The organism is Ignatzschineria rhizosphaerae (genome assembly GCF_022655595.1).
In the GTDB taxonomy this organism is placed as follows: Bacteria; Pseudomonadota; Gammaproteobacteria; order Cardiobacteriales; family Wohlfahrtiimonadaceae; genus Ignatzschineria; species Ignatzschineria rhizosphaerae.
The window spans coordinates 2,838,187-3,068,872 of record NZ_CP093379.1 but is presented as its reverse complement, the minus strand read 5'-3'; the positions used below and the strand labels follow the sequence as shown (position 1 = coordinate 3,068,872).

General features: G+C 39.3%; 201 protein-coding genes, 6 tRNA genes and 2 pseudogenes (2 of these 209 running past the window's edge). 59 read left to right on the top strand and 150 right to left on the bottom strand.

Annotated features, from left to right (window positions below):
- On the bottom strand, positions 1-740 hold the 5' portion of the coding sequence (locus MMG00_RS14095) for a dicarboxylate/amino acid:cation symporter (RefSeq protein ID WP_242149608.1). 595 nt of this gene lie to the left of the window's left edge; only the first 740 of its 1,335 coding nucleotides appear in the window; its start codon is at positions 738-740; the stop codon falls past the left edge of the window.
- A 311-nt stretch (positions 741-1,051) separates the two neighbouring features.
- Between MMG00_RS14095 and MMG00_RS14090 the strand changes: the two genes are divergently transcribed.
- Complete coding sequence (locus MMG00_RS14090; protein ID WP_242149605.1) at positions 1,052-1,495, top strand: helix-turn-helix domain-containing protein; 444 nt, start codon at positions 1,052-1,054, stop codon at positions 1,493-1,495.
- A gap of 2 nt (positions 1,496-1,497) precedes the next feature.
- Here MMG00_RS14090 and MMG00_RS14085 read toward each other — a convergent pair whose 3' ends face one another.
- The 19 genes from MMG00_RS14085 to MMG00_RS13995 all read right to left on the bottom strand — a co-directional run bounded on the left by MMG00_RS14085 (position 1,498) and on the right by MMG00_RS13995 (position 16,450).
- A complete protein-coding gene (locus MMG00_RS14085; RefSeq protein WP_242149601.1) occupies positions 1,498-2,148 on the bottom strand; it encodes a MarC family NAAT transporter in 651 nt (216 codons plus the stop codon).
- Positions 2,149-2,329: 181 nt separating this feature from the next.
- Complete coding sequence (locus tag MMG00_RS14080) at positions 2,330-3,343, bottom strand: hypothetical protein (RefSeq protein WP_242149598.1); 1,014 nt, start codon at positions 3,341-3,343, stop codon at positions 2,330-2,332.
- Between the two features lie 5 nt (positions 3,344-3,348).
- Positions 3,349-4,044: a fimbrial biogenesis chaperone gene (locus tag MMG00_RS14075; RefSeq protein ID WP_242149595.1), complete on the bottom strand. Its 696-nt coding sequence runs from the start codon at positions 4,042-4,044 to the stop codon at positions 3,349-3,351.
- The gene (locus tag MMG00_RS14070) at positions 4,041-6,560 is read right to left on the bottom strand and encodes a fimbria/pilus outer membrane usher protein (protein WP_242149592.1); all 2,520 of its coding nucleotides are present in this window, start codon (positions 6,558-6,560) and stop codon (positions 4,041-4,043) included. Before MMG00_RS14070 ends, MMG00_RS14075 begins: the two co-directional genes overlap by 4 nt.
- Positions 6,561-6,681: 121 nt before the next feature.
- Entirely contained in the window at positions 6,682-7,203 is a 522-nt protein-coding gene (locus MMG00_RS14065; RefSeq protein WP_242149587.1) for a fimbrial protein, read from the bottom strand.
- Between the two features lie 802 nt (positions 7,204-8,005).
- A complete protein-coding gene (locus tag MMG00_RS14060) occupies positions 8,006-8,284 on the bottom strand; it encodes a hypothetical protein (RefSeq protein WP_242149584.1) in 279 nt (92 codons plus the stop codon).
- 17 nt (positions 8,285-8,301) lie between these two features.
- A complete protein-coding gene (locus MMG00_RS14055; RefSeq protein ID WP_242149581.1) occupies positions 8,302-8,580 on the bottom strand; it encodes a head-tail connector protein in 279 nt (92 codons plus the stop codon).
- The gene (locus tag MMG00_RS14050; RefSeq protein ID WP_242149576.1) at positions 8,570-8,893 is read right to left on the bottom strand and encodes a phage head closure protein; all 324 of its coding nucleotides are present in this window, start codon (positions 8,891-8,893) and stop codon (positions 8,570-8,572) included. The genes MMG00_RS14055 and MMG00_RS14050 overlap by 11 nt, the downstream gene beginning before the upstream one ends.
- A gap of 9 nt (positions 8,894-8,902) precedes the next feature.
- Positions 8,903-10,471, bottom strand: a complete 1,569-nt coding sequence (locus tag MMG00_RS14045) for a terminase large subunit (RefSeq protein ID WP_242149573.1) — start codon at positions 10,469-10,471, stop codon at positions 8,903-8,905.
- On the bottom strand, positions 10,440-10,835 hold the full coding sequence (locus MMG00_RS14040) for a P27 family phage terminase small subunit (RefSeq protein ID WP_242149571.1): 396 nt from the start codon (positions 10,833-10,835) through the stop codon (positions 10,440-10,442). Before MMG00_RS14040 ends, MMG00_RS14045 begins: the two co-directional genes overlap by 32 nt.
- A gap of 151 nt (positions 10,836-10,986) precedes the next feature.
- On the bottom strand, positions 10,987-11,361 hold the full coding sequence (locus MMG00_RS14035) for an HNH endonuclease (protein ID WP_242149568.1): 375 nt from the start codon (positions 11,359-11,361) through the stop codon (positions 10,987-10,989).
- Complete coding sequence (locus tag MMG00_RS14030; protein WP_242149565.1) at positions 11,348-12,538, bottom strand: phage portal protein; 1,191 nt, start codon at positions 12,536-12,538, stop codon at positions 11,348-11,350. Before MMG00_RS14030 ends, MMG00_RS14035 begins: the two co-directional genes overlap by 14 nt.
- Complete coding sequence (locus MMG00_RS14025) at positions 12,535-13,038, bottom strand: HK97 family phage prohead protease (protein WP_242149561.1); 504 nt, start codon at positions 13,036-13,038, stop codon at positions 12,535-12,537. Before MMG00_RS14025 ends, MMG00_RS14030 begins: the two co-directional genes overlap by 4 nt.
- A 2-nt stretch (positions 13,039-13,040) precedes the next feature.
- A complete protein-coding gene (locus tag MMG00_RS14020) occupies positions 13,041-14,249 on the bottom strand; it encodes a phage major capsid protein (protein ID WP_242149558.1) in 1,209 nt (402 codons plus the stop codon).
- Between the two features lie 691 nt (positions 14,250-14,940).
- Entirely contained in the window at positions 14,941-15,399 is a 459-nt protein-coding gene (locus MMG00_RS14015) for a hypothetical protein (protein ID WP_242149553.1), read from the bottom strand.
- 134 nt (positions 15,400-15,533) lie between these two features.
- A complete protein-coding gene (locus MMG00_RS14010) occupies positions 15,534-15,818 on the bottom strand; it encodes a hypothetical protein (protein ID WP_242149551.1) in 285 nt (94 codons plus the stop codon).
- 14 nt (positions 15,819-15,832) lie between these two features.
- Positions 15,833-16,042: a hypothetical protein gene (locus tag MMG00_RS14005; protein WP_242149547.1), complete on the bottom strand. Its 210-nt coding sequence runs from the start codon at positions 16,040-16,042 to the stop codon at positions 15,833-15,835.
- Complete coding sequence (locus MMG00_RS14000) at positions 16,029-16,211, bottom strand: hypothetical protein (RefSeq protein WP_242149542.1); 183 nt, start codon at positions 16,209-16,211, stop codon at positions 16,029-16,031. Before MMG00_RS14000 ends, MMG00_RS14005 begins: the two co-directional genes overlap by 14 nt.
- Before the next feature lie 14 nt (positions 16,212-16,225).
- Entirely contained in the window at positions 16,226-16,450 is a 225-nt protein-coding gene (locus tag MMG00_RS13995) for a helix-turn-helix transcriptional regulator (protein WP_242149539.1), read from the bottom strand.
- Between the two features lie 220 nt (positions 16,451-16,670).
- Here MMG00_RS13995 and MMG00_RS13990 point away from each other — a divergent pair, with 220 nt between their 5' ends.
- On the top strand, positions 16,671-17,276 hold the full coding sequence (locus MMG00_RS13990) for a hypothetical protein (RefSeq protein ID WP_242149535.1): 606 nt from the start codon (positions 16,671-16,673) through the stop codon (positions 17,274-17,276).
- Positions 17,277-17,432: 156 nt separating this feature from the next.
- On the opposite strand, the gene MMG00_RS13985 is transcribed toward MMG00_RS13990, so the two are convergent.
- From MMG00_RS13985 to MMG00_RS13960, 6 genes are all read right to left on the bottom strand, one after another.
- Entirely contained in the window at positions 17,433-18,602 is a 1,170-nt protein-coding gene (locus MMG00_RS13985) for a tyrosine-type recombinase/integrase (protein WP_242149531.1), read from the bottom strand.
- Positions 18,603-18,813: 211 nt separating this feature from the next.
- Positions 18,814-18,904: transfer RNA gene (locus MMG00_RS13980), tRNA-Ser, on the bottom strand.
- Between the two features lie 52 nt (positions 18,905-18,956).
- Positions 18,957-19,670 carry a L,D-transpeptidase family protein gene (locus MMG00_RS13975; protein ID WP_242149528.1) on the bottom strand — a complete coding sequence of 238 codons (714 nt, stop codon included), beginning with the start codon at positions 19,668-19,670 and terminating at the stop codon, positions 18,957-18,959.
- 156 nt (positions 19,671-19,826) lie between these two features.
- On the bottom strand, positions 19,827-20,606 hold the full coding sequence (locus tag MMG00_RS13970; protein WP_432805956.1) for an inositol monophosphatase family protein: 780 nt from the start codon (positions 20,604-20,606) through the stop codon (positions 19,827-19,829).
- A 110-nt stretch (positions 20,607-20,716) separates the two neighbouring features.
- On the bottom strand, positions 20,717-21,613 hold the full coding sequence (gene glyQ / locus MMG00_RS13965) for a glycine--tRNA ligase subunit alpha (RefSeq protein WP_242149521.1): 897 nt from the start codon (positions 21,611-21,613) through the stop codon (positions 20,717-20,719).
- A gap of 141 nt (positions 21,614-21,754) precedes the next feature.
- Positions 21,755-24,043, bottom strand: coding sequence for a mechanosensitive ion channel domain-containing protein (locus tag MMG00_RS13960; RefSeq protein ID WP_242149516.1), 2,289 nt, complete (start codon positions 24,041-24,043; stop codon positions 21,755-21,757).
- Between the two features lie 153 nt (positions 24,044-24,196).
- Between MMG00_RS13960 and xseB the strand changes: the two genes are divergently transcribed.
- From xseB to dxs, 3 genes are read left to right on the top strand one after another with little or no spacing between them, the layout of a single operon-like run.
- A complete protein-coding gene (xseB, locus tag MMG00_RS13955; RefSeq protein ID WP_242149513.1) occupies positions 24,197-24,400 on the top strand; it encodes an exodeoxyribonuclease VII small subunit in 204 nt (67 codons plus the stop codon).
- A 14-nt stretch (positions 24,401-24,414) separates the two neighbouring features.
- Positions 24,415-25,290: a polyprenyl synthetase family protein gene (locus tag MMG00_RS13950; RefSeq protein ID WP_242149510.1), complete on the top strand. Its 876-nt coding sequence runs from the start codon at positions 24,415-24,417 to the stop codon at positions 25,288-25,290.
- Between the two features lie 9 nt (positions 25,291-25,299).
- Positions 25,300-27,231 carry a 1-deoxy-D-xylulose-5-phosphate synthase gene (dxs, locus tag MMG00_RS13945; protein WP_242149507.1) on the top strand — a complete coding sequence of 644 codons (1,932 nt, stop codon included), beginning with the start codon at positions 25,300-25,302 and terminating at the stop codon, positions 27,229-27,231.
- A gap of 255 nt (positions 27,232-27,486) precedes the next feature.
- Here the strand turns inward: dxs and rph are convergent, their stop codons facing one another.
- The 5 genes from rph to MMG00_RS13920 form a co-directional block, all read right to left on the bottom strand.
- Positions 27,487-28,212 (bottom strand): ribonuclease PH, encoded by a 726-nt coding sequence (gene rph, locus MMG00_RS13940; protein WP_242149504.1) that lies wholly within the window; start codon positions 28,210-28,212, stop codon positions 27,487-27,489.
- Between the two features lie 264 nt (positions 28,213-28,476).
- Positions 28,477-28,695, bottom strand: coding sequence for a translation initiation factor IF-1 (gene infA / locus MMG00_RS13935; RefSeq protein WP_026879321.1), 219 nt, complete (start codon positions 28,693-28,695; stop codon positions 28,477-28,479).
- A 29-nt stretch (positions 28,696-28,724) separates the two neighbouring features.
- Positions 28,725-28,801, bottom strand: a tRNA-Pro gene (locus tag MMG00_RS13930).
- Positions 28,802-28,903: 102 nt separating this feature from the next.
- Positions 28,904-30,496 (bottom strand): efflux transporter outer membrane subunit, encoded by a 1,593-nt coding sequence (locus MMG00_RS13925; RefSeq protein ID WP_242149500.1) that lies wholly within the window; start codon positions 30,494-30,496, stop codon positions 28,904-28,906.
- A 129-nt stretch (positions 30,497-30,625) separates the two neighbouring features.
- Complete coding sequence (locus tag MMG00_RS13920) at positions 30,626-31,075, bottom strand: C40 family peptidase (protein WP_242149497.1); 450 nt, start codon at positions 31,073-31,075, stop codon at positions 30,626-30,628.
- A 132-nt stretch (positions 31,076-31,207) separates the two neighbouring features.
- Here MMG00_RS13920 and guaA point away from each other — a divergent pair, with 132 nt between their 5' ends.
- Complete coding sequence (gene guaA / locus MMG00_RS13915; RefSeq protein WP_242149492.1) at positions 31,208-32,452, top strand: glutamine-hydrolyzing GMP synthase; 1,245 nt, start codon at positions 31,208-31,210, stop codon at positions 32,450-32,452.
- 457 nt (positions 32,453-32,909) lie between these two features.
- Here guaA and MMG00_RS13910 read toward each other — a convergent pair whose 3' ends face one another.
- The 8 genes from MMG00_RS13910 to gmtY form a co-directional block, all read right to left on the bottom strand.
- Entirely contained in the window at positions 32,910-35,819 is a 2,910-nt protein-coding gene (locus tag MMG00_RS13910; protein WP_242149488.1) for a type III restriction-modification system endonuclease, read from the bottom strand.
- Complete coding sequence (locus MMG00_RS13905; protein ID WP_242149485.1) at positions 35,819-37,711, bottom strand: site-specific DNA-methyltransferase; 1,893 nt, start codon at positions 37,709-37,711, stop codon at positions 35,819-35,821. Before MMG00_RS13905 ends, MMG00_RS13910 begins: the two co-directional genes overlap by 1 nt.
- A 27-nt stretch (positions 37,712-37,738) precedes the next feature.
- A complete protein-coding gene (locus tag MMG00_RS13900; protein ID WP_242149481.1) occupies positions 37,739-38,023 on the bottom strand; it encodes a hypothetical protein in 285 nt (94 codons plus the stop codon).
- 169 nt (positions 38,024-38,192) lie between these two features.
- The gene (locus tag MMG00_RS13895; protein WP_242149478.1) at positions 38,193-40,352 is read right to left on the bottom strand and encodes an AAA family ATPase; all 2,160 of its coding nucleotides are present in this window, start codon (positions 40,350-40,352) and stop codon (positions 38,193-38,195) included.
- Entirely contained in the window at positions 40,349-40,786 is a 438-nt protein-coding gene (locus MMG00_RS13890; RefSeq protein ID WP_232601847.1) for a VPA1267 family protein, read from the bottom strand. The genes MMG00_RS13895 and MMG00_RS13890 overlap by 4 nt, the downstream gene beginning before the upstream one ends.
- Entirely contained in the window at positions 40,786-41,463 is a 678-nt protein-coding gene (gene gmtX / locus MMG00_RS13885; protein WP_034823168.1) for a gamma-mobile-trio protein GmtX, read from the bottom strand. The genes MMG00_RS13890 and gmtX overlap by 1 nt, the downstream gene beginning before the upstream one ends.
- Positions 41,463-44,132, bottom strand: a complete 2,670-nt coding sequence (gene gmtZ, locus MMG00_RS13880; RefSeq protein ID WP_242149474.1) for a gamma-mobile-trio integrase GmtZ — start codon at positions 44,130-44,132, stop codon at positions 41,463-41,465. The genes gmtX and gmtZ overlap by 1 nt, the downstream gene beginning before the upstream one ends.
- Positions 44,132-45,589, bottom strand: a complete 1,458-nt coding sequence (gene gmtY, locus MMG00_RS13875) for a gamma-mobile-trio recombinase GmtY (RefSeq protein ID WP_242149471.1) — start codon at positions 45,587-45,589, stop codon at positions 44,132-44,134. Before gmtY ends, gmtZ begins: the two co-directional genes overlap by 1 nt.
- Before the next feature lie 205 nt (positions 45,590-45,794).
- On the opposite strand from gmtY, the gene MMG00_RS13870 reads away from it, so the two are divergent.
- Complete coding sequence (locus tag MMG00_RS13870; protein WP_242149467.1) at positions 45,795-47,141, top strand: AAA family ATPase; 1,347 nt, start codon at positions 45,795-45,797, stop codon at positions 47,139-47,141.
- Positions 47,142-47,386: 245 nt separating this feature from the next.
- Here the strand turns inward: MMG00_RS13870 and MMG00_RS14325 are convergent, their stop codons facing one another.
- Complete coding sequence (locus MMG00_RS14325; RefSeq protein WP_349775529.1) at positions 47,387-47,506, bottom strand: 2-oxoadipate dioxygenase/decarboxylase family protein; 120 nt, start codon at positions 47,504-47,506, stop codon at positions 47,387-47,389.
- A gap of 319 nt (positions 47,507-47,825) precedes the next feature.
- Here MMG00_RS14325 and MMG00_RS13865 point away from each other — a divergent pair, with 319 nt between their 5' ends.
- Together MMG00_RS13865 and MMG00_RS13860 are read left to right on the top strand one after the other, a co-directional pair.
- Entirely contained in the window at positions 47,826-49,163 is a 1,338-nt protein-coding gene (locus MMG00_RS13865) for a GntP family permease (protein WP_242149464.1), read from the top strand.
- 119 nt (positions 49,164-49,282) lie between these two features.
- A complete protein-coding gene (locus MMG00_RS13860) occupies positions 49,283-50,431 on the top strand; it encodes a glycerate kinase (RefSeq protein WP_242149461.1) in 1,149 nt (382 codons plus the stop codon).
- A gap of 118 nt (positions 50,432-50,549) precedes the next feature.
- Here the strand turns inward: MMG00_RS13860 and hglS are convergent, their stop codons facing one another.
- Positions 50,550-51,941 carry a 2-oxoadipate dioxygenase/decarboxylase HglS gene (gene hglS, locus MMG00_RS13855; RefSeq protein ID WP_242149456.1) on the bottom strand — a complete coding sequence of 464 codons (1,392 nt, stop codon included), beginning with the start codon at positions 51,939-51,941 and terminating at the stop codon, positions 50,550-50,552.
- Between the two features lie 582 nt (positions 51,942-52,523).
- Here hglS and MMG00_RS13850 point away from each other — a divergent pair.
- Both MMG00_RS13850 and MMG00_RS13845 read left to right on the top strand, forming a co-directional pair.
- Entirely contained in the window at positions 52,524-53,801 is a 1,278-nt protein-coding gene (locus MMG00_RS13850) for a dicarboxylate/amino acid:cation symporter (RefSeq protein WP_242149453.1), read from the top strand.
- Between the two features lie 312 nt (positions 53,802-54,113).
- Positions 54,114-54,437 (top strand): hypothetical protein, encoded by a 324-nt coding sequence (locus tag MMG00_RS13845; RefSeq protein ID WP_242149450.1) that lies wholly within the window; start codon positions 54,114-54,116, stop codon positions 54,435-54,437.
- 165 nt (positions 54,438-54,602) lie between these two features.
- Here the strand turns inward: MMG00_RS13845 and MMG00_RS13840 are convergent, their stop codons facing one another.
- Both MMG00_RS13840 and MMG00_RS13835 read right to left on the bottom strand, forming a co-directional pair.
- A complete protein-coding gene (locus MMG00_RS13840; RefSeq protein WP_242149447.1) occupies positions 54,603-55,145 on the bottom strand; it encodes a carboxymuconolactone decarboxylase family protein in 543 nt (180 codons plus the stop codon).
- Between the two features lie 232 nt (positions 55,146-55,377).
- Positions 55,378-58,443: an autotransporter domain-containing protein gene (locus tag MMG00_RS13835; protein ID WP_242149444.1), complete on the bottom strand. Its 3,066-nt coding sequence runs from the start codon at positions 58,441-58,443 to the stop codon at positions 55,378-55,380.
- 279 nt (positions 58,444-58,722) lie between these two features.
- Between MMG00_RS13835 and MMG00_RS13830 the strand changes: the two genes are divergently transcribed.
- Positions 58,723-59,274 carry an adenylate kinase gene (locus tag MMG00_RS13830; RefSeq protein ID WP_242149443.1) on the top strand — a complete coding sequence of 184 codons (552 nt, stop codon included), beginning with the start codon at positions 58,723-58,725 and terminating at the stop codon, positions 59,272-59,274.
- Between the two features lie 121 nt (positions 59,275-59,395).
- On the top strand, positions 59,396-60,109 hold the full coding sequence (locus tag MMG00_RS13825; protein ID WP_242149440.1) for a hypothetical protein: 714 nt from the start codon (positions 59,396-59,398) through the stop codon (positions 60,107-60,109).
- Between the two features lie 86 nt (positions 60,110-60,195).
- On the opposite strand, the gene MMG00_RS13820 is transcribed toward MMG00_RS13825, so the two are convergent.
- From MMG00_RS13820 to MMG00_RS13720, 21 genes are all read right to left on the bottom strand, one after another.
- A complete protein-coding gene (locus MMG00_RS13820) occupies positions 60,196-60,942 on the bottom strand; it encodes a tRNA threonylcarbamoyladenosine dehydratase (RefSeq protein WP_242149438.1) in 747 nt (248 codons plus the stop codon).
- A gap of 401 nt (positions 60,943-61,343) precedes the next feature.
- Positions 61,344-61,922: a superoxide dismutase gene (locus MMG00_RS13815; RefSeq protein WP_242149435.1), complete on the bottom strand. Its 579-nt coding sequence runs from the start codon at positions 61,920-61,922 to the stop codon at positions 61,344-61,346.
- Between the two features lie 235 nt (positions 61,923-62,157).
- Complete coding sequence (locus tag MMG00_RS13810; RefSeq protein ID WP_242149432.1) at positions 62,158-62,769, bottom strand: superoxide dismutase; 612 nt, start codon at positions 62,767-62,769, stop codon at positions 62,158-62,160.
- Between the two features lie 227 nt (positions 62,770-62,996).
- Positions 62,997-63,440 carry a transcription antitermination factor NusB gene (nusB, locus tag MMG00_RS13805; protein ID WP_242149430.1) on the bottom strand — a complete coding sequence of 148 codons (444 nt, stop codon included), beginning with the start codon at positions 63,438-63,440 and terminating at the stop codon, positions 62,997-62,999.
- Between the two features lie 82 nt (positions 63,441-63,522).
- Positions 63,523-67,632, bottom strand: coding sequence for a DNA-directed RNA polymerase subunit beta' (gene rpoC / locus MMG00_RS13800; protein ID WP_242149428.1), 4,110 nt, complete (start codon positions 67,630-67,632; stop codon positions 63,523-63,525).
- Between the two features lie 69 nt (positions 67,633-67,701).
- Positions 67,702-71,832: a DNA-directed RNA polymerase subunit beta gene (gene rpoB, locus MMG00_RS13795; protein WP_242149425.1), complete on the bottom strand. Its 4,131-nt coding sequence runs from the start codon at positions 71,830-71,832 to the stop codon at positions 67,702-67,704.
- Positions 71,833-72,037: 205 nt separating this feature from the next.
- A complete protein-coding gene (gene rplL, locus MMG00_RS13790; RefSeq protein WP_242149421.1) occupies positions 72,038-72,409 on the bottom strand; it encodes a 50S ribosomal protein L7/L12 in 372 nt (123 codons plus the stop codon).
- Positions 72,410-72,482: 73 nt separating this feature from the next.
- Positions 72,483-72,992 carry a 50S ribosomal protein L10 gene (rplJ, locus tag MMG00_RS13785; RefSeq protein ID WP_242149418.1) on the bottom strand — a complete coding sequence of 170 codons (510 nt, stop codon included), beginning with the start codon at positions 72,990-72,992 and terminating at the stop codon, positions 72,483-72,485.
- 210 nt (positions 72,993-73,202) lie between these two features.
- Positions 73,203-73,892 (bottom strand): 50S ribosomal protein L1, encoded by a 690-nt coding sequence (rplA, locus tag MMG00_RS13780; protein ID WP_242149416.1) that lies wholly within the window; start codon positions 73,890-73,892, stop codon positions 73,203-73,205.
- Position 73,893: 1 nt separating this feature from the next.
- Positions 73,894-74,325 carry a 50S ribosomal protein L11 gene (rplK, locus tag MMG00_RS13775; protein ID WP_242149413.1) on the bottom strand — a complete coding sequence of 144 codons (432 nt, stop codon included), beginning with the start codon at positions 74,323-74,325 and terminating at the stop codon, positions 73,894-73,896.
- A 222-nt stretch (positions 74,326-74,547) separates the two neighbouring features.
- Positions 74,548-75,075 carry a transcription termination/antitermination protein NusG gene (gene nusG, locus MMG00_RS13770; RefSeq protein ID WP_242149408.1) on the bottom strand — a complete coding sequence of 176 codons (528 nt, stop codon included), beginning with the start codon at positions 75,073-75,075 and terminating at the stop codon, positions 74,548-74,550.
- Between the two features lie 9 nt (positions 75,076-75,084).
- Positions 75,085-75,513 carry a preprotein translocase subunit SecE gene (gene secE, locus MMG00_RS13765; RefSeq protein ID WP_242149406.1) on the bottom strand — a complete coding sequence of 143 codons (429 nt, stop codon included), beginning with the start codon at positions 75,511-75,513 and terminating at the stop codon, positions 75,085-75,087.
- Positions 75,514-75,614: 101 nt separating this feature from the next.
- Positions 75,615-75,690 (bottom strand) — tRNA-Trp (locus MMG00_RS13760).
- An 18-nt stretch (positions 75,691-75,708) separates the two neighbouring features.
- Entirely contained in the window at positions 75,709-76,899 is a 1,191-nt protein-coding gene (gene tuf / locus MMG00_RS13755; RefSeq protein WP_242147423.1) for an elongation factor Tu, read from the bottom strand.
- Between the two features lie 42 nt (positions 76,900-76,941).
- Positions 76,942-77,017: transfer RNA gene (locus MMG00_RS13750), tRNA-Thr, on the bottom strand.
- 4 nt (positions 77,018-77,021) lie between these two features.
- Positions 77,022-77,095: transfer RNA gene (locus MMG00_RS13745), tRNA-Gly, on the bottom strand.
- A 16-nt stretch (positions 77,096-77,111) separates the two neighbouring features.
- Positions 77,112-77,196 (bottom strand) — tRNA-Tyr (locus MMG00_RS13740).
- A 103-nt stretch (positions 77,197-77,299) separates the two neighbouring features.
- The gene (locus MMG00_RS13735; protein WP_242149401.1) at positions 77,300-79,231 is read right to left on the bottom strand and encodes a L,D-transpeptidase family protein; all 1,932 of its coding nucleotides are present in this window, start codon (positions 79,229-79,231) and stop codon (positions 77,300-77,302) included.
- A 168-nt stretch (positions 79,232-79,399) separates the two neighbouring features.
- Entirely contained in the window at positions 79,400-80,323 is a 924-nt protein-coding gene (gene metA / locus MMG00_RS13730; RefSeq protein WP_242149396.1) for a homoserine O-acetyltransferase MetA, read from the bottom strand.
- 182 nt (positions 80,324-80,505) lie between these two features.
- Positions 80,506-81,792 carry an O-acetylhomoserine aminocarboxypropyltransferase/cysteine synthase family protein gene (locus MMG00_RS13725; protein WP_242149392.1) on the bottom strand — a complete coding sequence of 429 codons (1,287 nt, stop codon included), beginning with the start codon at positions 81,790-81,792 and terminating at the stop codon, positions 80,506-80,508.
- A gap of 366 nt (positions 81,793-82,158) precedes the next feature.
- Positions 82,159-82,593 carry a bleomycin resistance protein gene (locus MMG00_RS13720; protein WP_242149389.1) on the bottom strand — a complete coding sequence of 145 codons (435 nt, stop codon included), beginning with the start codon at positions 82,591-82,593 and terminating at the stop codon, positions 82,159-82,161.
- A gap of 231 nt (positions 82,594-82,824) precedes the next feature.
- On the opposite strand from MMG00_RS13720, the gene MMG00_RS13715 reads away from it, so the two are divergent.
- Positions 82,825-83,091: a DksA/TraR family C4-type zinc finger protein gene (locus MMG00_RS13715; RefSeq protein WP_242149386.1), complete on the top strand. Its 267-nt coding sequence runs from the start codon at positions 82,825-82,827 to the stop codon at positions 83,089-83,091.
- A gap of 119 nt (positions 83,092-83,210) precedes the next feature.
- Here the strand turns inward: MMG00_RS13715 and guaD are convergent, their stop codons facing one another.
- Positions 83,211-84,530 carry a guanine deaminase gene (guaD, locus tag MMG00_RS13710; protein WP_242149381.1) on the bottom strand — a complete coding sequence of 440 codons (1,320 nt, stop codon included), beginning with the start codon at positions 84,528-84,530 and terminating at the stop codon, positions 83,211-83,213.
- A 307-nt stretch (positions 84,531-84,837) separates the two neighbouring features.
- On the opposite strand from guaD, the gene MMG00_RS13705 reads away from it, so the two are divergent.
- On the top strand, positions 84,838-85,365 hold the full coding sequence (locus tag MMG00_RS13705) for a MarR family winged helix-turn-helix transcriptional regulator (RefSeq protein ID WP_242149378.1): 528 nt from the start codon (positions 84,838-84,840) through the stop codon (positions 85,363-85,365).
- A gap of 99 nt (positions 85,366-85,464) precedes the next feature.
- Here MMG00_RS13705 and MMG00_RS13700 read toward each other — a convergent pair whose 3' ends face one another.
- Positions 85,465-85,968 carry a GNAT family N-acetyltransferase gene (locus tag MMG00_RS13700; protein ID WP_242149374.1) on the bottom strand — a complete coding sequence of 168 codons (504 nt, stop codon included), beginning with the start codon at positions 85,966-85,968 and terminating at the stop codon, positions 85,465-85,467.
- 466 nt (positions 85,969-86,434) lie between these two features.
- Positions 86,435-86,980: a hypothetical protein gene (locus MMG00_RS13695; RefSeq protein WP_242149370.1), complete on the bottom strand. Its 546-nt coding sequence runs from the start codon at positions 86,978-86,980 to the stop codon at positions 86,435-86,437.
- 307 nt (positions 86,981-87,287) lie between these two features.
- On the opposite strand from MMG00_RS13695, the gene MMG00_RS13690 reads away from it, so the two are divergent.
- From MMG00_RS13690 to MMG00_RS13650, 9 genes are all read left to right on the top strand, one after another.
- The gene (locus tag MMG00_RS13690; RefSeq protein WP_242149366.1) at positions 87,288-88,469 is read left to right on the top strand and encodes an exonuclease SbcCD subunit D; all 1,182 of its coding nucleotides are present in this window, start codon (positions 87,288-87,290) and stop codon (positions 88,467-88,469) included.
- 9 nt (positions 88,470-88,478) lie between these two features.
- Positions 88,479-91,727 (top strand): AAA family ATPase, encoded by a 3,249-nt coding sequence (locus tag MMG00_RS13685; RefSeq protein WP_242149362.1) that lies wholly within the window; start codon positions 88,479-88,481, stop codon positions 91,725-91,727.
- A 96-nt stretch (positions 91,728-91,823) separates the two neighbouring features.
- Complete coding sequence (locus tag MMG00_RS13680; protein WP_242149358.1) at positions 91,824-92,951, top strand: TIGR03364 family FAD-dependent oxidoreductase; 1,128 nt, start codon at positions 91,824-91,826, stop codon at positions 92,949-92,951.
- Positions 92,952-93,386: 435 nt separating this feature from the next.
- A complete protein-coding gene (locus tag MMG00_RS13675; RefSeq protein ID WP_242149355.1) occupies positions 93,387-94,469 on the top strand; it encodes an NAD(P)-dependent alcohol dehydrogenase in 1,083 nt (360 codons plus the stop codon).
- An 18-nt stretch (positions 94,470-94,487) separates the two neighbouring features.
- Positions 94,488-95,027, top strand: a complete 540-nt coding sequence (locus tag MMG00_RS13670; RefSeq protein ID WP_242149351.1) for a DUF4334 domain-containing protein — start codon at positions 94,488-94,490, stop codon at positions 95,025-95,027.
- A 180-nt stretch (positions 95,028-95,207) separates the two neighbouring features.
- Positions 95,208-95,663, top strand: a complete 456-nt coding sequence (locus MMG00_RS13665; protein ID WP_242149348.1) for an RDD family protein — start codon at positions 95,208-95,210, stop codon at positions 95,661-95,663.
- A gap of 3 nt (positions 95,664-95,666) precedes the next feature.
- A complete protein-coding gene (gene mfd, locus MMG00_RS13660; RefSeq protein WP_242149344.1) occupies positions 95,667-99,029 on the top strand; it encodes a transcription-repair coupling factor in 3,363 nt (1,120 codons plus the stop codon).
- A gap of 165 nt (positions 99,030-99,194) precedes the next feature.
- Positions 99,195-100,562, top strand: coding sequence for a bifunctional UDP-N-acetylglucosamine diphosphorylase/glucosamine-1-phosphate N-acetyltransferase GlmU (glmU, locus tag MMG00_RS13655; protein ID WP_242149341.1), 1,368 nt, complete (start codon positions 99,195-99,197; stop codon positions 100,560-100,562).
- Positions 100,563-100,852: 290 nt separating this feature from the next.
- Positions 100,853-101,164 carry a c-type cytochrome gene (locus MMG00_RS13650; RefSeq protein ID WP_242149337.1) on the top strand — a complete coding sequence of 104 codons (312 nt, stop codon included), beginning with the start codon at positions 100,853-100,855 and terminating at the stop codon, positions 101,162-101,164.
- 256 nt (positions 101,165-101,420) lie between these two features.
- Here the strand turns inward: MMG00_RS13650 and MMG00_RS13645 are convergent, their stop codons facing one another.
- From MMG00_RS13645 to MMG00_RS13635, 3 genes are all read right to left on the bottom strand, one after another.
- Positions 101,421-102,098: an LOG family protein gene (locus MMG00_RS13645; protein ID WP_242149334.1), complete on the bottom strand. Its 678-nt coding sequence runs from the start codon at positions 102,096-102,098 to the stop codon at positions 101,421-101,423.
- A gap of 405 nt (positions 102,099-102,503) precedes the next feature.
- Positions 102,504-103,256, bottom strand: a complete 753-nt coding sequence (locus MMG00_RS13640) for a class I SAM-dependent methyltransferase (RefSeq protein WP_242149330.1) — start codon at positions 103,254-103,256, stop codon at positions 102,504-102,506.
- On the bottom strand, positions 103,256-103,825 hold the full coding sequence (locus MMG00_RS13635) for a DNA-3-methyladenine glycosylase I (protein WP_242149325.1): 570 nt from the start codon (positions 103,823-103,825) through the stop codon (positions 103,256-103,258). Before MMG00_RS13635 ends, MMG00_RS13640 begins: the two co-directional genes overlap by 1 nt.
- A 376-nt stretch (positions 103,826-104,201) precedes the next feature.
- Between MMG00_RS13635 and scpC the strand changes: the two genes are divergently transcribed.
- Positions 104,202-105,716, top strand: a complete 1,515-nt coding sequence (gene scpC / locus MMG00_RS13630) for a succinyl-CoA:acetate CoA-transferase ScpC (protein WP_242149322.1) — start codon at positions 104,202-104,204, stop codon at positions 105,714-105,716.
- A gap of 195 nt (positions 105,717-105,911) precedes the next feature.
- Here the strand turns inward: scpC and MMG00_RS13625 are convergent, their stop codons facing one another.
- Entirely contained in the window at positions 105,912-107,423 is a 1,512-nt protein-coding gene (locus MMG00_RS13625) for a YifB family Mg chelatase-like AAA ATPase (RefSeq protein WP_242149319.1), read from the bottom strand.
- Positions 107,424-107,743: 320 nt separating this feature from the next.
- Here MMG00_RS13625 and MMG00_RS13620 point away from each other — a divergent pair, with 320 nt between their 5' ends.
- A complete protein-coding gene (locus MMG00_RS13620) occupies positions 107,744-108,523 on the top strand; it encodes an enoyl-ACP reductase FabI (RefSeq protein ID WP_242149314.1) in 780 nt (259 codons plus the stop codon).
- Between the two features lie 789 nt (positions 108,524-109,312).
- Here MMG00_RS13620 and MMG00_RS13615 read toward each other — a convergent pair.
- From MMG00_RS13615 to uvrC, 24 genes are all read right to left on the bottom strand, one after another.
- The gene (locus tag MMG00_RS13615) at positions 109,313-111,505 is read right to left on the bottom strand and encodes a primosomal protein N' (protein WP_242149311.1); all 2,193 of its coding nucleotides are present in this window, start codon (positions 111,503-111,505) and stop codon (positions 109,313-109,315) included.
- 770 nt (positions 111,506-112,275) lie between these two features.
- Positions 112,276-113,394 (bottom strand): protease SohB, encoded by a 1,119-nt coding sequence (gene sohB, locus MMG00_RS13610; RefSeq protein WP_242153511.1) that lies wholly within the window; start codon positions 113,392-113,394, stop codon positions 112,276-112,278.
- Positions 113,395-113,546: 152 nt separating this feature from the next.
- Positions 113,547-114,425 carry a peptidylprolyl isomerase gene (locus tag MMG00_RS13605; protein WP_242149309.1) on the bottom strand — a complete coding sequence of 293 codons (879 nt, stop codon included), beginning with the start codon at positions 114,423-114,425 and terminating at the stop codon, positions 113,547-113,549.
- A gap of 25 nt (positions 114,426-114,450) precedes the next feature.
- The gene (locus tag MMG00_RS13600; RefSeq protein WP_242149306.1) at positions 114,451-114,717 is read right to left on the bottom strand and encodes a BolA family protein; all 267 of its coding nucleotides are present in this window, start codon (positions 114,715-114,717) and stop codon (positions 114,451-114,453) included.
- Between the two features lie 159 nt (positions 114,718-114,876).
- Positions 114,877-115,476, bottom strand: coding sequence for an inner membrane-spanning protein YciB (locus MMG00_RS13595; protein WP_242149302.1), 600 nt, complete (start codon positions 115,474-115,476; stop codon positions 114,877-114,879).
- Between the two features lie 5 nt (positions 115,477-115,481).
- Entirely contained in the window at positions 115,482-116,414 is a 933-nt protein-coding gene (fabD, locus tag MMG00_RS13590; protein ID WP_242153509.1) for an ACP S-malonyltransferase, read from the bottom strand.
- Between the two features lie 169 nt (positions 116,415-116,583).
- A complete protein-coding gene (locus tag MMG00_RS13585) occupies positions 116,584-117,537 on the bottom strand; it encodes a beta-ketoacyl-ACP synthase III (RefSeq protein WP_242149298.1) in 954 nt (317 codons plus the stop codon).
- A 10-nt stretch (positions 117,538-117,547) separates the two neighbouring features.
- Positions 117,548-118,594, bottom strand: a complete 1,047-nt coding sequence (gene plsX / locus MMG00_RS13580) for a phosphate acyltransferase PlsX (RefSeq protein WP_255837074.1) — start codon at positions 118,592-118,594, stop codon at positions 117,548-117,550.
- A gap of 115 nt (positions 118,595-118,709) precedes the next feature.
- Positions 118,710-118,904 (bottom strand): 50S ribosomal protein L32, encoded by a 195-nt coding sequence (gene rpmF, locus MMG00_RS13575; protein WP_026878149.1) that lies wholly within the window; start codon positions 118,902-118,904, stop codon positions 118,710-118,712.
- 66 nt (positions 118,905-118,970) lie between these two features.
- A complete protein-coding gene (locus MMG00_RS13570; protein WP_242149294.1) occupies positions 118,971-119,480 on the bottom strand; it encodes a YceD family protein in 510 nt (169 codons plus the stop codon).
- 72 nt (positions 119,481-119,552) lie between these two features.
- A complete protein-coding gene (gene moaC / locus MMG00_RS13565; RefSeq protein WP_242149290.1) occupies positions 119,553-120,032 on the bottom strand; it encodes a cyclic pyranopterin monophosphate synthase MoaC in 480 nt (159 codons plus the stop codon).
- Between the two features lie 10 nt (positions 120,033-120,042).
- Positions 120,043-120,489 (bottom strand): YcgN family cysteine cluster protein, encoded by a 447-nt coding sequence (locus tag MMG00_RS13560; RefSeq protein WP_242153501.1) that lies wholly within the window; start codon positions 120,487-120,489, stop codon positions 120,043-120,045.
- A 130-nt stretch (positions 120,490-120,619) separates the two neighbouring features.
- The gene (locus MMG00_RS13555; RefSeq protein WP_242149286.1) at positions 120,620-121,672 is read right to left on the bottom strand and encodes a YihY/virulence factor BrkB family protein; all 1,053 of its coding nucleotides are present in this window, start codon (positions 121,670-121,672) and stop codon (positions 120,620-120,622) included.
- A 47-nt stretch (positions 121,673-121,719) separates the two neighbouring features.
- On the bottom strand, positions 121,720-122,130 hold the full coding sequence (locus MMG00_RS13550; protein ID WP_242149283.1) for an HIT domain-containing protein: 411 nt from the start codon (positions 122,128-122,130) through the stop codon (positions 121,720-121,722).
- A 132-nt stretch (positions 122,131-122,262) separates the two neighbouring features.
- The gene (locus tag MMG00_RS13545; RefSeq protein WP_242149279.1) at positions 122,263-122,544 is read right to left on the bottom strand and encodes a cell division protein ZapA; all 282 of its coding nucleotides are present in this window, start codon (positions 122,542-122,544) and stop codon (positions 122,263-122,265) included.
- A gap of 10 nt (positions 122,545-122,554) precedes the next feature.
- Positions 122,555-122,806 (bottom strand): hypothetical protein, encoded by a 252-nt coding sequence (locus tag MMG00_RS13540; protein WP_242149275.1) that lies wholly within the window; start codon positions 122,804-122,806, stop codon positions 122,555-122,557.
- 16 nt (positions 122,807-122,822) lie between these two features.
- The gene (locus MMG00_RS13535; RefSeq protein ID WP_242149272.1) at positions 122,823-124,034 is read right to left on the bottom strand and encodes a UbiH/UbiF/VisC/COQ6 family ubiquinone biosynthesis hydroxylase; all 1,212 of its coding nucleotides are present in this window, start codon (positions 124,032-124,034) and stop codon (positions 122,823-122,825) included.
- Between the two features lie 46 nt (positions 124,035-124,080).
- The gene (locus MMG00_RS13530; protein ID WP_242149268.1) at positions 124,081-125,262 is read right to left on the bottom strand and encodes an FAD-dependent monooxygenase; all 1,182 of its coding nucleotides are present in this window, start codon (positions 125,260-125,262) and stop codon (positions 124,081-124,083) included.
- A 98-nt stretch (positions 125,263-125,360) separates the two neighbouring features.
- A complete protein-coding gene (map, locus tag MMG00_RS13525) occupies positions 125,361-126,125 on the bottom strand; it encodes a type I methionyl aminopeptidase (protein WP_242149265.1) in 765 nt (254 codons plus the stop codon).
- A gap of 107 nt (positions 126,126-126,232) precedes the next feature.
- Positions 126,233-126,799, bottom strand: a complete 567-nt coding sequence (dcd, locus tag MMG00_RS13520) for a dCTP deaminase (protein WP_242149262.1) — start codon at positions 126,797-126,799, stop codon at positions 126,233-126,235.
- Between the two features lie 169 nt (positions 126,800-126,968).
- Complete coding sequence (gene apbC / locus MMG00_RS13515) at positions 126,969-128,075, bottom strand: iron-sulfur cluster carrier protein ApbC (RefSeq protein WP_242149258.1); 1,107 nt, start codon at positions 128,073-128,075, stop codon at positions 126,969-126,971.
- A gap of 753 nt (positions 128,076-128,828) precedes the next feature.
- Positions 128,829-129,302 (bottom strand): tRNA (adenosine(37)-N6)-threonylcarbamoyltransferase complex ATPase subunit type 1 TsaE, encoded by a 474-nt coding sequence (tsaE, locus tag MMG00_RS13510; protein ID WP_242149253.1) that lies wholly within the window; start codon positions 129,300-129,302, stop codon positions 128,829-128,831.
- A gap of 1 nt (position 129,303) precedes the next feature.
- Positions 129,304-130,698, bottom strand: coding sequence for an MATE family efflux transporter (locus tag MMG00_RS13505; RefSeq protein ID WP_242149249.1), 1,395 nt, complete (start codon positions 130,696-130,698; stop codon positions 129,304-129,306).
- Between the two features lie 230 nt (positions 130,699-130,928).
- Positions 130,929-132,776, bottom strand: a complete 1,848-nt coding sequence (gene uvrC, locus MMG00_RS13500; RefSeq protein ID WP_242149245.1) for an excinuclease ABC subunit UvrC — start codon at positions 132,774-132,776, stop codon at positions 130,929-130,931.
- Positions 132,777-132,936: 160 nt separating this feature from the next.
- On the opposite strand from uvrC, the gene MMG00_RS13495 reads away from it, so the two are divergent.
- Positions 132,937-133,359 (top strand): ACT domain-containing protein, encoded by a 423-nt coding sequence (locus MMG00_RS13495; RefSeq protein ID WP_242149242.1) that lies wholly within the window; start codon positions 132,937-132,939, stop codon positions 133,357-133,359.
- Between the two features lie 122 nt (positions 133,360-133,481).
- Here the strand turns inward: MMG00_RS13495 and MMG00_RS13490 are convergent, their stop codons facing one another.
- The 3 genes from MMG00_RS13490 to MMG00_RS13480 all read right to left on the bottom strand — a co-directional run bounded on the left by MMG00_RS13490 (position 133,482) and on the right by MMG00_RS13480 (position 136,788).
- Positions 133,482-135,260 (bottom strand): N-acetylglutaminylglutamine amidotransferase, encoded by a 1,779-nt coding sequence (locus MMG00_RS13490; protein WP_242149238.1) that lies wholly within the window; start codon positions 135,258-135,260, stop codon positions 133,482-133,484.
- Between the two features lie 142 nt (positions 135,261-135,402).
- On the bottom strand, positions 135,403-135,720 hold the full coding sequence (locus MMG00_RS13485; RefSeq protein WP_242149235.1) for a HesB/IscA family protein: 318 nt from the start codon (positions 135,718-135,720) through the stop codon (positions 135,403-135,405).
- A 312-nt stretch (positions 135,721-136,032) separates the two neighbouring features.
- Positions 136,033-136,788 (bottom strand): methyltransferase domain-containing protein, encoded by a 756-nt coding sequence (locus tag MMG00_RS13480; protein ID WP_242149232.1) that lies wholly within the window; start codon positions 136,786-136,788, stop codon positions 136,033-136,035.
- Between the two features lie 341 nt (positions 136,789-137,129).
- On the opposite strand from MMG00_RS13480, the gene tenA reads away from it, so the two are divergent.
- The 6 genes from tenA (at position 137,130) to MMG00_RS13450 (ending at position 142,141) form a co-directional block, all read left to right on the top strand.
- A complete protein-coding gene (tenA, locus tag MMG00_RS13475) occupies positions 137,130-137,813 on the top strand; it encodes a thiaminase II (RefSeq protein ID WP_242149227.1) in 684 nt (227 codons plus the stop codon).
- A gap of 249 nt (positions 137,814-138,062) precedes the next feature.
- The gene (gene coaD / locus MMG00_RS13470) at positions 138,063-138,584 is read left to right on the top strand and encodes a pantetheine-phosphate adenylyltransferase (RefSeq protein ID WP_242149224.1); all 522 of its coding nucleotides are present in this window, start codon (positions 138,063-138,065) and stop codon (positions 138,582-138,584) included.
- Positions 138,585-138,608: 24 nt separating this feature from the next.
- Positions 138,609-139,385 carry a glycosyltransferase family 32 protein gene (locus MMG00_RS13465; protein ID WP_242149221.1) on the top strand — a complete coding sequence of 259 codons (777 nt, stop codon included), beginning with the start codon at positions 138,609-138,611 and terminating at the stop codon, positions 139,383-139,385.
- Between the two features lie 42 nt (positions 139,386-139,427).
- Positions 139,428-140,489, top strand: coding sequence for a tRNA epoxyqueuosine(34) reductase QueG (queG, locus tag MMG00_RS13460; RefSeq protein WP_242149217.1), 1,062 nt, complete (start codon positions 139,428-139,430; stop codon positions 140,487-140,489).
- A gap of 102 nt (positions 140,490-140,591) precedes the next feature.
- Entirely contained in the window at positions 140,592-140,972 is a 381-nt protein-coding gene (tagD, locus tag MMG00_RS13455; RefSeq protein ID WP_242149214.1) for a glycerol-3-phosphate cytidylyltransferase, read from the top strand.
- Complete coding sequence (locus MMG00_RS13450; protein WP_242149212.1) at positions 140,969-142,141, top strand: CDP-glycerol glycerophosphotransferase family protein; 1,173 nt, start codon at positions 140,969-140,971, stop codon at positions 142,139-142,141. The genes tagD and MMG00_RS13450 overlap by 4 nt, the downstream gene beginning before the upstream one ends.
- Before the next feature lie 163 nt (positions 142,142-142,304).
- Here MMG00_RS13450 and MMG00_RS13445 read toward each other — a convergent pair whose 3' ends face one another.
- From MMG00_RS13445 to MMG00_RS13435, 3 genes are all read right to left on the bottom strand, one after another.
- Positions 142,305-144,197, bottom strand: coding sequence for an acyltransferase family protein (locus MMG00_RS13445; protein ID WP_242149209.1), 1,893 nt, complete (start codon positions 144,195-144,197; stop codon positions 142,305-142,307).
- Positions 144,198-144,364: 167 nt separating this feature from the next.
- The gene (locus tag MMG00_RS13440) at positions 144,365-145,351 is read right to left on the bottom strand and encodes a glycosyltransferase family 2 protein (RefSeq protein ID WP_242149206.1); all 987 of its coding nucleotides are present in this window, start codon (positions 145,349-145,351) and stop codon (positions 144,365-144,367) included.
- Between the two features lie 58 nt (positions 145,352-145,409).
- Positions 145,410-147,281 carry an acyltransferase family protein gene (locus MMG00_RS13435; protein ID WP_242149204.1) on the bottom strand — a complete coding sequence of 624 codons (1,872 nt, stop codon included), beginning with the start codon at positions 147,279-147,281 and terminating at the stop codon, positions 145,410-145,412.
- 317 nt (positions 147,282-147,598) lie between these two features.
- Here MMG00_RS13435 and MMG00_RS13430 point away from each other — a divergent pair, with 317 nt between their 5' ends.
- The 6 genes from MMG00_RS13430 (at position 147,599) to rsmD (ending at position 154,166) form a co-directional block, all read left to right on the top strand.
- Positions 147,599-148,810, top strand: coding sequence for a glycosyltransferase family 9 protein (locus tag MMG00_RS13430; RefSeq protein ID WP_242149202.1), 1,212 nt, complete (start codon positions 147,599-147,601; stop codon positions 148,808-148,810).
- 5 nt (positions 148,811-148,815) lie between these two features.
- Positions 148,816-149,904, top strand: coding sequence for a glycosyltransferase family 9 protein (locus MMG00_RS13425; RefSeq protein WP_242149199.1), 1,089 nt, complete (start codon positions 148,816-148,818; stop codon positions 149,902-149,904).
- A gap of 139 nt (positions 149,905-150,043) precedes the next feature.
- On the top strand, positions 150,044-152,113 hold the full coding sequence (glyS, locus tag MMG00_RS13420; protein ID WP_242149196.1) for a glycine--tRNA ligase subunit beta: 2,070 nt from the start codon (positions 150,044-150,046) through the stop codon (positions 152,111-152,113).
- A 15-nt stretch (positions 152,114-152,128) separates the two neighbouring features.
- A complete protein-coding gene (locus tag MMG00_RS13415; protein WP_242149194.1) occupies positions 152,129-152,710 on the top strand; it encodes an HAD-IIIA family hydrolase in 582 nt (193 codons plus the stop codon).
- A 14-nt stretch (positions 152,711-152,724) separates the two neighbouring features.
- On the top strand, positions 152,725-153,534 hold the full coding sequence (locus MMG00_RS13410; RefSeq protein ID WP_242149193.1) for a lysophospholipid acyltransferase family protein: 810 nt from the start codon (positions 152,725-152,727) through the stop codon (positions 153,532-153,534).
- Positions 153,534-154,166 carry a 16S rRNA (guanine(966)-N(2))-methyltransferase RsmD gene (rsmD, locus tag MMG00_RS13405; protein ID WP_242149192.1) on the top strand — a complete coding sequence of 211 codons (633 nt, stop codon included), beginning with the start codon at positions 153,534-153,536 and terminating at the stop codon, positions 154,164-154,166. The genes MMG00_RS13410 and rsmD overlap by 1 nt, the downstream gene beginning before the upstream one ends.
- A 620-nt stretch (positions 154,167-154,786) precedes the next feature.
- Here rsmD and MMG00_RS13400 read toward each other — a convergent pair.
- The 4 genes from MMG00_RS13400 to hemE form a co-directional block, all read right to left on the bottom strand.
- Positions 154,787-155,575: a deaminated glutathione amidase gene (locus MMG00_RS13400; RefSeq protein ID WP_242149191.1), complete on the bottom strand. Its 789-nt coding sequence runs from the start codon at positions 155,573-155,575 to the stop codon at positions 154,787-154,789.
- Between the two features lie 368 nt (positions 155,576-155,943).
- Positions 155,944-156,369 (bottom strand): response regulator, encoded by a 426-nt coding sequence (locus MMG00_RS13395; RefSeq protein ID WP_242149190.1) that lies wholly within the window; start codon positions 156,367-156,369, stop codon positions 155,944-155,946.
- 38 nt (positions 156,370-156,407) lie between these two features.
- A complete protein-coding gene (locus tag MMG00_RS13390; RefSeq protein WP_242149189.1) occupies positions 156,408-156,854 on the bottom strand; it encodes an NUDIX domain-containing protein in 447 nt (148 codons plus the stop codon).
- A 10-nt stretch (positions 156,855-156,864) separates the two neighbouring features.
- On the bottom strand, positions 156,865-157,932 hold the full coding sequence (gene hemE / locus MMG00_RS13385) for a uroporphyrinogen decarboxylase (RefSeq protein ID WP_242149188.1): 1,068 nt from the start codon (positions 157,930-157,932) through the stop codon (positions 156,865-156,867).
- Positions 157,933-158,270: 338 nt separating this feature from the next.
- Here hemE and rpsB point away from each other — a divergent pair, with 338 nt between their 5' ends.
- The 3 genes from rpsB (at position 158,271) to MMG00_RS13370 (ending at position 160,852) form a co-directional block, all read left to right on the top strand.
- Positions 158,271-159,032, top strand: a complete 762-nt coding sequence (gene rpsB / locus MMG00_RS13380; RefSeq protein ID WP_242149186.1) for a 30S ribosomal protein S2 — start codon at positions 158,271-158,273, stop codon at positions 159,030-159,032.
- An 87-nt stretch (positions 159,033-159,119) separates the two neighbouring features.
- Positions 159,120-159,986, top strand: a complete 867-nt coding sequence (tsf, locus tag MMG00_RS13375) for a translation elongation factor Ts (protein WP_242149183.1) — start codon at positions 159,120-159,122, stop codon at positions 159,984-159,986.
- A 515-nt stretch (positions 159,987-160,501) separates the two neighbouring features.
- Positions 160,502-160,852: a hypothetical protein gene (locus tag MMG00_RS13370; protein ID WP_242149181.1), complete on the top strand. Its 351-nt coding sequence runs from the start codon at positions 160,502-160,504 to the stop codon at positions 160,850-160,852.
- An 82-nt stretch (positions 160,853-160,934) separates the two neighbouring features.
- Here MMG00_RS13370 and MMG00_RS13365 read toward each other — a convergent pair.
- The 16 genes and pseudogenes from MMG00_RS13365 to ndhC all read right to left on the bottom strand — a co-directional run bounded on the left by MMG00_RS13365 (position 160,935) and on the right by ndhC (position 178,003).
- Positions 160,935-162,295: pseudogene (locus MMG00_RS13365) on the bottom strand (IS3 family transposase).
- A gap of 319 nt (positions 162,296-162,614) precedes the next feature.
- Positions 162,615-163,196, bottom strand: a complete 582-nt coding sequence (mog, locus tag MMG00_RS13360) for a molybdopterin adenylyltransferase (protein WP_242149177.1) — start codon at positions 163,194-163,196, stop codon at positions 162,615-162,617.
- A 240-nt stretch (positions 163,197-163,436) separates the two neighbouring features.
- Positions 163,437-164,903 (bottom strand): NADH-quinone oxidoreductase subunit N, encoded by a 1,467-nt coding sequence (locus MMG00_RS13355; protein ID WP_242149175.1) that lies wholly within the window; start codon positions 164,901-164,903, stop codon positions 163,437-163,439.
- Between the two features lie 11 nt (positions 164,904-164,914).
- Entirely contained in the window at positions 164,915-166,432 is a 1,518-nt protein-coding gene (locus tag MMG00_RS13350; protein ID WP_242149172.1) for an NADH-quinone oxidoreductase subunit M, read from the bottom strand.
- 9 nt (positions 166,433-166,441) lie between these two features.
- Positions 166,442-168,448 (bottom strand): NADH-quinone oxidoreductase subunit L, encoded by a 2,007-nt coding sequence (nuoL, locus tag MMG00_RS13345; protein WP_242149170.1) that lies wholly within the window; start codon positions 168,446-168,448, stop codon positions 166,442-166,444.
- Between the two features lie 4 nt (positions 168,449-168,452).
- Positions 168,453-168,761 (bottom strand): NADH-quinone oxidoreductase subunit NuoK, encoded by a 309-nt coding sequence (gene nuoK / locus MMG00_RS13340; RefSeq protein WP_242149168.1) that lies wholly within the window; start codon positions 168,759-168,761, stop codon positions 168,453-168,455.
- Positions 168,762-168,763: 2 nt separating this feature from the next.
- On the bottom strand, positions 168,764-169,441 hold the full coding sequence (locus MMG00_RS13335; protein WP_242149166.1) for an NADH-quinone oxidoreductase subunit J: 678 nt from the start codon (positions 169,439-169,441) through the stop codon (positions 168,764-168,766).
- A gap of 9 nt (positions 169,442-169,450) precedes the next feature.
- Entirely contained in the window at positions 169,451-169,942 is a 492-nt protein-coding gene (nuoI, locus tag MMG00_RS13330) for an NADH-quinone oxidoreductase subunit NuoI (protein ID WP_242149164.1), read from the bottom strand.
- 20 nt (positions 169,943-169,962) lie between these two features.
- Complete coding sequence (gene nuoH / locus MMG00_RS13325; protein WP_242149162.1) at positions 169,963-171,015, bottom strand: NADH-quinone oxidoreductase subunit NuoH; 1,053 nt, start codon at positions 171,013-171,015, stop codon at positions 169,963-169,965.
- A complete protein-coding gene (gene nuoG / locus MMG00_RS13320; protein WP_242149160.1) occupies positions 171,016-173,349 on the bottom strand; it encodes an NADH-quinone oxidoreductase subunit NuoG in 2,334 nt (777 codons plus the stop codon).
- Positions 173,349-174,635, bottom strand: coding sequence for an NADH-quinone oxidoreductase subunit NuoF (gene nuoF, locus MMG00_RS13315; protein WP_242149157.1), 1,287 nt, complete (start codon positions 174,633-174,635; stop codon positions 173,349-173,351). The genes nuoG and nuoF overlap by 1 nt, the downstream gene beginning before the upstream one ends.
- A complete protein-coding gene (locus MMG00_RS13310) occupies positions 174,635-175,156 on the bottom strand; it encodes an NADH-quinone oxidoreductase subunit NuoE family protein (protein WP_242149155.1) in 522 nt (173 codons plus the stop codon). The genes nuoF and MMG00_RS13310 overlap by 1 nt, the downstream gene beginning before the upstream one ends.
- Positions 175,157-175,187: 31 nt before the next feature.
- Positions 175,188-176,453, bottom strand: a complete 1,266-nt coding sequence (locus MMG00_RS13305; protein ID WP_242149152.1) for an NADH-quinone oxidoreductase subunit D — start codon at positions 176,451-176,453, stop codon at positions 175,188-175,190.
- Positions 176,454-176,461: 8 nt separating this feature from the next.
- On the bottom strand, positions 176,462-177,160 hold the full coding sequence (locus tag MMG00_RS13300; RefSeq protein WP_242149150.1) for an NADH-quinone oxidoreductase subunit C: 699 nt from the start codon (positions 177,158-177,160) through the stop codon (positions 176,462-176,464).
- A gap of 7 nt (positions 177,161-177,167) precedes the next feature.
- Positions 177,168-177,653 carry a NuoB/complex I 20 kDa subunit family protein gene (locus MMG00_RS13295; RefSeq protein WP_242149148.1) on the bottom strand — a complete coding sequence of 162 codons (486 nt, stop codon included), beginning with the start codon at positions 177,651-177,653 and terminating at the stop codon, positions 177,168-177,170.
- Positions 177,644-178,003 (bottom strand): NADH-quinone oxidoreductase subunit A, encoded by a 360-nt coding sequence (gene ndhC / locus MMG00_RS13290; protein WP_270049311.1) that lies wholly within the window; start codon positions 178,001-178,003, stop codon positions 177,644-177,646. Before ndhC ends, MMG00_RS13295 begins: the two co-directional genes overlap by 10 nt.
- Before the next feature lie 191 nt (positions 178,004-178,194).
- On the opposite strand from ndhC, the gene MMG00_RS13285 reads away from it, so the two are divergent.
- Together MMG00_RS13285 and MMG00_RS13280 are read left to right on the top strand one after the other, a co-directional pair.
- Positions 178,195-179,394, top strand: coding sequence for a M20 aminoacylase family protein (locus MMG00_RS13285; protein WP_242149146.1), 1,200 nt, complete (start codon positions 178,195-178,197; stop codon positions 179,392-179,394).
- Between the two features lie 232 nt (positions 179,395-179,626).
- Positions 179,627-181,333, top strand: coding sequence for a proline--tRNA ligase (locus MMG00_RS13280; protein ID WP_242149144.1), 1,707 nt, complete (start codon positions 179,627-179,629; stop codon positions 181,331-181,333).
- Between the two features lie 508 nt (positions 181,334-181,841).
- Here MMG00_RS13280 and tsaB read toward each other — a convergent pair.
- The 3 genes from tsaB to ettA are packed head-to-tail and all read right to left on the bottom strand — an operon-like array spanning position 181,842 to position 184,419.
- Entirely contained in the window at positions 181,842-182,567 is a 726-nt protein-coding gene (gene tsaB, locus MMG00_RS13275; RefSeq protein WP_242149142.1) for a tRNA (adenosine(37)-N6)-threonylcarbamoyltransferase complex dimerization subunit type 1 TsaB, read from the bottom strand.
- 3 nt (positions 182,568-182,570) lie between these two features.
- On the bottom strand, positions 182,571-182,738 hold the full coding sequence (locus MMG00_RS13270) for a zinc-finger domain-containing protein (protein ID WP_242149140.1): 168 nt from the start codon (positions 182,736-182,738) through the stop codon (positions 182,571-182,573).
- Positions 182,739-182,748: 10 nt separating this feature from the next.
- Positions 182,749-184,419, bottom strand: a complete 1,671-nt coding sequence (gene ettA / locus MMG00_RS13265) for an energy-dependent translational throttle protein EttA (protein WP_242149137.1) — start codon at positions 184,417-184,419, stop codon at positions 182,749-182,751.
- Positions 184,420-184,727: 308 nt separating this feature from the next.
- On the opposite strand from ettA, the gene MMG00_RS13260 reads away from it, so the two are divergent.
- The 4 genes from MMG00_RS13260 (at position 184,728) to phnD (ending at position 188,773) form a co-directional block, all read left to right on the top strand.
- On the top strand, positions 184,728-185,696 hold the full coding sequence (locus tag MMG00_RS13260; RefSeq protein ID WP_242149134.1) for a quinone oxidoreductase family protein: 969 nt from the start codon (positions 184,728-184,730) through the stop codon (positions 185,694-185,696).
- 183 nt (positions 185,697-185,879) lie between these two features.
- Positions 185,880-186,737, top strand: coding sequence for a sulfite exporter TauE/SafE family protein (locus tag MMG00_RS13255; protein ID WP_242149131.1), 858 nt, complete (start codon positions 185,880-185,882; stop codon positions 186,735-186,737).
- 190 nt (positions 186,738-186,927) lie between these two features.
- Positions 186,928-187,611, top strand: a complete 684-nt coding sequence (locus MMG00_RS13250; RefSeq protein ID WP_242149129.1) for an MBL fold metallo-hydrolase — start codon at positions 186,928-186,930, stop codon at positions 187,609-187,611.
- Between the two features lie 211 nt (positions 187,612-187,822).
- On the top strand, positions 187,823-188,773 hold the full coding sequence (phnD, locus tag MMG00_RS13245; protein WP_242149127.1) for a phosphate/phosphite/phosphonate ABC transporter substrate-binding protein: 951 nt from the start codon (positions 187,823-187,825) through the stop codon (positions 188,771-188,773).
- 7 nt (positions 188,774-188,780) lie between these two features.
- Here the strand turns inward: phnD and mnmC1 are convergent, their stop codons facing one another.
- Positions 188,781-190,124, bottom strand: a complete 1,344-nt coding sequence (gene mnmC1, locus MMG00_RS13240) for an FAD-dependent 5-carboxymethylaminomethyl-2-thiouridine(34) oxidoreductase MnmC1 (protein ID WP_242149126.1) — start codon at positions 190,122-190,124, stop codon at positions 188,781-188,783.
- 218 nt (positions 190,125-190,342) lie between these two features.
- Here mnmC1 and MMG00_RS13235 point away from each other — a divergent pair, with 218 nt between their 5' ends.
- Positions 190,343-190,819: a YehR family lipoprotein gene (locus MMG00_RS13235; protein WP_242149125.1), complete on the top strand. Its 477-nt coding sequence runs from the start codon at positions 190,343-190,345 to the stop codon at positions 190,817-190,819.
- 329 nt (positions 190,820-191,148) lie between these two features.
- Here the strand turns inward: MMG00_RS13235 and MMG00_RS13230 are convergent, their stop codons facing one another.
- The 6 genes from MMG00_RS13230 to MMG00_RS13205 form a co-directional block, all read right to left on the bottom strand.
- Complete coding sequence (locus tag MMG00_RS13230; RefSeq protein WP_242149124.1) at positions 191,149-192,378, bottom strand: ABC transporter permease; 1,230 nt, start codon at positions 192,376-192,378, stop codon at positions 191,149-191,151.
- Entirely contained in the window at positions 192,371-193,564 is a 1,194-nt protein-coding gene (locus MMG00_RS13225) for an ABC transporter permease (protein ID WP_242149122.1), read from the bottom strand. The genes MMG00_RS13230 and MMG00_RS13225 overlap by 8 nt, the downstream gene beginning before the upstream one ends.
- A 15-nt stretch (positions 193,565-193,579) precedes the next feature.
- Complete coding sequence (locus tag MMG00_RS13220; RefSeq protein WP_242149121.1) at positions 193,580-194,569, bottom strand: HlyD family secretion protein; 990 nt, start codon at positions 194,567-194,569, stop codon at positions 193,580-193,582.
- 238 nt (positions 194,570-194,807) lie between these two features.
- Positions 194,808-195,161 carry a RidA family protein gene (locus MMG00_RS13215; RefSeq protein WP_242149120.1) on the bottom strand — a complete coding sequence of 118 codons (354 nt, stop codon included), beginning with the start codon at positions 195,159-195,161 and terminating at the stop codon, positions 194,808-194,810.
- Between the two features lie 180 nt (positions 195,162-195,341).
- Positions 195,342-196,595, bottom strand: a complete 1,254-nt coding sequence (locus MMG00_RS13210; RefSeq protein ID WP_242149119.1) for an FAD-dependent oxidoreductase — start codon at positions 196,593-196,595, stop codon at positions 195,342-195,344.
- Between the two features lie 73 nt (positions 196,596-196,668).
- Complete coding sequence (locus tag MMG00_RS13205) at positions 196,669-197,565, bottom strand: LysR family transcriptional regulator (RefSeq protein WP_242149117.1); 897 nt, start codon at positions 197,563-197,565, stop codon at positions 196,669-196,671.
- Positions 197,566-197,813: 248 nt separating this feature from the next.
- Here MMG00_RS13205 and MMG00_RS13200 point away from each other — a divergent pair, with 248 nt between their 5' ends.
- Both MMG00_RS13200 and MMG00_RS13195 read left to right on the top strand, forming a co-directional pair.
- Positions 197,814-198,059 carry a DUF2798 domain-containing protein gene (locus tag MMG00_RS13200; protein WP_242149115.1) on the top strand — a complete coding sequence of 82 codons (246 nt, stop codon included), beginning with the start codon at positions 197,814-197,816 and terminating at the stop codon, positions 198,057-198,059.
- 439 nt (positions 198,060-198,498) lie between these two features.
- Positions 198,499-199,859, top strand: a pseudogene (locus MMG00_RS13195) (IS3 family transposase).
- Positions 199,860-199,952: 93 nt separating this feature from the next.
- Here MMG00_RS13195 and pnp read toward each other — a convergent pair.
- The 4 genes from pnp to MMG00_RS13175 all read right to left on the bottom strand — a co-directional run bounded on the left by pnp (position 199,953) and on the right by MMG00_RS13175 (position 204,409).
- Entirely contained in the window at positions 199,953-202,043 is a 2,091-nt protein-coding gene (gene pnp / locus MMG00_RS13190; RefSeq protein ID WP_242149110.1) for a polyribonucleotide nucleotidyltransferase, read from the bottom strand.
- Between the two features lie 255 nt (positions 202,044-202,298).
- The gene (gene rpsO, locus MMG00_RS13185) at positions 202,299-202,565 is read right to left on the bottom strand and encodes a 30S ribosomal protein S15 (protein ID WP_242149108.1); all 267 of its coding nucleotides are present in this window, start codon (positions 202,563-202,565) and stop codon (positions 202,299-202,301) included.
- Between the two features lie 124 nt (positions 202,566-202,689).
- A complete protein-coding gene (locus tag MMG00_RS13180; protein WP_242149106.1) occupies positions 202,690-203,223 on the bottom strand; it encodes a DUF192 domain-containing protein in 534 nt (177 codons plus the stop codon).
- Positions 203,224-203,227: 4 nt separating this feature from the next.
- Positions 203,228-204,409: a cupin domain-containing protein gene (locus tag MMG00_RS13175; RefSeq protein WP_242149102.1), complete on the bottom strand. Its 1,182-nt coding sequence runs from the start codon at positions 204,407-204,409 to the stop codon at positions 203,228-203,230.
- 231 nt (positions 204,410-204,640) lie between these two features.
- Here MMG00_RS13175 and MMG00_RS13170 point away from each other — a divergent pair, with 231 nt between their 5' ends.
- The 5 genes from MMG00_RS13170 (at position 204,641) to MMG00_RS13155 (ending at position 207,006) form a co-directional block, all read left to right on the top strand.
- Complete coding sequence (locus MMG00_RS13170) at positions 204,641-204,820, top strand: helix-turn-helix domain-containing protein (protein ID WP_242149101.1); 180 nt, start codon at positions 204,641-204,643, stop codon at positions 204,818-204,820.
- Positions 204,821-205,053: 233 nt separating this feature from the next.
- A complete protein-coding gene (locus MMG00_RS13165) occupies positions 205,054-205,857 on the top strand; it encodes an integrase core domain-containing protein (protein WP_242153261.1) in 804 nt (267 codons plus the stop codon).
- A gap of 33 nt (positions 205,858-205,890) precedes the next feature.
- Complete coding sequence (locus MMG00_RS14410; RefSeq protein WP_432805955.1) at positions 205,891-206,028, top strand: helix-turn-helix domain-containing protein; 138 nt, start codon at positions 205,891-205,893, stop codon at positions 206,026-206,028.
- Entirely contained in the window at positions 205,976-206,173 is a 198-nt protein-coding gene (locus MMG00_RS13160) for a hypothetical protein (protein ID WP_242149100.1), read from the top strand. The genes MMG00_RS14410 and MMG00_RS13160 overlap by 53 nt, the downstream gene beginning before the upstream one ends.
- Positions 206,161-207,006 carry an IS3 family transposase gene (locus MMG00_RS13155; RefSeq protein WP_242153495.1) on the top strand — a complete coding sequence of 282 codons (846 nt, stop codon included), beginning with the start codon at positions 206,161-206,163 and terminating at the stop codon, positions 207,004-207,006. The genes MMG00_RS13160 and MMG00_RS13155 overlap by 13 nt, the downstream gene beginning before the upstream one ends.
- Before the next feature lie 83 nt (positions 207,007-207,089).
- On the opposite strand, the gene MMG00_RS13150 is transcribed toward MMG00_RS13155, so the two are convergent.
- From MMG00_RS13150 to gmk, 3 genes are all read right to left on the bottom strand, one after another.
- Entirely contained in the window at positions 207,090-209,270 is a 2,181-nt protein-coding gene (locus tag MMG00_RS13150; RefSeq protein ID WP_242149097.1) for a RelA/SpoT family protein, read from the bottom strand.
- 207 nt (positions 209,271-209,477) lie between these two features.
- Complete coding sequence (rpoZ, locus tag MMG00_RS13145) at positions 209,478-209,708, bottom strand: DNA-directed RNA polymerase subunit omega (RefSeq protein ID WP_242149094.1); 231 nt, start codon at positions 209,706-209,708, stop codon at positions 209,478-209,480.
- 236 nt (positions 209,709-209,944) lie between these two features.
- Positions 209,945-210,592 carry a guanylate kinase gene (gmk, locus tag MMG00_RS13140; RefSeq protein WP_242149092.1) on the bottom strand — a complete coding sequence of 216 codons (648 nt, stop codon included), beginning with the start codon at positions 210,590-210,592 and terminating at the stop codon, positions 209,945-209,947.
- A gap of 154 nt (positions 210,593-210,746) precedes the next feature.
- Between gmk and MMG00_RS13135 the strand changes: the two genes are divergently transcribed.
- The 3 genes from MMG00_RS13135 to MMG00_RS13125 all read left to right on the top strand — a co-directional run bounded on the left by MMG00_RS13135 (position 210,747) and on the right by MMG00_RS13125 (position 216,575).
- A complete protein-coding gene (locus tag MMG00_RS13135) occupies positions 210,747-211,334 on the top strand; it encodes an invasion associated locus B family protein (protein ID WP_242149088.1) in 588 nt (195 codons plus the stop codon).
- Positions 211,335-211,517: 183 nt separating this feature from the next.
- Complete coding sequence (gene mnmG, locus MMG00_RS13130; protein ID WP_242149086.1) at positions 211,518-213,431, top strand: tRNA uridine-5-carboxymethylaminomethyl(34) synthesis enzyme MnmG; 1,914 nt, start codon at positions 211,518-211,520, stop codon at positions 213,429-213,431.
- A gap of 6 nt (positions 213,432-213,437) precedes the next feature.
- Positions 213,438-216,575, top strand: a complete 3,138-nt coding sequence (locus MMG00_RS13125) for a peptidoglycan-binding domain-containing protein (protein ID WP_242149084.1) — start codon at positions 213,438-213,440, stop codon at positions 216,573-216,575.
- 314 nt (positions 216,576-216,889) lie between these two features.
- Here MMG00_RS13125 and MMG00_RS13120 read toward each other — a convergent pair whose 3' ends face one another.
- The 12 genes from MMG00_RS13120 to atpB form a co-directional block, all read right to left on the bottom strand.
- Positions 216,890-217,900, bottom strand: coding sequence for a biotin--[acetyl-CoA-carboxylase] ligase (locus MMG00_RS13120; RefSeq protein WP_242149082.1), 1,011 nt, complete (start codon positions 217,898-217,900; stop codon positions 216,890-216,892).
- A 284-nt stretch (positions 217,901-218,184) separates the two neighbouring features.
- The gene (locus tag MMG00_RS13115) at positions 218,185-219,381 is read right to left on the bottom strand and encodes an amino acid aminotransferase (protein WP_242149080.1); all 1,197 of its coding nucleotides are present in this window, start codon (positions 219,379-219,381) and stop codon (positions 218,185-218,187) included.
- 22 nt (positions 219,382-219,403) lie between these two features.
- On the bottom strand, positions 219,404-221,215 hold the full coding sequence (locus MMG00_RS13110) for an SLC13 family permease (RefSeq protein ID WP_242149079.1): 1,812 nt from the start codon (positions 221,213-221,215) through the stop codon (positions 219,404-219,406).
- Positions 221,216-221,225: 10 nt separating this feature from the next.
- The gene (ppk1, locus tag MMG00_RS13105) at positions 221,226-223,289 is read right to left on the bottom strand and encodes a polyphosphate kinase 1 (protein WP_242149076.1); all 2,064 of its coding nucleotides are present in this window, start codon (positions 223,287-223,289) and stop codon (positions 221,226-221,228) included.
- Positions 223,290-224,186: 897 nt separating this feature from the next.
- Complete coding sequence (locus MMG00_RS13100) at positions 224,187-224,600, bottom strand: F0F1 ATP synthase subunit epsilon (RefSeq protein ID WP_242149074.1); 414 nt, start codon at positions 224,598-224,600, stop codon at positions 224,187-224,189.
- A 12-nt stretch (positions 224,601-224,612) separates the two neighbouring features.
- Complete coding sequence (atpD, locus tag MMG00_RS13095; RefSeq protein ID WP_242149072.1) at positions 224,613-226,001, bottom strand: F0F1 ATP synthase subunit beta; 1,389 nt, start codon at positions 225,999-226,001, stop codon at positions 224,613-224,615.
- Between the two features lie 45 nt (positions 226,002-226,046).
- Positions 226,047-226,943 (bottom strand): F0F1 ATP synthase subunit gamma, encoded by an 897-nt coding sequence (atpG, locus tag MMG00_RS13090; RefSeq protein WP_242149070.1) that lies wholly within the window; start codon positions 226,941-226,943, stop codon positions 226,047-226,049.
- 42 nt (positions 226,944-226,985) lie between these two features.
- Positions 226,986-228,536, bottom strand: a complete 1,551-nt coding sequence (gene atpA / locus MMG00_RS13085) for a F0F1 ATP synthase subunit alpha (protein WP_242149068.1) — start codon at positions 228,534-228,536, stop codon at positions 226,986-226,988.
- 31 nt (positions 228,537-228,567) lie between these two features.
- The gene (locus MMG00_RS13080; RefSeq protein ID WP_242149066.1) at positions 228,568-229,116 is read right to left on the bottom strand and encodes a F0F1 ATP synthase subunit delta; all 549 of its coding nucleotides are present in this window, start codon (positions 229,114-229,116) and stop codon (positions 228,568-228,570) included.
- A gap of 57 nt (positions 229,117-229,173) precedes the next feature.
- A complete protein-coding gene (locus MMG00_RS13075) occupies positions 229,174-229,644 on the bottom strand; it encodes a F0F1 ATP synthase subunit B (RefSeq protein WP_242149064.1) in 471 nt (156 codons plus the stop codon).
- A 60-nt stretch (positions 229,645-229,704) separates the two neighbouring features.
- Entirely contained in the window at positions 229,705-229,941 is a 237-nt protein-coding gene (atpE, locus tag MMG00_RS13070) for a F0F1 ATP synthase subunit C (protein ID WP_242149062.1), read from the bottom strand.
- Between the two features lie 73 nt (positions 229,942-230,014).
- Positions 230,015-230,686, bottom strand: partial view of a F0F1 ATP synthase subunit A gene (gene atpB / locus MMG00_RS13065; protein ID WP_242149058.1) — the 3' portion only. It continues 159 nt past the right edge of the window; 672 of the gene's 831 nt are visible here — the last part of the coding sequence; its start codon lies beyond the right edge, outside the window — the gene reads right to left on this strand; the stop codon is at positions 230,015-230,017.

Sequence of the window (230,686 nt, the reverse complement as noted above, 5' to 3'; positions counted from 1 at the left end):
AGAGAAGTTAGATAAAATGTCGCTACTAAAAAGGCAAGGTTAATGATAGAACCAATACCATATTTCCCAATCGTAAAGGCCATGGCACCAAAAGCCCCTATCGGCGCAAATTTCATTAAAATAGAAACAATTTTAAAGATCGGCTCTGATAATTGGTTTAATATTGTGAGAATAGGCTCTCCCTTACTGCCGGTACTCGCTAGAGCAATACCGAATAAGACTGCAACAAATAGAACCTGCAAAATATTATCACCCACCAATGGGCTTACCAGTGTCGTTGGCAGAATATTCATTAAAAATTGTGTAATAGAACTATCCTTCGCCTTCTCCACATAATCTGCAACAATTTCTGTACTTCCTAACGTTGCCGGATCAATATTCATACCCGCGCCTGGCTGAATCACATTGGCAACAATCATTCCAATAATCAGTGCAATCGTCGAAAATGTCATAAAATAGATCATGGCTTTTCCCGTTACACGGCCCACAGTCTTTATATTATTCATACCACCGATACCTGTCGATACCGTGATAAAGATAACGGGTGCGATAATCATTTTGACGAGCTTAATAAAAGCCTCCCCTAACGGTCTTAGGCTTTCTCCCACTTCAGGATAAAAATGTCCTAGTAATATCCCCACAATAATGGCAAAAATCACTTGCACATACAGCACTTGATAAATCTTAGGTTTTTTCTTTTGAGAAACTTCCTTAGGAAGCTCTATAGCAATAGAACTCATACTCTCCTCATCCACTTTATTTAATAAATTATTGTCGCTTTTGTTAGATTTGATGCAATTTTCTATCAAAAATAATGGCTAACAAAAAAACGTCATAGATCACTTACTTAATTTCAACCTTAAGTATTAAGCGAAAATAATATTCGCAGATTAGTGCTAAGTCAAAAGTAATTTTGTATATTTATGCAAATAACGATTTTTATCAATATTTGAAAGTCTTGGATAACTCCTAATATTGAGGTATTCTTTCTTTTCAAGTGTTTCTTAAGTGCTTAAAATATATGATCGATTATGGGACAAGAATTAAATTTTTGAGACAGCAAGCCGCTTTAACACAAGCAGAATTTGCAAAAATGGCTAAAGTTAGCCCTAGAGCTCAATTTAATTATGAAAAAGGGGAAAGTTTTCCTGACTTGAACTATTTGCAAAATCTTGCAAATAGCGGTTTTGATATTGTCTATATTTTAACAGGTGAGTTTCACCAAGAAAATATGTCAGATATTGAACGGCTCCTGCTTACAGAATTCAGAAAAGCCAACAATGCTAAGAAAGCGGCAATAATGGCTGTTTCTCGTAGTGAAGAGAGTGATCTTGAGATACTTTCATCGCAAAAAGATAGCGAACCTCAGCCCGTTAAAGAACTTAAAAATAGTAAACGACTCTCCTCATTACTAGCAAAGCAAATTAATCAGTTTTCAGACTCTAATAGCCGTTATTTTTGGTTTTATAAATCTAAAGATGATGATAAAAAATAGCCTTACCCTATATGTTGATGGACAATTTCTAAAATACCATTAATCACAAACTGAACGCCGATACAGACTAATAAGAATCCCATTAAACGAGATATTGCTTCAATACCTTTCTGACCTAATAAACGCATAATGCTATTGGAGAATCGTAAACTCAACCAGAGTAAAATAGCTATCACTAATCCAATTAACGGCGGCGCAATTAAGATCACAAATTCTGATACATGGTGATCTGTATATAATGTTGAAGCCGTACTCATAATCAGCGCAATCGTCCCAGGCCCGGCTGTTGCCGGCATTGCAAGCGGTACAAAGCTAATACTAGATGCCGTCTTCACTGTTTCAAGCTGATTATTCACGCTACTTTTCTGAGGGGGAAATAGCATTGTAAAACCAATAAAAGCCACAATCATGCCACCAGCAATACGCAGTCCTGCTATAGAGATCCCAAAGGCATTCATAATGTAATTACCGGCATACCAAGTTGTTAGAATAATGACTAAAGTATAAAAAGCACTTTGAATTGCAGTCTTATTACGCTCCTCTGTAGACATCCCCCCTGCTAACCCTAAAAACATCGCAACAGCCGTTAAGGGGTTAGCTAATGGTAGTAATAATACTACACCCAACATCACAGACTTTATTAATTCAATCACTATCAAATTTCCTTATTTAAATAGAAAATCACTCTAATGAATGATTCCTATATGAAGTATGCTTGAACATCCATGTTACACTTATTAATCTTAAATTATTTATAAATATTTACAAAAACAGGGAAATCCCCCCCCTAAAGCTCAATTAAACATTTGAGGATTTTAACCCCCATTGTGAGCGCTATCTTAACGTCACAATATACCGTACAATTCCATTAAAATTACCGATAGAGAGCGTTTTACTGGGGTCTTTGCGAACTTGAGCTTGATAATTAGTGGTAAATTTTTGAGCGTTTAATTCTAAAGTTCCTAGGATTTTTTTCTCATCATAAGCAATTGCCTGATTGTTCCCATCCCTAATCATCAGCAGTAAACCACTATCATCTAATATCAATTCTGTCGCTGAACGTCTTGCATGATCTGAAAAAAAGGTAATATAAGGTTTTATAAGATCTTTGCATTCACTCTCTGGGAGCCTAGAAACCTCTATCGAAAAAGGCTCTAAAAAACTCATTCCTTCATTTAAAGATTTTAAGCTTAAGGACCCAAAAGAGATCGTATCACTAGGCAGCGTTTTAATTTGAAAAGCATCTATTTTACAAGGATTAATATCTCCTGAAAATGAAAGCCTAGTATCAAATGTCAAAGACCCTCGGGTATTAGAAAAGGTCACAAACTCTTGCACAACACTTGGCCAAGGCCACCTAGGATCCTTATCACTTCTAAACTCAGCATTATGATTTTCAATAAGGATTCTATAACGCCCACCATATGAATCAAAAAGTGTTTGCCCTGATAATGTTTGATAATTGTAGTCTACAAAATCCCATTTAAAGTGACCGCCTGGGTATTCATTACCATTCACCTGCACGATCTTAACAGTCATATTTAAAAAGTAGTAACTAGGCTTCATATCCCTCACAAGCGTATTAATACCGCTAGTAACATAGAAATTTACTCGCGGCATCACTTGAATTACTGTATGCCCCACACAATCGACATTTATCATCATCATATCTGCAGTAGGCATAGCATTTTGCTCCCAAGTATAGTCATACCTCGTTTGTGAGCTATCTCCTACAATTGTGCACTGGGCAAATGCTTGTCCTAAAAATAGTAAGCCTACTAAAAGCGGCATCAAAATAAGATATCTCACAATACTTACTACAGATACCAGAAGATTAATAATTCTCATTTTTTCTATCTTGAAAGTTGCCCTGAGCAGGTTGAACTGCATTGATAGCTAACTGCGTTTGTGCCACCTTGATCATTAATAAAGTAAATCAATGGGGTATTCCCAACTTTTACACTCACATTTTGTGTCGAAAAAGGTTTTAAAATAATATCTTTATCAATAAGCTTACTGCTACGTTGGCTTTTAAAGCCATAAATTACCATGTGATAGGGCGTTGGGTTTTCAAGCGTTAATGAATTCCCATTTTTCGTCACTTTAAGCTCTTCATATAGCTTCTTATCGTCATATTTTGTCAACCCTTGGGGGCGATAAAAGATTTTTAACCGAGATTGAATCGTGATACTGACTTTATTTTCTTCCCCTTTTGGTGGACCCCCCCGAACTTGTAAATATAATAAGCTCTCACGATCTTTTGGCAAAGCTGAGGCGCCACTAAAATCAATACGAATCTGTTGCTCTTCCCCAGGGTTTACACGTTGTAAAATTGGCAAGGCGGTTAAAGGTCCTGTTAACTTTTGCCCTTGCTCATTCTCAATCCAAGATTGCGCTAAATAAGGGGCACTCTTACTTGTATTAGAAACAACTATTGATTGGGATCTTGAAATAGAATGATCAAAAATAACACGCGTTCTATCAAATGAAAGCTGCGCAAATGATAAATTAAATAATAAGGGCAATAGCACCAAAAGTTTTTTCATCATAATTCCTCATTAAAATAACAAGTTAAATTCTGTAAAGCCGAAGGCTCTAAAGATGTAATTTTTAACTGGCAAAGTTGAGCTCCCCACTCCACCGTAAACTTCGCATGCCGATCAATTCCTGACAAGTAAGTTAATCCCTGTTCAGCAACAATCGCCACCTCATTTTTAACGCCATCATGTCGATAGACAACTGCGCCAAAAGGCGGATAAGCGCCATCAACAAGCTGAATGCTTGTAACTGCCTTTTCACCCTTTACCGCTCCCAAAGAGTGGTAGACAATAGCCCCATCTGACGCCGCTGTTTTTATCACACTATCTAGAAGTTCAACATTTTCCGGGATATCATCATTATCAACTCGGTAAGTCATCTGCTGATAACTAGGAATTCCTAAGCCGGCAAGCCCAAAAATATTGGTTTTATTATGCGTACCTTTAATCGTTACACCAGAGGCACCTGCATCAATAATTAGACGCGCATCATCATCCATAACCTTACTATGAGTAGCAATACCATGTTGGGTAACCGTAATTGAACCATCAAATCCTGCTGTGACTGAATGCTTATCTTCCGCATAACTTGCAGAAGTCATTAAACGCCCATAACGAGTATTTCGATCATAACTACCATTGAGGCTATATTCTGTATTTCGGCTATAATCATGATGATGCAACATTCTTGTCGCAATAGAATAATTACCGCCAAAAGCCGCATTACTACGATAGGTCAACTGATTGTCCCACATTTTTTGACCACGGCTATAACGGCTATTGTATTGAATTCTTTCATCTTTAGAACCATCTAAAGGAATCGTCATGTAAAGAGAAACGCTCTCTTCTTTCATACCATATTCGGTTCGATTTTTAGCAAATGATAAGTTAATACTACTACCCGATAATAACCCTTGGCGAATGGTCTTATTAAAAGAGATATTATAGTTCGTCAGCTTCTCACGATTCCAATAACGCCCACGGACCATCGAGGCAGAGATACTCAAATCCCACGGTTTTATATATTGCATAAGGCTAATTGAAATACGCTCTTTTTCTAAACTCAAATGAGCGCTATTAGATTTCATATCAATATAATTTTGTAAAGTTCTAAAATGAATATTGGAATTTTTAAATCCCGTGATATTTAATGATGTGGAAGTTGTAAAGAGTTTTGCATAGTTAAAACTATAACGGTATCCCTTTTGCCACTCATCAGATCGATTCATCCGGCTACTAGATTGCGTAATATCAATAGACAATGCACCAAACTGCATCATATTAATACCAAGACCGAGATTGAATGCGCGATACTCGCCATTTGTCGTATGTTGAACACCACCAATTAATGAAATATTACTCGTTAAGCCATAAGAGGCATCTGCAGAAATAAGCCCAGTATCCACTCTATCTACTCGATAAAGAGGTTCAAGACGACCAATATTGATCGAGTATCTCATGCTCCCTTTTCGTGTTAAAAAAGGAACACTGGCCACATCTACCTGATAACTACGAATTACGCCATCCTCATCCACCTCTACTTCGACGGTCCCCGATACATATGATGGCAAATCAGAAATCACAAATGGTCCTGGCGGCACTTGCACAGTTTTAATAATTGCCCCATTTTGCTTAATATTGACAATAGCATTCGTAGAAGCTGTCCCAATAATTTGTGGTGCATAGCCTCGTAGATACGCCGGCATCATCTCTTCATCCGTATAAAGACTGATTCCTTTAAACCTGACAGAATCAAAGAGATTATTTCGAGAATAGAGCTCTCCGGCATAAAGCTTAGCGTTTAACCTTGCGATATCCGTAAATATATAGGTTTGCGTCCAGTCAAATTGTGAATAGCCGTTATTAAATCTTGAGTATTGATAATTACTTCGTATTCTAAATCGCCCGATATTAGCGCCTACTGAGCCATAGCTACTAATCGTCGTTGAACTTTCTCGCTGCCCACCATACTTATAATTATTATAATTCCATAACAAACTATAATCTAAAACTAGCCCAGAAATACCGTCATCTCTATTTCTTGGTGCAACCCAATATTCATCGATGTCATGCAAGAATTTTTGTGGCATTTGAATATTTAAATGCTGGTTTTCTCGATAATAGTCAACCGCAATAGCCTCATCTAGATTTTCCAACCCTAAACAAGCCTTACCATTCATCTCATGAATAACATCTCTTTTTAGAGTCCTATAATAACGATCCCGAATTGGTAATTGTTCAATAAAATCTGATGTAAAACAGACTCTATTCTCCTCATGATCTAAATAAAAGGAGGCTTTTTGGCCACTGATAACTCGCTGATCATTCACGGTAACTTCTAAGGAGTATTCCCCTGTTAACTGCCCACTCTCTCCAGAAAAGGCGCTTAAATCAACGTTATCTAACTCACTAGGATCAATGCCAGCTAAAGCTCTAGGATCAAACTCAAAACTATAGGCCACTTTAAGTGAAAAAAATAAGAAAATAAAAGACATCATTAATCGACAATCTTGCGACCAAATATTCACATTTATTTTCTTACATCTTCGTATCATTCGATTTTCTCAAATCAGAAAAAGCTATTCCCTCGTTTCCAAGGAATAGCTCTTTTTTATGCGGTATCCTATTTACTTAGGATAATTCTATCATTTATCTATAGTCTGCCACAAAGTTAATTCTTGCAGAAACTGAGCCCACTGAAGGATCGCCAGAACCTGATTTTACAGTACGTCCACGAACTGTTGTTTTCACAGTATTACCCGAAATCGCTAACTGTGGAATCTCAGATTTACCATCAGGAGTAATTGCTGTATTACTAATTTGGATCTCAACACCAACGTTTGAAGCGTCGCCTTCATTAAACCAATACTTATTACCAGAATCCGCTGCAGTGCCAGGGAGAACCGAAAGAACAATTTTATCTTTCGCCGCGCCCTCTTCTGCATCAAGATTACAATCAGTAAAGATAATTTCACTTGATCCCCAACCACCTGTTTTACCGTTTTTAAGAGTATTAACTGCAATAGAGCCGAGATCAACATCTTCTACAGAATTTAAAGTACATGCTGAATCTGTCACAGTACCTTTAAAGTTAATAGTATTCATCGCTTGTGCAAATACTGCTGAAGTTGTTGCTGCGATAAGTGCTAAGGTTAATGTCATTTTTTTCATAATTTAATCGAGTCCTTTTGATAAAATTTTAATTCCATTACCACCAACGAATAACTGTAAGAAATGTAATCACTCTACTCATCAATGTTAAGTTAGGTAAACATTTGTTTTTAATCTTCAATCTTTACCGTTGAAAGAATTTTAACACCTGAAATGTAAATTTATTTATATTTAAAAAACTTTTTTAAACATTAAACGCCATTTAAACACAAAAAAATACTAAAATATTGTTTTTTATACTTTTTTAGATCTTATTTTTACTATAGGGAATTTAAAATAATGAAAAAATTACAAACTTTAACAATTTCTTTGATAAAAATACCCCAAAAAATAATCCTCCCCCCCTATTATCTCTAATAATCTTCTTTATCCATCGACAGAATTCCCCATTAAGACTACCTTTACAAACTCTTCATCAGATAAATAAACAGATAATAAATCACACCATTAAACTCTCTATTTTACAGCGATATCACTTTTTAAAAAGATTATCTCATCTCAAACAGGCACCTAGACTTTCTAAAAACGTTCCTTACCAACAAATTTATCAATATTTTATTGATGAGTGAACGAATTAAAAAAACCTAAAAAAAAAGGAGAGAAAATCCTCATTTTATGAAAAAGACGATATATAGTGCTTTTAGGCTTATTTTTGACAAGAAAAAACCCCTAGCGAAAAGCTAAGGGTTTCCCTGTTTGGCGGAAAAGGAGAGATTCGAACAAACGCCATATTTGCTTGTTAATAATAGATCTTTAAATATAAAAAATATATTTACCAACAACATTACCAACAAAAGAACATCTAACCATTAACCTCTTTAAACCCTTTCTCCGTTAAAAATAACTTCCCCCCACCGCTATGTAAGGCGACAGCACCAAAAAATTCTTGAGAAACTAGATACTCTAGAGCCCTTACAAACGCATCCCCTTCGCCAACCGCACCACTCCTAACCATATTAGCTTTAATTTGCGAAGCGTGAGGAGTGAAAAATTGCTCATCAATTTGCATATTATTATTTTTCACATATTTTTTAATCTCATCAACACCTATTTTTACATTATTATCATCTATTAAAGACATAAATTTTTCCTTTAAATTTAAATTACCATCATCCTATAAGGGCTCAATAATCTATTGTAGCTTTTATTATTAAATAACTGAACAGGCGCTTGTGCTGTCCTATTTTCATAAAGATCCCCAAGCATTAATAATGTAGCACTAATAACAGGCGCCGGGTATTCTTCCCTTTCTTCTTCCCAGTTTAAATATTCGAGAGTATAAGCTGCAGCACTATCGATCATATCTTGAATCAAAGAATCCTCATCATCATGATCTACTCGTAAAAACTCTTTAGCCTTATCTAAATCAATAATCATGCTCTAATCCCTCCTCACATAATAATGTAAGCATTGTTCTATTATTATTTGGTAGTACCGCCTCAATATTATAGATCTTGTCATCATATTTAAGGCGGTGTTTTGCTGTTATATCTTTCCTATAACGGATAATGATTTTATAGCTAACACTCGACAACTCAGCCCCTGAAGCAATAAGCTCTTTTCCCGAAACACTTCCAATTTCAGCCCATAACTTTCCCACATCTATCCATTTTTCTTCACGACCATAAGGACCATTAGTAACCTCACTTTTTTGAAGAGTCACTCTATGCTTTAATCTCCCAAAATCCATACCATCCCTTTATATAAATAAAATTTCACCACTGCCGCGCATCCTTCCCGCTTCATCATCATTTGAAATAAGACGGCCAATAGCCATAATCAAAGCAACAATACCGTCAATTCTTTCAGTAGACTTCTTCTTACTCGGCTTAATATTTCCGGCAGCATCCATTTCTATTGCCACATTAGAAGCCATCCAACGCAATACTGGGTTATCTCCATGACAGATCTCACGACCTAATAGCAACTTTTCAAGCTCTTTAGATGGACCGCTCATACTGGCGAACCCCTGACCAAAAGCAAACGTATCAAAGCCATCACCCTGTAACTGTGTCGCTATTTGTGTCGCATTCCACCTATCTACGGCTATATCTCTAATCTCATGCTGCTCGCCCATATCATTGATATATCGGCGTATGATTTCGTAATCGATTACGTTGCCTGGTGTTGCGGTGATATAACCCTGCTTAATCCATAAATCATAAGGAACACGATCCCGCTTAGATCTCTTATCAACATTATCTGCCGGCACAAAAAACATGGGTTTAACATAAACCTTTTGTCCTTGCCTAAATACCATTACAAATGCAGATATATCCGTAGTCGTAGACAAGTCTAACGCACCATAACAAGCCATTTCAGTTAAATCAGGAAGATCACCGCCATTATCATTCCAAACATCAAGGGATAACCATCTCGTTTCCTGTTCTGTCCATATATTTAGATAAAGATTTTTAAAGGTATTCTCAAGGCGCGGCATTTCTTTGGCTTTCTTATATTCGCCCTGCAGGAACTCTTCCTTAATTGATTTCCCATAATTAGGATTAACCCTTGCCCAAACTGCAGGATCTTCCCAATCGTCACCATCTTCCGCCTCAAATAATACCGGTAGGTAAGTATCATCTTTAATGACCCCATCCCTGACCTTTCGAGCATAATCCCATTGCTCATAACAAATGCTTTGCCGGTTATAGCCTGCCGTAGTCGTTACCACAGTCAAAGGCTGACGGCGCGCCCCCATAGAAGTAGTCATTACATCCCATAATTCAGGATCTGGCCAAGCGTGTAATTCATCGGCACCAAAATAGCTAAGATTTAATCCATGCTTAGAAAAAGCCTCTGAACTCACAACCTTATAACTGCTTCCAGTATTAGGGATCACAATAGAGTTTTTATAAACCTTACAACGGCTTTCTAACTCTGGTTCATTGCTAATCATCCCCTTTGCCACATCAAAGCATAGCCGGGCTTGCTCTCTATCTGAGGCAGCATTAATCGCCTGACCTCCCAACTCATCATCACAAAAAGAAGCATAGAGGGCTAATCCTGCTGCGAATGTTGTCTTTCCATTCTTTCTAGGCAAAGCAATAAAGACGGTTCTATATTTCCTAGTGTCATCCTTAACTCGCTTCCAACCAAAGATATTAGATACTATATCCGCCTGCCACTCTTCTAGAATAAATGGCTTTCCTGCCCACTCTCCTGTGGTATGAGTTAGACACTCCTCAAAGAATGCCACCGCATTTTCAGCTGTTTCATTATCAAAATAAAAATCTTTATTTAAAGAATCTTGATTTTTTATTGTCATCTTTTTTGTTATTTGGTGCGGATACTCCTGCCTGACTGCTCGGAGTAAATCCAAATTCCCTAGCCAATAATCTAATCTGCTGAGCCATTCCTAAATGCGGTGGCTCTCCCGCGTTTCGTTTATCAATATAATCTCCAACCAAATCGCAATAAGTAGCCAAAATGTCATAGTTAGCATCATTCAGCATTCCATTAACTTCCAAAGCGCCGGATAATTTTTCCCAAACCTTTCGGGCTTCATGCCCTAACCAATATGGTGGCTCTACCGTTGCCTCTGGGTAATCCGGCTCACCTTCCGGCAATGGTCTCTTAGATGGATTACCTGCCAATATTCTTAGCTGTGTTGGCGTTCTTGGATTCGCCATAAATCCTCCTTTCTGACTGCACAAAATTGTGCTGTCCTAATTTTTCCTAAAACTCCTGAACTGCGGAGACGTGTGTGTAGGGGAGGGGGCGGTCTTTTTCAAAAGCTTTTTTGCGATTTTTTTTACCCAACCACCATTGGTGGATGAGCTGTTAATCGTTCCATTCATGAGTTGGATCTAGTGGATTGCCATACTCATCACAACCAAAAGCCACCCTATTCCCCATATCTTGGTTTGTTTTTCGGCTGTGGCATGGCTTACAAAGGCTTTGTAGGTTCTCCATGCTGTTATTAGAGGGGTTATTGTCCATGTGATCCACATCAGTGGCCGGATTAGTCAACCCAATACGAGAACAATGCTCACACAACGGAAATAAGCTTAACTGATAGGCTCTTAAGCGCTTCCATGCGACCGAGTTAAGAGATAAGGCTCGCCCATTGGCTTCCTGCTTCTCTTTTACTGTTTTACTCCCGCTTTTAGGTTGTCTGATAGTACCCGCAATCACATTAGGCTTATGCTTCTTCATCTATCTTTTCCTCATCTTTTGACGCTACAACTTTTTCGTAGCGCTCATCTAATGACCCAGCTTCAACGGTTGGCAGGTTTTCCAACTGCCGTGCTTCACTAGGTAATAACCACCCTGCTTCTATGCCTGACTTATAGAACTCTGCTCTATTATTGGAATCACCCCTTAATAGACCCTCCACACTATGCTCAGAAAAGTAAGCCTTTCTACCCGCTGATGTTAAGAGTTGTTTATTAATCGCCTGCTCCCATGCGACTAAATGACGGCGTAATGTAATGGTTACAAACTGCCTAGCTAACTCTACACTGTTGGAATAGTTACCATGCCTTAGATCCCCGATCATGGTAGGCGGCACCCTAAAAATACGAGCCACTTCCTCAACGCTGAACTGCCTTGAAGCGATCCACTCGCTATCCTGTAAAGTCATGCTAATAGGCTGATAAGTAATTCCCTCCTCAAGAATAGGAGTTTTACCACTGTTTTTAGCGCCACTATGCTGATTACTCCACCCCTCTCTAAGGCGTGTTAGTTGATCAGGCTTTAACGCTCCCGGAAAGTTTAAGATTCCTTGAAGCTTAGCCCCATTAGTAAAAGTAGCATTTCCATGCTGTTGCTCAGCTAATGCCAAATCAATAGCACCACTCGAAGCCTGAATAGGGCTGACTCCTAATAAAGGATTATTTCCCGCTCTATGCTTAATATGGAATATTTCATGCGGTAACAGTCGGATAGGCTTGCCATTTTTAACCGTTTGATACTGATAAGAATCTCCAACCTTAACAATACTTACCGAATCAGGATGAAGTGGATTAAGGCTTATAACCTGCCCATCACGCCCTCGCTCAACCAAAGCATAAGCATTTCCCCGCAATAAATAGCAAGCTGTCATCCATTCCCTGAACTCAACCGCTGTCTGGTACTCATTAGAAATACTATGAAGCACTTCATACAAGCTATTATTGGTGGCTTTGCTGCGCTTATCATCATTTTTATATAGATGAAGTGGCAAACTTCCAATAGTTTCGCTTATAACGCTCACACAAGCATAAACTGAACTAACAGATTCAGCGATTTCAGGATTTATCCCGCCACCGCGCAACATTTGCCAATGTTCCCAGTAATTATCCCCATCGGATCTAGTTTCAGCCTTAAATAGGCTTTTTAGTCGTTTAATCATAGCACCGTATCCAACCATAACCGCTGAACGCTCTTCCGGCGGTTTATTTTACTTCTTAAAGCTACACTCGTATCCGTATAAGCTGGGTTAGGGGTTAAAGTAATCTCGACTAACTCAAGATCCAATAATTCCCGTAACTCCCCATTCCAAATCTCATCCACTGGAAAAAAGCCAAAAGAGCAGCCAGAAATATCCCCACGCGCAACCAATTCCGCAATATCTCGCCCATGTGTCGTATCAGGCAATAAAAGATCGAAAAATAAGCCTTTTTCATCTTCTCTCAGGGTTAAGGTTCCCGCCTTAGTCGTTCCTAACAAAGCATTATCAGCATGAAAGCCTAATGCCCTGATATTTACACCACTTTTTAAGGCATTTGAAAACGCGCCTTTTCTAATAACTTCCTTAAAAGCCCCAAGATCTGCCACCGAATCAAATACGGCAGCATATCCAGTTACGCGCTGATCTTTTACTTTTAATCCCTCAGCCGCTCTTAATTCCATGATTAACCTGCCTCACCCGTTGGAAGATCATCCACATGAACAAATGCCTCAGCATTTCGGCAAGCCGTTCCCGCTGTCATTAATGCTCTAACAAGCACATTCCCCTTGTTATAAGCGGATTCAGCATAAGGATTCACTAATAAATCCACTTCCGACCAAATACCCAATACATATTGGCTAAAATCACCCAGTAGCAACCCTTTTCCTGCCATTTGATTCGTAATTGATGCTCCAACATCTCCAATAGTGTTACTGGTAGCAAGATATTGAGCAGTACCTTGTGATTTTTCGATAGATCGTAATACACGCATCACTGTTGGATTAGTGATATATTTTGCATTTTCTACATTTCTAACGTCTAAAAGCTCACTTAACTTGAGAATAGACTCCCATGTAGGATCTGTTAATGATCCTTTTTGAATGCCGGTCGTTTTTAAAATCCCTAAAGGCTCTTTCACTCCATCACCCGATAAAATCGCTTGATCTAAAGCATCGGCCATCACAAAAGAAATATCATCTGTTACCAAGCTATTAATATCAGGGCTTGATTGTTGGATTAATTGGCGGCTTAACTCGGTCAATGCCCCAACGTGTTTAGGCTTCATCTCAACATTTTGGAAACTACCACCACTTTTAGTTAATGCTTCATTCTCTGAGACCCAACCGGCTGTCATTCCTGTTTTATACTTTGGAATAACTACATCACCGCGCAAGCCTGTCATCGTTCTAATGCCCAATGTTCGCATTAATAGGCTATTTCTTAATGGCCCGATATATTCGCTCGCGTAAAAGTCACTTGGCACAATACCGGCAGCTGTTTGAGTCGTTTGAGCATCCCGCTTTTCAAAAGCAGATAGAGGAACATAGATCCCCTGCGCCTTTTTACCGGTTCGCATTTCTGTTTCTTGGTTAAACTCTCTCAAAGCCCCACTAACACCGCCATCTAATTGAGCTTGTAAGGCATCCAATACCGTTACTTTCTTCTCAAGTGTTTGAAATGATTTGTCTGCGGGCTGACTTCTCTCTTGCTGATCCAAAAATAACGCGCGATCTTCTTTGGCTTCCAAGCTCTCAATCTCGCCTTTCATTTTGGTAAATTGCTCAACCTCATCACTGGTAAGCTCTCGTTTTTCTTCTTCTGCCTTAGTAACCAATTGGCGCATGTCGTAAACGACTTTAGCTTTCTTCTCTCTAATCTCATGAACTTTCATAAACTAACCCTTAAATTACAATAATGTAGAATTTCATTATTAGCATGTTAAAAACACAGGTAAATAGGGCTATTTGCTAAAGCACAGTAACAAATAAACAAGGACTTTAAAGACTTACTATTGCCTAACAATTAATCAATGTTTATCCATCATCAATTAAATAAAGTGGCTCCCCAAAATTGGGTAGTCGTTATCGGTAGCGAGTAAAACTTTTACGCGCTCACCCGATGCGGGATTTCCCGTAACGCATTTTTGCACATCGACTCACTAACCCCAAATTTGGGGACTGTCCAATTTTGGCTTGTCATCTAGGATAAGTAAAATCTCACTGCTCAACTTTAAGCGGGCGGAAGTTTCGCTCGCTCCATCACCATACGAAAGTTTCGTAAGCTTAATCACAATTGGTGGGCGGACAATTATTCTGCCCGATCTCTTTCTGTGTTTCTTTCTTACATTGGCGCATATGAATATGCAGGTATATGGCTTTATATATAAAGGTGTCCTGTTTTGAGACCACGCAAACGAGTAAATAACACTTAACTGGGCTCATTTTGAGACCACGAAAGCCATTTATTGGTGTGTTGTAGTCCTATTTTGAGCCCAGTGAGCGGATAACGTAGTCCTATTTTGAGACCCCAAGAGTTAATATAAATAAATATTAGGACGTAAAAAAAGCGCCTAAATTGGCGCTCTAATGTTTCGGAGGATCTCGCCACCAATCTGGGGCTCGTGATGTCGGTTCGATATGGATCTTACTAAAACCATTCTCATCTAAGCATTTATCAATTGGAACAGTCGTTAAAGCATATAAAGCTGGCCTATTTCTATCGCCCTCCCTAGTTAATACTAAAAAACGCGCATCTAATAACTCTTTTAGTGCTCTTCTAAGCGTTCCATTTGATGCCCACCCATGAAGCTTATTCATAACGCTATAAGTAACGCATAGATCCCCATTATTCTTACCATCCCAATGAGCGCTTACATCATGATATAGCTTAACGGCAGAAGCGCCCAAACGTTGATATTCTTCGCTGAAAATAACATCCCTACGAGATGGGAAAAAACCACTGTTATTAATACGCTCAGAAAACTTAAGCCTCTTTTTCTTGTCTTTCTCTCTTTCTCTGCTCCTTGCGGTATAACTCACCATAATGCCCCCTTACAGGACTTTAGGCGCGTGATAGCGCTTGAAAGATAGATCTTTCTGATATAACATGATGATTATCCTTATCATTTAAAGGATTAAAGGAGGGTGCAACCTCCTCTAATCTTATTTGGATAGTATTAAGCGTGTTTCTTGTCGGATTCGCGCTTTTTTATTGCCTCTCTAAAGTCTAAATAATCCTTTTTAGCGTCACCCGCTAAGATCTCAACATGAGTAAGATTATCCTGTAAATAATTCCGTAGCATTTCTAACCCATCCTCAATGAAACTAGTATTACCTTTATGCATACTCATAGTAAGCAACTCCACTTGGTTTAATGCAACGCGCAAATATTCTCCATTAAGAGATCTAGCATCCCATATTGAGCCCTTTGCTATTGCTAATTGTTCATCTTCTACAACCATTTTTATTGCCTTTATTAAAAATTAAGTTTCGTTTGTATTGCTTCAATATCTTCAAACAACTGTTTTAGATCATCATCAATTTGATATGCCAATTCTAACCCTTGAGCCGTTTCTCCTTTAGCTAAATGATTAATGAGAATATTGGTGTATTGATGAATCAAATCATTAAAACTTTGGATAAACACAATCAAAAGCAATTCAGCACTTAAGTTATTTTTCTTCATTGGCTAGATCCTCTATCAACTTCTCCATTAGACTTAACTCATATCTAATATCGCTTTTCATTTCAAAAATACCCTTAAAATCAAGCGTATCCAAAGCTGCAAGAATCTTGTCATGTCTCCGCGCAAACTGATCTAAAATCTGCGCTCTTGTTAATGGTTTTTTACTCACTTCTAATACTCCTATTAATAACTTAACTCTTGTGGACGTGAATCAATCCACGCTAATACATCTGACTTTTTCCATAAACTTTTTCTCCCCCCAATTCTCAGTGGGGCGGGAAAGCCATCATTCTTTATTGCTGAATAGACCCCGTTAGCTTTTAAGCCAATCACACTACTGACAGTGTCACGATCCCAAAGGATATGCTCATCACTTAAGCCCAAATCTTTAATTTTATTTTCTTCCATCTCATTTCCCTTAAATATAAACAACACCAAGTCCTAAAATTGATAATAGCTAAGCTGTATTTAAAAAGCAATCAAATATTAAAAAACCAAATAAAGCTTAAAAGACACATAAAGGTTTAAAACTTTACTATTCAAACCAAAAAAGTAATAATCTCTTCATATCAATCGCTATACAAGCGAAAACTAAACAATTCATTATCTCGCAAGCAGGATAAAAATTATGGCTAGAACCCCCCAACCCAGAAAAGAGGCCACATCAGTAAGGCTAGAACCAAAAGTAAAATACTTGGTTGAAGTAGCGGCTAGGATTCAGCGTAGAAGTGTAACTAACTATATAGAATGGGCTTTAGAAGAAAGCCTCAAAAGTGTAGATTTATTTGAGGATTCGCAACAATCTGTAGCAGATTATGCCGATAAGCTATGGCAAATTGAAGAGTCTAGAAGATTTGTAATTCTAGCTATTACAAGAAAAGATTTATTATCTTTTGAAGAACAAAAACTGTGGGAATTAATAATTAAGTACCCATACTTATATTTAAAAAAATGCCCTGGGGCATGGACGGATGAAAATATAAACTATAAGCAAATTGAAAATGATTGGGAGCTACTTAATCTCGCAATTAATGGCGATACAGAAGCATCAAGGGAACTATCCGATCATCATGATGCAATGATTTATGACCAGGATTTAGAAAAACAACAAACTGACCAAAAGCTCAAAGAATTTATGGACACATTAAAAACACCAGTAACTAAAGAAGATTATGATAGACAAATAAAAGAACTAAATAATTTTATTGCTGATCTATTCAATATTGAAAAATAAATACACCTAAAATAGGTCTATCGGAATAACGATAGACGTTGCCGGGATATCACGCCCACCAATGGTCAGTCGGAATTCCGACTAACCTACGCAAAAATGCGTTGATCTAATTCAATCAGTCCAAGTTTGGACCGATCTCCCGAAAAGTTGGGAGACTTAATCAAGGAAGTCTTTACGCGCACGCTCTACAACTCCCCCTAGATAATCCATCATGCCAACTCGCTCATCATAAAATGTGGATCTTAAATAAGCTGGGGTAGTTTGATCCCCACCGCCTTTGGCGTGGGAAAGCCCAGCTTTAATAACAGCCTCTGGATATCCCGCTTCCTCAAGTATTGTAGCAGCTAAAGCACGCAATCCATGAGCGGTACTATTTAGACCAGATCTTCTCAACGTAATTCTAGGCGTTTCCCTGTTTAAGTGCGTACCGTAATCCATCCCCTCAAAAAGATAAGTATCACGCGTATTCATGCTTTTAATTTCCGGTAGCAGCGAAATAAGAAAGTCATTTAACGGGATAATATGTGGCCGGCTTTTCTTCATTACTTCCGCTGGGATCTCCCAATGCTTCTTTTCAAGGTTAATATCCTCCCATCGAGCGCTGACAGCCTCAATTGGTCGCGTCATTGTGAGGAACTGCCAATATATAGCTAAGCGTGTTACTCCTGATATTTCCCTATTCTCTAATTTTTCAATGAGCAACGGCAACTCTTCAGGATTAAGTGCATCAAAGTGCTTTTTCTCAGCTTTCTTGAATGATTGGGTACCCACAGCTACAACTGGATTAAAGTCTATTAACCCACAACTAACAGCATAATCAAAACTCATCTTTAACGAGGATTTAACGCGCCTTAAATACTCTAACACTCCCCGCTCTTCCATACCCCGCAACGCCTGAACAATGGTAAAAGGCCTTATTTCCCTAACATCCATTTTCCCCAAATCATCCATTACATTGGCATAAATGGCATTTTTTACTTGTTGCGAATATTTCTGACTCTTTTTTTCTCCAGCCCAACGCGCATACCATTCCTCAAATACATTCTTGTAAAGATAAGCCTCATCTTTAAGTGTTGAATCGATTGCTGGCAAGGATCTAGCTAGTCTATTTTTAATCTCATCGCGCCATGACCTAGCTTCAGCCAATGAATAAGCAGGATAATCTCCTAAATAAGCCGTCTTTTGCTTCCCATCTTCCCTATATGCCAATGCCCAGCGCATTTTCCCCGTAGGGTAAACCCAAAGAGCTAGCCCACCACCATCCGAATGCTTAGTAAGTTTTTCTTGTGGTTTAATTGCCTTGATCTTGGAAAAGTTAAGTTTCATTGCCTATTTCCGCTATTTTGTTGGTAAATATATATTCCTTTTCAGGTTTACCAACAAAGTTACCAACTATTTTCAGTGAAGTAAACGCATTTCAACAAATGCTATAAGATCTTATCCAAATCTCAAAATCTCCAAAAACGCTGATATACCCCTTATTTTTGTTTATTTCAGGCAATAAAAAACCCTAACAAATGTTAGGGTCTTATGTGTCTGGCGGAAAAGGAGGGATTCGAACCCTCGATACGCTACTAACGTATACCCGCTTTCCAGGCGAGCGCCTTCAACCACTCGGCCACTTTTCCTTTATATTGGTTAAGGAGCATAAGATACTAGATATCCCCCCAATTGACAAGCCTACTTGTTAAATAGATATCGCCCTTTCTGAACACCATAATTAAGTGGGCTCTGCGCTTTCTCAAATTGCTCATAGCCTTCTTGTAAATTTCCCCAAAAAGCATAATGCTTTGAGCCTTTTTCTTGCTCTAAACGCGCGGCATCCATTCTAAAAGGATACGCTTGCACTTCCACATACTCTTGCCCATTTTTGAGTGCCATCTCCACTAAACTATAGATCTCTTCAATCTGCTCATCAGTCATCGCATAACAGCCGACAGAATCACATTTCCCATGAACCATCAGATAATTTCCAGTACGCCCTAAAGAGCGATCAAATCTATTGGGGTAACCAAGATTAAAGGATTTATAAAAGCGACTATAAGGATTGAGAGCATGCTTATTCACCCGATAGAAGCCTTCAGGCGCTTGACGATCCCCTTCGTAAACCTTTGGTCCTAAAGTACCTGAAAAATTACAGATAGGATAATTAGAAAAATGAATATACTGCTCTTTTCCTGCAGGCTTCATCCAGAGTTCTAACATAGACTCCTCTTTAAAAATCCGAATTAAAACCTCATCCCCCTTCTCTAACCCATAATTTTTTAAACGCTCTGTTAAAGGACCGCCTGAAATATAAGAAGGTGATAATTTTGTTGGCTGCTGCGGCGCACATGCCATTAACAGAAAACAAAATAGGCTTACTGCCCCTAGTTTTAATCCCCAAAGCTTCACGTTTCAATCCCCTCATTCTTCTACTCATAAGAAATACCGCCAATAAATCACTGTTTATTGACGGCATCTAATATCTATTTATAGATCATCATCACGATAACCTTAATTGTCTTTATTATACTGTTTTTATAGCACAATTTTAGTGATTCATCATACTTAATATTGTAAAATCTCTAAAGCTTTTGCATGAAGGCTTGGTGTTGCCGCTAAAATCGTTGTGACTTCAAGGTCGATCGCTTTACCATCTAATGCTGTCATCTTACCGCCTGCTTCATTCACAATAATTGAGAGCGCTGCGATATCTAAAATATTGACATCAGATTCAACAATCAGATCAAGCTTCCCTGTTGCTAAGAAATGATATTGCAAGAAATCTCCAAAACCACGAGTCGAATTTACTTGCCCTACTAATTTTCCGTAATTTGCCCACTTCTCAGTATCTTGTGTTAAGCGTTTTAAATTTCCTGAAGAGAATACCGCTTGTGATAATTCTGTAATATCGCTTATAGAGATTTTCTTATCTTCTAAGAACGCGCCTTTACCTTTTAATGCGTAAATACGCTCACCACCATTAAAGCAAGGGGCTGTTGAAACACCTAAGATAATCTCCCCTTTATACATCAGCGCAATTTGGCATGAAAACATCGGGCGTCTTCTAACAAATGCTTTAGTACCATCAATGGGATCAATTAACCAAATGAAGTCTGAGGTCATATTCTTTTGACCGCTCTCTTCTCCATAAAAACCATGGTCAGGAAACGCTTTAGAAATATGGTCATAGATTGCTTTCTCAACCGCGATATCCACTTCTGTTACTGGCGTTGCATCTGCTTTAATCTCAATTTTAAACGCATTTTCATCATAGGCTGTTGCAATGAGCTTTCTAGCGATCTCTGAAGCCTCTAAAGCACAATCTAAATATTTCTGCATATCCATATCTTTTCTACCATTCTCTTTTGTCATTGGACAATCTGATTCAATTAATTTAAATACTCTATATGAAAAAAACAGATGATCGGTTGCCCATATCATCTGTCTCTTTTTTATTATTTTGCTTTATTGAGCATTGGGAAGCCTAACTTCTCTCTTGATTCATAGTAGCTCTGTGCAACCATTCCTGCCATTTTACGAACACGTAAAATATAGCCTTGACGCTCCGTTACTGAGATTGCTTTACGCGCATCAAGTAAGTTAAATGCGTGGGAGGCTTTGAGAACCATCTCATATGCCGGTAATGCAAGATTCGCTTCTAATAATCTTGCAACCTCTTTCTCATAGAAGTTGAAAGAATTTAGTAAGAACTCAACATCCGCATGAGAGAAGTTGTAGTGTGATTGCTCCACCTCATTTTGATGGAAAACATCCCCATAAGTAATCGTCCCAAATGGCCCATCTGACCATACAAGATCATAAACACTCTCTACATCTTGCACATACATCGCAAAACGCTCTAAACCATAAGTGATTTCCCCTAACACAGGCTTACACTCAAGACCACCTGCTTGTTGGAAATAGGTAAACTGCGTCACTTCCATCCCATTTAACCAAACTTCCCAACCTAAGCCCCAAGCACCGAGTGTTGGGGATTCCCAGTCATCTTCAACAAAACGAATATCATGCTTTGAAGTATCGATACCAAGTGCTTCAAGTGAGCCTAAATAGAGCTCTTGCATATTCTCAGGAGATGGCTTAATCGCCACTTGAAACTGATAGTAATGTTGTAAACGGTTAGGGTTTTCACCATAACGACCATCTGTTGGACGTCTTGATGGTTGAACATAAGCCGCTGCCCATGGCTCAGGTCCAAGCGCTCGAAGGAAGGTTGCCGTATGGAATGTTCCCGCACCTACTTCGATATCATAAGGCTGTAATACGGCGCAACCTTGCTCAGCCCAATAAGTTTGCAACGTAAAAATCATCTCTTGGAAAGTCATCTTTTTCATGTCGTTTCTTTATCTCGTTTCTTTATCGACTAATTCTTCAATTCTTTAAACTCACGCAAGGAGAATATACTATTTAATACTCTTAATTCTCCATTGCCTCTGTTCTATTTCAAAATCATTTTGGCAAGTATTATAACCGATCTATACCGAACTGCGCTTACCATCATTAAATTCATTTTCGAAATCTTCAAGCATCTCTTCATCTTCTAATATCTCTCGGCGAACCTTCTCCACCGGTAATACCGCACCATCTCTAAAACGATGCTCTCTTTGTGGCACCGGAATCTCGATATTATTCTCCCGAAGCGCCGTATCAATTGCCCACATATAGGCTGCTCTGATCCCATTAGGTCTTTTAACGGCTCGCGCTGTTAACCAGACCACTAATTCAAACTCATAATAGTGATCTTTAAAATCAACCAACCAAACAGCAGGATTTCGCCCTGGAATTCCTTTTAAGGTATGTGGCAATGCTTCGGCTTGCTCTAATACGGCTTCACGAACTAACTCTTTATCTGTGCCATAAGCAACCCTAAAAGGATAACGCATTCGGCGCTGAGGCTCTTTAAGCGTCCAGTTGAGCATCTTTGTATTAATAAATTCTGAGTTTGGTATGACGATATCAACGTTGTCATTATCCGAGATAATGGTCGCTCGAACGTTAATCTCTTTAACTTCTCCCCAAAGCGGTTTACCACTTTTTTGATCATAAAGCTCGATAAAGTCGCCTACTTTAATGGAGCGCTCAAATAGAAGAATTAACCCTGAAACAAAGTTGTTTACAATTGACTGTAAACCAAATCCTAGTCCAATAGCCAATGCCCCCGCAACTAATGCGAAGTTGGTAAAGTCAATTCCAACAGCCGTTAACCCATAAAGGAATCCAAACAAAATAATCGCATAATAAGTTAAACGCCCCGCAAGATAATAGGCCGGCAATTTATCATCACCACGCTTATTGCCCATTCGATTAAAAATACGATTAAGCCAAAATGCAATCCACCAGCAAACTAAAACGATCAAGAGAAATTGCGCAAAACTTAATGCCGTAATTGGCGTTTCACCCACGGTAAAAAGCGGCATACGAATGAGCTGTTTTACATTGCGCCAAGCATAACTTAAGCTACTTTTTGTACGATTAATCGTGTTTAGCAAAACACCTTGATATTGTAATAATTGATTCTCCAGAATCCGCCCCATAAACTGGCTATCTGCAATCTCTGTTTGTAATTTTTGTAATAAAACAGAAGTCTCTTGAATCAGCGTTAAACGGTCATTTGCAATGCCGGCAAGAAAGTTATTCTCATTAACGCCGCCTCGCATTTCAATATCTGCTAACAACGCATTGGTACTGCTTCGCTCTACTTCATTTTGGTTAAACCAATCTTTTGCTTTAACCAAAATATCTTGTAGCATCCTCTGACGCTCAGCATAGTTCTTCTGAATACGCTCAACATCAAGCCCCTCTTCTTGCGATAAAATCAATAATGTATCTTGCTCATTTTCATACATATCTAGTCGCGCTTCTAAAATTGCGACATTGATCTTCTCTTTCGCAACACGCTGATTTCTCAAACGCGCAACAGCTTGATCTTCTACCGTTTCATCTGGCAATAATAGCAACTGGGATTGCTCTCGCAACAACTTTGTATTTGCTTCTTGCAAACGAATGGTTGTATTACTAATTCGCTCATCAAGTTCAATCTGCTCTTCTTCGGTAAATGTTAACCTTTTAATCGCTACATTTTTGGCTTCTTGAATTTCGTTAAACTCAGCTTCTAATATCGTCAAATTAGCTTTTAAAAGACGCAATCTTTCATTAATAAGTGCCTGCTCAGTCTGTAAAGTAATAATTCTCAAAGCAGATTGAAAGCGCTCAAGGCTCTGCTCTTGCGTCTCTAAATAAGAGACAAACTGATTATTAATCTGCCTTGTTAAATCCCGATACTGTACATCTTGATCCCGAATATCTTCTCGAATACTGGTTAATTCAGTACTTAAATCTCGTTCACGATGAATAATTGCTAATAGCTCAGTAATATTATATTCATCTTGTAACGCAAGTTTGGGCGCTTTTTTAGTAACTTGCTTCTCTTTTAATGCAACATATGCAAAAAGATTGGCACTAATATGGGAGATTCTTGGGATCTCCCGTTTTTGTATCTCATCTGGCAAAAGCGAAAGATCTGATTCGATTCTTTCTAAGAAATCAATCACTGATTGACGAAGCTCTCCGACCTTTTTTGTTTCAAAATATGCCCACCACGATGTGGTCATATTCATCGGATCAGGCAACGAAAGCTCTACTTCTTCAGTTTTTTCAGTCGTTCCCAAGCCATTTTGTAAAATTGAACCAATAGGATGTACTTGAGAGAAAGCGATACTAACACCCACAAATAGCAGTAAAATTAGTGTAGTAATTCGCTTCATATAGCTCACGGGCACCCCTTCAATTATTTTGGTATTAGAGAACAAAAATCATTAATCTCGATTTTGTCTGTGTTAAGGGTATTATTATTGCATATAGCGCGCACTCAATCTAGAATATGAGACCGAATTATTAATTATTTTAAGGAAATATTTGTGTCCGATAAAATAACCCAAAATCAAAGCATTGAATCCCAACTCCAAGCATTAACAAAAATTGTTGAAGCGCTCGAAAGCGATGAACTTTCTCTTGAGGATTCTTTAACAAAGTTTGAAGAAGGGATTGCACTGACAAAAGCATGCCAAGAGAGCCTTGAAGCTTCTGAAAAACGCATTACACAATTACTCAAAAAAGATTAAAGGAACCACCTTTCATGCCGACAGCTTGGTTTAATGATCAATTTCATGATTTTGAAGCCGCCTTCAATGCTCAAATTTCACAAATTAAGGCACCTTTGCGCTTACGAGAAGCGATTCTCTACAGTACTCTTAATGGAGGTAAACGCCTTCGAGCGCTTTTAACACTCGCTAGTGGCGAGCTTTCTGGTGCCGATAAGTCAACGCTTTATACGATCGCTACAGCCATTGAGTGCATACACGCCTATTCTCTAATTCATGATGACCTTCCGGCAATGGATGATGATGATTTTAGACGTGGTAAACCGACCTGTCATAAAGCCTTTGATGAAGCAACCGCAATTCTTGCAGGCGATGCACTCCTTACCTATAGTTTTGAGCTACTGAGCCAAATCCCGACACTCAGCGCAGAGAAAAAATTACAGCTTATTCAGCTCTACAGCACCGCAAGTGGCACAACCGGAATGGTTGGCGGACAATTTATCGATCTTGAATCAGAAGATAAAACAATTACACTACAAGAGCTTGAAACTATACACCGCAAAAAAACCGGCGCCCTTATAAAAGCGGCAATCTTAGCTGGTGCAATTGCGGGCAATACGGATCAAGATACTTATGATAAACTATCTATCTATGCAGACAATATTGGCCTTGCTTTCCAGATAAAAGATGACATCTTAGATGTCACTGGAACAAAGGAAGAGCTTGGAAAAATGCCAGGAAGCGATCTATTACAGGATAAATCCACCTATATTTCCCTACTAGGCATGGACTCTTCAGTTGAGAAACTCAACGGCCTTACAACAAACGCCATCGAGCTTTTAGCATCGTTTGGTAAAAAAGCAGAACCGCTTATTGATCTTGCTAATTATATTCAAAAGCGCAATCACTAAGGTTTGACTATGAATCCAACGCCATTACTTGATCAAATCCAATCCCCTCTTGATCTTAAAAACCTTTCACTCAATGATCTTGAGACTGTTTCTACGGAACTGAGACAATTTCTGATCGATAGCGTCTTAGATTCAGGAGGACACTTTGCATCTGGCCTTGGCGTTGTCGAGCTAACGGTTGCGCTTCATCACGTCTTTAATACGCCGCATGATAAAATTGTCTGGGATGTCGGTCACCAAGCGTATCCGCACAAAATCTTAACCGGTCGTAAAGATAAAATTCATACCATTCGCCAAAAAGGCGGATTAGGTCCTTTTCCGGCAATCAATGAAAATATTCATGATGCCTTTGGTGTTGGGCACTCATCTACCTCAATTAGTGCGGCACTTGGGATGGCAATTGGTGCAAAACATCACGCAGATCCCGAGCAACAACTCATTGCCGTCATTGGTGATGGGGCATTAACTGCAGGGCAAGCATTCGAAGCACTCAATCATGCCGGAGATCTTAAAGCAAACATGCTTGTTATCCTCAATGATAACAACATGTCGATCTCACCAAATGTTGGCGCACTGAGCACAATGCTCACTCGCACCCTTTCCAAACCAACTCTTCAATCCATTCGTGAAAGTGGTGCTAAGATTTTAGAAAACCTCCCGTTTCCCCACGCATTAGATTTAGCAAAGCGTGCTGAAACTCGTGTTAAAAGTGCAGTTGCGGAAAAGAGCGTCATTTTTGAAGAATTTGGCTTCCAATATTTCGGCCCCATTGATGGGCATGACTTACCGACACTGATTACAACACTGAAAAACCTCAAACAAAAAGCGGGACCAAAATTCCTTCATATCACGACTAAAAAAGGAAAAGGTTACGCTAAAGCAGAAGCCGAGCCTGTAAAATTTCATGCAGTTTCAGCGGCTAAAAAACCAGCCTCGGTTAAAGCAGAAGTTGAGGTGGAAATAAAAGAACAACCGGCATCGACATCAACGACGCAAAAATCCAATTTAACTTATACCCAAGTTTTTTCACAATGGTTATGCGATATGGGACAAGCTGATCCGAACTTAATGGCTATTACGCCGGCAATGTGCGAAGGATCTGGGTTAGTTGAATTTAGTCAGCAATTTCCCAACAGATTCTTCGACACGGCAATTGCAGAGCAACACGCTGTTACTCTCGGCGCAGGAATGGCGCTTGGCAATTTAAAACCTGTTGTTGCTATCTACTCCACCTTCTTACAACGTGCTTACGATCAGCTCGTACACGATATTGCAATTCAAAATTTAGATGTGACTTTTGCCATTGATCGCGCCGGTATTGTGGGACCTGATGGGGCAACTCATGCAGGAACTTTTGATTTAGCATTTTTACGCACCATTCCTAACATGGTGATTATGGCGCCTTCTAATGAAGAAGAGTGTTACCAGATGCTTACCACCGCTTATCAATACAAAGGACCCGCAGCTGTTCGCTACCCTCGTGGCAAAGGGATTGGTAAAGAAATCAGTACAACTATTAATAAAGATGCAATGCCCTCCATTCCTTTTGGTAAAAGCCAAATTATACAAGAAGGTAAAGCGTTGCTTGTTATTAACGTTGGCGCAATGATTGAATCAAGCGAAGCCGTTGCCAATCATTTTAATGCAACCTTACTCGATCTTCGTTTTGTAAAACCCTTAGATCAAGCAACCTTAACGACTTTAGCATCATCTCATAAAGCTATTATCACCATTGAAGATGGCGCAATTATGGGGGGAGCCGGATCTGCAGTTTCTGAGCTCCTTAATGAAGAGGGTTTTTACCTTCCAATTAAACATTTTGGAATTAAAGATTACTACCCAGAACATGGTGAACGTGAAGAGATTCTTGCCGAATATGGCTTAACTGCCGACAATCTCATTCAAGAAACAGAGCAATTCCTCAAAAAAGCGATCCACTAACAGATATAGCAAAATAGATTTAAGAAAAGCCTTTACGCATCATACGTAAAGGCTTTTTACTACTTTCAATTTCTTCAGATGATTAATAGATGGAATATTATAGTGAAATCGCTTTAAAATCCCCTAAATCAGATTGCCGGAGCATCGGTTATGAAAAGCACAAAAATAGTTCTATCTGCATCACGCAAGCTGATTTTGATACATCATACTGCTTTACTTTTAATGTAACGCATCTTCAACCGAATCGACTATCAATTAAGCAATAACCTCTGCTAATACTTTAAGCTGCTCTTCTGCGATCTGTTTAATACCAATTTCAGCAAGATCAAGCATTGAAAGAAGCTCAGCCTTATCAAATGCCGCCTGCTCCGCTGTTGCTTGCACCTCAATGATCTTTCCATCACTCGTCATGATCACATTCATATCAGTATCTGCATTACTATCTTCCGCGTAATCAAGATCAAGCACTGGCACACCTTGATAAATCCCCACAGAAATCGCCCCAATTTGGCAAGTTAATGGTGATTTTGCTAAAAGCCCTTCTTCCACTAATTTATGAAGCGCTATCACAAGTGCAATATAAGCACCTGAGATTGAAGCCGTTCTCGTGCCTCCATCCGCTTGTAATACATCACAATCAATTGTGATCGTTCTTTCCCCTAACAACTCAAGGTTTACAGCAGCTCGAAGTGAGCGACCTATTAAACGTTGAATCTCTAATGTACGCCCACTTTGCTTACCTCTTGCCGCTTCACGATTTGAACGTGTATGCGTTGATCCTGGTAACATGCCATATTCTGCCGTTACCCAACCTTTTCCCTCACCTCGTAAAAATGAAGGAACTCGCTCTTCTACCGATGCCGTACAGAGCACTTTTGTATTTCCAAATACCGCTAACACAGAACCAGCAGCATGCATGGTAAAGTTTGGAATAAATTGTAGCTCACGCATCTCATTAGCAGCTCTTTTTGACGGTCTCATGATCTTTCTCTCTTAATAATTTTAGAAAACTTAAATTTTTCAAGCACAAAAACGCCCGTATGTACGGGCGTCTTGCATATTCTGGTCTCGATAATTCTTCATACGAGCGTGGCTTGGTGCAACATGATTTATATATATCATATCGTCACTTCCAGACTTACATCTATTGCCTTTATACATAGATCATTTTCAAGATTTAAAGGGCTGACTAACAATACCGTTAGTTGCACTTTAAACCTATGATCTACGCCTTAACAATCGTAATTATTTACCACGATAAACGATACGACCTTTTGTTAAGTCGTAAGGCGTTAATTCTACTTTAACTCTATCTCCCATTAAAATACGGATATAGTTCTTACGCATTTTACCGGAAATATGTGCAGTGATAACATGACCGTTATCTAACTCAACTCTAAATTGTGTGTAAGGAAGTGTCTCGGTGACCGTTCCTTCCATTTCGATATGATCTTCTTTTGACATAGAACTCTTCAAATAGTGAATTAATTTATTGGTCGGGACAGCAGGATTTGAACCTGCGACCCCTTGCACCCCATGCAAGTGCGCTACCAGGCTGCGCCATGCCCCGACAAAATGAGGTTTAAATATTAGCAAATAAAAACAAAAATGACAAGGAACATCACTATCCCTCGCCATTTTAACTATTTATTCTCGTTAATCTTTTTAAGGATTACTCCGCAATAGTCGTAGATACTTTAATTTTGCCATCATCTAACGTAGAGAAGATCACTTCAGTTGCGCCCTTCCCCTTTACAACGCCAGTTTGTGATGCTTTTGCAACACCTGTCTGTGATGCTGCAATCTCCATATAGTTGGTCCGTTTTGGATCACCGGTATAAGCATCTACACCACCACCTAATGCCGCATAGAGCATGATGTCGTTAATATGTTTCTCAAAATACGTTGATAAGAGACTTTGGCGTGAACTAAAGAGCGTACGCTGTGCATCTAATACATCTAAGTAGCTCGCAATCCCATTGGTATAAAGTAGATTTGCTAAACGAAGCTGCTCAGAAGTTGTAGCAACTAAGTTTTGTTGCGCTCGTAATTGGTTTGCTAAAGGCTGTTTTGCTACTAAACCATCAGAAACTTCTTGGAATGCTGTTTGAATCGCTTTCTCATATGTCACGATCGACATATTCTTACGAACATGTGATAGCTCTAAATTCTTCTGCAATTCTCCCCAGTTAAAGATTGGTAATGAGAGCGTTGGACTAAATGACCAACCACCACGACCACCATCAAAAAGATCTGAAAGATCGCTTGATGCTCTACCTACTGTTGCCGTTAAGCTAATACTTGGGAAGAATGCGGCTCTTGCTGCACCAATATCTGCGTTTGCGGCAAGAAGATTATATTCCGCTTCCATCACATCAGGACGAACCAATAATACTTGTGATGGTAATCCTACTGGCAAATCTTCGGTAAAATGGCTAGTTCTAAGCGGTAAACCTTTTGGTAAATCTGAAGCCACAACCCCAACTAATGTATAAAGCGCATTACGTGCTTTACCTAATTGACCTTCAAAGTTCGCAACTTGCGCTTGGGCTGAGAAGACTTGTCCTCTTGCTTGAGCAAGGTCTAAGTCATTTGCAATACCAGCCGTTACTTGTTGTTGAACAAGATTATAAGATGCGCGGTTAGAGTTTAATGTCTCTTTTGCAACACGAAGTTGCTCTTCTGCTAATACTTCTGTGAGGTAACCACGCGCAACACCAGAAATTAAACTGATATGTGCCGCTTTTTGTCCTTCTTCAGACGCTAAATATTTTGCAAACGCCGCATCACTCATTGATGCTGCTTTACCAAAGAAGTCAATTTCGTAGCTACTCACCCCAAAGTTAATGGATGATGATTCAGAGATTACACGACCATTTGGCTGACCTGTTAGCTGATTAATACCAGTATTTGCGCTACCTGTTTTATTTCTTGAGTAACCACCGCCCACATTCACTCCTGGTAGACGCTCAGATACCGAGATACCATAAGCTATTCTAGCCGCTTCCATATTTAAGGTTGCAAGCTGAAGGTCTTTGTTATTCTCCAATGCTAAGGTAATGAGCCTTTTCAAACGAGGATCTTTAAAATATTGCTCCCAAGTAATCTCATAAGCAAAACTCTGCTCAGCTAACGAACCTGCCTTTGCCGAAGAAGATGCAGGGAACGAGTCAATCACTGGCAATCCAGGACGTTCATAATTTGGCGCCATAGAACATGCCGCAAGCACAAATGGTGCACCGATGAATAACAATGTTTTTTTCATAATTTAACGATCAACCTCTAAAGAGTTTGCTACAGGGCTAATATGAATGTGCAACGTCTAATTGATAGACATTCTTATTACTAAATTTAATTCAGCATTGTACCAATCGACAACAATGTTGTCATCATTTTATATCTTCCCAAAGCCATAAAATCTTTTTTGCCAGTAAGGAGTATCAATTCGAGTAATCTCAACCGTCTTTCCTGTACGGGGTGCGTGAATCATCTTATTACCGCCGAGATAGATTCCTGCATGGGAAACACTACTACCATTAATAATGAAAAAAACGATATCACCGGGTTCTGGCGTCGTTGTCTTTTTAAAGTGTTCATACATTCCTGCCGTATTTCGTGGTGTTTCTATGCCGGCATTTTTATAGACATACTGAATTAAACCACTACAATCAAACCCTCTTTTAGGATCTGTTCCGCCAAAAAGATAACGAACTCCTAACTGCTCTTTTGCATTAGATATCGCCGCATTTTTAGCCCCTAAAAGGCTCTCTCTTCGCACATCAGCAAAGGAAAATGAGGTCATTAACGCAATCGCAATTAATAACGAACGCTTCCAGTTAATCATAAATCCCATCCTTATCGACTCTTCTAATTTGTAAAACAAATCTGATTCCATACATAAATTCAGGCTTTAATAGACAATTTTGCTATAATTTAGCCCTCGATAAATATCACCTATTCATCAAGGATATTACCTATGGCACAACATTTAGACAATAAAATTTTAATTGTACACGCAAATCAGCAGGATGCGCAAAAAATTGCCCGCCTACTTCGCGATGCAGAATACTACTCTGAGATTACCACAATCAACGACTTAGCATCTGCTTTAGATCAATTCCCGCCAAAAGGAATCTTATCTAATACTCCTACAGAAATTGAAGCAATTTTAACAAAAGTTGGGGAAAATATTCCTATTTTTAATCTTGATGAAACAAGCGAGTCTGATGCCATCATTAACTTTGCCTCAGCACAAAATATTGAGCCTGTTTGGAACGTTACGGCATTTATCGAACATCATACAAAAGCAATTCAAAATACCGTCCAAAATGATGAGGTAATCCTTGGCCTATCTGGTGGTGTGGATTCATCAGTTGTAGCTGCTCTTATTCATAAAGCGATTGGTAATCAATTGACGTGCGTATTTGTCGATACAGGCTTACTTCGCTTAAATGAAGGCGATAAAGTGATGCAAACTTTTGCGGAGAACATGGGAATCAACATCATTCGTGTTGATTCTGAAGCTCGCTTCCTAGAAGCACTCAAAGGCGAAAGCGATCCTGAGAAAAAACGCAAAATCATTGGCGAGCTTTTCGTTCGTATCTTTGAAGAAGAATCCCGTAAACTTCCAAGCGCAAAATGGTTAGCTCAAGGCACCATCTACCCTGATATCTTAGAATCACTTAATACAAAAGATGGCGTTGCAGTTAAATCACATCACAACGTGGGTGGCTTACCTGAAGATATGGATCTTAAGCTCCTTGAACCTATCAGCTCACTCTTTAAACATGAAGTTCGTGAACTTGGCGTTGCGTTAGGTTTACCACGTGCGATGGTTTATCGTCACCCATTCCCAGGGCCTGGTCTTGGCGTTCGTATCTTAGGCGAAATTAAAAAAGAGTACGCCGATATCCTTCGTTATGCTGATGATATTTTCATCGAAGAGCTTATCAAGGCAGACCTCTACGATAAAACCTCTCAAGCCTTTGCCGTATTTGTTCCTGTAAAATCTGTCGGTGTTCAAGATGATAAACGTGTTTACGATTACGTCATTGCCCTACGAGCCATTGAAACAGTAGACTTCATGACCGCAAGAGCGGCGCACCTTCCATGGGAATTTATCGAACACATATCAACACGAATCATCAAAGAAGTAAACGGTGTTTCACGTGTAACGTACGATATCTCTAACAAACCACCAGCAACAATTGAGTGGGAATAGGATTATTGAAGTAGATTTCTACTGATGTTAAAAAGCCCCTTTTGGAGTATATAGTAAAAACAGTGTCTATTCGCGTGTGAGTGAGTGGCAGCCCTTTACTGGAAATGCTTCTTTGGGGTATATAAAGCGTACATACTATGTATAATGGTGTGTACGCTTTTTTTATCCCTGAAGGCTTAGCAAGGCGATGGTATCACTGCGTGAAGACCATCACCCTGCCAAAAGGGTATTTAAGGGAATGATGGTAAAGTAAAATATTAAAGCCACTCCTGACGCTCGCACAGCTCACTACTCGCTAGGCATTTATGATTTTTCTTGACCATCCGCTGAAACACGTTTCTGGACAAAAACAATTTAGAACAATCACTCCAATATTGAAGAGGGTGAGTGATAAATTTGAATATAAATTTAACCATTATGAATAGGGAGGCTCCACCTCCCCTTTAAACAGCAAACTCTAAGCACTAACAGATTGCTTGATTAGATCATAAATTACATCGTCAGCAAACTGAGTTTTAAACTCAACCTTCACTTCTTTACTGATCTGGTTGAACAGTTCTTTAGCGTGCTTGATTTTACGCTCTTCCTCTTTTCTAAGTGTATCTTTTCCTTCAACATTTTTAGTTTCAATGATGAAGTTCAGGTAATCCCCTTTACTGGTCTTAACTACATAAGCAAAGTCAGGAGAGTAGCTATAGCCACCCGCTACAGGGATTTTTATTGAGTTTTTAGGGATCTTAGTAAAAACCGATACAGACTCAATTTCACCATCAGTAATGTTGAGCTTTTCCAGCTCAGAATCATAAAACACATCTTCAAATAGATAGCTGTCCAGCGGCGGTACGGAATGATCCGCGTGAACACCGAGATCACTTGCCGCAACATCTTTCAAAGCTTGGCCTGTTTCATCTGTAAATTTAGTTGGGTGTACGCTGCTGGAAATAATGTTATATCCAAGCCCAAACTTACTAAATGAGTTGTGTAACAAGAACTTACTAAATCCTGATTTGATCTTTCTAATGGTCTGAATATTCAAATAGTCAGTGATATTAATCGTACTTTGCACTGCAACAAATGCTTTGTGTAGTGTTGATGGTTTAATAAACGCGGTTTGTGATAGGCGAGTAACAAACTCTTTGTACGTCATAGTACAGAATTTAGTGAAGTCATCATCATCACCAAATACTGTTTTTGACATTGCCGTATCATTGCTCACATACACTTTTTCAATACGTGTTTGAACGCCAGTCTTTTTGAACTTCTCAGACTCTGAGAGCAAATAGGTAGTGAAGAGTTTTAGGAAATCATTCTCGCTAGCGATTTTATACTCTAATACTGCCTTTTGATTGATCATTTCCCACAGTTGCTTTAGCTCATCAAACTTACCAACTCGCATTTTAGAACGAGTTTTTCCCTCTGTGGCAACTTTGATTTTTCCGCTTTTAACACCGCTAGGGAAAGCGTTAGGATACGACTCTTTTAACTGCGTATAAGCCGTTGCCCCGAGTAAGTTTTTACTTTTGTCGATGATCCCTTTTCCAAGTAAGTCCATCATCAAATCCAAAGCCTCAAGGTCAGGGTATTTAGATAATATTTTATCCTCAAGATCTTGAGTCAACTTAGATGGGACAGTCTCTTTGAAAGATGTCTCATTCACTTCTTGAACTAGAGAGGCAACAAAATCTTTCTCAGTAAAATCTACGAAGTAGTTCAGCCTAAACTCACCATTTACACGAGCCATATATTCATTAACTGGCAAACGTAAGCCTCGTCCCACTTCTTGAAGCTTTGATGTTGTACTACCACTTGAACGTAACTTACAAAGGGTAAAGATGTTTGGGTTGTCCCAGCCCTCTCTAAGCGTCCACTTCGAAAAAATGAATCGTCTAGGGTTATCTAAAGACAAAAGCAGCTCTTTATCGTGCAAAATTTCATTAATCTCTTGCTCGATTTTTTCGTCCTTATCACTGTTATCCTTCGAGAAATAACCACCGTGAACACTACTTATATCAGCAATAGTTCTTTCCAAATACCGCTTGTAGAACTCATCTGTTTCAGTTTTTAGTAGTGCCTTAGCTTCAGCTAAAGTCCACTCTTCAAACTTAGTTTTCAAGCTTCCAGAGATGTTATTTCCGTCACGATAGCCCTCGATGTCATCTATGAAAAACAGAGTCAGAGGCTTGATTCTTGGACGTTGTGTGAGCATTTCTCTCTCAACTTTGAAATGCTCTTTAATCGCCCTACGCATCATGTTGTCTTCAAGCGTATCAGAGTATGAATATGGGTTGATTGATTCATTTACTTTAAGCTCAACACCGTTACTGAGAACGACCATTTTTGTGTTCATCGACTCAATGTATAGGTCGTGAATTTCAGGATGCGTTTTCGCTAAAGATTCACCTTTACCCACTTTGATTATGGTTTTTGAACCATTTTCATTAAGCTCGAAAGTTGCTTCCGTGGTCGTAGATTTTTTCAGCGTCAAGCTAGCAACATCATCGCCAACCATTTCTTCAATGAAAGTATTGATACCTTTAACGAGATCATCATTGAATGCGTCAACAGCAGTTAGGCGATAGACAAGATTTTCATACTCTTCATTGAATGTAGCACCGTAGCGGATAATGCTTTGAGCATTGAATTTTTCAATGTTATTCCACGTTGTCTTTGCTTTAGGAAACTTATGAGGCTCATCAATTATAACGAATGGCTTTACGGCACTAATTGCTTCAATTGGTGTGTTGTACCTGTTGTCTAGTAAGCCACGATCATATACTTCCGTCAAAGATGGGGAGTTAACCATCCCTGAGTTAATCACCATTACGTGAATGTATTTTTTGTTGTAATTATTGGCTTCTACAAAATCGTGAATCGCTTGAGGCATAAACGATTTGGTGTTTTTCTTAGACGATTTTTTACTTTCAACAATATACGTTTTAAGTTCACGCTCTGTCTCTCTAAAGTGTTCTTTAAGCGCATCACTTTTAAGAAAGTTCACCGTACCTGCTTTAATCGAAAGCGTTGGTACGATGATGATAAATTTATTGATACCAAAAGCTTTGTTTAGCTCGAACATCGTTTTGGTATAGGTGTAGGTCTTACCTGTACCCGTTTCCATCGAGACATCAATCACATTACTATTCTCGTTGTAATGCTCTTTGCTGTGCTCGATACCATTAAATTCGTGAATAGCCTTTATGTTTGAACGCTGTTGCGGCTTAGTAATAACGAGTTCTGGATTCGCTAAAAGCCGAACACTTTGATCGTCATCGAATTGTGGCTCTGCACCGATAAACATATTTAGAACTGCATCAACACCTGCTTTTTGGTGTGGCAGATTCTTTTCAAAAGTGAATCCTTTACTCATTAGTTACGTACCACCACATCAATCTCGATAGATTTCTTATTTGCATAGCTCTTCAGTGCTTCGTTCAACTCCAACTGCTTAACGCTGTCAAAGTTGTTGGCATAATAAACGATTTTGTTTGGATCAAAATCTTTGTCATCTGTATCATCAAGTTTGTGAAGTAAAGCTTTAAGCGCATTGCTGCTAAAATCTGGAGCAATCATATACAAGCGTCTATCACATAGGTGTGCCGTATATCCATCGAGATCAATATCGACAATAGGAGTCGTTAACTCGCTACCATCATACAAAGCCCAAGTGGTAAGCAAGGTTTGATACTGCTCCTCCGTCAGTAGAACATCGTCAAACATTGTAATATTGGATAAAGCTAGCTCCTTGTCATCTTCTTCAATACGAAAATCTTCGACTGTTTCAAATATTTTAAAGCCCAAATCCCCATTAAAGCTTGGCTGGGACTCTGAAATTTTACTTCCAGCCTTTAAGATTCTCTCTTTAGTTATATCAAAAACCGTTCTATAACCTTTTTCATAAGCAGCATCTTCAGGCTTAAGGTTTTCAGCAATCTGCACTAAAATAAACTGTCTATTAGCAGAATCAGTTTTGTTTAGTTCAAAAACAGCGTGAGCTGTTGAGCCTGAACCTGCAAAGAAATCAAGTACAAGATCTTGCTCTGAGACAATGATATTAATAAGCTCAGAAACAAGCTTGATCGGCTTAGGGTTACTAAATGGATGAAATCCAAAAAGATCCAGTAAATCATCGCTACCATCACTAGTTGTTCCAGATTTATCTAGCAATGATTCGTTAATAAGTATCGAGCGTGGTTTCTTACCTTTTGGTAAACGCTGCTTAAACTGAACTGACCAATTACCATCATTTTTTTGAAAAATTCGTATATCACCTTTTTCCAAATCAGATTGAAAGCGAGCCTCAGAACGTAACCAGCTTATTTTATTTCCATTTTCATCATACTCAAGGACTGTTCCATCAGGACACGTTATAGGATAGTACTGCTTTCCTGACTTTCTTTTAAACGTATCCCAGTAAAACTTGGATTCTGTATCCTCTTCACTATATCGCTTCAAGTACTCTGGTTTATAACTTTCAAAGAGGCGCTCTAACTTATCTTTCTCTTTTGAATACATAACAATATATTCGTGCTCTACAGCTACATGAACGGAATCATTTCCTCCACCCTTTTTGTTTTTCCACACAAAATCAGTTATAAAATTTTGTTCACCAAAAATCTCATCACATAACAACTTTAGTTGTGAATGCTCATTCTCATCTATAGAAATGCATATCACACCATCGTCTTGAAGAAGTCCTTTAGCTACATACAAGCGTGGAAACATAAAGGAAAGCCAAGCACTGTGGCTACTAGAGCCTTTATCATTATATTCAAGAATCCTTTGTGCTTCGGTAATGTCAATACCTGCTAATTCAGATAGTTGTTCTTTGGTAAATTTACGGTCATCATTGTAAACAAAACCATCTGAACCGGTGTTGTAAGGTGGGTCAATGTAGATCATCTTAACCTTCTCGCTATAGGCATTAACCAAATGCTTTAACACCTCAAGGTTATCGCCTTTGATAAGCAAGTTTTTACTATCTTTATGTTGCTCTTGAGCGTTGTGCTCTACATCTGCATGAATCAGAGTTTTAGGTGGTAGGTTCGCCAATAAGCGCGAGTATGATTTACCTAACCAGTTTAAAGAATAGCTCTCTTTTGATAATTCGACTTCATTCGCGTTAATAACTTCAAGCATTCGCTCTTGAATGAAATTACCATCACGATCAAAGCAATTTGGGAAGTGTTTCTTGAGAATAGCAAGCTGTTTGCTATTGGCTGTCTCAACGTTGGAATATACTGTCTCTTCTTTAATGTTCATCTTTGTTCCAAATTCAATGATTTGTGATTAATCGTTGTCTGATTTAGCTGTAATTTTAATAGATGCTTCTGTAAGCCCAATACGCAATAACTCAGCGATAGCACCGTCTAAGCTCTTGAAGATACGAGCCTCATAAGGCTGCCTTGAGCTACTCAGCACAAGCGGCTCACCTTTCCACTCCATACCGTTAAATACGACCTTGTATTCACCTTTGCAACCCACGACTTGCGCATGATCTAGAATGCCACTCTTAACTCTTTCTTTCGCCATAGAGCTAAGAATGCAGTTTCCACCATTTAACCCTGAAATCATTCTGACTCACTCAATAATCGTTTTTGCCACAATATCAAATATCGTAGCAAAACTGTAGTGTTGTATCAGATTTCGACAAATAAGTATTTATGCAAAGTAGGGAAACTTACTACTTCACTGGTAGGGCTTTGGTGAAACTAATAATGGGGCAAAAACGAGTTTGAAACTGCTAACCCAGCAGCTCTTTCAGATAGCTATTCCGCTTGTGAGAGTGACTAGGTGCCTCGGTGATCTGCTTCATATCATCGCTACTACCAACGATATGGATTTCACTTTCAGCTCTCGTGATTGCCGTATAGAGCCATGCTCTATCTACTATTCTTCCATTTTGCAGAGCGATGATGATGCGTGGAAACTGTGACCCTTGAGCTTTATGTAGGGTGATTGCGTAACCCAACTCCATGCAGTCGAGAACGGATTGTGTTATCTCGACCTTTTCACCTGTATCTAGCGTCACTTCACCGTAACTATCACCAGAAGGTTTGGCGTTGGTTAGCATACCAAGTGAGCCGTTCTGAATGCCTTTGTCGTAATGATTCTGCGTAAATAACACCTCATCATTCATGCGAAGTGGCAAAAAGAACTTGTCACCATTAATTTCAAACTCAAGGCTGTCACTGTTTGGGTTGACCGCTTGCTGGATGAGTTTATTGATTTCTGTTACGAGCGCCTTGGTTGGAGCCATGACACGACTGCTTTCAGGAGATTCTTGGTAAAGTTCGCAACAGACTTTGGCAATGTCTGTTTTACTGGTTTCGTGAAAGTGTATTGCACCTGTGCTTAATTGGTCAGGCATCACACCTTGATTGATGAGTTTTGAGTATTCGGGGATACCCGTTGAACCTTCCTGTCTCTTGACGATATCTAGCATGGTATTAGCCACCGTTTTCGCTTCAACGATGTCTGCCAACACCTTGCCGCAGCCGATGGGTGGAAGTTGGTCAGGGTCGCCAGTAAATATCAATCGTACAGAGGGATGAGTGTGATTAACAAGGCGATACATGATCGGTAAGTCAATCATACTGGCTTCATCTATTACCAGTAAATGCTTTGGCTGGTCTGAACTTGGCTCAATAGGCTCTCTACGTAATAACTTAGCGATAGTTGAGGTGATAAAGCCAATTGACTCATGCAAGCGCATAGCGGCTCTGCCACTCAGCGCGACCGCATGTATTTCAAATCCCATTTGATGGTAGGCTCGAAGTGCGGTTCTAAGTACCGTTGTTTTACCTGTGCCAGCTCCGCCCGTAATACAGCTCACGGCGTTATCCAAACACGTTGTCACTGCTTCAATCTGCTTCTTGGTTAGCTCGTATGGTAATTCACCAACCGAAGAGCAATATGCAGAATTTGCAACTTCGTCATAAAGGTTGTTTTGATTAGCTAGTGCTTTAAGTCGTTTGGCAACGACATTTTCCATCAACAACTGGGCAGTTGGATGATAAGAGCCAGTGTCGGGGTTTAGGATGTATTGCGCTTTGTTGTGACCTGCTTTAAACGCTTCCGTCACCAGTTCCTTATCTTTGAGCAATTTGGTTAGGTATGGGCGTAAGCACGCTTGAGTTGTATAGGTGTGGCCTTTCTCAATCTCTTTGCGAATCGCGGTTTCAAGTGCGGCACTTAGTCTGCGGTGATCACAAGCTGTGATCTTAAACTGGTCAAAATTAACCAGTTTATCGACATCCGTAAACGACATCCCAAACCCAATAAGGACATACGGATTTTGTTTAATAGCCTCAATGGACTCTTCTCCATGATGCTTCAATAAGCGCTGCTGAATACTTGCTGGTATCTTGTGTTCGGTCATCCAGTTGCAGTAGGCCAGATTTTTATATTTGGCGTAACCTTCAAATAACGCATTGATAGAATCTTCACTCAGGACACTTCTAAGGCGCTCTCTTGATTCACGAGTGTCTTTTCCAACCGTTGGGTGAAAATCCTTTCCTAACAGTTCCCAGAGTGCTCTAGCTTTACTTTCACCGATACCTTTGAAATCACTTTCTCTGGCAATAAAGCGAATAAGCTGTTCACCCGTTTCTGGCAGGCTGCATTCGATGTGTTCTGGTGATTCATAGGTATGCTGCTGCATCACGTAATCACCCGTTTCCATTTCTTCTATTAAACGATGGCCTTTAACCGACCAGTGTTGGCCGAGGGCTGGTTGAACGGGGATGGCATCTGGATCAGCTTTGATGGTGACGTAATACTTGCCACTGTTAGTTTTGTATGAGTTTTTTTTCAGTGGCACGCCACTGAATATCACCATTTTGGTAGAGCTGTAAGGAATACTCGTGACACGCATTTGGTCTTGATGGAGTGCAACATTCATCGTGGCATGAACCCCATTTCTGACAAGGTTTCATTCAGTTCGCCAAACCGCTCTAGTTTACCTTCCAGCTCTTTAACTTTGGCTTTTAGCTCAATGTTTTCAGCCTCTAAGGTCGATACTCGTTTTGAGTCGAGCAGCTTGCGATTAGCCGTGTTGTCGTATTGCTTTGGTTTGTCAGCATTGCTCTTTGCAGATTCGGTCAGTGGCGGGAGTATACCTTTATCACGCAGTTTGTCTTCTAATGCCTTGAGCGCTTTTCTAAGCGCTGGATTTTGGTTAAGGGCAGACTTGCCGCAACCGACCCCTTTTGCTACTTCGATGCGGTTGAGCTTGCCTTTAAAGGCGATCTGCTTAAAGTCATCATCAGTTTGAGTGGCTTGCCATACTTCAAATGCTTCGAGGTTCTGCTGCGCTCTTTGCGGACCGTTCGCCATTAATCATCTACCTCACCTAACAACTTGCGTAGACCTGTCGCAAAGCCTCTAGGGAATATTTCTATGTTGTATTCCATGTCTTTTACTTGGCCAGCTTGTGTGGTTTGCCAGTTATGTTTTTCCATACATTCGTCAGAGATAGCGTAGGCTAAGGCTTTCTTCTCGGATTCGGTCAAGATGCCAGATAGTGAAGGCAAGACTTCAACACTCGGCTCTGCGCTTGCATCAAACTGACGTACAGGACGCTTATCAATGGTAATATTCGCGTGCTGTTTTAGCAGATTAACCTCTTTGCGATAACGGTTGCGCTCGGCAATAATCTGACCAAACAAAGCCCGTACCGCAGTGTCTGGAATACGCTCAAGCAGTTTATTATCCTGTGGAACAGACTTAGAGCGTGAGGTTGGCGATAACGGCTTTTTGGTGGTTGTTTTGCACTTTGCTGCCCATGCTTCAATCAAGGTGCGGTAGTGCTTGTTTTTGGTTGCTCGTAACGCTTCGTAACCTGGGCCACCCTCTGCTGCTGATACTCGCCCCATTTGTGTAATGGAGAAATCACGCTGCCCCGATTCTACATAGGCTTTCAGGATGTCGTTAAGCTTATCTAGGTTTTTTTGGGTTCTTGGCACTTTGTCGTCTTTCAAGTCAGCCAAGATGATATCAATATTAATGTCCATTAACCCTCCAAGAGCGCAGGTTGGGTGAGATTTTCTAAGCGCAAGGACTTATCCGACAGTGCATTCATGCCAGCGTTAAATAGCTTGTGATTAGACAGGTATTCACCCGCTTCGATGTAGCTCGCCACTTTGCGGTAGCCTTCAAGTTTGTCGTCAGGGTCGGCGATTTTTGCCATTTGGCGCAGCATGGCATTGGCGGCAATGAGTTGTTGTTTGTCGTCCATTTCCATGAAAATTGGCTCAAAGCCTTTTTTCATCAGTACTCGACTGAGTTGCATCGAGCGCTTTTGAATAACAGGGGTTTTACGCAGTTCGTCCTGTAAATCAGGGTAAAACTCCGCGTCATCACAAAGCAGCGATAAGTGCAGCAACTCTGAGTCGGTTTCGATAAACTTCAAGGCATGGCTGACATCTTGCTCAGAGCCAACCGCAATCAGTTTATCTTTGGTGTCGTCCTCATTTCTGGCTTCTTCGACACGAATGATTTTGCTGATTAGCTCGAAGCACGCTATCCAGTCTTTGGTGTATTCATCGGCCTCTACTTGTTGCCTTTCATAGCGGCGCTGTAGAACCTGCATGTCATTATGTTTGGTAAAAGGCGCACCTTGCTCTTCACAGAAGAACTGCTCGTCTTTGAGTACTTCTAGCTCACCTTCGATTTCAACCGATAGGTTAGCCGCTTGGTGCGCCTTGTAACTGAGTTGATTAAACTGAGCATTAAGCGCTGGCAGGTATCGCGCCTCAGTAATAAACCAACGGCAACGAATGCAGTTTTCAGGGCCATGCGGTACGCTGTCATAGATGCGATTAACGGGAATACTTGAATCTCTAATCAACTCACCACCGTTCCAGCACCCGCCCAGCGTACTGACTTCATCCGATTTGACGGTGTTGCCTCCGACCAAACATAAGCCAGCTGAACGCTCCTCCCAGCCGATGGGATTACGGTTAACCAGTGCTGCCTGAATACTGTCTTCTTTGTGGTAGACCATTTTGCATTGAATTTGCGCTAGTGAGGCATCTTTGAGGAAGTTGCGCACTGACTGCTTGGCTTTACCCTCAAGCTCCCATTCGGCTTCACTCATTTTTTCCGCCATCACGGACGGGGTGATTTTGTTGTAGTAGATGGTCATTAGGATACGTGAGTGCCCTGCCAGTAGTTTGGATATGGCAGGTAGTGGCAATTGGGTATCCATCGTGTAGGCAGTTATCAGCGATACACGCAAGCTGTGCAGGGGGAAATTTGTGGCAACCTTAGCATTTTCTGGAGTGTCTTCTGGGTAATCCACAACCAGTTTAAGTCGCTCTCCATTATCAAGCGTATTACCTTGCTCAGCAAGCTCGTTTTCCAGTGTTAGCAAGAGTTGATACCAAAGAGGTGCCAGAGCCACTCCCCCATAAGATGGTTTGTATTTGTCATCTCCTTTCGCTGACGCATCCCGAAAGAGAAAGGCGATTTCACCCATGCTCTCTAACTGCTTGTCTGATTTTCTCGTCCCAATGTGCTTGTAAAGCAATGCAGCACAGTCGGTAGGGTTAGCTATTGGGTTGTATTTCTCTTGCCAGTTACGCAGTTTTTCCAGCCAATATAATACTTCCTCATTCTGCCAAGGGATGATGTAGCCGCGTTCTAGTTCATCTTTATTCTGGTCGGCGGTTTTGTTGGTGTTGATATACAAGCCTGTGGAATATTGCCCTGTCATGGTGTCATGGATACGGCGAAAGATGCCTTTGCCAAAAGGACGCTTTTCGCTACCGAGCGCAAAGTCATGCTTGTCATTGAGCTTCCACTGACCTTGCTCATAGCGCCACGTATCCGCTTCACCGCTGTCTAACATGGACACCTGATAGGTGCGCAGCGGCAGATGCAATTTCATGAAAATGACCATCGCTCTGACAGGTGACCAGATTTGGTGGAGGGTGATTCTTTTACCATTTCTAGTCACTTCTTTGGTGCGCCACACGCAATCGGGGTCGGTTTTATCAATCAAGTCAGGCTCGACCTCGAACCAGTCGCCACTTTGACCTGCTTTGCCTTGCCCTGACTGCTCTTGTGCCCATGCCCAATGCTTGAAATGGCGGTAGTGATAGCTAGGCAGTAACGACTCGCCTTGTGGTAGGTTTTGCTCAATCACCGTCAGTTCCGCTTTATCTGGCAATGGACACAGAATTTGGCGCAGGTCTTGGATGTAACGATACGGAAGTGGGTTACGTACGGTTTCAGTGTGTGAGTCTTGCCTCTTAATTTTGCTCAGCGGATTGCGAACCAGTGGTATTAAGTTGCCGCTATCATCTTCTTCAGATAGATGATGTTCAATGACGTAATTAATGAAGTCACAGGAGTAGTTGATAGATTTTGATACTTCCGCGGGGTCGTTAACAGTTTTTCTCACAGTAGCTTCTAGCTCTTCAGTGGAGCAGATATGGCCATTGTAACCCTTGAAAAACAGACCAATATCAGTTACATAGGGAGCGTACTCTACCAGGTAGGACTCAAAAAAACGGCCCAACGCTTTACGCTTGTGGTCAATTGCCGCATGTTGAATCGCCATCCACTCAGCGGCTAATTCCTGCCATTGCTGCCACTCAGGGCCAAGGGTGGTGAGCATCCATTTAAACGTTAAGTCCGATGCACGTCCGTCATTTTTTCTGCCTTTAGTTCTAGCCATTATTTACCTCGCAATTTGGGGTGCTTACCTGTGAAATACCCTTGCGGGTCAATGTCGTCAAAACCATGCTCGACCAACTCTTTCCAGTCGAGCGCTTTGACTTTGGACTCAGGATTTGCCAGTTGTAGCGTGGCCTTGTTGAGTTCATCGGAGATTTCCTGCTGCCCTTTACCTGTGTAGGGAACTTGAGACTCCAGTGATTTATGGTGCATACATCGTCGTATCACCAACGGGTTAAGTCCTGAACGCTCTAAACGTCTGCCATAGCTATGACGATGACCGTGCGGGCCTAACCCTTCCGATTTGTTTGGCTCTAAGCCAATGCGCCTTAATCCCGCCGCATAGCTTTGGTGAAACGCATTCAAAGTGTATGGGTTTCCAAGGGCGCTGTGATGGAATGAAATGAACGCATAGGGGTGATGGCAGTCAATACTGGCTCGATATTTTAGGTAGCTCTTCCACAGTGACATAAAAACCTTGCCATAATCCGCTGGAAACCACTGAACTTGTATGTAGTTATCTCGATGGTCTACAACTCTTGTTTTCCAGCCAACGTATGCCGTGCCTTTCATTCGTTTGCGTGGTATACGAGCGTATTTTTCTTGTAAATAGGCTTCTCTGGTTTTTGTGCCTGAGCGACTACGCCAACCTTCGGGTGCTTTACCATCGACTTCGTTGTAAATTCGAACTATCGCTTTTTCAGGGTCATACGGATCTTCAAGTACATCAGTCACCCACAGCATAATAGCTTCACTTTCACGCAAACCGCCACCGTGCATCAAGAGCAGCATAAGCTTATCTCTCAGCGCAACTCGTGGATCTTTTGCTCCGCCAATACCATCTTTATAGAATGATTCCCAATGCTTATCTGGGAATGCTAAAGCATCGTCTTCGGCTTTCGTCAATGGAGTGCGTCCTTTCATTGTGCGAGCTTTACGGATGGTTTTGTTAACAGTTTTATCTTCAATATGTCCAAGGAAGTCATTTTGGTTTTTTCGATACCAAGCAGCGTAATTAAGGCGTTGCTCATGAGGTGTGGCATCTCGCAAAGGGTTCATTGGCTCTGCGCCATGCTTGTTAGCCAGCCAATCAGTAAATGCCGTTAATCGATGAATATGTTTATTGACGTTATCAGTTGAGCTTGGCACCCAGTACAAGCCAGAGGGATCTAAACCATCTTCACCGATGGTGCCTGTGTAAAGACGCTTAGCAAAGGTTTGGAATAGCATTTTAGGATCTTCAAATAATCCTTTGTTGGCTTCCATGTAATCCAAGAGCAAAGAAGTGGCTTGTATAAAACCATTCATTAAAGCATTACTAGCACCATCAGCTTCCATCTTTAGCAAGTAATCGGTAACTGAACCAACTTCACCTTGTTCGGTGATCAAGATGGGGAGCTGACTTTTAATGCCAGTATTATCTTCTACGATAGTTGCTTTGACTTTAACCGATGACAAGGTTCATTCCTTTATACACATTAAACATACAATACACTACAATGCTAAAGTTTTTGTTGTCAAATAAAAAGGCAGATTTCTCTGCCTTAATACACAATATACATAGTTCAAGGTACTATATATAAGCTAAGCGGGCTTTTTAATTCCATTATTAATACAAATAAGATATTATTTTTAATAAAAAATTTATAAGTGAAATGTTAATATGTTACTAAGAAAAATAAAATGGAATAATCACCCGATTCTAGGAGATTTACTTTTAGATCTATCAAATGGTGACTCCGCATATAAAACAATAATTCTGGCTGGTGAAAATGGCACAGGAAAATCTACAATATTAGAACATTTAAGCTCTTTTCTAAACTCACAAGAATTTAGCCATTTTGAATATATAGAATACATTGTGGACTCTCAAATACTAAGAGTTGTCGCCCCAGAAAATCAAGAAAACCCAGAATATAACAATAATTATTTTGACATAAAGAAAAATGAAGAAATACTCAATAGTTATCCAATATTCATTCGTGAGGAAACGATTGATCAAGACCCCCGTCACTATGGGTGTATCTACTCAAAAGCAAGAGCTGACTACAAAACTGAGCGTATCACTTCAACGTCTACCAGTCTGTTAGATGTAAATAAATACGCTATTGATAGCGATGATAACTTCACTTCTTTAAAACAATTAATCGTAGATATATCCTCCCAAGATGCTGAAGAATTTAAGACCATACATGAGGAATGTGCTGAAAAAGGAGAAACGCCTGTCTCCATAAATGATTTTCAAACGACTTCTAAGCTTTATCGTTTTAAAAATGCATTTAACAATTTTTTTGAAGAACTTCAATTTAGTAAAGTTATAAATAGAGATAATGAAAAAGTTATTCTTTTCAAAAAACACAGCAATCAAATTTCTATTGACAACTTGAGCACAGGAGAAAAACAAGTCGTATTTCGAGGTAGTTACTTATTAAAAAACAGTCAAATTCTACATGGCGCTACGATCTTAATAGATGAGCCGGAATTAAGTATGCATCCAAAATGGCAAAAGAAAATTTTAACTTATTATAAAGAACTATTTACATCAGATGAACAACAAATAGCCCAGCTATTTTTTGCAACACACTCTGATCATGTTGTCCAAGCAGCATTACAAGATAATGAAACAGCAATAATTACATTGAAAAGATCTCAAGGGCTTTTAACATCCTTTATAAACAACTCATCGATTTCACCAGTAGCTACTGCCGCGGAGATTAACTACAAAACATTTGATTTACCTACAATTGACTACCACATAGAACTTTTTGGAAAACTCCAAGCTGATAATCAAATAAATACTATAAAAGCTTGTGATGAGTATGTAGAGAGTCATAGTATGTATGTTTCTGCTGTTCATCAAAGACCCTCAAGACACAATACTACTCATTATCACTCTCTCACTACTTATATTAGAAATGCAATACATCATCCTGACTCAGGAAATACATTTACAGAACAAGATTTAAGAACTTCTATTGAGCTCTTAGAAAATCTAACATCAAATTCATAAAAAATTCTAGTCCATAAACTGAACTAGGATTCCATTATTAATATATCCTTATCGCTCTTATGATCATATAAAAGCGATGCTTCTTTTAGATTATTTTACCCAATCTTCAAAGCTTCTTTTACTTGTGCTAACGTTCTTGCTGATCTTTCACACCGTAGAGTTTTAATTCATTTAAGACTTTTACACATAGCTCTTCTTCAAATTTGTGTTTGATTTGGATCTACTTCGTATTCTGCTTGCCCACCTTATCTAAGATTTGACTGAAAGATTCCGGCGGCACTTGTTGGTAAGAAGCTTTCATACACGATTGGCTCATAGAGAAGCGCACCTTCGCCAACTAATGCATTAATATCACCGGCATTCACGTACAAATAATCTCAAAGATAATTGAACTTAAAATTTGAAACTATTTAGAGGTTTTCACATCTAATCTTATCTCTTGTTTCTTAAACAACAAATCATCCGATATAGATCTCCCTTTAATAACATTAAGGTATATTCAAAATACTTTGATACGACTAAAATTAGGGATAAGAAATCAATTTAATCTCTTAAGAAACATCGCTATATTATCACTTTCACAGTATTCTAAAATAGCTCACAATCTTTACCAGATTGACTCAAAAACTTATCTTTATGCTATTAACGCTTCTCTAACTAAGAGAATATCGAAAGGAATATTGTATGGATGATAGCTCAATGTTACTAAATGCATTTTTCGTTATCGCAAGTATTTTAGCGATTATCTTATTAACCTCACGCTGGAAATTTAACGTTTTTGCTTCCTTATTTAGCGTTAGTTTTGTCCTAGCGCTTTTAACCATCCCTATGCCCAAAGTAATTGACTTATTAAAAGTCAGCTTCGGTAATACCATGGGCGGCATTGCCTTTGTGATTATTTTTGGAACCGTCATTGCGATTTGCATGGAAAAAAGTGGTGCCGTTCGAAGTATCGCTTCCCATATCTTAAATTTCACCGGCAAGCGTAGAGCAAAACAGGCAACTGCTTTAACGGGATTTATCCCAGGATTGACTATTTTTTGTGATACGGGATTTATTATCTTAAGTGGGATTGCAAAGAACTTTAGTGCGCAATCTAAAACAGCAATGCCCTTAATGGCTGCAATTCTAGGTTGTTCTCTTTATGCGGCGCACTGTTTAATCCCAACGCATCCCGGCGCATTAGGGGCTGCTGTCGAATTAGATGCGAATATTGGCTATCTTGTCGTTTTTGGCATTTTGTTTGCTATTCCTGGAGCAATTGCTGCCTACTTCTGGGCAACTTTAATGAGCAAAGGTCAAAACTTCGAACCAGCCAAGGAAGAAACCACAATAGTCTCTGAAGATCTTACAAAACTCCCCTCCTTTAAAGCATCGCTACTTCCCATTTTATTGCCGTTACTTCTCATCTCCATCTCTACCTTATTTAGCGCTTTAGGCCTTAAAACTGGCAGTGTTGCCGAGATTATTCATTTCCTAGGTAATCCCGTGATTGCCCTTTTAATCGGTGCTATTATTGGACTGACTCTCTTTAAGAAAAAGGGAAAAGAAAGCTTATCTGAGGTGATTGAAGAAGCTATTGGAAAAGCAGGCCCAATATTAATTATCACAGCGAGTGGTGGAATGTTTGGCTCTATCATTCGTGAGACCGGCGTTGGCGGCGCTCTTGGAGAGCTATTAAGCGGCGCCTCTGTCAGTCTTCTTGTCCCTTTTATTCTTGCAGCTCTTTTAAAAACTGCACAAGGCTCATCCACGGTAGCTGCCTTAACTACTGCCGGAATTGTCACACCAATCTTAACGCATCTTGGCCTTGATTCAGAAATGGGACGAGTATTTACAGTATTAGCTCTTGGTGCCGGCTCTGCTGTTGTCTCTCATGCTAATGATTCCTACTTTTGGGTTGTCACTAAATTCTCAGATATCGAAGTAGATCAATCATTAAGAGTATTTACAACATCAACCTTTGTAATGGGCGTAGTAATGTTTATTTGTATCTGGGTTACTAGCTTATTTATTTTATAAGATAACCAAAGCTTCACCAACGTAACTCTCATTTCCATCATGAGAGTTACCGTTTATTTTTAATCATTTATCCCAAGATTCTAATAGCGATTATCTTGGGATTATTCCTTGGAGTTTTCATGAAAGTTGTCATTGCCCCTGATTCTTATAAAGAGAGCTTAACGGCATTAGAAGTTGCAAAACTTATTCAAGCGGGTTTTCAAGAGATATTCCCTGATGCCATTTACACCCTTATTCCCGTTGCTGATGGTGGTGAAGGAACGGTGACATCCCTCATTGACGCCACAAAAGGGCAATATATTACTAAATCTGTTGTGGGTCCTTTAGGACAACAAGTGGAAGCAACTTACGGTATTACAGGCGATGGTAAATCCGCTATTATTGAAATGGCTGAAGCGAGCGGATTAGCACTTGTTCCTCAAAATCAGCGCAATCCTTACGTTACTACGAGTTTTGGAACAGGTGAGTTAATCCTCGATGCTTTAAATCATCAAGTTCAGCATATTATCCTCGGCATTGGTGGTAGTGCAACAAATGATGGCGGTGCTGGAATGATGCAGGCTTTAGGCGTACGATTTTTAGATCAAAATAACAGAGAACTCCCTTTCGGGGGTAAAGCCCTAAGTCACTTAGAAACGATAGATGTTTCTAACTTAGATCCCCGCATCCACGCTTGTCAATTTGATATTGCTTGTGATGTTGATAACCCACTAACAGGTTCAAAAGGGGCTTCTGCAATATTTGGCCCGCAAAAAGGGGCAACCCCAGAAATGGTGATGGTGTTAGATCATGCACTTGCTCATTATGCTAATAAAATAGAGAGCTTAATGGGGTTAGAAGTGGATCACATTAAAGGCGCCGGAGCTGCAGGTGGAATGGGCGCTGCGGGGCTTGCTTTTTTAAAAGGATCTCTACGCCCCGGCATTGAGATCGTTATAGAAACGACTCAGCTTGAAGAGGTGATTAAAGATGCAGACCTCGTTATTACAGGTGAAGGTCGAATTGATCAGCAAACCTGTTTTGGTAAAACACCAATGGGCGTAGCACAAGTTGCCAAGAAATATCAAAAACCCGTCATTGCAATTGCCGGCAGCTTAGGAAAAGGAGCTGAACAAACTCATCAATATGGTATTGATGCTGTTTTTAGCATTACAGATTGCCCTATGTCTCTAGAAGAGGCTTATCAACAAACACCTCACAACTTACAGAAAATGGCACGAAACATCGCCGCAACCTATCAAATGGGAATTATGCATTTCAACAGATAATGATTCTCTCATCTCTACTATAACGCCATCTTTACAAGAATAGATCCATAAAAAAACTCAGTACACACAAAAAAGTGACTGAGTTTTTGCCTATCCCCATTATTGTCAGATTTGGAATCTAAACAATTTTTAATGCCTCTTTAGCTTGCATTAAAGTTCTAGTAGAAGTTTCGGCATAGAGTTTTAACTCATTAAAGACCTTTGCGCCTAATGCTTCTTCAAATTGTGCTTGATTTGAATCTACCTCATATTCTGCTTGCCCACCTTCTCCAAGATTTGATTGAAAAATTCCAGCGGCGCTTACTGGCAAAAAGTCTTCATAAACGATGGGTTCATAGAGCAGTGCGCCTTCAGCAACTAATACATTAATCTCATTGGTATTAAATGAACCTGCTTTTTCTTTGCCGGCAGTTGTTGGGTAATAAGCAAAATATGCAAGCGCTTGATCGTGAAGCTCTTCATAACTATCTGGAAATGCCATAAAGTTTTTGGCAAGTAGTTCATAATAACGATCGCTATTAGATTCATTTGGTGCACCATTCATCTCTTGACGAGTTTTATTCAAGAGCTCATCATAAAGCATTCTACCCTTGGGTGTTAAAGCCACTCCTCGTTGCTCAATCTCCCCAAAACGCGCAGTGTGGCTACCGGCATCTTCTCCTAAAGCTTGATCAATAAAACGTACCTTTTCGGATAACGCTTTAAAGCTTGTTTGACGAAGCAGTATTGGACATTTTCGTGTGGGCGGTCCTTCAATCACGGCTTTTGGCGTAATACCCTTTTGTGGCATTAAATTTTGGACACGATCAATATCTAATGTTCTTGGTGTTAAGTGATTAATATGTGGGCCTTTAAATGCCACCACATCAGCAATTAAGCGATGCTGATCATGAAGCAATTGATATTGGGCTTTTGTCACCGTCGATTCTTGATGCCAGCTAAAGGTTTTTAACACCTCTGTCACAAAATTATCGGCATCATCTGCATTTAAGCCACCATTTGCTTCACACTTCTCGATTAAACGAAGCGCTTCATCACTAAAAATTTGACGCGCTTCTAAAATCTCTACGATCTCCTCACGAAGCACCGGATCTTCAATTAATTCCAAACGAAGGAGCGAGGTAAATACCCTAAATGGACTGACCCTAAGAGAGTCTTCATGAATCGCTCTAAAGGCCGTTGAATGAACGGGAACCCCTGCTGGCGTTAGATCATAATATCCCACAGGAACCATCCCCATTACCGCAAATAGACGGCGCATTGTATGAAGCTCATCGGCTGTTCCTAAACGAATCGCACCGTGACGCTCCTCATCTAGACGAGCGAGCTCATCTGTTTGCACTAATTGCGCTTTTAAAGCAGGATTTTCTCTTAATGTCTCTTCATTCACTTCAGCCACTAATCGCATTAAATCCCCATACAAAGGGACTTCTGTTTGATACATTGCCGACATTGCTGCTGAAAATTTTGCCCGAATTAAATCCGGAGAGATAAAGCTATCTTTTGCCATCGTTCTTTCCTAAAGTGCGTAAAACTGATCCTGTCAATTACAACTCATCCCTGAAATTATTCATCTCTTAGAATGGTTTCCTCTACTCAATTGACTTTTAGATCTTATTGGTGAATTTGATCATAATTCATGAGCGAAATTTATCTTTTATACTTCTCTCACACTCATGACGATTACTCTCATCAAACCAAAAGCGCCGGTATTAAACAATGGAAATATATTTAGGATGTTATTCCTTTTTTTCTTACAAAATCACTATTGTAAAATTGTTTTAAAATGAAGAAAATTAGGCATAGATCAATCATATTAAGAGAAAATCTTGAAGATACAAGTCATTCCAAAAAGGAATGATGTTATAACCAAAACTCCTTTGCAGTGATTTACAACTTTAGACTACTCTGTTTCTCGATCTTTTTATCAAAAATTCACGACTTTATAACTTAAAGTACCTATCAATCATCCTCGGTAATCTTAAAAAAATAACAGACAATAATAGATTGTAGATTGAGCTCTCAAGTGGATTAATAAAACAGGTCACACAACACAATAATAACGACATACCACTAAGGATAGGGAATTTTTATGAGAAAAATATGGTATTGGTATAAACACCAATCTTTTATGCTAAAAATTACGGCTGGATTTATTTTAGGGTTAATTATTGGATTAATCTTTGGTCCTAGCAGTCAATTCCTAGCACCGCTTGGTCAAATATTTATGAATTTATTAAAGATGATCGTCATTCCCCTGATCTTCTTATCCTTAATGGTTGCCGTCAATCACTCAGCACCGCAAGAGCTTGGCAGAATTGGCATGAAAATATTACCGGTGTATCTCTTTTTTACCGCTATTGCCATTTTCCTTGGTGTTGCTATTGCCAAAATGACAAACCCTAGTGTCGGTTTGACATTACCAAGCGATGTATCTATTACCGTTCCTGAAAGCCCGAGTTTCATCTCAACCATTATCAATATGATTCCCACCAATATCGTACAAGCGATGGCTGATGGAAATGTTTTATCTGTGGTATTTTTAGCGATTATTGTCGGATTACCTGTCCTTTATATGCGTCATTCACAAGATCAAAAGCAACAAGAGATGGGTAATACACTGATGAAATTTGTAGAAGCTGCCAATGAAGTTGTATTAAAAATACTCAACGGCATTTTACAATATGCTCCTATCGGCGTCTTAGGAATTACCGCTTCAACAATCGGAAGCCAAGGTATTGATACCTTAATTGCCCTTGGAAAATTTGTATTAACCTCTTATATCGGTGTTATTTTATTAATAGTTATTGTTTACCCCTTAGCTCTACGTCTTTATGGGGTTCCTATACTTAAATTTTATAACAATATCAAAGAGGCTGTAATGACCTCTTTTGTAACCTCTAGTAGCCTTGGAACATTACCTATTAGCATTAATGCGGCTAAAAAAGCAGGAATTGATGAGCGTATTGCCAATTTAACATTACCCATTGGTGCAACCATTAATATGAATGGCACCGCACTACGCTTTGGCGTTGGGGTGATATTTGCAGCAGAGATTATGGGAATTCACTTAGGTATTCCTGAGATCTTATCGATTGTAATCATCGGGACCTTAGCTGCAGTTGGAACAGCAGGCGTTCCTGGCGCAGGATTAATCGGGATGTCGATTGTCTTTACCCAAGCCGGGTTACCCATTGAGATTGTTGCGCTTACAGCCGGTATTAATGCGCTTGTAGATATGATCTTTACTATGGGAAATGTCACTGGAGATCTTGTGGCAGCTAAAATTGTGGATCAATCAGAAAAGAGACTGCTATTAAAGCAATCAGCGACCAAAGTCACTAAAGAGCTCGCCTCTCACTCTAATTAAAACTCATAATCCTTACAAATCAATAAATAGTTAAAGCGGCTTTTAGCCGTTTTTTTTCATAAAAAATTCTTGAAAAACAGACTTTTAAGTAAATTATTGTAAATAATTAATTTCAAAGAAACCACTATTAACAAATCTATAATCACAAATAAGTCCGATATTATAAGGGTTATATAGCGGAAATCATTAGATCTCGCACGAATCATAAAAATAAAAGTAATAAAACCTTTAACAACATTAATTTACATTAAATAACAATATGGATATAATTAACCTACATTTTCAATCAACACTCAGTATAAGGTTTCATTCATGAAAAAGGTTTTATTACTTTCTATGATTCTTATTAATGCTTTTGCACAAGCGGCACAAGATCAGGAAAAATCTTCTCTTTCACTCGAAGGAAAAGTTACCTTCTTTGGAGAAGTTGTTGCAGAGACTTGTGCTCCAGACACCTATTCAGTACAAAAAGCATCACTATCTACACAGTTAATATCAGCGCAATATCAAGACTGTTATCAATATAATAACTCCCAAACAGGACATCTATCTAATGTTAAAGTTACCCCTTTAACTCCCCAAGTTGATACAACTGAACAAAAAAACTATGTCTTTTTTAAATCAGAATTTCTCTAAAGAATTGTAGTCAACATTTTAGGGCGATGTAAGTAACTAAATGATATAAGCTTTAAAAAAATTCCTAAAAATCCCATACTAGGAGTAAGAGAGGGCCGCTTATCTAAATCAATAAGCGGCTCTTTTTCTATATCATACAATTATTAATCATCTCTAAATAGATGCTTAAATCAGCGAGACTTTTGGAAAATCAATTTCAGGATCGACAATATTATTTAACCAATTCGTAAAGCTATTTAAGGCTGTCAATAGCGTAATTTGTACGATATCACTCTCAGTAAATCCTAACAATTTTGCTTCTTCTAATAAGTCTTCTTCTAGCTTTCCATGATTTTTGACAATATTAATTGCTAACGTCATTAGCATCTTTTCACGAGGATCATTCCCCTCCCCCTTTTGAGCTTTTGTGCACTCATCCTCTGTTAATCCCGCCATTCTCTTTGCCGTAAAAGTATGGGCACTCACGCAATAGTGACATCCATTAACATTTGCAACAGCTAAGGCTAATAACTCCTGCTCACGCGCCGTAAACTTAGTTTGGGCATTCAATGTTTCCTGTAACGCTAAAAATGAAGTTAAGCTCACGCCATCAATGCCCAATGCCCCAAAGAAGTTGGGTAATCTTCCAAATTTCTCTTGGAGCTTTGTTAAAATAGGTTGTGCAATCGTATCTGCCGTTTCTGGAGTTACTAATTTAAAATTTACCATGCTTCGATATCCTTATCTGGCCACTGTTTTATAAAAGTTACTAACTGATAGAGATATCCTACAAAACATTACATAAATTTACAATATGTATTATTAGCAATAGATAGCAAACCACCATCCCCTACATCGCTTAAAGTTGCTCAACTCTTTGCTCTACTTATAAAAAGATGGGGATTACCCCCATCTTTTCCAGTATTAGCCTTAATAAGGACTTCTGTATTAGACCTATTTTTTAAAAGTAAATTTTTAAGCCTAGATTCACACTATTATCGTGTTGCTTATTAGACCAGGTCCCATTATAACCGAAGGTTAGAACGCTATTATCGCTTGCATTATATTGTAAATTTGCTTTTAAAACGGCCGCGCTTCTTGCAGCAGAAATACTCTGAACCTCAAATTCACTTATACCACTACTAAAGCGCAATTTTAAATCTCGATCTAAGCTCCCCCATTGGTTTTGTAATCCAATCTCCCCATTAAAGGAAAATGGAGATTCTTCACCAAAATTTGAGTGTAAACGTAGCCCGACAGTGGAGATGAAGTGATTACTTCGCTGAGAATTTGCAGTTAGTGCTGCAAGCCTGCCATAACCATCCTCGCTAAACCCACTATTTTTTGCAGAAATGAAAGCCATATTCACAAAAGGAGAGATGATACTACTTTCACTAAGTTGTACCTTATAACCAATATCTGCAAAAACTTGAGTGATCTGCATTTTATAATCGGTATGATATTGCCCATAATTTTGAGCATAACTCACTGATCTATCAACATTAGCTTTATGCCAAGAGTGGCTAATCCCCCCATTTAGTTGCCATTGATCAATGAGCATTCCACCAAAAATAGAAAGGTGATAATTGTGCTGATCATACTTTTTACTAACCTCATCACTATCAAAACGCATCTTGCTATATCCTAAAGCAGCCCCAAAAAGCATCGCATTTTGCCAGCCTGAATCAACCCCTAAAATCATCCCTTGGGTATTACTCGAAAATCCAAGCATATTATCGCGATCTTTTGTCTTCCCCCAACTACCATAAAGATTACCCCAAACTGTTTTAGAGTTTTTCTCTTGACTTGAGATAAGCAACCTCTGAAGAAGCGCATCTTTTACATGATGGCTTTCATTAATTGTCGCAGATTTAAGATCAGCATAAATTTTCCCAGATAATTGCTGATAAGCTGATCCCAAATATCGTGCGTCTTCCGCAAAAGCGATACTCTCATAAATGCCATTACCAACACCTAAAAACTCAATCGCATTAGCAACATTACGTTGATTTTGATTACCGGCATAAGTTGAAAAAGCGATATTATTACGATCCACTTTAAATGTTGCAACATCCTCATTCACACTAAAGGTCGGTGAGATAAACAGATAATTATTCTCTTTAATGGCTAATGAACCTTCAATCCCTTCTTCAGCTTTTAATACCGTGATCTCCTTACCAATCATCGTCCCAGCACTCTCTTGTAAGAGATTACCCGTAGGATTGGTTAAAGAAAGAGAGATCTCAGAATCATTTAATCGAATCGCTCCCTTGCTTTCGATACCTGTAATCATCGAGGAAGAAGCTTCTGAGCTTTGTAGTATAGCTGGGTCTAAAGCTAATAGATAAGTTGCCTGATTGAATTCAACATCGCCATTAACCTTTAAAACACCATCTTTAGAAGCCGCTACCGTTGCACCGGCTTCTACCCTTAATGCACCAATGGCCCCATTACCTTGTAATAACGCATCTTTTTTAACCGTAACATCCGATACTAAAGAACCAGAGATAATCAATGCGCCGCCAGAGATCGTCGTTGGCCCCGTAAAAGTGCTATTGCCGGATAACTCTAAAACGCCCGTTCCTTGCTTTTCTAATGATCCCACGCCGGTAATATGATTATTCCACTCATCATACGCATTAAGCCCACCGCGACTTGTATCCATATTCACAATTGTTTCTCCGGCAAGATCCCCATAACCACCTGCGGCGTCATAAAGATTTAACCGAGCCCACCCAGAGCCATCATCTAAAGCATGACCCGACTCAATCATGGTTGTTCGAAGAACTTCTCGACGCTGCTCTTTAGAGAGATAAGGATATCTTGTGGCAATGAGTATCTCAGCACCTTCTGGCACAACAGCCTCTAACGTCGTATCCCCCACAGGATCTAAGCCATAAGTTAAGCTTAAGCGATAAGCTTCACGCTCACGATCTCGCTCTTCTTGGCTTTTTTTAGGACCTGAAGCTTGATTACATTCCGCAATCGTACTATTACAACCCAATTCTAACATCTCTCGCAAATCAGTTTGCGCCGCTAAAAATAGCTTTTGGAAATCATCAGTTGTTGTAATATTACTGCCTAACATTCCAATCTCTTGATTGAGATAATCAGGATTATTATTCATCATTTGCGCAACAGCATGGGTTGTCATGATACGAGCAGCGATAACATCTAAACCATAATGCACGCCTAAAACAACTCTACTATTGCCATATTCAGCACCTCTTAACATAAACTCTTGATAACGTTCTGGCACCATCAATGCAAATAGCTGAGTTGAGGCAAACCCAAAGGCCGAATGCCCACTCGGATAAGCTGGGCTATTTTCAATTGTAGAGATAGCATCCCCTTGAGATGATGCATTATTTCCAAAAAAATCCGTCCCATCAAAGGTAATAATACTCTCTGGTGAAACTTGTACGGGACGTGCATTACCATGCCCATTAGGTCTACCACCATTATTAACTTGATCTTGATAAGCACTATCATAAGCGCCGAATATCCCGCCTTCGGGCAATTCAAAATCCAGAACCGGCTCACCATTGACTAGACCATTTGCAAAATATTGTTTGGCAAAATCATTTTCTAAGCTCACCATTAAATTTACTTGTGTAAAAAGATCAGTAAAATTTTTCGAAAAAGATTTCCCCACATTTTGATAGGTTGTTGGATCTATTTCTATTGTGACATTCTCAAAGAAAACATCTTTCATTGTGCCACCTAAAGCATCGGCGACAAGTAATCCATTTCCCATAGAACCTAATAATGCTAGAAGGGTATTATCATAAAGAGCTTGTTGCTGCTGCTCCTTCGTCGCCTTATTATTAACTGCGATTGAAACTGCGAGATTATCTTCTAGAGCCTTTCTCCCTGCTTCTGTTTGATGCAGGGTTGTTAATCCTGTTACTAAATCTGTAGACCCAAGCAGATGAGAACTTGTTGATGATTCTGTTTCTCCTGCCGTTCCTTGTTGCGCTAAACTAAATATCATAAAGCCTGTCGCTAACTTCAATAATCTATTCATTTTCAATGAAATACTCCAACAATTAGTATGGTAAACAATAAAAACACAAATTATCAAAGTAATATGACAGTTAGATGAAATAGAGAAGTCATTTTAATCTCAGAATTTCCCAGAAATATTTCTAAGCTTAGATCCTCAGTTAATTCAACAAATCTTGCGCAATTTATGCGCTAATATTGTAGAAGTGAATTGAGGCAACTCCCTTAAGTGTGTATCATGTCAGAACGATGTAGCAAATCTGCGTGAGCAGATTTTTATAACCTAAGGAGATAGTTTTATATGCGTATAGTCCTGCTTGGCGCACCGGGATCTGGGAAAGGAACTCAGGCTGAAAATATTGTTAACAAATTTGGAATCACCCATCTTTCAACTGGTGATATGCTTCGTGCTGAAGTGAGTGAAGGTACTCCACTTGGTCTTGAAGCTAAAAAAATCATGGATGAAGGAAAACTTGTTTCAGATGATATCGTCCTTGGTATGGTTAAAAACCATATTTTAAAATCAGAAAAGGGGTTTCTCCTTGATGGTTTCCCAAGAAACATCAATCAGGCAGAACAACTCGATAAGCTTCTTGATGAAATCGACATGCCGATCGAAAAAGTGATCTATTTTGACGTTCCTTTTGAAGTGATTAAAGAGCGTTTAAAATCACGTGGTCGCTCTGATGATAACGAAGATACCATCCTCAAACGCCGTAAAGTATTTGAAGATGAAACATTCCCATTAGTCGATTACTTCGTACTTCAAGGAAAGCTCAAAACCATCAATGGTCACGGCGATATCAATGAGATCAGCGAAGAGATCTTCAAAGCAATTGATCCTTCACTTTAATGAATCTATATCAGTATCATCTATGCTAAATAGTGATACGCTTAGAATATTATAAGAATCAATTTCTTCAAAAAGGCTACGAGCAATGCTAAGTAGCCTTTTTGCTATCACAAGGTTAGTTATGAAAAAGAATATTATTGGTATTATTGGCGTTCTCATCTTTATATCTGTTTTTGCTTACTTTGGGCAAAATCTCTTTATGCCACCAAAGCAAGGAAATATCGAGACAAAACCGTTCTGGATTGTTGAAACAACTCCTGAAAAACTCACTGTTTTTAATATCACGCTCAACGAATCAAATTTAGAAGATTTGATCTTTGTCTTAGGTAATCGCTTAAGCCTTTCGATCTTTGAAGATGCGGGTTCTAATCAAAAACAGTTAGAGGGTTATATTCGTGAAACAGATGTCGGCGGCTTTACGGCTCGAGTTCCTTTTACGCTTCAAACCTCAGACGCGCAGATTGAAGAGATCATGACTTTTTTAACAGCCAGTAAAAAATCAACCTCTAAACGTACCATTTATGAGATCCCTGAAGAGTTTCATGCAAGATTCTATGGCAATATTATTGAAACAATAGCTTTTATTCCAATGGCTGTCTCTTTAGATGAAACCGTCATTCTTGGCAGATTTGGAGAGAACCCCATCAAACTTCAAGAGAAGGATAAAGGGGCTTTTCACTATCTCTATCCTGAAAAAGGGGTCGATGTTTCACTCGATGCTAAAGGCGAATACCAATCTGTTGTCCAATATATCTCTCCCAATGAATTTGAAGAAAAAGTCCTAGCTCCCCTTCGTGATAATGACGCAGAAGAAGCGCCGTTACTTCAAAGATAATATTATTTCATACAGATACAAAAATGCCGGTAGATTTTCTTCTCCCGGCATTTTTTCATCATATGATACCAATTGAGCGATGAAGATTACCCCCGCCCTGTAATTTTATTAATAATATAACTTGCCGCCATCAATCCCATTGTGGCCGTTACTGTCACAATAGAGCCATAGCCTTGACAGTTAAGCCCTCCACTAGCATTCTTCTTAGCTTGGCTATTTTCTTTGCTAAAAACAATGGGGATGCCGGCCTTTTTATCATGTGCCGGAAAATCATAATCTTTACGCAATAACGCTTTTAACCGCGCAGATAAAGGATCATGAAAAGTTTTATTAAGATCATCAATCATCAAATCTTCAGCTCGAGTTTTACCACCTGCTGCACCTGTGGTAATCATCTTATAACGATGACGCTTTGCAAAGGCTATGAGCGCCGCTTTCACGCGAACTTCATCCATCGCATCTAAAATCCAGTAGTTCTCCCGAGGATGGGTGAGATATTCTGCAAGATTATCTGCCGTTAAAAAATCTTCAATCATCACAACTTCACAACGCTCATTAATCTCTAAAATACGAGATTTCATCGCTTCAACTTTCGATTGACCAATGGTTGATGAGAGTGCATGAATTTGACGGTTAATATTACTCTCGGCAATATTATCAAGATCAATTAAGGTGAGTTTACCAACACCACTTCGTGCTAAGGCTTCAACCGCCCAAGAACCGACACCACCAATTCCCACAACTACTACATGGCTCTGGGCTAATCGCTTTAAGCCATTCTCTTCGTAGAGCCTACTTAATGTTGAAAATCGGCGATCATAATCTTGTGTCATTAATCTTTTTCCTATACAACCAAATTAGAATGGAAACTCTATTTTACACAAACTTATAAAAAAAGAGGCACTATCATCATGCCCCTTTTATTGTCTTTTCCTGACGATTAAATAATCCTCTTAGGAATTTTATAGAGAAATAGAATTAAGAAAAAGCTTTTGATTTATAGTAAAACAGGTTTTAAATGACTAAATCAGGTTGCCGGTGCATCAGTTATGAGAAGCGCAAAAACCGTTCTATCCGGCATCGTGCAAGCGGTTTTGATTCACACGCTGTACCGTTTTACTTTTAACATACTGTTTCTTAAACCAAATCGACTATAAACGACTGTCGTAAGATAGACCTTTTCAACCAAAGATCCTCTAAACTTCAATAGCAAAATCCCTTATACCGGCGCTTACTATGCAAAACGCTCGTTCACTTTATCCCAGTTAATGAGTGCCCAGAAGTTCTCTAAATAATTAGGGCGACTATTACGGTAATCAATATAGTAAGCATGCTCCCACACATCACAAGTTAAAAGTGGTGTTTGTCCCGTTGTTAATGGTGTTGCGGCATTTGAGGTTGATACAAGCTCAATAGAACCATCAGCATTTTTAACTAACCAAGCCCAGCCAGCGCCAAAAGTACCAACTGCACATTGATCAAATGCTTTTTGGAATGCTTCAAAGGAACCCCACTTTTCATTAATTGCTGCTGCAATTTTACCCGTTGCCACACCACCACCTTGCGGTTTTAATGACTCCCAATAAAAGGTATGATTCCAAACTTGTGCGGCATTATTGAACATAGGACCTGAAGATTTTAAGATAATCTCTTCTAATGTGAGGTCTGCAAACTCAGTATCTGCAATCATTGTATTTAAAGTATTTACATACGTTTGATGGTGTTTGCCGTAATGATACTCTAAAGTCTCTTTAGAAATATGTGGCTCTAGTGCATCCATTGCATAGGGTAATTTTGGTAACTCAAATGACATAATGTTAACTTCCTCTCGTTAAATAGATGTTGATTTGTCTTCTCAAATAAAAAAACTACAAGAAAACAATCTAGGGCATATCTTAACAAGAATCTTCCATTTATGCTCGTATTAGGGGCTTTTCAAAAACTAAAAAAGCCTACATAATATGTAGGCTTCTAATTTATATATGATTTTTGTAGGGTTCTTGTAGTAATTATTTATTAATTACCGCTATGCCTACTAAAATTTTTTCTTATTTAGCCGCAACTAAACGTCTGTTAACTTCATCCCAATTTATAACATTCCAAAATGCTGAAATGTAATCAACACGAACGTTACTATATTTTTTATAGTAAGCATGCTCCCAAACATCTAAACCTAAAATAGGCGTTTTACCTTCCATTAAAGGCGAATCTTGGTTTGCGGTTGATGAAACTTCTAAGTTACCGTTTTTATCCACTGATAACCACGCCCAACCTGAACCAAAACGTGTTGCCGCAGCTGCCGCAAACTTCTCTTTAAATGCATCAAAACTACCAAATGCTTTATCAATTGCTTCTTTAACAGCACCTGTAGGCTCGCCACCACCATTAGGTGTCATGACAGTCCAGAAAAGTGAATGGTTAGCATGGCCGCCACCATTATTTTGAACAGCTGTACGGATATCTGCTGGGATTGCATTCATATCAGATACTAAATCTTCAACTGTTTTAGCCGCAAGCTCCGGATAATTAGCAAGCGCTGCATTCACGTTATTTACATACGTTTGATGATGCTTTTCATGATGAAGATGCATTGTTTCTGTATCAATATGTGGCTCTAATGCATCATGAGCATAAGGTAATTTTGGTAATTCGTATGACATAATCTTCCTCCAAATGAGTAAGTAGACATTTTGGATACATTAAAAGCTTTCCCAGTAAGCCATCTATCATAGCCTTATAAATTTTCAATTATTCGGCTGATGTTTTACCATTAAAACTTAAAAGTGCATCCTAAAATAAAAAATTGTTGCCTAGTAATTTTAAGCATTTTCATGATCTAACACAAGTTAGATCCTTTTTCTTTCCGCTTTTTGGCTGAAATAGCCAATTACTTTTCAGCTTGGCGAAGAGTAATCGTTTTAGAAACCTTGTCTAAAACACCATTCACATAACGATGGCTACCTTCTGCTCCAAACTGTTTTGTTAATTCCACAGCTTCGTTAATAACAGATTTATAAGGAATATCGAGCTGATTTTGTAACTCATAAACCCCAAGCCATAAAATTGAACGCTCAATTGGGTCAACTTGCTCAACATCACGATCTAAAAAAGGTGCAATGACACTATCTAGCTCAGCACGCTTTTGCGTAATATTTTGCAATAACTCATGGAAATATTCACTATTTGCTTCTGAGAACTTCTCATTATCCGCAATATTACTACTAATCTCTGCTAAAGAGCTATGGGCAATTTGCCACTCATAGAGTGCTTGAATTAAAAAGAATCTTGCAGATTTTCTGGATGCGATTAATTTACGCTTTGAAACAGACACGCTATTTCCCCTCTTCTATTTTAAATGAGAAAGCGCTCCACTAAAGGAGCGCTTATCTATTAGTCAATCATCTTTAGGATGATTAGTTACCCGCTTTACGACGCTCTTCGTGATAAATAAGACCGGTACCTGCAGGGATCAAGCGACCCACGATAACGTTCTCTTTAAGACCACGGAGATGATCTCTAAGTCCGCGAATAGAAGCATCTGTTAAGACACGTGTTGTTTCTTGGAACGATGCCGCTGAAATAAAGCTATCTGTTGCAAGCGATGCTTTTGTAATCCCAAGGAGGACAGGTTGATACGTTGCAGGAACGCCACCTTCAGCAACCACACGCTCATTCTCTTCAAGAAGAGCGACGTATTCTGCTTGTTCACCTTTGATAAAGTTACTATCGTTTGCTTCAAGAATTTCCACTTTACGGAGCATCTGACGAATGATGACTTCAATATGTTTATCAGAGATCTTAACCCCTTGTAAGCGATAAACGTCTTGAATCTCTTTCACAAGATACTCAGCAAGCTCTTTCACACCAAGGAGACGAAGAATATCATGAGCACTTAATTCACCATCAACGATGATCTCACCTTTTTCAACAGTTTCCCCTTCGAACACGTTCACATGACGCCATTTTGGAATAAGCTCTTCATGCGCAACACCATCTGAATCTGTGATGATAAGACGCTGTTTACTCATTGTCTCACGACCAAAGCTCACGATACCTGTCTTCTCTGCAAGAATTGCCGCTTCTTTTGGACGTCTTGCTTCAAAGAGGTCAGCAACTCGTGGTAGACCCCCGGTAATATCACGTGTTTTTGATGACTCTTGTGGAATACGTGCAAGAGGATCACCAATTGATACCGCATCCCCATCATTAAGGTTTAAAATCGCCCCTACAGGAAGTGTATACATTGCTGTGACATCTGTTCCTGGGATATTGAGTTCATTACCAGCTTCATCTACGACGCAGATTGATGGACGTTTACCACCAGTATTGCGTTGCTTAGAGTCAAGAACGATAAGATTTGAAAGACCTGTAATATCATCCGTTTGTTTCTGTACGTTGATGTTCTCTTCAAAATCCACAAATTTAATGTGACCTGAAACTTCAACGATAACAGGAATGGTATGCGGATCCCATGTTGCCACGATATCCCCAATCTCTACGCTACCACCTTCGTCAACAACAATTGTTGCACCGTAAGGAACTTTATAACGCTCACGGTTACGACCAAATTCATCCATGATGATTAATTCGCCCGAACGTGAGATTGATACAAGGTGGTTATCTTTGTTACGAACAGTCTTCATACGAACAAGTTTAAGCGTACCTTTAGTTTTCACCTGTACATTTGAAACTGCCGCAGAACCCGATGCCGCTCCCCCGATATGGAACGTACGCATCGTTAACTGTGTACCTGGCTCCCCGATGGATTGTGCAGCAATAACACCCACTGACTCACCTGGGTTAACAAGGTGACCACGACCAAGGTCGCGACCATAACATTTAGCACAAAGACCATGACGATTTTCACAAGTAATCGCGGAGCGAGCAATTAGCTCATCCACACCTTTTTCATCAAGAAGCTCTACAGCTGCTTCATCTAAAAGTGTACCGGCTTCAAAGAGGACTTCTTCTGTTCCAGGAACGTAAACGTCCTCAGCAACTACAAGACCAAGAACACGATCACGCAGTGGCTCAACGATATCCCCACCTTCAACGATAGGAGTCATGAGAAGACCATCTTTAGTACCACAATCTTCATTCACGATCACAAGGTCTTGTGCAACGTCAACTAAACGACGTGTTAAGTAACCTGAGTTCGCTGTTTTAAGTGCCGTATCCGCAAGACCTTTACGAGCACCATGCGTTGATACGAAGTACTGAAGAACGTCTAGACCTTCACGGAAGTTAGCCGTGATTGGTGTTTCGATGATCGAACCATCTGGTTTTGCCATCAATCCACGCATACCAGCAAGCTGACGGATCTGCGCGGCACTACCACGAGCTCCTGAGTCTGCCATCATGAAGATAGAGTTAAAGGATGTTTGTTCAACATTTTTACCTGTTTTCTCGTCAAATACTTCGTCTTTACCAAGGTTGCTCATCATTGTTTTTGCAACTTCTTCGTTCGTACGTGACCAGATATCGATAACTTTGTTATAACGCTCACCGTTTGTTACCAAACCTTGTGAGTATTGCATCTGTACTTCTTTAACTTCTGCTTCCGCGCGATCAATGATCTCTTGCTTTTGCGGTGGAATCACCATGTCCTCATAACCTACAGATGATCCTGAACGCATTGCGTAGTAGAACCCTGTGTACATGAGTTTGTCAGCAAAGATTACTGTATCTTTAAGACCAAGACGACGGTAGCAGCTGTTAATTAAATTTGAGATCTCACGTTTTGATAATACTTTATCAATAAGAGAGAACGGTAAACCTTCTGGCAGAAGATCCGTTAAAAGAATACGACCAACCGTTGATTCAACGCGGCGGTAGACCTCACCCTCTTCTGCATCTTCAAACATTGTAATCGGAAGACGAACTTGGATTTTTGCATGAACGTCTAACTCTTTTGATGCGTATGCACGATGAACTTCAGCAGTATCTGTAAAGATACGACCTTCACCTTTTGCATTTAAACGCTCACGAGTCATGTAGTAAAGACCTAATACAACGTCTTGTGATGGAACAATAATCGGCTCACCGTTTGCTGGTGAGAGAATATTGTTTGAAGACATCATGAGCGCACGTGCTTCTAATTGTGATTCAATTGAAAGTGGTACGTGAACCGCCATTTGGTCACCGTCAAAGTCGGCGTTAAATGCGGTACAAACGAGTGGGTGAAGCTGAATTGCTTTACCTTCGATTAATACAGGTTCAAACGCTTGGATACCAAGTCTGTGAAGGGTTGGTGCACGGTTCAAAAGAACTGGGTGCTCAGTGATCACATGCTCAAGAATATCCCAAACTTCTGGAACTTCACGCTCAACCATACGCTTCGCTGCTTTGATCGTTGTAGCAATACCACGTTGGATCAATTGAGAGAAGATAAATGGTTTGAAAAGCTCAAGCGCCATCTGTTTTGGTAAACCACACTGATGAAGACGAAGTGTCGGTCCAACAACGATTACAGAACGACCTGAATAGTCAACACGTTTACCAAGAAGGTTTTGACGGAAACGACCTTGTTTACCTTTGATCATATCCGCAAGTGATTTAAGCGGACGCTTATTCGCTCCAGAAATCGCACGACCACGACGACCATTATCCAATAATGAGTCTACAGACTCTTGAAGCATACGTTTTTCGTTACGGACAATAATATCCGGCGCTTCAAGTTCTAATAGTCGTTGTAAACGGTTATTACGGTTAATAACACGGCGATAAAGATCATTAAGATCAGATGTCGCAAAACGACCACCATCAAGTGGAACTAATGGTCGTAAATCTGGTGGAAGAACTGGTAAGTTCGTTAAGATCATCCATGCAGGATCATTACCTGATGCGATAAATGATTCAACGAGTTTTAAACGGTTTGAAAGACGTTTAAATTTCGTCTCTGAACGCGTTTCTTGAAGTTCTTCACGAAGTGTTGACGCTTCTTCTTCAAGATCAATCGCTTTAAGAAGCTCTAATACAGCTTCTGCACCCATACGGGCATCAAATTCATCGCCGTACTCTTCGATTGCATCAAGGAACTCTTCATCTGTTAATACTTGACCATGTTCAAACGGCGTTAAACCTGGCTCAATTACCACAAATGATTCAAAGTAAAGAATTTTTTCGATATCACGAAGGGTCATATCAAGTAATAAACCGATACGACTTGGGAGTGATTTTAAATACCAAATATGAGCAACAGGTGATGCTAACTTGATGTGTCCCATACGCTCACGACGTACATTTGAAAGTGTGACTTCAACGCCACATTTCTCACACACCACACCACGGTGCTTAAGGCGCTTATATTTACCACATAAGCACTCATAATCTTTTACCGGTCCGAAGATCTTTGCACAGAAAAGTCCATCACGCTCTGGTTTAAAGGTACGATAGTTGATAGTCTCTGGCTTTTTAACTTCGCCATATGACCAACTAAGAATTTTTTCAGGTGATGCAAGACCAATCTTGATTGCATCAAAACCACCTTTATCTTCATTCTTAAATAAATTTAATAAGTTCATTCGTTATCTTCCAATGTATATTTAAAGAAATGTCTCTATATGAAACGGTTTTAAGGGAAAAGGATGAGATTACTCATCATCCTCATCACTGACCGTGTCAATATCGATACCCAGAGAACGGATCTCTTTAATCAGTACGTTAAAGGACTCAGGCATTCCCACTTCAATGTTGTGTTCACCGTTAACGATGTTTTTGTACACTGCTGTACGCCCTGCAACGTCATCCGATTTCACTGTTAACATCTCTTGTAGTGTATATGCCGCACCATAAGCTTCAAGTGCCCACACCTCCATCTCTCCGAAACGCTGACCACCGAATTGTGCTTTACCACCAAGCGGCTGCTGTGTTACGAGTGAGTATGGACCTGTAGAACGAGCATGCATTTTGTCATCCACTAAGTGGTTGAGTTTGAGCATGTACATGAATCCTACCGTTACAGGTCTGTCAAATGCATCCCCTGTACGTCCGTCATATAACTTAATCTGACCTGATTCAGGGAGATCAGCTAAGCGAAGCATACGACGCATTTCATCTTCTGATGCACCGTCGAATACTGGGCTTGCCATTGGAACCCCTTTTCTTAAGTTACCACAAAGCTCAAAGATTTCTTCATCACTAAACTTATCTAAATCAACAGTTTGTGCGCTGCCATCTTTGTTGTAGATCTCATCTAAAAACTTACGAAGCTCTTGTGCTTTAGAATGTGACTTAATCATCTTATCGATTTTAAGTCCAAGACCATGAGCAGCCCAACCTAAGTGAGTTTCAAGAATCTGACCAATATTCATACGTGATGGAACCCCTAGTGGGTTTAAGCAGATATCTACCGGTGTACCATCTTCCATATATGGCATATCTTCTTCCGGAACGATCATGGAGATAACCCCTTTGTTTCCGTGACGACCTGCCATTTTATCTCCCGGTTGAATACGACGTTTCACCGCAAGATAAACTTTAACCATTTTAAGAACACCTGGCGCTAATTCATCACCTTGTGTTAATTTTTCACGTAGCTCTTCAAATTTCTTATTTGAATCTTTACGTTGTTGCTCAAGCAGCTTTTTAAGTTTCACAAGCTCTTCTGCTTGCTCTTCTGATTTAAGCTTAAGCTCTAACCATTTCTCACGCTCGATACCTTGTAAGAAGTCTTCAGTGATCTTATCACCTGCTTTAATGCCTTTGTTACCCGCGGCAACTTCAGCATCAATTAAGCTCTTACCAACACGCTCAAAAAGGTCATCTTCAAGAATACGTAATTGGTCATTTAAGTCCTTACGTACGCCGCGAAGTTCACGATCTTCGATCTCTTTAGCACGGCTATCTTTCTCAATACCATCACGCGTGAAGACACGAACGTCGATAACGGTACCATCCATTCCTGAAGGAACACGAAGGGAGTTATCTTTTACATCTGAGGCTTTCTCACCAAAGATTGCACGAAGAAGTTTCTCTTCTGGCGTTAAAGTTGTTTCACCTTTTGGTGAGACTTTACCCACTAAGATATCCCCTGATTTCACTTCTGCCCCGATGTAAGCAATACCTGCTTCATCAAGTTTAGAAAGTGCTGATTCTGATACGTTAGGAATATCTGAAGTAATCTCTTCAGGACCTAATTTTGTATCACGAGCCACACAGGTTAACTCTTCAATATGAATCGTTGTAAAACGTTCTTCTTTAACCACACGCTCAGAGATTAAAATGGAGTCTTCATAGTTATAACCATTCCATGGCATGAATGCCACGAGCATGTTTTGACCAAGAGCGAGCTCACCTAAATCTGTTGAAGGACCATCTGCAAGAATATCTTTTCTTGAAACGATATCACCTTCTTTTACGAGAACTTTTTGGTTAATACAAGTGTTCGCGTTTGAACGTTGGTATTTTGTGAGGTTATAAATATCAACCCCAGATTGACCAACGATTGTCTCTTCATCATTAACACGAATAATGATTCGCGTTGCATCAACGTAATCAACAACCCCACCACGCTTTGCAACCACACAAACCCCAGAGTCACGAGCAACAATACGCTCCATCCCTGTACCAACAAGTGGCTTATCGGCATTTAATGTTGGAACTGCTTGACGTTGCATGTTCGATCCCATGAGTGCACGGTTCGCATCATCATGCTCAAGGAACGGAATCAATGCCGCCGCCACAGATACGATCTGTTTTGGTGAAATATCAATATAACTAATTTGCTCTTTAGTAAGGAGCGTAAACTCTCCTTCCACACGTGATGCAATTAAGTCATCAACAAATGCACCTGTTTCATCAAGTTTTGCATTCGCCTGTGCGATACCATAATTTGCTTCTTCATAAGCAGATAAGTAATCTACTTGATCTGAAACGCGGCCATCAATCACTTTACGATATGGCGTCTCAAGGAAGCCATAGCTATTGGTGCGAGCATAGCTTGCAAGTGAGTTAATAAGACCGATGTTTGGACCTTCTGGTGTTTCGATTGGGCATACTCGACCGTAATGCGTAACGTGAACGTCACGAACTTCAAAGCCTGCACGCTCACGCGTTAAACCACCAGGGCCAAGCGCAGAAATACGACGCTTATGCGTCACTTCTGAAAGCGGGTTATTTTGGTCCATAAATTGTGAAAGCTGAGATGAACCAAAGAACTCTTTAATCGCAGCACCTACTGGTTTTGCGTTAATAAGATCATGCGGTGTTAAACCTTCAGCTTCAGCAATTAAAAGACGGTCTTTAACAGCACGCTCAATACGTACAAGTCCAATACGGTAAACGTTTTCAACCATTTCACCCACGGAGCGGATACGACGGTTACCTAAATGGTCCACATCATCCACAGTGCCATGACCGTTACGGATTGAAACAAGTTCTTTTAATACATCAAGAATATCTTGATTTGAAAGTGTACCTTCACCAGTATCACTATCACGACCTAAGCGGCGGTTGAACTTCATACGCCCAACAGCTGATAAGTCATAACGATCACCTGAGAAGAAAAGGCTTGCAAATAAGCTTTCTGCAGCTTCTTTTGTAGGTGGCTCACCTGGGCGCATCATACGATAAATTTCAATTTGCGCTTCAAGCTGGCTTTTCGTGGTATCTGCACGAAGTGTATCTGAGATATAAGCACCACGATCTACTTCGTTAGTGAAGATTACAGGAATCGTATCAATGCCATAAGCCACAAATTTCTCAAGTGTTTCAGCTGTGATAGCATCATTAGCAAGCGCTAAAAGCTCGCCCGTTGATTCATCTAACACATCTTCAGAAAGTACTCGACCGACGATGTACTCAAATGGTACTTCAAGATCTTTAACGCCTGCTTCTTCTAAACGTTTAGTATGACGAGCTGTGACACGGCGGCCTTTCTCAACAAGTACTTCACCATCTAAAAGAATATCAAAAGCTGCCATTTCACCACGTAAACGAGCAGGTACTAATTCTAAGAATAATTTTTGTTTCTTAATCTTAAAGGTATTTGTTTCAAAGAACTCCGCTAAGATCTCAGTATCTGATAACCCAAGCGCTTTAAGAATAATCGTTGCATGAAGTTTACGACGACGGTCAATACGTGCAAAAACTAAATCTTTGGCATCAAACTCAAAATCCATCCACGAACCACGGTAAGGAATGATGCGAGCTGAGAAAAGAAGTTTTCCTGAAGAGTGACCTTTACCTTTATCGTGATCAAAGAATACACCCGGTGAACGGTGAAGCTGTGAAACGATAACACGCTCTGTTCCGTTAATTACGAATGTACCGTTTTCGGTCATTAAAGGAATTTCACCTAAATAGACACCACCACGGCCAAACTGATCAATATCCGCTTCACGGATCTCTTTAATTTCGCCAGTTTCTAAATCTGCAATTTTAAGGCGCATACCAATACGAAGTGATGCAGCATACGTTGTACCACGCATTTGACATTCACGAACGTCAAATTCTGGTTCACCGATATGGTAATCCACATACTCTAAAGAGAGACGGAAACCATTTGATGTCGCAGTCTTTGCTTTAATTGCTTCAATTGGGAAGATAGATTGAAAGGCTGCATTTAAGCCTTGATCTTTACGGTCTTTACGAGGGGTATTATCTTGAAGAAATGTTTCGTAAGAATCGAGCTGAGTCGCTAGGAGAAAAGGTACTTCTTGAACTTCAATCTGTTGTCCAAAGTCCTTACGGATGCGTTTTTTTTCTGTAAACGAATAGACCATGCAATGTATTCCTCATATGATGGGGAGTGTAAACATATAAATTAATCCTTTGGCCAAAAGGCCTAATTTATACGCTCGAAAAATATTTTTTAGAAGCTAGTAAAGGCTAGAGTCAAAACCCTAGCCTTTACTGTTCAATCTTAATTAAAAGAGCGCCCTTTTATATCAGGCAGATAATAAATCATCTCTTTTAATTATAGCCTGATTATTTGAGCTCAACTGATGCGCCAGCTTCTTCAAGCTCAGCTTTGATTTTGTCAGCTTCATCTTTAGATACTTGCTCTTTGATTGTTGCTGGTGCGCTCTCAACGAGTGCTTTAGCATCACCAAGACCAAGACCTGTGATTCCACGTACAACTTTGATCACGTTGATTTTCTTCTCGCCTGCTGAAGTCATTACAACATCAAACTCAGTTTGAGCTTCTGCTGCTGCGCCAGCGTCGCCTGCTGGACCTGCTGCTACAGCTACTGCTGCAGTTACGCCGAATTTTTCTTCGATTGCTGAGATTAACTCCATAACTTCTGCAGTTTTCATCTCTTCGATTGCATTAAGGATATCTTCATGTGAGATTGCCATAATATAACTCCTAAAATTAACTTAAATTTTTGATTGGTTAATAATTCTAAACTTAGAACTATCAGTAAAACAATTAAGCAGCTTCTGCTTCTTTCTTGTCTCTTACTGAAGCTAAAGTTGCCGCAAGCTTCTGAACTGGTGCTTTCAATACAGCTAAGAACATTGAAATCGCTTCTTCCTTCGTTGGGAGTGATGCGATTGCTTTCAATGCAGAACCGTCGTGAACTTCACCGTCGTGTGCAATTGCTTTAACAACTAACTTCTCATTCGCTTTTTCCTTAAGGAAAGTGTGAATAACACGTGCACCAGCAACTGGATCTTCCTCGCTCATAGAGAAAGCCATGATGATTGGTCCTACAAGACTTGGAATTGCATCTTCAAACTGTGTGTCTTTTAATGCAAGTCTTGCTAATGTGTTTTTCACAACACGGATATCAACATTTGCTGATCTTGCCGCATTACGAAGAGATGTAATCTGAGCTACCGTAAGCCCGTGGTATTCTGAAAGTACTAATGAGTGAGCACCATTTGCTACCCCATTAACTTCTTGAACCACTTCTTGTTTACTTTGCAAAGAACTCATTTTTCACCTTTACATTTTTGGTAATTTCTTACCACCTACAAACCCAAGCTTTTACACTTGGCCCTACGGTAACCCTAATTTAGAACCACCGTCTACGTAGACAACTTTCGTAATTAAGCAAAGGTAGCAAGCTACCCCCGCATCTACGGTCTTAGACTCACCTTTAATTAATGAATTAATCAAAAGATAAGTTCGTATTCTTTTAAATACTTATACTGATGCCAAATCAACAGCAATACCAGGACCCATAGTCGTAGATACTGTTAATTTTTTGATGTAAACACCTTTTGCTGAAGCAGGCTTCAAACGTGTTACTTCTGCGATCAATGCTTGTAAGTTGCCACGAAGTTTTTCAACATCGAAGTTTGCTTTACCGATTGCAGCGTGAACAATACCTGACTTATCAGTACGGAAACGAACCTGACCAGATTTTGCATTAGTAACTGCCGTTGCAACATCAGGAGTTACTGTACCAACACGTGGGTTAGGCATTAAGCCACGTGGACCTAACACTTGACCTAATTGTCCAACAACACGCATAGCATCTGGCGTTGCGATTACAACGTCAAAGTTTAAATCGCCACCTTTAATGCTTTCTGCTAAATCTTCAAAACCAACAACGTCTGCACCAGCAGCTTTTGCTGCTTCAGCATTAGCACCTTGTGCAAATACTGCTACGCGAACATCTTTACCAGTTCCGTTAGGCATTACTGTCGCACCGCGAACAACTTGGTCTGATTTACGTGGATCAACACCAAGGTTTAACGCAACTTCAAAAGATTCTTCAAATTTAGCCGCTGGCACTTTACCAAGTAATTCAACTGCTTCTGTTAAAGTGTATACTTTAGTAGCATCAACAAGCTCTAAAATTGCTTTTTGTTTTTTAGTTAACTTAGCCATCTTACACGCCCTCCACTTCGATACCCATTGAGCGCGCACTTCCTGCAATGATTTTCACCGCTGCATCAAGATCCGCTGATGATAAATCTGGCTCTTTAGTTTTCGCAATTTCTTCTAATTGCGCACGAGTCACTTTACCAACTTTTTGTGTATTTGGTTTTGGACTTCCAGATTTGATTCCAGCTGCTTTCTTAAGAAGATATGCTGCTGGTGGCGTTTTAGTGATGAACGTGAATGAACGGTCACTATAAACAGTGATCACAACTGGAATAGGCATTCCTGGTTCAAGTTGTTGAGTCGCTGCGTTAAACGCTTTACAGAATTCCATGATATTCACACCATGTTGACCAAGAGCAGGTCCGATTGGTGGCGATGGATTCGCTTTACCTGCAGCTACCTGCAAGTTGATATAAGACATTACTTTTTTTGCCATGAGGCTACTCCTATTGACGGGTCAAACGCATTTCTGCTCCCCAGTTTTAAAAGACTCAGCATTGTACCACTATTTTTATACAGCAGCAACAATAAAATCTCTAGATATTACAGACCGTCGTCTTAGGCAACATCTAGAGATTTATTATTCTTTGACACTTAAAAGACACTTAACCAAAGAACTCTTAAGCGATCAACTATTGACGATAAATCGCAGATAGTATTAAATTTTTTCGACCTGACTAAACTCAAGATCCACCGGCGTTGCACGACCAAAAATCATTACCGATACTTTTATGCGACCTTTCTCAGAGTCCACCTCGGTGACAGAGCCATTAAACTCATTAAATGGACCATCAATCACGCGAACTTCTTCCCCGATTTCATAAAGCACTTTCAATCTTGGCCCTTCTTCTGCTTGCGCAATACGATTTAAAATCGCATTCGCTTCTTTTTCAGAGATAGGACTAGGACGATCACTCTTTCCACCGACAAAACCAATCACTCGTGGAACACTATTTACTAGATGCCAAACTTCCTCATCCATATCTGCCTGAATAAGCACATATCCTGGAAAGAACTTACGCTCACTTTTACGACGCTTTCCATCTTTTACTTCTACAACTTCTTCAGTTGGCACTAAAATCTCGCCAAACTTAGACTCAAAGCCTTCACGAGCAATATACTCATGCAACGCACGAACAACTTGTCCTTCGTACCCAGAATAAGCTTGTATCACATACCAATGCATATTTTTCTCCTACGAAAATGACAAAATAAATGAAATAATATTTTTAATAATAAAATCAACGAACATTAAGAATAGCAAGGTAATCACCATAACAATGACCACTAAAATCGTCATCTTACGAGTCTCATCCATCGATGGCCAAACCACTCGACGAAGCTCCATTCTTGCCTCTTTAAAAAACACTACTAAGTTCTTTCCACTTGGGGAAACAAAAAACACCCCAGCACCAATTGCAATACCCGCAATCAATGCACCAAATGCATATAAAGCATTCACATCTTCAAAATAGTAGTAAGCAACAATGCCGACTAACGCAATTAGAGCCGCAAGCCAAACCATAGCTTTCCCACTTTTTACTTCTTGACCTTTCACCGGAGCAGTTTTCTTAGAAGCTGTTTGTTCCGCCTTAATCACGTCAGACTTTTTCTTTGTATTCATCTTATTACTTCTCATTCATGCACATAAACTTTGCATTATACTAGATTATTTTAATTACATAAAATAAAAGCAGTCAGAAACTACTGACTGCTTTATCTTTGTGGCGGGCCAAGAAGGAATCGAACCCTCAACCTACGGTTTTGGAGACCGTCGCTCTGCCAATTGAGCTATTGACCCAAATACTGCTAGCAGTAATTATGCAATAACTTTAGCTACAACGCCCGCACCAACTGTACGACCGCCTTCACGGATTGCGAAACGTAAACCTTCATCCATCGCGATTGGGTTGATTAACTCAACAACCATCTTCACGTTATCACCAGGCATTACCATTTCCACGCCCTCTGGAAGCTCACAAGCACCAGTTACGTCTGTTGTACGGAAATAGAATTGTGGACGGTAACCTTTGAAGAATGGAGTGTGACGACCACCCTCTTCTTTTGAAAGTACGTATACTTCTGCTTCAAATTTTGTATGTGGTTTGATTGAACCTGGTTTTGCTAATACTTGACCACGCTCTACATCTTCACGCTTAGTACCACGAAGAAGAACACCAACGTTATCTCCCGCTTCACCACGATCAAGAAGCTTACGGAACATCTCAACACCAGTACAAGTTGTTTTAGCTGTTGGACGAATACCAACAATCTCAAGCTCTTCACCAGTTTTAACAATACCAGACTCGATACGGCCAGTTACAACTGTACCACGACCTGAAATTGAGAATACGTCTTCGATAGGCATTAAGAATGCTTTATCGATTTCACGCTCTGGCTGTGGAATCCAAGTATCTAATGCATCAAGAAGTTTTTTAATTGCTGGAACACCAATCTCAGACTCATCACCTTCGATTGCTTTAAGCGCTGAACCTACGATCACTGGAGTATCATCACCAGGGAACTCGTAAGCATCAAGAAGTTCACGAACTTCCATCTCAACTAATTCGATCAACTCAGCATCATCAACCATATCTGCTTTGTTTAAGAAAACAACGATATATGGAACACCGACTTGGCGTGATAAAAGGATGTGCTCACGAGTTTGCGGCATAGGGCCATCTGCTGCTGAACAAACGAGGATTGCTCCGTCCATTTGTGCTGCACCAGTAATCATGTTTTTAACATAGTCCGCGTGACCTGGGCAGTCAACGTGTGCATAGTGACGATTTGGTGATTCATACTCAACGTGTGAAGTAGAAATCGTAATACCACGCTCTCTCTCTTCCGGTGCGTTATCGATCTGATCATATGCACGAACATTACCACCAACAGCTTCGTTACCTACTTTAGTTAAAGCAGCTGTTAAAGTTGTTTTACCATGGTCAACATGTCCAATTGTACCGACGTTAACGTGCGGCTTACTACGACTGAAAGTTTCCTTTGACATAATATCACTCTTTTAGATTAGATTAATTACACGGAAGGGGAATGGTGCTCATAACCGGAATTGAACTGGTGACCTCGTCCTTACCAAGGACGCGCTCTACCAACTGAGCTATATGAGCAAAATGGAGCGGGTGATGGGAATCGAACCCACACAATCAGCTTGGAAGGCTGAGATTCTACCATTGAACTACACCCGCAAAACTCATTTAAAATTGGTGGTGGAGGAAGGATTCGAACCTTCGAAGGCATAGCCGCCAGATTTACAGTCTAGTCCCTTTAACCACTCGGGAACTCCACCAAAGAAGTCATCATTATACACCGTGTTTTTGATCTGTCAATTTGATTTGTGGTTAATTTTTTACCACCTTTCAAACCAACCGAAGACACCTATTTTGCACCACTTATTGAAGCTGATGAAGCGCATCAATAAGTACTTTATCTTTGCTGTAGATGTCAGCACGGAATGAAATACTATCACCCTCAACTCTTGTTGTCATGTATAAAGTATAGACAGGGATCTTTTTATCCTTTGCCAAACTGACATGAGCCTCTGAAGAGCGCCTAAAAGCCGAGCTTATACGGTTTTGATCCCACCCTGCCTCGCCTAAAAAATACTCAGCTAATTCTTCAGGGTTCTCGATTCTCACACACCCTGAACTAAAATCACGAGAGGTTCTATTGAAGAGAGATTTCGAGGGCGTATCATGAAGATAGATGGCGTGCTCATTAGGGAACATGAACTTTACGCGCCCTAGCGAGTTGTAATCACCTGGATCTTGTCTTAACTGAAATGGGAAGTTATTACTATTGTATTGCGACCAATCTACACTACCAGGATCAATCTCCTGCCCACCTCTAAATACTCTAATTTTAGATCTATTTAATGCATATGGATCCCGTTTTAATCGTGGTAAAAAGTCCTTAACTGCCATTGATCTTGGCACATGCCAATAAGGACTAAAGACGATATAGCTCATTGGAGACATAAATACTGGTGTTTTTCTGGCATCTCTTCCCACAATTGTTTTTGCCGTTAAGACCTCTTCACCATCTTTCATCACAGAATAACGAAACCCTGGGATATCAACTGCAACATAATGCTCGCCCATTGATGCTGGCATCCAGCGCCATCTCTCAAGGTTAATTTGAATCTGTTTAATACGTTCATCATCTGAGCGATTAAGTTCTACAATCGTTTTACGCCCCGGCGCACCATCGGGCTCTAAAAGATGCGTTCTTTGGAAAGCCTTAACAGCTTCAACCATTTTTGGATCATAATTATCAGCATCACCTGCGTCATAACCTAAATAGTTCAGCCGATCACGCATTGCAACCACTCGCTCACCACCCACACCAGGTTTTATAGTCGCCCCCATAGGAACCATCGCAGGCTCAACCTCTGACTCTCTCGCTTTATAAGCTGCTAATGCACGTTTTAAATTCTGATATTCAGGATATTGCGGCGCAAATTCTAAAAAAGTAGCCTTTAAGTCACTACTTTGTAAGGCTTGAACCATCGCATCGCTGATATTTAATGATCGCCCCTGTAATAACCAATCAGGATCCTGTCGCTTTACTTCTGGCATTCCTAAAACCATATCTCGAATATAAGTTAACCCCCCATCATAAAGCAGCTCTAAGAGCTCTGCTTGATGTGCTGCAAGATCCCTACTTTGTAAGAGATTCTCAATTCGACCAACATGATAAAGAGAAGGAATGAGCCCCTCCCCCTCACTCTCTAATAGCACCTGATAAAGCGATTCACCTTGTGAAGTTAATCCTTTAACGGTCACCAACTCCACAGGCGTAATCTCCCCGCTATTAATCTTATCGAGATAATTCTCTTTAAAATCTTGACGATCTTTTGCCGCTAAACGAGACTTATACTGATAAGGAAGATCAGCTTGAGCTACTTTTTCTGCCCAGAAAGAAGCCTTCGCACGATAATCTATTGCATTTTCCGGCATTGAAAATGCTTGGAAGTTTTCGAGCATCTCTAAAGCTTCTTTTTGCTTTTGCGCTTCTGTTTTAGGGACATAAGTAACATGGGGCTTCACCGTTATAGGCTGATTAACCTTTGGCTGCGGCTTAATCACAACTTCACCAATAGCCTCTACTTCATTAACCTCAGTGACAGGTGCCGTATTACTACTCTCTTGCAGATCAGAGATCTCTTTTGTCGATACATCGCCTGAGAAGATACTCTCTAGTGTTGAAACGTTATTTAAATCTATTTTTATCTCAACACTCTCTTGACTAGCTTTTGGCGCAGCCTCTAAAAGTGCCGGCACTAAGGCAAGCATTAAACCAACAGTTATTAGATTTCTCTTCATTCTCTTATATCTCTATCTATCTCTATATTAGCAATTCAAAATACTTCTCTAAATCATTGATTTCAGATAGATCTATAAAGACCCACCTCATACATTGAGAGAAAAGTATAAATAGCACTAGGCAACTCAACCGACTGACTATTATACGTTATTTTTACATTTTCCAAACTAATCACGTTTTAAAGTGTGAAGATCATAAGGCGTTTCTTGGTAAACACAATAGTTCAACCAATTGGCAAAAAGCATATTGCCATGAGATCGCCACGTAACAAGGGGTGCTTTTGTTGGGTCATTAGACTTGTAATAATTTTTAGGAGGATCAATCACTGCGCCCTTATCGATATCTCTTCGATACTCACGATCTAAGGTATCGGCATCATATTCTCCATGCCCCATCACATAAACATGGCGCATATCTTTATTCGCGACAATATGAACACCGGCATCTTCTGATTCTGCTAGAATCATTAAATCATCATGCTTTTCAATATCTTCCCTACGCACTTCTGTATGCCGGCTATGGGGGGCGTTAAACGAATCATCAAATCCTCGTAGCAACTTCACATTTTTCTCTAATACATCATGAGAAAAAACACCAAAACGCTTTTCCTCTAAATCATACTTTGGCACGCCATAACGATAATAGAGTCCAGCTTGCGCTCCCCAGCAGATATAGAGTGTTGAAAAGACATTTTCATCAGCCCATTTCATAATCGTTTTTAATTCATCCCAATATTGCACCTCTTCAAACGGCAATGTTTCTACTGGCGCACCGGTAATGATAAAACCATCAAAATTTTCCTCTTTAATCTCATCAAAGGTGCGATAAAAGGCATTGAGATATTCTTTATCGGTGTTTTTAGGCTGATAACTCTCTGTTGCTAAAAATACAGGCTCAATCTGTAATGAAGTATTGCCCAGCATTCTTAAAAGCTGCGTCTCTGTCACTTCTTTTAATGGCATTAAGTTTAAAATCGCAATCTTAAGGGGGCGTATATCTTGCGATACGGCGCGATCTTCATCCATTACAAATATATTTTCATTCTTCAGCACTTGATATGCCGGCAGTTGACTAGGAATTTTTACAGGCATCTTTAGCCTCCTTCATCTATCTAACCATACTCACCCAAGAGAGTTTTCTCCTGTGCAAGCTTGTAAGTTATATCTATAGTCTTCCAATAACTTTTATTACTAAAATGATCCAACAAGAAAAGAGCTGCTTAACCTTGCCTAAACAGCTCCCTTTCTTAGAGATTATTCATCTTATGAATCTCTTATTGTTGTGATTTTTCTAGAGCTTGATCAATATCTTTAATCAGGTCATTTACATCTTCTAAGCCAATTGAAAGACGAATAAGCTCCGGCAAGACACCTGCTTTTTTCAATCCTTCCTCATCTAATTGAGAATGTGTAGTTCCCGCAGGATGAATCACAAGACTCTTCGCATCAGCTACATTTGCTAGCAATGAGAAGATCTCAAGACTATCAATAAATTTAATGCTCGCCTCTTTCCCACCTTTCACACCAAAGGTAAAAATTGCCCCAACACCTTTCGGGAAATATTGCTGTGCACGCTCATAATACTCACTCGATTTAAGCCCTGGGTGCTTCACCCATGCAACATGCGGATGATTCTCTAGATGCTTTGCTACTTTAAGTGCAGATTCCGTCATTCTTTCAACACGAAGGCTTAACGTTTCTAACCCTAATAAAATTAAAAAGGCATTAAATGGGCTAATACACGCGCCTGTATCACGAAGCAATTCCACGCGGCATTTAAGGATATAAGCAAGCTCCCCAAGATCTGCGTATTGCAAGCCATGATAAGCTGCATCTGGCGTATTAAAGCCTGGATAACGAGGGTTATCTTTAAACTTAAAGTTTCCATTATCGACAATACCGCCACCAATAGAGGTCCCGTGACCACCGATATATTTTGTCAAAGAATGTACAACAACATTCACGCCATAGCTTTTAAGGTTAATTAAGTAAGGCGTGCCAAAGGTATTATCCACAATTGTCACGATTTGATGCTTCTCTGCAATGGCGACAATTTTTTCAATATTAGGAATATTAATATCGGGATTGCCGATACTCTCAAAGAAGATCGCCTTTGTTTTCTCGTTAATTGCCGCTTCTAGGCCGGCAAAATCTTCTGGCTCAATGAAGTGTACCTTGATTCCAAATTGAGATTGAAGACGATTATTAAAAAGTGTGTAAGTACCACCATAAATGGTACTAAGAGTAATGATCTCATCGCCTGGGGTTGCCACGTTTAAGACTGAATATAAAATTGCCGCCATTCCTGAACTTGTTGCAAGCCCACCAACACCACCTTCGAGCGCTGCAATACGCTTCTCTAACACATCTGTTGTTGGATTCATAATACGCGTATAAATATTCCCAGGCTTAGCAAGACCAAAGAGATCTGCTGCATGCTGTGAATCATCAAAAACGTAACTTGAGGTTTGGTAGATTGGAACGGCTCTAGAACGGGTTTCGTCAACCACTTGGCCGGCATGAAGCTGTAGAGTATCAAAACTCCAGTTTTGGGTAGTCATTAAAGAACTCCTAAATTTTATTGGTTTCACACAAGGATTGTGTAGAAGAGATAGTAATCACGCTAAGTCCAAAAAATTAGAAACGTAAACTTAGTCGCTTAAGGAATAGCTATATCGTACCCGCACTCAGAAAGCAATATCCTCTCTTAAATTCCTCTCTCTTTCAAAGAGTCACTAACCCCTTAAAATCTCAGTAATATCATGTTTTATAAAAGGTATTTACAAAACCCTAGCCGCTTTGGCGAAAACTTGCCTTTTTATTCTTGTTATCATCCTATTTATGTAATGGAATAAGTAAAGATCAAACATCCCTTTAAACCAAATGATTGCCTCCCAAAGCCCACTCTTACAATCATCAATATCACCTTAAACGCTAACCTCGCCTAATACCTCGACTAATCGTAATAAATACCCATCAGGATCTTGAACTAAAAATTGCCGCTGTCCATGCTGAAGATCATTGGCTTGATACCAACGCTCTTCTAAAGCATCAAATAAGGGATAATTTTCTCTTTCAAGCCGTTCTAAAATAGGTTTAACTGCCGGCACTTCTATTTGAAAGTTAATACCTCGCCCTAAAGGCTTCTCTAATTCCCCAGTAACCCATTGTTCTGGCTGCATCTCTTCTAGCATAACTTGTGCGCCCAATAGATCTAAATAGACAAAGCGCTCCTCTTCACTTTGATACATCACTTCAAAACCGATCAGATTCACCCAAAATGCCAAACTCTCTTGTAAGTTACTCACTATTAGTTCCGGCACCATCTTATTCCAATAAAGTGCTTTCTGATTCTCTACCATCTTTTTTCTATTCCTTTTAACTCAATACTCACTTGTAACCCAACAATAATCTGACAAAATCTCCAAGGGATCTGTTATTTCATTGAAGGCAATCCGCCCTTCACAATACTCTTATTTTTTAAAATTCCCCGAACAATCCCTCTCTTATCCCTATTCAATAGACACCCCCCTTGATTTTTCAATGTATTAACGTCATTTTATAATTAATAGAAGAAAAAAGGAGGTTTCATTATGGCAAGTGGTTGGGCAAAAGATGGTGCTGAGCAAGAACAGATTGATGCAACCGTTGATGATGCTATTGCAAGAATTAAAAGCCAAATCAAACAAGGAGAGAGCGCTATCCACTGCGAAGAATGTGATGCGCTTATCCCTGAAGCAAGAAGAATAGCGGTACCCGGCGTAACACTTTGCATTCAATGCCAAGAAGCTTTTGATAAGAAGCAGAAGGCATTTAGTGGTTATAACCGAAGAGGCAGTAAAGATAGCCAATTAAGGTGAAATTCAATCCCACTCATATTAAAAATGCCGGCAATAAAACATCTGCCGGCATTTTCTAATTTTGTTTACCGCTCATCTAAAGCGGCTAACATTGCTGATAGGGTAATTTTCAATTGATCTTACCCTTCATAAACCATTTTCCCGGCAATATAGGTTGCCGCAATCGCCCGATCATCTCCTAACGTCATCTGAATAAATAGCGTTTCCTCTAAACTTTGTGCATACCTCATTCGATATTCAATAATGGGCGTTGATTTCAAATTAAGTACAACTAAATCTGCCTCCATGCCAACTTCTAATGCGCCAATCTTATCTTCTAATGATAGCGCTTCTGCTGTGCCCTTTGTCGCTAAATAGAAAGTATGAAGTGATGAGTAAGGCGCACCATTCAATTGTGCTGCTTTATAGGCTTCATTCATTGTTTGTAAAATAGAGAAACTTGTGCCAGCGCCTAAATCTGTGGCAAGCCCTACCTTTATGGGGCGATGAGCGCTTTTTGCTTGATGGACATTAAACGCGCCAGAACCTAAAAAAAAGTTAGATGTTGGGCAATGCGCCACAGCAGAGCCCCTCTCATTTAAGATATGAAATTCTCGCTCTGTTAAATGCACGCCATGGCCATAGATTGCACGATCTCTTAATAGTCCATATTGATCATAAACATCGGTATAATCTTTCGCCTTTGGAAACAGCTCTTTGACCCATTCAATCTCTTTTATATTCTCTGAAACATGGGATTGAATCAGCGTATCTGGAAACTCAGAGGCTAAAGTGCCGATCATCTCTAACTGCTCATGCGTTGATGTTGGGGCAAATCTTGGGGTAATCACATACTCTGCTCGCCCTCTTTTATGCCATTTTTCAATCAATGCTTTTGATTCATCATACGCTTTTTGCGGTGTATCAAGTAACGCTTCTGGCGCATATCTATCCATACAGACTTTGCCGGCCATGATACGCATATTATACTTTTCGGCTTCTGCAAAAATGGCATCTACGGATTCAGGGAAAACCGTACAAAAAATGGTCGATGCCGTAACACCATTTCGGCGCTGCTCTCTTAAAAAAACTTCTGCAACTTCATCCGCGTGCGCTCTATCTTTAAAGTTTTGCTCTGCAATAAAGGTATAGTTATTGAGCCAATCGATCAACTGCTCACCATAGGCGCCAATAATTTGCGTTTGAGGATAATGGACATGGCTATCAATGAATCCCGGCATCATCAGGCTATCTCGATAATGTTTTACAGAAATATCGCCAAGAGTTGGCAAAATATCATCCGCTTTTCCAACAACACTAATTTTCCCATTCTCCATCACAATAATGGCATCTGACTCATACCAGAAACACTCCGCCATCGGATGAAAAAACGGATCTTTCTTAAACGTTAACAGCGCCCCGCGAATCGCGGTTTTAGGATGATTTACTATGACTGACATTGATGATGACCTCTATATTTTTCTGCTCTTGCCGTTAAATAGCCGATTTTAAATGCCGACAAATTAACGTTTTTTAAGAATATATTTATTTATCTTTACTAGAAGATTCTTTTTATAAAGATATCATGATTTTCTAGAAAGCACAGCTTTTCTTCCTTTTCTCAAACAGAAAAAAAAGCCCCATCGCGATACTCCAAGCTTCTATTCAAAGCCTTAGCCACATTCCATCATCTGACATATTGAAACTTTTTAAGAAACTGCGTAAAGTCAGTCATACAATAATAACCAAATTCCAAAGATCGGACTTATGCAGAAAAACAGCCCACAACCTCGTCAAGACTCGTCTGAAAAAGATCTTATTGACGATATCATCCAAAAATGGCAAGCAACTACCATTTCTGAGAATTCTTATATAGGCACAGAAATTATCGGCCGAATGGTAAGAATGAATGCTTTTATTCAGCAGCGTGTAGAAGAAAACCTCTCACGCTATGATCTCAATACCGGTGATTTTGATCTTCTTGCGGTATTGCGCCGAGAAATGGAGGAAGGTCTAACGCCTAGAAGAATTCAAGAATTGATTTTAGTTTCTTCAGGCGGCCTCTCTAATCGTATGACACGGCTTGAAGCTCGAGAACTTATCACAAGGCTTCCTGATCCCAATGACCGCCGAGGCGTGATTGTTCAATTAACAGAAACAGGAAAAACACTGATCGACATCGTTGCGCCGAGCCATCTCACCTTAGAAAATGAGCTTGTAGCAAAACTATCGACTGATGAGCAAACGACGCTCACATTACTTTTAAAAAAAATGCTTCGTACTCTAGAAAACTAAAAAGCAGAATCATTAAAGTCACTAGCCATGAAGCATCTCGTTAAGAGTATCGTGATAAACGGCTCTTAACGATTCTTGATCATCCTTAAAAATCATCAATTAATACATCAAATGAATGATCTTATAAGGATCTTCAGCCATCAAATCTCCAGGTTCGGGCGTTGTTTCATCAAACATCGATAACCCACAGCTTTCAAAAAAATGTAACGCTGGTAGATTATCAATATAAACATCGGCATAATTTGCCCCTAACTTTTCATGTGCAAATTGCATTAATGCCTGCCCAATTCCTTTTCTTTGATACGCTTTAGCAACGGCAATTCTTTCGATAGAATCTTCTTCAACGGCTAATATGCCTATCAGCTTTGATGTTTCCATTTCAAAAACACCATATAACTCGCTAATATCTGTTAAGAAGCTCTCAATCTCTTTTTCTGTTTGCAGGTAAAGCGCTTTACCTGCTAATACGTTACTTTCTGCTAAACAAGAACTTAACAACGTTGCCGCTAAAAGGATATCTTCTGCGCTTTCTAATCGCTTTAAAGTAATCTCTCCTTGCTCACTTATAGGTTGTAAAAATATATTACGCTCAATTTTTTTCATGATCTCTTCTCTTATGACTGCTTTAAACTACTTCTCTAAACCGCTTTTTATAGTCGATTCGCACTGTTTGAAAAGTAAAACTATAGCGCATGAATCAAACCAGCTTGTACAATACTGAGTAGTAAATCTTTTGCGCTTCTTATAGTGAAATCGGTTTAAAAGTGGCTGAATCAAATTGCCGGCGCATCGATTATGAGAAGCACAAAAATAGTTCTATCCGGCAGCATGCAAGCTAATTTAATACACACTTTGTGCTCTTAATACTTTTAAAATAATGTTTCTTGAGCCGAATCTACTATATAACCGATTACTCTATTATTGCGTGAATCAAGCTATGATTCACTTTAATGATTGGATAAAAAAACGCCGGCACTTTAAAAGTTACCGGCGTTTTAATCAAACTCTTATCAGCATCTGACACGATTAAACCCTTTTGTTTAATCGATACATTTAACCTTGATGACTCCTAGAACTGACTGGGATCTTCCACGCGCCCCTCTGGATGATGTTCATCATAATTTTTAGCCACTTTAGAAAACTTAGCGGTAATGATGGCGCAGATATACGCATAAATCGCACCCAATACAGCGCCAATTGGCGCGGCAATTAATAACTTATAATTAAACGCTTTTAACCCCAACATATTCGCAATAGGCTCATCAATCATTAATACAAAGCCTAATAAAATCAGTAAGTAGAGAAATGTTAAAATAAATCCTCTTCTAGCAGCGGCTAATCTAAAAGTACCATCTAAAGGTTTATTCCCATATCCACTCATCCAAAACCCGAGAATTAAGCCTAAAGGGAGAACTGCTGAGAAAGTAATGATAGAAAATGGCACAATACGACTGAGCTGAATCGCGTCTTGAATGCGATCTGCCACCATAATATTTAAAACGGTATAAGCAATGGCAAAGGTAATTAACGTAAAAAGCCCAAATAGATAGAAAAATGTTAAGGTAATTCGTCCACGCTGATTCTCTTGATATCTTTGATTTGCTGGGATTGTCATGACAAACTCCTTGTATTCCATGTTTAACGATTAATTTCCCAATTTGCTACTGACTATTATTTTATCATATTGACAGTTTCTTAGGATTTTATTCTTAAGGTAGAAAGAAGATCTTGCCAAGATTTATGGAGTGTAAAATAGTGTGGGGATTCAAATGTCACAAAAATCGCGCTAACTTTTAAAAGATATTTTTAGAAATCACTCTTAAATTAAGAATTTCCCATACAAATACGCTCTTCCTAAGACAAACGCTGTAATATAAATCCCATGATAAAATGGCGATTCATAGAACTTAGGGATTATGACGATGAAAATTCTTCACACAGCTGATTGGCATTTAGGAAAACTCATTCACGGTATTTATATGACTGAGGATCAAGCCTATCTGCTTGACCTTTTAATTGAGTATATCGAAGCTGAAAAACCTGACCTGATCATTATTGCCGGCGATATTTATGATCGTGCAATTCCGCCAGTGGAAGCTGTTGAGCTTTTAAATCATTTTCTCAACCGTGTTGCTTTAAAACTTCATATTCCGATTATCGCTATTAGCGGTAATCACGATAGCCCCAAGCGCCTGATGTTTGGAAGCACCTTCTTACAAGATAAAAACTGCCACCTCATCACAACAATAGATCCAAACTTTACGCCGATTATATTTAACGATGAATATGGTGAAATCCACTGCTACCCAATTCCTTATGTAGAACCTGCTGAAATTAGAGCGCTCTATCAAAACCCGAGCATCACAAGCCATGATGCGGCCTTTAAAGCGCTCATGAAGCATTTAACCCCAAAGCTTGATCCTAATGCTCGAAACATCCTTATTTTACATGCATTTGTCATTCACTCTTCAACGCCGGAAAAACTCACCTCAGAATCTGAAAGACCACTTGCTATTGGCGGCTCTGAGTATATCTCAGCCGATTACTTTAAAGACTTTGACTATGTCGCGCTTGGGCACCTTCATCAAGCCCATAAAATTAAGAATGAAACCATTCGCTATTCAGGCTCTTTACTTAAATACTCCCTCTCAGAGGCGCATCACGAAAAAGGAATTTTACAACTGCATTTGCCGGCAAAAGGGGACCCTATTGAGATCGAGAAGATTGTCTTTACCCCTAAACGGGATTTACGGGAAGTCAGAGGGACACTTAAAGAGATGCTAACAATGCCGGAAAGCCAAGATTATATCTTTGTCACCTTACTTGATGAAACTCCTGTACTTCAACCGATGGAACAAATTCGCACCGTTTTCCCCAATGCCATGCATGTTCGGCGCGACTTACAAAAATCAAGATCACGAGAAGAAGATCAAACAAAGCTTAAGGAGATTCAAACTCACGATGATCTCTCTTTATTTCAAGGTTTTTATCAGACGCTTATTGAGCGTGAAGCTAGCCCTGAAACTTTAGCAATCTTTAGCAAATCCCTTGCCGAGCTTGAGCAAGATACGACCAGTAACATCCTTATAAAAGACCAAAAATAGGAGAATAACATGCGCCCGCTTAAACTTACGCTCACTGCTTTTGGTCCTTATCATGAAACTGAAATCATCGATTTTGAAGCACTCAAACCGTATGATCTTTTTGTTATCTCCGGCAATACCGGTGCTGGGAAAACTTCTATTTTTGATGGAATCTCTTATGCCCTATTTGGCGGCGCTAGTGGTGAAGATCGTAAAGAAGCAACTTCCCTTCGTAGCGATTTTGCGCCAGATGAATTACCCACATCAGCAGAACTCCTCTTTTCCCTTCGCGGAAAAGCTTACAGAGTCTTTCGTCAGCTTCCTTATACCAAGTCCGGCAATAAGAGCCAAACCCCAGGAAAAGCTGAACTTTATGAGATTGATTTAGAGAGTAATGATCTATTTGCGGAAGTGAGTGCCGTTGATCGGCATATTACCTCAGAAGTTGATCGTAAAATTTTAGAGCTTATCGGATTAAATAAAGCGCAGTTCAATCAACTTGTGATGCTGCCTCAAGGAGAGTATCAACGATTTCTCACCTCAAGCACGAATGAGAAAGAAGCCATTTTACGTACCGTTTTTAATACTGAGAAATATCAAACGCTCATTACAAATCTTAAAATGAAACGAGATGCACAAAATGATCGTGTTATTCGTCTAAGCGGCGCTCAATCACAACTCTTACAATCCCTTTTCACACAACTGCCGGCTCGAGATTCCTTACTCTTCTCTTATCAGAAAGATGAAAACGGACTTCTCAAAAAAGAAATCCCTGTCATCAATCCGCATCAAGCTTTAAGCGGTTTAGCCATTGAAGCGACTTATTATGAAGAAAATCTTCAAAAAATGGCTGATAACATCACTCTCAAAAAACACACAATTCAAGATCTTCAAACAACTATTGCAAAAGCTGAATCGATCAATCAAGCCTTTACCCAGTTAGAAGCTACCCAGCAAGCACTACAAAAAGCGCAAGCACAAGAAGCGGTCATTCAAAAAGCGCGAAAAAGTCTTGAGCTTGCCGAGCAAGCAGAGCCTATAGCACAGCCCTTTGAAACCCTCACTCGTTTGAGAGCAGATGCAAAAATTGCAATGACAAAGCTTAAAACAAGTGAAGCTGAGTTAGCCCAAATAACGCAAATAGCAGCAGAGGCGAGCAAACAACATGCGTTAGAGATCGCTAAAGAGCATCAAAGATCAGCACTCTCTAAAGAAATTATCATGCTAGAGAGCAATCAGCCACGAGTAGCAGCCTTGGCAAAACTTCAAACTGAACATCAAAATTTTACTACAAGCTATGAAGATTTAAGCAAACAACTTGCCGTACAAAAAGGGGATATTGATACCCAAGCTAACAATAGAGCTGCCCAGACTATTACGCTTGAAACAACAGAAAAAGCAGCAATGCCAGCATTTCAGCTCACAAACTACTTACAAAAGCTATCAGAATTAAAAACTATTTTAATAGCCCAGGATGAAAAACAAGTAGCTTTAATACAAGCACAAGAAGCGCTTATTAATGATCAAAAATTAGCAGAAACAGCACAACAGCAATTTGATCTCATTTCTCAAAATTGGCTGACAAATCAAGCCCAACTGTTAGCCCAATCACTACAATCTGGAGATCCTTGCCCTGTTTGCGGGAGCTGCGAACATCCCGCTATTGATGGCAAATTTAACGCATTACCCCATCCGGCAGATAATGAATCAGACCAACAAGCATTAACACAAGCACAAACAACAATGATTGCAGCCAATACACAATATCAGCAATCGCAATTACAAGTAAAACAGCTCTCTAAAGAGCTCCTTAAATCTCAGCAGCAAAACGCCGATAAGTATCAAGAGATTCAGCACTTTTACCAAAGTGAAGAGGCTGATTTATTAGCGTCTTTTCAGTTCCCGAAAATCCTTGAAAATACCGATTTAATCGAACTTAATGCATTAATAACTCAAGTTAACGAAGCAAAAGAGAGTTCCAACAAAAGTCATCAAATGGCTATTAAACAACGTATGCAGCTAAAAGTTGTGGAAACAGAACTCACAGCGCTACGAGAAAAGTTTGAGAAAACGCAAGAAGCTCAACGCCAACTAGAAACCACGCTCACTACTAAAAATGCTGAGATCGCCGCGATTACGGCAATGATTCCTAAGGCGCTACAAGATGTCGCGGTCTTTCAACAAAACTTAGATCAGCAAAAAAAAGCCCTATCTCTACTTAATAGCGCACTAGACGCAGCGCTACTTGCTAAAACGGAAAATGATCAAAAACTTGCGGTATTAACAAATCAAGTTGCGCATGAAAAATCAGCCGTTGATAATCTCGTTAATGCCGGCATTGAAGCTCGAAAAATGCTCGATTTAGCATTAATTGAGGCAGGATTTATCACAAAAGATGATCATGGCGACATCACTGCCGATAAATCAGCCTTTATTGCAGCAAGATTAATGCCATCTGAAATGCGTATGCTTAGAGAAACAATCCAACATTATGACCAACAAATTGAAGTTCTCAAACAACAAATAATTATCTTAGAAGCACAGCTTAAAGATCAAACCACGACTGATCTTTCTAAGCTTAAAGCAACGCTTCAAGAAGAAGAAACCGCCTTACAAGTACTTAATGAAAGCGCAATTTCTGCAAAGCATGCACTTAAAACTATTAAACAAGCTACTGAAAAAATCCAAGAAAATGCAAAATCATTGGAAAAAGAGCGCTCATACCTGCAAAAAATTATTGAAGTCCATGATCTTTTGCGAGGCGATAATCCACAAAAGCTCTCCTTTGAACGTTTTATCCTCATTGCGTACTTTGAACAAGTGATTGATGCGGCAAACCTTCGTTTGCAACAGATGACAAATGGTCAATTTGAGTTTATCCGCTCAGAAAATCTTGCTTCTCATGGCAAACAAAGTGGGCTTGATCTCGATATTTATGATGCTTATACGGGGGAGGCTCGTGATGTCAAAACCCTCTCCGGTGGAGAGAAATTTAAAGCCTCGCTCAGCCTTTCTCTTGGAATGGCAGATACTATTCAATCACACCAAGGAGGAATCTCTATTGATACACTCTTTATTGATGAAGGCTTTGGCTCTCTAGATGAAGAATCTTTACTTCAGGCTTTAGATGTTCTTATTGATCTACAAAACTCTGGCAAAATGATCGGCGTGATCTCCCATGTTGAAGAACTCAAGCAGACATTACCGGCAAGAATTGAAGTCACAAAAACTAAAGGTGGCTTTAGTAAAACAAAGATTATTACCCAAGATTCTCAATAAAATGAATAGCTAAACGATGATCTTGTTATCAAGCTGACATTTTCTTTACGCATAATCATCTCTTTAATAAGGGAAATATTATCGTAAGGATTGAAGATGAAATATGACGTTGCAATTGTCGGCAGTGGGATCTTAGGATTAAGTCATGCTTATGCCGCTGCTGAAAAGGGCTTAAAAGTCCTGCTTTTAGAAAGAGATCAGATGCCAAGAGGTGCATCAATTCAAAATTTTGGCTTTGCGATGCAGCTTGGGCAAGCCCCTGGTGAAATGTTGGAGCTCGCAAAAACAAGCCGAGAAATCTGGCAACATTTTGCAAAAGAGGCTCAATTTGATAGTTTTCAGCAGGGATCTCTACTTTTTGCTCGCAATGAGCTTGAGGCGAGCTTATTAGAATCATTTTATGAAACACGGGGAAAATCACAATATCCGTGCCAATTACTCACTGAAAAAGAGATTGCCCTTTTATATCAGGGGCAATTTTCCCACTTTAAACGCGCACTTCACGGCACGGAAGATCAAGTCATTTATTCAAGAGAAGCCATTTTACAACTCGCCAAATGGATCGCTGAGCACCCGAATGTTACGGCTCATTACAAAACGCTTGTTTATGAGATTGATCCTGATAAAGGTCTCTTAAAATCCTCTCAAGGAAATTTTACGGCCAATCACATCTTTGTCTGCTGCGGTCATGATTATCAAACACTCTTTGCTAAGGAGATTGCTGCGCTCAACCCTATTGTCTGCCGTTTACAGATGCTCCGCGCAACACCAACTCACGACATTCAGCTACAACATGCGCTTTTTACAGGATTAAGCTGCCTGCATTACGATGCCTTTGCCGGATTACCAGAAATCAAAGCCTTACAAGAAAAAGTCGTAAGTGAGACCCCACTTTTAGATCAATATAAAATCCACCTTCTCATAACCCCCACTCCTTATGGAGATCTTATTATAGGGGATTCTCACGATTATCACGAAGAAGTTCTCCCTTTTAATAATGCGAAGATCGACCAATTAATCCAATCATTAGCAGAAGAAGTACTCGAACAAAAAATCATGATAAAAGAGCGCTGGCAAGGTGTTTATGGGGCAAAAGGAGAAGAGCCTATCTCCATTCTTACACCAAGCGATAAGGTCTCTATCGTATTAATGCGTACAGGACTTGGTATGAGTGTGGGCCCTGCTTTAGGTTTAAAAAACATCTCCCAATATCTCAATCACTAAGCTGGAAATTATGACTATTTTCCCTAGATAATTTCTGTCTAAAAATATCTAGGGATTTCAGAAAAAATATTAAACCTCTAAAACTTTTGGTTCTCTAAAGTGAGGCATTTACAGACTTTTAATCTAATTTTCCACATAAAAAATATTTTATACTATTGAATTTCAGTTCATTGAAACTAAATTAGATACCATTTTCAAATAACGCTATAAACACATTAATTCGCATCATCACAACCAATCAAACAACAAATTCTAGATGTAAATCTCTATCAAGACTGCGGCAATAAACCTTACAAAACCGTCTGAAACATCCCACTTACCCCTTGATCAAGACAGCTAAACCATTGACGTTAAAAATCTTCAGTGTAACGATAAGGTCTCCACTATTAGAGAAATTTCTCTATATAAAAAGCGTCACAAGGAGAGGGAAATCCAATGAAAGTACAAGCTGCTGTTGTCAGAGAAAACCTCAAAGAATTTTCGATTGAAAACTTAACAATAAGAGCACCCCAAAAAAATGAAGTACTCGTTAAAATTGTGGGCGTTGGTCTTTGCCATACTGATCTTTTAACAAAAAGCAGCCCCGATATTTTCCCAAGCCCTGCTGTTTTAGGTCATGAAGGGGCTGGTATTGTCGAAGCAATAGGGGATGATATTACCGATCTAAATGTCGGCGATCATGTAGTGTTAACCTTTGCCTCATGTGGGAAATGCCCCAACTGTTTAAATCAACAGCCCGCTTACTGCGAGCAGTTCTTTAAGGCCTCCTTTACCGAAAAAGAGGTCTACCAAGATGAACATCACCACCCTATCTTTGGTGGTTTCTTTGGGCAATCATCATTTGCAACTTATGCAATTGCGGATTACCGCTCTGTCGTTAAGATCTCCAAAAATGCTCCACTCAAACTGTTAGGACCTCTTGGATGTGGTATTCAAACAGGGGCTGGCGCAATTTTTAATACCTTAAAACCCAAAAAAGGAAGCTCCATTGTCATCTTTGGTGCTGGCGCTGTAGGTTTATCGGCACTACTTGCTGCGATTATAGCGCAGTGCTCCCCCATTATTATGGTAGATATGAAAGAAGAGCGCCTTTCACTCGCTAAAAAACTTGGGGCAACACATACCATTAATGGCTCTGAGGATGTTGTTAAAAAAATTAAAGCACTCTCTGATGATAAAGGTGTCAACTACACGCTTGAATGCACGGGAATTCCTGCGGTATTACGTCAAGCGGTTGATGTTTTAGCATTTCTTGGCACCTGCGGCGTTATTGGTGCGGCTGATCCTAAAGCTGAAGTCTCCCTCAATATTAATCAGATCTTAAATGGTAAAACAGTAAGAGGCATCATTGAAGGGGATAGCAATCCTTATGAGTTCATTCCACAGCTTATTAAACTTTGGGAAGAAGGAAAATTTCCTTTTGATCAATTTATTAAAGAATATCCTTTAGCAGATATTAATCTGGCAATCACAGAGACTCACCAAGGAGAAGTTATCAAGGCAGTTTTAATTCCTTAATCATTTAAATGGAGAAAGATGATGAAAACTATCACACAAATATTAACCGATCGACAAGCAACAACGGAAGAAGCTTTAGCCGCATTTGATCAATTAGCTGCGGTTCCTTTAGATTTCCTACTAGGGCGCTGGCGGGGGTTTGAAATCGATACCAATCACCCTACTGGTGGAAACTTAGAAAATAGTGGCTGGTATGGCAAAGTATTTAAAGATTTTGAAAATGTCTATCCATTGGTTTATTACACCGAAGATAAAAAAGGGCTATTTGCTGGCGATCCCTTACTCATTGTTGGAAAAACTTCCGCACAATCATCACATGAAGAGATTCAAAAAATCTTAACAAAAGCTCGTTCTAAAACCTCTCACGCGCGAATTAGAATGCTTGAGCATCGCGGCGTTAGTAGTGCAACAATGATTTATGATAATTTTCCGATTAATGATATCTTTCGGAAAATTGATGACAACAGAATCTTAGGTGTTATGGATTTTAAAGGGTCTGATGAGCCTTACTTCTTTGTATTAGAAAGAGATGATCAAGCTTTTGTGATCGATTTCTAATACACATTTTTCAAATATTTCTCATATCATTAAAACCGCCATTTATGGGCGGTTTTCTATAATCTATACGCCTCTATTGTTTAGAAATATATGTTATCCGCCTGATGAATTCCTGAACTCAATTTCACATGCTAAAATACCAGACAATTTCACAACTTTAGCTAGGCAAAAAAATAAGATATGAATAGTAGTTATCCTCGAGCCCTCTTGCATCGCCGTATGGGCGCGCTGTTATACGATATCCTCTGTATTACGGCCTTAATTCTTTTAGTTGGAGTTTTCTTTTTTATTATTAATGGCGGAGAAGAGATCACAGCTGAAGATGTCGTTCTGCGTCAAGTGATGCGAGTATTTATTGTTTTAACACCTATTGCCTATTTCCTCTTCTTTTGGATGAGAGACGCCCACACAACAGGAATGCGAGCTTGGCGTCTTCGTATTCAAAGACTAGATGGCACCCCAATTACTGGCACTATTGCACTTATTAGATTAGGCTTTGCTATTATTAGCTGGATTCCGCTAGGATTAGGTTATTGGTGGGTTTTTGTCTCCCCGACGCGCCTATCTTGGCATGATCGTCTTTCAGGTACTGAAATTATTCAACTTCCGAAACAAGAGAAAAAGAAAAAGCCTTAAATCATGAAAAAAATTGCCCTCAAAACCCTCCCAATCCCTGTACAAAAACGTACTGTTTCATGGGATCTTGAGAATGCTGCAAATTTTGCACTTCATCTTGTCAATTCTGCTAAAAACTGTGATCGCACCTTAATTGTGATTGTGAACAACATGCGCAAAGCAGAAAGTCTTGCTGAAAACTGTGCTTTTTTTGGGGGCAAGGCAACTATTTTCCCTGATACAGAAACACTTCCTTATGATCCATTTTCGCCACAAATTGATATCATCTCCCAAAGGTTATCAACCCTCTATCATTTAAAGGAAGGTGAAAAATCGATCGTCATTGTAACGATTCCAACACTTTTACAACGACTCCCCCCACGAAGCTTTTTTGATGCTAATGTTCTTATCTTTAAGAAAGAGCAAGTTATCGATCGAGAGCTTTTTCGTAGTAACCTTGAAAATGCTGGCTATCTTGCAGTTAACAATGTGCTTTCGCCAGGGGAATTTTCTGCAAGAGGCTCCCTATTTGATCTTTTCCCCATGGGAGAAACAGCGCCTCTTCGAATTGATTTTTTTGATAATGAAATTGATACGATTCGCACCTTCGATCCTGAAACAGGTGATACGCTCAAGACCTTTCAAACGCTATCACTTCTACCCACTCGTGAATTGAATATGAGTGATAAAGGCCTGCAAACCTTTAAACAAAAATATCAAACAAGCTTTACTGATAATGAAGCGCTTCTTAAAAAATCATATATTTATCAAGAAACAATCAAAGGTAATTTACCTTCTGGTATTGAGAGCTATTTGCCTCTTTTCTTTGAAGAGACTGCTACATTTTTTGATTACCTCCCTAAAGAGACAACAATTTTACTCTACCCAGAGCTTGAAGATGAGGGATTACGCTTTCATGAGCTCATTGAGACGCGCTTTGAACGTTATCGTCATGATAGTGAAAAGCCAATACTGCCACCAGCAAGACTCTATCTCACGCCCCAAGGCTTAGAAAATCAGATTCAACAATATCCGATCGTATCGGTTAATTTCCTTACACAATTTCAACCATCTATTAATCTACAAGATTTAAAAACACAAGCCGATCACGGTAAAATCCCCTATATTTTATGTGCAGAAACCTCAGGAAGACGAGAGAATATCCTCAATCGCCTTGCAAATGAAGAGATCACTCCTCAAGTTTACGACTCTATTGAAGAAGCTTTTCAAAACCCTAAGTCATTACTGCTCGTTACTGGTGCATTAACCCAAGGATTTTCAAACCAAGATCCTCTCTTTAGATTAATTACAGAGGCTGAATTTTTAGGCGTTAAACCTCGAGAGTACCGAGCTAAAAGTAAGGTTGCAGATATTGAAGCGATGCTCACAAATCTCGATACCTTAGAGATTGGAGATCCTATTATTCATATTAATCATGGTATCGGCCGTTATGCCGGCATGGATATTATTGATGATACTGAACTTGTCGTCATTCAATATAAAGATAATGCAAAACTATATGTCCCTGTAACCTCTCTTGATCTCTTATCCAAGTATTCTGGTAGTGAAAAAAAATCCGCCCCATTACATAAACTAGGCTCCGATCAATGGGATAAAGCCCGCCGAAAAGCAGCGGAGAAAGCAAATGATACGGCAGCTGAGCTATTAGACATTTATTCTAGGCGAGAAGCCCAAGATGGCAAACAGATGCGTATTCCTGATGAATATGAACAATTTGCCGCAAGTTTCCCTTATAACACGACTCCGGATCAACAAAAAGCGATCGATAGCGTCCTTTTTGACCTTGAACAAGGAAAAATGGATCGAATCGTCTGTGGCGATGTAGGCTTTGGGAAAACAGAAGTAGCTATTCGCGCCGCTTTTATGGCAGCGATGAATGGTTATCAAGTTGCTATTTTAGCACCGACAACGCTACTTGCAGAACAACACGCGACAGCTTTTGAGGATCGCTTTGCCGATTGGCCACTAAAGATCGCAGCACTGTCTCGTTTTCGAAAAACTAAAGAGACTAAGGAGATTCTTGCATCGCTAGAAAAAGGGAATATCGATATTGTCATCGGTACACATCGTTTGCTGTCAGAAGATACCATTTTTAAAAATCTAGGCCTTGTGATCATTGATGAGGAACACCGCTTTGGCGTCAAGCAAAAAGAGCGATTACGCGAACTTCGTGCAGAAGTAAACTTTATGGCGATGACAGCAACTCCTATTCCCCGTACCTTAAATATGGGTCTAACAGGATTAAAAGCTCTCTCTATCATCGCAACACCCCCTGAAAATCGGATTGCGGTAAAAACCTTTGTCAATGAATGGAGCGATGAACTGATCATCGAGGCTTGTACTCGAGAATTTAAACGAGGAGGTCAGGTCTACTTCCTACACAATGAAGTTAAAAGTATTACCGCAGTAGAAGATCGCCTTCTAGAATTAATGCCAGATATCTCTATTGGCGTTGCCCACGGTCAAATGAATGAGACAGAATTAGAAAAGGTCATGCTCGATTTTTATCATCACCGTATTAACATCCTACTATGTACCACTATCATTGAATCAGGTATTGATGTCCCTAATGCTAATACTGTCATTATTAATAAAGCTGATCATTTAGGATTAGCGCAATTACATCAAATTCGTGGAAGAGTTGGTAGATCCCATCACAGGGCTTTCTGTTACCTCATCGTGCCAGAATATGCAGCAATGACAACGGATGCAAAAAAACGAATAGAGGCAATAGCAACCACAGATACTCTTGGCGCTGGCTTTATGCTTGCTAATCATGATCTTGAAATTCGAGGCGCTGGAGAATTACTAGGGGATGCCCAAAGTGGGGAAATTAATGCCATCGGCTTCTCCCTCTATATGGAACTCTTAAGTGAAGCTGCCGAAATGATTAAACGAGGCGGGAAACTGGATATCGCCGATCCTTTTAATAAAGGCCTTGAAATTAGCATTGGCGTTCCGGCACTGATTCAAGAAGATTTTATTTTTGATGTTTCAGCTAGACTTTCATTCTACAAACGGATCGCAAGTAGCAAAACTCAAGATGAACTTGATCAGATTCAAATAGAGATGATTGATCGTTTTGGGTTACTTCCAGATTCTACTAAACGACTCTTTAAACTTGCAGAGCTAAAGCTAAAAGCAAAACCTCTCAATCTTAAAAAAATTGAAGCGAATCAAAATGGCGTGCGTATTATTTTCGGAGAGCATCCTCGAATTAATCCCCAAAAATTAATCTCTCTTATTCAAGATCGTCCACATTTTTATCAATTACAAGGACAAGATGCGCTACGCTATGTACTACCATTAGAAAACCCTGAAACACGGATTAATGCCATTAGTAAATTAATAGATAACATTAGTTGATTCACTATAAATTTTACTATTTTGAATCAAAAGGATAGGTAATATAATTCTTTTTGTTTATTTGAATATTATTCTTAAGGGTATAGACTAACCTCCATTATTATATCTATAAGATCTCTATAGATCTTATAGATAAAAGTTATTGCTATGAAAAAGGACTTCACAATGAAAAAACTCTCAATTGTCGTGCTCGCAGCAGGACTTGGTTCACGTATGAAATCTGCGCTTCCAAAACCTCTACATAAAATTGGGGGAAAACCAATGCTAGAGCATGTTTTAGAGAGTGCTCGTCAATTAAATCCGGATCGCCTCATTGTCGTTTATGGTCATCGTGGTGAAGAACTACAAGCAGCTTTTGCACATCATGAAGATATTACTTGGGCAAAACAAGAGACGTTTGAAGGTACAGGAGATGCAATGAAATATGCACTTCCTTATACTATTGAAGATTCAACAGTCCTTGTATTGTACGGAGATACTCCGCTTATCAACGCAGAGACCTTAGAAGAGTTAGTGAATAATGCCGAAAGAACTCGTTTAAATTGGTTAATCTCAACTTTTGATAATCCTACAGGTTATGGCCGTATTATCCGTGATCATAATAACCATATGATTGCAATTATCGAAGAAAAAGATGCCAATGAAGCCCAAAAGCAGATTAAAGAGATTAATACAGGCATCTTTGCTGTTTGCCAAAAATTTTTAACAGAAGCACTGCCACAAATTGATAATAACAACCAACAAGAAGAATATTATCTAACGGATATTGCCAAACTTGCGGCAAATAATGAAATTACTATTCATACCTTTAATGAAGCTCCTGAACTTATTCAAGGCGTAAATGACCGCGTACAACTTGCTACACTAGAGCGCTATTATCAAAAAGAGATGGCTAAAAAATTAATGCTCAATGGCGTTACGATTGATGATCCTGAATCATTAACAATTCGAGGCAAAATTCAAAATGATTTAGATTGTCATATTGAGCCTAATGTCATTTTAGAAGGTAATATCGTTCTTGGAAAAAATGTAACAATTCGTACTGGCTCAGTCCTAAGAGATGTTGTCATTGCTGATAATACAACCATTCACCCGTATTCTGTGATTGAAATGGCATCGATCGGCAAAAATGCAGATATTGGACCTTTCGCACGTATTCGTGAAAATACAAAACTTGGCGATAATACACGCATTGGTAACTTTGTGGAAACGAAGAATACAACATTAGGCAATGGTTCTAAAGCAGGCCACTTAACCTATCTTGGGGATGCCACAATTGGGGAAGGAAGTAATATTGGTGCTGGTACCATTACTTGTAATTACGATGGCGCTAATAAATATCCTACAATTATCGGAGATCACGCATTTATCGGCTCAAATAGCTCACTTGTAGCGCCGTTAAAGGTTGGGAACCACGCAGCAACGGCGGCTGGTTCTATTGTGCCTAAAGATGTGAAAGATCATGAACTTGTTCGCAATAAACTAGAAGTGATTCATGTTGAAAACTGGGAACAACCTCATAAAGAAAAGTAGATATCAGGCTCATTAAAAACTTAAAAGAATCAAAAAAGGTTTTTTATAAAACAAAAACCTTTTAATATCAACAACTAAAAGAAAAACCTAAACCCCCAGATTATTCATTAATCTACCGTTGCACCAAAGATTGACTATTTTCAATATATTGCGCAATATTTGGTGTTACAATATGATTATTGATAATAAAAGAGCTGTTACAGAACATAAGCGCCAAGAGCAGAAGCGATTTATCCAAGATAGCAGCAAGACAATTTTAATTTGAGTACGCATTCAAAAGGAATACTAGTATGAAAAAATTACTTCTCGTTGCAGCTTCATTCGCAGCCCTAGCGGCACCAACATTTGCACAGGTAGATCCTGATCTTGCATCGGCTTCAGGTTGTTTTGCTTGCCATCGCCAAGATAGTAAATTGATTGGACCAAGCTATGATGAAGTATATGAAAAATATAAAGATGATGCAGATGCTGAAACTTACCTTGTTGAAAAAGTCAAAAATGGTGGTGCAGGTGTTTGGGGTCCAATCCCAATGGCACCAAACCTTCATATTCCAGCAGATACTATCACATTATTAGTTGAGCAAATCTTACATAAAAAATAGTATCAACTTTTCAACAAACCAATAAAAACGCTGACCTTATTTAGATCAGCGTTTTTTTATTCCCTATTTGTATAGCTAAGAAGAGTTCTTATAGTCGATTCGGTTTAAAAGTGACAGAATCAGATTGCCGGCGCATCGGTTATGAGAAGCACAAAAATCATTCTATCCGGCATCCTGTAAGCTGATTTGATGTACAAAACAGGGTTTACCAAACCAAATTGGCTATAATGCCTCATCGAAAAAAATTTAGATCACGCTAAAGCAATCCCGTTTTAATCAATGCTTCTAATACCTCATCAGCACTATCAGCCATTATAAATTTATTAAGATCTTCTTTAACAATCATCTCATGCTTCAAAAACTGAGATTCAAACCACCCCATTAATGGCTGCCAGAAATCACTATCCACCAAAATAACAGGCTTCATCTTCATCTTTTTAGTCTGCATCAATGTAATCGCTTCCATGAGCTCATCCAAAGTCCCAAAGCCTCCTGGGACACAAATATAAGCCGCAGAATAATCCATAAAAATTGTTTTTCTTGTTAAAAAATGTTCAAAAAACAGCGACACATCCTGATAAGGATTTGGCGACTGCTCTCTTGGTAGCTTGATATTTAGCCCAATTGACTGCCCTTTCTCCCCTAACTGACAACCTTTATTTCCCGCCTCCATCACGCCAGGTCCACCACCTGTAATAATCGAGATACCTCTTGCAGAAAGCTTCTCTGCAATTTCAAGCGCGATTTGATAACTTCGGTGAGTAGAACTTAAACGTGCAGAACCAAAAATACTCACAGCAGGGCCTAAATCCATAAGCGTCTCAACCGCCGCCTTAAGCTCCGCATTCACTAATTCTAAATCAAATAGCTCAGGACTTCTTAAGCAAAGCGCATCTGACTTATCGATAGTTTCTGATTCATGACGCTGATCCATTCCTCTAACTCCCTTTGATGTAATCGAACAATAAAGAACGAGTTAGGATAACGTAAGCCCTCTTCATACTCAACATCTATCCCTGCATCAAAAATATTAATAGCGCAAAGACTGATGATCAACTACGCTTTTCAAGTCATTTCCCACAATAATCTATAGTGAAATAGGTTCAAAATAGGCTGATTTAAATGCCGGCATATCGGCTATTAACGATAAGAGATATGTTCTATCTGGCCTCTTACAAGTACTATTTAATAGGTACCTTTATAGATTTATGTACGGCTGGAGGGAATGTTTCATGTTCTTCCTAAAACCCCGTGCCCGCTGTTTAAGACTTACTTTTCTTAAACCAAATCGACTATATTATCCGGTGCTGGTCTGAAACTTTTCAGAAATAAGATCATTCTATAATGGATGATTAAGATAAACATCAAACCGAGTATTAGGCGATTCAACAGAATGATTTGGCCTTTTATCTGCGACAAAAGTTGCCCCTTTCGGACGTTTGACAACAACTCGAGGAACACCACTTTCTATTGCCATTAATAATAAAGATTCACTATCTAAATCAGCACCCACAAGATTACGAATAATCCGTAACTCTTTTTTCACTAATGCTGACTTTTTACGTTCTGGGTACATCGGATCCATATAGATCGCATCCGCAAAAGGTGCTGCTAAATTAAGCTCAATCATACGTCTTAAATAGACAATTGAATCTTCCTTTTCTAAGATAAACTGCTGCGAAAAATCTTCAGATGGCAATTCACTCAACGCATTTGCTAAGAGTAGTTGTAATATTGGATTTCGTTCAAACATTGTGACATTGAATCCCGCAAAAAAAAGCATGCAAGCATCTCGCCCTAATCCTGCAGTCATATCTAACACTGATTTTTGCTCAGTACTTTTCCAACCTAATGCGCGTAACAAAGGCTCTTGGGCTTTATTAATATGTTGCATGCGATAACGCATTTTTTTAGAGAAAAAATCAATCTCCAAATGCCCTGCTTCTAAATCATTCCAATAGAATTTTTTACCATCCCATACAAAACGATTTTCTGTTTCTAAATATGCATCTGTCAGCTCAGAGACAATATAACTCGGCAATGTTGATACGTTATCATGCCCTTTTTTAGTAACCTCAAATGGATAGCCCATTACTCTTTCTCTCTACTTAAATAGCATTCTGCCAAATGATCATCTATAAAACCCGCCGCTTGTAAGAAGGCATACGCCGCTGTACTTCCAAAAAACTTAAAACCAAACTTTTTAAACTCTTTAGCTATCTCATCTGATAAAGGGGTTACCGCAGGTGATAACTCATTTTCCCCATAATGATTCACTATCTGCGCACCCCCTATTTTTTGCCAAAAATAATTTTGGAATGTATCTACCTCTTTAATAAAACGTAAATAGGTTTTAGCATTATGAATCATGGCATTAATTTTTAATCGATTACGGATAATACCATCATCTAGCAATAAGCGTTCAACATCAGCTTCATCCATCTGGCTCATTTTGATTGGATCAAATTCTAAAAAGGCGCTACGGTATCCTTCTCTTTTAGAAAGGACTGTCCACCATGAAAGTCCTGCATGTTGCGTTTCTAATAAAAAAAGCTCAAAAAGTGATTGCTCATCCTTATTGAGTTTTCCCCACTCTTCATCATGATATGATTGATATAAAGCCTGATTTCCACACCATCTACAACGTGACTTTTGTGTCATATATTTCCTCTTTATTCCTCAAAGTAATCGATTAAAAGGCTTATCCTACGCTATAAAGCGACCTATCGTAAGCAGGTATTAACTAAACTTATAATGAGTTATTTTATCTATTTTTTTCCTTTTCTTTGAAGATAATTTTAAAAAAATCCCCATAAAATAAATGATTATTAAAGCACTCATAGCGTTATTTGATAAAAATTAAATGATTGAAAAGCTTGAACTCCCTTTGAACATCTGCCTATATTATAGTCAACTCTACTCTATTTTTACTTCGATCATCATACTTCTGCAACAGAAGTTGTCTTCTTTGTTACAACATATTTTAGTAAAAAATACATTTTATAAAAATAATAAATAACATTGGGGGATAAATACCATGAATACGAATTTAAACAAAAAACTACGCTATCAAGATTTCTTAGATAAAGTTGTTTCTGCCGAGGAAGCAGCCTCTTGGATTAAAGATGGTATGACTCTTGGAATGAGTGGCTTTACACTATTTGGCGAACCAAAAGTCTTTCCTAGAGCACTCGCTGAGCGAGGCAAAACAGAAAAATTCAAAATCAATCTTTTTACCGGAGCCTCTTTAGGTCCCGATGCTGATGAAGCAATGGCAGAAGCAGATATCATTAATCTTAGGCTACCTTATCAAGCCAATCCGGTCATGCGTCAAAAAATTAATAAAGGAGAAATAAAGTATATTGATCAACATCTTTCTCATACCGCAGAAACTATTCGCCAAGGAAACCTAGGGAAAATTGATTATGCAATTATTGAAGCTGCGGCAATTACGGAAGATGGACTAATTATCCCCACAGGCTCTGTTGGGAACTCTCCTATTTTTGTTGAAAAGGCAGACTATGTCATTATTGAACTCAATACTAGTGCGCCTGATAGCTATGAGGGAATCCATGATATCTATATGCCAAAAGAACAAGGGGAAGGACGGCAAGCAATTCCCGTCTATGATGACCTTAGCAAGCGTATTGGTAGTATCGGCATTAAAGTCGATCCTAACAAAGTTAAAGGTATTGTCTTATCAGATCGTCCTGATATTCCATCACCGCTATTTGAACCGAATGAGGAAACGCAAGCCATTGCCGATCATTTTTTAGACTTCCTCTCCAAAGAAGTTGAAAGTGGAAGATTAGGTCCCGACCTTGCACCACTTCAATCAGGCGTTGGTTCTGTCGCAAATGCCGTATTAAAAGGTATGGCAAGCTCTGGGAAGTTTAAAAATCTTATTGTCTCTTCCGAAGTGCTCCAAGATGGGATCTTTGACCTTATTGATGCTGGGGTTGTTAGTTTTGCTGTGGGAACGGCATTTTCTCTTTCAAAAAATCGCGTTGCAACCCTTGCCGAGGATCTTGCTAAATACAGAGACAAAATTTTGTTCCGCCCGCAAGAGATCACTAATCATCCAGAGGTGATTAGACGATTAGGGGTCATCTCATTTAATACCGCCCTTGAGGTTGATATCTACGGGAACGTCAATTCAACACATGTCAGTGGTACTCATGCCATGAATGGAATTGGGGGATCTGCAGACTTCTCTCGAAACTCTCGAATCAGCGCTTTTGTCACACAATCAACTGCAAAAAATGGGGCAATTTCAGCAATTGTTCCCTTTGTCACACACGTTGATCATACGAATCATGAAGTAGATCTCATCATTACGGAGATAGGATATGCCGATATCCGAGGTTTATGCCCAACCGATGCGGCTGAAAAAATCATTGAAAATTGTATGCATCCAACCTACAAAGCGCAAGCAAGAAAATATCTAAAAGATGCTAAAGAAAAACGAGGAGGAAACACACCACATCTATTAGATGAAGCGTTCTCATGGCATATTAATTTAGCAAATAAAGGGACGATGTTATTAGATTAAAAGGTGCTATATCATTAGAAATGACACATTAAAAGCTGGCTTATGCCGGCTTTCTCTTGCTTTTTATTTAATGCCTCTCAAAGGACTTTTCTGATCTAGTTAATTGACAAATCAATCGCCAAAAATAGAGAGATACCTTTTTAACGTTAAGTATCAACTTTCAATAAATATTAAAGCATGCTCATCAAAACGGATCTACGAACTAGTACTTGATTGATAACCTCGATCTAATGCCCTAAATGCTAGACTCTCTGTTAAATGCCGGCTATTAATTTCAGCCATACCTTCTAAATCTGCAATTGTACGAGCAACGCGCAAAATTCGGTGATAACTTCTTGGTGAAAAATTTAAGCGTTTTTGCGCCATCTCTAATAGCTTGATCTCGGCCTCCCCTAGATGGCAATCATGCTCAATTTCACTTACCGATAAATCTGCATTCATTTTCTCTCGCCTTTGCATTTGTCTTGCTCGCGCATTATCCACCCGCTGGCGAATCGCCTTTGAGCTTTCACCTACCTGACTACTTTGTAGCTCTTCCGTACTAATTCTCGGGACTTCAACATGAAGATCAATACGATCTAACATCGGACCAGATACTCGCCCACGGTATCTCGCTATCCCATAGTCACTGCAAGTGCACTCATGTACAGGATCACCATAATAGCCACAAGGGCAAGGATTCATTGCGGAAAGTAGCTGAAATTTTGCCGGAAACTCAACTTGTTGCATTGCTCTAGAAACATGAATAACTCCAGACTCTAACGGCTCTCGTAGCACTTCTAAAACACTGCGATTAAACTCAGGTAACTCATCTAAAAATAGTACACCATGATGCGCAAGCGATATCTCTCCTGGTTTTGGATAAGTTCCTCCTCCAACTAAAGCCACGGAAGAAGCTGTGTGGTGCGGCGTTCGATAAGGTCTAATTCCAAATTGCTCTGCACGAAACCCTTGCCGGCTAATCGAGGCAATCATCGCGCTCTCTATCGCTTCTTCTCTCGTCATACTCGGCATAATTGTAATAAAGCGAGATGCTAACATCGTTTTGCCAGTTCCAGGTGGCCCTATCAACAGTAAATTATGTCCCCCAGCAGCGGCGATCTCCAAGGCTCTTTTGGCAAAAAACTGACCTTTTACTTCAGAAAAATCACGAGGATCCTCCAATCTTTGCACACTGACCTCAGGAGGCTTAGCAAGATCTTGTTTCCCATCGATAAACTCAACAACCTCTCTTAATGTTTTTGCCATTAAGAACTCTGAATAATGCAAAAAACCGATCTCTTCTGCACCATCTTCAGGGACGATTAAAGTACCTTGATGCTTCATAACTTGTATCGCTGTTGGTAGTAACCCGGTAATGGGCCTAAGCTCTCCCGTTAATGCAAGCTCCCCGACAAACTCAAAAGCTTTGGGGTCTTTAGCAATCTGCCCTGATGCTTCTAAGACTCCAAGGGCAATTGGAAGATCATAACGTCCCCCCTCTTTAGGAAGATCAGCAGGTGATAGATTAATTGTAATTTTACGATTAGGAAATTCAAAACCTGAATTAACAATCGCCGCAATTACCCGATCTTTACTCTCTTTAACCGCTGTTTCTGGCATCCCAACAATAGTAAATGCCGGCAAGCCATTGCTAATATGAACTTCCACACGAACTTCAGGGGCAAAAAGTGCATTTAATGCACGCGTATAAATGACAGAAACCATCTTCCCTCTCTTTTCTAACATTTTCATGAATTTTGTAATAAAACTGTGATTTTCATGAGTAGCAAGATTTAATCTTTCATTAAAGAGTTAAAAATAGTCCACTTCGCCTCTTTTAGGGATAAATAGCTCCCTATCCTCTCTAAAATTCATGATAATATAGGGGTTATTTTATTAAAAAAGATGGGAAAATATTCCTCCCGACTTTTCATACATTCATTATTAACTATGTTAAATGGAGCAAATGGTGAGATTACCTCGCTTATAAGGTAAATTTGTCACCATGCTTCTTTCAACATTAAAGAGCACAAAGGGTTAAATCTATGGGATTTTTAAAAGGTAAGCGCGCGCTGATCGTTGGACTTGCATCAAATCGCTCTATTGCTTGGGGTATTGCAAAAGCAATGCGTGAGCAAGGCGCAGAATTAGCATTTAGCTTTCATGGAGAGCGTCTTGAAGGCCGCGTTCGTGATATGGCAGCAGAGCTCGACTCCACTATCGTATTTCCATGCGACGCCGGAAGTGATACAGAAATCGATGCATTAATGGACTCTCTGAAAGGTGTTTGGACTGATGGATTTGATATCCTTATCCACTCAGTAGGTTTTGCGCCAAGAGAAGCGCTTGATGGCAACTATTTAGATTCAGTAACACGTGAAAATTTCCAGATCGCACACGATATCTCATCATATAGCTTTGCGGCATTTGCAAAAGCAGCTCGCCCGCATCTTCGTGAAGGTGCGTCACTTTTAACATTAACCTACCTTGCAAGTGAGCGTACAGTCCAAAACTATAACGTAATGGGCTTAGCAAAAGCATCTCTTGAAGCTAACGTTCGTTATATGGCTGCAGCGCTTGGTCATGAAGGCATCCGCGTTAATGGAATCTCAGCAGGCCCAATCCGTACGCTAGCAGCTTCTGGAATTGCCGGATTTAAGAGCATGTTAACAGCATTTGAAGCAGCAGCACCTATTGGCCGCTGCGTGACCATTGAAGAAGTTGGTAATGTTGCTGCATTCCTCTCTTCAGATTTAGCATCAGGGGTTACCGGAGAAATTACCTTTGTCGATGGCGGATTTAATACGGTTATCGCAGGAATGTAATTCTGCTAAATGAATTTCACTATTTTTAAAAATCCTGTAGGAAATCCTGCAGGATTTTTTATGTCCTAATTTTAATAGATATTCTCCCTCTTTTAACCTCTTATATTCCTACTATCATTAAAAATAATTCTAATAACAATGCCTTACATGAACTTAAAAAATTCCTACATTCTTAATTTGTTAAAAATTGATCTCGTAATAAACCTTTGATCTATCTGTAATTTGCCTGAGATCAAAAAAGTTTCTGTGTTGACAGAATATTAAGTTGACATCGTAAATCATAAAGCCTATTATATGCGTGACGTTTGAGCAATCAGACGTTCTCCTCCATATCCTCCTTTGGTGGTTATTTTGCCGAGTCTTTTAGATCTCGGCTTTTTTTTGTCTAAAATTTACCCTTTTTCGCACTTTTTTAGCAAGATTCTTCGCTTTAACGTCAAAATCTTTTTCTAAAAAGTTTAGGGAAAAACACGATTGCGCAAATTTTACTCTTTTTATTAGTCCCCACTATTTTTTATACAAAAGAGCCAATTCCTTAAATTGAGGACGATCTTAAAATTTATAATGGAATAAGCACAAAGAAAGTCTTAAATTTAAATTGCGAATATAAATTTAGTAAAATCAACTTAAAAGTCACTGAGCCGGATCACCTGCGCATCCGTTATGAGAAGCATAAGCGTTACTCTATTTCGGATCATGCAGCGAGTTTGGTTCATACGCGATACTGCTTTACTTTTAAAATAGTGTTTTTTAAACCGAAAATACCCTGCCAAACCTAGCATAAACATCTTATGAAAAATCAATGGGATCCACCTCAATCAACAAACGAATACCGCTACGAATATTCGCTTCATAAAGTAGCCGCAGTTGATGTGCTAGGCGATGTAATGCACTACGAGATTGAGATTGCAAAATAATATGGACCCGATAAAAACCTTGTCGTCGTTTCAAATTATTCGGCATCACGGGGGTAATCTCCACCTCTTTAGTTGCCGGAAGAAGCCCTAATAGCCCCGAAAGGTAATGTGTAGCTTCTGCTTCGCTTCTTGCTTCAGCTTGAACTAAAATCTGATTAGAGTAAGGAGGAAGTGCTAATATTTCTCGGATCTCTAACGCTTTTTCAGCATAAGCATGATAGCCCATTGCCGGCAACTCATGAAAGAGCGCATTATCTGCAAACATCGTTTGTACTAAAACTTTCCCTTTCTTTTCTCCACGCCCAGCCCTTCCTGAAACTTGCATTAAAAGTTGTGCTAACTTTTCATCTGCTCGAAAATCATTGGCAAAAAATAAGCCATCACTATTAAGCAATACGACTAACGTGATATTAGGAAAATCATGCCCTTTAGCAAGCATTTGCGTGCCAATGATGATATCTGCCTCATTATCGCCAATCTTCGCTAAATGTGCCTCTAAATCATGGCTATTACGGACATTATCACGATCAAACCGAAGGACTTTAGCTTGAGGGAAGGCATCTGCTAATACTTTCTCTATCTTTTGTGTACCAGCTCCTAGCTCTTTAAATGAGCTTCCACCGCACTTTTGGCAATTTTCAGGATAAGGATAGCGAGTTGCACAGTGATGGCAATGAAGCTTACCGGTTGTGCGATGATAATTAAGATAACTACTACAATTATCACACTCAAGCATCGAGCCACAATCAAGACAAGTAAGAACCGGTGAAAATCCTCTTCGATTTAAGAAAACAAGGACTTGCTCATCTCTTGCTATTGTTGTTTCTATTGCATCAAGCACCTTTGTCGCAATGCCATCATAGACTTTCTCTTCATGACAATTGATAATTTCCCATTCTGGCATCTCACCACTGACTCTAGCGGGCAATTGATAATGACTAAATCTTCCTTCCTTAATATTTCGTACACTCTCATAAGTGGGTGTGGCACTGCCTAAAATTAAGGGAATTCCTTCTAAATCTGCACGCTTAATGGCGCTATTGTGAGCAGAATAACGAACACCATCTCGCTGAATGTAAGATCCATCATGCGCTTCATCTAAGATGATTAACCCTAGTCTGGCAAAAGGGGTGAATAAAGCAGATCTTGTGCCTATAATAAGATCAACTCTGCCTAATAGCGCATCTCGCCACGCTTGATGCCGCTCATTTTCTGTAATCTGTGAGTGAATCACACCAATTCGGACCTTGAGTGATTTTTCAATCCTTGATACAAACTGTGGTGTCAGCCCGATTTCAGGCACTAACATTAATACCTGTTCTCCTCGCGCTAAAAAATCCCGAGCAATCTCAGTATACACCGCTGTTTTTCCAGAGCCCGTCACCCCTTCAATAAAAGAGATTCCTGCTGATTGCTGAATAATCTCATCCACAACTGTCTGCTGAGCTGTTGTTAATATTAAGGGCTTTTCTAGTGATGGCATTTTTGCTGGGGATTTACGCTTATCTAATTGCTCAATACGCTGTAAAAGCCCCCAGTCTATAAGCTCTTTTCGATGATTTTTAAAATTAGAAAATTCTGTTAATAACTCATGCTCAGCATATTGCTGATGCTGGCTAAAAAATTCAAGAATAGCGATTTTCGCACGAGCTTGGCGGTTAGCATCATCCATCCGCCATTGGAGTCCTTCCTCAGTAATCTGATAGAAAAACTCTACTTCATAAAAAGCTTTACCTTGCCTTAAAGCGGCTGGTAAAAAGAGCTGTAACACCTCACCGATAGGCGCATGATAATAAGATGATATCCATTTTGCTAACGTTAATAGATCCTCAGATAAAAGCGGTTCTGAATCTAATAATGCTCGAATAGGCTTCAATTTTGATCTCGGGAATTCACTCTCTGCTTTAACAGCAGTAATAACCCCCACCATTTTTCGCCGTGCAAAATCAACCGCCACACGCATCCCGGGAAAAACTAAAGACTGATCATCAACGAGATACTCAAAAGTCTTATGAAGTGGGCAAGGTAATGCCACCTCTACAACATCTAAGCTTACTTCTCCCATCGCTCCATACCTTTTGCTATCCTACTTTTCATCATAAATTAGCATCATAGTTTACCATTGATTATGATCACGCTACTAACACTCATCTCGTATAGTAACATCGGTTTAAAAATCACTGAATCAGATTTCCGGCCCATTGATTATGATCACGCTACTAACACTCATCTCGTATAGTAACATCGGTTTAAAAATCACTGAATCAGATTTCCGGCCCATCGGTTATGAGAAACGCAAGAATCGTTCTATCAAACATCACACAAGCTGGTTTGATTCAAACGCTACAATGTTTGACCTTTAAAATAGTATTTCTTAACACTGAATCGACTATACCTCTTTTTTATCATCTTTAAAAAAAGATCATGAACTATAGTAAAATCGGTTCAAAAGTACTAAATCAAATTGCCGGTGTATCAGTTATGAGAAGCATAAAAGTTGTTCTATCCGGCATCATGCAAACTGGTTTAGTTTACACGCTGTACAGTTTTACTCTTTAAATAGCGCTTCTTAAACAGCTGGCGCGGGATTTTTGAAAGAACACGAAACATTCCCTCCAGCCTTGCATAAATCCACAAAGGCACGTATTAAATACGTACTTGCAAAATGCCGGACAGAACATATTTCTTATTGTTAATAGCCGATACATCTGCATTTAAATCAGCTTATTTTAAATCTATTTCACTATATTTTTCATAAAAAAAAGCTGAATACTCCCTTAAGGAAATTCAGCTTTTAATAATCTTTTAAATCGATCTAATGATGAACATTGACAACTAAAATGGCACTCGCTTCATAATACGCGTTAAGAAACGTGAAATCCCTTGGCGAACCGTTGTTTTTTCAATATATTTAATGCTATAAACATTTTTATCTTTAATGGCATCTAAAATATAAGCATCGCTTGTTTTAAGCTCATCAACCAATCCAAATTCAAGTGCCTTTACAGCTAACCAATATTCACCCGTCGCAATTGTTTGAATATCTAAAGAGGGTCTATATTGATGTACAAAGTCTTTAAATACTAAATGAATTTCTGTGAGCTCATCTTTAAATTTCGCCTTGGCTTCATCTGTATTTTCACCAAACATTGTGACGGTACGTTTATATTCACCTGCCGTAAACTGCTCATAATCAATATTATATTTCTCTAATACTTTATGAAAGTTTGGTAATTCAGCAACAACACCAATCGAACCAACAATTGCAAAGGGTGCTGCTACAATATGATTTGCAACACATGCCATTAAATACCCACCGCTTGCCGCCACTTCATCTACAGCAACCGTTAAGTTCAACCCCTTATCGCGAATACGCACTAATTGAGAGGCTGCTAAGCCATAACTATTTACAGCGCCACCAGGGCTTGTTAACTTCAATAAGACTTCATCATTTTTATTAGCAATATGTAAAAGCGCCGAAACCTCCTCACGAAGATTTTTAACCTCTTCTGCATGTACATCACCATCAAACTCTAAAACATAAAGTGTTTTCTCTTTCTGCTCAACTTTAGGCGCTTCCTCTTTTTTCCAAAATTGCCAGAATTTTTTAGCAGAGATAGCCTCTTTTTTCGTACTACTTTTTTCAGCAGTCACCGCATCTGGATCTAAAGCCCCATCTTCAGCGGCATAATTTTCAGAATTAGCAAGTGGTGCCTTCTCCGCAGATTCTGACTTTTTCTCATCACGCTTACTATCTGATTCATCATTTTTAAACTCTAAAAATCCCTCTTTAATCTGTTCAAAATGATCACCAATATCTTTAAATTCAATTTTCCCACCACTTTGTGCATTATTTGAGCGCAAAGAGACTAGAAATAAAATTGCAACGACAAACCCAATTAAAAGTGTCGCTGTTTTTGCTAAAAAAAGTATAAAATCAATTAAATAAACCATCAAACCTAGGTCCTGTTGATAAAAAAACCTGATTCTTCTATCTAGAGAATCAGGTTAATAACAAAAATATTGCCGTGATTAATACCTTAATTTCCTTTTAAGCCTCATCACTCATCTTATTTTTGCGAAAAATAAAGTCTATACTGCCATCATTACTTCTTAGCTGCTGGCAATTCAACTTTCACATCTTTTTGTAACTCTTGTAATTTTTGTTGAAAAAGAACATTGATTAACTGGTTCTTTGTCCCTGCATCTAAATCTTCAAAGGCAACAATTGGCGTATCTCTCACATCATCTAATAAAATGATATGAAAACCAAAGCTTGATTCTACAGGCGCAGCGCTCATCTCACCTTTTTTCATTGCTACAAGTGCTTCGCTAAATGCAGGATCCATCATATTTGCATTAAACCACCCACCAAGGCTACCATCACGAGTTGCTGTTGCCGTATCTAAAGATTTCTCTTTAGCGGCCTCTACAAAGCTTGTTTCCCCTTTATTGATTGCATCAAGAATCGCCTGAGCTTCTTCTTGTGTCTCTACTAAAATATGAGATGCTTGATACTCTTTTTGATCGGCTACTTTTGCTACTTCTACTTCATAAACAGCTTTTATATCTGCTTCTGGGAATTCGTTTTTAGCAATCATATCTTCTAGGAGTGCTTGCGATAAAAAAAGATCTCCAATCACTTTAAGACGCATTTTATGATCTTCAGTTTGGTCTAAACCGCGAGACTTAGCAGCATCAGAAACAAGATCCTGCTCACCTAAAAGTTCTAACAATTGCTTTGCAAGTACTTTATCTTCAACGCTAGTAACACTGCCTAGTTCAATGCCTTGTGTGATATATAAAAAGTTATCAAACTCACTTTTCGAAACATCGCGACCATTGACTTTCGCCACTGGATCTTGAAATACATAAGAGGTGTCAGCAACTTCTGCTACAGGAGCTGTATCTTGCGCAATTGCCGCTGAAGATAGCGCGCCTAAAATTGCAGTTGTTAATAAGGTTGTTTTGAATAATTTTCTCATTACGACTCTTCCCTTCTTGACTTAGTTACTGAGTTTTAACTTGAATACTTAATGCATGAATATCACTATGCATCATCGAATCCAAAGCTTGATACACTAAACGGTGTTGTTTTAATATTGAAAGCCCCAAGAATTCTGGCGCATCAATAATAACTGTAAAATGACCTGCTCCGCCTTTAGCACCAGCATGTCCCGCATGAAGATGACTATCATCAATGATCTCTAAATAATTGGGAGATAATGCCTCTTCTAATAAGATTCTAATTCTATCTAATCTATCTTGATTGTTCATCTATTTTATCAATTAATAAATATATTGAGATTAATATATAATCTAGATTGTTAATGATATTATAAAGTCATCCAGACTAACACCCCAAGTGTCAATTTCTTCCAAAAAATCATCAACATTCTTATATCTTAAAAAAAGCTAATATAAAACCGCTATCTATCATCCTTTATCATCGGTTGATTCTTGTGGCACATTTCTAGCTTCCCTTTGTTCCTTATAAAACTTACTCTTTTTAGAAAGATAAACCAAAACGCCAGCCGTTAGAATAAATGTCATTATAGGATTAATGATCATCTTAAAAGTCATCCAGATATCATCTGAAGGCACAAATAACACAATAATCGTATTTAAGCCGGCCATCAAAAACATATAAATTGCCCACCAAATGTTGGTTCTAAGCCACTCTTTTTGAGGCACACTAATTTCTAAAGGCTTTTCAAACAACATCTGTGCAGGGGATTTTTTAAGATAAAACATTCCTAGTAAAGAAAGTCCGATCACCACATTCACGACCGTTGTCCGCCACTTAATAAAGTCACCATCACCAAAAACAATAGTTAATGAGCCAAAAATTACCGTAGCTCCCAGAATAAGCCATTGATTTTTTTTAGTCTGATAACGAAAAAATAGCAACAATATCAGAAGTGCAACCGCAGAACTATAAACTAACGCTTTGGTCGCTAAAAGAAGATCAAACCCAAAAAATAGATAAGTTCCTATAAAAAATAGGGAACAAATTCCAACAAGTATTTGTGGCATAAGACTTAAATTTCCTTAATAACACTATCTAATGTTGCGCCATCGAGTATGTTGTGTGTCACTAAAGATTTATCAATGCGACGAATTAATCCTGTTAATACTTTTCCAGGACCACACTCTACAACTGTTGTAACACCTTCACGCGCTAAATATTCAATAGTTTCTGTCCAGCGAACAGGTTCATAAAGCTGACTGACCAATACCTCTTTAATTTCTGAGGTATCAGTATGGGCTTTAACGTCCACATTATGAATCACGATTTGATGGGGTTTTGCAAGGAGCATATCCTCAAGCGCTAATGCTAAACGATCTGCCGCAGGCTTCATTAAAATACAATGGGATGGGACCGATACAGGGAGTAAAAGTGCTCTTCTAGCGCCGCGCTCTTTTGCTAATTCACATGCCGCTTCCACTGCTGCCTTTTCACCTGCGATTACCACTTGACCTTGTGAGTTAAAATTCACTGCTGCCACAATTCCTGCTGATTCTGAATCTTTACAAAGAGCAATTACCGCATCATCATCTAACCCTAAAATAGCGGCCATTGCACCTGTTCCAGCAGGAACAGCTTCTTGCATAAACTGCCCACGATTATGAACAAGCTTTACAGCATCTTTAAATGCTAAAACACCCGCAGCGACAAGAGCTGAGTACTCACCTAAGCTATGACCTGCTAAAAATGCCGGCATAGCCCCATTTTGAGAAACCCATACACGCCAAAGGGCAATGCTTACGGTTAAGATTGCCGGCTGTGTAATTTCTGTTTTACCTAGCATTTCGAGATCACCAGATTTAATGATATCTGAGAGCGAGAAACCCAAGGCTTCATCTGCTTCAATTAATGTCTCTTTTACAATCTCATGATCTAAAAGATCTTGAATCATGCCAAGACTTTGCGAACCTTGACCTGGGAATACAAATGCTAATGTACGGTTCATTTCACTCATTTTACTATCTCTCATCGTTTTTTTCGTCTATATACAAAAGCGATTGCCACAAATGTAGCACTCGCTTTTATACTATTTTCTACTGTAATTTATCATGAATTGATGAATAGATCATCCTCATCACCTTTTATGATTGAAGATACTATTATTATGATAGTGGTTACATTCGCACTAAGGCAGAGCCCCAAGTAAATCCACCACCAAAAGCTTCCATCAGTACCAAATCACCTTTTTTCACACGACCATCTTTGCGCGCCACATCTAATGCCAATGGAATACTTGCAGCAGAGGTATTTGCATGCTTATCAACAGTTACAATCATTTTCTCACGCGGCATTCCTGCTCTTTTAGCAGTTGCTGTCATGATTCGAAGGTTTGCTTGATGTGGGATTAACCAATCAATATCATCCCCTGTTAAATTTACCGCAGTTAAAGTTTCTTCCACAATCTCATGGAGTTTTGTCACCGCATGACGAAATACCTCATTCCCTTTCATCTGCACATAAGGATAAACATCTGGTCCTGAAATAACGCTTTTCTTCACGGAAAGAAGATCTTTATAGCTCCCATCTGCATGAAGATGCGTTGAGATGATTCCCTCTTCTTCAGTTGCTTCTAGCACAACTGCCGCAGCGCCATCTCCAAAAAGAACACAAGTCGTGCGATCTTCCCAATCAAGAACTCGTGAGTAGAGCTCAGATCCCACAACAATCGCTTTCTTTGCAGACCCTGCTTTAATGAAATTATCAGCAATTCCTAAAGCATAAATAAAACCTGAACATGCCGCACTGATATCAAAAGATGCCGCATGATTATTACCGATCATCTCTTGGAGTAATGTTGCTGTTGATGGATAGGTATGATCTGGCGTTGTGGTTGCAAGAATAATAAGATCAATATCTTGGGCATCTACATTTGCATCTTTAAGCGCCGCCATAACAGCGTGATAAGCTAAACCTGAAGTCGTTGCATCATCATCTGCAATATGTCTTTGACAGATACCTGTTCGTTCTACAATCCAATCATGGCTTGTATCAACCGTTTCAGATAACTTCTCATTTGTAACAATATTTTCCGGCAAATATTGCCCTGTTCCTATTATTCTTGAATTCATCCCATCCAACCTATTCGTCTAACTGCCCATTTTCCGCAGATTCAAATTGTTTTCTCATCTTCTCGATGATTTGTTGTTCTACAAGCTTAACAGAAATCTCAATCGCATTTTGAAAAGAGATACGGTCAGCATTACCATGAGATTTAACAACAATCCCACGAAGTCCTAAAAGACTTGCACCATTGTGTTTACGCGGATCCATTCCATTTTTAAGATCTTTTAATACGGGCATAGAAACTACAGCTGCACATTTTGTAAAAAGATTCTTTTTAAAAGAATTAGAAAGTTGCTTTACGATCATTTTAACCGTCCCTTCTAATGTCTTTAAGGCTATATTTCCTGTAAAGCCATCTGAAACAATGACATCAACATCATCAAAAAAGATCCCATCAGGTTCCGTAAAACCAACATAGTTAAGATCAGATGCTTCCATTAAAGGCACCGTTCCCCGAACAAGCTCATTCCCCTTCATTGCCTCTGTGCCGATATTCATTAATGAAACTTTAGGTCGAGGATCAAGGCTTACTGCGGAGGAGAGCAACGACCCCATTACAGCAAATTGATAAAGATGCTCAGGTGTCACATCTACATTAGCACCAAGGTCTAACATATGCACGTAACCACGTGATCTAAGAGAAGGAATAGAGGTACAAATTGCAGGACGCATAATCCCTGGTAATGTTTTCAATACAAATTTTGCAGTCGCTAATAATGCCCCTGTATTACCCGCAGACATTGCGGCATCAGCTTTACCATCTTTCACACAATTGATCGCAACACGCATTGAAGAATCTTTTTTATTGCGTAATGCACTTTGTGGCGCATCATCCATCTCAACAACTTCTGTTGCCGGTACTAACTCAATACGTCCTGATTTAAAGAATGGTTCATTCTCTAAAAAAGGCATTAATACCTCTTCTTTGCCAACGGCTAAAACAATAAGGTTATCATGTGTTCTCAAAGCATTTACAACTGCGGGTAAAAATTCTTGAGCGCCATTATCACCACTCATCATATCTACTGCGAGTTTGATTTGCGCCTGATTATTCTCAATCACTTTGGCGATTCCTAATACTTTTTAATATTTAATAATAAAAAACCTACGCTTATCTTTACAATCAAGATGATGCGTAGGTTCTTCGATAATTGTCTATCGATCCTAAATATAAGGATTATTCTTGATCGATAACTTGTTCATTTTTAGTGATCACTTTACGACCACGATAGTATCCGTCTGCAGTAACATGGTGACGTAAATGTGTTTCACCAGATGTTTTATCAATACTTACAGGACGCGCAGTTAAAAAATCATGCGCACGACGCATTCCTCTTTTTGAACGAGTTACCTTCGATTTTTGTACAGCCATTTTAACAACTCCTAAATTACACTATATTTTAGTGATAGAAACTTTCAAGTGATAGAAACTACTATCTTAATCCAATAGATCTGTCAGAACCGCAAAAGGATTTTTCTTTTCCTCTTCTTCTGGCATTTCTTGATTCTTTAAAAACTCTCGTCCTTCGCACGGCTCATCATCTGCATGATAAGGGATAATCGGCAAAGCCATCAACAGTTCATCTTCTAGATGATAAAGAAAGTCAATAGGATCAACTTCCTCAATCACGATGACGTCTGTATCATCACCAATAAGCTCTGCTTCATATTCACTTTTGACCGGAACCCATCGAAAATCGACGTTAAGGTCAACAGCAAATGGTTCAAGACAACGCTGACACTCAACACTGACGTTCACAGACGCATGGCCCATAACGCTTTTATGTTGATTTTCATCAAGACCTGCCTTAAATGACAAAACAATATCACCATTAACCTTCTCAACTGCTTCTTCTAAACGAGGAAAGAGTTTTGCGGGTAACTGATCATTCTCTATTAAATAGCGTTGATCAATGGCTTGCCATATGGATAATGTAGAGTAATTCAAAGAACACCATCAATTCTAATAAAAGAGGGATATATTAATCTATTGCACAATTTTTTGCAATAAATCCGTTTATTAACGGACAAAATCACCACTTTTCCCACCCTTTTTTTGTAAAAGTGAGATATCAGTAATTTCCATCCGTTTATCAATTGCCTTTAACATATCATATATTGTCAGTAACGCAACTGATGTTGCGGTTAAAGCTTCCATCTCAACGCCTGTCACTCCATTTGTTGCCACTTCCGTTTCAACAATAACTGCCGACTCTTCAGGAAGTAATTTAAACTCAACATTTACCTTCGTTAAAGGAAGCGGATGACAAAGCGGGATTAAATCTGCTGTTTTTTTTGCACCTTGAATTGCAGCAATACGAGCAACCCCAAGAACATTCCCTTTAGAGACCTTCTCTTCAACTAATGCGTGAAAAGCGGCCTTATTCATCGTAATCATCCCTGTTGTAATAGCGGTACGCTTTGTTACAGGCTTATCACTGACATCTACCATATGCGCATCACCCGATGCATTTAAATGTGTTAACTGATTTTGTCCCATCTCTACCTCACTATAGATCGGCTAATACTTCGACAATATAATCTTCTAGATCAAGATCATCGCTCATATCACTCTCGGCAATGAGCGAGACACCTTTTAATAACCCATTTTTACGTACCTTTGACCTGTCTTTTGAAATTAAGTAATGCCAAGAAGGTAAGGACTTATTTTCAAACCGTAATCGATAAGCACAAGTTTTAGGAAGCCAAGGAAAAGTGTCAATATCCTCGATAGAGAGTTCAATACACTCTGGTACATATTGATGCCGTGTTAGGTAGTGCTTACATTGGCAACTCTTTAAGTCTAAAAGATTACACGCAACATTGGTGTAAAGAATCTCACCGCTCTCTTCATCTTCTAATTTATTAATACAACATAAACCACAACCATCACAGAGCGCTTCCCATTCTAGCTTTGTTAACTGAGCTAGTGGCAACTCCCAAAAATTTTCTCGCATCATACGCTTTTAATATTCATCTACTAAGATGAAACCATCTCACTCCACAAATTAGTCTGATAAAACAACATCTTTATCGCAATGCTTCACCTACTGATACTAATACCGATACCGATCATTAGAAAGGCCGCTATTTACTATCTTTCCTTACAGGTAGCGCCTCTGTATTTTCTTCTTGATTATCAATAATAGGAATGACTCGCTCGCTTTTAAAATTTTTCACATACCACTCTTGCCGATCTAAATCTTTCGCCTCTAAACAGAGCGTAATCTCAACCTGACTGGGCTTTTCTTGACATTCATCATCATGGGCGATTTTTTCTCTAAATTGAAGATAATAGGCAATCTGACTTCCCACTAAAATAATGAGCCATGATAAATACATCCACATAATAAAGAGCACAACACTTGCAAACCCAGAATAGATCTGCGACTGCTTTCCTGAGAGAACCACAAATTGGGTAAAGAGTTTTCCAACAAAATACCAAGTATTAGAGGCAAAAAAAGCACCAATCAATGCCGGAAGCAAATTAACTTTACGGTAGGTAATAAAAAGGTAAGCAAGCCAAACGACAAATGTCACAATACTAATTGTAAACGCTTGCCCTAATAAAAAATTAATAAATGGATTCGTGACATAGCCACTAACACGAAGCACTATCGAGCTTGATAAAAAAGAGAAGGCGATAAAAGCAAAAATGGGTCCAATTAAAATCACAATCACATAAGAGAGTAATCTTTCACGAAGCGGGCGCCCTTTCTCCACTCTCCAAATGCGGTTAAAAGCAGATTCAACTGTCGTCATCAAGTTAATTGCCGTATAGAGCAAGACCACAAATCCAACTCCCCCCAGAATCACTCCGCGGGTATTTTCTACAAAACCAATTAAGACATTGACGAAGTCATTGGCATTTTTTTCCCCTAAAAACTCTAAGCCATTTCGAAGAAGTGGCTCTAACTCATTGTGTACACCAAAGCCTGCTAAAATAGAGAAGGTAATGGCAAGTAAGGGGACGATCGAGAGCATTGTTGTATAAGTTAAAGCTTGCGCACGCTCTTTAAAGTTTGCCGCTTGATATTGCACAACAATGCGATAGATAAATTGAAGAACCCTACGTCCTAATAAGAAAGAACCTGTCTCAGACCAGAGCCAGGTTTCTAATTTTTCAATGATTGATTTCATAGATCTATTTCATATTCAAAGGCATAATCATCGTTAGATAAAGCAACCTATACTAACTTATCAAATGCATCTTTAATCAAGGTAATACGGCGCTCTAAAGCATCAGCACCATATTGAGTACTTAGTTCAAAGTATCCCCAAACTGGATTTGGCCATGCTAGATCTGTCTCATAACGAGCAATCACGTGAACGTGTAGCTGTCTAACAATATTTCCTAACGCTCCGATATTTAACTTATCTGCGTCAAAGGAATCTTGCATCACTTTTGAGGCCATTCGCAGCTCTTTTAATAACTGCTCTTGGTCCTCTATCGAAAGATCTGTAATTTCCTCAATATTATCGCGCTTTGGAACTAATAAAATCCAAGGAAAACGCGCTTCATTTTGAATTCGCACTTCACAAAGTGGGAGATCTGTCACCAAGCGGCTATTTTTAGCTAACTCTTCATTTAAAGTCATGTCTATCCTCTTCTCTTATTTGTTATATTTAGATCGGCTATAACCCAACATCTATTTATTCGATGATTAATATTGATTATCTAATGCTTATCGATAATTTGCAAAATTGATCTACATTTACCAATAACATTCTTAATACTCATCAACCTTTTTACTTAAAGCTAATAACTGCTCTTTTAATTTAAACTCCGTGAGCTCAATGCCCTTTTCCGCACGAACAAGCTCACTCGCCAAGATAATCCCAGCCATCACCGCTGCTTTCTCAAGCGACAATCGACCTTTTTCTCGAAGTTTAGCAATCTCTTTATCAAGACGAAGTGCAGATTCCTTCAATACCTCTTCTTCTGATTTTGGTGTACTAATAGGATACTCTTCATTAGCAATTTTAACTGAAACAACGACGTTTTCTGACATTTAATCACTCCTACATATTTTGTTTCATTGATTCTACACGAGAGATCAACTTATTGAGTTTTTCTGATAATAGCGCATTATCCGCAGCTAAACGTCCATTTTCCTGTTCTGAGTTTTGTCGATAAGCACCAAAATCTCCCTGTAGCGCTTCATACTTCTCTTCAGACTCTGTCAATGCAGCTGTTAAGCGATTTTTTTCTTCACCAAGCGCTACGATTTTTCTCTCGAGCGCCTCAAAGGCTGTTTGTAATGTTTCTGACACGATTTTCTTACCTTTTTTAGGGTTTTACAAAACTTGGAATATCACCATAATATCCCATTGCCATTCTTGCGAGCTTTCTTTTCACAAATGGAAGCTTGTTTGCAGCCGACAATCCAAGGTTTCTCGCACCTTTTACTACCTTAGATTGACTAGTTGAGCTTCTCTTAAAGAGATCCATCGATCCCATAATTAACATATTATGGACTTTTCGACGTTTTTCATAGCGTTTTAACATTGTTAAATCACCTAAAGAGATTCCTGCCTTTTTTGCATTGATTAATTCTTCAACAAGGGTCGCGGAATCTAAATAACCAATATTCACCCCAAGTCCAGCAAGTGGATGAATAGAATGCGCAGCATCACCAGCAAGCGCAAAATTTTCTCGGACATAAGTTTGCGCATGATTTAATCGAAGAGGATATGCGCCTAGCTCTCCAGCAATCTCAATGCGCCCAAACTTCCATTGAAACCCTTCTGATAACCGATCTGAAAAAGCCTCAGGATCAAGTGCCAAAAGCTCATCTGCTTCTTCATAAGTCGTATGCCAGGCCAATGAACAACGTCCATCATTTAAGGGCAATAAAGCCAAAGGCCCATTATCTAAAAAACGTTGCCAGCAAGTATTATCATGACTTTTCTCAGGTCTTACTTGCCCTACTATTGTTTTTTGTCCATAACTCCAACCCGTTGTTGGAATATTTGCCCAGTCCCGTACCATTGAGCGCCCACCATCTGCCCCAATAATAAGCGCTGTCACATATTGATCTCCATTACTCAAAGTAACTTCAACATCTCCTGCAACCTTTTCAAATGACTCAAGCTTTGTATTGTCTAAAATCGTAATATTATCCAGCTTTAACGCTCTATCAATCAAGACTCCCTGAGTTGCTTCATTATCCATGATCCAACCAAGCGCATCTGAACCTGTGCCGGCAGCATCAAAGGTTAACTCCCCCATTCCCCCTTCATCCCATACATGCATATGTAAAAATGGAGTAATACGACCTGTATGTTGCAATCCATCCCAAGCATCAACATATTCTAGCCACTTTTTACTTGAAGGCGTAAATGCCGAAACGCGCAATCCATAATCATCTTGAGGGTAGAGTTTCTCTAAAGGATGAAACTCTATCACTAACACTTTAAACCCAGCTTTAGCAAGACCAATTGCGATACTTGAACCAACCAAGCCCGCTCCATTAATAATGACATCAAAACGATTACTCATATATTTCCTCTATCTGCACTGACGTTTAACCCCAAACAGCCCATGATTAATACCCCATCCCAAAGCGGGCAATACGTTTTTTTAACGGCTTAATAAAATTCACTCCCTTAAGGGCAAAATTACGTATCTGTGATGCACCCGGTAAATCTATGCCAAAACTTCTAACTAGGAAATCTGTTGCACCGACAACTTTTACCACATCTAAGCGTCTTTCACGCTGATAACGCTTTAAATCGTGAAGCGAGGGAATCGTATTGCCGGCAAAATAGGGTAATAACAATTCACAATCCCTAAACCCTAAATTTAAACCTTGCCCTGCAATAGGATGCAAGGAGTGCGCACTATTACCTATTAAGGTTAAACACGGTTTACAAACCTCTTTAGGCATCATTAGCGTCAAATCCCAAACATGCCTCGTAGATACCCACTCGATTTCGCCCAAATCATAACCGATACGATAAATAACCTCATTAGAAAAAGTCGCATCAGATGCCTTTTTCCACTTCTCTTTTTCTGTACGATCTGCAATAAGTACCACCGCCATTTCATGACTACCCACCGGCAATAAAGCAAGCGGACCATCACTTGTAAAACGCTCATAAGCCATATTATGATGCGGATTCGTAAAACGGGCTCTCGCAATCACCGCGACCTGATCATAATCACTATGATAAGACTCTATTCCAGAGAGCATTCGTAAATGGGAATGCATCCCTTCAGCAGCAACAATCCAATCAAAAACTTCCATTTGCTTTTTACCATCACTTACTAAAGTGCAATGCGCAGTAGATTGATGGTTTTCATCAAGATCATAATGCGTTAAACGCGTCTGATCGAGATAGGTCACATTGTCACAAGTATCAATTGCCTTTAACATCCCTAAAACAAGACGTCCTAAAGGTATTAATGCGCCAAAATCATGAAGATCATGCTCTGACGCATAAAGTTCTACTTTTGTAGCATATCCTTTTTCTGAAACCTGAACACTCTCAATCGGTGTGGCAAAAGGCTTTAACTCAGCCCAAATATCTATAGACTTCAAAAAAGAGACCGAGCGATGCGATAACGCAATCATTCTCGTATCCTCTTCTAATAGCTCAGCTGTTGGCCTTTCATGTTGATCAATAATCACAATCTTGTGAGTAGAATGCTTTAACCCCAACGCAAAAGAGAGCCCGATAGGCCCTGCTCCTGAAATTAAAATTCGTCTGTTATGATCTTGTACCATACAACTTCACCTATTTTATCTGAAACTTATTGTAACGATGACCGCAATAAACGGTTTGATATACCGCAAGTTCATGCGACTTCTTAAGTTATTATCACTTAGTTGGTCGGTAAACTTAAAATCTCATAACCCTCTTCGGTTACTAAAATGGCGTGTTCCCACTGCGCAGTTAGTGATCTATCGCGTGTTACTGCCGTCCAACCATCACCTAAAACTTTTACTGCAGACTTTCCTACATTAATCATCGGCTCAATTGTAAAAATCATACCTGGTTCCATAATCTCCGTCACCATTGGAGAATCATAATGGAGGACCTGTGGCGCTTCATGTAATGCAAGCCCGACACCATGACCACAAAAATCCTGCACAACTGAGTAATTATGCGCATGGGCATGTTTTTGAATGGCACGACCAATATTACGAAACGGTGCGCCCGGCTTCACTTCTTCAATACCGAGCATCATACATTCATATGTCACATCAACTAAACGCTGCGCAAGAATAGAAACTTCACCCACACAGAACATTTGGCTCGAATCCCCAAAGAAGCCATCTTTGGCAAGACAGATATCAATATTAACAATATCCCCTTCTTTCAACTTGCGATCCCCAGGAATACCATGACAAACAACATGATTTAAAGAGATACAGCTAGCGCCTGGAAATGGTGGTTGCCCATAGTTTAAACTGCCCGAGATTAAACCATCTTCAGTCATCCAACTATGGATAAGATCATCTAGCTCCTGCGTAGTTACTCCGGCTTTCACATGAGGTTTAATACGCTTTAAAAGATTTGCCACCGCTTGATTTGCTTTACGAATACCGTCGATTTGTGCGGGTGTTTTAATACTGATTTCTGACATACTAATCCTTTATAACAGCTCCAATACGATTAAGATTAACTTTGCTTGGCGATTTTGAAGATTCACTTAAAAAATTAAAGCGCTCTCAGCGCTTTAACCATTTAGCATTAAGTACGCGGAAGCGTCACACCAGTTTGCCCTTGATACTTTCCGCCTCGATCTTTATAAGAGACTTCACACTCTTTATCAGATTCCAAAAAGAGCATCTGCGCCACACCTTCACCGGCATAAATTTTTGCCGGAAGGTTTGTTGTATTGGAAAATTCTAATGTCACATGCCCTTCCCATTCAGGTTCAAGCGGCGTGACATTCACAATAATCCCACAACGTGCATAGGTTGACTTACCAAGGCAAATCGTTAAAACGCTACGTGGGATACGAAAATATTCAACAGTACGAGCAAGTGCAAATGAGTTTGGTGGAATAATACAAACATCAGAAACAACATCCACAAAACTATTTTCATCAAAGTTTTTAGGATCGACAATACTTGAATTAATATTGGTGAAGATCTTAAACTCATTACTACAACGTACATCATAGCCATAGCTCGATGTTCCGTAGCTAATAATGCGACCTTTTTCATTTTCTCTGACTTGCCCAGGTTCAAATGGCTCAATCATGCCATGTTTTTCTGCCTGTTCACGAATCCAGTGGTCTGCTTTAATTGACATACATTTTCCTTTCCCTAACTAACACTTGTTAATACTGTTAAACAGTAGCGCTCACACTATTTTTACGTGAGATGTGAGCGCCATTAATATTATTAGCTTTCTTTTGAGATTTCACGCAACCTCGATGAGGCTTGACTCATCTTGCAACATCCTTGTTATCACTTGCAGCTTATTTAAGCTCTGAACCTTGTGATTGCTGTACGACAACTTTAGGGAAACCCGCCATTTTATCTCGTTCACGAAGAGAAAGTACTGCGGCTGTTTTAATCGCAATTTCTTGATAAAGCTTTGCTAAAGGATCTGAAGTTGTAGCTGTAGGCTTCCCACTATCAGCTTCTTCGCGGATCTTTTTATTAAGCGGCATACGGCCTAAAAGCGTATGACCTTCATTTTCTGCAAGCGCCTTACCCCCATCACTACCAAAAATCGCCTCTTCATGTCCACAATTTGAACAGATGTGATAACTCATATTTTCGACAATCCCAAGAATGGTGATACCCACCTTCTCAAACATCGTAATTCCCTTACGCGCATCAAGTAGTGCAATATCTTGCGGTGTTGTCACAATGACACTTCCGGCAACCGGCACTTGCTGTGCTAATGTTAGTTGAATATCCCCTGTTCCTGGCGGCATATCTACAATCAGATAATCAAGCTCTTTCCAGTTAGTCTCTTTTAGCATCTGTGCGAGCGCTGAAACTGCCATTGGCGCACGCCAAATTGCCGCATCACGATCTGCAATTAAATATCCAATTGAGTTTGTTTGAAGCCCTTGAGATATCACCGGCTCCATAGATTTTCCATCTAAGGATTTTGGCTTTTCGTGGCTATTGAGCATCGTTGGCAAGCTTGGACCATAAATATCCGCATCCAAAACGCCCACCTTAGCGCCTTCATTTAAGAGTGATAATGCAAGGTTTACCGAAGTTGTTGATTTTCCAACGCCACCTTTACCTGATGCTACGGCAATAATATTTTTAACATTTGGAAGCGCGTGTAGTTGACCTTGAACTTTGTGAGCGACAATCTTTGTACTCACACTGACTTCAACTGTCTGCCCTGTTTTTTCTGCTATTAATTTTTCTAACGTATTTTTAATCTCGACACTATGCGCTTTAGCATAGAAGCCTAAGACAATATCGACTTTAATCTGCGGTGATGAACCTTCGCTGATTTCAACTGATTTAACACATCCTGCCGACACTAGATCTGTTTCTAAGAACGGATCGGTTTGCGTTTTAATAATATCTTCAATCATCTCTTTTGTTACTTTCATAGGCTCATCCTCGCTAGAACAGATTTTTGATGTCCTCTATTCTAACACTGCTAGCGAAATAAATTAACCTTGTAAACACAAACCCGTAAAATTAACTCAAGTTCTCATAAATAAGGCATTTTAACCATTTTTATCGCGCTTTCTAAGTCAAGTTATTGTGAAGTTTTTGAAAGTGCTCCGCAGTACTTTTAGGTTCAGATAAAAAAGCACCTATCTCAAATATAGATGGTGCTAATTTTATCGTCGATTCGCTTTATAATCGATTCGGTTTAAGAAAAACTACCTTAAACGTAAAATAGGACAGCGTATGAATCAAATCAGCTTGCACGCTGCCGGATAGAACGATTCTTGCGCTTCTTATAACCGATGTGCTGGCAATCTGATTCAGCCACTTTCAAACCAATTTCACTATAAAAACACTTTTTAAAAACAAAATAGGGAAGCGGAGACATCAAACCAACTTGCAAGATATCAGATATAGCTATTACGCATTAAATTCCGATACGAGCCGAAAAAGACTTAAAACTGCTGGCACGTAATTTCAAAAAACATGCAAGCATTCGACCCAGCTGCTCATCAACCTATTTTAGGAGGATAACTAACTAATAAATTTTAACCTCTGATTTTATTTGGAAATCACTATAAAACACACTTTCACTTTCCATAACCAATGTACGGGCGATCTCCCTCCGTGACTTTTAAACCAATTTTACTAAAATGCGATCAAGAAAGCGTTAACGCTTAATCATCCCTTTAAAGATCAGCCTGAACATCTGCTAACAACGCATCACCCACAGCACTTTGAGAGATAACGTTTACGGTTAGAGCTTCGCCCTCCCGCTCAAGCTTTAGCTCGATATCAGCACTAGGTAATACTCCCTCCCCTTTTTCTGGCCATTCAATCAACCAGATCCCTGCCTCTTCCAATAAACCTAAATCAAATAGCTCAATGGGCGAAGATAAACGGTAAAGATCAGCATGTAAAATGGTACGGTCATCAAGCTCATAGGGCTCAATTAACGTATAAGTTGGGCTTTTAATTGCCCCTTTAACACCAAAGGCTTGAATAAAGTAGCGAGAAAAAGTTGTTTTCCCTGCGCCAAGATTACCTTCTAAATAGATCTTACAATCTTGTAAGTTTGCCTTCATTATCCACTTAGCAAGCGTCCTTGCAAATAGCGCTGTCTCTTCTTCGCTTTTTAAAATTCGATCAAACTTTACCGTCATTTTAAACTCCTAAAACTTCCGTCTCTTGCACAGCCTTCGCAACTGGTAATCTGCGAGAAAGAATTGCCAAACGAATATTTAAGAAGATCGCCGCAAACAAGATTCCCACAATTAAACCAATCCAAACGCCAGCAGCTTCCATCTCTTTTACCACACCTAAATAATAACAAAGCGGGAAAGCAATCAACCAATAAGAGGCTATCCCCAGCAACATCGGCGTTTTTGTATCTTTCATTCCACGAAGTACTCCATTAGCCGCAATTTGTAAACCATCTGGCAATTGGAAGAAAATTGAATAGATAATCAATGCCGCACTCATATGCACAATCTCTGGGTTACTATTATAAAGCTGTGGAATATGATAACGCGCACCAAAGAGGATTAAACTTGTCACAACCATCAATCCAATCACAACAACAATTCCCATTCGGCTAACACGAAGCACGCTCGCATAATCCATACGCCCCATTCGATGCCCCGTCATTGCCGTCAGTGCCATCGCTAAACTCACGGGGATCATAAAGGTTAATGAAGTAATAGAGAGTGATATCTGATGGCTTGCCACCACATTTGTTCCAAATTGCCCTAGGATAAGCCCGGCAGCTGAAAAAATTGCCACTTCAGCAAAAAGAGTCGCGCCGCTTGGAAGCCCAACCTTCACCATCTCTCTTAATCTTTCATCAGGCTTTTGAGGTCTACGAAATAGACGCAAACTCTTTAAACGAGGATCAATAAAGGTAAAAAGGATCAAAAGTAATAACATAATCCAAAATGTTAATCCCGTTCCCACTCCTGAACCAACAATCCCAAAACTAGGGATTCCTAATGGCTCATATCCGTTCACTAATACATAGTTCAACACGGCATTTACAACAAAACCAATGCCGCAAACAATCGTAATAATAATGGGACGAGCAACACCATCACACACTGCACGAAGACTATTAAATACCAAAATTGCCGGCGCACCAATACTTAACGCCCTTAAATAAGAGACAGATCCTGGAATTAACGTTTCATCAACACGAATCAAGCGCAGTAATGTTTCTGAAAAGAAATTCATAATCAGAACCACAAGCAGTATTAAAACGGTGGAAATCAGCAATCCATTATGCCAAATTTTTGCCACCTCAAGCGTTTTACCACGACCAAATTCATGTGCGCTAAATATCGCAACACTCATTAAAACCCCTGTACTACAAAGTAGTAGAGGATTCCAAACCATTACGCCTAACCCTACCGATGCTTGCACAGAATCATTAAAATGTCCTGTAATTGCAATATCCACAGCCCCCATTCCCACTAAAAACCATTGGGTAATGAGGATTGGCATCATTAAGCTGAGTAATGTTTTAAACTCATCTTTTTGAAAACGAAAACGTTCAAAAATTTTCATTCCCGATACTCCTTCTAATATTTCATTTAAATCTCTTAAAATTTCTCAATTCAGCCAGTAATTTCCGCTAAATCACCCATTTCCTCAGAGATTAAGAAGCCGGCATTTTACCCTAATTCACCCAAATCTTTACCATATTTCTTTTAAATAATGACAAATAAATACTAAAGGGCAATTCACGCATCATTACCGAGTCCAAAATAGAGAGATATCTATCGCTAAAAATACGATTAATTAATATCTCGTAATCCTTGATAAACAACTTCTGCTAATTTCTGGCTAATTCCTGGCACTTTAGCAATATCTGAAACGGCGGCATTTTTAAGAGATTCCAAACCACCAAAATGCGTTAAAAGTGCGGTACGCCGAGTCTCTCCAATTCCAGGAATATCCTCTAAAACAGATCGCCGACGCATTTTATCCCTTCTTGTTCGATGCCCTTCAATGGCAAACCGATGCGCTTCATCTCGAATTTGAGTCAATAGATGAAATGCCGGAGAGCTAGAATCTAAAGGAAGCGGCGCCTTATCTCGCATCCAAATAATATCCTTTCCTCGAACCTTCCCTTCCCCTTCAGAAATACTCATTAATGGCAAAGCGCTTAAACCGAGCGCATCTAAAACCTCAATAGCTACTTGCAATTGCCCCTTACCGCCATCGATCAACAATAGATCAGGAAAACCTTGCGGATCTTGCGCAGGATCCTTTCCCTTAAATCGCCTTGTTAACACTTGTCGCATCGCTTCATAATCATCACCGGCCGTGACGCCCTCAATATTGAAGCGGCGATAAAATTTTTTCGTAAACCCTTCAGGGGTATAGACAACATTAGACGCAACAGTGCGCTCCCCAAAACTATGAGAGATATCAAAGCACTCTATTCGCTGAATATTCTTCTCAAATCCTAAAATCGTATTAAGCGAAAAGAGACGATCTTCCACTTGCGCACGGCTGGCAAGCTTAATTTCTACAGAGTGCCGAGCATTGCTCTCCACAAGATTAAGCCATTGACGTTTTCGCCCCCTGATATTTTGGGGATATTGCAACTGCACTTGATAATCAACACTCTGCGACAGCGCTAACAACAACCAAGTCTCCTCTTCCTTCGATAGCTCCGTATTAATAATAATATTACGAGGAGGTTGGCGATGTTCACCATAATACTGCATTATAAATGCACTCATAATCTCTTCATTTGGTGTATCTTTAGGGACTTTGGGGAAATATGCCCGCGTTCCTAATACTCGCCCATCACGAATCATCATTACTTCTACATTCACAATCTCAGCTGAGGTATAGAGTGCATGAATATCTAAAGAGTCCCGATTCTCTTCCATCATATTCGAGCCTTGAATCTCTCGAATATATTGAATTTGATCTCGGATTTCTCCCGCCTTTTCAAATTGAAGATCCTGACTATAAAGTGTCATTTTCGCAATTAAAAGATCGACTAACTTTTGTGAATCTCCACGTAAAAAGAGCATCGCTTCATCCACTGTTTCTAAATACTCTTTACGGGAAATCTTATCAACACAAGGACCACTACAGCGCTGAATTTGATATTGCAGACAGGGTCTTGTTCGATGGCTAAAAAAACTATCTTCACACTCCCGAATACGGAATACTTTCGCCATCAGGTTTAATGTCTCCCTCACCGCACCTGATGAAGGAAAAGGACCAAACATTCGCCCCTTACGCTTTCTAGCCCCTCGGTAAAAACTAAAACGAGGAAATGGGTGATCTGAAACATAGATATAGGGATAGCTTTTATCATCAATTAATCTCACGTTATAGCGAGGTCGATACTCTTTAATTAGATTACTCTCTAATAATAGCGCTTCTCGTTCGGTCGTTGTGATAGTTGTTTCGATAGAAGCAATGTTTGCCACCAATGCTTGTGTCTTTGGCGGTAATTGTTTTGTTTTAAAATAACTGGATAATCGATTTTTTAAATTTTTAGCTTTACCCACGTAAATCACGTCATGGTTAATATCCCGCATCATATAGACGCCCGGCATTAAGGGTGCATGTTTCAAAAAATCATTGGCATCAAACTTTACACTATCTTGCTGAGTCATATATTATTATCATCGCTAAAAATTCATCTAAAACAGATGCTGACATTATATTAACGCCAGTTAGATGCCCATAATTTACCACAAAGCGGTGATTTAAGCGCCGTTCAATGGTATATTATCGCTAAAAATTTACAAATTATTATTAAAAGGACAATTGCCTATGTCTAAACCTTCTACCCTTCAAGAAGTTTTACAAAATCTTGATCCGGTGCTTTCTCAGCACACATTCGTTTACGTTGGAGTCACCAATCAATCATTACTAAAGGTCTTGGGCTATGACCCTGTAGCTTTCTATAAAGAAAAAGCAGGCATCACGCTTATCCTACGCAAGGATGAAGCCGATAATAACTTCCTCAATTATGATAATGAGTTTTGCAAAATTGATCTTAACGCCCCTTTTTACTTCGACTGCACCGGTTTAACTGCAATTGTTTCTAGTGCTCTAGCAAAAGCGGGGATCGCTATTCGCCCTATCCAAACTGCTTATAGTCGCTTTATTTTAGTTGAAAAAGAGGACGCTCATACCGCTCTTGAAATCCTTATTACCTTACAGAAAAAAATTCAAGGCTTTAGCGCGCATTAGCGACTTTTACCTATACCAAAAACCTCATAACAGCTCCACCTTAAAGCCAAAGCCCTTTTATAGCATCTTATCATCACCTTATGATCATAACGCTAACCATAAAAGAGCTGTTATTCGCCTATCTATAATCCTACCGATTGCAACCACAACTCGAGTAATGCCGCATGCCATAATTTCGAGCCTTGAATATTGGTAAAGCTTGATGGCGCCTCGGGATTTTTAAGAAGATCTTGAATATAAGCTTCATTAAAAATACCGCGAGAGCGAGATTTCTCGCTAGTTAATAGATCTTGCATCATCTCTAAAAACTCACCACGAACATACTTTAATGCCGGCATTGGAAAATATGCTTTTGGGCGATCAATAATAGAATCTGGCACGCGTCCTCTTGCGATATCTTTTAAGATACCTTTACCGTGATGCATCAGTTTATACTCTGGCGGCATTGCCATTGCTAACTCCACTAAACGCTGATCCATAAACGGCATTCTTGCCTCTAAAGCGTGCGCCATTGTCATATTATCCACCCGCTTTACCGGATCATCTACCACTAAACGCGTCACATCTAGGCGAAGTACTCGATCTAAAAAGGTTGTTGCCCCGCTTTTTGTAAGATGATCTCTAATAAAATCTCCGGCAACATCATGCGTATGGTATTTCGATGTAAAAGCTTGCAACCACTCTTCATGCGGTCTATCGAAATAATGTTCTGAAAAACGCTTTAGAGGATCTAACTCCTGACTCTCCACCATTTTGGGATACCAAAAATAGCCGGCAAAAACCTCATCAGCGCCCTGCCCGCTTTGCACCACAGATGTAATAGATTTCACCTTTTCTGAAAGTAGATAAAAGCCTATCGCATCTTGCCCAAAAAGTGGCTCACTCATATTGCGAATCGCTTCTGGTAAACGAGTTAGCGCCTCACTATTGGGAACTTCAAATTTATAATGATCCGTCTGATATTTATCGACAAATTGATCTGAATAGAAAAACTCTGATCCTTTCTCTTCAGGCTGATCTTCAAACCCTACAGAGAAAGTCTGAATATCCTTAAAACCCTCTTCAATCGCCAAAGCGGTAATCAAGGTTGAGTCTAATCCGCCAGAGAGAAGGACGCCAACTTTTTCATTAGCAAATCCCATCTCTTTCTTAATCGCAGATTTCAAAGAGCTCTCGATTATCTCTTTCCAAGTTTCATAATCGTCATCAGGATAATCTCTCGTTGCCGTCAACTCCCAATAACTTGTCTCTTTAGCAATACCATTATTTTTGATAACCATATAGCTACCGGGCTCAACTTTACGAATTCCTTTCAAAATCGTTAAAGGTGCCGGGACAACAGCATGAAGGGAATACATAAAATGGAGTGCTTCTGGGTCAATTGAAGTATCAATATCCTGACTTTGTAAAATACTCTGCGTATTTGACGCAAAATAGAAAGCATCATGCGCTTTACCAAAACTATAATAGAGCGGTTTTTTCCCAAAGCGATCACGTACTAATAGTAATGTTTCTGCCTGATCATCCCAGAGTGCAATTGCATAGGCACCATCAAGTCTTTCAACAAATTGATGCCCCCAGCAATGATAAGCCTTTGTTAAGACTTCTGCTTGGCTCTGCGTCAAAAACTGATAGCCCATTTCACGAAGCGTTTCTCGAAGCGCATCTTGATTGTAGATCGTGCCATTAGTGACGACCGAGATTCCAATCTTTTCATCTAAAAATGGCTCATCCCCATTGCTGATAGCCTGCAACTTAGTCTGAATGAGCCCCACCATTTTATGGCGAAAAACTGAAGTTCCATCAGGTCCACGTTTGATAATTGGCTCGGACATCTTCTGAAGTAGGGATTCATCAACTGCAGTTTGATTTAATTTTAAAACACCGGCAATTCCACTCATTTTATTCCACCTATTCGAACCAATTTGACTCACACAAAATCAATAATAAGTGCTGGAATAAATCACAACACTTATCTCGATCTTCATAAAACACTGATATTCACGCTTCTATCAGCTAACTGCTATTCTATTTTAATATCAATTAAAACATAAAACTTTCACCGCAACCACACTCCGCTTTTGCTTCTGGGTTTTGGAATTTGAACATCCGATTAATACCATCTTGAATGTAATCTAATGTGACGCTCTCAAGATAGGGTAATATCGATGCTTCTGCGACAATTTGTACAGGGCTCTCTTCAAGCACGACAACGCTATCATCGATCTTGTCACAAAAATCAATGTAGTACTTATATCCTGAGCAACCTGACTTTTGTAATGCGACTTTTATCGCCTCTGCATTACTCTCTGCTAAGTTTTTTGCAAGCTGCACTCTTGCAGCATCTGTAACCGTAAACATTCTGTCTTCTCCCTTCACAAGCGCTTCATCAAAGCGCGATTCCTTATATTTTCTACAAAGAATCAATATAGAACTAAATTAGTGCTATTTTACCTTAAATCTCCAATTTTGACGAGTTTATCTGAAAACTTCTATTCACATAGATATCTTATAATATATGAACTACTTAAACTTTAAAGAGTACATATAATAACTAGCCCTGCATAAAATCAGGTCTAAAATACACCATTTTACGGCACTTTTATCGTCAACCGCCTCAGCGTTATCGCACAATAAAAACGGTGGGCAAGCGGGATTTTTATTATGAATAACTTACCTTTTCGTTAAGTTGGAGATATCTACAAAGACCTCATTATTCTCACCTTGTAAGTTTTTAATATCTGACAATGAACCCTCGGCATAAATGATATCAAAGCCAATATCATAGAGATTATCACTATTTTTAAATCGCTCCGCATAACTGCGCCACTCTTCAAGCCACTCATAAGTCCGTAACCCTTTAAATGAAGAAAATGGCTTCCCGCCTACAATTCGGGCATCTTTTAGTAAGGTATCGAGCTTTTCATAAGTGAGGTTAATTTTTTCAATAAAGAGAACCGCATTTTTAAACCCTAATGCGTGTAGATAATCCCCTATATCTTCAATATCGGGAAACTCATTCATTAATGGCCCGCCAGGATAGGAGATATCAGCAAAACTACCTGTACCAATGGTTGTAAAAAAGAGCTTCCCTTGTGCATTTAAGCGAACCTGATAATCACGCACACGCTCTTCAAATTCCCAGACATCTTGCAGATAAAGGTTACTGATAATAAGATCAAAACGCAGCGTAGAATCTGTTAAAGATTCGATATTCTCCATGATTTTTGCATTAGGAAAGCGAGCCTGTAATAACTCAGAAAGATAATGATCAAACGCACCATCGACTAAAATCATCCCCGGCGTTAAATCTTCCTCTAAATATTCAACCATTCGACGAGCGATTTCATGATGCAAAAAGGCATGTCCGGCATAAAGTTCTGGATGATATTGTAATTTTCTGCGGCTTAAAGCTTTTTTTGTTGTCATAATTTTCTATCAATACTCTCTATCAAGGTACCAAAACTATCTGTCATCATTCTCATTAACAATTTGATCTCAAATAAGATAACGATTCCTGATGCTTTTCTCTTCTTAATTCTATCACTTTTAAGAGTCTTTCTACTATTTGACTGCGTAAAACCCTCATGATATTGATGATGCCTTCTATTAAGGAAGCGTTAAAGTTTAGAATAGTTTATCGAACTTAAAGCCCTTCTCTTTTCTAGATGCTTATTTATCTACCGCTTTCAGGCCATTTTTCTGTGCGAAATTGACGCACCAAAATTCTGAATCAACTTCTTGTCATTTTATTGGGAGAAATATTGACTATGACTCAAACATTTTGTGATCGCCTCTTTCAACGTGTTGCCCCTGTTTGGAATGCTTATTTAGAACATCCTTTTGTGAAAGGTATTGGAACTGGGACATTAGAACATGCAAAATTTCGCCACTATATGCGCCAAGATTATGTTTATCTTATTGAATATTCTCGCCTTTTCGCCATTGGCGCAGCAAAATCTGATGACTTAGAGACCATGACGCTTTTTGCCAATCTACTCTCTGGCACAATGAATTTTGAAATGGGTCTACACCGCACTTATGCTGCAAAGTTTGGGATATCTAATGAAGATTTAGAAAATACAGCACCTTCCTCAACAGTGACAGCTTACACAAGCTATATGCTCCAAGAAGCTTATAAAGGAGGCGTTGAGAATACTGCAGCTGCCGTTCTTGCATGTGCTTGGAGTTATAACTTTATTGGAAAAGAACTTGCAACATGGAAAGGCGCCCTTGACCATGAATTTTATGGTCCGTGGGTGCAAACCTACTCTGGTGATGAATTTTCAAAGCTTGCCAAAACCTGTATCGATCTTGTTAATCGATTAGCGCAAGGGATGCCGGAGCGTAAACTTAAAGAGATGGAAGAGATCTTTGTGAAAACCAGTTATTTTGAATATATGTTCTGGGATATGGCTGTTGAAGAATCCATGTGGCCTTGCAAGATGGTGTAATGATATCCCCTCTTTTATAACAAAGAAGCAGACAGTAAAAAGCGCAGTTTACTTGCGCTTTTTTACATATTCTCAGGCAATATATTCACTACTACTTCCCGATTAAGGTTCGAAATTCTTCCATCAATCAGTTAATATCATATAAAACTATTAAATAGTGTAAAACAACCAATAATCTAAAAGATAACCGTTCACTTTGTCGCATCTAAACATTTTGCGATGGATGATTACAAAACAAAAGGCAGAATTATGAGTGAGTCAACCGCAGTTTATCCCGGAACTTTTGATCCTATTACCAATGGGCATTCAGATATTATCATTCGAGCATCTCGTGTTTTCCCTAAACTCATTGTTGCCGTTGCAAAAATTACAGGCCCTAAAAAACGCCCTCTATTTACTTTTGAAGAGCGCTTAGATATGGCTAAAGAGGTCTTTAAGGATTATAAAAATATCGAGGTTGTAGGGTTTAATGATCTACTTGCTCGCTATATGGATACAATTGGCAGCCATGTCCTTGTACGAGGTTTACGTGCCGTTTCTGACTTTGAATATGAGTTTCAGATGGCAAGCCTTAACCGCCATTTAAATGAAAAAGTAGAAACGATTTTCCTAACCCCAAGTGAAAAATACTCTTTCGTCTCCTCCACAATGGTGCGCGAAGCTTCTATGCTTGGTGGAGATGTCAGCGCTATTGTTCATCCTTATGTAATGAACGCGCTGAAACGCAAGTATCAAGAGAAACTTACTGAAGTTAACAATCACCCTCAATAGTCAAATTAATACTAAGACAACAGCATGAAAATACCTAAAATTCTAGGTCATATATGGATAGGACCACATCCTGCACCATCACAATGGCTAAATACATGGAAAGAAAAACATCCTGATTGGACATACCGTCTCTATGATAATGACTTTCTGCAATCCTTTAATTTTAGAAATAAGAATCTCATTGATACTTATATTCACCTAGAATTATATGCAGGAGCAGCGGATCTTATGAGATACGAGATCTTATATGAATTTGGAGGATTTATCCCTGAAGCTGACTCTATCTGTTACTTAAATACAGAAGAGCTTTTTACCAAACCGCAGGCATACACTGTTTATGAAAATGAATTTCTACGAGGAAAACTAGTTTCTCCAATTTTAGCTTGCGAGCCTAAGAACATTTTCGTAAAACAATTAATTGATGAATTATCACAATTAGATCCCCAGGATCTAGGAGAGCCTTGGAAAACAACAGGGAACCTCTTTGTCGCAAAAATGATCGAAAAATATAACCCTGACATTACTATCTTCCCTTCCCATTACTTTATTCCTGTTCATTTTGATGGCATGGTTTATACTGGGAGTGATAAAATCTATTGCCAACAATTATTTGGCACAACAAGAACAGCATATCAAGCAAAAAAACAGAAGCAAAACTTTATACAGAAATTTAGATCCAGATCGGAAAGAGCCCGAAAAAGAGATATCGCTAAACAAAGAGAACAACTATTTCAAAAACAAACCCTAAAACATTTAGAAAATTTTAATATTGATTTTTCTACTAGAAATAAAAGCTCATAAATTCTCTCAATTTCTTTATTAACAAATCTGCAATATCATAATATGCCCCCCGACCATAACTCCCCAGAATTTATCAAACGTCTAATAGCAAAATCAGAAGAGATCGGTATCAATGAACTTTCTAGCTCTGATATCGAACCTGGGAAAAATAGAGATTACTTTATTGAATGGTTAGGGGAAGGATTTCATGGTGACTTAGATTACATGTATAAGCATGGGGAGAAGCGCTATCATCCTGATCTACTTGTTCCCGGCACTGTCTCTATGCTGACAGCTCAGCTCCATTACTATAATCCAGATATTGATGCCAAATCTCGACTAGAAGATCCTCATCATGCTTACGTTGCTGAATATGCACTAGGGCGTGATTATCACAAAGTTCTTCGCAATATGCTTACCAATCTTGGCAAGTGGTTACAAAGTGAAATTCCTGACTTAGAGTTTCGGGCGTTTGTTGATAGTGCACCTGTATTAGAACGCGCTTTTAGTCAAAAATCAGGGCTTGGATTCTTTGGTAAAAACACTATGATTATTCATCCTAAAAGAGGCTCTTTCTTCTTTTTAGGTGAGTTATTACTCTCTAAACGTATTCATATTCCAAGTGAACCCATCACGAATCACTGTGGACAATGTACAAGATGTATTAAAGCTTGCCCAACTGATGCCATTGTCTCCCCTTTTAAAATTGATGCTCGAAAATGCATCTCTTACTTAACAATTGAACACTTTGGGGCAATCCCCATCGAATATCGAGATGCTATTGGGAACCGTATCTTTGGCTGCGATGATTGCCAAATCGTCTGCCCATGGAACCGTTTCTCCATTGATCTGACGACTAAAGATTTTCTACCAAGACATCAACTAGATTCATCCTCTCTTCTAGAGCTCTTTAATTGGACCGAAGAAGAATTCCTCAAAAAAACAGAAGGATCTCCTATTCGTAGATTGGGATATAACAGATGGCTAAGAAATATCGCTATTGGAATCGGTAATAGCCCACCTTCTCATGCAAATATCCAATCCTTAGAACAGAAATTGAATATTGATGATGATGCACTGAAAGAGCATATTCATTGGGCTATCAAAAAACAAATAACATTGTAAGAAATTTATTTAAAATAAGCCACATAACCCCGTATAAAAGTAAATCAATGTAAATTATGTTATAATTATTATTTTATAAGGGCAGAAATATTAAAAATAAATATGGCAACTATTATTACCTATGGTACGTTTGATTTTTTTCACTATGGTCACTTTGAACTACTAAGTAAAGCAAAAAACTTAGGCTCTAAATTAATCGTTGGTCTCTCAACAGACGATTTTAATCAACAAAAAAACAAATATTCCATTCTCTCTTTTGAAAAGAGAAAAAAGATATTAGAGTCTTTAAATTTTGTCAATCTTGTTATTCCGGAAATCAATTGGAATCAAAAGATTAATGATATTCAAAAGTATAATGTCGATATATTTGTAATGGGGGATGACTGGACTGGAGAATTTAATTACTTGGAAGATTACTGCCAAGTTATTTACCTACCACGCACAGATAAAATCTCAACAAGCCTAATCAAGGAGCTTCTATGAATTTAAGAAGAAGCATTATAAAGAGAATCAATAAACTTCTACTTTTTTATAGAAATAAACAACGTTTAAAAACCAAAAATATAGCTAATATATGGTGTTTTTTACCCTATGGAGATGATTTTACAGGAAATATTAAGGCAACCTTTGAATCTGTCAAACATGATCCTAATATCATAAAAATAATCCTCGCCGATAAAGCAACTGAATCACTCTATAAACATTTAGTAAATCCATCGATAATTTTAATAGAGGAAAGCAATCTTCTTCAGAAAAAAAATTTTCTAATATTATCAAAAGCTTCTATCTTAATTACAGACCAACTCACGAATGCCTATGAGATTTTAAAAAAAATAACGCCTTTGTATATCCCTGTTCTTAATTTATGGCATGGAATACCTTTAAAAAAGATGTTTTATGCTGTCGATAAACAATCCCCTTTTACAGAAGATGAAGCCCTCAGAAATCATTTTATTTCAAGTTCTGAACTTGACACACAATCGATGCAAAAATGTTTTCAAGTACCCCTTCAAAATATCCATTTAACGGGATTACCAAGAGTTGATCTTCTCCATTCACCAACTGCAGACCTACAGCAGGAATACCTTATATTAAAAGAAGTCACTAAAGATAAAAAGCTCCTGCTATTTGCTCCCACATGGAAAAGCTACCCAAGCAAAAATTACACTTTTACTCCTTATGACTTACAAGCTCTTTCCCTTTTTTTGCAAGAAGAGAATTATATACTAGGAGTTAGAGAGCATTTTTTGACAGAGGAAAATTCATATTTTCAACAACTTCAGACTATCGGGGCAATCAATCTCAACAATACAGAATTCCCTAATATAGAACCTCTACTTTTACATGCTAAAGTTCTTGTCACAGATTATTCTAGTTGCCATTATGATTTTTTATATCTTAATAAGCCCAGTTTCTCTTTTGCGTATGATTACGAACACTATGATAAAGGGTTTCTATACGATTTCGCTGATGTCTTTCAGTATCCCAAAAGCTATACTATTCAAGATCTCCTACAAAGAATAAGAAAAGTGGAGTCATCTACCGAAAACACTGACATTCAACAAATATATCAAAGATTTTATAAATATAGTGACAACCAGAATACCCAAAGGGTTATCAATCTTATTAAAAATTTAACGAGCAATAATTAAATTAAAAGGTTAAGTCTAATAAATTATGGTTGAGTTGAAGAAAAATTAAATATCGATGATGCAGTGCTGAAAGAAAATATTCATTAGGCTATCAAAAAAATCAATCAAAAGCCCCTATATTTTATAACTATAGGGGCTTTAAATATTCCACAAATAACTAACTTTAATCTTCTTTTAAAAGCTGCCTATTCTCGATAAAGAGCTCTCCCACTCTTTTGCTTCCATAAAAGTTTAAATGGTTATCATCAAAGTAGAGAGGCAATCCTTCTAATACCCCACTCGTTGGGATTAGATCACTTATTTCCACAAAATGCACATTTGCATCATCTTCCGCAAGTGATCTTAGATACACGTTCGCATCCTCATGTGAATAATGCGTTTTTGGCAACATATACTGCTCTAAACCAATCTTTTTTAATTTCAAATAACGTGCTGGAGACGGAATGCTTAATGCAGGAATATCTGCGATTAAATAAACATTTTGACCTTCAGAAATTGTATTGACTGTATTTTTAAATTTCTCTTGGTAATTATGAGATTGCTCTTCTGGCTCATAAAGTTTTGGCGCTAGATATTGCGAAATAATCACCGCATCATAATCCCCAAAGCTTTCCAACAAATAATCATTAATCATTAGACAAGTATTACTTGATTGCTGCTGAGATACATTAATTAAGGCTTTAGATGGAGGCAATCCACAACCACTTGCCGCTACCATATGCGCTTTAAATCTCTCATGCTTCCCTACAGTATCCATAAATCCTGCTAAGTGCCCTGTATGAGAATCTCCTATCACTAAAACTCTTTTGGTAGACTCAAGATCACCAACATAACAGCTCTCTGTAATAGGACTATCCATACAAACTTGCCCCGCATTAACCCAATCAACCAACTCGTTAGAGTCATTTAAATTAAAGTAATCTCCGATAGGTTTTGTTATTACAAGCTGGTGAATAGAGACCATCACCCCAAAAGGTAACAGATAAACTAATAACAGACTCCACTTAAAATTAAGCTTTAATTTTCTAATCGGGTTTTCGACAACATAATACGTAAAAATAGATAAAATAACTATCAGGATAAAACCCCAAATCATCCATGATATTGGTAGCTCTGTATCATTTAGAACGTAACGCATAAATGCTAGTACGGGCCAATGCCATAAATAAAGGGAAAATGACCATAAACCAATTAATCTTACTGGCGTATAAGTAAAAATTCTTTTATACGGGGCATTAACATTCGTATCAAAAATAAAAAATGCCGCTGCAATAGTCGGCACCATTGCCGTAACACCAGGGAAAGGTATTGCCTCAGAATACATCGCAAAACAAGCCACTAGAATAATAATCCCTACTATTCCCAATAGATGTTTATGACGATTGCTTAATGTATAAGGGTTAAGTGCTAGAGCACAACCCACTAGTAATTCTGAAGCTCTTGTACTCAATTCAAAGTACGCTTTCCCAGGCTCCTTTAACAACCTAAACTCTGTGTAGAGTAGGCTCAATATTATCCCTGCAATCGCGATCCAAAAAAGCCATATTTGAGGGTTTTCTCGGGACTTCACGCCCTTATAAATTAAATAGAAGCTCAAAGGCCAAATAAAATAAAACTGCTCTTCAATTGCTAAAGACCAAAGATGTAATAGGGGCTTCTCTTCTGAAACAGGGTCAAAATATCCTTGCCCACTAAACGCCCTATTGGCTCTGAACTGCATTGCATATTTTGCAGTACGCCAAAATCCTTCGAAGTCTCGTGTATCAAATAAAAGAATCGCAACAATAACGGTTACCAGCAATACCGTAAAAAAGAGGGGCAAGATCCGTTTAATTCGACGCGTATAAAAATCTCTAAACGTAAATCGACCATTACTAACTTGCCTATAAATAATAGACGTAATTAAATATCCCGATATCACAAAGAAGATATCAACACCTAAAAAACCACCTGGTAACCATGAGCTCTTAAAGTGAAAAACAATAACTGAAAGTACAGCTAATGCACGAAGACCATCAATATCGGGTCTATATTTAATGTGGTTTTGTTGCGTCATAATTGTGAATACTTCAAATAATTAATTACTAAAACAGGCTAATATCTTACATTAAGGGGGGGATTAAAGATAGATTTTAAAGATAGGCTAACAACAATGCTCTGATAGTAAGGACAAAGCACTGAATGATGATTTTTGACTCATTCACACTCATTTTAAAAGTGATTTCAACGATTTCGTCGCTTTATTAAGATCTGAGTTAAAATTTTAGCCGGTAAACGCAGCCATAAGTTTTGTTTATTAAATCTTGATCGCCCCGTCTTAGCAGGAACTTTGATCTGTTTTAAGCGTTTTACTTGCTCTAAAATAAAAGCTTCTATGCTTATCGATAAATTCTTAGCATCAATTGTTACTAGCCACTCTAGAACTTCCTTACGATAAAGTTCAATCACAAACAATGTTTCTTTCGGTAAATAATCAGGTTGATCTAAATAAGCCTGATACATCATTAAAATTACCGTAATCTGATCACGAATATTTCGCTCTTTAACATCCCATGTAATAGATCCCTCACGCTCATAATGATTGTAGACAATCTTAGGTGTTGAATAAATATTACTGACAACTCGATATAGATAAAATGCCCATAATACATCCTCGTGAAAAATCCCCTCTTTAAAAAAGAGCTGATTTTGCACTAGAAAATCACGATGAATTAATTTAGCACAACCAATTACCCATAATTTTGATAGGGCGTAATCCTTAAACACATCCACATTCTCACTATAGGACCTTTGATGGGAGGCAAGAATAAAATCAACTCTATTCCCGGCAATTTTTTGAAAATTACCAACAACAAGATCTCTAGGAGTAGCGGTTTCTAATGCGCATTCCACTAAATAAGAGATGGCTGTCTTATCTGTTAAAGTATCATCGTTATCTAAAAAGAAAAGATACTCCCCTTTACTATGCGCAATCCCAGTATTTCTTGCGGCACTGGGTCCCCGATTTCGATCATGCTCTAAATACTGCACAGTCCCTTGCCAAATATTTTGAGAAATAACTTCTTTAGCCCGTAAAAAACTACGATCTGGTGTAAAGTCATTGACTAAAATGATTTCGATATCGGCATAATCTTGTTGCATTACCGATAAAAGGCACTCCTCAATATAATTTTCTGCATTATACACAGGAATAATAACCGATACTTTCACAGCAACTCCTTAAAGAGTGTTGTTGAATAAAATTTATTAGCTACCTGTAAAAAATCTATTACTGAGATAACTTCAAAGTTTGATCTTGAATAAACAACTTCCCAATCTCGCGACTTCCATAAGGATTGAGATGATCCGAATCATAATATATTAATTGTCCATCATTTAACAAATGATCAACATAAGGGGTTATATCTATATAAGATGCATTATCTAATGTTTGTACCATCTCTTTCAACGCTTGATTCAATTTTTGAATCTCACGATTACGAGTTTCATCAATATCAATATTAACCGAAAGCCCCAATCGCTTAATACGCTCATAACGAACGGTATGATAGCCTAAATCACCTACATCTGAAAAAACAATTACTGGAACTTTATTAGAAACTATTTCAAGCGTATTTCTAAACTTATCCAAATAATCCGGGATTGTATTATCTTTAGATGAAAGTGGCGTCAAATAGTACTGACTCCAAAGAACAGCATCATATTGATCATAATTATTCTCTAAATAGATATTCGCAAACTCACACTCAGGATGTTTTGTTCGAATATTAGATCCGGCAAAAAGCATCGGGCAAGCAGGAGAAGCAATAATATCTATTTTAATCCCCTCCTTCTTCCCAATCTCATCCATCATTCCTGATAAATGCATCGCATGAGAATCCCCAACTAACAAATAACGTGTTGTAGCAGTTTTATCTCCCACCGCACAATCATTTAAAAACTTACCATGACAACCTTCAGTATCGGCAAACCATCTGGTCTTATTAATATCAATATGCAACTCGGAACTCTCAACTGACTTATGAGCATAAGTATAAATTAATGTGATAGCACCATAAGGAATTGCAAATATTAAAATAACGCTACTAATAAATCCTAATTTTGTCTTTCTTACAGGATTTTCAACCAAATAGTAACTACTCACTGATAATAATAAAATTACAACGGCAGATACTCCTAGCCACCATAATGGCAACTCCGTATCTTGAAAAACATATCTTGATAATGCTAATACCGGCCAATGCCATAAGTAGAGAGAAAACGACCATAATCCTATCATTCTTGCCATAGGATTAGTAAAAAGCCTTTTATAAGGCGAATCAATATTATTATCTAAAATAAAAAAGGCCGCACCTATCGTTGGAATAAGCGCGAATATGCCAGGCATTGGGGTTGCTGCTGAATAAAAAATAAAACAGCTTACTAAAACAATTGTCCCGACAACTCCCAACCCCTTCTTCCAATTATCTTTAATTTGATAAGGGTTTAGTGCTAAAGCACAGCCTACTAATAATTCTGCCGCCCTATTTTGTAATAAGTAATAACTATCATCAGGATGATTTTTAATAGATATTTCGGCTAAAACCGTACTTAATAAAATACCTAAAACAGCTAATAAAAAAAGAATATACCCTTGGTTTTTAAATTTCTTTGTCAAAAAGAACGTAATAAAAAGAACGAGCGGCCAAATAAAGTAAAACTGCTCTTCTATTGCTAATGACCATAGATGCAATAAGGGTTTTTCTTCAGTGAATACATCAAAATAATCACTTCCTGTAAAAGCTCTATTCGCACGAAATTGCATTGCATAACGCAAAGATCTAATAAAGTTTTCATATTGCTCTGGCAGCAAAATCAACACTGCAGGAATTAAGGTTACTAATAATACTAAAAAAAGTAGTGGCAATATGCGCTTAATACGGCGCGTATAAAAGACTTTGAAAGAAAAGCGTCCTTGAGCTAATTGTTTTTTAATAATGGAGGTAATTAAATATCCAGAAATTACAAAAAAAACATCAACCCCTAAATATCCACCAGGTAGCCAGCTGTTATTAAAGTGAAACACTAATACGGATAATACCGCCAAAGCTCTAAAGCCGTCGATATCAGACCTATACTTAATATGATTTTGATTCGCCATAATACTCTATTGATATGTATTTAAATTTTAATATCTATACAGCCGATGCTTTTTATTATTTTATTCAATAAAAACAGATGCTTACCACAAGCCACCCCATCTTATTGTATTATTAGATTCGGGTATTCTACTCTTTTTACTAAAACATGTCCTGTTTTTAGAACGATAACCAACTGTCTCTACATAAATTATCAATTGTGCTAGCAATTGGTATCGGCCTCAAAAGACCGTTATAATTATCCTAATATTTCTAGAATTTAGGCACTCTTAAAATATGATTAATGATGCCTAATCGCTTAATTTTCATAGGACGATTCATGTCACTAAAACAAAGTCTCTCAAAGCATATATGGAATTTACGTTTTTTAAATAAAAAGCTTAAGCTTAACTGGGCTTATCTTAAATTTTCTTTCGTCAAAAAAATACTTCCCAAGCGTCATACGCCTGTTGACTTCTCCCATGTTAAAAAAATCCTTATTGTTAGAAATGATAAACATGGAGATATGATTGCCACAACAGGCTTTATCAAAGCATTAGCACAAGCAGGCTATGAGGTTTATATCTCTTCAGAAAAAGCATCTTTAGATATCATTGAGTTCAACCCTTACGTTAAAGGGGTATTTAGCTATCAAGATAAAACTTTAAAAGCCCTCTATCGCTCTATCAAAAATATTCGGAAAATGAATTTTGATGCGGTTATTGACCTTAAATATTGCCGTGGGGTTTATAAAAAAAATATCATTTTCTGCGCTTTTGTCAAAAGCCCAATACTTATCGGTTTTAATAAAAGTAACATCCCTGCATATAACGTCTCTCTTCCTTATTATGAATTATCAGCCCATGTCACAACAAGATTACCCCCACTATTGAAACTCTTTAATATTGAGGAATATGACCTCAATTATGAAATTTATACAACACCTGAGATGCAAGAGAATACAGTTCAGTTTATCGAGAAAAATCTTAAGAATGATCAAAAGCTCGCTATTGTAAATCCTCTTGGTGGGAACAAATCCCGTTGGTTAACACAACAACAGTTAGATAGTACGCTTAAATTGCTCATGCCTAATTACCAAGTGGTGATGATTGGCCAACCCTCACAATTACAAAACCTTTCATGGCCTGACTCAATTCCCCTTTTTCAATCTAAAAGTATTTTAGAAGTTGTGCCTTTAATTGAAAGAGCCGATCTTATCTTAACTGTAGATACATCAATTGTTCATATGGCAAGTGCGTTTTCAAAAAAAACCATCGCACTTTACCTTGATTTAACGCACGGGAAAGCATCCAATCCTTTTAGAGCTGAATATAATGCTAAAGTCACAAAATATGGAACCCATCTATTAAATCTATTGTCTGATGCCCCTTATATCAATGCCCAACATCCCGATGAAACACCCCCTATTAATCATCTCAATTGGTCACCAAACAATCCTAATGCCGATCAGCTAATTTTCACCTATCGTAGCTTTTCAGATATTCCACTAGCAGAGTTTGAGTCTGCTATTCAACAAGCTTTAGAAGAATAATTAATATGTTTATTAAAGAGAAACTTCATTTTACAGATAAGGTATTATTTATCGTTCATCTTGCAATTGGCGATTTCACCTATCTGCAAAATTGCTTTAAGAAACTTAAAGATCGTTATCCAACCCTCAAAATTGACCTCTTTATCCAAGATGTCAGAATGACAGATGATGAGGCTAAATGGGAAGGTCTCAAGAACTATATTCTTTACGAATGGGTCCAAGAAACTGGATTATTCCATAAAATATATTATGGTTATTCTCCTCAAGTGCATGCGCAATCAATCCTAGAGTGTAAAAATGAACAGTATCCCTACGTAATCTCTCTAGGAGATTTAAGATCGCAGAACTACTCCCTCCTAGCGCGAGAAATTGCACAAAACAATATCGCGCTTGGCATCAATATTAAAACCCATCTCTTTAGCTTTGCTGCTAAAAAAGCATTAAAGTCACTGGATTTTAAAATTAAAGATTTAACCGATAAATCAGCACATATTAGTGAAAAATTTGCCTATTGGTTTGAACAATTTGCCGATATTACTTTTACGAAAGACGATCGCTATCCTTTTATTCATATTCCAGAGATATGGGATGAAAAAGCATTGGAATATCTCCTTAAACATCAATGGGATAGAAATAGTCCTATCGTCTTTATCAATATCTTTGCAAAAGGCGATGAGAGATGCTGGTCACTAGAAGAAGCGACAACACTCATTAAAAAATTAAAAAATACAGAGCAATATGCCAATGCGATCTTTATTTTAAATTCACTGCCGGAAGATCTCACGCATCTAGAGACAGAAATCCTTAAAAACGCGCTATCATCAACCTTTGTTTTCTCAGCACAATTGAGTTTTTTTGAACTGCCGGCACTTTTAAAAAGGTGTGATCTCATTATTACGGTAGATACCTCTATTATGCATTTAGCAACATTCTCTTCAGGAAAGCTCATTTCTCTTTTAAGAAAAAACCGAAAGAAGCCAAGTCCTAGATGGTTACCACTTAAAAAAGAGCAGAGTATTATTATTTATACCGAAGGTTTAGGCGCACCAATTGCTTCTATTTCGGCGGAGGAGGTATTAGATAAAATCGTCTAACTAACACCTCTTTGTATGCCCTATTTTTGCTAAATGTGAAAAAGCATTCGAATATTATGAGAATCCTCATCAAATACGCTAAAATAACCCCTTATAAACTAAAATAGGTCATTTTCTAAACTTTTTAGATGGAATCACAATGATTAAAGATACGCTACTGATTGAAATTGGAACAGAAGAGCTTCCTCCTCGTGCATTAAATAACTTATCTGAGGCTTTTAAAAAAGGCATTGAAGCTGAGCTAAAAGCAAAGAAACTAGAATTCTCTGGGATCCAAGTTTTTGCAACGCCGCGCCGTTTAGCACTCGTGATTTCTGACCTTCAAGCAGAGCAAGCAGATTATACTAATGAGCGCCGAGGACCTGCAGCTACTGCAGCCATGAAAGATGGCGTTCCTACACCGGCTCTTCAAGGCTTCGCTCGTTCATGTGGTGTTGAAGTTGACCAATTGACGCTTTTAGAAACGGATAAAGGCGCTTGGTATACCTTTAAGGAAGAAGTGAAGGGAGAAACGCTGGAATCGCTACTCCCTGAAATGATTGAAAAGTCTCTCAAAGGATTACCAATTCCTAAAAGAATGCGCTGGGCAGGTCACGACTTTGAATTCGTTCGCCCGGTTCGCTGGATTGCCATCCTCTTTGGTGACAAAGTCCTTGATACAGAAATCTTTGGGATTAAAGCAAGTAACACAAGCCGCGGGCATCGTTTCCATACAGATGCCCCGATCACCATCACAAACGCTAAAGATTACGAAGCGATCATGACTGAAAAAGGGCATATTGTGCCAGACTTTGCAAAGCGCAAAGCGATGATCGAAGCACAGATTAAAGAAGTGACCGCTAATGTTGGAAACCCTATCGTGAATGCTGATCTTCTTGATGAAGTGACTGCCCTTGTAGAATATCCTAATGCGATGATCGGCAGCTTTGAATCGCATTTCCTTAATGTGCCGCAAGAAGCGCTGATTATTGCAATGGAAGATCATCAACGCTATTTCCCTATCGTGGATAAAAATGGCAAACTAATCGATAAATTCTGCTTCATTAGCAATATTATTAGCGCAGAGCCAGAAGCCGTTATCGAGGGGAATGAGCGAGTTATTCGTCCTCGCTTTGCAGATGCCGAGTTCTTCTGGAATGAAGATTGCGAAAAACCATTAGAAGATTACCTCGCGCAACTTGAAAATGTTGTATTCCAAACAAAACTTGGATCTCAAGCAGATAAAATTAATCGAGTTAAAACATTAGCAGAAGCGATTGCAAAAGAGATTGGAGCGAATGAAGCATTAGTATCTCGCGCCGCCCGCTTAAATAAAGCAGATCTGATCTCAGATATGGTGCAAGAATTCCCAGAACTTCAAGGAACAATGGCTCGCTACTACGCTAACGCGCAAGGAGAGGATCGCATTGTTGCAGATAGCTTAGAGCAAGTCTACTGGCCACGTTTTGCAGGCGATAAATTACCAGAAACTAAAGAGGCTCAAGCGCTAGGATTAGCAGAGCGTTTAGATACTATCGTCGGCATCTTCTCTATTGGCGAGATTCCTACAGGTTCACGTGACCCATACGGTTTACGTCGTAATGCGCTTGCGGTCCTTCGTATATTAATTGAGGAAAAGCTCAATCTTGATCTCTTAAAACTTATTGAGATTAGCGCAAGCACGATGCCGGCAACTATTGAAGCAAACAGATCAGTAGAGACCATCTTTACTTATATCTTTGATCGTTTACGAGCATATTCCTCAGATCTTGGCGTTTCAAGTGATGTTTTTGCTTCAATCTCTGAACTCAAACTCACGAATCCTCTCGATATCTATCATCGCCTTCTTGCCGTTGCGAAGTTTAAATCTCTGCCTGCAGCAAGTTCATTAGTGGAGACTAATAAGCGTATTCACAATATCTTAAGCAACAATAAAGAAGAAGCAGCCTCGGATCAGGTTCGTGAAAACTTACTGGAAAATGATTCTGAAAAAGCGCTCTTTAAAGCAACTCATGAATTAAGTAGCAAAATTGAAAGCTTTGTTGCCGCTAAAGATTATGAAGCCATTCTAACAGCGCTTAGTAACCTTGCCGAGCCGCTTGCGAAATTCTTCGAAGATACGATGGTGATGGCAGAAAACTTAGAAGTACGCCACAACCGTATTGCTCTTTTAACAGAAATTCGTAATGATTTTGAGACTGTTGCTGATATCTCTAAGCTTCAGCTTTAATCAAAGGTTATTATAATGGTCAATCAGATCTCTTTAAAAAGGCCTGATTTAGTAATTTTAGATCGTGATGGTGTTATCAATCACGATTCTAAAAATTACATTAAATCTGCAGATGAATGGCAGCCTATTGCCGGCAGTTTAGAAGCGATTGCTAAGCTCTCAAGTGCTGGGATAAAAGTTGCCATTGCGACCAATCAGCGCGGCATTACTTTAGGATTATATGACCATCAAGCACTTGAAGAGATGCATACTAAAATGCATGCGCTTCTTAATGAGCTCAATGGGAAAATTCATGCTCTTGAGTTTTGTACGGCTGATGATGAATCTCATCCTGATAGAAAGCCTAATCCTGGTATGCTCCTTAAAATCATCTCAGAGCTACAAATGCCTAAAGATGCTGTGATCTATTTTGTCGGCGATAAAGGCTCAGATGTTAAAGCCGCATTAAATGCACAAGTATTACCAATACTTGTGCGAACAGGCAATGGCAAAGCAACTGAAGAGACATTACACCAAAAAGAAGGGATGATAAATCTTCCTATTTTTGATGACCTCTTAGCCTTTGTGAATACGCTCCCACTATCATATCCCCATTAAAAGGAGACAAACGAATGATTACATGGATTCGTTCACTCATTACGTTTATCGGCTTTCTAATCATTTACTTGATTATTACGCCTATCATGCTTGTTACAACCGTGATTCTTTGGGGCTCATGGTATCGTAATGTCACGATTGCTTGGTCTAATATTTTAATTAGCTGGATGCGAATTGGCGCCGGTATTCACTACCGAGTTATTGGGAGAGAGAATTTAGAAAAACTCAAAAATCAGCCTCATTTTATTGTTTCTAACCATCAGTCTGCGCTTGAGACCCTTATTTATACTGTTATTTTACCGCCGCACTCTTTTGTCTTAAAGAAAGAACTCTTATATATTCCTTTCTTTGGCTGGGGATTAGCTAAAGCAAAACCGATCGCGATTAATCGTGCTGATGGAAAAAATGCGCTAAAGCAGATTGCCAAACAAGCAAAAGAGCGTTTTGCAGCAGGTCGTTCTGTGATTATCTTCCCTGAAGGGACTCGCGCGCCTTTCAACCAAGAGATCCCTTTTAAAAAAGGGGGGTTCATTGTCACAAAACAGATGGGTGCTCCGGTCTTACCTATGGCAATAAATTCAGGAATTGCGGCACCCAAAGGCCGCTTTATTAAAGAACCTGGCGTTGTCACTATCGTCATTGGTGAGCCCATTGAATCTAAAGATCTCTCAACCAATGAGTTAGCACAAACAACAGAAAATTGGATTCGTAGCCATATTGTCCAAACGCTTGATGTCCCACTAATTCCAACACAAGAAGAGATTAAAGCTCTAACAGCGCACATTAACAGTGACAAACAAGAAGCAATCGTGGAAGAAGCTTAATGGCAGCGCAACATCACTTTAAAAAGAATCAACGCCCCAATCATCAAATTCAAATTATCGGCGGTGAATATCGCTCTCGAAAAATTGAGGTGATTGATGCAGATGGTTTACGCCCAACCTCATCTCGTGTTCGCGAAACACTCTTTAACTGGTTACAGATGATCATTCCCGGCAGTATCGTTATTGATGCCTTTGCCGGCACCGGCGCCTTAGGTATCGAATCCCTCTCTCGGGGTGCTAAAAAAGCTATCTTTATTGAGAAAGATCCTACCGTCTTTAAAACATTGAAAGAAAATATTACTCACTTAAAGATCCCTAAGGAAAAATTTATTCTCCTTAATACAGATGGATTAAAGTTCCTACAAGATGATGCACAATTACAGTCGATTTTAAAAGAGACTCCAGCAGCAGATACTCGCTGTCATCTCTTTTTAGATCCGCCTTTCTTTGCTGGCTTTTATCCTGAATTATTGGCAACACTCTCAAAGAGCGAGCTACTTCATCAGATCACTTCCCTCTCGATTGAATCACCGCTTAAATTAGCAGTTTCGGCAGCTAGTACGCTGACTCCCCTTGAACTTCATCGCGAAATGAAAACCAAAGAGAGCTTATTGCAACTCTATCGCAAATAAACCTTTAACGATCATAGATACAATCTCTATCATTCCTCCTGCAAATCTGTCCCATTTAATAGGATCGATTCGGTTTAAGAAACGCCGTTTTAAACAGTAAAAAATACAACGTATGAATCCAATCAACTTGTATAGTTATTTCCAAATAAAATCAGAGGTCAAAATTTATTAGTTAGTTATCCTCCTAAAATAGGTTGATGAGTAGCTGGGTCGAATGCTTGCATGTTTTTTGAAATTACGTGCCAGCAGTTTTAAGCCTTTTTCGATTCGTATCGGAATTTAATATGTAATAGCGATACAATGCCGGATAGAACGTCTTTTATGCTTCTCATAACCAATGCGCCGGCAATCTGATATAGTCACTTTTAAGCCGATTTCATAGTGAAACAGGTTCAAAATAGGCTGATTGAAATGCCAGCACATTGGCTATTAATAATAAGAAATATGTTCAACCCGGCATCTTTCAAGCACTATTTAATACGTATCTTTATAGATTTCTGCAAGGCTGGAGGGAATGTTTTGTGCTCTTTCTAAAATCCCGCGCCAGCTGCTTAAGCCTTGCTTTTCTTAAATCGATTTTACGATACATATAACATGTAAAAGTCTTGATAGTGATTATTCTATTGAAGAACAGGCGCTGCAAAACGGCTGTTTTGTAATACGGGCAATTGCTTTCTTGCCATTGCTAAGCGCTCTTGATCAATCTCTGCAAAAAGCAATCCTGGCATTTCAGACATTTGAGCAATCACAACTCCCAATGGATCTACTACCAAACTATTGCCGATATTAATGGGTCCGCACTCACTCACAGCCAACATATAGCAAGTATTTTCAAGCGCTCTTGCAGTTGTTAAAACTTGCCAATGATGCTCTTTCTGCGCCCCTTTTACCCACGCTGAAGGTGCGACAAATAAATCAGCGCCTTGTAATGCCAAACTTCTTGCAAGCTCAGGGAAACGCAGATCATAACAGGTCATTAAACCAATTTTAAATCCCTCAACTTCAACTAATTCTGGAATCTTTGTTCCAGGACTTACCGTTAATGACTCTTGCACGGAAAAAGCATCATATAGATGAAGTTTATCGTAACGAGCAATGATTTCACCGCCTTTAATCACCACTAAAGCATTAAAAACTTTTCCTTCGCTTGCAGGAACATTAACCGTAAAAATAGTTGTTAAAGCTTGCTGACGACTTGCCTTTAATATCTGCGTCATAAAAGGCCCATCTAATGCCTGAGCGGATGTTAAAATTGCCATTGGATCTGTTATATCTCTTGCTAGTACAGCTTCTGGCAAGAGTAATAACTTTGCACCATTTGCTTCAGCTTCATTCATAAACTCAATACAACGATCGGCATTTTCTTGCCAATTTGCAACCACCTTAAATTGCCCTAATGCTACTTTCATTTATGCGCCCCTAATGTTCCGTGATGATTTTATAGTCGATTCAGTTTAAGAAACCCTATTTTAAATAGTAAAAATGCAGCAGCGGATGAATCAAACCTACTTGCAGACTGCCAAATAGAACGACTCTTTCGCTTCTTATAACCGATATGCCGGCAATTATTGGGTTCAATAACATTTAAACCGATTTTACTATATTTTTTTTATTGCCTCTTATAGATATAACACATTGTCCTAAGCAAATAAAAAAGCACTGATTTAATATACTCAGTGCTTTTAATATTCATATCTTCATGAGCTTTAAGGCTCATCTTTAACATGATTTTATCTTGTCTTAAGTTGATTGCTATCTTCTTGGAATCTAACCATTCCTACTTAGGATTTAAAATCGATTTCATCGGTTCGCCATCGACCAATAAAGTTTGATAATCATCCCATAACTTCTTAATGCGCTCATAGAGTAAAATAGATTCTCCTTTTTTACTCATCACACCCAACAATTCCGGTATTCTTGCCAAAGAATAGAGCACTAAGCGATCATTATTAGTCATAATAATGCCGGGAATTGCTTTAGGAAGTAATTTTTTTTGTAGTTGATCTAACGTCTCTGCCCCTGTTAACTTTGGCAAGACAAGATCTACAACAATTAAATCAGGAAGATATCCTGCGGCTATTAAAGCGAATGCATCATCAACATCTGTTGTTAATTGATAAATTTCAGGCTTAAATATTTCAGATAACTTTTGATGAAATGCCTCATCCGCACAGACAAACAGAATATTATCTAATTGCTTCATGACACTCCTTCATCCCTTCACTATCTTTAGAATTAAAACTAACCACCCACACGGCGATCATAAGCCAAATACGTATCTGACCAAAAAATCACCTCTTGTACCCTTGGCGTTACTCGTCTTAATGCTTCTGTTCTTGTCACCCATGCCCACTCACTATGCTCAGGTCTTCCAAGCTCTGGATTAATTGGCAAGCGAATGCCTCGACGTTTTGTTTCAGCAATATAGTAACGCGCTACTTTCTTCCCACGAAAATAGGGAGCCGTCTCAAAATAATCAAGCCCCCATGGAAAAATAAGATCCCGGATTGTTGTCTCTTCTTCTACCTCTCGAAGGGTTGTATCTAATGGAGTTTCACCTTTCTCAATCTGCCCTTTTGGAAAATCCCAAAAATTATAGGCCTTTAATAATAGATAACGAAACTCCCCTCGATCCCAACGAACAATCACTGCTCCGCAAGATAAAATCTCAGGAGGATTGCTATTCATGGGTTAATCCTTAGTGATACGCAGGGCTAAACTCATGAATTGCTTCAACCATCGCCTTCACATTTTCAGGATCAATCCCTGGGTGAATACCATGACCTAAATTGAAAATATGACCTTCATCACTTGCCACCTTACCAAAGCCGGCAAGCACTTTCTTCACATTCTCGCGAACGACTTCAGGAGTCGAGTAAAGAACGCCAGGATCCATATTTCCTTGCAGAACAACCTTCTTACCGACGAGCGCTTTAGCTTCAGCAATATCTGTCATCCAGTCTAAACCTAAGCCATTAGCGCCGATAGCCGCTTGCTCTTTAAGCCACATGCCACCATTTTTGGTAAATACGATGCTAGGGATTTTTTGCCCATCATATTCTGTAATTAAGCCTTTTAAGATCTTCTCCATATAACGAAGAGAGAATTCTTGATAATGCTCTTTAGAAAGAATGCCGCCCCATGTATCAAAAATTTGAACCGCAGCAGCACCATTTTTAATCTGTGCGTTAAGATAATCAATCACAACATCAGAAAGCTTATCTAGTAAAAGATGCATCGCTTGAGGGTGCTCATACATAAACCCACGCACCTTGCCAAAATCTTTACTGCCACCACCTTCAATCATATAAGTGGCTAATGTCCATGGGCTACCTGTAAATCCAATCAAGGGCACTTCATTTTTAAGTGCTTTACGAATTGTAGATACCGCATTCATCACATAGCCAAGCTCATCTTCAACATCGACAATAGGAAGCTTTGCCACTTGCGCGGGGTCTGTAATCGGCGTTTCAAATACAGGACCTTTACCAGGTACAAAGCTTAACCCTAAGCCCATTGCATCTGGAATCGTTAAAATATCTGAAAATAAAATCGCCGCATCAAAACCAAAACGATCAATGGGTTGAAGCGTTACTTCACAGGCTAATTCTGCATTACGGCAAAGCGCCATAAAATCCCCAGCTTGCGCACGTACTCGGCGATATTCTGGTAGATAACGCCCGGCCTGACGCATCATCCATACTGGGGTTCTGTCTACTTCTTCTTTTAAAAGGGCACGAATAAAACGATCATTTTTATAAGTCATTGTTCTGTCCTAAATCTTAAATTTATATCGACAAAATTATAACATAATCGCACCTTTTACTCTGTCTTTATTATTTTAATTCACTAGCTTAAATCAAGTTTTAAGACTATAATGTAGGGCTTGTCATTTTGGTTGTTTTGTAATCAATTCACTTTTTAAGGGAATCTTACAGTGGAACTAGGCTGGCATCAAACTGTAGGCAGATTCTCTGTTTACCTATTAACTTAAACTACTCACAGATGCTCACTCCTAGGCGGGGGTGCTTCTCAATTTTTATTGTTGAAGTTACGCTTAAGGAAAATCTGGAGGCTTAACCCTAAATATTTAAAGGAAAATTTATGTCACAAGTATCTATGCGCGACATGCTCGAAGCGGGCGTACATTTCGGTCACCAAACACGTTTCTGGGATCCAAAAATGAAACCTTTCATCTTTGGTTCACGTTCTAAGATTCATATCATTAACTTAGAAGAAACTCTTCCAATGTTCAATGACGCGATGAACTTTATCTCTAAAGTTGCATCACAAAATGGTCGCATCCTTTTCGTTGGTACAAAACGCGCAGCATCTGACATCATCACTGAACAAGCACAACGTGCTGGTATGCCATACGTTAACCATCGCTGGTTAGGTGGTATGCTTACTAACTTTAAAACTGTTCGTAACTCTATTCGTCGTCTTCGTGAAATCGAAGATATGCAAGCAGACGGTTCAATCGAGCGCTTGACGAAAAAAGAAGGCATTTTATTAGAGCGTGAAGTAGCTAAACTCGAAAAAAGCCTTGGCGGTATTAAAGAAATGCCTAATATTCCTGATGCAATCTTCATCATTGACGTTGGCTATGAGAGCAACGCAGTAGCAGAAGCGAAAAAAATGGGTATTCCAGTAATCGGTGTTGTTGATACAAACAGCTCACCAGAAAACATTGATTATGTTATCCCTGGTAACGATGACGCTATTCGCGCAATTCAACTTTATGCAACAGCTGCAGCTGACGCGGTTATCGAAGGCCGTGGTTCAAATGCACAACTTATTTCACAAGATCTTCAAGAAAAAGATCAATTCGTGGAAGTTGCTGAAGTAGAAGCAGCAGCTGAATAAGAGCAAAGGCTGAGCGCTCAAACTCTTTTGAGCGCTCATCTTTATCATTAATTTCCGATTAACTTTTCATTTATTAAGGTATTTATAATGGCGACAATTACAGCAGCTATGGTAAAAGAACTCCGTGAACGTACTGGTTCAGGGATGATGGAATGTAAGAAAGCACTTAGCGAAACTAACGGCGACATCGAAGCAGCAATCGAACTCATGCGTAAAAGTGGTCAAGCGAAAGCTGACAAAAAAGCAGATCGTGCAGCAGCAGAAGGCGTTCTCTTAATTCGTAACGATGACAAATTTGGGGTAATCGTAGAAGTAAACTGTGAAACAGACTTCGTTACTAAAAACCAAGACTTCATCGACTTCTCAAACAAAGTTGCAGATCTTGCATTTGAGAAAAAAGCAACAAACATTGATGATATGGCTGACATCACAATTGATGGCGCAACTCTTGAAGAAGTGCGTAAAAACCTTATCGTTAAAATTGGTGAGAACATCACTGTTCGCCGTGTAGCTGGCGTTCATGCAAATGGCACAATCGGTGCTTATGCTCATGGTATCCGTATTGCTGCTCTCGTAGATGTTGAAGGCGGAAATGCTGATCTTCCACGTGACATCGCAATGCACATTGCGGCATCAAACCCTGTATGTGTAGACGCAACAGGTGTTCCTGCTGATCTTTTACAAAAAGAGCGCGATATCTTCACAGCACAAGCACAAGAATCAGGCCGCCCTGCTGATATCCAAGAAAAAATGATCGAAGGCCGTATTCGTAAATATCTCGAAGAAGTAACACTCGTAGGTCAAGCATTCGTTAAAGATCCTGACATGACAATTGAAAAACTTCTTAAATCTGAATCAGCAAAAGTGAACAGCTTTGTTCGTTTAGAGCTTGGTGAAGGTGTTGAGATTGTTGAATCAGACTTCGCAGCAGAAGTTATGGAACAATTAAAATAAGATTTTAAGAACTTAAATCTTATTAAATTTGGAGAGTCGTCAATCTTTCCAAAAGAGAAAACTAAAGAGTGAGGATTAATTGCCTCACTCTTTTTTTATAGGGTTCTTAAAATATTCAGATCTATCTCTAACACCACTTTTTATCGTAAAATCAGTTTAAAAATCTTTGAATAAGATTGCCGGTGCGCCGATTATCAGAAGAGCAAGAGTCATTCCATCTAGCATCGTGCAAACTCGCTTGATACATAAGCTATGCTCCTTTATTTTTAAAGCAACTTTACTTAAACGAAATTAACTGCAATACAATTTTCCAACTAAAAGCTTCCTAAAAAAGAGCATTGATAATAAAATAAAAAAATGAATAGAATAATGCTAAAATTGATGCACTAATGTACAAACGATTAGAATTAGTTTGGGATTGATGCCTATACTTACTTTAGGAAAAGAGACCTTATCCTGTATAAAACCATTCATCAGACCCTAATCGCTCTCAATATAAAGGTAATTGATTTGTTATGAAAAAACTATTATTTGGGTTACTCCCACTCCTTCTTGCCGGTTGTGTTAATAGTACAAACATTGTAGAACAAGAAAATATTGCAACGAATGATCATAGTGCGATTGAACAATTTAAAGCAACGCGAGATCAATGGATTGGAAAACATATTGAAGAGCGTATCGAAGCTATCGATAAGCCAAATGGCACGAATAAAGGTCGTCTTGGAAACTTCTATACTTGGAGATCTTACCAAACGGCGGGAGATGGCTTCTTCACACCATTTGTTGAAACAATCTGCGAAGAAACCTTCAAGACTGACAATAATGGCATAATTACAGAATGGACAACTATTGATTGCTACTACTAGCTTTAATCTTAGTTTAATATTTTAATAGAATTAGAAAAGCCACCGCTTATGAAGTGACCCCATAAAGTTGGACAGTTTAAAATTATAAAGACAAGGACTGAGTTCGATATTCTATTGGACTTAGTCCTTTTAATTTAAGCTTAATTCGTTTGTGATTGTAATAATCAATATATTTGTGCAGCTCTGTTTGAAGATGATCTACTGATTCAAACCGTTGTGTGTAAAAAAATTCTGATTTTAATATCCCAAAAAAGTTCTCTATGACAGCATTATCATAGCAATTACCTTTACGGGACATACTCTGTTTAATATTGTTTTTCTTTAGGTTTTGTTGATACTGAGCCATTTGATATTGCCAACCTTGATCTGAATGAAGGATCAGCTTTTCTCGACCTCTCTTACTACTTTGTAAGTATGTTAAGGCTTTCTCCAACATCCGTTCGACTAATTCATATTTTGGTCTTTTTGTAATTTCATAACTAATAACTTCTTGATTATAGAGATCTAGAATCGGAGATAAATAGAGTTTCTCCCCATTGACTTTGAACTCTGTAACATCTGTTACCCATTTTTGATTAGGCTTGCTTGCTGTAAATTGACGTTGTAAAAGATTCTTAGCGACTCTTCCAATCTGGCCTTTATAAGAACGATATTTCTTTGGACGAATCAAAGATTTTAGGTTCAACTGTTTCATTAGCCTCTGGACTTTCTTATGGTTAATGATGAACTCTCGCCTTAGTATTGCTGTAATTCTGCGATAGCCATAACGCCCCTTGTTCTCATGATAAATTGACAATATTTTCGCTTTAAGATCACTTTCCGGATCAGCAGAGAAGAGTGACTTTCGATGATAATAATAACTACTTCTCGCAAGATGGCTCACTTTAAGTAGGAGTGTTAAAGGATGCTTCCCTTTTAACTCCTCGATTGTTTCAGTTTGAGCCTTCGCTGTTCCTCCCTCTCTTCCAACTCTTGATACTTTTTTAAGACATCATTCTCCGCACGGAGATAGAGAAGTTCAGCGGTTAATTCATCAATCAACTTTTCCTGCTCTGTTCTATTATCTGGCTTTTTGGGACGTTTCATTATATTAGGTCGACCTTTCTGGCGTGGTTTAAGCGCATCTAAACCACCAATTTTAAAGAGAGATTTCCATTCTAATACAGAAGTAAATGCAGGAATATTAAAATATGCAGCAGTCTCTCGGATAGAAAGGTTATTTAATGTCATGTAAGTTACAACATGTAGCTTAAATTCAGCCGTATAGTTAAGTTTAGAAGTTCTGGGTTTTATACCTTCAGCCCCATGATACTGATAAGCTTTCACCCACTTACGGACAGTTGTGCATTCCACATTAAAGTAGCGAGCAGTCGCTTGATAACCATGATTATCAAGATAAAACTGAATTACTTGTAATTTAAAATCAAAAGAATATTTAGTCATATAAAAACACCCCAAAGTTGTGTCCAACTTTTGGGGTGCTGTTCACTTATAGGTGGCTTTTCTCTTTTTCAAATTTCCTTATTAATAACATCCCTTATCTTTTATAGCAATATCAGTTAAAAAGTGGCTGAATCAGATTGCCGGCGCATCGGTGAGAAGCGAAAGAATCATGCTACCTGACATCGTGCAAGCTTGTTTGATTCATATACGACAGCGTTTTACTTTTAAAAGAGTATTTATTAAACCCAATCGACAATAAGTATCTCAGAGCTGACACAAGATCAAGATAGAATAAAAATATGACGCTTAAGATATATCACTACTTTTTCTTTGGTCTAAATGCGGTTGCGATAGATTCATTAACTTCAATATACGCAGCGCCAATAAGATCTAAGCAATAAGGAATAGCTGAAAAAATACCGTTTACAACCACCTTGCCTTCAGAATCTTTAACACCTGCTAATGTCTCCTCAATCGCACGCGGGCGACCTGGCAAATTGACGATCAATGTCTCATTACGAATAACCGCTACTTGTCTTGATAAAATTGCAGTAGGAACAAAATAGAGACTTACTTGACGCATCTGTTCACCAAATCCCGGCATCTCCTTATCTGCGATTGCTAACGTCGCATCCGGCGTAACATCTCGTTTCGTTGGCCCTGTTCCGCCTGTGGTTAAAATCAGATCACACGCTTCATGATCGACTAATGCCGTCAATGTCGCTTCAATCTCTGCCTGCTCATCTGCAATCAGACGTTCATGAAAGATTATTGGATTTTGAATCGCCGAAGTGAGCCATGCCTTTAGATGTGGAATTCCTTCATCTTCATAAATCCCCTGACTCGCCCTATCTGAAACAGACACCACTCCAATCGTAATCGTTTGCATAATATCCCTCATGATTTATTCCTTAATAATAATGACTATGTTATCAGATCCTCAATAGCGATTCATCGCCGGAGATTTCAAGCTCTGAATATAAGGTTATTCTTTTAAAACTATGAATAATTCATTTTGTAATTATTTCGATCAAGGAAAGCTCACCTATTATTGCTGGCAATAAAAAAGAGCGCTAGTGTTAACACTGCGCTCTTTTGAAAGGAGATCTACCCAATAACTAGTAGAAACTCAGCCTTATACTTAATTCAAAAACATTAATAAAAGTGATGGTGAAAGACCTAATACCACTAATAAAATTGTATTGATATTAAAGAATACTTGGCTCATGCCATTTGCTTCGATTGTTAACTCTTTACCCGTAACTTCTTCATCAAAGAACATTACTTTGATAACACGTAAGTAGTAGTAAAGACCAATCACTGACATGAGAAGCGCGATAATAACGGTATAGAGATATCCTGCCTCAAATGCGGCTCTAAGCACAACGAATTTTGCATAGAAGCCTACGAAGAAAGGAATACCGCCCATCGACAACATTACTGCTGCCATCAAAATACCGTACCAAGCATGCTTTTTAGCAAAGCCTTTCAAATCATCAATTGCTTGAATCTCTTTACCATTAATTTTTACTGATAGTAAGAAACCGAAAGCTGCAGTTGTTGTCATGGCATAAGTAATTGCATAGAAAAGACCCGCACCTAATGCATCATAACTTGTATCCGCAATGAGTAGACCTAGCAAAATGAAACCTGCATGAGATACCGCTGAATAACCGAGCATACGGCGGATATTCTCTTGTTTAAGCGCTACTAAGTTACCAATCACAAATGAGATTATCGCAATCGCAATCACAAATGGCTGCCATTTATCCGCAAACTCAAGAAGACCGCCTAAAAGAATAATTACCCCCATCATAAAGGCTGCAATTTTTGGCGCTGCCCCGATATACATTGCAACAGGCGCCGGAGCACCTTCGTATACATCAGGTACCCAGCTATGGAATGGCGCACCACCTAATTTAAACACGGTTCCCACAATTAAGAAAACTGCTGAGAAAAGGATTAAACGAGATTGGCTATCAGTCATACCACCTGCAATCACTTCTCTGATATCGATAATTTGTAATGATCCGGTTGCACCATAAAGCAGTGCCATACCAAAAAGAAGGATTCCTGAAGACATCGCTCCCATCACAAAATACTTCATTGCAGCTTCTGAGCCTTTATTACTACGACGGTTAAGTGCAACTAAACCATACATTGGTAAAGACATTAATTCTAAACCAACATAAACCGTTAAAACACTACCCGCCGCAACAAGCACTAACATTCCTAATGTACTTAAAAGTACAAGAACATAGTACTCAGCGTTTGCGATATCATTCTCATTAAGACGTGAATAACCATATACAAGACCAAATGCCACGATCAACACCATGAACACTTTAATCAATGTAATTAATGGGTTATAGATAATTTCTCCATACCAGAAGAAATTACTCGCAATCACACCCTCTGTGACATCATAGTTATATTGGAATAAGCCTAATACAGCTGTTCCAAAGAGCGCAATAAGACTTAACGTATAGAGCATTGACTGCTTTGCATTCTTATTTAAGCTCTCATATAACAAGATAATCACGATCATACTCATTAAAAAGATCTCAGGAAGAGCTACAAGCAGATCGGTAAAATTTAATTCCATCATTTTAACTTCCCTTAGAATTGTCCTGTTAAGTGAGTAATCAGTCCATCAATTGTCGATTGCATTAAGTTTGCAATCGGATCTGGCCATACCCCTAAGAGGATGACAAGAACAGCTAATGAACCTAATAAGAACCACTCACGCCCATTGATATCTTTCATCTGTTTCACGTGATCATGAACGATATCCCCTAAGATCACACGCTTTGTTAACCAGAGGTTGTAAGCCGCACTTAAGATCAGTGATAACGCTACTAAAATCGCGATATAAACAGAATAATGGAAGCTTGCAAGGATCGTCCAGAATTCCCCAATGAACCCTGAAGTTCCTGGTAATCCTGAGTTTGCCATTGCAAAGAAGATAAAGAATGCACCAAAGATTGGCATTGAGTTAATCACACCACCATAATCTGCGATTTCACGTGAATGAATACGATCATAAAGCACCCCAATACAGAGGAACATTCCTGATGAGATAAGCCCGTGAGAGATCATCTGCATCATCCCCCCTTGAAGCGCCATTTGCATCGCTTCAGGATCAAGGGATCCGCCGCCAAGCATTGCTACAGGAAGGATAAATGCAAGCGTCACAAATCCCATATGTGAGATTGATGAGTATGCGATCATTTTCTTCATATCACGTTGAACAAGTGCTACAAGTGCAATATATAAAATTGCAATCACACTTAACGCTACGATTAACCAAGAATAAGCAGATGCCCCTAATGGTGCAATTGGAAGAATAAAGCGAACAAATCCATATCCACCAATCTTCAGCGTAATCGCTGCTAAGATCACAGAACCGCCTGTTGGCGCCTCAACGTGCGCTGAAGGTAACCAAGTATGTACAGGAAACATCGGCACTTTCACCGCAAATCCAGCAAGGAATGCGAAGAAGAGCCATTTCTGCGTGCTTTCTGCAAGCTCAAGATTTTGGAATCCTAAGATGTTGAAGTCACCCGCTTGGAAATAGAGATAAATAAGCGCAACCAGTAAAAAGATTGATCCTAAGAACGTGTAAAGGAAGAACTTCAGTGCCGCAGTAATACGACCAGGGCCTCCCCAAACACCGATAATTAAGAACATTGGAATGAGCATCGCTTCGAAGAAGACATAGAAAAGAATTCCATCGACTGAAGCAAAAATACCATTCATCAATCCTTCAAGAATTAAGAATGCCGCAAAATATTGATGCGGACGATCCTTAATAATCTCCCAACCTGCGATTACAACCAAGATTGTAACGAAAGTTGTCAGGACAATAAACGGCATGGAGAATCCATCAATACCTAAGTGATAACTGATTCCAAGCTCACTGCTCCAAACAATCTGTTCCACAAATTGCATACCGCTTGCATCAGGGCTAAAGCCAAGAATAAGCGGTAACGAAATAATAAAGCTAAGAATAGCAAAGGCGAGCGACATCCAACGGACTCGCGTTGGCTCGTTGCCAACAGCGAGAACGATGAGTCCTCCGATAATCGGAAGCCAAATGACTAAACTTAACCAAGAGATTTGCATTGTATCTGCCATTTTATATTCCTAGTTAAAAAATACGACCCATGTCATAAGTGCTAATAGACCAACTACCATGATAAATGCTGCGTGGTAGATGTACCCCGTTTGAATACGGCGGATGCTCGCACCTACGCAAGATGCCACACGCGCTGATCCAAATACGATGCCTCGATCGATGATTGCATCATCAATTTTCGTCCAGAAGAAGCGGCCAAGGCCCACAGCTCCATTTGCGATAAATTTCTGATTAAAATCATCTAGGTAGTATTTGTTTTCAAACACCTTATAGAGTCCAGTTTTCTCAAGGATTTCGCGGCCTTTTGTTGCCACTTTTGGTTGAATCAAGAAGCTATACCAAGCCACCGCAATTCCCGCTAATGTTAAGTAGAATGCCGGTGCTGTTAAGGCTTCTTTCGTCATCTCTAACGAGCCATGGAAGCTGTTTTTCATCATTTGCGTTGCAGGATTGACAACATCATTGATAAAGACAGAATCCGCTAAGAACGTATTTTCAATCATCATTGGTGCCATATACCAACCAAGGATTACCGAAGGAATCGCAAGGAGAATAAGTGGTAGTGTCACAACCCAAGGAGATTCTTTTGGCTCTTCTGGAAGAACGCTTTCATCTTCACTGTGATGATCATGTCCTAAAGACTCATCAACGGTATAACGCGCCTTACCATGGAATACTAAGAAGTACATTCTAAAGGTATAAAGTGCCGTTAAGAATACCCCAATCTCAAGCGCTAATGTGGCATAACCTGTACCAACAACCGTACTGTTACCCAGCGCCATGATGATTCCCTCTTTCGAGTAGTAACCCGAGAAGAATGGCATTCCCACAAGTGCAAGTGAACCAATTAACGTTGTGATCCAAGTAATTGGCATCTTCTTACGAAGCCCACCCATATAACGCATATCTTGTACGTGACTCATTCCGATAATCACAGAACCTGCACCTAAGAATAAAAGTGCTTTAAAGAATGCATGAGTTGTTAAGTGGAACGCCGCTAAGGAGTATGTTGAAGCACCTAGTGCCACAGTCATATACCCTAATTGCGAGATTGTTGAGTAAGCAATAACACGTTTGATATCGTTTTGGAAAAGGCCCAATACTCCCATAAAGAGCGCTGTTGTCGCTCCCAGAATTATTACCATTGACAATGCCGCTGGTGATAATTCATAAATAGGCGACATACGCGCAACCATGAAGATCCCGGCAGTAACCATCGTTGCCGCGTGAATCAATGCTGAGATTGGCGTTGGACCTTCCATCGAATCTGGTAACCAGACATGAAGTGGAACCTGTGCTGATTTACCCATTGCTCCGATAAAGAGGAATACAGCCGCAAAGGTCATGATATTCCACTGCGTTCCTAAGAACGAAATCGTTGCCGGCGCATCCCCTAATCTTTCAAAGGCTTCTGTATAGGTTAATGAGCTCGTCATGTAAGCCACACATGCAATACCAATTAAGAATCCAAAGTCACCCACACGGTTCACTAAGAATGCTTTCATGTTTGCATAAGTTGCAGTTGGCTTTTTAAACCAGAAACCAATTAAGAGATATGACACAAGACCTACCGCTTCCCAACCGAAGAAGAGCTGCATGAAGTTATTAGACATCACAAGCATCAACATCGAGAAGGTAAAGAGCGAGATATAACTAAAGAATCTGTTATACCCAGGATCCCCTTTCATATAACCAATTGAATAAACGTGAACCATCGTTGAAACCGATGTAATCACCACCATCATCATTGCCGTTAAATTATCGACCATGAATCCCACACCAACACTAAGTGCGCCTGTATTCATCCACGTATAGAGGTTCTCGTCAAAGATCGGTGCATTACCGTTCATATGCTCGATTAATACATAGCCTGAAAGAACTGCCGCAATCGCTACAAACGTAATTGTAACGGTATGCGCCACTTTTTCATTAATCACTCGGCAAAATAGGCCTGAGATTGCTGATCCAAAGAGGGGCAATAAGACAATTAAAAGATAAATATATTTAAATTCCATTGTACTAGCCTCTCAATTCCGTGATTTCATCAACATTGATGCTACCGCGGTTTCTAAATACTAACACTAAGATTGCAAGACCAATGGCTGCTTCCGCCGCTGCTACAGCTAGCGTAAAGAAAACAAAGATCTGCCCGTGTAAATCGCCAGAGAACTGAGAGAACGCTACGAAAAGTGTACTACTTGCTAAAAGCATTAGCTCAATACACATTAAGAGCACAATTAAGTTTCTACGATTAATGAATATTCCCGCTGTACTGATTCCAAAAAGAATCGTTGAGAGAATAATATAATCATCAATGACTAAATTCATTTCTACTTCTCCTCCTCTGCTGTCTCGGCATCTTCACTCGTTTCCTTTACAGGAGCTGGTGCTAATACCGCAGAATCCATCTTCACCATACGCACACGTTTTGTCGGATCAGCTTTAATCTGCCAACCCACCGGAACGTCTTTACGACGAAGAGGTCCAATACGACGCGTTAAAGCAATTGCGGCAATCATGGCAACTAATAAAATGAGTGCTGTTGCTTCAAATGCATAAATATACTCAGTGTAAAGAAGCACGCCAAGTTCTTGCGCATTCGTTAACTCACTACCTGCGCGAATTGTTTCAACGCCGCCTTCTAGTGCAAATTTATTCGCGATAAAACTATCACCGCCTAAAATCACAATTAAGATCTCAGCAATAAAAACAACGCCCACTAAAAATGCTAGTGGTAAAAACTTCACGAATCCTTCTTTGAGCATATCGTGAGGAACATCAAGCATCATCACGGCAAACAAGAAGAAGACCATTACGGCACCGCAGTAGATAATAATCAACGAAAGTGCGAGGAACTCTGCTTGCAATAACAACCAGCAGCAGCTCACCATGACAAAGATCAGAACTAGATGCAGCACTGATGTCATCGTATTTTTTGCACTAACGACACGAATCGCTGAATAGATCGTGATGAGCGCAAAGATGTAAAACAATATCTTAAATAACATCTGCTCCCCCTAGTATAGCTTTGAGTCAAGCGCGCGATCTTCAGCGATTTGTACTTCGTACTTATCGCCTAGTGCAAGCAAGCTCTCTTTAGTGATGATATTATCGCCCTTCTCTTCCATGTGATACTCAAATACGCGCGTTAACACGATTGAATCAACAGGACATGCTTGTTCGCATAATCCACAGAAGATACATTTAAAGAGGTCAATATCGTAACGAGTGGTACGACGAGTCCCATCACCGCGCTCTTCTGTATCAATGGTAATCGCTAATGCTGGGCAGACTGCTTCACAAAGCTTACAACCGATACAACGCTCTTCCCCATTTGGATAACGGCGAAGGGCATGAAGTCCACGGAAACGATTGGACTGTGGTGTTTTTTCAAACGGATACTCGACGGTAAACTTGGGTCTAAAGAAATAACGAAAGGTAATTCCTAAACCTTTACGTAACTCTTTTAACGTAAACGTCTCGTATACTGATTTTAAATATCTAAACATTGATAATCCTTCCTATTCCTTTAAAACCATGGTTTTAAACCGATGCCATACATCACGAGAACTACCGCGATCCATACAAGTGCAATCGGAATAAAGAATTTCCAGCCTAAGCGCATGATCTGGTCATAACGATACCCAGGGAACGTTGCACGAACCCAAATCATCGCGAAGAGGAAAAATGCCATTTTAAGAATCATCCAGAATGTACTGTCTGTCGCTAAAAGCGAGAGCACAGGAATGTTCTCAATTGCCTCAATACCTGAAAGCGGTGATAACCATCCTCCAAAGAAGAGTAGGCTCATCAATGCCGACATCAAGATCATATTGGTATACTCAGCAAGGTAGAATGTTACGAAACCTGTTCCTGAATACTCTGTAAAGTATCCGGCAACGATTTCCGATTCCCCTTCTGTTACCTCAAATGGCGCACGGTTTAATTCTGCTAACCCTGCAATGAAGTAGATCACTGCCATGGGTAATAACGGAATAAAGTACCAGTTTACAAGCCCAAGTTCCCCTGATTGACCCTTCACAATTTCTGAGAAGTTTAAACTTCCTGAAAGCATTACAACTGTGATTAAAGCAAAGCCAATGGCAAGCTCATAAGAAACGACTTGCGCCGCACTACGGATTGCCCCAAACATTGAGAACTTCGAGTTAGATCCCCAACCTGCCATGAGCGATGCATAAACCCCTAATGAAGTCATTGCGAGAATATATAAAATCGCAGAATCCATTGAAGAGCTAATCCATTTCTCATTGAAAGGAATGACTGCCCACACGGCAAATGCTGTTGTTACCGCAATAAATGGTGCGATTAAGAACATTGCTTTGTTAGCAGCTGATGGGATAACCCACTCTTTAAAGAGCATTTTAAGAAGATCCGCAAAAGGCTGTAAAAGACCTTTAGGACCGACTCTATTTGGACCTAAACGGATATGCATATACCCAAGCACTTTACGTTCTGCAAATGTGAGATATGCTACCGATAAAACGATTGGCAAAAAGATCGCCAATGTCTTAATTAGAGCCCAAACAAGCGGATAATTGATAATAGCCATTACGATATCCATCTAATTTGCCCCCTTAATTGATTGATAAAATTGTGTTTCACCCGCATATTCTGTTGGGATTCGCACACAGCCTAAGGCAACTTTTTCAGAAACGCGAGATAAGAAATTATTCTCACGATTTAACACAGGCATTACAGTTGCTTCATCACCGGCATTGTTAAATGCGATACGAGCACGTTTTGCAAGAGGTGTTTTCTGAAGCGCTTTTCCACGTCTGACATAGGCATCTGTAGAGTAAAGAGATGTTGTAGGTACCGCTAACAATCCCTCTTTCGCCATTGGCTTATAATCAAATGAGGCGCCACTGACTTCGTTAGAAGTTTCGCTAAGTTTTGCTTCATTGACTTGTAACCAAGCCGCTAATACATCTTCAGAACTAATATAATCAAATCCAGAAAGTTCAAACTGATTACCTAATACACGGAGAATCTTCCAGATAGGACGCGCTTCACCATGAGGCATGCTTGCCGCTTGAAGTGATTGTAATTTACCTTCAAGGCTGACATAACTACCTGATGTTTCTGCCCATGCAGCTCCGGGAAGCACCACATTTGCCACTGACTTAATCGTTTCACTTGCAAATGGTGTGATCGCAACAACTGCTTCTGCTGCATTTAATGCCTTCATTACCTTACTTGCTTCTACAAAATCAAATTCAGGATCAATAGCGCCCACTAAAACATAAGCTTTAAGAGGTGAGTTGATCATTGTGGCTGTATTTGCCCCTTCTGACGTTAACCCCGTAATCGCTGCACCAGAACTATTAGCACCTTGCGTGAAGTAACCCAGTTTTGCACCAGAAATACGTGCAAGCTCTGCTGCTAATACTCGAATCGTTGCAAACTGTGGGTGACTGATAGCGTCATGTCCTAAAACAATCCATTCTCTTTCACCTTTTAAGAGTTGCTCTGCAATCTGATTAACCGCATCACTATTTGCTGTATGACTATTGATAACACCTGTTAATTCCGTGCGAATTGAAGTTCCCTTCATTTCTGCCACTTTAACTAATACTGATGAAATCTCATTTACCCAATCAAATGGATGCGCAATAATTTCTGCATTCATCGCATGTAATTGATCGGCGCTATATGCACCCAAGAATGAAACTTTTGCCCCATTTTTGACAGCATCACGTACACGAATCGCCAAAATTGGTGCTTCCATACGAGGATCAGCGCCTACGAGGAAGATTGAATCTAATTGATTAATCTCTGGAATCGAAACGCCTAATGCACGGAATGTTGGCTCTGCACTCTCACCACTAAAATCGCGTTGATTAAAACGGTAATCTACATTTGTAAGTTTTAAACCTGCTTGAAGCTCTTTCACTAATTGAAGTTCTTCAACAGATGCTAATGGCGAAACAAGCACGCCGACTTCAGATGCACCATACTTTTGGATAGCACCTTCAATAATAAGCTTTGTTGCTTTAAGTGCATCGCTCCATGAGGCTTTTTCAAGGACACCATTACCATTATCCATTAATGGATGTGCGGCTCTATCATCACTTGAAAGCGCTTCATAACTGAAACGATCTCTATCTGAAATCCATGGTTCATTGATCTCATCATTACGGCGAGCGGCAACACGAGCAACCTTCCCACGTAATGTATGAATCTCGGTATTCGTGCCTACCCCATCATGCATGCTGATGGAATCATGGTTCATATACTCCCAAGGACGCGCCCCATATTTAGATGGCTTTGCAGTTAATGCGCCAACTGGGCAGATATCGATGATATTTGCGGAAACTTCTGAAACAAGCGCATGTTGGATATAGGTTGTGATCTCTAAACGATCCCCACGATCAACTCCGCCAAGCTCACGCATTCCGGCAATTTCATCACCATAACGAACACAACGTGTACATTGAATACAACGATTCATAAAGGTCTCAACTAATGGGCCGATATCAATCTTCTCAACGTGACGCTTCTCTTCTTCAAAAAGCGACTTGTTCTGACCATATTCTGCTGAGAAATCTTGTAACTCACACTCACCACCTTGGTCACAAATTGGACAATCTAGGGGGTGATTGATGAGTAAAAATTCCATAATCGCTTTTTGCGCAGCGCGCGCTTTATCATTACGAGTACGAACAATCATGCCATCCATAATCGGTGTTGCACATGCAGGCGCTGGTTTTGGCATACGCTCGACATCTACTAAACACATACGGCAGCTTGCTGCGATTGATAATTTATCGTGGTAACAGAAACGAGGAATCGCAATTCCTTCACGATCTGCCACTTCAATTAACATTGAGCCTGCGGGTGCTTGGAATTCTTTACCATCAATATTTACGGTAAACATCTTCACTTCATTACTCATTATTTAGCCCCCTCAACCATGCTTTTACCGTGCTCGATATAGTATTTAAACTCTTCAGGGAAGTATTTAACAAAACTGAGCACAGGCATTGCTGCAGCATCACCAAGCGCACAGATTGTCCGTCCGCCGATATTGTTTGCAACATGCACTAAACGATCTAAATCTTCAGGCTTACCTTCACCTTGCAAGATACGATCCATAATTCTAAATAACCAACCGGTTCCTTCACGACATGGCGTACATTGTCCGCATGACTCACTGAAGTAGAAACTTGAGAGCGTACGAAGTGCTTTTACCATATCGGTGGTTTCATCCATCACAATGACCGCGCCTGAACCCATCATCGATCCGGCATGCTTTGCAATCGAGTCATAGTCCATGTTGGTTTCCATCATGATATGGCCTGGCACCACAGGAACTGAAGATCCCCCTGGAATCACCGCTTTAATCTTACGGCCTTTCCAAATACCACCAGCTAACTCTAAAAGATCCTTAAATGGCGTTCCCATCGGAATCTCATAGTTACCAGGCTTTGCAACGTGACCTGAGATTGAGAAAATCTTCTGCCCACCAGCACCAGGAATACCATGCTCTTTAAACCAATCAGATCCATTACGAATAATACGACCCACTGATGAGAGAGACTCACAGTTATTAATTGTCGTTGGTTTTCCGTAAAGCCCAACTGCTGCTGGGAATGGCGGTTTAAAGCGAGGTTGCCCTTTTTTACCTTCTAACGATTCTAACAGCGCAGTCTCTTCTCCACAGATATAAGCCCCGGCTCCTAATGCCCCATAAAGCTCAATCGAGATACCACTTCCTTGGATATTTTGCCCAAGTAAACCGGCATCTCTTGCTTCTTGAATCGCTGCTTCAAAACGTTTGAAAGGCTCTTCACTGAACTCACCACGCATGTAGTTATAACCTACTTTTGCACCAATGGCATAAGCGGCAATCATCATCCCTTCTACTAAAGCATGAGGATTATAACGAAGAATATCTCTATCCTTACATGTCCCTGGCTCTGATTCATCCGAGTTACAAACAAGATAGCTACTGCCATCATCATTTTTCGGCATGAAGCTCCACTTAACGCCCGTTGGGAATCCCGCACCACCACGACCACGAAGCTCTGAAGCTTTGACCATGTCGATGACTTCTTCCTTAGAGAGTTCACCTTTTAATATTTTTTTCCACCCATCGTAGCCACCTAAGCTCAAGTAGGTCTCTAATGACCATGGCTTATCGTGCCCGAGAGTGAAGTAACAAACTTCATTTTGTACCATTAGTTTGCCTCTTTCTTATCTGCTCTTGATTCGATACGGTCGAGAATCTCATCAATCTTCTCAATCGTTAAATTCTCATGATATTCATGATTGATTAAAGCTGCAGGCGCCGCTGTACAAGCTGCTAAACACTCATCTTCTTTCTTAAGCGAAAAAAGACCGTCAGGAGTGGACTCCCCGGCCTTAATACCTAAACGATTCTCAACGTGCGCTAATAACTCTTCTCCGCCGCGAAGCATACAGGAGATATTAGTACATATTAATAGTGCATTTTTACCGCATGGCTTTGTTTCAAAATTTGAATAAAACGATGCAACTTCATAGACCGCAATTGGGGATAACTCAAGATATTCGGCAATGGCATCCATTAGCTCGGTTGTGAGATATCCATCATTGTCGTGCTGAACTTCACGAAGTGCAGCAAGAAGTGCTGATTGCTTCCGATCATCAGGGAAGCGTGTAAGCCAGCGGTCGATTTCTGCTCTTGCGCGGCTACTTAATATACTTTCTCTATTCTTCATCTTAGCTACTCTATACTTATAATTCGTAAAATTAGCGGTCAATATCCCCAAATACCATGTCTTGTGTCCCAAGGATTGCAACTAAGTCTGACAACATGTGGCGACGAGCCATCTCTTCTGTTGCCGAGATATGTGCAAATCCTGGTGATCTAAATTTCACACGGTAAGGTTTGTTCGCCCCATCTGAAACCACATAGGTACCAAACTCCCCTTTAGGATGTTCAACAGCGGCGTAAGATTCCCCTTCAGGAACACAGAAACCTTCTGTAAAGACTTTAAACTGCTGAATCAGTGATTCCATTCCCTCTTTTACATCACGTCTTTGAGGAATCGTTACGCGGCTATCTTCCGACATCACTGGACCTTTGTTCTCACGAAGCCACGCAATACATTGCTTCATGATATGTGCCGATTGCACCATCTCTTCAAGTCTTACTAAGAAGCGATCGTAACAGTCACCATTAACGCCGACCGGCACTTCAAAATCTAATTCATCATATACAGAGTATGGTTGAGTCTTACGAAGATCCCATGCAACACCCGAACCACGAAGCATTGGGCCTGTAAATCCAAGCTCAATCGCTCTTTCAGCAGTGACAACCCCGATTCCTACCACACGACCTTTCCAGATGCGGTTACCTACTAAAAGATTCTTATACTCCACCATGTTTTGATTGACAAAACGGTCACAGAAATCTTCTAGGTAATCGAGTACATCCCCTTGTCTTGCTTTATTAATCTGCGCAAGTTTCTTCTTCGATCTGAATTTACTTGGCGCATATTGTGGCATCTGATTAGGAAGATCTTTTGCAACGCCTCCGATACGATAATAGAACGGGTGAATACGTGCGCCTGTAATTGCTTCTTGCGCATCATAAAGCTCTTCACGATCGCGGAAACAATAAAGCAGCATCGCCATTGCCCCAAGGTCATGCCCGTGCGCACCTAACCACATTAAGTGATTCATAATGCGGGTTGCTTCATCTAGTAGAACTCGGATATATTGCGCCCGTTTTGGCACTTCAATACCGAGTAATTTCTCAACCGCTAAAACGAAAGCATGCTCGTTGTTTAAACATGAACAGTAATCTAAACGATCTAAGTAACCGATAGATTGCGTATAAGGCTTTGCTTCCATCAACTTCTCTGTACCACGATGGAGTAAACCAATATGAACGTCTGCTCTTTCTACCGTCTCACCTCGAAGCTCAAGAATCATCCGCATTACACCATGTGCCGCTGGATGCTGAGGACCGAAGTTGATTGTATAGTTTTCAATATTTGTTGCTATTGTCATAATTTTTATTACCCCTTACGAATCATACGTGGAATATTGACTCGTGACTCAATAGAGACAGGTTGATATACCACTCGGCGTAACTCTTCGTCATATACCACTTCTACATTCCCCGTTAATGGGAAGTCCTTACGAAGCGGATGACCGATAAAGCCATAGTCCGTTAAAATTCGACGTAAATCAGGGTGGTTTTTAAAAGCAATCCCGAACATGTCAAACACTTCACGCTCAAACCAGTTTGCACCACTCCAAATATCAGAAATGGAATCAACCATCGGCACCACATTATTTTGCTCGCCATCTAAATAGGTTTTAACGCGCAAACGAGAATTATGGGTATAAGATAAAAGATGATAAACAACTGCAAAACGTTCACTCATTGACGCTTTATGGGCTGTTTTCTCTAATTGATTCCCAGCTCGTCCCACAGCTTGCGGCGTGGTTCCACGGCTAAAACCATGGTTTGATGCTTCAACATCCCACTCTGTTAACCCGTAAGCGGCATAATCTACCGCTGTAATATCTGTCACTTGCTCGAATTTTAGCTCATCATGGTGACGAAGTGTCTCCATAATGGCATGCACCTCTTTAGGCGCAATTGTAATCGTGAGCTCACCGATATCAAGCACTGATTTTAAAATTTTATCACCAAGAACTGTCTCAAGCGTGATCAGTAGCTCTTCTGGATTTCTAATAAACTTAGCCATCTTTCACCTACCCTAATCTTGCAATCGTACTGGTTCTTTTAATCTTATCGTGTAGACGTAAGATCCCGAACATTAATGCTTCAGCCGTCGGCGGACAACCCGGAACATAAACATCCACCGGAACCACTCTATCTGAACCGCGAACCACTGAGTAAGAGTAATGATAATAACCACCACCATTAGCGCATGATCCCATTGAGATCACCCATTTTGGCTCTGGCATCTGATCGTAAACTTTACGAAGAGGAATTGCCATCTTGTTGGTTAGCGTTCCTGCGATAATCATTAGATCTGATTGTCTTGGGGATGCCCTAAATACCGCACCTCCAAATCTATCTAAGTCATATCTTGCAGCCCCTACGTGCATCATTTCTACTGCACAACATGCAAGACCAAACGTCACAGGCCATAAAGAACCTGTCCTAGCCCAGTTGATTGCCGAATCGAGAGTTGTTGTGACAAACCCCTCTTCTAATCTAGCTTCTAATCCCATTCAAGCGCCCCTTTCTTCCATTCATACGCAAAGCCGACTGTGAGAAGAACGAGAAACACTACCACAGCCATAATACCAGGTAGTCCAATCATCTTCATCGCAGTTGCCCACGGAATCAGGAAGATTAACTCTAAGTCGAAAATAATAAAAAGAATTGCGATAAGAAAGAAACGGACGTCGAATTTCATACGGGCATCTTCGAATGCCTCAAATCCGCTCTCATATGGAGACAGCTTTTCTGCGTTAGGCTCGCTCGGTGCTAAGAAATAACCAAGGGCAACAAGCACGCCAGCAAAGGCGATACTAAAGCCTACAAAGACCGCTACAGGAAGATATTCCATCATAGCCATTTTTCCTCCAAGACTCTGATTTTACTCATAGATTGATATAAACGAGTGCAAAGCCTACCCAGTTCAATCCCGAATATGCTTCAAAACTCTGACATGAAATTGTATCCTAACTCTTCTATACTAATGGATTAAGCGATAAAGTTAAAGTCCATCATCAATAACACACGACCTATAAAATGGAAGCCAAAGGCATGCTCTCGAAAATCCTCAAAACTCCCAATTCAAGCCTTGTTCAATTTCTTCAGGCACATGATGAAAAGTTTCGTAAATTACGTCAAACGATTCATGCGAACCCAGAATTATCTCGTCAAGAGTTTGAAACCGCAGATCTCATTGAATCTCTTTTAAAATCTTGGAAAATTAAGACGGAGCGCCTCTCAACCACAGGGGTCATCGGCATTTTGCAAAAAGGTGATTTTCAAAACGGTAAGCGAATTGGCCTTAGAGCTGATACCGATGCTCTCCCTATTGAAGAAAAAGGCAATCTTCCTTACCGTTCTAAAAATGAAGGAGTGATGCATGCTTGTGGGCATGATGGCCACACTACGATGCTCCTTGCTGCTGCGAAGTACTTAGCAGAAGAAGCCGATTTTGATGGCACGATCATCTTTATCTTTCAACCCGATGAAGAAGATCAAGCGGGCGCTCGCCGCATGGTTGAAGATGGGCTTTTTGAAAAATTTCCAGTAGATGCTGTCTACGGTATTCATAACTTTCCAGGGGCTTCTGCTGGCAAGATTCTCATTAAAAAAGGGCCACAAATGGCAGGGACTTGTGAGGTCCATATTGATGTATTCTCAAAAGGTGGACACGCCGCACATCCTTATCAAACTGTCGATAGCGTCTTAGTTGCTGCGGAAATTGTTGTGGGTTTACAATCCATTATCTCGCGCAATATCTCTGGGATTGATTCAGCAGTACTTACCATTGGTGCGATTCACGGTGGACATGCCAATAACGTCATCCCGAACAAAGTTTCTCTACTAGGAACTTTACGTTATTTTGACCTTAAGGTTCGTGATCTTATTAAAACACGCATTGAAACACTCGCCAAAGGAATCTGCTTGGCACATGGTGCGACTTGTGAAGTGCGACTAATTGATGGCTATATCCCAACAATCAATCATGATAAAGAGACAGATATCGCCATTGAAGCGCTCTCTTCACTGATGCAGCCTGACTTTATCACCCAAGATAAAGTTGCCTCAATGGGGGCTGAAGATTTTGGGTTTATGCTACATGAGTGCCCGGGTGCCTACTTCTATATTGGCAATGACAAAGATGAGATCTTTACAGGTCTTCATACAGATCAATATGATTTTAACGATAACAATATCTTAATTGGAGGAGCTGCATGGGTGACTTTAGCGCTTCATTTTTTGGGAAAATAAATTCAAAATCGACCAAAAGATTGACATAGATCAATTTAATTTCGAGACAATTTTCTAAAAACTGAAGAAAAGATTGCCCTATTCGCACCTCTCGTCCAAGTGAGAACCATGATCATTACAAGAGTCATTGCGTAAATCCCTTTTTCTCCTTACACTAAACATCTTTAAGATCAATACTTAAAAATATTTCAAAGCTGTGATGCACAGCAATTTTTAAAGCGATTATAACAACATGAAAACTAGTCAATTTTTAATCAACACCCTTCGCGACACCCCTAATGACGCGGAAATTAAGTCTCACCAATTAATGCTAAGAGCAGGCCTTATCCGCCGTGTTACCTCTGGTATTTATAGCTGGAGCCCACTGGGTTTACGCGTTCTTAAAAAGACAGAAAACATCGTTCGCGAAGAGATGAATAATGCCGGTGCGCTTGAAATGCTCATGCCATCAGCACAACCTGCTGAACTTTGGATTGAATCAGGTCGTTGGGAGCAATTTGGCCCTGAACTTCTTCGCTTTAAGGATCGCCACACACGTGATTACTGCCTTGGCCCAACACATGAAGAAGTTATCACAGACTTTGCGCGCCAAGAGCTTAAAAGCTACCGCCAACTTCCTATTAATCTTTACCAAATCCAATGGAAATTCCGTGATGAAATCCGCCCTCGCTTTGGCGTGATGCGCTCACGCGAATTCATGATGAAAGATGCTTACTCATTTCATATCGATCAAGCATCTTTAGATGAAACTTACGATAAAATGTATCAAGCATACTCTAATGTTTTAGATCGTTTAGATCTTGAATACCGCGCCGTATTTGCAGATTCTGGCGCCATTGGCGGTAGTAAATCACAAGAATTCCATGTCGTAACTCAAGCCGGCGAAGATGCCATTGTTTACTCTACAGAATCTGATTATGCCGCCAACGTAGAAGCAGCTGAAGCAATTGCGGTCGGCACTCGCGCAGAAGCAGATCAGCCTCTTAAAAAGCTTGAAACACCAAACGTTCATTCAATTGAAGACCTTGCAAAATTCCTAAACTCTCCTGCAGAAATGCATCTTAAAACCTTGATTCTTAAAGGGGTTAAAGAAGAATTAATCGCTGTGTGCTTACGTGGCGATCATGAGCTTAACGAAGTAAAAGCTGAAAATAGTGGGCTTTTCAAGACACCGCTTGAATTTGCCACAGATGAAGAAATTTTAGAACAGTTAAACACAACACCGGGTTCAATTGGTCCAGTAAACTTACCAATCCGCATTGTATTTGACCGCCAAGCAGCGCTAATGAGCAACTTTAGTTGCGGCGCTAACGAAACAGGCTATCACTTTATTGGCACCAATATTGGACGCGATTTCCCAGAACCGGAAGTGATGGATCTTCGTGAAATCAAAGTCGGCGATCCTTCACCTTGCGGTAAAGGTAAAATTGCCATGGCTCGTGGTATTGAAGTTGGCCATATCTTCCAACTTGGTGATCGTTATTCTAAAGCAATGAATGCCACTGTTCTTGACCAAAATGGTAAAGCAACCGTTATGCAGATGGGTTGTTACGGCATTGGCGTCACGAGAATCGTTGCGGCGGCTATTGAGCAACGTAATGATGATGCCGGCATTATCTGGCCACGTGCAATCGCCCCATTTACCCTCTCACTGATCCCGATGAACTACGGCAAATCTGAGCTCGTGAAAGAAACGACTGATAAGCTTTATAGCGAGCTTAAAGCTTTAGGCATTGATGTGCTCCTTGAAGACCGCAATATTCGCCCAGGCGAAGCATTTAGCGATCATGAGCTTATCGGTATTCCTTATCGTGTGGTCATTGGCGATCGTACTCTTAAAAATAACGAAGTTGAATTTAAAGCACGCACAGATGAAGAAGCGACGATGGTCTCTGTGGATAACATTGTGAATTTCTTAAAAGAGACTTTAGCAATCTAGCGCTATCCTCTCGATTAAATTCAAAATCATTTCATCAAACCACTTCTTAAAGAAGTGGTTTTTTATTGCCCCATAAAAGAGACTTTCAACCCTTTATAGTGAAGTTCAAAACAGGTTGATTCAAATGCCGGCACATCAGCTATTAACTTAAGAAACACTATTCAAAATAGGTAAAACAATACCGCATACGAACCAAACCAGCTTGCATGATGCCGGATAGAACGATTCTTGCACTTCTCAAAACCGATGTGCCGGCAATCTGACTCAGTCACTTTTAAACCGATTTTACTAGTTAAATCATGGCTCTAAATTTACATTTAGCTATAAATTGAAAGACGCTTATATCACTGGCACAAGATTTATAAAAAATGAGAAAGCGTTCTTCCCAGAGATAGACTATTGTTCCTAAAAGGATATTTACCTTTCCTGAAGCTAAAATAGAACATAAAATGAAACCCATACCAGAAAGCTCTGATATGGGTTTTAAAATTCAATTTTCAAAAAACAATTAGGCTTCTGCGCCTTTAGCTTTCTCTTCTCGAAAGGCTTTTTGCTCTTCAATAGTCATTGCAATATTGTGACGAAGGTAAACAGGCGCGACTTGATCTGCGTAAAGCCCTAAACCTTTTTCCAGATCTTTTTTTGCAAGAAGGGCAATATCACCAGCTCGTGGATAATGACGATCTTCAATTAAAGTCCCGTTTAATTGGGTTAAACTCTCAGGCTCTAAACCCCAACCATCACCCACAGCTAAAACATTATATTGCTTATCGGCAAGATGCGCATAGACTTCCTCTAGGGAATTAACCTGATCTTTTTCAATGATCATCAATTCCCCATCTTGATCTAATGCATAAATTGCCCAATAGACTTCATTCATTTTAGCGTCAAGCATTGGCATCACCATCGCATCAGGATGCTCTTCCAATACTGGATATGCTAAGGCTGCAAGTGTTGAAACTGGGACGATGGGGATATTTAATCCCGCCCCTAATCCTTGCACAAAACCACAAGCAATACGAAGGCCGGCAAAACTCCCCGGCCCCACAGAAAAGGCTAACCCATGAAGCTCATTGAGTTCAATTTCAGCCGCTTCCATCACTTCTTTTGTCATTGGCATTAAAAGCTCTATATGCTTGCGAGGTGTGAGCGTTAAACGCTCGACAATCTCACCATTCACATAGACTGCTGCCGAACACGCTTCCGTAGAAGCATCTACTGCTAATATTTTCATGAATTATTCAACAATATATTCTGTACTGCAATAAGGGCAAACAGCTTTACCATCTTGATTAGGTGCAAGATAAACTCTAGGATGATAACCCCAAGCATCTACATCAATCGGCGGACAGCAAATCGGAAGTGCTTCTTCATTAAGTTCTACTTTCGTTTGTTCTAATGCCATGACTTTCTCCTTAGCGTGAAATCGGTTTATACTTAATACGTTGAGGATTATCCGCATCATCACCAAGTCTACGGCGACGATCTGCTTCATACTCTTCGTAGTTTCCTTCAAACCATTCTACATGAGAATTTCCTTCGAAGGCTAAAATATGGGTCGCAATTCTATCTAAGAACCATCTATCATGCGAAATCACCACCACACATCCGGCAAATGCTAAAATCGCATCTTCAAGTGCACGCAATGTTTCGATATCAAGATCGTTCGTCGGTTCATCCAGTAAAATCACGTTACCACCAGAGCGAAGGACTTTCGCTAAATGAACGCGGTTACGCTCTCCCCCTGAAAGATCTTTGATGAACTTCTGCTGATCAGAGCCTTTAAAGTTAAAGCGACCACAATACGCACGTGATGGCGTTTCATAGTTACCCACCTTAATAATGTCTGAACCGCCAGAAATTTCTTCCCAAACAGTTTTTGAGCCATCGAGCGTATCACGACTTTGATCCACATAAGCAAGCTCAACACTCTCACCAACACGGAACTCACCTTCGTCTGCTTCTAGTTGACCTGTCATCAATTTGAAAAGCGTTGATTTACCAGCACCGTTAGGACCAATTACCCCAACAATTCCCCCTTTCGGAAGATTAAAGTTTAGCCCTTCATAAAGGAGCTTATCCCCAAATGCTTTAGAAACGTTAGTCGCTTCCACCACTAAATCCCCTAAACGTGGACCTGGCGGAATATAGATCTCCATTGTTTCATTACGCTCTTGGAACTCTTGACTCTCAAGCTCTTCAAAACGTGCTAAACGCGCTTTAGATTTTGTTTGACGACCTTTAACCCCTTGACGAACCCACTCAAGCTCTTTCTTAATCGCTTTTGCCAAAGATTCTTCTTGTTTTGCTTCTTGCTCTAAGCGGCGATTTTTTTGCTCAAGCCAGCTTGAGTAGTTTCCTTCATAAGGAATACCGCGCCCACGGTCTAACTCTAAGATCCATCCTGCAACGTTATCAAGGAAGTAACGGTCATGCGTTACGGCTACAACGGTTCCTGGGTAATCATGCAAGAAACGCTCAAGCCATGAAACAGATTCTGCATCTAAGTGGTTCGTTGGTTCATCAAGAAGGAGCATATCTGGCTTAGAAAGGAGTAATTTACAAAGCGCCACTCGGCGTTTCTCCCCCCCAGAAAGCGTCGCAACGTCACGATCCATCGGTGGTAAACGAAGCGCATCTGCCGCAATCTCTAATTGACGATCAAGACCATGACCATCAGAGCTTGCTAAAATTGCTTCTAACTCCGCTTGCTTTGTCGCAAGTGCATCAAAGTCAGCATCTGGTTCTGCGTAAGCGGCATAAACCTCATCAAGTTCTGCTTGCGCATTTTTGATGTGGCTCATTGCTTCTTCTAAGTTTCCGCGAACATCGAGCGCTTCATTTAAATGCGGTTCTTGCTCAAGGTAACCAATTTTGGTACCTGTTTGAACACGCGCTTCCCCTTGAATGTTTGTATCAACACCCGCCATAATGCGAAGAAGCGTTGATTTACCCGCACCGTTTAATCCGAGTACACCAATTTTGGCCCCAGGGAAGAAAGAGATAGAAACATCCTTTAAAATCTCTCTATTCGGTGGTACGACTTTACTCACACGATTCATCGTGTAGATAAATTGTCCTGACATATCTAAAAATCCTTATCTAAGATCGCTTGATCAAGTCTTATAAGTCTGACCAATAGCACATACAAATAAATTCCCCGATATTCTACCCTATATCTTTCGAAATTGATTCGATTCTCCGAGAATTTTTCTATTTTCTGCAAGAACAAACAATTAATAACAAGATAGCCAAAGCTATTTAAATCCAACATAATGGGTTTAAGGTCACTTTTTTTTATGAGCTATTCAATAATGGTTATTTTAATAAAGTACAAACACCATAAAAATAAAAGATCACAAAAACAAAAAGTAATAACAAAGGAGTATGTATCATGAGTTATCAAATTACGTTAAAAAAACAAGGGGATATCAGCAATCTTGTGAAAGAAACAACAAATCTTACCCCGCCACAAAAAGGGGAGGTTAGGATTGTACAAAAAGCGATTGGTTTAAACTTTATTGATACCTACCATCGTGATGGACTCTATAAGCTTGAAACTCCTCTTGTCATTGGGCAAGAAGCTTCCGGCATTATTACCGCTGTCGGGGAAGATATTACTGGCTTTAATATTGGCGATCGCGTGACTTATGCAAGCGTTATGGGCGCCTATACTTCTGAGCGAAATATTAAAACAGATCGCTTAATTAAAATCCCAAGTAGCATCTCTTATGAAGAAGCAGCATCTTCTCTGCTTCGTGGCGGGACTGCGAGTTATCTACTCTTTGATCTTTTCAGATTAAAAAAAGAGCATACAACGCTAATTCATGCAGGGGCTGGTGGTGTTGGTCAAATCCTCATTCAATGGGCGAAAGCTATTGGTGCAACCGTTATCACCACTGTCGGTAGTAAAGAGAAAGAGGCGATAGTAAAAGAACTAGGGGCGGATCTTGTCATTAATTACCGCACTGAGGATTTTGCTAAAAAGGTACGAGAATTTAAGCCCGAAGGCGTTGATGTTGTCTATGACGGCGTTGGTAAAGATACTTTTCTTCCTTCCCTCGATTGTATTAAGTCTCTTGGTATGATGGTCTCTTTTGGGAATGCATCAGGAGCGCCGCCGGCAATCTCTCCCTTATTGCTACAAGAAAAAGGCTGTCTATTCTTAACGCGTCCAAACCTTAATGCTTATACCGCAACAAAAGAGCGCTACCAAACGGTGATGGATCGTTGGTTCCTTGCTTTAAGTGCGGGCGATATTAAATTATCCCTACAACAATCCTTCCCCCTTTCTGATGTTGGCAAAGCCCATCAAGCACTCGAAAACAGGGAAATTTTAGGATCTGCGGTTCTCATCCCCTAACGAGTATAAACAACACTAGAAGCATAGCCCTTCTTATAAACTCCCTTTAAAAGAGGCGATATTCTGATCGCCTCTTTTCTAATTGAGGGAGCTAAAGCAACTTTTCAGTATCCTCTTACGCAATACTTACCACTTCAAGATATAATAGATTATTCGATACCTTCTGATCTCGGAGATCTTTTTATGGCAGAGTTTGTTGCCCTTTTATCAGGTGCTTTTTTTATCGGTTTTGCTGCGCAAACGCATTGCGTTGGCATGTGCGGACCTGTTATTGGCATTCTTGGCATGAACAATTCCTACAAAAGAATTCCCGCAGCCATTCTCTATAATCTTGGCAGAATCTCTACCTATACATTACTTGGCGTACTAGGTGGCTTAATTGCAACCTCCGTTGCAGATATCACCCCTATTCAATATGCAATTCACTATATTGCCGGCGCTATTATGATTTTCATCGCACTACAACTTTTTGGAATGCCGCAGTTTTTAGGCGTTATTGAGCGTCCTTTTCAATATATCTGGAAACCCATTCAGCGCTTTTCTCAAAGGTTTTTCCCCATTCGGACAGCGCTTGGCACTTATACGGTAGGCATGGTCTGGGGATTACTCCCTTGTGGCGCAGTTTATGGCCCTTTAGCTGTTGCTATGGGCGCAGGATCTGTTGCTAAATCTGCCGGCATTATGTTTGCTTTTGGCTTAGGGACGTTACCTATCATGATTGGGCTTGCTGTTTTTGGAAACTTTGTTGGACACTTTTTTGCTAAAAAAGGCGTCAGAATGATTGCTGGGATTGTTGTTTTAATAATGGCAATTTACTATCTAGGTTGGATTGCTCCTCAAGATAAAGTCACCAAGCGAGCAGCTATGGTGAGTGAACAAACTGATAAAATCCGCACAGGGGAAAAAAGCGCAAAAGAGATCTTAAAAGAGATGCAAAACTCTGGACATGGACATCAGCCCACCCACGGAAAGCCAAACAATAATCACCAGATAAGTAATCCTGAAAATCATACAATCCCAGCGCAAGAGATGATGCATTAACGCCATCATCACAAAGCGGAGAATCCCAACTTTAAACATACAAAACCTTTGACTTATCGTGTACAGTAAGGGTAAGAAGATCATAAAATTTAAATCATAAAAAGACCATAAAACAAGAAAGCCTTATCAGTGGTTTTACACAAAATTATGACTATTATTAATCATAATTTAAAAAGCAGAGGAGCTGACAATGAATCCAAGATATAAAATTCATTCCGAAGTATATGAAAGATATGAGAACTTTAGCCATATTATTGAAGATCTAGAAACCGGCGAAGCGATCATTATTGATCCCGCTTGGAATGAGGATTATTTTTTAGATCGTATTGAAGAGCTCAAGGTCACACCTGTTGCAATCTGGTTAACTCATGGCCATCATGATCATGTGAGCGCGGTTAAAGCACTCCGAGATCACTACCCCATTCCAGTTTATGCTTCTAATGTGGAGATTGACTTTATCAACTCTTATCCAAAAGGTGATTTACCACCGGCATTTAGAGAGCTACCTGAAGATGTCATTCCCCTTTATGATAATGATGAGATTGATTTTGCAGGAGAACGAGTTCGAATTATCCATACGCCAGGACATAGCTCAGGATCTATCTGTTTTTTACTCTCTCAAGATATCATTACAGGGGATACATTGTTTGTCGATGGCGCTGGTCGCGCTGATATTACAGGCTCAGATCCGGAAGATCTTTTCCACTCTTTAAACCGCCTTAAAGAAGAAGTGCCTCACCATGTCACTATTCATACAGGTCATGCTTATGGCCCAACAGCAACAGCAACACTCGCCTCGCAATTAAAGACAAATCCATTTTTGCGCCGCTTAAACGACATTTCAGAATTCGTAGAGTATCGAATGGGCCGATAGTAAACCCATTACCGACTTTCCTTTTTACTTTATTTTAAAAGACTATTCGCACAGAATCTGTGGATAGTCTTTTTTCTAATCCTACTAAGTAGCGCCTTTCCCCATGATAATGGGCAATTGTAAATCTCAATATAACAATTGCTAACAATATCTAAACTTATTATATTGTTATTTCCTATGACAACTCCTTATTTTAACTTGGGATTTTACTATGCGCACGATCTTCCTTTCGCTTCTATTTTATATCGGATCCTCGATCGCGGGGTTATCGGTGGCAATAGGTGCTGAGTGTCTTTATCGCGGTGAGCTTGCAAATAGTTATTGTGACAATAATCAGGATTTTTTAGCAGACACGCCAGATGATCCAAACCTGTGGGTTGATCCTCAAACACTGATTATCTCATTTGCGCCCTTTGGTGATTATGTCGCAACGGGTACTTTGTTTAACCCTCTACTAACATATTTAGAGAGCTGTTTAGAGCGCCGTGTGATCTTTTATCCTATGCAAAGTAATGAAGCTGAAATTGCGGCCATGCGCTCGGGCAGATTGCATATTGCAGGATTTTCTACCGGAAGTACTGTGGCCGCAGTCAATCAAGCTGGCGCAATACCTTTTGCCACTCACGGTAATCATTTAGGATTTGTCGGCGCACATCTAATCGTCATTGTACGTAGTGATAGCCCTTACTACAAACTTTCTGATCTTAAAAATCGCCGAGTGATCCACTCTAATGCCACATCCCTAACAGGGCATCTTGGCGCACTAGCACTCTTTCCTAAAGAAGGATTAATGCCTGGGGTTGATTATCCGATTATATTTTCAGGTAAGCATGATCGTTCGATCCAGAGTGTTAAATCTGGTGATTACGACGCTGCAACGACAACAACTGAAATCCTTGAAAGAATGATCCAATATCGAGAAGTTGATAAGGATGATTTTAGAATTATCTATCAAAGCCAAAAATTCCCCTCTGCGGCACTTGCTTATTCTTATAACTTAAATCCGGCTCTCCAAACCAATCTACGCACTTGCTTTTTTAACTATCAATTCTCCCCAGAGATGAAGCAAAATTTTACAGGTGGTGAATATTTTGTTCCTGTTGATTATCAAAAAGATTGGGCAGAGATCAGACAGATTCTTAAAAAAATGCCAACGAAATAAGAACTCTTTATTGGTTAAAACGCAGCTCACGATAATAAAAACGGTTAGGATGCAGGGCTGATAAAATCGCTTGCGGATATCTTAAATCCTGCATTTTTGTAGTATCAACATCACCACATATATAGTCATAGAGAATCTCGGCAGCAATAGAGGCGGTAATCATCCCTCTTGAACCGTGTGCTGTTGTTAAATATAACCCTAGCTCCCAAGGAACCTCTGCATTAGGAATGGCTTTTGCATCTAATCTTATCGCCTCAAATCGTTGTAAAAATAGGGATCTATTAGCAATAGGCCCTACAATTGGAATCGATCCCATCGCGCTTGCTCTTGTTGCGGCTCTTCCTGCTAATGATTGAAAGTTAGCACTTTTATCTCGATCAGTTAATCCTAAACGGGCAATGACCTCTGAAGAGCTTGCTTCAAGCATCTCTATATTTTCTATATGCTCAGAATCTGTAGGGTCACCTGCCGGTTGATGCCGATGAAAAGTTGCACCAAAGGTACTCTTCATAACACCATTAAACATTTTTGCCGGCGCAATATAGCCCTCACCACTCACAACAACTGATAATCCACAATCTCCAACTGCGGTTGTTGTTTGTCCTCTTACCACAGTAAAAGGAATATCTTGGCATTGATACAGCTCTGTCACTCGATCTGCCATTGCTAAAATGACCACTTTCGCACAAACCTTCCTATTAGGGGTCGTAATTTCCCAAAGCGGCGCTGATGGTGAGAGATGTGCTGCTTCAACTTTTGAAACTGGTGATTCTCCCTTAAAAACAATATTAGGATGACTTAATAAGGCTTGCACTAGCGATTGAGGAGAAACCCATCCTGATTGTGGAAAAAATAATCCCCCTGAGCTTAACTCTGCACCGGCAATCTTACTCGCCGCTGCTTGATCCACAAAATAGAGTAATTCTTTAGAATAAATCTCCCCTAATGCAGCTTGCTTATCTTTTTTCTTCTCTGATTTTGAGAGTTGGATTAAACCGCAATCATCCCAATCCTCTCCTTTTTTAAGTAAGCCGCGTGCTGTTAAACACTTTAATAATGCAATGGTTGTCGCAAAACCTGAAATTAAAAGATCATTTTGACAAGTTAAGCTCGGTGATAGTTTTAAGTAGAGCATTCCCTGTAGATTGCCAGAACCAGCCTTTGCAGGCAGCTTTTCCTTTTCTAAAACAACCACCTTTAATCCCGCTTCTGCAAATTTAAAAGCAGCAGCTGCCCCGGCAATACCGGCACCAACAACAGCCACATCATAATCTACCAAAATGCGCTGATAGCTTAGATGATTTAATGTGATTTTAGGATTTTGCAACCAAGAAGGCGTCTCATCTTTCATTATTAACCTTATTTCACCGATGACTTATCACTTTGATAATTCTCATATATCCCGCTAAGCTTTATTCAAAAATAAGCTTTAAAACATTATTTTTAAGAATTATCATAGCGCTATCATACATTATTATATAAAATGGAGCACTTATAGAATTTAACTCATTTAAGTTCTATTAATTAACTTTTAAAAATCCTCTGTTATAAGGTACGGGCATTAATATTATGAATAAAATCGTAAAATTTGGTTTAGGGCTTTTCTTTGCAGTAGCCGTTGCAGCGTGTGGTGATGATAAAACATCCGTCGCTGTAGAACAAGACGTCGCTACTTATGAACTTAACCAACCGGGCGTTTCTATCGAAATGACGCTTTATGGTGAGAATGATAAAGTCGTTAAACAAACAACTAACAGCACTATCGAATACTCAGCAATCGGCGCAGCTGATGCAGAGCAAGCGAAGAAAATCCTTGGTGAGCTTACTAACAACACAGATTATGGCGCACTTGAAGGAGTAACTTACTCTATGGAATATGGTGATACTTCAGCACAAGAGAGCATCATTGTTGATCTTACTAAAGCAGATCTTAAAAAATTAGCAGAACTTCCAGGTTCAGCATTTGATGGTGATCCTTCACAAGGTATTAGCTTTAAAGCAACAGGAACTCTTCTTGAGCAATCAGGCTTTACAAAAGTAAAATAATTGATGATCTCTCATTGATCTCAATAAAAAAGCTGAAATAATATTTCAGCTTTTTTTACACCCTTTAGTTTTCTGCCCATCTTAATATTGTCGATTTAGTTTAAGAAACACTATCTTAAAAGTAAAATAACACAGCGCAGGAATCAAATCAGCTTGCACAACGGCAGATAGAGCGCTTTTGCGCTTCTCACACAGATACGCCGGCAACCTGACTCAGTGAGGTTTAAGAAAAGCCTTTGGTTTAAATACGCGCCAAGAGAATAAGAAGAATACAAGCATTCTCCCAGCAAAAGTAAACTTTTAAACGAAGATTCTTATATCAATTAACCTTATTCTTCACTAGGCTTTATCGTCTCTCTTGATTGCGCCTTACTTTGCACGACAACATCATCTTGAAGATGACGATAATAACGATATAAACCCGCTAAGGCTAAAAGGCTATAAACCCCCATCAAGACAATTAACTGTATCAACTCAGGGCGGATATTCACCCAAGTGCCATCCATCTGATTTAACGTAATCATACTCGTGATCCCAGGGAAAATTGGCAATAGATACGTTAATAGATGTAGAAACTCCGGCACCATCTCTTTTGGCCAACTCATTCCTGATAAGAAAAATAGGAACATACTCGATGGCATAATAATTAAAAAGACCGAATCAAATTTACGGAAAAATTGTCCTACAAAAATTCCTACAAAAATTGTTCCTGATAAAAAGATCAGACTAAAGAATAAAAGATCAGGGATAGATCCATGAAATGGTAACTGGTAAAAGATTGGTGTTAATCCCATATAGGCAACAAAAATTGTCATACTCACCAATAAATAAGCTAACCATTTCCCTATCAAGACACAATACGCAACAGTAAGTGGCGAAACCCTTGCATCTTGAACTAACGCTTTATCAAAGTCTGAACGTCTTCCTAAAATTAGTGAAATCACCAATGCCAAGAAAAGACACTGATACACAATTAAGACATAAACAGGAGGAATCACATAAGTTGCATAGCCATTTTGAGGATTATAAAGCGGAACAATAATCGGTGTAATTGGCGCACTATTCCCTGTTGCAATAGCAGGATCAACACCCATTGATATCTGTCTTTCTGCGCCGATTTCCTGACTTAATGCTTGAACAACGCTTTGAACAGCTGCCGTAATTTTACTATAAATAATGACATAACTGGCATCCCCATAATAGGAGATTGCCGCAGAGCGTCCGCTTAATGCATCTTCCTCAAAGTTAAAAGGTATCCAAAAGATGCCATAGATCTCTCGATTACGCATTAGATGCTCAGCTTCATCCATTGTCGCAACTTGCGCCACGATATTAATACTATCTGTCGCATCTAGTTTTCGCATTAATGCTTTACTCATCACCGAATTATCTTGATCGATGACAACTGCCGGTGCATCTCGCACCTCTTCATTATTATAAGGAACGGGATAATAGAAAAAATAGAGAACTGAGCCTGAGATCAAGATACTTAAGAGCGCTTGAACATTAAATATATTACTAATTTCATAAAGAAATATTTTTAAGGTTACTTTAAACACGCTTTGCCCCCTTCTTTAAGAGATATATGCGTAATATCACCAAAATATAAGTTACAAGCCCAATTAAAATAAGCCATAGTAAAGGCTCAAGATTATAAGGTAACTCATGACCTCTAATCGTCTGATCTAAACGAATCTCAACATACCATGTAATTGGCAATACAGCGCCCCAAGCAATGGCATACCAAGACATAGCAATTCTAGGGAAAAACAATCCAATAAATCCAAATGCCGGCGATGAGAAGCTACTTGCTGCCCCATAATTTAATACTTTCTCTGGCAACCATAAGGCAAAAATCATCGCCCAAAGCTGAGCGGTTATGATAAAGAGTGCAGTACCGACATATAAAATGGTTAAAGAGCCCCGAACTGGAAGATCATAAAATAAAATTAAAATCGCATCTAACACTAAATGAACCAACATAAACCAGAGGAAATATGGCAAGATCTTATTCACTAAATAACGGACATAATCCCCATTTGCCATCGCAAGAGGCACGGCGATTCCTCCAGACTTATATTTGTCCCGAATGACGGTATAAACCATCGTCATCATAATTAAAATCTGTAAGAGTGTTGGGACAATTCCATTTGTTAAAGTGTAGTTATAATTTAAAGTGGGGTTAAACACGGTATGCGTTTCAAGCTTTATGGGGGAAAGCTGCTCTTGCGCAATAGCTCTTGCATAGCCTTGCGCTAACATCGTCTCTTCTTGATACCCAGAAACTACTGCTAGTAACGTTTGCGTAAAGCCTCGTTGCAAGGTACTTCCTACCGACATATATTGATTATTATAAAAGGCGGTTACCTCAGGCGATAAATTCCCAAGTAAGTGCTTCTCATAGTCATTAGGAATTAATAAAATACCGTAGACTTCACCAGATAACATTGATTGCTTAGCATCATGTAGTGAGTTATCTCGCTTAGCGATTTCAATCTCTGGTGTTGCCGCAATCTTCTGAATAAGTGCTCTTGAAGCCACTGAACGATCTAAATCCACAATTGAGATCGGGACCTGTAAGATCGAACCTTGCGACAATAACGCACTATAAAAAATGACCACTAATAAGGGATAGCAAAAGAGTGCAAAAAAGAGTGCTTTTTCACGCCTAAGCACTCGCATCTCACGAAATAATAGTGAGAAATAATGCTGCTTGACTGTTGCTTCAGTGACACGGTTACTCATTGGTAATCCTTTGGGTTATTCACTATGGCGACGAGATTTCCAATCTGCAATGACACTCATGCCCGGTAATAAACCAGCATCCTCTTTAATAGGCTTCGCTCTCACTTCAAAGGTTCTTAAATCAAAGTCTCCTGTCGCTTTTGTCGCATGCCAGTTTGCAAACTGCCCAAGAGGGTTAATTGCCTGAATTTTTACATCTACATGCGCTTTAAGTGCTGGCACATAAATGGAGAAGATATCCCCTACAGCCGCATAATTGAGGTAATCTTCTCGGATATTAAAGGTTAGCCATAAATTATCCATGTCCACAATAGAGTAAAGCGGTGTCCCTGGATTATAAAGTTGCCCAACTTCTGCCACACGAACAGTAACCTGTCCGTTTGATGGAGCTTTCACTGTAAGAGCTGCATAATCTGATTTAACTTGGTTTAACGCCGCTAATGCTTGATCAACTTGTGCATCTGCCAGTTTTTTCTGTTCACTACTACTACCGCTTACTGCTAGCTCATAATTTGCTTTAGCGCCAGCAGCGGCTTCCATCGCTGATGAAAAAGAGTTACGTGCCACATCTAAGTTTTGTTGAGAAACGCCGCCTCGAGGCGCAGCGCCTTCCATTCTATCTAAATTACTTTTTGCTAAAAGAAGATCTGCTTCAGCCTTTTCATATTGCGCTCGCATGGCCTCGATCGTTTCCGGACGAGTACTATAAGTCACGTCACGATTGGCAATTGCGACTTTATATTGCGCCTCAGAAGTTGCTAACTGTGTTTCTAATGCTGGGCTTTCAAGTTGTAATAATAGATCCCCTTTTTGAACCTTATCACCAATATCGGCAGTTAATACCGTTGCTCGGCCCTGAACGCGCACAGAAATATCCACTCTATTTGCCGCAACTTCTCCTTGAATCACAAGCTCGGGCTTATGGCGTGAAATATAGACTAAGGTCCCTACCAATAAAATAATAATGCCGATAATAATCGCGACGGTTTTTTTAATATTTTGCATATATTTCTACCAATTTTTTCCTCAACAGTGATGAGGTTACAAAGGGATTTCACAGAAACATTATCACACGAACGGATGCAATAAGCGCCTAACCATTGACAAATAATAACATTTTTACAATAAAATAGATAAGATAATTATTATAGCAATCAACATTATACTGATAAGTAAAAAGTACACAATAGTGTACTTTTTGTATTTTTAGATAATATCTATAATAACGGTCTATTCAAGATTTTTAGAACTTCACAGCCGCTGTTACCATCACTTCGACAAGCACATAAGGTCTTGCCATATTCGCTTCGACAGCAGCTCTTGCTGGTGGCTCATTATCTCCAATCCAAGCTTCCCAGATCTCGTTAAATTTTGTAAAGTCTCCTGCCATATCTTTAAGCCAGATCTGTGCTGACAACAAGTTCTCTTTGCAACTTCCGGCCTTTTCTAATAACGCATCTACTTTAGCTAACACCTCTTGGGTTTGTAATACGATATCTTCCTCCACCGTTGTTGGCACTTGCCCAGAAAGATAAACAACCCCATTATAAGACACATAATTTGCTAAACGATTGCCGGTAAAATCTCTTTTGATCATGTTCTACTCCCTCATTTATCCCAATATTTTATCGAAAACTTACTATACCATCTCGTAAAATACTTGAAATACTTTTACATGAATTATTCCTAATTTGCTAAAAAAGAGGAGGCATCAAGAGCTATTACCTAAAAACTTATAAAAGCCAGTTATTATTGATTTATGACGAGGGGAAAAGCGCTAATATTGCGTTAAGCCTTCTAAGTTAATTACAGAACGATGATCTGTGATTAGATCTGCTATCACCTCTGCACTACCTGCGGCTAAAGTAAACCCTAAACTACCATGCCCCACATTTAACCAGAGATTCTTAATAGGTGTTCTTCCTAAAATAGGGGGGCCTTCTGGCGTTGATGGGCGCAAGCCACTCCACTCAATCGCATCTTTTAACCCTTTTAACTTCGGGAATGTCTGCATCATATTTTTCTTCAATGCGGTAATGCGTTTAGGTCTAACATCCCTGTTTTTAGAGTTGCTATAGCCAATATCTACCATTGCCGCAACTCGTAACTGCTCTCCTAATTTGGCATACACCGTTTTATGAGCAAAATCTGTCACAGACATTTCAGGAACGATTCCTGACTCTTTTGGAAAAGGAATCGTTAAGCTATAACCTTTTAAAGGATAAATAGGTAAATTGATCTTTAAGGGCGTTAATAATTTACGGCAACCATTTCCTGCAGCGATCACTAAATGCTCTACAGGAATTTGCCCTTGACTGGTTTCTAATGCCTTAATTTTACCCGCTTCTGAGATTAATCTATCAACCTGACAATTCATGCGAAGAGAGAATCGTTCATGCGCTTTCAGATACGATAAAATCGCTAAACAACAGAGGTATGCATCTGCAGTTTCATCACCGGGTGCATAAATAGCCCCTGTTAATTGATTCTTTATGGATAAAAGAGAAGGTTCTAGCCGACAAGCCTCTTCCGCCGTTAAGCACTCTTGAAATTCAGGATCTATTTTAGATGCGGCATTTAAAAAATCGCGTTGATGGCGATGAATAATCATCTTTCCTGATTGCTGCCAATGAAAATTTTTCGTTAAAACTGACTTTCGCCAGAAGTCTAATGTCTTCTGGCTTAGGAGTGAAAGTCTTAATATATTATGTGTGTTTTCTTGATTTTTCCGCGCATTGCACGCCGTTAGGAAACGTAAGAGCCACTGCCACTGGAGAAGTGACGGCTCTATCCGTAAGTTGAGTGGGGAATCGACTCTCCCCATCCATTTTAACCCCTGCCAAACAACGCCTTTGTCTGCAAGAGGTGATACATACCGATAACTTAGTTGACCTCCGTTTGCAAAGCTTGCGCCTTGTCCAACGGTCTCTTCAGCATCTATGAGCGTTACATATGCACCTTTTAAAATCAGTGCTAATGCTGTCGATAGGCCAATTATTCCTCCACCTACAACAGTGATATATTTTGCCATCTTTTATTATTTTCAATCTCTAAGCTCGGTAAGGTCTATTTAACCCTCTTTGATGACAACACTCAAATGACATTTAGTTAGCTTGATATAACCTTTGGTTATACTCTTTAAGTTTTTTATTCAAATATTTCTGTACAAGCTTTTGATAATCTTGAGATATTTTGCGAAGTGGTCTTTCTGACTGATAGAGGATACAAAGATCTAAAACCATCGGCTCTTTTAAGGGATAAATCATTGAAAAGGGCAGTACTTCTGCGGCAGAGAAGAGATCACTAATCGTGCAACCAGCCCCTCTTTTCACAAACTCAGCTGCCATATAATAGGTATGGACATTGAGCTGTGTTGTCTTAAAGGTTCGATATTGGTGAATCATCATCGATAGAGAATCAGCACCTGGGTTAATCCATCTTTTCTCATCAATTTTATCTAGACTTACTGCCCCAGATTTTATTTGGGGCGCTGCATCTAAATAGACAAGAGGGATTTTCGCTAAAGAGATAGAGCTAATTCCCTGCTCTTTAATCGGTTTAAAACTAATCGCAAAATCGAGTTGATAACGATTTAACAGTAACAATAACTCATCTGTGTGGTAGGTACTAACATCGATTTTCGCCTGCGGGTATTGTGCTAAAAAGAGCTTCGTCACCTCGGGAACCAAACTTAATCCAAGACTTGGTAGACAACCAAAAGCTAAAGTGCCTTGCGGTTTTTCAGCCAAGTTTTCAGCCATCAACTGAAAATCATTGAGCTCTTGATAAACACTTTGCGCTTTATCATATAGCAATAAAGCCTCTTTAGTCGGCACTAATCTCCCTCTTGTTCGCTCAAAAAGAAGATAACCTAAGCGCATCTCAGCATGCTTTAAGGTTTTACTCACCGCCGGCTGAGAAATATGCAGCATATCAGCCGCTCTTGAAATAGAGCCACAAACCATCACAGCATAAAAAGCTTCTAGATGACGAGTATTCATAATTTATATCGACACCCTCAGTGAAAAGAATAAAAGATGCTCTATTATACCTGATTGCCCAATCACTAGGGTTGATTATCGTCTTGATCGCCCTAATTAATCGGGCCTATAAATAGACTATTTTTTATCTATTCCAAAAATGTTATACAATTATATTCATTAAAAATGATAATAATCGAGGCTATTTTCCAGAGTAAATCTGCAAAATATCCGCTTCTAATAATAAAACCCGCTAGGAAATCCCCAAAATGTTAGAGCGTTATAAGTTTCATCCAAGGATGTTACATATTCTTGTCCCCTTTTTTCTCTCTCTTAGTATGTCTTGCATTGTCTCATGCGTTAGTACTTTGATGAATGTTGGATTCTCAGGATTTATCTTCTCAACTTGGTGCGCAACATGGATGTTTTCTTGGGCAGTTGCTTTCCCATCGGTCCTAATACTTCTACCGATTGTTCGCCGTTTTGCTAAAATTTTTGTTCGTAGCACGCCTTAAATAGAATCACGACTATAACAAGGCTAAACACCTACAAGATGTCATATAGCTACTACGCATTAACTTCCGAGATGAACCGAAAAGGCTTAAAACTGCTGGCACGTAATTTCAAAAAACAGACAAGCATTTGGCCTAGTTGCTCATCAACCTATTTTTGAAAGATGACCAACTAATAAATTTTGACCTCTCATTTTATTTGGAGATCATTATATTTATAGTGAAATCGGGTTAAAAATCACTGAATCAGATTGCCGGCGCATCGCTTATGAGAAACGCAAGAATCGTTCTATCCGGCAGCGTGCAAGCTGATTTGATTCATACTCTGTCCTATTTTACTTTTAAGGTAGTTTTTCTTAAACCGAATCGACTATAAAGCAAAAACCCCCAGCGATTATGAACTGCACCCCAAAAGTTGGACACAACTTTGGGGTGTTTTTATATGGCTAAATATTCTTTTGATTTTAAATTACAAGTAATTCAGTTTTATCTTGATAATCATGGTTATCAAGCGACTGCTCGCTACTTTAATCTGGAATGCACAACTGTCCGTAAGTGGGTGAAAGCTTATCAGTATCATGGGGCTGAAGGTATAAAACCCAGAACTTCTAAACTTAACTATACGGCTGAATTTAAGCTACATGTTGTAACTTACATGGCATTAAATAACCTTTCTATCCGAGAGACTGCTGCATATTTTAATATTCCTGCATTTACTTCTGTATTAGAATGGAAATCTCTCTTTAAAATGGGTGGTTTAGATGCGCTTAAACCACGCCAGAAAGGTCGACCTAATATAATGAAACGTCCCAAAAAGCCAGATAATAGAACAGAGCAGGAAAAGCTGATTGATGAATTAACCGCTGAGCTTCTCTATCTCCGCGCGGAGAATGATGTCTTAAAAAAGTATCAAGAGTTGGAAGAGAGGGAGGAACAGCGAAGGCTCAAACTGAAACAATCGAGGAGTTAAAAGAGAAGCATCCTTTAACACTCCTACTTAAAGTGACCCATCTTGCGAGAAGTAGTTATTATTATCATCGAAAGTCACTCTTCTCTGCTGATCCGGAAAGTGATCTTAAAGCGAAAATATTGTCAATTTATCATGAGAACAAGGGGCGTTATGGCTATCGCAGAATTACAGCAATACTAAGGCGAGAGTTCATCATTAACCATAAGAAAGTCCAGAGGCTAATGAAACAGTTGAACCTAAAATCTTTGATTCGTCCAAAGAAATATCGTTCTTATAAAGGCCAGATTGGAAGAGTTGCTAAGAATCTTTTACAACGTCAATTTACAGCAAGCAAGCCTAACCAAAAATGGGTAACAGATGTTACAGAGTTCAAAGTCAATGGGGAGAAACTCTATTTATCTCCGATTCTAGATCTCTATAATCAAGAAGTTATTAGTTATGAAATTACAAAAAGACCAAAATATGAATTAGTCGAACGGATGTTGGAGAAAGCCTTAACATACTTACAAAGTAGTAAGAGAGGTCGAGAAAAGCTGATCCTTCATTCAGATCAAGGTTGGCAATATCAAATGGCTCAGTATCAACAAAACCTAAAGAAAAACAATATTAAACAGAGTATGTCCCGTAAAGGTAATTGCTATGATAATGCTGTCATAGAGAACTTTTTTGGGATATTAAAATCAGAATTTTTTTACACACAACGGTTTGAATCAGTAGATCATCTTCAAACAGAGCTACACAAATATATTGATTATTACAATCACAAACGAATTAAGCTTAAATTAAAAGGACTAAGTCCAATAGAATATCGAACTCAGTCCTTGTCTTTATAATTTTAAACTGTCCAACTTTATGGGGTCACTTCATTAAATCACTGGGGGTTTTAATATTAAAATAAGTAACGTAGAGTTAAACGCCTTTAGTGATTACTCAACATCTTTCATGGTTAAACGAATACGGCCTTGGCGGTCAATTTCAAGTACTTTTACTTTCACAACTTGACCAACACTTAAGTAATCGCCAACGTTAGAGATACGCTCTTCTGATGGGATTTGCGATACGTGTACCATTCCATCTTGACCTGGACGTAAGTTCACAAATGCACCAAAGTCCATAATACGAACAACTGGCGCTTCGTACACTGAACCAATCTCAATGTCTGAAGTGATCTCTTCGATACATTTTTTCGCAGCTTCCGCTTGATCGTTATTTACAGCAGAAATACGAACTTCACCACTATCTTCAATCTCGATAATCGCACCAGTTTCCTCAGTAATTGCGCGGATTGTTACGCCGCCTTTACCGATAACATCACGAATCTTATCTGGATTGATGCGAATTGTGGTAATACGTGGTGCAAATTCAGAAATTGATTCACGTGATTCGCTGATGACTGAGTTCATCTCATCGAGAATATGAAGTCTTGCTACTTTTGCTTGTGAAAGTGCAGTTTCCATAATCTCTTTCGTAATACCATCAATTTTGATATCCATTTGAAGGGCAGTAATACCATCTTTAGTACCTGCAACTTTAAAGTCCATATCTCCTAAGTGATCTTCATCACCTAAAATATCTGTTAATACTGCGTATTTATCGCCTTCTTTGATAAGACCCATCGCAATACCCGCAACAGGGGCTTTAAGCGGTACACCTGCATCCATTAATGCAAGTGAACTTCCACAAACGGATGCCATTGAGCTTGAACCATTTGATTCCGTAATCTCTGAAACCACGCGGATTGTATATGGATATTCTGCCATATCAGGAAGAACCGCCGAAACACCACGTTTAGCAAGGTTACCATGACCGATTTCACGACGTTTTGGTGAACCTACACGACCTGTTTCCCCTACTGAATATGGAGGGAAGTTATAGTGAAGCATAAAGTTCTCTTTATATTCCCCAGCAAGTGCATCAATAATCTGTGCATCACGCTCAGTACCAAGCGTTGCAACTACTAATGCTTGCGTTTCACCACGCGTGAAAAGGGCTGAACCGTGTGTACGTTTTAAAACACCAACACGTGAAACAATTGGACGAACAGTCGTTGTATCACGACCATCAATACGTGGCTGACCATTAATGATCTGGCTACGAACGATATCTGAGCTAATACGGCCAACTTCTGCTGTGACTTCTGCTGCTGTAAAGCTATCAGCGTCATCAGAAACTAATGCTGTTACCGCCTTATCACGCGCTGCGCTAATTGCACTGCTACGCTCTTGTTTAACCGTTAATTTAAATGCAGCTTCTAAATCGCCACGTACTAAATCTGCAACTGCCGTTTGAAGGGCGACATTTACTTCAGGCGCTTCAAATGGGAATGCTTCATTACCCACTTTTGCCGCTAATTCTTTAATGTTGTTGATCACAACTTGGAATTCGCTATGACCAAACATCACAGCACCAAGCATCACATCTTCAGAGAGAAGGTTTGCTTCTGACTCAACCATTAAGACCGCGCCTTCAGTACCTGCAACCACTAAATCAAGATCAGATGTTTCAAGCTCAGTTTTTGTTGGGTTAATGATGTATTGACCATCTTTATAACCCACACGCGCAGCTCCTAAAGGACCATTAAATGGTAAGTTTGCAATTGACAGCGCTGCTGATGCCCCGATTAATGCCACGATATCTGCACTAACTTCTGGGTTAATGGAAACAACGGTTGCCACGATTTGCACTTCATTCGTAAATGATTCGTGGAAAAGTGGACGTACAGGACGGTCAATTAAACGAGATGTTAAAATCTCTAATTCAGAAGGACGACCTTCACGGCGGAAGAAACCACCAGGAATTTTACCTGCTGCGTATGTTTTTTCTTGATAATCCACTGTTAATGGAAAGAAATCACGGCTTGGGTCTGCATTTTTTGATGCAACAACAGATACAAACACTGTTGTACCTTCAATATCAACCATTACAGCTGCTGTTGCTTGACGTGCAATTTCAGCAGTTTCGATCGTAACCTTACGACCACCATAAATAAATTCTTGAACGATTGGTTCTAATTTCATAATTTTCCTCTTTTATTCTGCTTAAAGGATCTTTAAATAAAGCACTATAGAATTCTAAGGGAACTGTTTTACAGCTCGCTTCATCATGTTGATTTCAAACGGCAAAACAGTGCCCCTACAGAAACCTTTATTTAAAGAAAGTACAAAAAACCCTCGCATAAAATGCGAGGGCCTTATTTTCTACAGGTATATCACAACAAACGCATTAAATATGATGCGTTTAACGAGATGTACGAGAATTTGCATATTTATCAATTAACGACGTAATGATAAACGATCGATAAGATCTTGGTAACGATCTAAATCTACTGATCTTAAGTACGTAAGTAACTTACGACGTTTGTTAACCATTTGTAAAAGACCGCGACGTGAGTGGTGATCTTTTTTGTTTTCAGCAAAATGTGCTTGAAGCGCATTGATGTTGAAAGTTAAAAGTGCAACTTGCACTTCTGGTGAACCTGTGTCGTTAGCGCCACGACCAAAATCTTTAACGATTTCTGCTTTTTTCTCAACTGTTAACATAGTTTAAAACTCCAAAATAATATAAATAGTGCCAATGGCGATGACAGCATTTAATGCCGGCATTATAGTATGATTACTCTAAAAACACCACACTAATTACATCCTAAGAGAAGAATCTTCTCTCTTACCACGACCAACTGATATTATCGCCAGCTTTAAGCCCAAGCTCAGCCGCTCTTCCGGCATTTAACTCTAAGACATATTTAGCAGGAGCGATCGATGGATATAAAGGGCAGTTTTTAATCTTACACGGCTGCGCTGTTGCGATATTTACCACTTCTCCCGCTTCTGTAATATAGATAATATCTAAAGGTATTAACGTGTTTTTCATCCAAAATGAGAGTGGCTGGGTTTCAGAAAACATAAAGAGCATGCCTGAGTTTTCCGGCATTGATTCTCGAAACATCAAGCCTTTTGCCTGCGAGTAACCATCTAAGGCAAGCTCCACAATAATCGTTTGTTCACCAATTCTCATCTCCCCTTCACGCAATCCTGAATTTGGTGACAGACCAAATGAAGGCTTTACAACCCCTCCCTTCGCTTTTTGAATACTTTCTAAATCCGCACTCATTGTCGTTATAGGGTTTGCAAAAGCCATTCCAACAATAGCCATAACCCCCATCATCAAACTCGCGCTTAATTTTTGATAAAAACTCATGATTTTACTCGTCCTCTTCCATCGTTAAAACTCCCTCATTAAGAAGTTTTGTAATAAATTCACCGGCAATATTATTGCTTAAATAATCCTCTAGATCATCAAAATCTAAATACTCTGCATTAACAATCAATGTAATTAGATCACGATACTCCTTTGGCAAAGGATAGGAGTGCCCACCTACAAAAAGGTAATACTGCTCACCAATTTGGCGATGAATGAATGTTAACCCGGGATGCACTTCTAATGCCCCTCCCTCATCAAGAAAAGTCATTACCGCTTCAAGCGTTAATTTCTCTTCTAAAAGTTCTGGCGTTTGATACATCTTCGGCTCTGTCATAAATACCCCAAACCACTTTGCAATCTCATCACGATTAGTGAGTAACCCCTCTTTAATCACCTTCACCACTCGATCAATAGCATCATCTGTCAACTCCCCATACTGAGTAGAAACTTCTAATTCAAGATCACTAAAACGTGCATCTTCAGCTATATTATCAAATTTCATCTCGATAAAATCACGAAACATCTCTTGATGCTTGGGCGCCCTAAATCCTACCGACCAAGTGACACTACGACCAATATTAACCCCATAATGCCCTATTCTTGGAGGTAGATAGAGCATATCTCCTGGTTCTACAATCCACTCTTCATCCACTTTGAAGTTTTCAATTAAACGGATATCGACCCCTTTAAGAAAATCATCTTCAGAGACTGGCAAGTAGCTAATTTGCCACTTTTTCTGCCCCATTCCTTGAATTAAAAAAACATCATAATCATCCCAATGAGCGCCAACATTTCCGCCATCTTCTCCAAGGCTCACCTGTAAATCATCAAGACGCCAGTTAGGAATAAATGTAAAAGGCGCTGTCATCGATTTTAACTCTGGAAGATTTTTCTCAACGTCATTGACAACGAGCATCCACTTTTTATCTTTTAACGTTGCAAAATCATCTTCAGTTGCCGGCCCCATCTTTAATTGCCAAGGACGCTCGCCCCCTTTTTCAAAGATAAAACGAGAGGGAATAAAAGATTCAAATGCTAAACCTGCAATCTCATCTGCCGAGAGCGGATCTTCAAAATTCGGAAAAGCATTTTTTACAAATAATGGTTTTTTCTGCCAGTATTCTCTCAAAAATGTTTCCGCGGTTAATCCACCTAAAAAAGATAAAGGTTGTGCTTTTGCCATAGAGATTCTCTCTTTAAAAATAGATATTCAATGCCGTACGATAATCTGCATGGCATCAATGATCAACAACAGTTAAGTATAATAACTTGGCATTATAACGATTTTCCAAGATAAAGAGATGACTCATATCGCCTATTAAGCCCTTCATCCTTTTTTGAATCAATAAAAAAAGCCTTTAAGCACTGATAAACTGCCCCCCAAAAGTTGGACACAACTTTGGGGTGTTTTTATATGGCTAAATATTCTTTTGATTTTAAATTACAAGTAATTCAGTTTTATCTTGATAATCATGGTTATCAAGCGACTGCTCGCTACTTTAATGTGGAATGCACAACTGTCCGTAAGTGGGTGAAAGCTTATCAGTATCATGGGGCTGAAGGTATAAAACCCAGAACTTCTAAACTTAACTAGGGGTTGTTGAACATTGACACATAACCTATTGTTTTTGCTGAAAATATTCATTTTCATTAATTTTAAAAAATGACTCAAAAGTATTGGTTATTCAATATATTGCATCCCTTCAACTTTGAATGTTCAACAGACCCTATACGGCTGAATTTAAGCTACATGTTGTAACTTACATGACATTAAATAACCTGTAGGATTTTATCGCGTTGTTTACAGTATTAGGAGAAAATACTGTTATGAATATCCATCGAAAAACAAAATTAACGCCGTTTCATCGAGAAGAGATTTGGCGATTACATCATCAAGAAAAATTTACCGTAACCTATCTAGCTGAGCGTTTTATGGTAAGCAGACCTACGATCTATAAAGTACTAAAACAAGGTAGATTGAACTTGTTTGTGCCATTAGCTAGTAAAAATGAACGTTATAGAACAATTAAGTATGGCATTAAACGTCTTGCAAAGATTGAAAAATCTATTGAAGAGAAACTTAAAAAGAGGGCTAAACGTTATAACAAAAACTATCCTGGCGAGATGGTCCATGTGGATACTAAACGGCTCCCTCTTTTAAAAGGAGATCTTAAAAATCGCACTAGAGAGTATTTATTTGTAGGAATTGATGATTTTTCAAGAGAACTTTATGCCGGTATTTATCCTGATAAATCACAGTTTAGTGCTGCTGAATTTCTTCGATGGGATCTGTTAGAACAGTGTCCCTATACTGTAGAATGCACCTATTCGGATAATGGTCGTGAGTATAAAGGTACATCAGAACATGCCTTTGTCGAAATGTGTCTAACACATAAGATTAATCAAAAGTTTACAAAGCCAGCTTGCCCTCAAACGAATGGAAAAGCAGAAAGAGTCATTCGAACACTCATGGAAATGTGGCATAATCAGGAAGAGTTTATCAGTTCAGATGATCGGAAAAAGAAGCTAAAACGATTTTTGAACTATTACAACACAGTAAAACCTCATAAGGGTATTAATGGTTTAACGCCTTATGAAGTTTTAGAAAATTATTTTAACACTGAAGTGTAAACAACCCGCCGATTTCTAACAAATAACCTTTCTATCCGAGAGACTGCTGCATATTTTAATATTCCTGCATTTACTTCTGTATTAGAATGGAAATCTCTCTTTAAAATGGGTGGTTTAGATGCGCTTAAACCACGCCAGAAAGGTCGACCTAATACCCAAAAAGCCAGATAATAGAACAGAGCAGGAAAAGCTGATTGATGAATTAACCGCTGAGCTTCTCTATCTCCGCGCGGAGAATGATGTCTTAAAAAAGTATCAAGAGTTGGAAGAGAGGGAGGAACAGCGAAGGCTCAAACTGAAACAATCGAGGAGTTAAAAGAGAAGCATCCTTTAACACTCCTACTTAAAGTGACCCATCTTGCGAGAAGTAGTTATTATTATCATCGAAAGTCACTCTTCTCTGCTGATCCGGAAAGTGATCTTAAAGCGAAAATATTGTCAATTTATCATGAGAACAAGGGGCGTTATGGCTATCGCAGAATTACAGCAATACTAAGGCGAGAGTTCATCATTAACCATAAGAAAGTCCAGAGGCTAATGAAACAGTTGAACCTAAAATCTTTGATTCGTCCAAAGAAATATCGTTCTTATAAAGGCCAGATTGGAAGAGTTGCTAAGAATCTTTTACAACGTCAATTTACAGCAAGCAAGCCTAACCAAAAATGGGTAACAGATGTTACAGAGTTCAAAGTCAATGGGGAGAAACTCTATTTATCTCCGATTCTAGATCTCTATAATCAAGAAGTTATTAGTTATGAAATTACAAAAAGACCAAAATATGAATTAGTCGAACGGATGTTGGAGAAAGCCTTAACATACTTACAAAGTAGTAAGAGAGGTCGAGAAAAGCTGATCCTTCATTCAGATCAAGGTTGGCAATATCAAATGGCTCAGTATCAACAAAACCTAAAGAAAAACAATATTAAACAGAGTATGTCCCGTAAAGGTAATTGCTATGATAATGCTGTCATAGAGAACTTTTTTGGGATACTAAAATCAGAATTTTTTTACACACAACGGTTTAAATCAGTAGATCATCTTCAAACAGAGCTACACAAATATATTGATTATTACAATCACAAACGAATTAAGCTTAAATTAAAAGGACTAAGTCCAATAGAATATCGAACTCAGTCCTTGTCTTTATAATTTTAAACTGTCCAACTTTATGGGGTCACTTCATGATCCTTAAAGGCTTTTTAAAATTAATGACTCATTCATAGCATTGTGCTTTAGCGGCGAGAAACACGTTCTACTAAAGGCAACAATCGAATTTCACGCATGATATCTGCCAAATGTTTTCGGTCTTCTACATCCACGACAAAGCGGATTCTCACAAGATCATCACTCATCGGCTCAGACATAAACTCCCCAAAATCAAGATTCATCTCTGTGACTTTTGCGCTCACCGAAGCAATCGCCCCTCGGCGATTCTTAGCAATCAAGGTTAACTGTACCGGGAAATCACCCTGCGCTTTCTTACTCCAAGCAAGTGGAATCCAGCGATCGGCTTGTTTTTTATAGTTTTCAACATTCGCGCAATCTACTTGATGAATCACCATTCCATGACGCTGACTTAAATAGCCAATAATCGATTCACCAGGTAATGGGTAACAACACCTACCTAGTGTTGTTTTCATCTTCTCAGCCCCAATAATGATATCGCTAGATACCTCTAAGCCATCTTCATCTTCTTCTGGCGCTTCATGCATCTCAACTTCTAAACCTTGCTTCACTAAAAAACGATTAATGACATAATGCATTGGGTATTTCCCACGCCCAATACCAATTAACAACTCTTCTTTTGTTCCAAGATCTAGCTCTTCTAATAAGATATCGCGATCCGTGCTTGTAAACTCATCAAGCAAAATCCCTTTCTCTTCTAATGCACTTATTAAAAGCGCCTCCCCAATACAGAGAGAAGCATCATTTGGGAGTTTCGAGAGATAAGTTAAAATGCTAGTTCGTGCTCGAGCACTCACCACATAATCAAGCCATTTTGGCGAAGGTCTTAAACCCTGCTCTGTAATAATTTCAACGGTTTGCCCATTATGCAGTGATTGAGAGAAAGGTACTTCTTGCCCATCGACAATGATTATCTTACAACGATTTCCCACTTCCGTATGAACCGCATAAGCAAAGTCGATCCCCGTAGAGCCTTTCGGCAATTCAATAATGCGTCCTTTAGGCGTAAAGAGATAGATCTCTTTTGGGAATAGGTTGGCTTTCATCGCCTCCATAAACTCCTCAGAAGAGATGCCACTATCTTGTAATTCTGTCACAGAATCAAGCCACTTATTGGTTCGAATTTGGTTATGCTCTTGCCCTTCATAAGCATCTTTATAACGCCAGTGAGCCGCTGCCCCAGCTTCTGCAATCACATGCATATCGCGGGTCCGTATTTGCACCTCTACCGGCAAGCCATTACGCCCAAACACAATGGTATGCAGACTTTGATAACCATTACCTTTAGGAATTGCAATATAATCTTTAAAGCCACCAATAATCGGTTTATAAAGTTGATGAACCATCCCTAAAACGCGATAGCACTCATCTACAGTGGAGACGATAACTCGAATCGCAAAGATATCGTAAACAAGCTCAATCCGTCCCTTCATCTTGAGTTTATTGTAGATACTCCATAGATGCTTTTGCCGAGTGGAGATGCGCGATAGAATATTACTGCGGACTAAACGATCGTAAATAGTATCTTTAATGCGCGTGAGATTTTCACTCTCATTGGCATATTTTTCATCAATTGCCTTTGCCAGTACGGCATAACGCATTGGGTAGATATTCTCAAAACAGAGATTTTCTAAATAGACTTGTAAAACATACATGCCAAGTCTTGCAGCAATAGGCGCATAAACTTCTAATGTTTCATTAGCAATGCGGCGCTTTTTATATGCCGGCAAGGAACCTAAAGTTCGCATATTATGAAGCCTATCAGCGAGTTTAACCATAATAATCCGCAGATCTTTGGTCATCGCTAAAATCATTTTGCGAAAGTTCTCAGCCTTAGCTTCTTCTTTCGAGCGAAATTTAATTTTTGTAAGCTTGGTAACACCATCAACGATTTGAGCAACTTCTTCCCCAAATTCATGCTTAATTTCATCAAAACTGATCTCAGTATCTTCAATCACGTCATGCAAAATAGCTCCAACAAGGGAGGCTTTATCTATTTGCACCTCACTTAAAATGAGCGCTACCGCAATCGGGTGAAAGATATAAGGTTCTCCAGACGAGCGAAATTGTTCCTGATGCGCAAAAGCACCATAGATACAGGCACGCTTAACTTCACTAACCTCTTCTTCCGAAAGATATCGACCCACGATTCGCAATAAGCGATCGACTTTAATCTCAAACTCTTTACGCCAAGGAAGGAGATTTGGAGGTAGATTATGACTCTCCATCAGGACTCCTTTGAACCGATATTATCGATCCTCTGATCAATCTATAAATTCTCTATATTCAGAGATAACATAAATTATCGTTTTATCAAATCAATTAATAATGGCTTCTTTATTATTTTTATTTTAAATTGCTTTAAAATTCTAAAGACAACAAAAACAGCCAACCAAAATTTTGGTGGCTATCTTTATTAAACCCATCACGAATGATTAAAATTCTGCGTTGTACTCAAGCTCTTTTGCTTTAATCTCATCCGGCGTAATATCCCCTTTAGCGATCTCACGCAGGGCAATTACTGTTGGTTTTGATGCACGATTTGTACGTACAACTGTAGGTTCAGCGCCACGCTCAAGCTGTCTTGCTCTTTTTGCTGCGACTGACACTAACTGAAAACGGTTATCTACTTTTTCTAAACAATCTTGTACCGTTACACGAGCCATAATTTTACTCCTAAAACTAACTTTCATTAATATCGATAAAAAAGGTAAGCACTCTCTTTATCTAAAACATATGCATTTCTCTTAATATCGCATAATTTAGTCAAAATGAGAATATCGGGCAATCTTCATGATCATATTCCCCATGAATAAAACTCAATGATCAGCAATGCGATATATCATCACTATATAATGACGACTAAAAAGCGAATCAGTATACCGTTAAATAGGTTATTTATTTAGATTTTTTCACCCAACAAATCATCTAATAACGGCTGATTTTTTGATTTTTGATAGTGAGTACGAAGACGATTGACCTTAAATATTTGACTTAAATCTTGTAAAGCACTTTTAAAATCATCGTTAATAATCACATAATCAAACTTCTCATAATGGCGAATTTGATTCATCGCATCAGCCATCCGTTTTTTTACAATCTCAGGATCATCTTGCTTACGCGCTGATAATCTTGCCTCAAGCTCTGCAATAGATGGGGGAATTACAAAGATCAACTGCGCCTCTGGCATCATCGCTTTCACGGAAGCTGCGCCTTGCCAATCAATCACAAGAACCACATCTTTTCCTGTTGCGGTGTGTTTTCTCACCTCTGCTAAAGAGGTTCCATATAAGTTATCAAAGACTTCGGCATGCTCGAGAAAATCCTCATTTTGAATCATCTCTCTAAACTGATCTTTCGTGACAAAATGGTAATCCACTCCATTTTCTTCACCCTCTCTTGCCCCTCTTGTTGTATGAGTGACCGCTCTTGTAACATTGCTATCTTGCGCCATTAGCGCCTCTACCAATGTTGTTTTTCCACCCCCTGAAGGTGCTGAAATAACATACACATGCCCATTGGCTTGCGATTTCTCATTAGATAACTGCATCTTTTTGTCTTCTCTTTCCTATCGATCTCTTGAAATCGACCTTTTCTTGAACGATTATTGAACTAGTATATAATAAACCACTTGTAATGTTATTCTATTTATAGAAAACATCGAAATCCTTAGCGTTCCTAATTATATGGAGTAAAACCCGGTTATGTTAAAAAAGTTATTATTAAGTACAAGTGTTGCACTTCTTTTAGGAAGCGTTGCGACAGCTCAACAAAATCAAACGGAAGTGATTTACCTTAAACAACACGGCGACTGGAAAGTTGAATGTTTACAAGATGAATCTCCTGAGGGAACCTTTGAAAACTGCTTAATGTCAACAACTGGGGATATCGAACTTACGAACCCAAATGATGAAAAACAAAAGCAAAAAGTCAAAGCATTAAGAGCATCTGTTGTTTATATTGATGGGAACCCAACGCTTATTTTTAGCGCCCTTCCTGGTGCACTTTTAATTCCTGGTCTTGAGCTTAAAATTGATGGTAAACAATTAGAGATTGAAGGCTCTAAAGTCACCGGTTTAAGTTTTGAGCGCTGCTTACCTGATGGCTGTATCACAGGTCTTCCAATCAGTGACCCTAAAGTACTTAGTACTTTAAAAGGTTCTGGAAAGTTAAATGTAAGCTATACACATGACTTCCTTGGTCCTGATGCAAATAACGTTAAAGTCGACATCTCAATGAAAGGCTTTACAACATCACTAGAAGACCTCGCAAAACAATCAGAGGCAAAATAAGTTTTCTTTACAAAAAGAGACATTCTTTCAAAGGGATCTCCATTGGTTAGATCCCTTTTTTAGTTTATAATTGTCGAATTATATTCGTTAGAAAAATAGATTTCATCTTCACGAATTGTTCATAAAATGTTCTTATAAGAACATCTCATTTCCTTTTCATTATTACTAAGTAGCTTTACTTCTATGGATTATCCACAACATTTTGGCGTTATTGTAATTGGTGGCGGACACGCTGGCACTGAAGCCGCATTAGCGTCTGCTCGTCTTGGCGTTCCTACGCTTCTTTTAACACACAATATCGAAACACTTGGGCAACTAAGCTGTAATCCTGCAATTGGCGGAATCGGTAAGGGGCAGATCGTCAAAGAGATTGATGCGATGGGCGGCGCTATGGCACACGTTACCGACCTTGCAGGCATTCAATTTAGAATATTAAATGCATCTAAAGGCCCCGCGGTACGCTCAACAAGAGCGCAAACAGACAGAACACTCTATAAAACCGCGATGCGCAAAATTTTAGAGAATCAGCCTAATCTTTATCTCTTCCAACAAGCCGCTGATGATCTCATTCTCCAAGGAGACAAAGTCACAGGCGTGATTACCCAAACAGGAATCCGTTTCCATGGAGAAACAGTGATCCTTACCGCAGGTACTTTCTTATCGGGATTAATCCATATTGGCATGCAAAACTATAGCGGTGGCAGAATGGGAGATACAGCTTCTATTCCGCTTTCTCATAAACTTGCTGAGCTTAATCTTGGAAAAGGACGCCTAAAAACAGGAACACCGCCTAGAATTGATGGAAAAAGCATCGACTTTAGCAATATGTCAGAGCAACCTGGAGATTCGCCAACGCCGGTTTTCTCATATTTAGGAGATCGTAATGAACATCCACACCAAATCTCTTGCTGGACAACTTACACCAATGAGGCAACTCACGATATTATTCGTAGTGGTTTAGATCGCTCCCCGATGTATGCTGACAATAAGACTATTGAGGGTTTAGGTCCTCGATATTGTCCTTCTGTTGAAGATAAGATCATGAAGTTTGCAGATAAAGATCAGCATCACGTATTTTTAGAGCCTGAAGGTTTAGATACGCATGAATATTATCCTAATGGCATCTCAACGAGCTTACCATTTGATATCCAAATTAAACTAGTTCGTAGTATTCCGGGTATGGAAAATGCCCATATTACACGCCCAGGTTATGCCATTGAGTATGACTTCTTCGATCCTCGTAATCTCAAATTCACTTTAGAGACTAAAGCGATTGAGAACCTCTACTTTGCAGGACAAATCAATGGTACTACAGGCTATGAAGAAGCTGGTGCACAAGGACTATTAGCGGGTCTTAACGCAGCTCGCCGTTATCTTGAAAAAGATGCATGGTACCCTAAACGTCATGAAGCATATACCGGCGTTATGATTGATGATTTAATCAATCTTGGCGTCCGTGAACCTTATCGTATGTTTACCTCGCGCGCAGAACATCGTCTTATTTTACGAGAAGATAACGCTGATGAGAGATTAACTCCTATTGGCCGTGAGCTTGGACTTATTGATGATTATCGCTGGGAAAAATTCCTTGAAAAGCAAGAAGCCATCATCAAAGCTGAGCAGCAATTTAAAGATTGGATGATCCGTGTGGAATCACCTGCAGGTAAAAAAGTTCAAGAAGAGAATAAGGTTGAATTAAAACAAAATATTCGCGCTCTTCATCTTCTTAAACGCCCAGAAATCTCTCTTGAAACCTTATTAGCGCTTCATGATGAGAATGGCCCTAATTTAGATGAATTCTCACCTGAAGTACTACAAAAAATTGAAATTCATACCAAATATGAAGGGTATATTAATCGTAGTGTGGAAGATATTAAGCGTAATCAAAAATTTGAAAATGCACCGCTTCCTGCCAATATCGACTATAGCCTCGTAGAAGGTCTTTCAATTGAGATTCAAGAACGCTTAAACCAAGCACAACCTGAAACTTTAGGCCAAGCTTCAAGAATTCAGGGCGTGACCCCGGCAGCAACATCTCTCATCTTAGTTCATTTAAGAAAAGGTAGATTACCTGTTAAAAACAGCCAAAAGGATTAAATAATTATGCGTAAAGCAATTCTTAAAGTAGCCTTATCATCGATACTCGCTCTATCACTGGGCTCTGCTAATTCTCTTATTGATATTATAAAAGATAGTCAAAATCCAGAAGTACAATCATTAGTGCAATATCAAAATGATAAGAACCTCTACTTTAAGGATGCTTACGGCTTTACGCTGATTGATTATGTATATGCTAAAAATAATCCTGAGCTCGTAAAGTGGCTTGAATCACAAAACATTCAAAGTGGAGTAACACCTGCATTAATTCAGCGCGCACAAATTTGGCTCTTTTTACTTAATTATCCTGTGGATAACCTTGAGGGTAACTTCACACGCGCATTTCAAGAAGATATCCTCAATTATCAGCGAAAAAATAATCTAACTGAAATTGCCCAGATTACCCCAGAATGGTTTATCGATCTTGAGCATGATGCCATTACCTCTTTACTAACGGATATTGAAAAAGCGAATCCTACGCTTTCAGAAGCAGCACTACAATTAGAGCTGATTAATACATTGCAAGAGCGCCTACCAAGTAGTGTTGAGCTCAATCAGTTGCTGACCACAAATAATATTCTTAATGCAACCAATCACAAGGTACTCTTTGAGATCATCCCACAAGATCAAAAACAGACGCCTTACGAAATGCTCCTTGAGCTCGATTTTTTGGATAAAACACCTCAAAATACGGAGCTTAAAGCACTACCTGAATCTCTCATGACCTATTTTGATTTTACCGCAGATGAGATTCAAAACATTACAAAAAATCCCCGCTCTCAAAAGACTTTAACCTTACAAACATGGCTTCGTATTGCTGGCTATTTTCCGCCACCATTAGTCATTGATGGTATCAATGGGGCAAACTCAAGAAATGCCATCAAGCGCTATCAAACAGACATAGGACAACCTGCCGATGGAATTCCTCATGTGCGCTGGGAAGAGCCTTTAGAAACATTAATTCGAACAAAAGCCCAACAACAATTACATCAATTAGAGTTCTATACCAGAGCAATTCATGGGCGAAATGATGCCGCAACACGAAATGCTATTCGCCGCTTTGAAAAGTCGGTTGGGCTACCAGAAACAGGAACCTTAGCTCCTAGCGTTCTCTTTCATCTCTTTAATGCTAATTTTCTCCCTAAAGAGGCAATCATTACGCCCGACGTCACTATCACGCCTATAGATTCAATTTCAAATGCAGCGGCTCCAACACAAGAAGTAGCAATTACTGAAGAAAACACCTCTCAAAATAAGGATGTTACTGGCAATCTTGAAGATGAAACTCTAATTGAAGAAAATTCCAAAGCGCAGCACCATTTTGTATTGACTCCCATCGTACAAGAGACGCTAACGCTTGTGATCAAACAGCAAAAAGAAGCCCAAGAACAAGCAAAAATTGAAGCAGAAATTGCGGCAAAAAAAGCAGAAGAAGAAGCAAAAAAAGCAGAATTTACCGCAAAACTGAAAGCGCTTGCTGAATTAGAAGAACCAATACAACTTTTCTCGCTCTCTCGAGCAGAAGTGGATCAATTAATTATTAATGCAAGACGATCGGATATCTTCTTCACGCAAGTCGCTCTACATCTTTTAAACCTTTATGATGGCGATATTGATGGCGCTAATGGCCCTGCGACTAGAGATGCGATCCGACGCTTTGAAAAAGCCTTAGGACAACGAGAAACCGGAGAGATTCTCCCAAGATGGCAAACTCCCCTTAGACAGATGATGTACCGCATGGTGCAATATCGATTAACGCAAGATGGTTTTTATGAGGGAGATATTGATGGGATCACAGGTCCTGGCACTCGTAATGCAATCATTGCCTATGAAAAAGCTAACCATACTGAAGAAGTGGGTCGTTTAACACCGGCATTGCTTTTAACGCTCTTTAATACAGACCTTAATCGTAGTATTGACTCTTCTATTGATCCGGAAGAGATCCCTACCGATTCTCCGGAAGATGTGACTAATGATGGAACCGCACCTGTCAGCGCTGAGGAAGATCGTGAGCTTCAAGCCGATAGTAATAAAAATGATGAACAATATCGCTCATCGGTGAAAGACCTTGACCTATCCCACGCTAAAAGCACAGAGGAGATTGCACTTATTCAGCTGCAGCTCGCTTATCTTGGTTTTTATACAGGCACTATTGATGGTTTAACAGGTCCTGTTTCAACCAGAGCAATTACAGCTTTCCAAAAAGCATTTGAACTCCCAACTTCAGGCAAACTTGATAAACGCACTCAAGAGAAATTAGAGATTGAAAATATCAATAAATTCCAACGCTACTTACAACGTACAGGGTATATGAAAGATGCGGCAACAGGCACAATGGGACCTAAATCCCGCCGCGCGGTAGGCATTTTGAAAAACCGTTATGGTTATAATGTTAATGAAGCTCTTGATATTCCGGCATATCTCATCTTAATTGATGAAGAGCAAGGCACTACTATCGCTAAAGAGTATTACGATAAAGTGATCAAAGCTCGCGAAGAGGAAGAAGCGATTAAAGATACACAAAGCTATCTTATTGGTTTTGGAATTTTAAATGATAAAGTCGATGGTAAAATTGGCCCTGCTACAGAAAGAGCGATTAGTGCCTATCGTTCACAACAAGGTCTTAGCAAGGGAAATCAAATTGATGATGCACTATTAGAATCCTTTAAAAAAGGGACTCCTAAGCAAGCACAATCTTATCTACAACAATTAGGTTACCCTGTTAAACCCGATGGTATTTTTGGTAATAACTCGAAAAAACAGCTCAATGTATTCTTAAAAAGCCAAAATAAACCTGCTTCAGATATTGTTACGGCAACAATCTTGATGGATCTAAAAATAGCGCTAGATGCTAGATTAGCTAGTAGAAGCAGCGCCAACAGTAACGTCGCAACACCGAGAAAAACAGGAACCGCGCCTCAATTACAAAAAGGGCTACAAGAAGAGAGCGTTATACTCTCTAATGCACCTAGCAGCACCGTAAATGGCTCACTACAAGTTATTAAAAACAATTCAGGTGCCGTTGTGGGTTGTAAGGTAAGAAATATCACTATGGCGGCAGACTGGTGTAGTGGCAAGAAAAATGGCTCGAGTTGTCGTGTACTTTATAAAAATGGACGCGTTCTTTCTATGAACTGCCGATAATACCAACTTATAGCCTCATCAAAAAAGCGCTAACAAATGATTGTTGTTAGCGCTTTTTTTAGTTTAATGAATTATATAGTCGATTCAATTTAAGAAAAACTGCTTAAAAGTAAAACTGTGCAATATGTGAACCAAACTAGCTTGCAGGATGCCGGGTATAACGATTCTAGTACTTCTCATAACCGATGCGCCGGCAATTCTGACTCAATAATTTTAAACCAATTTTACTATAAGGTACTGCTTTATCAGTAGCTTTAAGCATCCCCTTCGCCGGCAAGAGTATCCTTTTAAAAGCGGAGATCCTATCTACACCTTTAATTATAAGCTCGTAAAGAGAGATCTCCTGAAAGATGTGCTTTAGTACTACCATCGGCATATTGAATCAACAAAGCTCCTCGCTCATCAATTCCGATCTCTTGCCCTATCTCTTCTCCTTGATCTGAAATTAAGCGAATCACTTTTCCTATAAAGCAGCTATGCGCTTCCCATAATGCAGAAAGGTTGGGTAGCGCTTGAGGATCCATCACAATTTGCAGGCAGATTTGATAGAGCTTTTGCGTTAAAAGGGCAATCAATTGATGACGATCTAAGGCTTTTCCTAAGATAGATTCGCAATTAGTGGGGCGATTTCCTACGATTTGTGTCGATTGATCCTGATGATTATTAACGCCCATCCCAATAATCACCTCAATTCCGCGAGAGTTGACGCTACTTTCCACTAAAATCCCTGCCAGCTTTTGTCCTTCTACCCAAATATCATTAGGCCACTTGATTTTTGCCTGATGAATTCCTAATAACTGAAGTGATTCCAATAGAGCAATACCTGAACGCAAACTTAAAGTACTTAAATATGGTAAGGCGGATTGGGGAAAATGAAACTTAAAAGAAAAATAGAGATTCTTGGCAAGGGGTGAAACCCATTGCTTAGCTCGGCGCCCTCTTCCCCCTCTTTGCATCTCCGTTACGGCTATTGCCATCAAATTGGAAGTATCGCAGTCATCATTGACTAAAGAGACCTTCTCTAAATCACTATTAGTCGACTCTGTAATAAATGAACGGCAAATAGTGACCTTATCTTGTAAATCTATAGGCAAGCCTTTCAAAATTTTGCCCATTTCTAAGGGGATATATGTCGTGCGAGTTGCTAAGACTTGAAAAGCAGCGTCATAATTAAAAAGATCGCTTATCTCACACAATGCTTCAATCGCTGAAATTAAGGCATTAGGCTCAACTGCTAAAGATTTTTGTAATACCGATAGCGGGTATTCCCCTTTTACAGATACTTGCTGAAATAATGCTTCCATAAGCTGCGCTTTATTATTCAAAATTGATTCCTTCTCTTCCCATAAATGATTCCCCACATATCAGAGTTTAGCAGAGCTTAAATACTATAGAAGTTTACAAAATTATTTTTCCCAGCGCATAAAAAAAGAGTGCTATAAAAACACCCTTTTTTCATTCTTTAAATTAACTAAAGAATACCACTCCAAATAATAATGCCCAACCAACAATACATAGAAGAGCAATAATATAGAGCGGAAGCTTATATATAAATACACTTTCAGACATAAACCTTCCCCTTATATCCAACATTTTGAACTAAATAGCTTTATAATACATTAACCACAGCATTTGCCGCAAGTTCAATATTGTCGTCATTGAGCGCTGCAATACAAATTCTGCCAGTATCTACTGTATAGATAGCATAGTCCTTTTTCATTTTTTCAACTTGATCTGCGCTAAGTCCTGAGTAAGAAAACATTCCTGCTTGATCATTAATGAAACTAAAGTCCACTTTATCTTGCTTTGTATTTAGTAGCTTTACAAATTTTGAGCGCATATCTTTAATACGATCACGCATCTCTGCAAGTTCTGCTTCCCACTCAGCTCTTAGCTTATCATCAGCTAATACATAATGAACGAGCTGCGCACCGTAAGAGGGCGGTGATGAATAAATTGCACGCACCATAGTTTTAAGCTGTGATGTGATGCGCTCTTGCTCTTCCTCATTTGAGGTAATCACCGTGAGCGCCCCAATTCTCTCACTATAAAGAGAGAATGATTTAGAAAATGATGTGGCAATAAATACCGGGATATCTTGCTCAGCAAAGATATGAATTGCTTCGGCATCTTCACGGATTCCTTTAGAAAATCCTTGATATGCCATATCTAAAAAGGGAATTAAATTCCGTTCTTTGAAAAGTTTTGCAACCTTTTGCCACTGTGCTGTCGATAGATCTGCCCCTGTTGGGTTATGGCAACAAGCATGAAGCACGACAATAGATTGCGCTGGAAGCTTTTCCATAAATGCGTAGAACTCATCAAAAGCAACGCCTTTACTCTTCTCATCAAAGTAAGGGTAATCTTTCACCTCAAAGCCTGCGCCTTCAAAAATCGCAATATGATTACTCCAAGTGGGATTAGAGACATACACGGTACTATTTGGCACGACTGTATGCAGAAAATCACCGCCCACTTTTAATGCCCCAGTACCGCCTAAGGATTGCACTGTTGCTAAACGTTTTTGTTGATAGAGTGCATGATCTTTTGTAAAAAGTAATTTTTGCACACAATCAATATAACTACCTAATCCATTCATTGGAAGATAAACGCGTGGCGTTGGATGTTCAAAAAGATAAGATTCGGCAGCTTTGACCGCTTTTAAGATGGGTACTCTTCCGGCATGATCCGAATAGATTCCAATACTTAAATTGACTTTTTCTTCTCTTGGATCCTGCTTAAAGGACTCAACTACGCCTAAGATCGCATCATCTGGCGCTAATGGAACGCCGTTAAATAGTTTCATTTTGATTCCTTCTCTTCAATTTTTATAATGGCCAAACATAGATTACTACAGGGACCACTGTCACAATCAGCAGCAAATCTAACAAAAAGCCCATCCGCCAATAATCTCCAAATTGATAGCCTCCTGGCCCCATCACTAATGTATTAGAATGATGCCCTATCGGGGTATTAAAAGCACATGAACAAGCAATCGCAATAATCATTAAATAAGGATCAATATTATGACCCATCATATTCGCCACGCCCACCGCGATTGGCGCCATAATTACTGCTGTTGCTGAACTGTTAATAACATCTGTGATTAGCATCGTTATTAGCATGACTATAGACAATACTAACATAGCTGGCAAGCCTTCTAAAAGAGGCACGATAGATGTCACGATAATATTTGTGGCTCCCGATTGCTCAAGCGCAGCACCAACGGTAATAAAGCATCCCAATAAAACCACTAAAGGCCCATCAATACTCTGATATACCTCACGCAGTGAAATTAACTTAAAAAGTATCATCAATAAAATTGCCAGCGGGAAAGCAATATGGGGCGGTAAAATTTGTAAGGCAACTGCCAAAATAGAGAGAATAAAAATTCCCACAGTAGGCCACATTTTAGAAGAGGGTTTTAAACGAATATTTCGCTCCGCCAAAGGTAGACACCCTAAATAGTTCATCGTCTCTGGTAGTTCTTTCTTATCCCCTTGAATCAGCAAAATATCGCCCGATTTTAGCGTTAAACGAGAAAAGCGTTGGCGAATACTCTCCCCTTGTCTTGATACGCCTAAAATATTGATATTATAGCGTTCTCGTAGATGAAGCTCTGAGAGCATATGTCCGGCTATTCTCGCTCCTGGATTGACGATCACTTCTAAAGTTTCTAAAGAATCAATGGTATCTTTCTCTTTACCTGCTTTGGTAAAACGAATACTCACCCCAGAAAGTAACTCTAATTGTTTTAAATCCTCGGGCTGCCCTTCTATTAATAAAATATCATTTTCTCGCAGTGTCTCTTCCTTACTAGGAGAGAGTAAACGCCGAGCGCCTCGCAGTAAAGTGACGATATTCACATGATCTTCCGTCACCTTTTCTAGCTCTCCAATGGTTTTACCAATAAATTTATTATTTGCTAAGATTTTTGCTTCAAGCAGATAGTCATCTGTTTCAAACAAACGATTATTCCCTTCGGTATCTCGAACGGGAATTAAGCGCCAACCAATAAAAGAGATATATAAAAGCCCCACAACAACTACTACGATTCCCGTTGGTAAGAAATCAAACATCGCAAAAGCGCCAAGGGAAGGATCGGCTGTTTCTCGGTACTGAGCAATGATCATGTTTGGCGGCGTTCCAATCAAGGTTGCGGTTCCCCCTAACAAAGAAGCAAATGCCATTGGCATCAATAATCGGGAGATCGGAACATTATAACGCTGAGACACTTGAAGCGCTACCGGCATAATAAGTGCTAACGCACCCACATCATTCATAAATGCTGAGAAAAAAGCAACAAGCCCTGTTAGTGTTAAGACGAGTAAAATCGGTCTATCCGAAAAACGGCTCAGATGTTGCGACAAATGGTATGTCACACCAGTATTCCCTAAAGCATTACTCAATACTAAAATTGCCGCAACAGTAATCACCGCGCGATGGCTAAACCCAGAAAATGCATCAGCAATAGGGACAACGCCAACTAAAACCATTGCCATTAGCGCCCCTAATGCCACAACATCAAAGCGCCATTTGCCAATCATAAAGGCAATAAAACTACATAATAAAATCACCAACGCATAGAGTTGTACGTTGGTGATGCCATTTATCAATGGTTCAGTAAATAATGTCAGCATGTGACTCCGTCTACTTTCGTGAAATCAATAACTTTTCTTGTGCTGAAAGCATAGCGCCTCTCTCTTCTATTGTAAATCTATCTTGATGGTATTCCCCTGTTTCTCCATCTAAAATCCATGCCGTATGATCATCAATGTAGGAAAGAAGCCCTTCATTGATAATATGATCTTTAATCGCTTCATAATAAATAGGCACGGCGATCTCAATTCTACGAAAGAAATTACGATGCATCCAATCTGCACTTGAAATATAGAGCGCTTTTTCCCCAGCACGATAGAAACAAAAGACTCGAGAATGTTCTAAAAATCGCCCCACAACTGAAAATACGCGAATATTTTCCGAAAACCCTTTTAACCCAGGGCGTAAAGAGCAAGCGCCCCGAACTAATAGATCAATCTTAACGCCGGCATTTGAAGCCTCACAAAGCTTCTCAATAATACTTGTTTCAAGTAAAGCATTCATGCGAGCCATAATAAAAGCTTCTCGCCCTGCTTTGGCCTCTTCTATCTCAAATTCAATATGAGCAATTAAATTATCATAGAGCGTAAAAGGTGCTTGCCACAATTTCTTTAATTCAGGTGGTCGACCTAGACTCCCCAAGGTTACAAAAATATCTGTGATATCTTGCGCAATCTCACGATCACTTGTCATTAGGGCAAAATCTGTATAGACCCTCGCTGTCCCATTATGATAATTTCCCGTACTAACATGGGTATAATATTCTAAATGATCTGGATTTTTACGCGTAGGCTCATTACGAACAATGAGCAACATCTTCGCATGGGTTTTATAACCAAAAATTCCATAAACCACTTTTACGCCGGCTTCTTCTAAAATAGAAGCCCACGTTAAGTTAGTTTCCTCATCAAATCGGGCCATAAGCTCACAAACAACATTCACCTCTTTTCCATTTTTCGCAGCCGTCACTAAATGCTTCATCAGTTGTGAATCATTGCCGGTGCGATAGATGGTCATCCGAATCATCTGTACTTTAGGATCTTTTGCCGCAACTTCTAATAATCTTACGGTCGGTGAAAAACTATCAAAGGGATGATGAAATAGTTGATCTTTATTTTTAATAATAGAGAAAATATCATCCGTATCTACCCATTTTTCTGCATATTTAGGTAAAAATTCCGGATAAAAGAGCTCTGACCGCCCTTTTAAAAAATCTCGTAATTCTCTAAAGCGTGTTAAATCAATAAAATGGTCAATAGGATAAATTTCTGTATCGGGTAACTCAAACTCTTTTGCTAAAAAATCAATGAGCTTTTCTGGCATGTGCGCACTAATTTCAAGGCGAACCGCGTGGCCAAAATTTCGCTGATGAAGCTCCCCTTTAAGCGCTTGATGCAAGTTTGTGAGTTCCTCTTTATCTATAAAAAGGTGGCTATTACGAGTCACTCGAAATTGATAAGCCGCTTTTACAGTAAAGCCATCAAAGATCGTTTTAAGCTGTTCCCGAATCACTTCACAGGTTGAGGTAAAACGTATCGTCTCTCCCTCATTCGGGAGCTTAATTAAGGAGGGGAGGTTTTTAGGAATCGATAACATTGCCGTATCAACCTCTCGCCCGTAGATATCCTTTCCTTTTAACTCAATAATATAATTGAGTGATTTATTATAAATATGCGGAAAAGGATGCGCAACATCAAGCGCTATCGGCGTTAATAAGGGATTGATAGACTCATGAAAATAAGAGGTTAGCTGATTAATATCCGTCCTTGTCCATTGCCCTCGCTTTACATATTCAACATTTCCTTCCTGTTTTAGAAGCGGTAATATCTCATTATCTAAAACGGAATATTGCTCCGCCACTAATTTACTGACTCGCTCAAAAATAGATGCCTGCCACTCTTCAACAGTCTCACCATCAATTGAATCTTCTCCTGCAAAGATCCGCTCTTTGATATTGGCAAATCGAACCTCAAAAAACTCATCTAAGTTTGAGGAGACAATCGTAATAAAATTTAATCGCTCTAAAACAGGCGTACTCGCATTCTCAGCTTGTTTTAAAACACGCTCTTGAAAAGCTAAGATTGATTTTTCCCGATTAAGTAATGGCGTATCCATGTTTGATGATCTCTCTGGGTGAAGAAGGAATGAACTGAAATAAGTCAGTGTGCGTAAGAGCGGATGACGGACTTTAACACTTTAGATTACAGTCTACTAAATCGCTGAAATACCCACTTTTTTCCTTTTGAAAACGACTTAAAACCATATGAATAATATCTCGATAGCTAATATATAGCTTAACCTAATTCAAGATAAATAATCCTCTTTATATGATAATAGATATTAATCTGCACTTTTATATGACATGCTGAATAAAATTTTAAAGTCCTACGCCTTAAAAGAATCATTGTGCCTTTAGTTCCCGTAAAAACAGAAGCTTAAATTGTATTAAACAAGTGATCACTAGAGAAGGTTTTTATATAAGCTCACATATAGTGATTTTCAAATAAAATCAGAAGTCGAAATTTATTAGTAAGTCATCCTCCTAAAATAGATTGATGAGCAGCTGGGTCGAATGCTTGCCTGTTTTTTGAAATTACGTACCAGCAGTTTTAAGCCTTTTTCGGTTCGTATCGGAATTTAGTGCGTAATAGCTATATATAGCCGACTCGATTTAAGAAGCACTATTTTAAATAATATTAAGAAGCAGAATGTGTATCAAATTAGCTTGCACGCTGCCGGATAGAACTATTATTGCGCTTCTCATCACCGATGTGCCGGCAAGCTGGTTCAGTCACTTTTAAACCGATTTCACTATATTAAAGGTGCAGAGTGTATCAAATTAGCTTGCACGCTGCCTGATAGAACTATTCTTGCACTTTTCATAACCGATGCGCCAGCAGTCTGATTCAGTCACTTTTAAACCGATTTCACTATAATCATTTATTAAACCCATTGTACTATCGCAATTTTAAGGCAAAAAAAAGCCCGTCTAGAAGACGGGCTTTTAACTACTTAAAGATTTTTTAATCTATTTACTGCATCTAATTGAGATTTCGCTAACGTTAACTCAATTAACGCTTTCTCAACATCAAGCTCAGGCTTACCTGACTCAATCGTAGCTTTTGCTTCAGCTTTTGCCTTTGCAACGGCTGCCGCATCAAGATCTTTTGCACGCTCTGCGCAATCAGCAAGAACAATTACTGATTTTGGTTGGATTTCAAGTATACCGCCTGAAATCCAAAACACTTCCTCAGTACCGTTTTCTAAAGTTAAACGTACTTGTCCTGGCTTAAGCTGCGCTAAAGTCGGAACGTGACCAGGGTATACGCCTATCTCACCCGTAACTGCTGTAGCTGCAAAAAATGAAGCAACTCCTGAGTAGAGCTCTTTTTCAGCACTTACAATAGTGACATTGATAGTTTTCATATGATCCCCTTATTACTTTTTCTTCTCTTTCGCGTAACGATCAAGAACTTCGTTAAAGTTTCCTGTCATATAGAACATTTGCTCAGGAATATGGTCACCTTCACCTGCAAGAATCGCTTTAAAGCTTGTAATCGTATCTTGAAGTGAAACGTATTTACCAGGTGCACCTGTAAATACTTCTGCAACGTGGAACGGTTGAGATAAGAAACGTTGAATCTTACGAGCACGTGATACTGTAAGTTTATCGTCTTCTGAAAGCTCATCCATACCAAGAATCGCGATAATATCTTTGAGTTCTTGATAACGTTGAAGAATCATCTGTACCCCACGAGCAACATCATAATGTTCTTGACCGATAACTAATGGGTCTAACTGACGTGAAGTTGAATCTAGTGGGTCTACCGCAGGGTAAATACCAAGAGATGCAATGTCACGTGAAAGAACGATTGTCGCGTCTAAGTGAGCAAACGTTGTTGCTGGTGATGGGTCAGTTAAGTCATCCGCAGGAACATAAACCGCTTGTACTGATGTGATAGAACCTTTCTTCGTTGAAGTAATACGCTCTTGAAGAACACCCATCTCTTCAGCAAGTGTTGGCTGATATCCAACTGCTGATGGCATACGACCTAAAAGCGCTGAAACCTCAGTACCTGCAAGTGTATAACGGTAGATGTTATCAATGAAGAGAAGAACGTCACGACCTTCATCACGGAAGTATTCCGCCATTGTAAGGCCTGAAAGTGCTACACGTAAACGGTTCCCAGGCGGCTCATTCATCTGGCCATACACCATCGCAACTTTATCTAATACGTTAGAATCTTTCATCTCGTAATAGAAGTCGTTACCTTCACGAGTACGCTCACCAACACCTGCAAACACTGAAAGACCCTCATGTGCTTTTGCAATGTTATTGATAAGTTCCATCATGTTTACTGTTTTACCAACACCCGCACCACCGAAAAGACCAACTTTACCACCTTTTGCAAATGGGCAGAGTAAGTCGATAACTTTGATACCTGTCTCGAGAACTTCTGTTGAACCCGCTTGATCTTCGTAGCTTGGCGCTTTTCTATGAATCGCCCAGTTTTCTGTAGCTTCAACAGGACCCGCATAGTCAACAGGACGGCCTAAAACGTCCATGATACGACCCAGTGTACCTGTTCCTACTGGAACTGAAATTGGTTTTTTAGTATCTGTTACTTCGATGCCACGTTGTAACCCATCAGAGCTACCCATTGCGATCGTTCTAACGATTCCATCACCTAATTGTTGTTGTACTTCAAGTACGAGGTCATCTTTTGACCCGACAACATTAAGTGCATTATATATACTTGGAACGGCGTCGCGTGGGAATTCCACGTCAACAACTGCACCAATTACCTGTACAATTTTTCCTGACATATTCTATCTAAACCTCTATTAACCCAAATTTTTGTTAACGTCGTCTTAATTGATTGCTGCCGCACCACTAACAATCTCAGTAATTTCCTGAGTAATTGCTGCCTGACGAGCTTTGTTATAGACCAGTTGTAATTCATCAATAAGGTCACCAGCATTATCACTTGCAGCCTTCATCGCAATCATACGTGCTGCCATTTCACAGGCAACGTTTTCAACAACTGCTTGATAAATTGCATATTCAATATAACGATCTAAAACAATGTTCATCAAATCTACAGGCGCAGAATCATAGACATAATCCCATGCTAAGCTTGATTCATCGGTTAGGCTTTCAAAGTCTAACTGATCCTGTAGTACTCCTGGAATGACTGGGAGTACTTGGACTGAACGTGGCTTTTGCGTCATTGTGTTCACAAACTCGTTAGCAAAAACATGGAGCTCATCAATTTTACCTTCTTGGAAAAGATCTAGCATTGCAGTTGTAATACCGATCAGATCTTTTGACGAAGGCGCATCACCTAAGTTATTCACAGTAGCTACGAGATTTCCACCAAAACGGGAGAAGAAAGCATTTGCTTTATTTCCAACCGTAGCGATCTCAACATCAATACCGCTTTTTTTCCACTCTTTCATTTGGTTGGCAACAAGCTTAAATAAGTTGTTATTTAAACCACCTGCTAAACCACGATCCGAGCTGACTACGATAATTCCTACACGTTTTACATCACGTGGAGTTAAATATTGATGTTTGAATTCTTCAGGTGTTGCTTCACCTAAATGCGAGGCAAGTTTAATAATCTGCTTCGCATACGGTAAAGATTTATTGCGGCGAAGCTGCGTAGCACGCATCTTACTCGCTGCAACCATCTCCATCGCACTAGTAATCTTCTGAGTATTACTAATACTTTTAATCTTACTACGTATTTCTTTTCCAACAGCCATGAAATTCCTACCTAATTGCTATGTTACGAACTAAAAAGTAGCTTACGCTACTTTCCAGCTTCCACCTTTCTTAAATTGACTTACAACTTTATCAAGGGCTGCTAAAACGTCGTCGTTATAAGCACCTTTGCTGTTGATGTCTTTTAAGAGCTCTTGGTCTGTCGCATTTGCTGAAACAATTAAACCTTGCGCGAATGGACGAATTTCTTCAATTGGTAGATCGTCAACATATTCATACTCGATTGCATAGAGAATTAATGCCATCTCAGCAATGTTATATGGACGATATTGTGCTTGTTTCATTAACTCCATAACACGTTGACCGCGAGCAAGCTGTCTACGAGTTACTTCATCAAGGTCTGAAGCAAATTGAGAGAACGCCGCAAGTTCACGATATTGTGCAAGTGCAAGACGAACACCACCACCAAGCTTACTAATAAGCTTCGTTTGTGCCGCACCACCAACACGTGATACAGAGATACCTGCGTTCATCGCTGGGCGTACACCAGAGTTAAAGAGATCTGATTCAAGGAAGATTTGACCATCAGTAATTGAAATAACGTTAGTTGGTACGAACGCAGAAACGTCCCCACCTTGTGTTTCAATAATTGGAAGTGCTGTTAATGATCCAGTTTTACCTTTTACTTCACCATTTGTGAATTTCTCAACGTAATCTGCGTTAACACGTGCAGCACGCTCAAGAAGACGTGAGTGAAGATAGAAAACATCTCCAGGATAAGCTTCACGACCTGGTGGACGACGAAGAAGGAGTGAAATCTGACGATATGCAACAGCTTGTTTAGATAAGTCATCATAAATGATAAGCGCATCTTCACCACGGTCACGGAAATACTCACCCATTGTACAACCAGTGTATGCTGATAAATACTGCATTGCAGCTGAATCAGATGCACCTGCTGCAACAACGATCGTATGATCCATTGCGCCATGCTCTTCAAGCTTCGCTACGATATTTGCAATCGTTGAGTTCTTTTGACCAATTGCAACATAGATACATTTAATACCACTACCTTTTTGGTTAATGATTGTATCGATTGCGATTGCAGTTTTACCTGTCTGACGGTCACCGATGATAAGCTCACGCTGACCACGTCCTACTGGAACCATTGAGTCAATTGCGATATAACCTGTTTGCATCGGTTGATCAACTGATTGACGATCAATAACGCCAGGTGCGATTTGCTCGATAGGTGCTGAAAGTTTAGTTCCTAACTCACCTTTACCATCGATTGGGTTACCAAGACCGTCAACTACACGACCAAGTAACTCAGGACCGATTGGTGCTTCAAGAATACGACCAGTACATCTTACTTTGTCGCCTTCTGTGATTTTTTCGTAATCACCAAGAAGAACTACCCCTACTGAATCTCTTTCAAGGTTCAATGCAAGACCGCGTACACCGTGTGGAAGTTCAACCATTTCACCTTGCATCACAGAATCAATTCCGTGAACGCGAGCAATACCATCAGTTAAACTAACAACTGTACCTTCAGTTCTTTCTTCAGGTTTGAGTTCAAATTCTTCAATCTTGGATTTAATGAGATCACTGATCTCAGATGGATTTAATTGCATCTTTTAAATCTTCCTTTTATATTCATTAAACTTAATTCATTGATCGGATCATGCCGTCTAAACGACCTAAAATCGAACCATCAATGACTAAATCATCTATTTTTAAAATAGCACCACCTAATAAGGAAGGCGAAATGGTTACTGTTAATTCGATCTCTTTATTAAAACGCTTCTGAAGAGCTTTAACAAACATCTCTTGTTGCCCATCCGTTAAGGCATATGCACTTTGCATTTCGACCTCAAGAATGTTTCGTTCAGCTAATAAACGCATTCTGAATTCGTCATAAACAGATGGCAAAATTTCATAGCGTCTGTTTTCACTAATAGTTCTTAAGAAACCATTCTCGTCTTCAGTGAGATCACGATTTAAAACCTTAGCTGATAACTCACCTAAGAATGCATTTTTCTTTTCGACACCTAACTCAGGTAAGCGCATTACTTCACAAGTTGCCTTATTACTCATTAATTCTTTTAATGAGTAGAGAAATTCTGTCCAGCGGTCTGCGCTTTGAGAATCTTCTTTGGCAATCATGAACACGGCTTCCGCGTAAGGTCTTGCTACTGTTGATAATTCTGACATATTACTTTTACATCGTTTATTAGTTATCAAAATGCTCTTCAATAGAAGAGCAGGCGACTATAGTTGTTTTGCTAACTCATCTAACATTTTAGCATGAGTTGTCTCATCAACTTCTTTCTCAATGATTTTGCTTGCGCCTTGAATGCTTAAAGCAATAACTTGTTTTCTCAAGCTCTCTTTCACTTGATTAAGTTCTGCCTCAATCTTCGCATGCGCCGCATCAATCTCTCTTTGCCCAACTTCTTTGCTGTCTTCTTTAGACTTCGCAATTAAGCTATCTGCTTGCTGCTGAGCTTTGCCAACTAAGTTAGCCGCTTCAAGATGTGCTGTTTTAATTAACTCATCTACCTCAGCTACAGCCGACGCCTGTGCAGCAACGCTCTCTTCAGCAGCCGCTAAGCCTTCAGCAATTTTCGTACGTCTTTCTTCAATCGCTTTGATTAAAGGTGGCCAGATAAACTTCATAACCACCAAAACCAAAATAAAAAAGACGACAAACTGGCTAATCAAGGTTGCGTTAATATTCATGTTATTACCTATCCTTTATCTGCCTGTATATAAATCTCTTGCACTTCGCTTAAAGCAAGATTATGCAACGTTTGCGAATACAGTCATACCGAAGAAGATAGCAATACCAACACCGATTAAGAATGCCGCATCAACAAGACCAACAAGGATGAATACTTTTGGTAAAAGTGAATCTGAGATTTCTGGTTGACGAGCTGAAGCTTCAATGTACTTAGAACCTAACATTGAAATACCGATTGCAGCACCGATTGCACCAAGTCCAACGATGATACCACATGCAATTGCAACTAAACCCATAATAAAACTCCTATTTTTAAGAAAACACTAACGTTAACAAATAATTATAAAACACAATCTTTCGATTGATTCTTTAATGAGATTCATGCGCTTGACCAAGATAAACAAGTGTCAATGTCATGAAAATATAAGCTTGTAAAATAACGATTAAGATATGGAAGATAGCCCATGCAGATCCTGCAAGAACGTGTAATCCAATACCCCAAAGCGTTCCTGTTGCGCCTAAAAGAGCGATCAACATAAAGATTAACTCACCTGCAAACATATTACCAAAAAGTCGCATTCCAAGTGAGAAGCCTTTTGAAACATATTCAACGATATTTAACACAAGGTTGACAGGCGCTAACCAATAACCAAATGGCGCTGATAATAATTCTTTGATAAAACCAAAGCCTTTTGCTTTGATTGAGTAGAAAACTACTAGTGCTAATACAGCCGTTGACATCCCAAGAGTTGCACTCACGTCAGCTGTTGGTAAGATTTTATGATATGGAAGTAAACCATTTTCACCACCAAGACCTAATGCATCGATCACTTTCGGTGCTAAATCTACAGGTAAGAAGTCGAGCGAGTTCATCACAATCACCCAAAGGAAAATCGTTAATCCTAATGGGGCAATAAATCCTTGAGGACCATTGACCAATGTTCTAGATTGCTTTTCTGCAAACTCTACTAAAATTTCCACAAACGCTTGAAAACGTCCTGGAACGCCAGAAGTCGCCTTGCGCGACGCGGCAAAAAGGAA

Bases quoted from the DNA above. Each gene is read 5' to 3' on its own strand.
- MMG00_RS14005 (WP_242149547.1), bottom strand. From the start codon at position 16,042: ATGAAGAAAAATAACTTAAGTGCTGAATTGCTTTTGATTGTGTTTATC.
- rpoZ (WP_242149094.1), bottom strand. From the start codon at position 209,708: ATGGCTCGTGTAACGGTACAAGATTGTTTAGAAAAAGTAGATAACCGT.
- MMG00_RS13705 (WP_242149378.1), top strand. From the start codon at position 84,838: ATGCAGAAAAACAGCCCACAACCTCGTCAAGACTCGTCTGAAAAAGAT.
- rpsO (WP_242149108.1), bottom strand. From the start codon at position 202,565: ATGTTAACAGTTGAGAAAAAAGCAGAAATCGTTAAAGATTTTGGTCGT.
- MMG00_RS13890 (WP_232601847.1), bottom strand. From the start codon at position 40,786: ATGGCGAACGGTCCGCAAAGAGCGCAGCAGAACCTCGAAGCATTTGAA.
- MMG00_RS13450 (WP_242149212.1), top strand. From the start codon at position 140,969: ATGAATTTAAGAAGAAGCATTATAAAGAGAATCAATAAACTTCTACTT.
- tsaE (WP_242149253.1), bottom strand. From the start codon at position 129,302: ATGACGGTAAAGTTTGATCGAATTTTAAAAAGCGAAGAAGAGACAGCG.
- MMG00_RS14050 (WP_242149576.1), bottom strand. From the start codon at position 8,893: ATGGATTTTGGGAGATTAAAGCATAGAGTGACTCTTCAAAAAAGTGAG.
- MMG00_RS13685 (WP_242149362.1), top strand. From the start codon at position 88,479: ATGCGCCCGCTTAAACTTACGCTCACTGCTTTTGGTCCTTATCATGAA.
- MMG00_RS13835 (WP_242149444.1), bottom strand. From the start codon at position 58,443: ATGAATAGATTATTGAAGTTAGCGACAGGCTTTATGATATTTAGTTTA.
- apbC (WP_242149258.1), bottom strand. From the start codon at position 128,075: ATGAAAGTAACAAAAGAGATGATTGAAGATATTATTAAAACGCAAACC.
- MMG00_RS14040 (WP_242149571.1), bottom strand. From the start codon at position 10,835: ATGGCGAATCCAAGAACGCCAACACAGCTAAGAATATTGGCAGGTAAT.
- MMG00_RS13435 (WP_242149204.1), bottom strand. From the start codon at position 147,281: ATGGCGAATCAAAATCATATTAAGTATAGGTCTGATATCGACGGCTTT.
- MMG00_RS13300 (WP_242149150.1), bottom strand. From the start codon at position 177,160: ATGGCTAAGTTTATTAGAAATCCAGAAGAGCTACTGATCACGCTTGAG.
- MMG00_RS13725 (WP_242149392.1), bottom strand. From the start codon at position 81,792: ATGACTACCCAAAACTGGAGTTTTGATACTCTACAGCTTCATGCCGGC.
- MMG00_RS13260 (WP_242149134.1), top strand. From the start codon at position 184,728: ATGAGTTATCAAATTACGTTAAAAAAACAAGGGGATATCAGCAATCTT.
- MMG00_RS13080 (WP_242149066.1), bottom strand. From the start codon at position 229,116: ATGTCAGAATTATCAACAGTAGCAAGACCTTACGCGGAAGCCGTGTTC.
- nuoH (WP_242149162.1), bottom strand. From the start codon at position 171,015: ATGGATATCGTAATGGCTATTATCAATTATCCGCTTGTTTGGGCTCTA.
- guaA (WP_242149492.1), top strand. From the start codon at position 31,208: ATGGCACAACATTTAGACAATAAAATTTTAATTGTACACGCAAATCAG.
- MMG00_RS14015 (WP_242149553.1), bottom strand. From the start codon at position 15,399: ATGGTGAGTTATACCGCAAGGAGCAGAGAAAGAGAGAAAGACAAGAAA.
- atpG (WP_242149070.1), bottom strand. From the start codon at position 226,943: ATGGCTGTTGGAAAAGAAATACGTAGTAAGATTAAAAGTATTAGTAAT.
- MMG00_RS13425 (WP_242149199.1), top strand. From the start codon at position 148,816: ATGTTTATTAAAGAGAAACTTCATTTTACAGATAAGGTATTATTTATC.
- MMG00_RS13125 (WP_242149084.1), top strand. From the start codon at position 213,438: ATGCGTAAAGCAATTCTTAAAGTAGCCTTATCATCGATACTCGCTCTA.
- MMG00_RS13550 (WP_242149283.1), bottom strand. From the start codon at position 122,130: ATGACTTTAAATGAAGAGTTAGCTAAAAATAGCCGCTTGGTGACAGAT.
- MMG00_RS13735 (WP_242149401.1), bottom strand. From the start codon at position 79,231: ATGAAGAGAAATCTAATAACTGTTGGTTTAATGCTTGCCTTAGTGCCG.
- MMG00_RS13815 (WP_242149435.1), bottom strand. From the start codon at position 61,922: ATGTCATTTGAGTTACCAAAATTACCCTATGCAATGGATGCACTAGAG.
- MMG00_RS13335 (WP_242149166.1), bottom strand. From the start codon at position 169,441: ATGTTATTTAAGATATTGTTTTACATCTTTGCGCTCATCACGATCTAT.
- guaD (WP_242149381.1), bottom strand. From the start codon at position 84,530: ATGTCAGTCATAGTAAATCATCCTAAAACCGCGATTCGCGGGGCGCTG.
- MMG00_RS14080 (WP_242149598.1), bottom strand. From the start codon at position 3,343: ATGAGAATTATTAATCTTCTGGTATCTGTAGTAAGTATTGTGAGATAT.
- MMG00_RS13700 (WP_242149374.1), bottom strand. From the start codon at position 85,968: ATGAAAAAAATTGAGCGTAATATATTTTTACAACCTATAAGTGAGCAA.
- nuoG (WP_242149160.1), bottom strand. From the start codon at position 173,349: ATGAGTAATGAAGTGAAGATGTTTACCGTAAATATTGATGGTAAAGAA.
- nuoK (WP_242149168.1), bottom strand. From the start codon at position 168,761: ATGAATTTAGTCATTGATGATTATATTATTCTCTCAACGATTCTTTTT.
- nuoL (WP_242149170.1), bottom strand. From the start codon at position 168,448: ATGGAATTTAAATATATTTATCTTTTAATTGTCTTATTGCCCCTCTTT.
- coaD (WP_242149224.1), top strand. From the start codon at position 138,063: ATGAGTGAGTCAACCGCAGTTTATCCCGGAACTTTTGATCCTATTACC.
- mog (WP_242149177.1), bottom strand. From the start codon at position 163,196: ATGAGGGATATTATGCAAACGATTACGATTGGAGTGGTGTCTGTTTCA.
- MMG00_RS13690 (WP_242149366.1), top strand. From the start codon at position 87,288: ATGAAAATTCTTCACACAGCTGATTGGCATTTAGGAAAACTCATTCAC.
- MMG00_RS14035 (WP_242149568.1), bottom strand. From the start codon at position 11,361: ATGAAGAAGCATAAGCCTAATGTGATTGCGGGTACTATCAGACAACCT.
- MMG00_RS13255 (WP_242149131.1), top strand. From the start codon at position 185,880: ATGGCAGAGTTTGTTGCCCTTTTATCAGGTGCTTTTTTTATCGGTTTT.
- MMG00_RS13870 (WP_242149467.1), top strand. From the start codon at position 45,795: ATGTTACTAAGAAAAATAAAATGGAATAATCACCCGATTCTAGGAGAT.
- rsmD (WP_242149192.1), top strand. From the start codon at position 153,534: ATGGCAGCGCAACATCACTTTAAAAAGAATCAACGCCCCAATCATCAA.
- MMG00_RS14060 (WP_242149584.1), bottom strand. From the start codon at position 8,284: ATGTCTTTAATAGATGATAATAATGTAAAAATAGGTGTTGATGAGATT.
- MMG00_RS13820 (WP_242149438.1), bottom strand. From the start codon at position 60,942: ATGACACAAGATTATGATCGCCGATTTTCAACATTAAGTAGGCTCTAC.
- MMG00_RS13115 (WP_242149080.1), bottom strand. From the start codon at position 219,381: ATGAAACTATTTAACGGCGTTCCATTAGCGCCAGATGATGCGATCTTA.
- gmk (WP_242149092.1), bottom strand. From the start codon at position 210,592: ATGCAGTTATCTAATGAGAAATCGCAAGCCAATGGGCATGTGTATGTT.
- ndhC (WP_270049311.1), bottom strand. From the start codon at position 178,003: ATGGCTATGATGGAATATCTTCCTGTAGCGGTCTTTGTAGGCTTTAGT.
- MMG00_RS13150 (WP_242149097.1), bottom strand. From the start codon at position 209,270: ATGGAGAGTCATAATCTACCTCCAAATCTCCTTCCTTGGCGTAAAGAG.
- ppk1 (WP_242149076.1), bottom strand. From the start codon at position 223,289: ATGGATACGCCATTACTTAATCGGGAAAAATCAATCTTAGCTTTTCAA.
- ettA (WP_242149137.1), bottom strand. From the start codon at position 184,419: ATGTCAGGACAATTTATCTACACGATGAATCGTGTGAGTAAAGTCGTA.
- fabD (WP_242153509.1), bottom strand. From the start codon at position 116,414: ATGAACCGTACATTAGCATTTGTATTCCCAGGTCAAGGTTCGCAAAGT.
- MMG00_RS13210 (WP_242149119.1), bottom strand. From the start codon at position 196,595: ATGGCAAAATATATCACTGTTGTAGGTGGAGGAATAATTGGCCTATCG.
- MMG00_RS13215 (WP_242149120.1), bottom strand. From the start codon at position 195,161: ATGATCAAAAGAGATTTTACCGGCAATCGTTTAGCAAATTATGTGTCT.
- dxs (WP_242149507.1), top strand. From the start codon at position 25,300: ATGAATCCAACGCCATTACTTGATCAAATCCAATCCCCTCTTGATCTT.
- MMG00_RS13970 (WP_432805956.1), bottom strand. From the start codon at position 20,606: ATGGATATGCAGAAATATTTAGATTGTGCTTTAGAGGCTTCAGAGATC.
- MMG00_RS13665 (WP_242149348.1), top strand. From the start codon at position 95,208: ATGAATAGTAGTTATCCTCGAGCCCTCTTGCATCGCCGTATGGGCGCG.
- moaC (WP_242149290.1), bottom strand. From the start codon at position 120,032: ATGGGACAAAATCAGTTAACACATTTAAATGCATCGGGTGATGCGCAT.
- rpsB (WP_242149186.1), top strand. From the start codon at position 158,271: ATGTCACAAGTATCTATGCGCGACATGCTCGAAGCGGGCGTACATTTC.
- MMG00_RS13585 (WP_242149298.1), bottom strand. From the start codon at position 117,537: ATGAATTCAAGAATAATAGGAACAGGGCAATATTTGCCGGAAAATATT.
- MMG00_RS13650 (WP_242149337.1), top strand. From the start codon at position 100,853: ATGAAAAAATTACTTCTCGTTGCAGCTTCATTCGCAGCCCTAGCGGCA.
- infA (WP_026879321.1), bottom strand. From the start codon at position 28,695: ATGTCAAAAGAAGATCATATCGAAATGGAAGGAACGGTCACCGAGACA.
- MMG00_RS13135 (WP_242149088.1), top strand. From the start codon at position 210,747: ATGTTAAAAAAGTTATTATTAAGTACAAGTGTTGCACTTCTTTTAGGA.
- metA (WP_242149396.1), bottom strand. From the start codon at position 80,323: ATGCCTGTAAAAATTCCTAGTCAACTGCCGGCATATCAAGTGCTGAAG.
- MMG00_RS13225 (WP_242149122.1), bottom strand. From the start codon at position 193,564: ATGAGTAACCGTGTCACTGAAGCAACAGTCAAGCAGCATTATTTCTCA.
- MMG00_RS13560 (WP_242153501.1), bottom strand. From the start codon at position 120,489: ATGCGAGAAAATTTTTGGGAGTTGCCACTAGCTCAGTTAACAAAGCTA.
- scpC (WP_242149322.1), top strand. From the start codon at position 104,202: ATGAATACGAATTTAAACAAAAAACTACGCTATCAAGATTTCTTAGAT.
- MMG00_RS13505 (WP_242149249.1), bottom strand. From the start codon at position 130,698: ATGAAAATTTTTGAACGTTTTCGTTTTCAAAAAGATGAGTTTAAAACA.
- rpoC (WP_242149428.1), bottom strand. From the start codon at position 67,632: ATGAACTTATTAAATTTATTTAAGAATGAAGATAAAGGTGGTTTTGAT.
- MMG00_RS14025 (WP_242149561.1), bottom strand. From the start codon at position 13,038: ATGGAATTAAGAGCGGCTGAGGGATTAAAAGTAAAAGATCAGCGCGTA.
- phnD (WP_242149127.1), top strand. From the start codon at position 187,823: ATGCGCACGATCTTCCTTTCGCTTCTATTTTATATCGGATCCTCGATC.
- rplK (WP_242149413.1), bottom strand. From the start codon at position 74,325: ATGGCAAAAAAAGTAATGTCTTATATCAACTTGCAGGTAGCTGCAGGT.
- MMG00_RS13100 (WP_242149074.1), bottom strand. From the start codon at position 224,600: ATGAAAACTATCAATGTCACTATTGTAAGTGCTGAAAAAGAGCTCTAC.
- tuf (WP_242147423.1), bottom strand. From the start codon at position 76,899: ATGTCAAAGGAAACTTTCAGTCGTAGTAAGCCGCACGTTAACGTCGGT.
- MMG00_RS13720 (WP_242149389.1), bottom strand. From the start codon at position 82,593: ATGGTAGAGAATCAGAAAGCACTTTATTGGAATAAGATGGTGCCGGAA.
- atpE (WP_242149062.1), bottom strand. From the start codon at position 229,941: ATGGGTTTAGTTGCAATTGCATGTGGTATCATCGTTGGACTTGGTGCA.
- tsaB (WP_242149142.1), bottom strand. From the start codon at position 182,567: ATGAAAATATTAGCAGTAGATGCTTCTACGGAAGCGTGTTCGGCAGCA.
- MMG00_RS13250 (WP_242149129.1), top strand. From the start codon at position 186,928: ATGAATCCAAGATATAAAATTCATTCCGAAGTATATGAAAGATATGAG.
- rplJ (WP_242149418.1), bottom strand. From the start codon at position 72,992: ATGAGTTCTTTGCAAAGTAAACAAGAAGTGGTTCAAGAAGTTAATGGG.
- mfd (WP_242149344.1), top strand. From the start codon at position 95,667: ATGAAAAAAATTGCCCTCAAAACCCTCCCAATCCCTGTACAAAAACGT.
- MMG00_RS14055 (WP_242149581.1), bottom strand. From the start codon at position 8,580: ATGATTATTGATTTAGATAAGGCTAAAGAGTTTTTACGAGTAGATCAT.
- glyS (WP_242149196.1), top strand. From the start codon at position 150,044: ATGATTAAAGATACGCTACTGATTGAAATTGGAACAGAAGAGCTTCCT.
- MMG00_RS13305 (WP_242149152.1), bottom strand. From the start codon at position 176,453: ATGACAATAGCAACAAATATTGAAAACTATACAATCAACTTCGGTCCT.
- dcd (WP_242149262.1), bottom strand. From the start codon at position 126,799: ATGTCAATTAAAGCAGACCACTGGATTCGTGAACAGGCAGAAAAACAT.
- MMG00_RS13950 (WP_242149510.1), top strand. From the start codon at position 24,415: ATGCCGACAGCTTGGTTTAATGATCAATTTCATGATTTTGAAGCCGCC.
- MMG00_RS13485 (WP_242149235.1), bottom strand. From the start codon at position 135,720: ATGTTTACGGTTACAGATGCTGCAAGAGTGCAGCTTGCAAAAAACTTA.
- MMG00_RS13180 (WP_242149106.1), bottom strand. From the start codon at position 203,223: ATGAGTTTTTATCAAAAATTAAGCGCGAGTTTGATGATGGGGGTTATG.
- MMG00_RS13830 (WP_242149443.1), top strand. From the start codon at position 58,723: ATGCGTATAGTCCTGCTTGGCGCACCGGGATCTGGGAAAGGAACTCAG.
- MMG00_RS13390 (WP_242149189.1), bottom strand. From the start codon at position 156,854: ATGAATAGCAATCCTCCTGAGATTTTATCTTGCGGAGCAGTGATTGTT.
- MMG00_RS13850 (WP_242149453.1), top strand. From the start codon at position 52,524: ATGAGAAAAATATGGTATTGGTATAAACACCAATCTTTTATGCTAAAA.
- MMG00_RS13995 (WP_242149539.1), bottom strand. From the start codon at position 16,450: ATGGAAGAAAATAAAATTAAAGATTTGGGCTTAAGTGATGAGCATATC.
- tsf (WP_242149183.1), top strand. From the start codon at position 159,120: ATGGCGACAATTACAGCAGCTATGGTAAAAGAACTCCGTGAACGTACT.
- secE (WP_242149406.1), bottom strand. From the start codon at position 75,513: ATGAATACAAAGAAAAAGTCTGACGTGATTAAGGCGGAACAAACAGCT.
- MMG00_RS13620 (WP_242149314.1), top strand. From the start codon at position 107,744: ATGGGATTTTTAAAAGGTAAGCGCGCGCTGATCGTTGGACTTGCATCA.
- MMG00_RS13220 (WP_242149121.1), bottom strand. From the start codon at position 194,569: ATGCAAAATATTAAAAAAACCGTCGCGATTATTATCGGCATTATTATT.
- MMG00_RS13445 (WP_242149209.1), bottom strand. From the start codon at position 144,197: ATGACGCAACAAAACCACATTAAATATAGACCCGATATTGATGGTCTT.
- MMG00_RS13490 (WP_242149238.1), bottom strand. From the start codon at position 135,260: ATGAGTGGAATTGCCGGTGTTTTAAAATTAAATCAAACTGCAGTTGAT.
- MMG00_RS13680 (WP_242149358.1), top strand. From the start codon at position 91,824: ATGAAATATGACGTTGCAATTGTCGGCAGTGGGATCTTAGGATTAAGT.
- MMG00_RS13605 (WP_242149309.1), bottom strand. From the start codon at position 114,425: ATGAGAAAATTATTCAAAACAACCTTATTAACAACTGCAATTTTAGGC.
- MMG00_RS13535 (WP_242149272.1), bottom strand. From the start codon at position 124,034: ATGAGTAATCGTTTTGATGTCATTATTAATGGAGCGGGCTTGGTTGGT.
- glyQ (WP_242149521.1), bottom strand. From the start codon at position 21,613: ATGAAAAAGATGACTTTCCAAGAGATGATTTTTACGTTGCAAACTTAT.
- gmtZ (WP_242149474.1), bottom strand. From the start codon at position 44,132: ATGGCTAGAACTAAAGGCAGAAAAAATGACGGACGTGCATCGGACTTA.
- mnmC1 (WP_242149126.1), bottom strand. From the start codon at position 190,124: ATGAAAGATGAGACGCCTTCTTGGTTGCAAAATCCTAAAATCACATTA.
- nuoF (WP_242149157.1), bottom strand. From the start codon at position 174,635: ATGGTACAAAATGAAGTTTGTTACTTCACTCTCGGGCACGATAAGCCA.
- MMG00_RS13985 (WP_242149531.1), bottom strand. From the start codon at position 18,602: ATGAAACTTAACTTTTCCAAGATCAAGGCAATTAAACCACAAGAAAAA.
- MMG00_RS13430 (WP_242149202.1), top strand. From the start codon at position 147,599: ATGTCACTAAAACAAAGTCTCTCAAAGCATATATGGAATTTACGTTTT.
- MMG00_RS13920 (WP_242149497.1), bottom strand. From the start codon at position 31,075: ATGATTAACTGGAAGCGTTCGTTATTAATTGCGATTGCGTTAATGACC.
- tagD (WP_242149214.1), top strand. From the start codon at position 140,592: ATGGCAACTATTATTACCTATGGTACGTTTGATTTTTTTCACTATGGT.
- MMG00_RS13415 (WP_242149194.1), top strand. From the start codon at position 152,129: ATGGTCAATCAGATCTCTTTAAAAAGGCCTGATTTAGTAATTTTAGAT.
- queG (WP_242149217.1), top strand. From the start codon at position 139,428: ATGCCCCCCGACCATAACTCCCCAGAATTTATCAAACGTCTAATAGCA.
- MMG00_RS13910 (WP_242149488.1), bottom strand. From the start codon at position 35,819: ATGAGTAAAGGATTCACTTTTGAAAAGAATCTGCCACACCAAAAAGCA.
- map (WP_242149265.1), bottom strand. From the start codon at position 126,125: ATGTCAGAAATCAGTATTAAAACACCCGCACAAATCGACGGTATTCGT.
- MMG00_RS13635 (WP_242149325.1), bottom strand. From the start codon at position 103,825: ATGACACAAAAGTCACGTTGTAGATGGTGTGGAAATCAGGCTTTATAT.
- MMG00_RS13170 (WP_242149101.1), top strand. From the start codon at position 204,641: ATGGCTAAATATTCTTTTGATTTTAAATTACAAGTAATTCAGTTTTAT.
- MMG00_RS13200 (WP_242149115.1), top strand. From the start codon at position 197,814: ATGTTAGAGCGTTATAAGTTTCATCCAAGGATGTTACATATTCTTGTC.
- MMG00_RS13900 (WP_242149481.1), bottom strand. From the start codon at position 38,023: ATGATTTCAGGGTTAAATGGTGGAAACTGCATTCTTAGCTCTATGGCG.
- rplL (WP_242149421.1), bottom strand. From the start codon at position 72,409: ATGGCAATCTCACATGAAGATATCCTTAATGCAATCGAAGAGATGAAA.
- MMG00_RS13530 (WP_242149268.1), bottom strand. From the start codon at position 125,262: ATGGTACAAGATCATAACAGACGAATTTTAATTTCAGGAGCAGGGCCT.
- MMG00_RS13280 (WP_242149144.1), top strand. From the start codon at position 179,627: ATGAAAACTAGTCAATTTTTAATCAACACCCTTCGCGACACCCCTAAT.
- nusG (WP_242149408.1), bottom strand. From the start codon at position 75,075: ATGCATTGGTATGTGATACAAGCTTATTCTGGGTACGAAGGACAAGTT.
- MMG00_RS13295 (WP_242149148.1), bottom strand. From the start codon at position 177,653: ATGGGATTAGAAGCTAGATTAGAAGAGGGGTTTGTCACAACAACTCTC.
- hemE (WP_242149188.1), bottom strand. From the start codon at position 157,932: ATGACTTATAAAAATGATCGTTTTATTCGTGCCCTTTTAAAAGAAGAA.
- MMG00_RS13235 (WP_242149125.1), top strand. From the start codon at position 190,343: ATGAATAAAATCGTAAAATTTGGTTTAGGGCTTTTCTTTGCAGTAGCC.
- MMG00_RS13370 (WP_242149181.1), top strand. From the start codon at position 160,502: ATGAAAAAACTATTATTTGGGTTACTCCCACTCCTTCTTGCCGGTTGT.
- MMG00_RS13905 (WP_242149485.1), bottom strand. From the start codon at position 37,711: ATGAACATTAAAGAAGAGACAGTATATTCCAACGTTGAGACAGCCAAT.
- MMG00_RS13860 (WP_242149461.1), top strand. From the start codon at position 49,283: ATGAAAGTTGTCATTGCCCCTGATTCTTATAAAGAGAGCTTAACGGCA.
- MMG00_RS13865 (WP_242149464.1), top strand. From the start codon at position 47,826: ATGGATGATAGCTCAATGTTACTAAATGCATTTTTCGTTATCGCAAGT.
- MMG00_RS14020 (WP_242149558.1), bottom strand. From the start codon at position 14,249: ATGAAAGTTCATGAGATTAGAGAGAAGAAAGCTAAAGTCGTTTACGAC.
- MMG00_RS14030 (WP_242149565.1), bottom strand. From the start codon at position 12,538: ATGATTAAACGACTAAAAAGCCTATTTAAGGCTGAAACTAGATCCGAT.
- MMG00_RS13545 (WP_242149279.1), bottom strand. From the start codon at position 122,544: ATGTCAGAAAACGTCGTTGTTTCAGTTAAAATTGCTAATGAAGAGTAT.
- MMG00_RS13715 (WP_242149386.1), top strand. From the start codon at position 82,825: ATGGCAAGTGGTTGGGCAAAAGATGGTGCTGAGCAAGAACAGATTGAT.
- atpA (WP_242149068.1), bottom strand. From the start codon at position 228,536: ATGCAATTAAATCCATCTGAGATCAGTGATCTCATTAAATCCAAGATT.
- MMG00_RS13355 (WP_242149175.1), bottom strand. From the start codon at position 164,903: ATGATGGAATTAAATTTTACCGATCTGCTTGTAGCTCTTCCTGAGATC.
- MMG00_RS13645 (WP_242149334.1), bottom strand. From the start codon at position 102,098: ATGGATCAGCGTCATGAATCAGAAACTATCGATAAGTCAGATGCGCTT.
- MMG00_RS13845 (WP_242149450.1), top strand. From the start codon at position 54,114: ATGAAAAAGGTTTTATTACTTTCTATGATTCTTATTAATGCTTTTGCA.
- MMG00_RS13480 (WP_242149232.1), bottom strand. From the start codon at position 136,788: ATGACAACAAAAAAAGCTTTAAGCCGCAGAAAATTACAATATCATCCA.
- MMG00_RS13625 (WP_242149319.1), bottom strand. From the start codon at position 107,423: ATGGTTTCTGTCATTTATACGCGTGCATTAAATGCACTTTTTGCCCCT.
- MMG00_RS13990 (WP_242149535.1), top strand. From the start codon at position 16,671: ATGGCTAGAACCCCCCAACCCAGAAAAGAGGCCACATCAGTAAGGCTA.
- uvrC (WP_242149245.1), bottom strand. From the start codon at position 132,776: ATGACTCAGCAAGATAGTGTAAAGTTTGATGCCAATGATTTTTTGAAA.
- MMG00_RS13395 (WP_242149190.1), bottom strand. From the start codon at position 156,369: ATGAAGCAATTAGATAATATTCTGTTTGTCTGTGCGGATGAGGCATTT.
- MMG00_RS13310 (WP_242149155.1), bottom strand. From the start codon at position 175,156: ATGAAGAATAGAGAAAGTATATTAAGTAGCCGCGCAAGAGCAGAAATC.
- MMG00_RS13960 (WP_242149516.1), bottom strand. From the start codon at position 24,043: ATGAAGCGAATTACTACACTAATTTTACTGCTATTTGTGGGTGTTAGT.
- atpD (WP_242149072.1), bottom strand. From the start codon at position 226,001: ATGTCAGGAAAAATTGTACAGGTAATTGGTGCAGTTGTTGACGTGGAA.
- MMG00_RS13270 (WP_242149140.1), bottom strand. From the start codon at position 182,738: ATGGCATTAGAACAAACGAAAGTAGAACTTAATGAAGAAGCACTTCCG.
- rpmF (WP_026878149.1), bottom strand. From the start codon at position 118,904: ATGGCTGTACAAAAATCGAAGGTAACTCGTTCAAAAAGAGGAATGCGT.
- MMG00_RS13400 (WP_242149191.1), bottom strand. From the start codon at position 155,575: ATGAAAGTAGCATTAGGGCAATTTAAGGTGGTTGCAAATTGGCAAGAA.
- MMG00_RS13205 (WP_242149117.1), bottom strand. From the start codon at position 197,565: ATGAATACTCGTCATCTAGAAGCTTTTTATGCTGTGATGGTTTGTGGC.
- MMG00_RS13695 (WP_242149370.1), bottom strand. From the start codon at position 86,980: ATGACAATCCCAGCAAATCAAAGATATCAAGAGAATCAGCGTGGACGA.
- rph (WP_242149504.1), bottom strand. From the start codon at position 28,212: ATGAGACCGTCAAAAAGAGCTGCTAATGAGATGCGTGAGCTACAATTT.
- MMG00_RS14065 (WP_242149587.1), bottom strand. From the start codon at position 7,203: ATGAAAAAAATGACATTAACCTTAGCACTTATCGCAGCAACAACTTCA.
- MMG00_RS13670 (WP_242149351.1), top strand. From the start codon at position 94,488: ATGATGAAAACTATCACACAAATATTAACCGATCGACAAGCAACAACG.
- MMG00_RS13175 (WP_242149102.1), bottom strand. From the start codon at position 204,409: ATGGCAAAAGCACAACCTTTATCTTTTTTAGGTGGATTAACCGCGGAA.
- MMG00_RS13825 (WP_242149440.1), top strand. From the start codon at position 59,396: ATGAAAAAGAATATTATTGGTATTATTGGCGTTCTCATCTTTATATCT.
- sohB (WP_242153511.1), bottom strand. From the start codon at position 113,394: ATGGTTTATTTAATTGATTTTATACTTTTTTTAGCAAAAACAGCGACA.
- rpoB (WP_242149425.1), bottom strand. From the start codon at position 71,832: ATGGTCTATTCGTTTACAGAAAAAAAACGCATCCGTAAGGACTTTGGA.
- MMG00_RS13350 (WP_242149172.1), bottom strand. From the start codon at position 166,432: ATGGCAGATACAATGCAAATCTCTTGGTTAAGTTTAGTCATTTGGCTT.
- MMG00_RS13165 (WP_242153261.1), top strand. From the start codon at position 205,054: ATGAATATCCATCGAAAAACAAAATTAACGCCGTTTCATCGAGAAGAG.
- MMG00_RS13495 (WP_242149242.1), top strand. From the start codon at position 132,937: ATGTCTAAACCTTCTACCCTTCAAGAAGTTTTACAAAATCTTGATCCG.
- pnp (WP_242149110.1), bottom strand. From the start codon at position 202,043: ATGAAATTAGAACCAATCGTTCAAGAATTTATTTATGGTGGTCGTAAG.
- tenA (WP_242149227.1), top strand. From the start codon at position 137,130: ATGACTCAAACATTTTGTGATCGCCTCTTTCAACGTGTTGCCCCTGTT.
- MMG00_RS13160 (WP_242149100.1), top strand. From the start codon at position 205,976: ATGCGCTTAAACCACGCCAGAAAGGTCGACCTAATACCCAAAAAGCCA.
- MMG00_RS13465 (WP_242149221.1), top strand. From the start codon at position 138,609: ATGAAAATACCTAAAATTCTAGGTCATATATGGATAGGACCACATCCT.
- nuoI (WP_242149164.1), bottom strand. From the start codon at position 169,942: ATGTTTAGATATTTAAAATCAGTATACGAGACGTTTACGTTAAAAGAG.
- MMG00_RS13925 (WP_242149500.1), bottom strand. From the start codon at position 30,496: ATGAAAAAAACATTGTTATTCATCGGTGCACCATTTGTGCTTGCGGCA.
- glmU (WP_242149341.1), top strand. From the start codon at position 99,195: ATGAAAAAACTCTCAATTGTCGTGCTCGCAGCAGGACTTGGTTCACGT.
- MMG00_RS13285 (WP_242149146.1), top strand. From the start codon at position 178,195: ATGCTCTCGAAAATCCTCAAAACTCCCAATTCAAGCCTTGTTCAATTT.
- MMG00_RS13640 (WP_242149330.1), bottom strand. From the start codon at position 103,256: ATGGGCTATCCATTTGAGGTTACTAAAAAAGGGCATGATAACGTATCA.
- MMG00_RS13110 (WP_242149079.1), bottom strand. From the start codon at position 221,215: ATGCTGACATTATTTACTGAACCATTGATAAATGGCATCACCAACGTA.
- hglS (WP_242149456.1), bottom strand. From the start codon at position 51,941: ATGGCAAAAGATAGCTTTATCTCTCCGGATTTAATTCGGGCAAAATTT.
- MMG00_RS14075 (WP_242149595.1), bottom strand. From the start codon at position 4,044: ATGATGAAAAAACTTTTGGTGCTATTGCCCTTATTATTTAATTTATCA.
- MMG00_RS13600 (WP_242149306.1), bottom strand. From the start codon at position 114,717: ATGAACAATCAAGATAGATTAGATAGAATTAGAATCTTATTAGAAGAG.
- MMG00_RS13555 (WP_242149286.1), bottom strand. From the start codon at position 121,672: ATGAAATCAATCATTGAAAAATTAGAAACCTGGCTCTGGTCTGAGACA.
- MMG00_RS13895 (WP_242149478.1), bottom strand. From the start codon at position 40,352: ATGAATGTTGCACTCCATCAAGACCAAATGCGTGTCACGAGTATTCCT.
- MMG00_RS14010 (WP_242149551.1), bottom strand. From the start codon at position 15,818: ATGGTTGTAGAAGATGAACAATTAGCAATAGCAAAGGGCTCAATATGG.
- MMG00_RS13595 (WP_242149302.1), bottom strand. From the start codon at position 115,476: ATGCCACAAATACTTGTTGGAATTTGTTCCCTATTTTTTATAGGAACT.
- MMG00_RS13840 (WP_242149447.1), bottom strand. From the start codon at position 55,145: ATGGTAAATTTTAAATTAGTAACTCCAGAAACGGCAGATACGATTGCA.
- mnmG (WP_242149086.1), top strand. From the start codon at position 211,518: ATGGATTATCCACAACATTTTGGCGTTATTGTAATTGGTGGCGGACAC.
- rplA (WP_242149416.1), bottom strand. From the start codon at position 73,892: ATGGCTAAGTTAACTAAAAAACAAAAAGCAATTTTAGAGCTTGTTGAT.
- MMG00_RS13075 (WP_242149064.1), bottom strand. From the start codon at position 229,644: ATGAATATTAACGCAACCTTGATTAGCCAGTTTGTCGTCTTTTTTATT.
- MMG00_RS13675 (WP_242149355.1), top strand. From the start codon at position 93,387: ATGAAAGTACAAGCTGCTGTTGTCAGAGAAAACCTCAAAGAATTTTCG.
- MMG00_RS13410 (WP_242149193.1), top strand. From the start codon at position 152,725: ATGATTACATGGATTCGTTCACTCATTACGTTTATCGGCTTTCTAATC.
- MMG00_RS14045 (WP_242149573.1), bottom strand. From the start codon at position 10,471: ATGACAATAAAAAATCAAGATTCTTTAAATAAAGATTTTTATTTTGAT.
- gmtX (WP_034823168.1), bottom strand. From the start codon at position 41,463: ATGGACATTAATATTGATATCATCTTGGCTGACTTGAAAGACGACAAA.
- MMG00_RS13615 (WP_242149311.1), bottom strand. From the start codon at position 111,505: ATGGGAGAAGTAAGCTTAGATGTTGTAGAGGTGGCATTACCTTGCCCA.
- MMG00_RS13810 (WP_242149432.1), bottom strand. From the start codon at position 62,769: ATGTCATACGAATTACCAAAATTACCTTATGCTCATGATGCATTAGAG.